Below are 230,686 nucleotides of genomic sequence, written 5' to 3'. Positions count from 1 at the left end.
TCGCTCGCCTCGAGGAGCTTCTGGCGATCCGGCGTCATCAGGGTCATGGCGGCCGAGATCAGGTAGGACAGCGTGCCCGGTTCGTCCGGCAGGCCGCCGATGTGCAGGCCCGGCTGGCTGATCTCGGTGATGGCGGCCGCGTAGCGACGAAAGCGCTGGACCGCCACGGTCGCAGTACCGAGCGGGTCGTCGCCGGGCTCCTCGGTCAGCCATTCGACGTCGGCGATCAGGTAGTCGCCGCCGCTGTCGAGCTCGGCGACCTTGAAGCGGCGATTGCCGGTCAGCGTGACCTCGACCGGGCCGTCGTCGCCTGCCTCCAGGGTGATCTCGGAGATCGTCGCCGCGCAGCCGGTGCCGTAGAGGGAGCGGAACACCCGGTCACCGAGTTCATACCCGTCACGGACCGCGACCGCGCCGCAGACCAGCTCGCCGCCGTTCTCGACCAGGTCCCTGATCACCGACCGGCCCTGAACGTCGGTCACGGGGACGGGGAGCACCAGCCCGGGGAAGATCACCGTGTCCACGGTGAGGAGAGGCAGGCGGGAGTCCATGCGGTCGAGCGTAGTGCCAACGACCCCCAGCACCGCCCCAGGCCGCGGATCCGGGCCACCGCCCCGCCGTACGCCGGGGCCGGTCCGCGCAGCAGACGGCGCGCGGGGGAGCCGGAGGGCGCCCACTAGACTGAGCACCATGATTCGCCGCGTCGACCTGCGGGGCCGAGTGGCGGCCGGAGAGGTGCTCGACCTGCAAGCCCTCCAAGCCCTCGTCCCCCGAGCCGTGTTCGACGTCGAGAAGGCTCTCGACGTCGTCCGACCGATCTGCCTGGACGTCCGTCATCGGGGTCTCGAGGCGATCAGGGAGTACGGCGAGCAGTTCGACCATGTCCGGGTGGATGACCTGAGGGTCCCCGCCGAGGCGCTCAAGACCGCCCTCGAGCAGCTCGACCCCGAGGTGCGCAGTGCCTTCGAGGAGTCGATCCGCCGGGTTCGTGAGGTCAGCGAGGACGAGCGCGGCGCCGACGTCGTCTCCCAACCCGCTCCGGGTGGCCGGGTCACACAGCGGCTGGTCCCGGTGCAGCGCGTCGGGTTGTACGTGCCGGGTGGGCGGGCTCCGCTCGCGTCCAGCGTGGTGATGAACGTCGTACCGGCACAGGTGGCTGGTGTCCCGTCGCTGGCGGTCGCGTCGCCTCCGCAGCGACCGGGGCGGTGGGGTGGGGAAGGAAGTGAGCCGGCGTTCGGCGGGTTGCCGCACCCGACGGTGCTGGCGGTCTGCGCGATGCTCGGGATCGAAGAGGTGTACGCGATGGGCGGCGCTCAGGCGATCGCCGGGTTCGCGTACGGGTTCGAGGGCTGCCGCAAGGTCAACCTGATCACCGGTCCGGGCAACATCTACGTGGTCGCGGCCAAACGCCTGCTCAAGGGCGAGGTCGGCATCGACTCCGAGGCCGGCCCGACCGAGATCGCAGTACTGGCGGACGACACGGCCGACGCCGTGCACGTGGCGGCCGATCTGATCAGCCAGGCCGAGCACGACCCGATGGCCGCCAGCGTCCTGGTGACTCCGAGCGAGACCCTGGCCCAGTCGGTGGAGAAGGAACTGGCGCTGCAGGTCGCGCAGACGAAGCACCGCGAGCGGGTCGAGGAAGCACTCGGCGGCCAGCAGTCGGCCGTAGTACTGGTCGATGATCTGGACCAAGGCACCGCCGTGGTGGATGCGTATGCGGCCGAGCACCTGGAGATCCAGACGGCCGATGCCGAGGAGCGGGCCGGGCTGATCAACAACGCCGGCGCGATCTTCGTCGGCGGCTGGTCCCCGGTGTCGCTGGGCGACTACTGCGCAGGGTCGAACCACGTCCTCCCCACGGCCGGTTGCGCGTGCCACTCGTCCGGTCTTTCGGTGCGGAGCTTCCTCAAGGCCGTGCACGTCGTCAACTACTCCCGCGAAGCCCTGCAGGACGTCGCCGGGCATGTGGTCGCGCTCGCGAACGCCGAGGACCTGCCCGCGCACGGCGCTGCGGTCTCGGTCCGATTCCCCGAGGCCGCAAAGGACGAAGGCTGATGGGCCGCTTCGACGGGCTGCCGATCCGCGAGGAGCTGAAGAGCTTCGAACCGTACGGCGCGCCGCAGCTCGACGTCCCCGTGCTGCTCAACGTCAACGAGAACCCGTATCCGCCGAGCGAGGAGACCGTCTCGGACATCGCGGCCTCGGTGACCCAGGCCGCGCGCGGGCTGAACCGCTACCCGGACAGGGAATTCCTCGACCTCCGAGCCGACCTCGCCGCGTATCTCGGCCGCGAGTCGGGTGCTCGGCTGACGGCCGAGCAGGTGTGGGCGGCGAACGGCTCCAACGAGGTGATGCTGCACCTGCTGCAGGCCTTCGGGGGACCAGGCCGTACTGCGCTGTCGTTCGCGCCGACGTATTCCATGTATCCGGAGTACGCGCGCGACACGAACACAGGCTGGGTGGTCGGGCGTCGCTCCGAGGACTTCACCCTCGACCAGAGCAAGGCGCTGGCCGCGATCTCCCGGCACCGGCCGTCCGTAGTACTGCTCGCGTCTCCCAACAACCCGACCGGTACTGCGCTGCCGATCGAACTGGTCGAGGCGGTTGCCGCCCGGACCGCGGCGATCGGGTCGGTGCTGGTGGTGGACGAGGCGTACGCCGAATTCCGCCGCGCAGGAACGCCGAGTGCCGTGACCCTGCTGCCGTCGTACAACAATCTGGCAGTCGCACGGACGATGTCGAAGGCGTTCGCGCTGGCCGGCGGGCGCGTCGGTTATCTTGCCGCGAGCAAGCAGTTGGTGGACGCGCTGCGGATCGTGCGGTTGCCGTACCACTTGTCGGCCGTGACGCAGGCCGTCGCCCGGGCGGCGCTGCGGCACAGCGACGAGTTGCTGGGCCGGGTCGAGCAGTTGCGGCTGGAGCGCGACGAGACCGTCGACTGGCTGCGGGCACAGGGTCTGCGCGCAGTCGACTCCGACGCGAACTTCGTCCTGTTCGGCACCTTCGCGGACCGGCACGCGGTCTGGCAGTCGCTGCTGGACGACGGTGTGCTGATCCGCGAGACCGGGCCGGACGGCTGGCTGCGGGTATCGATCGGCACCAGCGCCGAGATGGCCGCTTTCCGTGCTTCGCTGGAGAAGGTCCTCAAGACAGACATCGGAAGGCAATCATGAGTGAGCGAAGCGAGCTCAGCAGACAACACCGTGCAGCTTGTGCCTCAGGTGCGCCCGGAGCGAAGCGAGGACGCGCATGAGCAGGAGTGCCCGGATCGATCGGGAGACGAGCGAATCGAAGGTTCTCGTCGAGCTGGATCTCGACGGCAGCGGTCGGGCCGACATCTCCACCGGCGTCGGCTTCTACGACCACATGCTGAACGCGCTGGCCAAGCACGCGCTGCTCGACCTGCACGTGAACACGGTCGGCGATCTGGAGATCGACGCGCACCACACGGTCGAGGACACCGCGATCGGCCTCGGCCAGGCGCTCCGCGAGGCACTGGGCGACAAGCGCGGCATCAGGCGCTTCGGTGACGCGACCGTGCCGCTGGACGAGGCGCTCGTGCACTGCACCGTCGACCTCTCCGGCCGCCCGTACTGCGTGCACACGGGCGAGCCCGACGGTCAGGTCTACGCGATCATCGGCGGCGACTACGCCGGATCCCTCACCCAGCACGTGTTCGAGACGCTGGCGTTCAATGCGGCGATCTGCATCCACATCCGGGTGCTCTCGGGTCGCGACCCGCACCACATCGTGGAGGCGCAGTTCAAGGCGTTCGCGCGGGCCTTGCGGGCCGCGGCCGAGCTGGATCCTCGGCAGCCGGGGATCCCGTCGACCAAGGGCGCTCTGTGACCAAGAAGGTCGTCCTGCTCGACTACGGATCCGGCAACATCCGCTCCGGTGAGCGCGCGCTGCAGCGAGTCGGCGCCGACGTCACCGTCACGGCGGACTTCGACGAGGCGCTGAATTCCGACGGGCTGCTGGTTCCCGGCGTCGGCGCGTTCGAGGCCTGTATGACGGGACTGCGCGGCGTGCGCGGCGACGTACTGGTGGATCGGCGGCTCGCGGCCGGCCGGCCGGTGCTCGGGATCTGTGTGGGCATGCAGATCCTGTTCGCCCGGGGGATCGAGCACGGTGTCGAGACCGAGGGCTGCGAGCAGTGGCCAGGTGTCGTCGAGCGGCTCCAGCCGCAGCAGGGCGAGCCGGTCCCGCACATGGGCTGGAACACGGTCGACGTCTCGTCCGGGAGCACGCTCTTCGACGGGATCGAGAAGGAACGGTTCTACTTCGTCCACTCCTACGGCGTGCGCGAGTGGGAGCTCACCGGCACACGCGAGTCGGTGACCCCGGCGGTGACCCCGGCGGTGACCTGGTCGACCTACGGCGGCGACCGATTCGTGGCAGCGGTCGAGAACGGCCCGTTAGCTGCGACCCAGTTCCACCCCGAGAAGTCCGGCGACGCAGGCGCCGAACTCCTGGCCAACTGGGTCCGCTCATTGTGAGTTTCTGACACTCGTTCTCTTGCTGTTGGGCGGTTGTTTACCGTACGTTCACTGGCGACCACTGCTTGTGCAGACAAGGAGACCGCCCGTGTCCGTCGAACCGCAGTCGAATCCCCTGTCCAGGCGTCAGTTCGTCGCCCGCGCGGCCGCCGCAGGTGTTGCCGTGACTGTGGCCGGATCGGTGGAGGCGTTGTTCGCCTCCCAGCCCGCGCTGGGTACGTCCGGCCCGAAGGTCGGCTACGGCCCGCTGATCCCGGACCCGAACGGCATGCTCGATCTGCCGCACGGGTTCAGCTACAAGATCCTGTCCCGCGAGGGGACCGACCGGCTCGACGGCGGCAAGGTGCCGAGCCGGTTCGACGGGATGGGCACGTTCGCCGACCGCAACGGCGGCAGCCGCCTGGTCCGCAACCACGAATGCAGCCCGACCGCGGCGATCCCGGTCAAGGCGCCCGCCAACCGGACCTACGACCCGGCGGCCGCGGGCGGTACCAGCACCATCGTGGTGGACCAGCACAACAACCTCACCGGCGAATACATCAGCATCGGCGGGACGGCGATCAACTGCTCGGGCGGTCCCTCGCCGTGGCGCACCTGGCTCACCTGCGAGGAGACCGAGCTCAAGGCCGGCCAGAGCGGCTACACCAAGGACCACGGCTTCATCTTCGAGGTCGACCCGTACGACGACCGGCGCAATGTGGATCCGACGCCGCTGAAGGCGATGGGCCGGTTCCAGCACGAGGCGGTCGCGATCGACCCGCACACCGGCATCGTCTACGAGACCGAGGACGCGTTCGTCGCGCCGCTGGGAAGCTTCTACCGGTTCCTGCCGAACCGCCCTCGGGGTGGCTGGGGGAGTCTGCGCGCCGGCGGCGAACTGCAGGCGATCCGAGTGCCCGGCCTGCCCGACCTGTCCGTGGTCCAAGAGGCCGGTGCGACCTTCGGCGGTGTCGAGTGGGTGAAGGTGCCGGACCCCCTGGCCATCACCGAGTCGGTCCGCGCGCAGGATTACGCCAAGCAGATCACCGGCGGCTACAAGATCGAGGGCGCCTGGTGGGGTCCCAGCGACCGCTGCGTGTACTTCGTCTCGTCGTTCGCGCGGACCGAGCTCGGCCCGGCCCAGGACCACGACGGCCAGGTCTGGAAGTACGACCCGCGCCGCAAGACCTTGCGGCTCGAGGTGATCTTCACCAGGCCTGCGCCCGGGTCGGACAACCCGGAGTACGACGCCCCCGACAACATCACCATGTCGCCGTACGGGGGCCTGATGATGTGCGAGGACGGCCTCGGCGACCAGCACATGCTCGGCACCACCGAGGACGGCCAGGTCTTCAAGTTCGCCAAGAACCGGGTCAACAACGGCACGCCGGACAAGCCCGAGTACGGCGAGTTGGCCGGCGTCGGCTTCTCCGCGGACGGCCGGACGATGTTCTTCAACATCTACAGCCCAGGCATCACCTTCGCGGTCAGCGGCCCGTGGCGCCGCCGCCGCTGAGCTGTCGATGAGCCGTCACTAGGCCGTCCTTGGGCCTGTCACTGGACCGTCGTCGGACCGGGCCGGGTGGACTCCCCTCGTGGACCACCCGGCCCGGCGCCTGAGTGGGCGGCTGGCCGCGCCCCTATTGGGCGACCTTGAAGAGCTCGTTGAGCTGTCCGTTCAGCTTCGTCAGCGACGTCGTCGGCGAACTGCCGATGTAGACGGCGTCCATCCGGGGAGCCATCAGGGCCGCGATGTCGGCGGCGTTCGTCGTCACCGGGAAGAGGAACGTCGTCTTCTGCTCGACCTGCTGGGTGAACGGCGTGACGTCGAGCTTGCGCTCGTTCTTGTTGTAGGCGATCGCGAGGTCGGTGCCAGCCGGCCGTGCCGGGAAGACCACCCCGGACTGGCCGATGATGTTCTGGCACTCCGCACCGGACAGGTACTTCACCCATTTCGCCGCGCTCTCGGGCTGCTTCGACAAGGTCGTGACCGAGTCGGCCAGGCCGTTGAACATCGAGGCCCGCTTGCCGGTAGGACCGATCGGGGTGGGCGCGATCCCGATGTCGAGCTTCTTGCCGCCGGCATCGGTCAGCTTGCTGAAGGTGGAGATCATCCACGAGCCGCTGAGGCCCATCGCCGCGGTCCCGGACTGGATCTGCTTGTCCGTGCCGATCGCGTTCGCGCCGCCGATCTCCTCGTAGCTGGGCATGTAGCCCTTCTGCACAAGGCCGAAGTACCAGCTCAGGGTGTCCTGCAGTTCCGGCCGGTCGAGGTTGAACCGGGTGCCCCAGGGGTTCTTGTCGGTGGCCTGCCAGCCCGCACTGCCGGTGAACGCCGACCACTGCGTCTGGCCCCAGCCGCCGCCGCCCGAGCCCTCGGAGGCGAGCCCGTGCGTCTTGACGTTCTTCTTGTCGAAGCCGGGCTCATCGCCATGAACACCTTTGGCGTCGATGGTCAGATGCGCGACGAGCTTCTCGAACGTCCCGCCGTCCTGGGGGTTCCAGTTGAGGTTCTGCAGCTGGGCGGGATCCACGCCGGCCTTCTTCAGGGCCGCGCCGTCGTAGAAGATGGCGATCGTGTCCCAGTCCTTCGGGGCGCCGTACCGCTTGCCGTCCTGGCCCTTCCACAGTTGCGCCAGACCCTGCTGGTAGTCACCGTCCTTGATGTCGCTGGTCGGGCCGAGGTCGTCGAGCGGACGGAGCACCTTGAGGTCGACGTACTGGGCGAACTTGGCCAGGTGGTCGGTGAAGACGTCCGGCGCGGTGTCGGCGATGAAGCCCGCGGTGAGCTTGGACCAGTAGGCGTCCCAGCCGTACTGCGAGATGTGGATCCGCAGGCCGGGATTGGCCTTCTCGAAGGCGTCGGCGCACTTCTGGTAGCCCGGCTGCTGCGCCGAGTCCCACAGCCAGTACTCGATGGTGCCATTGGCGCTGCCGCCGCCGGCACCACCACAGGCGGTCAACGCGCTCACAGTGAGCAGGGCGACCGCGGCGGTGCGGATCCGTTGCCGGAAGGTGGTCATGATGGGCCTCCTCACTTGATCCCGCTGAAACCGATGGAGTTGACGATGCGCTTGGCGAAGAGCATGAACAGCAGCAGCATCGGCAGCGCGGCGACGAGCGTGGCCGCCATCAGACCGGACCAGTCGGGGCCGGTCTGCGGGGTCTGCGACTTGAACACCCCGAGTGCGACGGTGAGGACGCGCGACTTGTCGGTGTAGCTCACCATCAGCGCCCAGAAGTACTCGTTCCAGGCGGCGATGTAGGTGAGGATCGCCAGGGTCGTGATCGGGGCCACCGACATCGGCAGGATGAGCCGGAAGAACACCCTGACCTTGGAGGCGCCGTCCATCAGTGCGGCCTCCTCGACCTCGCGGGAGATGCCGAGGAAGAACTGCCGCAGGAAGAACACCGCGAACGGGGTCATGAACATGGTCGGCAGCGCGATCCCGAGCAGGGTGTCCACCAGGCCGAGTTGCTTGATCAGCACGAAGTTCGGCAGCAGCGTGAAGATCGCGGGGATCATCAGGCCGGCCAGGAAGAAGGCGAAGACCCGCTCGCGGTGCTTCCACTGCAGCCGGGCGAACGCGTAGGCGGCCATGGCCGAGAAGAACACCTGGCCGGCGGTGATCAGCGTGGCGACGACGACGGAGTTGAACAGGTAACGCCAGAAGTTGATCGCCTGCCCGGCGCCGCCGGCGTCGATCGCCTCCTGCCCGGTCTGCAGGCCGAAGACCCGCTCGAAGCCGCCCCACGAGGTCTGCACCGGGAGCAGGCTTTTCGACCCCGCGTACAGGGCGTTGTTACTGGACAGCGCGGTGCGCAACATCCAGTAGAACGGGAACAGGCTGACGAGGATCACCAGGATCATGAAGGTCCAGGCCAGGACGCGGCCGAAGTTCAGTTGGTGTGGCTCGGTGGGAGTGGAATCGCGCCGTACGGCGACGGGAGCGGCGGTCGCGACCGTCGGAGTGGTGTCGGTGGTCATGGTGTCCCTCCTCAGGCCAGGTCGGAGGTCTCGGCCCGGGTGAGCCGGTACTGGATGAAGGTGACGATCACCAGGACGGCGAGCAGAGCGACCGACATGGCCGACGCGTAGCCGAACTGGAAGCGCCCGAACGCGACGTCGTAGATGTAGAACTGCAGCACCCGCGAGGAGTCGACCGGCCCGCCCTTGGTCGCGATGGCCACCGTGTCGAAGACCTGGAACGAGCCGACCACGGTGATGATCAGGACCAGCGACAGGATCGGGCGCAGCAGCGGGACCGTGATGCTGCGGAACATGCGCACCTCGCTCGCGCCGTCGATCCGGCCCGCCTCGTAGACGCTCTCGGGGATCGTCTGCAGGCCGGCGAAGATCAGCAGTGCGGTGTAGCCCACGTGCCGCCAGACGTTGATGAAGGCGATCGTCGGGATGACCCAGGCGTCCGACGACAGGAACGGGATCCGGTCGATGCCGACGGCGGCCAGGATCGTGTTGCCGATGCCCAACTGGTAGTCGAGGATCCAGAGGAAGACCATGGCGGCCACCACGTTCGAGACCAGGAACGGGGTGAGGACGATGCCGCGCAACCAGGTCCGCTGGGTCAGCCGCTGCATCATCACCGCGATGACCAGGGCCAGGACGGTCTGGAACCCGATGTTCAGCACCACGTAGTAGAGCGTCACCTTCAGCGCGTTCCAGAACACCGGGTCGTTGACCATCCGGATGTAGTTGTCCAGGCCGTTGAACTCCGGCGGAGTCAGCAGGTTGAACTTGGTGAAGCTGAGGTAGATCCCGCGCAGGGTCGGCCAGACCATGAAGACTCCGAAGCCGATCAGGGCGGGGAGGATGAACAGCAGCGCCAGGCGCGTGTCGTCGCGCGGACCCTTGCGCGCGGGACCGGCTTTCACCGGTCCGATCGAGGTCGTGGTGGCCATCGTCTCTCCCTCCCGGCGTGGTGATCGCACGGGTTGCTCGGAAGCCGGGTATTTGCAGTCAGATTGAAAATAATCCAAGCTGAAGAGTGTGACAAGGGTCACTTTGTAAACTGGACGGATGGTCATGGGTGACACGTCTGAGCGGTCGGCGATCCAGCGGGGACTGACCTCGGCGGAGCTCGCTGTGACCCGCCAGCTGCTGATCCACGGGCCGGCGACCCGGGGTGATCTGGGGGATCGGCTGCACGTGTCCTACGCGTCGATGTCCCGGCTGGCCCGGGCCCTCATCGGCGGTGGTATCGCGTCCGAGGACCTCGAGTCGGGCGCCGCGATCGGCCGGCCGCGGCAGATCCTGGCCGCGGTGCCCAGCGCCCGCCACGTCGTCGGCGTCAAGCTCACCTCGGACACCGCGTACGGCGTCGTCTGCAACATGTTCGGCGACGTCAAGGCGACCACCAGGGCGGCGTTGCCTCAGGCCCGCGAAGACGGCCTGGTGCCGGTCGCGCCCACGGTGAAGGTCATCATGCAGGTGGCCAACCGGCTAGCCCGGAAGGTGCCCAGCCTGGACGGAATCGGCGTGGCCGTCGGAGGCGTCGTGGCGGAGCGATCGATCGTTCGGGAGGGGACGTTCCTCGGTTGGCGTGACGTCGACCTGGCCGGCCCGTTGCGGGATCGGACCGATCTCCCGGTCATCGTCACCAACGACGTCACAGCCCTGGCCCGCGAGCAACTGTGGTTCGGCGCCGGCCGCACCCATGCGACCTTCGGCGTCATGACCGTCGGCGCGGGTCTCGGCGTGGGGGTCGTCCGGGAGGGGATCGTGGTCGAGCAACTCATCGACAACGGTCACCTGCTGGCCCACTCGCCGATCGACAGCAGCGGGCCCAAGTGCGGCCTCGGCCACAGCGGGTGCGCGGCGGCCTACCTCAACCGGGAGGACATCGAACGCCACGCCTCGGCGGCCGCCGGAAGTCCCGTCACCTTCGACGACCTCGTCCGGGCCGGCGCCTTCGGCGACAAGGAGGCCGCCCGCTGGCTGGACGACGCCGCCCGGGCGCTCGGACAGGTCGTCGCCTCGTTCGCCGGCGCCCTCCAGACGACCTGCATCGTGTTGGCCGGCGAGGATGTGGACGTCTTCACCGAGTCGGAGTCTCTGCACGAGGTGATCGCGGATCGCCTTCGGCCGGGTCCGCTGGAGACGCAGCGGTGCACGCTCGACCTCATCACCACGCCCCTGACCTTCGCCGACTGGGCCCGCGGCGCCGCCGTCGCGGGCATCCAGAACGTCCTCGGCGCCTGAACGGACAACCGCCGGCAGGATCGACCGCGCGGCGGAACTGGACCAGCCAGCAGTCAGGCGCTGCCGGGGAAGGCCGTGGGCGTGCCGCCCCAGCCGAGCTGGGCCTGGGCGGTGGCGATCAGCGCCTGGACAGCGAAGGTGCGGACCTTGTCCTGCTCGGCCGACTCCACCAGGTCCCCGTAGACCGCGGCCAGCCGGCGCTCGATCAACAAGATCAGCGCACTGGCCGTCGCGGTGTTCGTCACCGCCTGCGGAAGGTCGTACGCCGGTTCGGCCGCCACCGGGGTCTCGCCTGCGTCGACGAGGAGATCGGCGAGCTGGTCCCGCCGTTTGCGGTGCTGCTCATAGGCGGTGGTCGCCGCCCTGAACTGGGCGCCGCTGAGTTTGCCGCCGGCCACACCCACGCCGTACAGCGCGGCGTGTTCGCCGGCGATCGCCGCCTGGAGGGCATCCTTCTCGGTCACCGGGCGGCCCGCTTCTTGGTCAGGGAGGCCGCGAGCTGGCTCTCGGCGGCAGCCACCATCGCGAGCAGCCGGGCGGGCTCACCCGAGACCTTCCCAGCGGCGGTGGCGTGGGCTACGGACAGCTGCTGCTCGCGGCCGGCGAGATCGGCCAGCGCGGCGGCGGCGGTCTTGGGCAGGGGTGGAAGCTTGCCCGGCTGGGGCGGCTCGGATCCGCCGAGTTCCTTGAGCTTGGTGACGTGGGTCGCGTGGAAGCTCACGCCATTGGCGAGCTGCGGGCGGAGCGCCGGGAACGCCTGGCCGACAGCGCTGTAGCGAAGGGCCAGCTGCTCGACCTGGGTGGCCGCTGTCGTCAGAGCCGCGACCACCGCCGGGTCGCTGCTCGGCGGGGGCTGGGAGCCGCCACCCGGGCCCTCGGTGGCCCCCGGCGTACCGGACCGGTCGGGTTCGTCCTGGCAGCCGGTCGCCAGGATCGGAACGGCCGCGGCGCCGGCGGCGAGGGCAGCAGTCCTCAGGGCGGTTCGGCGCGACAGGCGGCGCGGAGGGTTCGGCACGGCCGAAACCCTATCCCGGCGCGGGCGCGTGACAGGATCCTCCCGCGGGCCGGATATGGTGGGCTACTGCCCTCGGTCGGATTGCCGGGTGGCTGCAACGGGTGCACAACTGGAGAGAGAGGCAGGTCTACCTGTGAGCCGAAGGACTGACCACACGGACCCCGAGAGCCTCGAAAACTTCCTGCGGCCGATCGTCGAGCAGTTCGGCTGCGACCTGGAGGCCGCGGACGTCTCGCCGGCCGGCAAGCGGCGGCTGCTGCGCGTGCTGGTGGACCGCGACGGCGGCTTCAGCCTGGATGACGTCGCCGAGGTGACCCGGGCGATTTCCAAGGCCCTGGACGCGGACGACGTGATGGGCGACGGCGCCTACACGCTGGAGGTCTCCAGCCCGGGCGTGGACCGCCCGTTGACCCTGCCGCGGCACTGGCGCCGCAACGTGACCCGGCTGGTCGAGGTCACGCTGGCGGCCGGTGGCAAGGTGACGGGCCGGATCAAGGTCGCCTCGGACGAGGCTGTCGAGCTGGACGTCAAGGGCAGGCCTCGCACGATCGCGTACGCCGACGTGGTGAAGGCCAAGATCCAGATCGAGTTCAACCGGGCTGCCGGCAACGACGAACCTGCCGCTGACGGCACGGTGGAGGAGAACTGAGATGGACATCGACATGGCCGTCCTGCGGTCCCTGGAACGCGAGAAGGACATCGCCTTCGAGGTGGTGGTGGAGGCGATCGAGCAGGCCCTGCTGGTCGCCTACCACCGTACCGAGGGAGCGCAACAGCACGCCCGCGCCGAGCTGGACCGCAAGAGCGGGCACGTGACCGTGTTCGCCCGCGAGCTCAACGAGGACGGCACGCTGGCCCGCGAGTACGACGACACGCCGGCCGACTTCGGCCGGATCGCGGCCACCACGGCCAAGCAGGTCATCCTGCAGCGGCTGCGCGACGCCGAGGACGAGGTGCGGTACGGCGAGTTCTCCGGCAAGGAGGGCGACATCGTCTCCGGCGTCGTCCAGCAGGGTCGCGACCCGCGCTCGGTGATGGTCGACCTCGGCAAGATCGAGGCGGTGCTGCCGGCCCCGGAGCAGGTGCCGGGGGAGAAGTACGAGCACGGTTCGCGCCTGCGGGTCTACGTGGTCGGCGTACGGAAGGGCTTCAAGGGCCCGCAGATCACCGTGTCCCGGACCCACCCGAACCTGGTGAAGAAGCTGTTCGCGCTCGAAGTACCGGAGATCGCCGACGGCACGGTGGAGATCACCGCGATCGCCCGCGAGGCCGGGCACCGGACCAAGATCGCGGTCCGGACCCTGAACCCGTCCGTGAACGGCAAGGGCGCCTGTATCGGCCCGATGGGCCAGCGCGTGCGCAACATCATGCACGAGCTGCACGGCGAGAAGATCGACATCATCGACCACAGCGACGACCCGGCCACCTTCGTCGGGAATGCGCTGTCGCCCGCACAGGTTTCCTCGGTAGAGGTCGTCGACGCTGCGGCACGCGCCGCGCGGGTCGTCGTCCCCGACTATCAGCTGTCGCTGGCGATCGGCAAGGAAGGGCAGAATGCCCGCCTGGCCGCACGGCTGACAGGCTGGCGGATCGACATCCGGCCGGATACGGATGTGACTCGTGGGGACGAGAAGGTAGACTGATCTCTCGGTCGGTCGACTGAGTCGTCACCACACCCTGAGGATCACGTGACAGTGACTGCAGACGCGCGCCCTGGGCTGAGTAATTCTCACCGGGCAAGGGAGCGCACCTGTATCGGGTGTCGGAAGCGGGACAGTCCGTCCGACCTGCTGCGGATGACGGTTTCCGGAGGACTTGTCCTCCCGGATCCCGATCATCGGGCACCCGGCCGCGGGGCGCATCTGCACCCGGTGACCGAGTGTCTCGACCTCGCCGAGCGACGTAAGGCGTTTCCGCGGGCCTTCAAGGTCCCGGGCCCGCTTGACGTCTCACCCGTGCGGGAGCACGTTGAGCAGCAGGAGTACAGCACCACAAGTGCGGCCGCCCGGCCGCCCGCAGCGGTCTAGACGGACCGTCGCGACGACATGAAGGCGGGTCATCGACTCATGACCACTCGATGAGTGTCGAACGATGAGTGCAATGCGATGAGCATGTACGTCAACTAACGGTCCGCGCCCAAGGCTCGGACCAGAGGGAGAGTAGTGGCAAAGGTCCGGGTCTACGAGCTCGCGAAAGAGCTTGGAGTTACCAGCAAGGTCGTTCTGACCAGGCTGAACGACATGGGAGAGTTCGTCCGATCGGCGTCCTCGACGATCGAGGCACCCGTCGTCCGACGGTTGGCGGAAGAGTTCGAGAAGAACCCGCCGAAGAAGCGCGCGGCCAAGAAGGCCGCCGCAAGTACATCGACTGCGCCGCAGGCGACCGCACCGGTCACTCCTGCGCAACAGACCGCAGAGAAGGCGCCCGCGGCTACGCCGGTAGCCCAGGCTCCCGCGGTCGAGGCCGAGCGCACGGCGCCGGCCGTGGAGTCGGTACCGAGTCCGGTCGCGGCTGAGCCCACGGTGACCGAGAAGGCCGCTCCGGCCGTCTCGGCCCCGGCTGCCTCGACCACGGCACCGTCCCCGGCTCGTCCGGGTCCGCGTCCCGGCCCCAAGCCGGGTCCGCGCCCCGAGGCCACCCCTGCTCCGGCAGAGGCTCCGGCCAAGGTGGAGCAGCCCGCGTTCGAGGCTCCCGCGGCCAAGGCCGCCGAGGCTCCGCCTGCGCCGGCTCCGGCCGCTCAGACCCCGGCAGCACCGCGTCCCGCGGCAGAGGCTCCGGCCCGGCCGGCGCCGCGCCCCGGCGTACCGGGCAATGCCCCGCGTCCGGGTGCCGCACCCCGTCCGGGTGCACCTCGCCCGGGTGGTGCGCCGCGTCCGGGTGGTCCCGGTGGGGACCGCTCCGGTGGTGGCCGTCCGGGTGCACCGCGTCCGGGCAACAACCCCTTCAGCTCGACCCAGGGCATGCAGCGCGGTGGCGCGCGTCCGGGTCCGGGTGGCGCTCCGGCGGCTCCGGCCCCGGGTGGCAGTGGCAGCCCGGCCGGGATGCCGCCGCGTCCGCCGCAGGCTCGTAGCGGCGGTTCCGACCGGCCACGTCCGGCCGGTGGCGTGCCGGGCGCGCCGCGTCCGAACCCGGCGATGATGCCGAAGTCCTCGGCCGGGACCTTCACCGGTCGTCCGTCCGGTCCGGGCGGTGGCGGTGGCGGTGGCGCCGGTGGTGGCGGCCGTGGTCGTCCCGGCGGCGGTCCGAGCGGTCCTGGTGCGGGTGCGCGCCCTGGCGGTGCCGGTGGCGGGGGCGGCTTCCGTCCCGGTGGCGGCGGCGGCCCGAGCGGTCCTCCCGGCGGTGGCGGTGGCGGTCGTCCGGGTCCGGGCAACCGGGGCCGTGGCGGAACGCAGGGTGCCTTCGGGCGTCCGGGCGGTCCGGCCCGTCGTGGTCGCAAGTCCAAGCGCGCCAAGCGCCAGGAATTCGACAACATGCAGGCTCCGGCCGTCGGCGGCGTGCGCGTCAAGCACGGTGACGGCGAGGTCGTGAAGCTGGCCCGTGGCGCCTCGCTGACGGACTTCGCCGAGAAGGTCGGCGTCGACCCGGCATCGCTCGTGCAGGTGCTGTTCCACCTGGGCGAGATGGTGACCGCGACCCAGTCGGTCAACGAGGAGACCCTGCAACTGCTGGGCACCGAGCTGGACTACGACGTCCAGGTCGTCTCCCCGGAGGACGAGGACCGCGAGCTGCTCGAGTCGTTCGACATCGACTTCGGGTCGGACGAGGGCGGCGAGGGCGACCTGGCCTCCAGGCCGCCGGTGGTGACCGTGATGGGTCACGTCGACCACGGTAAGACGAAGCTGCTGGACGCGATCCGGCACGCGAACGTCGTGGCCGGCGAGGCCGGTGGCATCACCCAGCACATCGGTGCGTACCAGGTGACCACCGAGGTGGACGGCAACGAGCGCGCCATCACCTTCGTCGACACCCCCGGTCACGAGGCGTTCACCGCCATGCGTGCCCGTGGTGCGCAGGCCACCGACATCGTCATCCTGGTGGTCGCGGCCGACGACGGCGTGATGCCGCAGACGATCGAGGCACTGAACCACGCCCGGGCGGCGAACGTCCCGATCGTGGTCGCGGTGAACAAGATCGACGTGCCGAGCGCGGACCCGACCAAGGTGCGCGGTCAGCTGACCGAGTACGGCCTGGTGCCCGAGGAGTACGGCGGCGACACGATGTTCGTGGACGTCTCCGCGAAGTCCAGGATCAACATCGAGGGGCTGCTCGAGAGCGTCGTCCTGACCGCGGACGCGGCGCTGGATCTGCGGGCCAACCCGGAGATGCCCGCGCAGGGTCTCGCGATCGAGGCGCACCTGGACAAGGGCCGCGGTCCGGTCGCGACCGTGCTGGTTCAGCGCGGCACGCTCCGGGTCGGCGACTCGATGGTGGCGGGTCCGGCGTACGGCCGGGTCCGGGCCATGCTCGACGAGCACGGCAACAACGTCGAGGAGGCCCTGCCGTCGCGGCCGGTGCTGGTGCTCGGTCTGACCGCCGTGCCTGGTGCGGGCGACAAGTTCCTCGTGGTCGACGACGACCGGATGGCCCGGCAGATCGCTGAGAAGCGGGAAGCCCGGGCTCGTGCGGCGGCCAACGCCAAGCGGCGCGCCCGTCGTACCCTCGAGGACTTCATGGCCAGCATGGAGAAGGGGCAGAGCCAGGAACTGCTGCTCATCCTCAAGGGCGATGGCTCCGGTTCGGTCGAGGCGCTGGAAGACGCGCTGGTCCGGATCGAGGTCAGCGACGAGGTCAGCCTGCGGGTGATCGACCGCGGTGTCGGTGCGATCAACGAGAACGACGTCAACCTGGCCATCGCGTCGGATGCCGTCATCATCGGCTTCAACGTGCGGCCGGCGGGCAAGGCCGGTGACCTGGCCGAGCGCGAGGGCGTGGATGTCCGGTACTACTCGGTCATCTACTCGGCGATCGACGACATCGAGGCGGCCCTGAAGGGCATGCTCAAGCCGGTCTACGAAGAGGCCACGCTGGGGCAGGCGGAGATCCGCGAGATCTTCCGCTCGTCGAAGGTCGGCAACATCGCCGGTTGCTGGGTGACCACCGGTGTCATCCGCCGCAACGCCAAGGTCCGGTTGATCCGCGACGGTTCGGTGGTGCTCGACAACGCCGAGCTCTCGTCGCTCAAGCGGTTCAAGGACGACGCGTCCGAGGTCCGCGAAGGCTTCGAGTGCGGTCTGACCGTCCAGGGCTACAACGACATCAAGATCGGCGATGTCGTCGAGGCGTTCGAGCTGCGCGAGAAGCCCCGCAGCTGATAGCAGTCCTGTGCCGAGTAACGTCCGGAGTGGCGGTGCGAACCGTCGCTCCGGACGTTGTTCATGTCTGAACGAGGGAGTGAGCCCTGATGGGTGAAGCAAGGGCGAAGCAGCTGGCCGACCGGATCCAGGTACTCGTCGCGGAGCTGCTCGAGCGCCGCGTGAAGGACCCCCGGCTGGGCTTCGTCACCGTGACGGACGCCCGGCTGACGGGCGACCTGCGCGAGGCGAGCGTCTTCTACACCGTGTACGGCGGCGAGCAGGAGCGGGCGTCCACCGCCGCGGCCCTGGAGTCGGCCCGCGGCTTGATCCGCAGCGAGGTCGGCAAGGCCCTCGGGCTGCGGCATACTCCGAGCCTGGCGTTCTTCCTGGACGCGATCCCGGAGACCGCCGGCCAGATCGAGGAACTGCTGGAGAAGGCACGGCAGGCCGACGCCGAGGTGGCCAAGTCGGCCGCGGGCGCCAAGCCGGCCGGCGACGCCGACCCGTACAAGCGCCGCGAGGACGATGACTCCGACGACGAGTGACCCCGCGACAGCAGTAGCCGACGGCATCGTCGTCGTCGACAAACCGGCGGGGCTGACCTCGCACACGGTGGTGGCCAGGATCCGCAAGCTGGCCGGCACCCGCAAGGTCGGCCACGCCGGCACGCTGGACCCGATGGCCACCGGCGTCCTGGTGGTCGGCCTGAACCGCGCCACCAGGCTGCTCGGCCATCTCCAGTTGGCCGACAAGTCGTACGACGCGACGATCCTGCTCGGCGCCACGTCCAGCACGGACGACGCCGAGGGTGAGATCACCGCCGTCGCGTCCGCCCAGGACCTGGCAGGTATCACTGTCGAGGCGATCGAGTCGGCGATCGCCGGATTCCGCGGCGAGATCTCGCAGGTCCCGTCGAAGGTGTCCGCGATCAAGGTCGACGGGCGCCGGGCGTACGAGCGCGTGCGGGCCGGCGAAGAGGTCGCCCTGAAGGCCCGCAGCGTCACAGTCAGCCGGTACGACGTGGTCGACGTGCGGACGGGTCCCGCCGGTCTCGAGGTCGACATCTCCGTCGACTGCTCGAGTGGCACCTATATCCGTGCGTTGGCCCGGGATCTCGGGGTCGAGCTCGGCGTGGGGGGCCACCTCACCATGCTCCGGCGTACCCGCGTAGGCGCCTTCGGTATCGCGTCGGCCCACACGTTGGAAGAGCTGGCCGAGTCCTTCGACTGGCTCCCGATCGCCGAGGTAGCCGCGGACACGTTCCCCCGCTACGACGCCGATGACGAACAAGCCGCCGCAATCCGCACCGGCCGCCCCCTCTCCGGCCTCAAACTCCCGGCCGGCCAGACCGCCATGTTCGACCCCACTGGCACCTTCCTCGCCCTCTACGAACCTCACGGCCCAGTAGCCAAACCCACCGCCGTCTTCGTCAGCTGACAGCCTGTACGGCGATGCGCCCCAACGCGGCTCCGTGGGTTCCCCACGGTGGAGCAGGGGGAGCCCGCCCCTCACCGGGGTAACCCTCTGCTGCTGCCCGGTGGAGGGGGCTGATCTCAACCGGTCGGGGCAGGCCCGGGCGGTGGTTGGCGTACCGACGGACAGGACGTGGTCGTCGGATCGGGGCGCCAAGCCGGTGGGTCAGGCGGGACGCCGGACCCGGTCGGCGACTACGTCCTGTCGGTCGGTACACCCGAACCCCGGACCGGCGGCCGGACCGTGACCCTGTGCATGGCTCAGCCAAATCTCGCCCCGGGAAACTGGGCCGTGCACCAGATCGCCGGTTTCCACCCGCGGTCACGCCGACGTGTCGGCCCGCCACGATGCGTTTGGGCGACCGCCCGGGCGGTGTCTGACGCGAAGGCAGTTGTGGCCGTGCGTCCGATGTGCATGTCGGGCTCGGGGAACTGGCTCGCATTGCCGAGTTCGACGGAAGAGCGGCGAACCTAGGGTGGCTGGGCGGGTCGACGGGGGCGAGGCGTGAGGCTGCTGTTTCGGAGGGCGGGGATTGAGGGGCGCAAGTAATCTAGGGGCGTGCGTTCTCGGCCTACTTTGAGCTGGACTCCGGGTCCTGAGGTGGTGGCGCTTGCCCCGGCCACGAAGGACGTCTCGGGGGTCGCCGAGGTGGTCGGGCGGGGTGGGGTCGTGGTGCTCAGTGGGGCTGGGATCTCCACGGAGTCGGGGATTCCGGACTATCGAGGGGCTTCGGGGAGTCTGCGGACGCATCCGCCGATGACGTACGGCGATTTCGTCGGGAGCGAGGCGGGTCGGCAGCGGTACTGGGCGCGGAGTCACCTCGGCTGGCGCACGATCGCGCGGGCGGCTCCGAACGACGGGCACCGGGCGGTTGCGGCGTTGCAGGCCAGGGGATTCCTCGACGGGGTCATCACCCAGAACGTCGACGGGCTCCATCAGGCAGCGGGTGCCCGCGACGTGATCGAGCTGCACGGCAACCTCGACCGGTGATCTGCCTGGAGTGCCTGGGGACCAGCCCGCGCGAGGAACTGGATCGCCGGCTGCGTGAGGCGAACCCGGTGTTCGAGGGCAAGGCGACGAGGATCAACCCGGACGGCGACGTCGAACTGCCCGACGAGGTGGTCACCGACTTCCGGCTGGTCCCCTGCACGGGCTGCGAATCGTCACTGCTGAAACCGGACGTGGTCTTCTTCGGCGAGAACGTCCCGAAGACCCGGGTGGAACGCTGCTACCGCCTGATCGATGAGGCCCGCGCGGTGCTCGTGCTCGGTTCCTCCCTGACGGTGATGTCGGGGTTCCGCTTCGTCCGGTATGCCGCGAAGGCAGGCAAGCAGGTGCTGATCGTCAACCAGGGCGTGACCCGCGGAGACACGTACGCCTCCCACCGCGTGAACCTTCCCCTCGGCCAGGCGCTGACCGACCTCGTCGCCCGGCTCAACTGATCACCCGCGCGAAGATCAGGCCGGAAAAGTCGCCGGGCCGGGACCACGCGTGAGGTGGTTCCGGCCCGGCGTCCGCCGTACGGATTGGAAAGGGTCAGCGTTGCGCGCTGGTCCGTAGGCGGTCCAGGGCGGCCTTGTAGGCCGGGTCGGACTGCAGCTTGGCAGCCTGCTGGCTGAGCTCACGAGCCCGCTGGGCCCATCGAGCTTGTTCTGCCGGCGTCACGGTCTCCTTGGCGCCGGCCAGCTTCTTGTACGTCAGTGATGCCACACCTGCCTGACCTTCGAAGCGCGGGTGGTAGTTCAGGGCGCGGAGCAGGTTGATGTCCTTGCCCTGGATCCACGCCTGCCCTTCCGGTGCGCACGCGTCATGGCCGGTCGACGGCCCGAAGGTGTCCACGTACGTCGCTCCGCCGGCCGCCGCCGCGTTCTCGACCGCCTGGTTGAGCTTCTGCTCGATCGAGTACAGGTAGGCGTAGTCGCCGTCCGAGAACGGCAGGATGTCCGGGCAGGTGCCCTTCTCCGGCGCGATCTTCGGGTAGCCGACCAGCACGATCGTTGCCTTGGGCGACTTCACCTTGATGCCTTTGACCACATCGGCGACCCGCGTCCCGGTCTTCTCGATCGCGGCGCTCAGGGTGTCCACCCCGTCGACCGTGAAGTGCTTCTTGCACGGCGAGCCGACCGGATCGGCGGCGCGCAGGCCGGGGCAGGTGCCGGTGATGTCGCCGAAGACGCCGAAGTCGTTGCCGCCTATCCCGACCGTGACCAGGTCCGTGTCCGGCGTCAGCGCGTTGAACTGTGGGGGGAAGGTGCCGAGCGGGGTGGTCTGCGGCTTCGTCATGTTGGTCGTGTCCGCGCCACCACAACTCGCATCGGTGAACGAGGTGATCTTGAGCAGCGCCGCGAGCAGCTTGGGATAGTTGCTGACCGACCGCAGGCAGCCGAGGGACAGCAGCTCGGGCAACGGCACCAGCGGTGCCGACGTGTAGGAGTCGCCCAGGGCGACGTACTTCTTGTACGCCGGGGCCGGCGCGAAGGTGGAAGCCGTCGGTGCGAGGGCGTGCGGAGTGGCCGGGGCGTCGGCGAAGGCGGTGCTCGTGACGGATGAAGCGCCGAGGGTTGCCACCGCGGTGCAGGTGGCGACGAGGCGGTGAATCTTCACGGAACCTCCGAGGGTGCGACAGATGCCGCGAACACACTAAGTTGAGTGACGCCGCGATTACAAGGGGTGATCATGGACCTGGTGCAACCTGGCGACAAGTGGCATGGAATCCTTGCTCCTATGCGTGTCTGGCACGGTTTGGACGAGGTGGACTCCGGCTTCGGCCCCTCGGTCGTCACCATCGGCAACTTCGACGGCGTCCACCGCGGTCACCAGGAGGTGCTGGCTCACGCCCGAGCCCGGGCTGCCGAGCTGGGCGGCCTGCCGGTGGTGGCGATGACGTTCGACCCGCACCCGATGGCCGTACTGCGGCCGGGCCACGCGCCGGCGATGATCAGCGAGCCCGGCCGGCGGGCGGAACTCCTCGGCGCGGCCGGCGCGGACGCCGTGCTGATCCTGCCCTTCGACAAGGAGACGGCCGCCTGGTCGCCGCAGGAGTTCATCGACCGAGTGCTGGTCGGGACCCTGCACGCCAAGGCGGTCGTGGTGGGGGAGAACTTCCGCTTCGGCCACAAGGCCGCCGGTCACGTCGACACCTTGGTCGAGGCAGGTGCCGCGGCCGGGTTCGAGGTGGAAGGCCTGACGCTGGCGGGGGACACCCAGCCCTGGTCCTCGACGTACATCCGACAGCTGATCGCGGAGGGCGATGTCGAGGGCGCCGCGGCGGCACTCGGACGGCCGTTACAGGTCACCGGGACCGTCATCGAAGGCGACAAGCGCGGCCGTGAGCTTGGTTACCCGACCGCCAACATCCCTGCTGAGGCAGGCGCGGCGGTCCCGCTGGACGGGGTTTACGCCGGTTGGCTGACCGTGCTCGAACCCGCACCCGGCGCCCCGCAGTACGGCGAGCCGTTGCCGGCGGCGATCAGCGTGGGCAGCAACCCCACCTTCGACGGGGTGGACCGCCGGGTCGAGTCCTACGTGCTGGATCGCGACGATCTCGAGCTGTACGGCGCGAAGATCTCGGTGGACTTCGTCGCGCGGTTGCGCGGCAGTCAGATCCGCTTCGACACCATCGACGACCTGCTGGTCCAGATGAAGGCCGATGTCGACGGTGCACGCCGGCTTCTGACCGGGGATTCACTCGCCGACTCGTGACTTGGTGACCCGCTGACCCGGCGACCCGGCAGGGGGCACCGAATTAGGGCGCGCCGTCCACGGACTGATACTCTGGGCGCTGCCGTCTGAACGGCCGCGGATCGAGAGTGCCCGGGTGACCCAAGCCCCGGTGCGCCGCGCAACGGAAATCGAGAGGATCGCACGTGTCGTCAGCCAATCCTGAGGCGAAGAAGAAGATCATCGGCGAGTACGCCCTGACCGAGGGCGACACCGGTTCTCCCGAGGTCCAGGTCGCGCTCCTCACGCACCGCATCGCGGACCTGACCGAGCACCTGAAGGAGCACAAGCACGACCACCACAGCCGTCGTGGCCTGCTCCTGCTGGTCGGCCAGCGCCGTCGGCTGCTGAACTACCTGGCGAAGAAGGACATCAACCGCTACCGGTCCCTGATCGAGCGGCTCGGCCTTCGCCGATGACGTCGTGAGGAGCGGCCCCCGAGTCCGGGTGGCCGCTCCTCGCTCATGTGGGCAACCACGCATCCACGCCCCCGGTGTGGGAACAACTGAATACAGAAGCAACACGACAAACGAGACGACGCGTACGTGTGCCGGGACGACGACCGGTCCTCGGTAGTGGCCTTCGGGAGTTCAGCTCTGACGAACCCCCGCGGGCCTCGATCGAAGACCGGCACCCCGGAGCTCGCGCCTCGCAGTCGTCTCATCGCGAGAGAGGGGTATCCCGTGTCGGGAGCCACCAGTACGCCCATGGAGGGCGCAGAATTCGCTGAAGCCGTCATCGACAACGGCAGCTTCGGCACCCGCACCATCCGCTTCGAGACGGGCCGGCTGGCCCAGCAGGCCGCCGGTTCCGCCGCCGCCTACCTCGACGGCGACACGATGGTGCTGTCGGCCACCACGGCCAGCAAGAAGCCCAAGGACCAGTTCGACTTCTTCCCGTTGACGGTGGACGTCGAGGAGCGGATGTACGCCGCCGGTCGCATCCCGGGCTCGTTCTTCCGCCGGGAGGGTCGTCCTTCCGAGGAGGCCATCCTGACCTGCCGGCTGATCGACCGCCCGCTGCGGCCGTCGTTCGTGTCCGGCCTGCGCAACGAGATCCAGGTCGTCATCACGGTCCTGGCGCTCAACCCGGACAAGCTCTACGACGTGCTGGCGATCAACGCCGCGTCGATGTCCACCCAGATCGCCGGGCTGCCGTTCTCCGGCCCGATCGGCGCTGTCCGCGTCGGCCTGATCGACAAGCAGTGGGTGGCCTTCCCGACCCACAGCGAGCTCGAGGACGCCGTCTTCGACATGGTCGTCGCCGGTCGCGTCACCGACACCGGTGAGGTCGCGATCATGATGGTCGAGGCCGAGTCCACCCCGGGCACCTTCGACGCCGTTGCCGCCGGCAAGCAGGCGCCGACCGAGGAGATCGTGGCCGAGGGCCTGGAGGCCGCCAAGGGCTTCATCAAGACCCTGGTCGACGCACAGTCCGAGCTGGCGGCCAAGGCCTCCAAGCCGACCGGTGAGTTCCCCGTCTTCCCGGACTACCAGGACGACGCCTTCGCCGCTGTCGAGGCTGCTGCCGCCGAGGAGCTGTCCCAGGCGCTCACCATCGCGGGCAAGCACGACCGCGAAGAGGCCACCGACGCCGTCAAGGCTGCCGTCATCGACAAGCTGGCCGCCAACTTCGAGGGTCGCGAGAAGGAGCTGTCCGCAGCCTTCCGCTCGCTCACCAAGAAGCTGGTCCGCAAGCGCGTGCTGACCGACAAGGTCCGCATCGATGGTCGTGGCCTCGCCGACATCCGCCCGCTCAAGGCGCAGGTGAAGGTGCTGCCGCGGGTGCACGGTTCGGCGCTGTTCGAACGCGGCGAGACCCAGATCCTGGGTGTCACCACGCTGAACATGCTCCGGATGGAGCAGCAGTTGGACACGCTGTCGCCGGAGACCCGCAAGCGCTACATGCACAACTACAACTTCCCGCCCTACTCGACCGGTGAGACCGGCCGAGTGGGTTCGCCGAAGCGCCGCGAGATCGGTCACGGCGCGCTGGCCGAGCGGGCCCTGGTGCCGGTGCTGCCGTCGCGCGAGGACTTCCCCTACGCGCTGCGTCAGGTGTCCGAGGCCCTCGGGTCGAACGGCTCCACCTCGATGGGTTCGGTCTGCGCCTCGACGCTGTCGCTACTGTCGGCCGGTGTGCCGCTGAAGGCGCCGGTGGCGGGTATCGCGATGGGCCTCATCTCGGGTGAGATCGACGGCAAGACCGAGTACGTCGCGCTGACCGACATCCTGGGCGCGGAGGACGCGTTCGGCGACATGGACTTCAAGGTCGCCGGCACGAAGGACTTCGTCACCGCCCTGCAGTTGGACACCAAGCTGGACGGCATCCCGGCGAGCGTGCTCGCCGGCGCGCTGACCCAGGCCAAGGACGCCCGGCTCACGATCCTGGACGTGATGGCCAAGGCCATCGACGCGCCGGGTGAGATGAGCGAGTTCGCCCCGCGGGTGATCTCGGTCAAGGTCCCGGTGGACAAGATCGGCGAGGTCATCGGCCCCAAGGGCAAGATGATCAACCAGATCACCGACGAGACCGGCGCCGACATCTCCATCGAGGACGACGGCACGGTGTACATCGGTGCGACGGACGGCCCTTCGGCCGACGCGGCGCGCGCGATGATCAACGCGATCGCCAACCCGACCATGCCGGAGAAGGGCGAGCGCTACCTGGGCACGGTCGTGAAGACGACCAACTTCGGTGCGTTCATCTCGCTGCTCCCGGGCAAGGACGGTCTGCTGCACATCTCGAAGCTGCGCGGCCTGGCCGGCGGCAAGCGGGTGGAGGCCGTCGAGGACATCCTGTCCGTCGGCCAGAAGCTCCAGGTCGAGATCGCCGAGATCGACGACCGCGGCAAGCTGTCGCTGATCCCCGTCCTGGAGGGCGAAGAATCAGCCGCTGCGAAGGCCGACGACAAGTCTGACGCAGAGGTCGCTCCCGCCGAGTGACACGTGCGATCACCAGCACGCTGCTGAGCCCGGAGGGTGGCGGTCCCGTCAAACGGACCGTGCTGCCCTCCGGGCTCCGCGTGCTTTCCCAGTCCGTGCCGGGCTTCCGCTCGGTCACCTTCGGCGTCTGGGTCGGCGTCGGCTCCCGCGACGAACCGACCCAGCTGGCCGGCGCCACGCACTTCCTCGAGCACCTGCTCTTCAAGGGCACCGAGCGCCGCGACGCGATGGAGATCTCCGCCTCGCTGGACGCGGTCGGCGGCGAGATGAACGCGTTCACCGGCAAGGAGTACACCTGCTACTACGCCCGGGTGCTCGACTCCGACCTGCCGCTCGCCGTCGACGTCATCTGCGACATGATCACCTCCGCCACGCTCACGCCCGAGGACGTGGAGAGCGAGCGGGACGTGATCGACGAAGAGATCGCGATGCACGCCGACGAGACGTCGGACCACATCCACGACCTCTTCGCCGAACAGCTCTGGGGCTCGTCGCCACTCGGCCGGTCCATCACCGGTACGCCGGAGTCGGTGGCCGCGCTGTCCCCGCGCAAGGTGGCCGGGTGGTACCGCCGCCGCTACCTGCCCCAGAACATCGTCGTCTCGGTCGCGGGCAACGTGGAGCACACCGACGTCGTGAAGCTCGTCCGCAAGGCCTTCGAGCGGCACTGGGTCACCGGTGAGGCCGAACCGGCTCCGGTACGACGAGGCTCGGCTCGCCGCGTCCCGACGTACGGGGGAGTGCGGGTCCATCACCGCGACGTCGAGCAGGCGCATCTCGTCCTCGGGTTGCCGGGGCTGGTGCGCAACGACGAGCGGCGGTTCGTCGCCGGGGTGCTGCACGGCATCGTCGGTGGCGGGATGTCGTCGCGGTTGTTCCAGGAGGTCCGGGAGAAGCGCGGGCTCGCCTATTCGGTGTTCACCTTCGGCTCGGCGTACGCGGACGCCGGCATGGTCGGGGTCTACGCGGGCTGCCTGCCGAAGAAGGCGCCGGAGGTGCTGGACGTGGTCCGCGCCGAGCTGGCCACGATCGCCAAGGGCAACATCACCGCGGACGAGCTGCTCCGGGGCAAGGGCCAGATGCGCGGATCGGTCGTGATGGGCCTGGAGGACACCGGCGCCAAGATGACCCGGATCGCCAAGGCGGAGCTCGTCTACGGCGAGCTTCCGACCGTCGACGAGATCCTCCGCCGCATCGACGCGGTCACCTTGGACGACGTCTGCCAACTCGCCGCGGACCTCTACGCGGGCACCCCGGCCCTGACCGTGATGGGCCCCTTCGACGAATCCACCACAGCTTTCACGCTGTAGGCCACTGCCGGACCGCCGGCACTCACCAACCACTCCGTCCCGTCGTCGGCCACGCTCAACAGCGGCCGGTGGCGGTTCGGAAACCGACGTTGGTGAGTGCCGGCGGTCCATGTTCCGGCCTGCTCGATTGTGCTCGTGGCATTTTTCGGCAAATGTGCAGGACATCTGATGACTTTGGGCGGATCGAGCATTATCGTGGCCGAGGCGTGCAGTGCGGGCCCAGGGTGCTCTGACGTCTCGTCAAGATCACGCGTTTGTTACTTGCGTCTAATTTGCGCCTGACAACGTTGACATGCGCAGTTATGACCAGCCAACATGGCGGCTAATCCGCCTATCGGCCCTCCCGCCGAGGAAGTTGGTTCGACCGTGCGACGTCTGACTGGTGTTCTGGGGGTGACGCTCGGCCTCGCGCTGGTGCTCAGCTCCTGCGGTGACGGCAAGAGCAGTAGTAGTGGTGGGGCCGGTGGCGCCAAGAGCGAGATCATCGCGATCGCGGCCGACCCGCTGGAGTACATCAACCCGCTGAACGAGAACGGCAGCCCCGGCATCCAGGTGGCGCAGGCGATGTTCGCCCCGCTGGTCACCACCGACCCGAACACCGGCAAGACCGTCAACGTGATGGCCGAATCGGTCACGCCGGACAAGACCAGCCAGACCTGGACGATCAAGCTGAAGTCCGGCAACGCCTTCCAGAACGGTCAGCCGCTGACCGCGAAGGACTACGTCGACAGCTGGAACATGACCGCCCAGGGCTCGAACGCGTGGAAGAACAACGGCTTCTTCTCCAAGGTCGAGGGCTACGACGCGATGAACCCGCCGACCCCGGACGGCGCCACCCCGAAGCCGACCTCGGTCAAGACGCTGACCGGGCTGAAGCTGATCGACGACCTGACCTTCTCGGTCAAGCTGAAGGTGCCCTTCTCGCAGTTCGGCCTGACCCTGCAGTACCTGGGTCTGGCGCCGCTGCCCGAAGAGGTCCGGAAGAACCCCGATGCCTACAAGCGCAAGCCGATCGGCAACGGCGCGTTCAAGCTGGACGGCACCTGGAACCCCGGTGACGACATCAAGCTGGTCAAGTGGGACGGCTACAAGGGCCCGAACGCCCCCGAGGCCGACGCCGTCACCTACCGGTTCATCCCGAACGCCGACACGGCCTACAACGAGTTCCTGGCCGGGACCGTGGACTTCGTCGACGTGCCGCCCACCAAGGTGAAGACCTTCAAGACCGACGCGCCGGACGGCTGGGTGACCAGTGAGAGCTCCGGCGCGAACTACCTGACGCTGCCGGCCTGGGACCAGCGCTACAAGAACCCGAAGCTGCGGCACGCGTTCTCGCTGGCGATCGACCGGAAGGCGTTCGCGGACCTGGTCGGCCTGGCCACGCCCGCCAGCGGCCTGGTCGGTCCGGACATGAACGGCTACCGCGCGGACGCCTGCAAGTACTGCGACTTCGACGTCGCCAAGGCCAAGCAGCTCCTGCAGGAGGCCGGCGGGTTCTCCGGGACGGTGTTCATCAACTACAACACCAGTTCGGCGACCGGCCAGATCTTCGCCGAGGCCATCGGCAACATGCTCCGGCAGAACCTCGGCCTCCAGGTGAAGTACGCGGGCAAGCAGGCGTCGGAGATCACCACCCTCGCCGACACCCGCAAGCTCGACGGCCTGCGGTTCAGCGGCTGGGGTCACGACTACCCGTCGATCGAGGACTACCTGACCCCGATGTTCAAGTCCAACGGTGACGCGAACTTCTCCGGCTACAGCAACCCCGAGCTGGACAAGGTGCTGGCCCAGGGCGACGCCGAACCGGACCCGGAGAAGGCGATCAAGGTGTATCAGCAGGCAGAGGACATCGCGCTCGAGGACATGCCGCTGATCCCGCTGTACGCCAAGCAGAACGCCTACCTGCACTCGGCGAAGATCTCGCCGCGGGTCTCCAAGTACACCGGCGTCCAGGCTCTGTACTCCACGTTCAAGTGACTCGTTTCGTCCTGCGCCGCATCCTTGCGGCAGTGCCGATCGGCCTGATCGTCACGCTGGGGGTCTTCGCGCTCGTGTTCGCGATGCCCGGAGACCCCCTGCGGGAACTGGCCGGTGACAAGCCCATCCCCGCCGCGGTGCTGGCGGCCAAGCGCGCCCAGTTCCACCTCGACCAGCCGTTCATCGTGCAGTACCTGCTGTCGATGAAGGACATCCTGACCGGCCACTTCGGTACGACGTTCGCCGGCGCGGACATCGCCGCCCAGCTGAGGTTGCGGATCCCCGTGACGCTGAAGCTGACGTTGCTCGCGAACGCGTTCCAGTGGACGCTCGGGCTGTTCTTCGGCATCTACGCCGGCTTCAAGCGCAACGGCCTGGTCGACCGTTCGTTGCTGCTGGCAACGTTGGTGCTGCTGGCGGTGCCCGGGCTGGTGGCGTACTTCGCCGCGCAGTACCTGTTCGGCGTCGAGCTGAAGTGGTTCCCGGTGTCGGGTGTGCTCGAGGGGTTCCCTCGGTCCTACCTGCTGCCGGCACTGGTGATCGGGCTGCTCGGGTTCGCCGGGCTGGCCCGGCTGATGCGGACGTCGATCGTGGACACGGTGAACGCCGACTTCGTGAAGACCGCCCGGGCCAAGGGGCTCGGCGAGCAGCGGGTGCTCTGGGGGCACATCCTGCCGAACGCGTTGCTGCCGATCGTCACCTTCATCGGGATCGACCTGGCCGGCATGTTCGGTGGCGCGATCATCACCGAATCCATCTTCAATCTGCCGGGTCTCGGCCAGTTCATGTTCCAGGCGATCAAGCTGAAGGAGGGTGGTGTCGTGGTGTTGTTGTCGACCCTGGCGTTCGTCTCCTTCATCGTGATCAACCTGCTGGTGGACGTCCTGTACGGCGTACTGGATCCGCGGGTGCGCAATGTCTGAGATCCAGGCGGTCGTCGGCGCCGAGGCGCAGGAGCTCGGCGATGGCCGGACCCTGTCCAACAAGGAGCTGCTGCGGGCGTTGTTGCGCAAGCCGCAGTTCGTCGCGTGTTCGTTGCTGCTGCTCGTGTTCTTCACCATGGCGGCGGCGCCGAAGTTGTTCACCTCGGCGGATCCGCGCTTCTGCGAGCTGGCCAAGAGCCGGCAGGGACGTGGTCCCGGACACCTGTTCGGGTACGACATCCAGGGCTGCGACTACTTCGCGAACGTGATCTACGGTGCTCGGCCGTCGGTACTGGTGAGCATCGTCGCCAGCTTCGGCGTCTTCGTGCTGGCCGGGTCGCTCGGTCTGTTGGCGGGCTATTTCCCCGGCTTCGTCGACGCGCTGATCTCCCGCACCGCGGACGTGCTGTTCGCAGTACCGGGCATCGTGATGCTGATCGTGATCCTCAACTCGGTGCCGAACCGCAGCATCTGGGTGATCGTCGGCGTCATCCTGCTGATCGGCTGGCCGGGCGGGATGCGGCTGATGCGTTCGACCGTGTTCTCCGTCCGCAACCGGGAGTACGTGCTGGCGGCGAGGTCGATCGGCGTGCCGCCGCTGCGGATCCTGCGCAAACACGTGTTCCCCAACGCGATGGCGCCGCTGCTGGCGATGACCACCCTCGGCATCGGCGGCATGGTCGGCCTCGAAGCGGCGCTGACCTTCCTCGGCGTCGGGCTGCAGCCGCCGTCGATCTCCTGGGGTTCGCAGTTCGGCGTGGCGGCCTCGTACCGCGACACCCCGCACCTGTTCATCTGGCCGGCGCTGTTCATCTCGACGATGACGATCTCCTTCATGATCATCGGCGACTCGATCCGCGACGCTCTCGACCCCAAGTTGCTGAGATGACTGACAACACAGCTGAAGTCCTGCTGAAGGTGGACAACCTCAGCGTCGAGTTCGAGACCCCGCAGGGGCCGGTCCGGGCCGTCGACGGCGTGTCCTGGCAGGTCCGGGCCGGCGAGACCCTGGCGATCCTGGGGGAGTCCGGCTCCGGCAAGAGCGTCTCGACCCAGGCGTTGACCGGGATCCTCGAGATGCCGCCGGGCCGGATCGTGTCCGGCACCGCGGAGTACCGCGGTCAGGACCTGATCGAGATGTCGGTCAAGGAGCGGCGGAAGATCGTGGGGGACCGGATCACCATGGTCTTCCAGGATTCGCTGTCCGCGCTGAACCCGGTCCAGTCCGTCGGCCGGCAGATCGCGGAGTGTTATCGCGTCCACCGCGGCATGTCGAAGGGCGATGCGATGAAGCGGGCCGCGGAGATGCTCGACCAGGTGCGGATCCCGGCCGCCTCGAAGCGGGTGAACGACTATCCGCACGAGTTCTCCGGCGGGATGCGGCAGCGGGTGATGCTGGCGATGGCGCTGGCCCTCGACCCCGACGTACTGATCGCCGACGAGCCGACGACCGCGCTCGACGTGACCGTGCAGGCGCAGATCCTGGAGCTGATCGAGGACCTGCAGGCTGAGCGGGACATGGGCGTCGTGCTGATCACCCACGACCTCGGTGTGGTGGCGGACGTGGCCGACAACGTGGTCGTCATGTACGCCGGGCACGTGGTCGAGCGTGCGGCCACGGCGCAGGCGCTGGAGAATCCCGTTCATCCTTATACGGAAGGGCTGCTCGGCTCGATGCCGTCGGCTGACCTGAAGGGCCAGGAGTTGCCGACGATCCCCGGTACGCCGCCGTCGCTGCGGGCGATCCCGTCGGGATGCGCGTTCCGGGCCCGCTGTCCTTATGCCATCGAGCAGTGTGCCGCGGAGGTGCCGCCCCTGCTGACGGTCGCACCCGGACGGGACGCGGCCTGCATCCGGCGTACCACGATCTCCGCGAAGGAGGCGGTCTGATGTCCGAAGAGTTGCTGGTGGCAACGAACCTGGTGAAGCACTACGACATCAGCCCGGCCTTCTCGTTCGGCTCGAAGGTGCTGGTCCGCGCGGTGGACGGCGTCGACCTGGTCCTGCACAAGGGCGAGTCGCTCGGCATCGTCGGCGAGTCCGGCTGCGGCAAGTCCACCCTCGTCCGGCTGCTCGCCGCCCTGGAGAAGCCGACTTCTGGAGAGCTCCGGTACGGCGGGGTCGACGTGAGCAAGTTGAAGGCCAAGGACCTGCGCAGGTGGCGCCGCAATGTGCAGGTCGTTTTCCAGGACCCGTACTCCAGCCTGAACCCGCGCATGCGCGTCGGCGAGATCATTGCCGAGCCGCTGGACGTCCACCCCGACGTGTCGCGCGGTGTCGACATCCGGTCCCGGGTCCGCGAACTGCTGGAACTGGTCGGGCTCCGCCCCGAGGACGAGACGAAGTTCCCGCACCAGTTCTCGGGCGGTCAGCGGCAGCGCATCGGCATCGCCCGGGCGATCGCGCTGAACCCGGACGTCCTGCTGTGCGACGAGCCGGTATCGGCGCTCGACCTCTCGGTCCAGGCGCAGGTGGTGAACCTGCTGATGCGGCTGCAGCGCGAGCTCGGCCTGAGCATCATCTTCGTCGCCCACGACCTGTCGGTGGTTCGGCACGTGTCGGACCGGGTCGCCGTGATGTACCTGGGCCGCGTTGCGGAGCTGGGCGGCCACCACCAGGTCTACGACGTTCCTGCTCATCCATACACGCAGGCGTTGCTCTCCGCCGAGCCGGGGCTGGCCCGCCAAGGCCGCAAGCGGATCGTGCTCGCCGGCGACCCGCCCTCGCCGGTGATGCCGCCCTCAGGTTGCAGGTTCCACACCCGCTGCCTTCGCGCCGAGGCCTGCTGCTCCACCGACATCCCCGAGCTCCGGGTGATTCCCTCCGGGCAACAGGTCTCCTGCCACTTCGCCGAAGACGCCCAGGCGTCGTACGAAACGTCCGTGGCAAGCTGACCGCGTGCACCTCGAGCCCCGCCCGCCCGACGCTCCCGACCTCGCCCTACTGCTCGACCTGGCGCTGAAGGAACTCATCGACCGCTACCCCGACAGCCCATCCACCCACTACCTGGACCCGGCCACCGAGTTCCTGTCGGCCGTGGACACGGCCGATGCCGCCCCCGACCTGATTGGCTGCATCGGCCTGATGCCGGTGGTCGACGGTGTCGGCGAGATCAAGCGCATGTTCGTCCGTGCCGAGCACCGCGGCCGGGGCATCGCCCGCCTCCTCGTCCCCGCGCTGGAGTCCCTGGCCGGCGGGCGCGGCGCGACCTCCCTCCGCCTGGCCACCGGCCGCCGCCAACCCGAGGCGGTCGCGCTCTACGAGTCACTGGGCTATCGGCGGACGCCGGCGTACGGCAAGTACGTCCACGACCCGCTCGCCCTTTGCTACGCCAAACTTCTTCGATGAACGAGCCGATCCACCAGGCTGCGGTCGGTGTGCGCATCACGGATTTCGAGGATCGCTTCCTCCTGGTCTCGAACCCGTACCGCGACGCGCTCCGGCCGTCACCGAGGGGTTGCCCACTGACCTTGTGGGTTGCCCCCCGAGAATTTGATGGGGCAACCCCCCGTCTCAGTGGGTAACCTTCCAACCCGCAAGGGCTCCGGGCAACCAGCCGCAGGTGGAAAACCCGGCGGCCACCCTGGCGGGTCCTTCGACCGCTCGCGCCCTCAAAAACCAGCCAGCCGGCGAGAAACCTGCCAGCCGACCTGGGGCAACCGGTGTCGGGCTGTCCCGCTGCCGGGTTGCTCGCCGGATAGCGGCTTGCAAGGCGCCAGCCGGCGAGAAACCTGCCAGCCGGCCCGCGCCGACCCCCGCCGCCCCGCGCCGAACCCCGCCGGCCCGCGCCGAGCCGCGCCGCCGCGCGCCGAACCCCGCCGGCCCGCGCCGAGCTGGTCGGTGCGAGCGGATCCACAGGCACGGCGTACCGGCGTGGGGGCGAGGGGTGGGGAGTGAGATCCTTGGGCGGGAGTCGGTCGGATCAGGAAGGGTGCGGATGATCAGGGTTGCGGTGCTGGGGGCCAAGGGGAAGATGGGGTCCCAGACGTGCCAGGCGGTTGAAGGCGCGGAGGACCTCGAGCTGGTCGCGGCGCTTGACCAGGGGGATGAGCTGGAGGAGTTGACCACGGCCGAGGCTCAGGTGGTGGTGGACTTCACCCGGCCCGAGGTCGTGATGGACAACCTGAAGTGGTGCATCGAGCATGGGATCCACGCGGTTGTCGGGACCACCGGGTTCGACGAGGAGCGCCTCGCCACACTCCGGACCCAGCTGGAGTCCAGCCCGCGCACCGGCGTACTGATCGCGGCCAACTTCTCCATCGGCGCGGTGCTGATGATGCAATTCGCCGCTAAGGCTGCCAAGTACTACGAGTCCGTCGAGATCATCGAGTTGCACCACCCGGACAAGGTCGACGCACCCTCCGGTACTGCGCGACGTACCGCCGAGCTGATCGCCGCGGCCAGGCGCGAGGCGAAGTCCGGCCCGATCCCGGACGCGACGACCACGGCGCTGGAAGGCGCGCGAGGTGCCGACGTGGAGGGGATCCGCGTGCACGGGATCCGCCTGCGAGGCCTGGTCGCGCACCAGGAGGTCCTGTTCGGCGACACCGGCGAGACCCTCACGATCCGGCACGACTCGATGCACCGGGAGTCGTTCATGGGTGGCGTCCTGCTCGGTATCCGGAGGATCGTCGACACCCCTGGCCTCACCGTCGGCCTCGAGAACTTCCTGGACCTGGACTGACGGTATGACCGCAAAACGCGCGGCGATCGTGATCGCGGTCGTGTTCATCGCGTACGCCGTGCTGCTCGGCTGGCGGGGAATCCTCCTGATCGGTACGGGCGATCCGGTCGCCGTCGTGCTCGGCGTCGCGGTGCTGGTGATCCCGGTGCTGGGCGCTTGTCTGGTCTGGCGGGAGTTCCGGTTCGGCCACCGGACGGAGGCGCTCGCCCGGGAACTCGAGGAAGCCGGTGGGTTGCCGGTCGACGATCTGCCCAGGCGGCCGTCCGGGCGGATCGACCGGGGTGCCGCTGACGCCGCGTTCACGAAGTACAAGGAAGAAGCCGAGGCGGCGCCGGACGACTGGAAGGTGTGGTTCCGCCTCTCCACGGCGTACGACGCGGCCGGCGATCGCAAGCGCGCCCGCTCCTCGATGCGCACCGCCATCGCCCACCACGACCACCCCTAGACCGGGGCTCCGGCCCAGCCCCCGGGCCGGGGCGACCGCCGGAATCGGCCGGAGACGCGGGCTGCCCGGCCGGGAGTTTGCTGTGAGTTGACTGGGAACGGTCCACTACGCCTGACAATGAGGTCACGAACGGGATATCTTCAGAGGGAGCGCGGTGACCGCCGTGCTCGGGGTCGGAGACTGGGTGGGCCGTCCTTTGCCATCAGACGGGTCTCGCCGTGGCTCGGACGACGCTCGGGGGACAGGCTTCGGTGACCTGCTCCGGCGGCACCGGCGTGATGCCGGATTGTCCCAGGAGAAGCTGGCCGAACTGGCCGGTCTCAGTGTCGATGCGATCGCGGCGTTGGAGCGGGGTCGTCGTCGCGCGCCCAGACCGCACACGCTGCGGTTGCTCGCAGACGCGCTCCGGCTCGGCGCGCCCGATCGCGCCCAGCTGACCGCAGCCGCCCACCGCGAGGGGGACACGACCCGCTCGCCGCTGCGAGCCCCACCTGCCGCCGCGAACGAACTGGTGGGCCGGGCCGTCGAGCTGGCTGAAGCCGGTCGGCTGGTCGGCGAGAGAGCCACTCGGTTGTTGACGTTGAGCGGCCCGGGCGGTGTCGGCAAGACGCAGCTCGCTCTGGCGATCGCCAGCGCGGTGGCGCACAAGTTCGCCGATGGCGCGTGCTGGGTGCCGCTCGCTCCGGTATCCGATTCAGGCGCGGTTGCTCCTGCTATCGCGGCTGCGATCGGTTTGCATCCGCTCGACGGGGCGCGGGTGGTCGAGGAGATCGCCGAGCAGATCGGCAAGCGGAGTCTCCTGGTGGTGCTCGACAACTGCGAGCACGTGGTCGTGGATGCCGCGCGCATCACCGCCGAACTCCTGGAGAGCTGCCCCAACCTCTCCGTGCTCGGTTCCAGCCGTGAGCTGATGAGGGTGCCCGGCGAGAGCGTGTACGTCGTACCGCCGCTGTCCGTGCCCCAGACTGACGAGCAGCTCGACAAGTCGCCCGCGGTGCGGTTGTTCGTCGATCGAGCGACCGCGCGGGGTCACGAGCCGTCCGATCAGATCGAGCAGGTCGCGCGTGTGGTCCGCCGGCTGGAGGGGATGCCGCTCGCGATCGAGCTCGCCGCGGCCCGCACGAATGTGCTCACGGTCGAGGAGCTCGCGGTCGAGCTGGAGTCGTCGTTCGCCATTCTCGGCGGCGGCACCAGTACCGCGACCCCGCGCCAGCAGTCCCTGTATGGCGCGATCGAGTGGAGCCACGAGCTGCTGACCCCGGCCGAGCGCGAGTTGTTCGCGTTGATGTCGGTGTTCGTCGGCGGCTGGACCCTCAACGCCGCTGCCGCGGTTCTGTCCGGCCAGATGACACCGGGACCTCTCGAGAGAGCCCGCGCGCTCGACCTGACCAGCCGGCTGATCGACAAGTCCCTGATCCGGGTCAGCCGGGATCGCGGCATCGCGCGGTACGACATGCTGGCGGTGATCCGCGAGTTCGCCGCTGACCAGCTGACGGCCGTAGGTCGCGACGAAGACGCAGCAAGGAATCACGCGCATTTCTACATCGCGCTGGCCGAGGAAGCCGAGTCTCACCTGCGGGGCTCGAGCCAGGGTGACTGGCTGGACCGGCTCGACGGCGAACTGGACAACCTCCGCGCTGCGATGTCCTGGGCGTTGCGAACGCGGGCGGTGACCGAGGCGGTCAGGCTCGCTGGCGGTCTGTGGTTGTTCTGCTACTTGCGTGGGCACTACGCCGAGGGCGGCGACTGGCTCGAACGGGCGACTGCGCTGGACGTCCAGAGCGACGCGAACCTGGCGCCGTACCTCGCAAAAGCCTGCCTCGGGGCAGGCATGCTCGCCTTCCTGCAATGCGAGTACGACGTGGCGACCACCCGGCTGCAGTCCGCGCTCGCGCAGTACGAGGAGCTCGACGACACGGCCGGGATGGCGCTCGTCATGCAGCGGCTGGGCGGGGTGGCGCGGGAACGCGGCGACTACCTGACCGCGGAGAACCTGCACTGTCAGAGCTTTGACCTGTTCGAGAGCCTCGGGGATCGGTCGGGCATGGCCTGGGCGCACAACCACCTCGGGTTCGTCGCGTGGTTGCGCGGCGATCTGGAGATCGGGGAGCGACGGTGCCGCAAGGCGCGGGACAGCTTCCGCGGGCTGGGCGATGGCGAAGGCCTGGCCTGGTCGTTGATCAGCCTCGGCACGATCGCGCAGTACAGCGGTGAGCTGACCGAGGCCGAGGACCTGCTGCAGGAGAGTCTCGCGCTGTCGCAGCGGCTCGGGTACCGGGAGGGCGTCGCCTGGTCGCTCAACCAGCTGGGCATCGTCGAGCGGCGCCGCGGCTTCACCGAACGGGCGGTCCACCTGCTCGACGAGAGCCTGGCCGAGCATCGTGACCTCGGCGATCGATGGCGCTCGGCGAGCGTGCTCGAGGAGCTTGCGACCGTCGCGCAGCAGCGGAACCGCACGGAGTATGCGGCCTTCCTGCTGGGCGCGGCCGACGGGATACGCGAGGTGATCGGCGCGCCGGTTCCCGACGTCGAGAAACCTGACCAGCAGGGCACCAGGCGGGCGGTCGAGCAGGCCCTGGACCGGCACGCCTTCCGAGCCGCCTGGTCCGCGGGCCGCACCGCCCCGCTGGCGGCCGTCGCCGACGGCTACCCCGGCCCCTCCGTGCGCCCTGATCGTTCCAGGCGCCTGGAGCGCTGACCTTCCGAGGCTGACCACGTTCCGTCGGCGGCTGAGCCGACTGCGTCCCATCACTGGCTGGCTGGGCCGGCCGACACTACCGACAGAGAGTTGCGCGTCCCCCGATCACCAGGTCGGGGGGACGCACATCGTCCCCGGGCCAAGAAAAGCCTCGCGAGGTACCACGACCTGGGGGATCGAAGGTACCCCGCGAGGGATCTACGGCCGGGATCGGTTGGAGCAGGCCGCTACGGGCCCGGCCGGCTGTGTCCCTGTCTGACCCCCCAGGCAGTCCCCCCACCTCACAGCCGGCCGAAGCCTCGTCGGCGATGTTCCCCTCGCGTCGAGCCCTCCCAGTCGACGTCCGGTTCTCCCGCGCTGCCTCAAGATTGGCGTGGTCACGCTCTGTGGCACAGGGACGGAACCCTGACATCCCCCTGACAACTTGCTCCTGACAACGAACGCCTCGTCACGATCTGGCCGATCGTGACGAGGCGTTTTCGCTGCGTGCCGGAATTCCCGCCGAAATAGGGCTTGGTTCACGATCAAAAGTCCGATTTCGGGGGAATGCCCACGTCAGGAGTGCAGATATCCGGAGACCGCTTTGGTGAATCCCTCGATCTTTGCCAGTGGCGCGCCCTCGGCGTACTGGCCGGGTTGCGGAGCCGTCGGTGCGGGAATGCCTTCACCCTTGCAACTGGTGTCCTTGTCCGGAGCCTTGCCGGTGGTCAGGAAGGTGTTGACGATCTTGTCGGCGCACTTGTTCACGCCGCCATAGATGCCGTGGTCACCTTCTCCCGTGATCGTCACCAGCCGCGACCCGGCGTACCGGCTGTGGGCGGAACTGGCCAGCGAGAAGTTGGTTGCCGGGTCGTGCACGGACTGCACCATCAACGTGGTCGGCAAGCCCTTGCCGGTCGGCACCGGCATGCTCAGTTGCGGGCGATCCCAGTAGAAGCAGGGGTTTTCGTTCATGCCCCACCCGAGCAACGGGTACTTCGGTCCGAGCCGCGCCGACAACACGTCGCCGTACTCGCGCCCCTGCGGCCACTCGGTGTCGTTGCAGGTGACCGCGGTGAAGGTCGCGTTCTCCGCGTCGTCGGCGAACGGCCGGCCGGCAGCCCGGCCGAACGGCGTGATGCCGACCGTACGCCGGGTCGCGCGCTGGACGAGTTCCTGCTGACGGGCCAGCGGGAGTGCGTCCACCTTGTGCTGGGCCGCCCTGGCTCCGCCTTTGCTCTGCGCGTCGGAAAGTTCACGCAGAAACGCGAGGTCGGTCGCCAGGGATGGGAAATCCATTTTTGTATACATATCCCCGGTGACGATGTTGTCCAGGGTGTTCTGGTCGTAGCTGATTTTCACCGAGCCGTCCAGGAACTCCTCGACCGCCGGCTGCTTCTTCAGTGCTGCCCGAAGGCGTTCGTAGGTCCGGATCACCAGCCGGGGCGAATTGCCCAGTTTCAGTTGCGCATCGTAGTTGGCGGCCCAGGGCGCGAAGTCCTCACGGAACCGGCGCTCGAACCCCTGCGGCTGTGCGATGAACGTGTCGAGCCAGGGCCTGGTGAAGTCGGTGTTGGAGTCGAGCACGAAGCGGCCGACATGCTGGCCGAAGTAGGTCTGGTAGTACGCGCCGAGCCAGGTGCCGCCCGAATACCCGACGTAGTCGATCTTGTCGTAGCCGAGCAACTGACGGATCAGGTCCATGTCCTGCACGGTCTGCGCGGTGTTCACGTAGGGCAGCAACTCGCGGGACTGGCGTTCGCAGTACGGGACGGTGAGGCGGGAGGCCTCGGCGATGAGGTCGAGGTTCCACGGGTCGCGGTCGCGCGCGTCCATCGTGTAGCCGGGGGCGCCTTCGCAGGTGACGTTGGTGCTGTCGCCGGTACCGCGCGGGTCGAACCCGACGGCGAGGTGGTCCTTGGCGAGTTCCTTCTGGCTGGCCAGGTACGGCGCCATCCCGAGCCCGGCGCCACCCGGTCCGCCCGGGTTGCCGAACACGACCCTGCTCGGCTTGCCCTTCACCGGCGCCACCTTGCTCACCGCGATCTGGATGTCCTCCCCGAGCGCTTGCTTCGACCAGTCGCGCGGGACGGTGATCTTGGTGCAGAAGGTCCGCAGTTCCTTGTCGCCGCACTGTTTCCAGACGGGTCTTTGATCCAGATATTGCTTGGTGACGCGGTTCGGCCCGGCCTGGACGGCGGTCGGCTGCAGCGACGCCGTCGCACTGGAACCGGGAACCACGAGAAGGGCGGTGGCGGATATACCGAGGCCGACGGCCAGGGTACGGAACTTCATACATCCTCCAACGGATGGCCAAGCGTGTTCGGACCGTCGCAATCTGTCATGTCAACCTGCACCGGTCGAGCACCACCCCCGGCCCGTCGCCGGATGGTTCGGCTGCTATAGGGATCGCCGGTCAGCCGGCGCAGAGCTGGGGGAGCACGGGTCCAGGACCCCACCGCGGAGCGCGTCGAACTGGTCGACGAGCGCTGACTCACCCCTGCCCAACGGGTCTCGCCTCGCCGTAGTGAGCCGCGGGTCGAGGCGAGGCCGCGAGGCCCCGTCGGTGTGGTCGAATTGCCCTTCGGGGACTTCGACGGGTGGAGAGGAGGCGCTGTGGATGTCTTACCCGGGTGACCAGCAGTCGTACGGACCAGGAACGCAGGGTGGGGGCCACCCGCCGCAGCAGGGATACCCGCAGTCGGGGTATCCGGGGCAGGGCCAGAGCGGTTACCCGGATCAGGCGCAAGGCGGCTACCCGCAGCAGGTATCCCCAGCAGGACGCCCCGCAGTACGGGAATGCGCAGCACGACGCCCCGCAGTACGGGGGTCCCCAGTACGATGCCCCGCAGTACGGGGGTCTGCAGCAGGGTCCGCAGTACGGGGGGCCGCCGCGGAAGAGCAAGGGGTGGATCATCATCCTCGCGCTGGTCGTGTTGCTTGTCGTGGTGGTGCTGGCGATCTTCGCGGTGCTCAGCCGGGGCGGGGTTATCCAGGGTGGTCCGTTCGCCAAGGGTGTGCCGTCGGTCCCGCCGCCTTCCGAGCTCCCGGCGACCGCGGGCGGGCTGTATCGCCTCGACGACAAGGAGCCGGCCACCTTCAGGGCCGCCGGCGCGAAGTACGACTGGACTGTCGCCAAGTACTACGCCACCAAGCCGCAGAACCAGGTGGACGGCAAGACCCCCGTGTACATCGTGACCGTCTATGGCCCGCTCGGAGACGCGAAGGATGCCCTTGCCACCCGCAACAATGTCACCCCGGTCGGCTCGGGCCTGTGCGCAGACGGCAGCCCCAGCGTCGGGATCCGCGTCTGCGCCGTCCAGCGCGGCAGTGTCGTCGCCACGGTCACCGAGAACATCAAACCCACCGGCCGCACGGCCTCCGACGACGAACTGATCGCCTATGCGGCCGCCCTCGCCAACGCCCTTTCCTGATGCTCCGACAGGCACCGCCTGGGGGGCCCGCGAGCAGCGATGGGATTTTTGTCGGAGGGCGGTCATAGGGTCGGCTCATCGACCATCCGGGTGAGGTGAGTTCAGTGTCGAACTGTGGGGAGCTGCTGATCGGGCAGCTGGAGTTCTACTGGGATTTCCATCTGCGCCCGCGATTGGAGGGGCTGACCGACGAGGAGTACTACTGGGCCCCGGCCGAGCCGAGCTGGAGCGTGTATCCCGATGAGAACGGGACGGTGATCGTCGACCAGGAGTGGCCCGAGCCGTCCCCGCCGCCGATCACCACGATCGGGTGGCGGCTGGTGCACATCGGCGTTGGTTGCTTCGCCACCCGCGCCAGCACGTTCTTCGGCGACGGCAGCGTGCCGGCCGACGCCGACATGTTCGACCCGCGGCACGTCCCTTCCGATCTTCCCGGTACTGCGGACGCCGGGCTCGCGTTTCTCGACCATTGGTACGGGCGCTGGCATGACAGCATCACCGGGCTGGACGACGCCGAGCTGTCGAAACCGCTCGGGCCGAAGGGCAACCAGTTCGCCGAGGACTCGATGCTCGGGCTGATCACGCACCTCAACCGCGAGGTGATGCACCACGGCGCGGAGATCTGTCTGCTCCGTGATCTCTACAGGGCAGGGGTAGCGAAATGAGCGGTGCCTTCGATCTCCACGTGGTCTTCGACTGCGCCGATCCCGACCGGGTCTCACGGTTCTGGATGGAGGCACTCGGTGGATACGACTTTCCCTTCGGACTGCCCGAGGGGTTCAGCAGCTGGGACGAGTGGGCCGACGCCAACGGCATCCCGGAGGACCAGCGCAACGTAGGAAGGACCCTGGTCGACAAGGAGCGCAGCCGCCCCGACATCTTCTTCCTCCAGGTCCCCGAGGCGAAGGCCGGCAAGAACCGTCTCCACCTGGACATCAAGGTCGCGCCCGGCCTCGACGGAGCAGACCGCCGTACGAGGATCGAAGCAGAAGCAGACCGTCTGAAAGCGCTGGGCGCGACGATCCACACCGTCATGGACTCACCCGACGGCTTCCACCTCATCCTCCAAGACCCCGAAGGCAACGAATTCTGCCTCGCCTGATGCTCGAGGAAAGACCATGAGCGACCTGCCTGGACTGTGGGAGTGTCCTCTGTGTCGGCGGACGTTTGCCAACCGGAACCAGTCGCATACGTGCCGGCCCTTGGGGGAGCTGGACGCGCACTTCCGGGGCAAGGATGAGGTAGTGCGGGAGATCTTCGATCGGATCGTCGAAGTCGTGCGGTCACTAGGGCCGGTGGAGGTGCTTGCCGAGAAGACGCGGATCGCGCTGCACACGCGGATGAGCTTCGCCGCCTTCATGCCGCGGGTCCACTGGCTCGACGGACATGTCGTCCTGGCGGAGCGGCTGGACAGCGAGCGGTTCACCAAGATCGAGGTCTATTCGCCCCGCAACGTGCTGCACGCATTCCGCCTCCGCGATCCTGCTGAGGTCGATGCGGAGGTGATCGACTGGTTCACCCGCGCCTATGCAGTCGGCCGCCAGCAACACTTGCGGTGAACCGGGCCAATGGCCAGCTCCCTAGTGGCCGCCCGCACCTGAGGACCCCCCAGCGAGGCCAGAAGCGCGTCCACCTCCGCGCTGGCAACCGCGGCCGCGGCGAGCTGCCACCGCTGGCTTGAGGTTGTCCGAACGCGGGATCGAGTTCCGAGATCTAAGGAGCCTTGCTCGGACCGCCAGCACTCACCTTTGGCGGTGCCGCCGACTGTTGATGATCGGATGCGGGAACGTTGCACCAGTTGGAGGCAACTTCAGGCTCAGCAGTTGGTGGGTTACCCCCTGAAATTGCGGGTTGCCCCCTCGAAATCACGGGGTGCAACCCGCAAGGTGAGTGGACAACCCCTGGTTTGACGGCAGGCGAAGAGATCGGCGGGGCGGTGGAAGGGCGCGGTCGCCGGGCTGGAGTCGGGCGGACTGGAGTCGGGCCGGGGTGGAGTCGGGCCGGGGTGGGGGTAGCGCTGAGGGTCTGCTGGGCGGGGCGGTGGAGGGCTGTTGGGTGGGGGTGGGGTCGGTGGGGGTCAGTCGGTGGGGGTGGGGTCGGTGTGGAGGCGGATTTGTTTGACTCGGACTGTGCCGTCGCCGTAGAGGTCCAGTTCGCGATGGGCGCCGTCGGGGGCCCAGCCGGAGTCGGTGTAGAAAGTGCGGAGGACGTCGTCGGTCGAGTTGACCCAGACGGTGACCCGGGTGAAGCCGTCGGCGCGGATCGTGTCGACGACTGCGTTGAGAAGCCGCGAGCCGTGGCCCGCGCGGGTGGCCTCGGGGTCGACGGCGAGTTCGGCGACCAGGGCGTCGTGGCGCGGATCTGAGTCCGGGTCGTCCGAGGCCGTGATTGCGGCGAAGCCGACCAAGGTACGACCTGCCAGCGCGACCATCACGCGATTGCGGGCCTCGCCGGGCGACAGGAGGGCGGCGCGCCACTGGGCGGCGAACTGGGCCGGGTTGAGATCGGCGAGTACGTCGGGCGGCAGCAGCCCGTCGTACGAGCGACGCCAGGCGGCGACCTGGATCTCGCCGATCGCGTCCGCCTCGGCCGGGAGGGCCAGCCGGACGCTCGACTCGGCGATCGGGTCCTCGGAGGCGCCCATCGCGGACAGGCTGGTCGGTTCCGGTACGCCGAAGTCGTCGCTGCTCATGCTGTCCATCCTTTCAAAGACCACCCCGAGCCCAAGCAGCGGGGAAACGCCCACGCAGCGGGGAAGGCCCGGGCAGCAAATGACCATCGGCAGGACACCCTTCGGGAAGGTGCCCTGCCGATGGCGTTCGGTCGCTCGGGAGTAAGCGGTGAGTTAGGCGAATCCGACCTGCTTGCGTCCGAAGGGGAGCGGGGCCTGCCCCGCAGTTCTTCGGACGCAGCGAGATGACGCAGCGAGATGGCGCAGGGAGATGGCGCGGGGAGATAGGGCGGCGGGGGTCAGTAGGTGAGGCGGCGGAGAAGGGTCTCGGCCGGGCCGCGGTACGCGTGCTTCTTCATCTGGTAGGCGCCGATCACCGAGATCGTCCAGACGGCGACGGCCACCCCGGCGGCGGTGAAGGCGGTGTTGCCGAGCCTGTCACCTAGGTTCAGCGTGAACGGAGCCAGCAGCACCATCCAAGAGACCGACTGGAACAGGTAGCCCGTCATCGACCGCTGGCCGAGTGCCGAGATCGCGGTGAGCGGAAGACCCAGCTGGTCCGGCCGGCGCTCGGCGGTCAGCTTGCCGACCAGCAGGGCGAACAGTGCGATGTATCCCGGCCCACCGAACTGACCGCTGATGTTGTGCAGGAAGTTCACCGCGTCCAAAGCGGCCGAGTCGACGTGCAGCCAACCGGCAGCGATCAGAGCCTGCGGCAGACCGCCCAGCACGGTGATGCCCATGCAGACCACGGCAACTCGGGTCAGCAGCGTGCGGTTTTCCCGTGGGTTCTCCAGCAGTTGCCTGCGGGCCGCCCAGATGCCGAGCCAGACGATGACGCTGACGCCCAGCACGGTCGCAGTGTGCAGCGGGTACTCGTGCAGCCGCTCGACCAGGCTTGCCCCATAGCTGCCGGCAGCCAGCGAAGGGTTCGGGCTGTTGGTCATCACGTGCGCCGGACCCGAGCTGTTCACGATGGCGAGAACCGCGAGGCCTGCGGCGACCACCACGTAGACGACCTGCGCTCCCCAGATCCAGAGGATGATCTTGTGGAACCGGTCGCCCCGGTTCAGCAGTAGCAGCGTGCAGATGATCCCGACGATGCCGTAGGCGCCCAGGAAGTCACCGAAGTACAAGAGAGCCGCGTGGGCCAGGCCGAAGGCGACCAGCCAGGCGTTCCGCTTCAACAGAATGGACCGTACGCCGCCGGCCGTGGTGCCGGAGTTGCGTTGGCGCCGGGCCAGCTGCACCAGGCCGTAGCCGAACATCACCGCGAAGACCGGATAGGCCCGGGCATCCACCAGGGTGATCTTGAGGAAGTTGAGGATCCGCTCGAGACCGTGCGGGCTGCCGTTCAGGCCGGGCTGGCCGGCGAAGGCGAAGTTGGCGCTGTTGGCCAGACCGATCAGCAGTAGCATGCCGCCGCGGATCAGGTCGGGTGCCAGGGCGCGCTCCGCGCCCGTGACCGGGCCGCGGTGATCGGCTGGCTGCGAAGTCGCTAGATGTGTCAAGGGGGTTCATCCCTTTCGGAAACTGTGTTGGGGTTGAGCTGTTGACACGATCCTCCCGGCCGCGGCAGCGCGGTCCCAGCGGCCTGAACCCACTCCTGAGGTGGTGCTACCACCCCTGTACTCCGGCGCTACCGCGGCCGCGGCGCCGCTGCTGTGTCCGACTTTGTGACACTTTCTGTTGATCCGGCAGGAAAGTGTCACACCTGGGCTATGCTGGCGCCCATGGACAGCTTCCAGGCGACGATCGACGCCGACGGCCGGATCGAGCCGCGCGACGCGATGCCCGAGGGGTACCGCAAGACCCTGATCCGGCAGATCGCGCAGCACGCGCACTCCGAGATCATCGGCATGCAGCCCGAGGGCAACTGGATCAGTCGCGCGCCGTCGCTGCGCCGGAAGGCGATCCTGATGGCCAAGGTCCAGGACGAGGCCGGCCACGGTCTCTATCTGTACGCCGCGGCCGAGACGCTCGGGGTGGATCGCGCCGACCTGCTGGACCTGTTGCACAGCGGTAAGCAGAAGTACTCGAGCATCTTCAACTACCCGACGCTGACGTGGGCCGATATCGGCGCGATCGGCTGGCTCGTCGACGGTGCCGCGATCGTCAACCAGGTGCCGCTGTGCCGGTGCTCCTACGGTCCGTATGCGCGGGCGATGGTCCGGGTCTGCAAGGAGGAGTCGTTCCACCAGCGCCAGGGCTTCGAGATCCTGCACACCCTGTGCAACGGCACGCAAGCGCAGAAGGCGATGGCCCAGGACGCCCTGAACCGCTGGTGGTGGCCGAGCCTGATGATGTTCGGTCCGCCCGACGCGAACTCGACGCACTCGGAGCAGTCGATGGCGTGGGGGATCAAGCGGCACAGCAACGATGAGCTCCGCCAGCGGTTCGTGGACATGACCGTGCCCCAGGCCGACGTCCTGGGGATCAAGGTCCCCGACGAAGGCCTGCGGTACGACGACGAGGCCGGGCACTACGTGTTCACCGACCCCGACTTCACCGAGCTCTACGAAGTTGTCAAGGGCAACGGACCGTGCAACGAGCAGCGGCTCGCGCAGCGGGTGAAGGCGCACGAGGACGGCGCCTGGGTTCGCGAGGCGGCTGCCGCCTACGCGGACAAGCAGATCCTCAAGAAGGAGAGCGCAGCATGATCGAGCCGCTGTGGGAGGTCTTCATCCGGTCCCGCCGTGGGCTGTCGCACGTGCACGTCGGCAGTCTGCATGCGCCAGACGCGACGATGGCGCTGCGCAATGCCCGTGATGTCTACACCCGCCGCCAGGAGGGCGTGTCGATCTGGGTCGTGCCGGCCGCCGACATCACCGCCTCCAGCCCGGACGAGAAGGACGAGTTCTTCGACCCGGCCGGCGACAAGGTCTACCGGCACCCGACCTTCTACCAGGTCCCGGAAGGCGTCGACCACCTGTGAACGACCTCTTCACCTACACGCTCCGTCTCGGTGACGACGCGCTGATCGCGGCGCAGCGCACGGCTGAGTGGATCGCGGCCGCGCCGCAACTCGAGGAAGACGTTGCCCTGGGCAACATCGGGCTCGACCAGCTGGGCCAGGCCCGCACCCTGCTCCAGTACGCCGGACAGCTCGAGGGCGCGGGTCGTTCCGAGGACGACCTGGCGTACTTCCGCGACGAGCGCGACTTCCTCAACCTCCAGCTCTGCGAGCTCCCGAGCGGCGACTTCGCCCACACCATCGCCAGGCTCCTGTACTTCGCGACCTACCAGCACCTCCTCTACGAAGAACTGCGCGGGTCTGCCGACGAGACCCTCGCGGGCGTGGCCGGCAAGGCCGTGAAGGAGGTCGCGTACCACGTCGACCACGCGACCCAGTGGGTGTTGCGCCTGGGTGACGGCACCGAAGTGAGCCACCTGCGCATGCAGGCGGGCCTCGACGCGATGTGGCCCTACACCGCGGAGATGTTCGCCTCGGACGAGCTCGTACGACGCCTGCCGGTCGCTGTGGATCCCTCGAAGTTGCAGGACGAGTGGAGCCGACGGGTCACCGAGGTGATCGACGAGTCCACCTGCACCCGGCCGACCTCGTCGTACCAGCATTCAGGTGGTCGCGAAGGCCGGCACACAGAGCACCTCGGCTACCTCCTCGCGGAACTGCAGCACGTGGCCCGCTCACATCCGGGGGCATCGTGGTGACGGGCGGACGCGCTGCGTCCGAAGAAGCCGGGGTCCTGCCCCACGGTGATTCGGACGCAAGGATCTGGGCGGCTGTGGGGGAGGTGGCGGATCCGGAGGTGCCGGTGCTGACGATCGCGGATCTCGGCGTACTGCGGGGCGTGCGGCGTGAGGGCGACGAGGTGGTCGTGACGATCACCCCGACGTACTCCGGGTGCCCCGCGATGGACGTGATCCGGCACGAGGTCGAGCTGACTCTGCAGGCGCTGCAGGTCGACGGGCGCGTCGAGACGGTGTTGTCGCCCGCCTGGACCACCGACTGGATGAGCGAAGAGGGCAAGGCGAAGCTGACCGAATACGGGATCGCGCCGCCGACGGGGCAGCGCGCCGTCGGTGGGCCGATCTCGCTGAGCCTGACGATCCGCTGCCCGTTGTGCGGCTCCCCGGACACGACCGAGCTGAGCCGCTTCGGGTCCACGTCCTGCAAGTCGCTCTGGCGGTGCAACTCCTGCCGGGAGCCTTTCGACCACTTCAAGGCGATTTGATGACGACGACGATGAGTAGAAGGCGGGCGACCTTCCACCCGCTGACGGTCAAGGCGATCGACGCGATCACCGAGGACTCGGTGGCGATCACCTTCGACGTACCGGAGGAGCTCGCGGCGGAGTATGAGTTCGCCGCGGGACAACACCTGACCGTACGGCGGGCCGGCGACGAGGTCCGCCGGAGCTACTCGATCTGCTCGCCGGCGGGATCCGGCGTACTGCGCATCGCCGTGAAGCGGATCCCCGGTGGCGAGTTCTCGTCGTACGCGGCGAGCGGTCTGAAGATCGGCGACACCATCGACGTGATGACGCCGCTCGGCCGGTTCGGCACCCCGCTCGACCCGGCCAACGCCAAGCACTACGCGTTCGTCGCGGCGGGCAGTGGCATCACCCCGGTGCTGTCCTTGGTCGCGACCAGCCTGGCGGTCGAGCCGAACAGTCGCGTCACCTTGCTCTACGGCAACCGTACGGTCGGCTCGGTGATGTTCGCCGACGAGCTCGCCGACCTGAAGGACGTGTACGCCGAACGCCTGCACCTGGTGCACGTGTTGTCCCGCGAGTCGACCGAGGTCGAACTGTTCAGCGGGCGGATCGACGGGGATCGCCTGCGCCGGATGATCGACACGATCCTGCCGGTCAAGACCGTCGACGAGTGGTTTCTCTGTGGGCCCTATGCGATGGTCGTCGGCGCGCAGGAGGTTCTGCTGGACGAGGGCGTGCCGCGGGAGTCGGTGCATGCCGAGTTGTTCCACGTCGGTGACGAGGCGCCAGTCGCCCGCGTCGAGGAGACCGCGATCGACGAGGACGCCGCCGAGGTGACGGTGATCCTGGACGGACGCCGGTCGACGTTCCCGCTGGGCGAGCACGCGAAGGCGGTGCTCGACGCGACCCTCGCAGTACGGACCGATGCGCCTTTCGCCTGCAAGGGCGGCGTGTGCGGGACCTGCCGGGCCAAGGTGGTCGAGGGATCCGTCCGGATGGACACGAACTGGGCGCTCGAGCCCGACGAGATCCGCGCCGGCTACGTCCTCACCTGCCAGTCGCACCCGACCAGCGAAAAGGTCACCCTCGACTTCGACGCCTAGCCCCACCCGACTCCCACGTCGCTTCCCCACCCGACTCCCACGTCGCTTCCGCACCCGACCTCCCACGTCGCTTCCCCACGCAGCCCCCGGAGCTCGGCCCGTGGGCTGCCGCGCCCTGAGGGTTACCTCCTGAGCTTGTGGGTTGCCCGCCGATATTCTCGGGTGGCAACCCACAAGCTCAGGGGACAACCCCTCCCGTTCCCAGGCCTGGTACCAGTGCGGCCGCCGCCGATGTGGGGATCCCCGCGACCTGGTCGGCCGTCCACCCCGAGCGCCTCCCGGAAAGTGTCCGCGGCCGCTGAAATACTCGGCCGCTCAGGAGCGAGGGGGTGGGGCTGCGGTGATGGGGCGTTCGCATGCGCTGTCGGGCTGGTGTGCGGGGCTGGCGATGGCGCCGTTGGTGGGACTGACCTCAGTGGCGCAGGTGGTTCCGTTCGCCGCGGCGACCGCGGGCTATGCGTTGCTGCCGGACCTCGACCACCCGGGCGCCAGCGCGTCCAGGGTGCTCGGTCCGATCACCGGGATCGTCTCGGGTGCCGTCCGCGCGTTCTCCGGCCTCTTGTATTCGGTCACCAAGGGCCCGCGTGACGAGGACAGCACTGGACGGCATCGCCATGCGAGTCACACGCTCGCAGCCGCACTTCTGCTGGGATTCCTGACGTCGCGCCTCGGAGCGGCCGGTGGCTGGCGCGCGGTGTTGGGCGTCGCGCTGTTCGGTCTGATCCTTGCCGCCCACGTCCTCGGCGACTGGGTGCTGGCCGTGGTGGTCGGCGCCGGCGCTTGGTCGATAGCGGGCACCTGGTTACCTGGCACCACAGCGGTCGAGGTGTTGCGGGGCGGACTCGACGAGATCGGCAGTTGGATCGGTGCGGCCGTTGCCCTCGGCATGTTCGTGCACTGCCTCGGCGACAGCCTGACCCGATCCGGCTGTCCTTGGCTCTGGCCGCTGCCGATCCGCGGCGAGACCTGGTTCGAGATCCGGCTCCCACGGGCCTTCCGGTTCCGGACCGGTGGGTGGGTCGAGCGCCTGATCATCGCCCCGCTGCTGCTCACGGGCGGCGTGCTCCTGCTCCCCGGCGCACTGCCAGTACTGCAGGACTTCTTCCCCGCGATCCTGTCCACCACCTCGGTCTGGGTCGCGGGCAGCCAGAGATAGAACCGGTCGGCATGACCTCAGCAGGCAGCCGCAGTAGGTAGGTCAGCGGAAAGTGACGGTCAGATCGCGGAGAGTATTGCCGAGAATTTTTCCCGACTTTTTTGTTCAAAGCTGTAACGCCTGCGGGGGGCGGCCCGATAGGACGAGTGAGCCTGATGGCTGCCCGGACCCCCGAGCGGACAGCCATCAGGCCTACTCATTTCCCGGCGGCTCCGGAGCGGTAATCTGAGCCCCATGTCCTCAGCAGCAAACTCCGCGTCACAGGCCCTGCCTTTCGGCCGGCTCACGACGGCGATGATCACCCCGTTCCGGCCCGATGGCTCGCTCGATCTCGATGCTGCTCAGAAGGTGGCGACCCACTTGGTCGACCACGGGAACGATGCCCTCGTCATCAACGGGACCACCGGCGAGGCGCCGACCACCACGGATGACGAGAAGGTCGCGCTGATCCGCGCCACCCTGGCGGCGGTCGGGGACCGCGCGAAGGTGGTCACGGGGGTCGGCTCGAACAACACCGCTCACAGCGTGGAGTGTGCCAAGGCCGCGGAAGCCGCCGGAGCGCACGGCCTGCTGGTCGTCACGCCGTACTACAACAAGCCCCCGCAAGAGGGCATCAAGGCGCACTTCACCGCTGTCGCGGACGCCACCGGCCTGCCCGTGATGGCCTACGACATTCCCGGTCGCACCGGTGTACCGATCAAGACGGAGACGCTGCTCGCGCTCGCCGAGCACCCGCGGATCGTCGCGGTCAAGGACGCCAAGGGCGACATCGCCGGCACCACCAAGGTGCTGGCCAACTCCGACCTGTACTACTACTGCGGCGCCGACGAGCTCAACCTGGCCTGGCTGGCCATCGGCGCGGTCGGCATCGCCAGCGTCGTCGGCCATGTCGCGAGCGAGCAGTACCGCGAGTTGATCGACGCGGTGGTTCGCGGCGACCTCGCCACAGCACAGGAGATCGATCGCCGGCTGGTGCCCGCCGTCGAGGCGATCATGACGAGGACCCAGGGCGCCATCATGGTGAAGGCCGCGCTGAAGTTGGCCGGCGTCATCGAGCACGCGACTCTCAGGTCGCCGCTGGTTGAGGCGACCGCCGAGCAGGTGGACTGGCTCACCACCGACCTCAAGACGGCAGGACTGATTGCATGAGCCACCCCCACCCGGATCTGAATCTTCCCGGCCCGCTCGCGCCCGGCGCGCTGCGGGTCATCCCGCTCGGCGGCCTCGGTGAGGTCGGCCGGAACATGACGGTCTTCGAGTACGACGACAAGCTGCTCATCGTCGACTGCGGCGTGCTCTTCCCGGACGAGAACCAACCCGGTGTCGACCTGATCCTCCCGGACTTCCAGCCCATCCGGGAGCGTTTGGACGACATCGTGGCGGTGGTCCTGACGCACGGCCACGAGGACCACATCGGCGGCCTGCCTTATCTGCTGCGCGAGCGCGGCGACATCCCGGTGATCGGTTCGCAGCTCACGCTCGCGCTGCTCGAGGGCAAGTTGAAGGAGCATCGCCACCGCAACGTGCCGCAGCAGACCGTGGTCGAGGGTGAGACCGTTCGACTCGGCCCGTTCGAGTGCGAGTTCGTCGCCGTGAACCACTCGATCCCGGACGCGCTGGCGGTCGCGATCCGCACGCCGGCCGGCCTGGTGCTGCACACCGGCGACTTCAAGATGGACCAGTTGCCGCTGGACAACCGGATCACCGACCTGCGCTCCTTCGCCCGGCTCGGTGAGGAGGGGGTCGACCTGTTCATGGTCGACTCCACCAACTCGGAGGTGCCCGGGTTCACCACACACGAGCGCGATATCGCGCCGGTGCTGGACCGGGTGTTCACCAACGCCAAGGAGCAGCGCATCATCGTCGCCTGCTTCGCCTCGCACGTGCACCGCGTGCAGCAGGTGATGGACGCCGCCGTGAAGCACCGCCGCAAGGTCGCCTACGTCGGGCGCTCGATGGTGCGCAACATGGGCGTGGCCCGGGACCTGGGATTCCTCAACGTTCCCGGCGACACCTTGATCGACATGCGCGAGCTGGACAACTACCCGCCCGAGCAGGTCGTGCTCGTCTCCACCGGGTCCCAGGGCGAGCCGATGTCGGCGCTGTCGAGGATCGCGGCGAACGACCACCACGTAGTACAGATCCAGCCGGGCGACACCGTAGTACTGGCCTCCTCGCTGATCCCGGGCAACGAGAACTCGGTGTTCCGGGTGATCAACGGACTGACCCGGCACGGCGCGAACGTGATCCACAAGGGCAACGCGCTGGTGCACGTGTCCGGTCACGCGTCGGCGGGTGAACTGCTCTACTGCTACAACCTCGTCAAGCCGCGCAACGTGATGCCCGTGCACGGCGAGATCCGGCACCTGCACGCGAACGCCGAACTCGCCCGGCAGACCGGCGTACCGGCCCAGAACGTCGTCGTGGTCGAGGATGGGGTGGTGGTCGACCTGATCGACCAGAAGGCCGTCGTCGCGGGCAAGGTCGAGTGCGGCTACGTGTTCGTGGACGGCTCGACGGTCGGAGACATCACCGAGACCTCGCTGAAGGACCGCAGGATTCTCGGCGACGAGGGTTTCATCTCGGTGATCGCCGTGATGGACTCTGTCACCGGCAAACTGACGGCAGGTCCGGAGATCCAGGCTCGCGGGTTCGCCGAGGACGACACAGTCTTCGATACCTTGAAGCCGAAGATCGAGGCGGAGATCGAGAAGGCGATCGGGAGCGGGGTGGACGACATGTACCAGTTGCAGCAGGTCATCCGCCGCGTGGTCGGCAAGTGGGTCAGCGATACCCACCGGCGCCGACCGATGATCATCCCTGTCGTCGTCGAGAGTTAGCCCAGCAAGCTGACACAAAGACAGAGAGGCGGGCCCGCGGTGAGCATCACAGGTCTGAACGGCACGGGGCAACGCCGGCCCACCATGAAGGAGGTCGCGGCCCGGGCGGGTGTGGCGCTGAAGACCGTCTCCCGGGTGGTCAACGAGGAGCCGAACGTCAGTCCGGAGCTGACCGCCAAGGTGCAGGCCGCGATCAAGGACCTGAACTACACGCCGAACGAGAGCGCCCGGATGCTTCGGCGCGGCAAGACCGGCACGATCGCCGTGGTGATCCGCGACATCGGCGACCCGTTCTTCGCCTCGCTCGGGCGGGCGGTCGAGTTGTGGGCCCGCTCGAGCGGCTCGGTCGTGATGATCGGCCTGACCGACGAGGATCCCGAGCGCGAGCGGGACGTCTGCCTGGAGTTCGTCGCCCGGCGCCCGGACGCGTTGATCATGGCGCCGATCGGGGAGACCCAGGAGTATCTGGCTCCGCACGTCGACGCGGGCATGGCCGTCGTGACGATCGACCGGCCGGCGCACGGGATCGAGGCCGACGCCGTGCTGGCCGACAACGCCGGCGGGATCGACCAGGCGATCGACCACCTGGTTCGCCAGGGGCATCGCCGGATCGCCTATCTCGGTGACGACGAGCGCATCTTCACGGCCCGGGAGCGCGTCGTCGCCTACCGGGCCGCGATGGCCCGGCACCGGATCGACGTCGACGAGGACCTGGTCCATCTGTCCGAGCCGACCACCGAGGGGATCGGGATCACCCTGTCCGCAGTACTGGACCGGCCGGAGGCCGCGACCGCGATCCTCTCGGCGAACAACATGACGACGGCCGAAGTACTGCGGGGAATGGCGGGCCGGCGGGATCGTGTCGCGCTGGTGTCGTTCGACGACCTGGCGCTGGGTGATCTGCTCAGCCCGGGGCTGACCGCGGTGGCACAGTCCGCCGACGTGATGGCGCGTACTGCGATCCAGCTCATGACCGAGCGTCTTCCCGAGCCGCACCGGCCGGGCCGAACCGTGCGAGTGCCGGTCAAACTGACGATTCGTGGCTCTGGGGAGATCCCGCCGCGGAGCTGACGGTCTGCGCAGGCTCGCCGAAGCGGGCCAGAGCCAGCGCGGCGGCAATCGCGAGCGCAAAGCCGGCTACCGCCACCGGGGTGAAACCCGGCCTGGGCCGATCACCCAGCGCGAGGATGCCGACCAGCGCGGGGAACACGGTCTCGCCGATGACCAGCATGGCCGTGGCCGTCGTGACACTGCCTCGCTGCAGCGCCGAGGCAAGGAACAGCATCGCCATCGCCCCGCCGACCACCCCGGTGTAGGTGGCCGGCTCGGTGAGCAGGTCGACCGGCGCCAGACTGGGGATGATCCGGCCTGAGATCGCGACCACGCCGAAACTCAGTCCGGCGATCAGCCCCAGCAAGGGCGCGCGGAGTCTGCGGGGAGCCAGCCCCGCGGACATCCCGGCCACGCCGAGCAGCACCACGGCACCGACCAGCCCGAGCCGGAGTCCCGCGCTCACCGGCGCCGTGCCCTCGGCGCGTGCGGACAGACCGAGCAGACCGAGGCCGATGCACACGCCAGCCACTGCGGCCCACTCACGCCTGCCTAGTTGAACACCGGTGAAGCGCGCGGCGACTGCGGTCACGGCCAGGCTGGCGGCGAGCGCCGCCTGAACTACGAACAGCGGCAGGACGCGCAGGGCGGCCAGCTGGGCGGCGAATCCGAGCAGGTCGAGTGCGATTCCCAGCAGGAACCGCCACTGCCCAAGCACGCGGATGAGCAGTCGTGCGTCGACTGCGCCGTCGCCACCCTTGGTCGCCTTGGCGGCGATGGACTGCATGACGGACGCCACGCCATACGCGCAGGCGGCGGCCAGCGCGCAGACCAATCCCCACCACATGAGCCCCACTCTAAGCTGGCAGGCCAGCCATGGCCGCGGCCCTTCCATTGCTGAGAAAAGTGTGACCCAGGCCACTGAGTTATCGCTTGGTGGCTCTCCCGGCCGGAAGTACGGTAACCGAAACCTCACGCTGGGACAGCGACGTCCTCTAGTGAGCCACTTCTCCAACTCATGACACCGACCGCCCGGTCACCACAGTGTTCAGGAGGAGAATGCTTCGTGGCACACCCTTCCGATCAGGGAAAACGAAATCCCCGGCGCGGCCCGGGTCGATCCCGCACGGTGCAGTGGGTCTGCGACCTGCTCCGCACCGAGTTGCTCAGCGGCGACTGGGCGGAGGAACCGCTGCCCGGTGAGGACGCCCTGATCCGCAAGTACGGCGTCAGCCGCGGCATCATCCGCGACGTGCTCGCGATCCTGGCCGAGCAGGGCATGGTCGAGCGGGTCCGGGGGGCCGGCACGTTCGCGCTGGCGCCGAGCGCGCTCCAGCACGAGATCGAGGTGTCCCGCGACCTCGCCCAGGAGATCAACACCAACGGCACCCGGGTGGCGATCCGGACCACCTACGCCGCGCTGCATCCGGCGCCGTCGTTCATCGCCGAGCGGCTGGAGCTCCCGACCGGCGCGGAGGTGGTGATCCTCGAATCGGTCACCTCGCTGGACGGCTTCCCGCTCAGCATCCGCTCTGCCTTCATGCCGTCCGACCCGTTCGCGGGACTCCTGGACCGTCCGGCGTCGACGCTGAACCGGTCGCCGTACGAGTTGATCGCGGACGTCATGTGCGAGCCGGTCGGGGACACCGAGCTGCAGATCGGCTGCTCCGGCGCGGATCCGATCAGCGCCGGGTTCCTGCAGGTGGACGTCGGGTTCGCGTTGCTCGACTCGAGCCGGGTGATCCGTGCGATGGACGGTCGCGCCTTGGAGTACAGCGTGTCGCACGCCCGCTCCGACCGGATCGTCTACGCGACGGTGATGCGGTCCTTCGGCAAGACCGGCGAACCCCCGCCGCGGCGGCTCCGGACCGCGCCGCCGCCGGTAGAGGGCGACGGCTCGGCCCAGGCCTGTTAAACCCGCGTCTCGCCGACGACGAGCATGCCGACGCCGACGGTGAGGTATAGGGCCACACACAGCCCGAGCGCAGCGGCCGTGCCGGCGAGGGTGATCACCGCGCCGGCACCGACCATGCAGGCCGAGGATCCCAGGTCCCTGGCGATCCTGGTGGCAGAAAGCCCCACCTCAGTCGTGCCCGCCAGGTCGACCAGCAACGCGGGCAGTACTCCGAACATGCATCCGCCTGCCACGCCCAGCGGTACCGCGGCCGCGAACAGCACCGGCACCGACGTGCTGGTCATCGCGGCGAACACCACCCCGACGCCCAGCACCCCGACCGCGGCTCCGAGCATGATGCCGAAGCGGCGGCCGCGCAGATCGGAACGCGCGCCGAGAACCGCCGTCGTCACCACTTCGATCAGGTACATCGAGGTGAGGAACACACCCAGCCGGACACCGTCGAGGTTGAGTACGTCGGCGGCCACCAACGGCACCACGGTCAGGCCGATCGCGCTCCGCAGACCCTGGCCGGCTGAGCCCATCCACAACCCGAGCACTGCTCGTGGCCGGCCCATGCCCGGCAGACTCGGCAGGCTCCACCGCGGGACGACCACCGCAGGCACGCTCGGCAGGGTAAGCCGGGCGTACACCGCACAGCCAACGGCGAGCAATCCGCAGACAGCGAAGGCGAGCCGGAGTCCGGAGGTGCCGACCCCGATCCCGCTCACAGCGCCTCCCGACAACGGGCCGACCGCCGACCCCAATGTCATCGCGGCCTGGAAGCGACCCATCGCCTTGCCGACCCGGCCGTTGCCGGCCAGCCGGACGGCGAGCTGAGGTGCGGCCGCGGCGTACAGGGCAAGACCGATGCCCTGCACCAACCGGGACCCTGCCATCACCGCGAAGGTCGGTGCCACCGCCGAGCCGACCGAGCCCAACGCCCACAGCAGCATGCCGTTGACGATGGCCCGGCGCGGCTCGAGGTATGGCAGCAACCGGGTACCGAGCACATCGAGCACCAGCACCACGGCAGGCAGCGAGGCGACCGATACCCCGGCGGCGAAGGCACCGGCGCCGAGCTTCATCGCCAGCACCGCGGTCAGGGGCGCGGTCAGTGCGAGGGTCAGCCCGGAGCCGATCGCCAGCGCGTAGAAGTGCCGCTGGATCCGGTGCGTCGGGGACGGTAACCCGGCCGTCCCCGACGCAGTCTTCTCAGACCCCGACCGCTGCACGGTCGGCGGTCGAGGGCTCGGCCAGATGCCAAGCAGTCACCTGCTGGTAGGCGTCACCGGCTCGCAGCACGGTCTCCTCGTCGAAGGGCCGGCCCATCAACTGCAGGCCGAGCGGCAGTTGGGCCGCACCGAATCCCATCGGGATCGACAGGGCCGGGTTGCCGACCGCGTTCCAGTACGACGTGTGCATCGCCCGGAACCTCTCCATCCCGGCATCCGCGAGACCGTCGATGGCGAAGGCCGCGACACTCGCGGTCGGCGTCACCACCAGGTCGACCGTCTCGAACAAAGCAGCCACCTCACGCTGTCCGACCCGACGTACGCGCTGGGCCTGGACGTAGTCGGCACCCGAGTACGCCGGGGCCGCCCCGATGCCCTGCCGAGTCGCGGCGAAGTAGTCCGACCACCGGCTCTGCAGATCCGGCGCGTGGTACGCGAACGCCTCACTACGAGAGGTGATGCCGGTGGCAGCCGTCAGCTCGCGGTAGTACGGCAGCTTCACCGATACCACGGTCGCACCGCGCTCGGCCAGTACGGCGAGCGCGGCGTCGAGCAGTTCACCCAGCATCGGGTCCTGGTCGGCACGGCGGTGCTCGGCCAGCGGATCGACACCGATCCGCAAGCCGGTCAGGTCACCCGTCAGCGCAGCCTCGTAGTCCGGCACCGGCTCGTTCACCGCGCACGGGTCGCTCGCGTCGTACCCGGCGAGCACGCTGAGCATGATCGCGCAGTCCCGGGCGGACCGGGCCATCGGACCGATGTTGTCGAGGCTGTAGCCCAGCGGCACACAACCCGACTTCGGCACCCGGCCGAAGGTGGCCTTGATCCCGGAGATGCCACAGAACGCCGCCGGGCCGCGGATGCTGCCGCCGGTGTCTGTGCCCAGGCCGCCGAGGAACGCTCCGGCAGCCACGCCGTTGCCGGTGCCCGAACTGGAGCCACCGGTCCAGTGGTCGGGGTTCCAGGGGTTGCGCGGGATCGGGAACGGCTTGGACGGGTCAGGCAGTCCGGTGGCGAACTCCATCGTGGTGGTCTTGCCCGTGATGACACCACCAGCGGTCCGCAGCCGGCTGACCACCGGAGCGTCCTGCTGGTCGCCCCAGGTCGGGTCGTGCACCAGGCTCTGTGCCGTGGTCGGTCCTTCGACCGTCGTGATGATGTCCTTGATGCCCAGCGGGATGCCGAGCAGGGGACCCGCCTCGTTGCCGGCGGCATAGATCTCGTCCGCCGCGGCAGCCGCGGCCTTGGCCGGCTCGTCGAACCGGGCCAGGTAGATGCCGAGTTGCTCGTCGTGCTGGTCGGCTACCGCGATCGCCTCGTCCAGCAGTTCGGTCGCGGTCACCTCGCCGGCCTTGAGTGCGGCGAGGGCGGCGGAGATCGTCCGGGCCGTCATGGGCGGGCAGAGAAGATCAGGGCCGGCTCTTCGTAGCGGGCGGCGGTGACGGAGGCGACCAGGGCGGAGTTCTCCCTGGCGATCGAGTAGGCCGTTGCCATCTGCCCCAGATCTGACTCGATCGGTTCGACGCCGGCCATCGCCAGGACCATGGCGAGCTGTTCGGATTCGTTGCTCATCGTGAGTTCTTCCTTCGTTCGTGGCTCAGGCGGCCAGGAGGGCTTCGACCGGCGGGATGGCCAGGTGCCAGTCGCTGATCCGCTGCAGGGCGTCCGCGACCTTGAGCACGGTGGCCTCCGCGAACGGCTTGCCGACGATCTGCATCGACAAGGGCAACCCGCTGGTGGAGAAACCGACCGGGACGGCCACGGCCGGCAGGCCGGTCAGGTTCCAGTGGCCGGTGTAGCTGACGACGGACAGCCGCTTGCTCGGCGACAACTCGGCGGCCCGCTCTGCCGGCACCGCCGCGGTCGGGGTGATGATCACGTCGTGGCTCTCGAACAGCTTGGCCACCTCACGCGAGAACTGCCGGCGGAACCGCTCCGCCTGGGCCACATCGCCCGCGGTGTAGAAGGCGCCGCGGGCCAGCGTCGGCCGGGTGTGGACGCCGTAGTCGGACCAGCGGTTCACCAGGTTGTTGCGGTGGTACGCGTAGGCCTCGGCGACCAGGATGATGTGGTTCGCGTCCTTCGCCTCGGCCGCATAGGCGAGTTCCACCTCGGTGGACACCGCGCCCTGGCCGACCAGCTGCTTCACCGCCGCGATCACTGCATCGTGCATCTGCGGGTCGAGCTGCTCGTGGTCGAAGAAGTACGGCATCGGCAGCGCGATCCGCAGGCCGTCGACCGAACCGTCCAGCAGTTCCGTGTACGCCGGTACCGGTTGCTGGGCAGCGTTCGGATCGGACGGGTCATAACCCGCCATCACCTCGAGCAGCGCGGCGCAGTCCCAAGCACTGCGGGCCATCGGGCCGATGCTGTCCAGGCTGAAGCCGAGTGGGACGACGCCACTCTTCGGCACGCGGCCGAACGTGACCTTCAGGCCGGTGTGCCCGTTCACCGCGGCAGGGCTCCGGACGGAGCCGCCGGTGTCGGTGCCCAGCCCACCAAGTGCCAGGCCTGCGGACACAGCGATTCCGGTGCCGGAGCTGGACCCGGCCGGGGTGTGCTCGACGTTCCAGGGGTTGTGCGGGACCGGGAATCCCTTGGTCGCGTCAGGCAGGCCGATCGCGAACTCGCTCGTGGTCGACTTGCCGACGAACACCGCGCCCGCGTCCCGCAGCCGTGCGACGACGGGGGCGTCGGTCCCCGCACCCCAGCCGGGAGCGAGCACCCGGCTGTTCGCCGTGGTGGCCGCGCCCTTCATGGCGATGATGTCCTTGATGGCCAACGGAATGCCCTGCAGCGGTCCGCGGTCGTCGCCCGCCGCCAGCGCCGCGTCAGCTGCGCCGGCCTGCTCGAGAGCGGCCTCCGAGGTGATGTCGACGTAGGCGCCGAGGGCCGGGTTGAGCGCGACAGCGCGGTCCAGGATCTGCTGGGTCAGGGCGGTGGAGGTGAGGGTGCCGTCGCGCAGGGCGGCAGCTGCGTCCTTGATGGTGCTGACTGTCATCAGGCGTCCTTTCCAGCCGGTGCGGCAGCCGCACCGGGGTAGAAGTCCAGCGGGTCGAATCTGATCGCCGGCTCGTCGGGATCGAGTTCGGGCAGGTAGAGGGCATCCGCCGCCTGCCGGATCAGCGGGTAGTCCTTGACGAACGTGGCGTACTCCTGCTCGGAGACGGTGAGCTGTGCGGCGCTGAGAATCGCGGTCACGATCGCGCCGGAGTCTGGGGTGGACAACTGATCCTCCTGGGGGGTGGGGAGACGGGGGTCAGGCCGGCACGGCCTGTACGTCGGCGCCGGCGGCGGCGTCGGAGTACAGGTGGCAGGCGACGGAACGGTCCGCGCTGAGCTGGACCGGGGCAGGGGCGACTTGGGAGCAGATGTCCATCGCGAACGGGCAGCGGGTGCGGAACCGGCAGCCGCTCGGGGGATCGATCGGGCTCGGGATCTCGGTGTCCTTGGCGTCGGCGCTATCGACAGGTTCGTCGCGGGTGCTGTCCGCCGGGTTCAGCGTCGGCACCGAGGACAACAGCAGTTGGGTGTAGGGGTGCTTCGGGTTGTCGTAGAGCTCCTTCGCGCTGCCGCGCTCCACCACCTGGCCGAGGTACATCACCGCGACGTCGTCGCTGATGTAGCGCACCACGTTGAGGTCGTGGCTGATGAACACGTACGTCAGCCCGTACTCCTCCTGCAGATCGGTGAGCAGGTTCAGCACCTGGGCCTGGATCGACTTGTCCAGCGCCGAGACGGCCTCGTCGAGCACCACCAGCTTCGGTTGCAGCGCCAACGCCCGGGCGATGTTCACTCGTTGCCGTTGGCCACCACTGAGCTGGTGCGGATAGTGCGACGCGTACGCCGCCGGCAGGCCCACGTCGCGCATCACCTTGGCCACTCGTTCGTCGATGGCTGCCTTGGACTCGCCCTGCACCTGCAGCGGGAAGCCGATGGACTCGCTGATCGTGGCCCGCGGGTTGAGCGCGGACGACGGGTCCTGGAAGACCATCTGCATCTGCTTGAGCTCCGCCGGCGAGCGACGGCGATGCGTGAGCACCTGCTTGCCGTCGAAGATCATCTGGCCGTCGTCGGTCAGGTGCAGCCCGACGATCACCCGGGCCAGCGTCGACTTGCCGCAGCCCGACTCCCCGACGATGCCCAGCGTGGTGCCCTGCCGGACGCTGAGCGAGACGCTCTCGACCGCGGACAGCCTGGCCCGGCGGCCGCCGGACCGGACGTGGAACTGCTTCGAAACGCCGAGGAGCTCCAGCAACTCCTTGCCGGTGCCTGTGTCTGCCGTGTCCGTTTCCATGGTTCGCTGCCTTCCTGGCGGTGGTGACAGGGCGGGATTCAAAGGGCGGGATTCACAGCCGGCTGTCCATGGCTTCCCGCAACGCGTCGCTGGCCAGGTTGAAGGCCACCGAGGTGAGGAAGATGAAGAAGCCGGGCACGATCGCGACCAGCGGCGCGACGCTGACCATGCCGCGCAGGCTGTTGAGCATGTAGCCCCACTCGGGCGCCGGCGGGGCGGAGCCGAGACCGAGGAAGCTCAGGCTGGCGGCGATGATCATCGCCACGCCGACCAGGCCGGAGGCGTAGACGATCACGTCGTTCAGCACGTTCGGCAGCACCTGCGTGCGCGCCACTCGCAGCCCGCTCGCACCGCTCAGCCGGGCCGCCTCGACGAACTCCTGTACTACGACCCGCCGCGTCGCCGACTCCGCCACCCGCGCCACCGGCGGGATGAACACGATCGTCACCGCGATGATGGTGTTCGTCAGGCCCGGGCCGAGAGACGCGCCGACGGCGATGGCCAGCAGGATCGCGGGGAACGCGTACAGCATGTCCATCGTCCGCATCAGGACCGTGCCGACGACGCCCCGCAGGATGCCGGAGGTGACCCCGATGGCGGTGCCGATCAAGGCCGCGCCGAGGGTCGGTACGAATCCGGCCAGCAGCGACAGGCGGCCGCCGTACAGGACTCGCGCGAGCATGTCGCGGCCTTGTTCGTCGGTGCCCAGCAGGTGACCGGGGGTGCCGAGGTTGTGGAGGCGCTCGGTCGGTTTGCCGAGCAGGGGATCGGCGCTCGTCAGCAGCGGCGCGAAGACTGCGCCGAGCACGAGGAGCAGCACGATCACCGCAGCGATCACGCCGACACGGTTCTCCAGGAACCGGCGCAGGGTCGCGGACCAGAAGGACCTGGCCCGCTGACTGGTCCGCGCGGCGTTCCACTCGTCGCGGCGGCGGTCCGCCTCCGCCCGGTCGTCAGCCGTCGTCCCCGAGCCGAAGTTCTTGTCCAGCAGGGTGGGAACCGCGCTCTCGCTCATGCCACCGCTCCTCTCACCCGCGGGTCGATCCAGGCCTGCAGCAGGTCGACGACCAGGTTCACCAGCACGAAGGTGACGGCGATGACCAAGGTCGCGCCCTGCACGACCAGCAGGTCCCGGGCCGAGATCGCGGTGAAGACCAACAGCCCCATGCCGGGCCAGCGGAAGATCGTCTCGACCAGCACCGAGCCACCGAGCAGCGCGCCGATCTGTACGCCGGACGTGGTCAGCACCGGCGAGATCGCGTTGCGCAGGATGTGTCTGCGCACCTCGAACTCGCTCAATCCCTTGGCCCGCAGGGTTTCCACGAAGTCCGAGCCGGCCACGTCGACGATGCTGGCCCGGGTCACCCGGGCTGTGATCGCCATCGTGATCAGCGACCCGGACAACACCGGCAACACCAGACTTCGGATCGCCGTCCACAGACCCTGGTCCAGGGTCGCCCCACCGGAGGGAAGGATCCGGAGCCCGCCGGCGAAGACCGCCAGCAGGATGATCGCCAGGAAGAACGACGGGATGCTCAGGCCCGACAGGCTCAGCACCGCCGTGATCCGGTCGATGAAGCTGCCCCGGCGGGTGCCGGCCACATAGCCGAGCCAGAGGCCGATGCTGATGCCGAAGACGGCTGACACGATCGCGAGCACCGCGGTGTTGCTCCAGGCCTGGATCAGCAGATCCGAGACGTCGCGGCGACGCTGGGCGGAGTAGCCCAGATTTCCTTGCATCGCATCGCCGAGCCAATGCAGGTAGCGCAACGGCAGCGGGTCGTTCAGGCCGAGCTCGTCGCGGATGGCCTGACGTTCCGCGGCCGACATGTCGTCGCTGACCAGTCCGGCCTCGGCCGAGCCGGGCAGCACATTCATCAGCAGGAAGACGATGACAGAGACTCCGAACAGGATCGGGACGGCCATCCCGATCCGAAGTATCGCGACACGCAGCATGGGTCAGTCCTTCCCGACGGTGATCTGTGTGAAGTCCACCCACCACGACTGCGGCTGGACGTAGCCGTGCACGTTCGGGCTGAGCACCCGCAGATTGAGGTCGTGCATCCAGAACAGGAAGTAGGCGTTCCGCAGCGCCACGTCCATCATCTGCTGGAGGTACTTGTACTGCGACGCGACGTCGGCCTGCTGGCTGGCTGCCGTCAAGGCCGCGTCGATCTTCGGATCGCACAGGCCTGCCGCGTTCTTCAGCCCACCTGGCCGGTTGCAGAAGTAGCTGGTGCTGAAACCGGTCGGCATCATCCCGGACGCCGGCGACGCCCAGAGGATGTCGATGTTGCTCCACTGCTTGGCCTGCAGGCCGTCGAGCCCGATCGAGATGATCGTGTTCCACTCCATCGGCTTCAGCAAGGTGGTGACGCCGATCGCCGCGAAGTCCGCCTGCAACTTCTGCATCATCGTGTCCGGGTACATGTTCCCCGAGCCGCCCGTGGGGTAGGCCATCGTGAGCGTCAGCTCGCCGGGTTTGTAGCCGGCTTGGGCGAGCAGCTTCTTCGCCTTCTCGACGTCGTAGCTGTAGCCCGGCGTGTTCTTCGTGTACGACGGGTTGCCGTCGTACACGTACTCCGTAGCGGGATAGCCGACGTTGTTCAGCAGCGCCGAGGTGCCTTCCCGGTCCAGCGCGTAGTTGAGCGCCTGCCGCAGGGCCAGGTTGTCCTTGAAGGGCGCCCGGAACAGGTTGAACCGCGGCATGATCCCGTGCGGGTACTTGCCCAGCTCGATCTGGTAGCCCTCCTTCTTGAGCTGCTGGACCGAGTCGGGTGATGGCACCTCCGCCCAGTCGACCTCACCGGACTGCAGCATCGAGAGCCGCGACGCGGGCTCGGGCTGGGGGTAGAGCACGATCCGGCCGAGCTTGACCGGGACCCGCCAGTAGTTGTCGTTGCGGGTGAGCACCATCTCCTGGCCGTCGACGTACTTCGTCATCCGGAAGGGGCCGGTGCCGGTGGCGTGCTTGTTGTAGTTGGCGTTGCCGTAGGTCTTCACGGCCGTCGGGCTGGGGTAGAGGATGCCGGCCAGGTCCCACAGCAGCCAGGCATACGGCTTCGTGGTCTTGATCTCGACCGTGCGGTCGTCGACCTTGCGCCAGGACTTGAAGTACCGAAATGTGGCGGCGGCGCTCGCCGCGGACTTCGCGTCGTAGTACTGGAAGGTCTTGGTGCGGAGCCGGTCGTACTGGAAGATCACCGCGTCCGCGTTGAAGGTGGTGCCGTCGTGGAAGGTGACGCCCTGGCGCAGCTTGAAGGTCCAGGTGGTCAGGTCCTTCGACGTCGTCCAGGACTCGGCCAGGGCCGGTTGCGGGGTCGGCAGCGTGCTGGACTGGTTGAGATTCAACCGGGTCAGGCCGTCGTAGATGTTGTTGCCGACGAACCGATAGCCCTCGTAGCCCTCGTTCGGCGGGGTGGACGGGAAGGGGATGTTGCCTGCGGACATGGCGATCCGCAGTTCGCCCCCTGACGGCGGCGGACCGCTCGCCTTCGATGATGCGCAACCGGCGAGCACCACCAGCAGCAGGGCCAGCGCCACGTAGAGGGCGGGGGGATGGGACGGGCGGGTCCGCATGTCAGGACGCCAGTCGGCTCTCACCGGGGACCAGCAGGCAGCTGCTCCAATGGTCGTCTTCCACCTGGTGCGCGGTCGGCCGGCTCTCCCAGCAGGCCCCGACGGCGTACCCGCAGCGCGGCGCGAAGGAGCATCCGGGCGGAAGCTGGTCGAGGCTGGGCGGCGCACCCTGGATCGCGTTCGGGCGGCGGTCCTGCCCGGCGCGGACGTTGGCCTCGATCAGCCCTTCGGTGTAAGGGTGTGAAGGCGCCGTCAGCACCTGCATGGCCGAGCCGTGCTCGACGAAGCGGCCGGCGTACATCACCGCGACCTCGTCGGCCAGCTCCGCCGCGACGCCCAGGTCGTGGGTGACGATGACCAGACCCATGTCGATCTCGCGCTGGATCTGGCGGAACAGCCGCATCATCCGGGCCTGCACGGTGACGTCGAGAGCGGTCGTCGGCTCGTCGGCGAGCAGCACCGTCGGCCGGCCGGCGATCGCCATCGCGATCACGACTCGTTGCCTCATGCCACCACTCAGCTCGGAGGGGTAGGCCTTCAGCCGGGCCGCCGCGGACGGGATCTGGACCAGTTCGAGCAACTCGAGCGCGCGCCGCCGGGCCTGGGACCGGTCGAGTCCCTCGTGGTGCTTGCGGATCGCCTCGACCAGCTGCTTCTCGATCGTGTAGACCGGGTCCAGTGCGGTCAGCGGGTCCTGGAACACCATCGAGACGTCGCTGCCGCGGGCCTTGCGGCGGTCCCGCGGCGACATCGTCTGCAGGTCCCGGCCACCGACCGAGATCTCGCCGGTGATCAGGGTGCTCGGCGGGTTGATCCCGATGATGGAGCGCAGCATCGCGCTCTTGCCGCTGCCGGACTCACCGATCACCGCGAGCACTCCGCCGCGAGGCACCGTGAAGGAGGTGCCGTCGACGGCCCGGACGTTGCCGCGCCGGCCCCGGAACTCGGTGACCAGGTCCCGCACCCGCAGGGCCGGTTCGGCCGCCGCGGAATCGGGTTCGGATGTTTTGTCCACCACTCGTACCTGCGTCGTCATCGACATCGTCGTGTTTTCCTTTCGGTTGCGGCCTGCGGGGGATTTTCCGACCGCGCCGGCAAATCCGTTCCGGCGAATTCACGGAGAAAGGGAAACAGGGCCAGAACCCCTGTCTCGTAAGGCGTTTCTCAAGCAAAAATATGTCTCGGATGTTTCACGGGTCGACTACTTCGGTGTCTCGCTGGTAAACAATCGGGCCGATCCTGGCAGGAGAATTACGAGTCGGTTTGGAAGGCTGCGGTATTACCGCTGCCGGCACCGGTGGGAGGACGGCCTTCACGGGCTCGGTCCGGCGCCGGACCAGCACCAGGACGACTGCGCCGACGGCGGCGGCCACCAGGCCCAGCGCCCCGGCAGCTGCGATCGCCCGCATCGGCCCGAAGTGTTCGGACAACAGCCCGAGCAACGGTGCTCCGAGCGCACCACCACCGAGGAAGAACGTCAGGTAGACGGCCATCACGCGACCGCGGATCTCCGGCTCGGCGGTCAGCTGAACCGAGGTGTTCGCCAGCACCGCGAACGTCATGAACATCCCGCCGCACAGCACCAGGGCGGCACCGAAACCGACCAGCACGGGCATCACCGAGGCAATCAGCAGGCTCACGCCGAGCGCTGCCGCGGCGCCGAGCACCCAGCGATGCCGCGGCATCCCGCTGGTCGATGCCGCCAGCAACGCGCCGGTGAGTCCACCGATGGCCAGACAGGAGGTGACCAAGCCGAACCCCAGTGCACCGACTCCGAAGATCTTGGTCGCAGCGAGCGGCAGTACGACCTGCAGGCTGTTCGCCCCAGCGATCCCGATCACGCCGGCCAGCACGATCAGCGTCGCCAGCGTGGGATCTCCGGCTACCTGCCGCAGCCCCGCGACGAGTTGTCCGCGGCCTGCCGCTGAGCGAGGTGCGGGGTTCAGCTTGGACCGGTCGAGTCGCAGCAGCGCGAGCAGGATGCCGACCGAGCTGGCCGCGTGCAGGAAGAAGATCAGCGGGGTTCCGGCGAGACCGATCAGCAGGCCCGCCAGCGCCGGACCGACCAGGCGGGCGACGTTGAAGGAGGCCGAGTTGAGACCGATCGCGTTCACCACCTGATCGGGTCCGACCAGTTCCGACACCACGGACTGCCGGGCCGGGTTGTCGAAGGCGTTGACCACTCCCATCGCCCCGGCCAGCACCCAGACCTGCACCAGGGTGAGGATTCCGAGCCCGTCCAGGATGCCCATGGCGACGCTGCCCAACCCCACTAGTGCCTGGGTCACGACCAGCAGCCGGACTTTGTCCACCCGGTCGACCAGGACGCCCGTGCCCAGTCCGAGCAGCACGGACGGGAAGAACTGGAGGAAGGTCGCGAGGCCGAGGGCCAGGCCGTCGCCGTGACTCAGCACGACGACGGCCCACGCCTGGGCGGTGCGTTGCATCCAGACCCCGGTGTTGCTGACCGTCCCGCCCCAGAAGAAGAGCCGGTAGTTCGGCACCTGGAGCGAGCGGAACATGGCCAATCGCGTCATGCCGCTCCGGGGGCATCGACGGCCAGCCACTCGTCGAACGGGACGGCGTCGGTGAACGCCTGGGCGGCCCGCAGCAGCAGCGCGTCGTCGAACATCCGGCCGACGAGCTGGATGCTGACCGGCAGGCCGTCGCGCTTCTCACAGGGCACCGACAGCGCCGGGTGCCCGGTGAAGTTGAACGGCCTGGTGTTCAGCACCGCGCTCTGCGAGATCGGGCTCTGCAGGGCGAAGTCGAGGGCGGTCGACGGGTCGGAGACCGGCTCGAACTTGGGCGCCTGCGTGACCGTGGTCGGCATGATGAGCACGTCCACCTCGGCCAGCGCCTTGTCGTACGCCGCGATGTAGCCGGGCCGGACGTTCTGTGCCTTCGCGTACAGGCGACCCGCCCAGTACTTGCGGCTGAACTCGCCGGCCATCAGGCTGAGCAGGGCCCGCGGGTCGAGCAGGTCCTGGTTGTGCTGCCAGGCCCGGGTGATCGCGGCGATGGTGTCCTCGGGGTAGAAGGTCCGGGCGAAGGCGCCGTAGAACCCCGAGCCCCGGACTGCCAGGGTTGCCTCGGCCGACAATGCCATCTGGGCGCCGCCGATGGTGAGGTGCTCCGGCACCGAGACCTCGGTGATCACGGCGCCGAGCTTGTCGAACACCTCGATGGCCTGCTGGACGGAGTCGGCGACCGCCTCGGTGGCGCCGAGGAAGCCCTCGCGGAGTACGCCGATCCGCAACCCCTCGATGCCGGCGGACAGCCCGCTGGTGGCGTCGTACCGGTCGGGGACCTCGCGGGTCTGCCTCGGGTCGAGTCCGTCGTAGCCGGCGACGGCCTCGAGCGCGAGGGCCGCGTCGCGGACCGACATCGTCATCGGGCCCGTGTAGTCGATGCTCTGGTCGGATCCGAAGCCGATGCCGAAGTGCGAGATCAGGCCGAAGGTCGGCTTGTGTCCGACGGTGCCCGACCAGGAAGCGGGGATCCGGATGGACCCGCCCTGGTCACCGCCGAAGGAGATGTCGACCTGGCGGTCCACCAACGCCGCCGCGGAACCGGACGAGGAACCGCCGGTGAGGTAGTCGGGGTTGTGCGGGTTCGCCGGCCGGCCGTAGTCGCCCACGCCACCGCCGAAGCCGAACCCGCCGGCCAGGCCGTTCATCACGTTCTTGCCGGTGACGGTGGCGCCGGCCTCCAGCGACCGCTGGACGACGGTCGCGTCGAAGTCCGGGACGTGGCCCTCCAACGCATAGGCGCCGAAGCTCATCGGCATCCCGGCTACGGCGGTGTGGTCCTTGAAGCTGACCGTGCGGCCGGTAAGGAGGCCGGAGCCGCTACCCTCGATGTTGCACTTCCAGGTCCACGCGTTGTGCGGGTCCTCGTCCGGGCCCGGGCGGTGACCCGGCTCGCGGGCACCGGCGAAGCGCGGCGGCTGCGCTTCGACGCTGCGGGCTTGGACGAACTCGTCGAACTCGGCCAGCATCCTGGCCAGGTGGAGGCGGTAGACCGCCGCCTCATCGGTGCTGAGCCCGACGCCCAGGCGTTCGGCGGCGGTTTGGATGTCGGACAGATCGGGAACTCGGTGCACGGTAGTCCTCCTCGATCGCGGTTGGATCGAAGGTCTCCCGCACCCGTTACGCGTCTCGCGCAGTCACGTTCGTACCGTGTTAAGCGGCTTCGGCGAACGCCGAACCCCCAGCTGACGTGGGCAAACGTCGAATCCTGGAGCCGGCAACGCGACTTCTCCGCGAGGTCTGCGCCGAACCGGCCGGTGATTTGTCAGGTAGTTCGCCCGCAAGTCACCTGGCCGTCATCCTCGAGGTTCAGGTTCGGTCCCATGAACTTGAGCCGCCGCCAGCTCCTCCAAGCCACCGCCGCGACCGGTGCCGCCATCGCCGTTCCCGCCCTCCCGGCAGTCGCCTCCGTACGCCGGGACCGCCCGGCGCTCACGTCGGGCATCGCCAGTGGTGACGTCACCTCGAACTCCGCCGTCGTGTGGTCCCGCACCGATCGTCCCGGCCGGCTCGTCGTCGACCTGACCAGCCACGGGCGGTTCGACCGCGCGATCCGGCTGCGTGGTCCGGTCACCTCGGCCGATGACGACTTCACCGCCCAGTTACCGCTCCGCGGACTCCGCCCGGGCCAGCGCTACGACTACCGGATCGGTTTCGAGGACTCGTCCGGCCGCGTCGGCGAGACAGCCGACGGATCCTTCAGTACTCCGGGCCGCAACCGCCCGCTCAGCTTCGTCTTCACCGGTGACACGGCCGGCCAGGGCTACGGCATCAACCCGGACATCGGCGGCATGATCGCGTACAAGGCGATGCACCAGACCCGGCCCGATTTCTTCCTGCACTCCGGCGACAACATCTACGCCGACGGCCCGATTCAGGCCGAGGTGAAGATCGCGGACGGCACCGTCTGGAAGAACGTCGTCACCGAGGAGGTGTCGAAGGTCGCCGAGACCCTGGCCGAGTACCGCGGCCGGTACAAGTACAACCTGCTCGACTCCAACGTCCGGGACCTCTACGCGGACGTGCCGATCATCAGCCAGTGGGACGACCACGAGACGCTGAACAACTGGTACCCCGGCGAGATCCTGACCGACGACCGGTACACGGAGAAGCGGGTGAACGTGCTCGCCTCCCGCGCCCGCAAGGCCTTCCTCGAGTACCTGCCGATGGTCCACACCCAGGGCCGGGACCGGATCTACCGCAAGGTCAGCTACCGCCCGATGCTCGACGTTTTCTGCCTGGACATGCGGACGTACCGCGGCGCGAATCCGGCGCCGGGCGTCGCCGGTCCGGTCGCGATGCTCGGCGCCGAGCAGGCCGCCTGGCTCGTCCGGGAGGTCGCTGCATCGAAGGCGACCTGGAAGGTGATCGCCAGCGACATGCCGCTCGGCGTACTGGTTCCGGACGGCACCGAGATCGAGGCGGTCGCCAACGGCCTGGCGGGCGCTCCCGGTGGCCGTGAGCACGAGATCGCCTGGGTGCTGAGCCAGTTCAAGCGACGCAGGGTTCGCAACACGGTCTGGCTGACCGCGGACGTGCACTACTGCGCGGCACACCACTACGACCCGTCCCGCGCGGCCTTCACCGACTTCGACCCGTTCTGGGAGATCGTCGCAGGTCCGATCAACGCCGGCACGTTCGGTCCGAACAGCCTCGACCCGACCTTCGGCCCGAAGGTGGAGTTCGTGAAGGCGGCGGACTTCCCGAACCAGCCGCCGAGCGGTGGCAACCAGTTCTTCGGGCACGTCGGGATCGACCCGCACAGCGAGGTGTTCACCGCGTCGCTGCGCGACCTCCACGGCAAGGTGCTGTGGCGCCAGGACCTGCACCCGGCGGGGAGGTAGTGATGCGTTGCTAGGTTGGCTGGCATGACCGCCGACTATCCCGAGAGCCGTCGCGACGAGAGTGTCGTCGAGACCCTGCACGGCCACCAGATCGCTGACCCGTACCGCTGGTTGGAGGACGCCGACTCAGCCGAGACCCGGGACTGGGTCCAGCGCCAGAACGCGGCCACCGAGGCCGAACTGTCGAGCTACCCCGAGCGTGCGTGGTTCCAGGAGACGATGACCGCGATCCTGGCGCGCCCGAGGGCCGGCGTACCGGTGCAGGAGGCCGGCTGGTTCTTCGTCGGCCGCAACGACGGCACCCAGGCGCAGGACGTCGTGTCTGTCGCGGACTCGCTGCAGGCGCTGCTCGAAGGCGGCCGCGTGCTCATCGACCCGAACACCCTGTCCGAGGACGGCACGGACTCCCTCGGCAGCTACACCGTCAGCCCGGACGGCCGCTACGTCGCGTACGGCGTCAACGAGAGCGGCAGCGACTGGATCACCTTCCGGCTGCTGGAGGTCGCAACCGGCGCCGAGGTCGACGACGTGGTCACCCAGGCCAAGTTCAGCGAAGCCACCTGGCTGCCGGACTCGTCGGCGTACCTGTATCTGCACTACCCGGCCGGCGGGCGCAGCGAGGGCACCGAGACGAAGGCGCTGCGCGGTGGACAGCTGAAGCTGCACAAGGTCGGGACGCCGCAGGCTCAGGACGAGCTCATCCTGAGCTTCCCGGACAACGACCGGATCTTCATCGGGCCGGAGGTGTCCGACGACGACCGCTACCTGGTCATCACCATCAGCGAGGGCACCGATCCCCACACCCGGCTGTGGGTCTACCCGATCGCCGAGGACGGCCGGACGCTCGGTGAGCCGATCAAGGTGATCGACGAGTTCGAGGCGGAGACGGCCTTCATCCGGATGTCCGGCGATCGCCTCGTCCTGAGCACCGACCTGGACGCACCTCGCGGCCGGGTGGTCACCTCCGACCTGGACGGCAATTTCACAGACCTGATCCCTGAAGGCCAAGGCACCCTGCAAGCCGTCCGCGGTACCTCGACCGGACTCGCCGTACTCAGTCTGATCGACGCGCAACCGGTGCTCTCACTGCACGACCTCCACGGTGGCAACGCCCGGATCGTGCCGATCCCCGGCGGCGGCGTGGTCGGGCTCAACGCGAGCACGAAGCACGACGAGGTCTTCGTCGGCCTGTCCTCGACGACCGACCCGACAGCCTCGTACGTCGTCTCCGCCGCGTCCGGGGAGTCTCACGCGCTGCCTGAGCTGGTTCCCGCCGGAGCGGGCTTCAGCTCGCCGGAGATCACGGTGACCCGACGGGTCGAGCCGGGCCGGGAGGTGCCGTATTTCCTGATCAGCCGGGCGGACCTCGACTTCAGCCAGCCGCGGCCGACCTTGATGTGGGGGTACGGCGGCTTCCGGATCCCGGTGCTGACAGACTATCGGCCTGGCTGGCCCGCGTGGCTCGCGGCCGGAGGCGTGCTGGTGATCACCAATCTGCGTGGCGGCGGCGAGTACGGCAGTTCCTGGCACGACGAAGGCCGGCTCGCCAACAAGCAGAACGTGTTCGACGACTTCATCGCGGTGGGGGAGCACCTGCAGAAGACCAAGGTGACTACGCCGCAGCAGTTGGCGATCCATGGGCGCAGCAACGGCGGTCTGCTCGTCGGCGCGGTGATGACGCAACGGCCCGACCTCTTCGCGGTCGCACTGCCCGGGGTCGGTGTGATGGACATGCTGCGCTTCCCGCTCTTCACGGTGGGTGCCGCCTGGGGCTCGGACTACGGGCTGCCCGACGACCCGGCGCAGTTCGAGGATCTGCTCGCCTACTCCCCACTGCACAACCTGCGCGAAGGCACGCAGTACCCGGCGACTCTGGTCGTCACCGGCGACCACGACGATCGCGTGGTGCCGCTGCACAGCCACAAGTTCATGGCGACCCTGCAGCACGCACAAGCAGGGGATGGTCCGGTGCTGACCCGGATCGAGGTCAACACTGGTCACGGCTTCGGTAAGCCCGCGGCCATGGTCGCCTCGGAATGGGCCGACCTGCTGGCGTTCGCCGCCCACCACACAGGCCTGCAGCCGGAGAGCTGACACTCGTCCAGTGCCGGGCCCGGCCGAGCGGTGGCTGGGCCCGGAGAGTGCGGGAGGTTCACCAGATGCGGGGAGCCTCGAGGTCGCGCGGGTCGTTGGTGGGTTGGCAGCCGTGGGTGGACTCTTCGTAGGTTGAGGTCAGGCCGACCGTGGCGAGGGTGCGGATCGCGTTGACCAGGCGATCTACGTGCTCACGGGTAGTACCGAGGCCGAGGCTGGCGCGGACTGCTGTGGCGTGTTCGGCGGAGTCCGCGAGCAGGTGACCGACCAGCGGGTGCGCGCAGAACTTGCCGTCGCGAACACCGATGCCGTACTCGGCGGAGAGGGCCGCGGACACGACGGTCGAGTTCAAGCCGTCGACCGTGAAGCAGACCGTGCCGACTCGGTCCGCCTCCTCACCGAAGATCGAGTACGTCGCGACGCCCGGGACCTGCGCCAAGCCGGTGCGGAGCCGGGCTAGCAGGCTGCGCTCGTGCTGCTCGATCGCTTCACGGTGCTTGGTGATCGCTGCGCAGGCCGCGGCCAGCGCGATCGCACCAATGACGTTAGGGGAGCCGCCTTCGTGCCGGGCCGGTCCCTGGTTCCACACTGTGCCCTCGGCGGAGACAGTCTCGGTCGCGCCTCCGCCGTACAGGTACGGGTCGGCAGTATTCAGCCAGTCAGCGCGGCCGATCAGTGCGCCGGTGCCGTAGGGCGCGTAGAGCTTGTGGCCCGACAGCGCGACCCAGTCGACCTCCAGTTCGGCGATGTCGACGAGACGATGCGGTGCAAGCTGCGCGGCATCGAGACAGACACGGGCCGCGTGGGCCTTGGCGACCGCAGCGATCTCGGCGATCGGGAAGATCTCGCCGGTGACGTTGGACGCGCCCGTCACGACGACCAGCCGCGGTCCCTCGGGCGCAGTACGCAGTGCGTCGGCCACTGCGGTGACAGCTTGAGTCGCCGAACTGGGCGCAGCCAGGCGGATGGTGCGCTCGGCCGGCCAGGGGAGGAGCGCGGCGTGGTGCTCGGACTCGAACACGATGACCGTCGCATCGGCCGGTACTGCGCGGGCCAGCAGGTTCAGGGCGTCGGTGGTCTGCCGGGTGAAGATCACCTGGTCGTCCGCACGGGCACCGACGAAGGCGTGCACCTCGGCGCGAGCCCGCTCGTACCACTGGGTGGTGATCCGCGAGGCGTAGCCGTTGCCGCGATGCACCGACGCGTACGACGGAAGTGCTGCCTCGACTGCGGCTCGTACCGACTCCAGACAGGGCGCGCTGGCCCCGTGATCGAAGTTGGCGTAGTCCGTCACCCGGCCGTCGGCCAGCGGCACCAGCAGTTCGGCGCCCACGGTGGCGGGGAGGTTGCCGGTGCCGCGCCGCGCGATCGTGGGTCGCGCGACGGTGCTGTGGCTGGGCTCGAGGATGGACAGGATCGACATGGTTCTGCTCCCGGATGGTCCGCACTTGCCGATCGGGGTGTTCCGAACGGCCGGGTCCTCACCCGGGGCACCCCACCGCGGAGGAGGGTTGCCGGCCAGCTAGCCGGGGCTTGTCGCTGACACTCATGACCTGCTGACGACGGTAGCCAACGCGCGGGTCGATGCGCCAGCAGCTATCTCGCTTCGTGAGATTCACGGACGCATCGTGAGATGACCATTCCAGCGGCCGGGTGGATGATGACGGCATGATCGGACGACTTCATCATGTGGCGATCGACTGTCCGGACCCGGCGGCGCTGGCGCGGTTCTACTCAGAGCTCACCGGCCTGGCGATCACGTACGAGAGCGAGGACTGGGTGGTGATCGCCGAGAACGACAAGAGCTCCGGCGTGGCCTTCCAGCTTGCTCCGGACCATCAGCGACCGCAGTGGCCCGATCCGGCCCGGCCGCAGCAGTTCCACTTCGACGTGATGGTCGACGACGTGGGAGAGGCCGAACCGCAGGTGGTGGCGCTCGGCGCGCGGAAGTTGTCGGATCACGTCTTCGAGGATCCCGCCGGTCACCCGTTCTGTCTCATCACGAGACCTGGGTGGGCCGCACCGATCAACTCCGCCTGATCAGTCGGTTCGCCTTGTCGCCCGGCTCGGAATCTCGCCGCCGAGCAGCGGGCCGATCGACTCTGTGGTCACCAGCCGTTGCGTTGGGGCCGGGCCGGTGGAGCCGCGGATGACCAGGCGCGTCTCGAGCTGGACCACCGGCGCGGGATCCGCGTCGTCGGCGTCGAGTTGCGCCAGCAGGATGTCGACCGCGACCGCGCCCGCCTCGGCGCCTGGCACGTGGATCGAGGTCAGCGTCGGGTAGGCGACGTCGGACATCGGGCTGTCGTCGATGCCGATCACGCTGATGTCCCGGCCCACTTGCAGCCGGTGCTCGGCCAGCCTCGCCATCAGGCCGAGCGCGATCTGATCGTCGTACGCGATCACGGCAGTCGCTCCGCTGGCCTGGACGAGGTCGGCGGCGTGCACGCCGGCCTGGACCTGCGGCTCGAAGGGGCCGAGCTCGATCAGCTCGACGCTGTACTTGGCGCACGCCTCCTTCAGCGCCGCACGCCGACGGTCGTTGGACCACGAGCGGCGAGGTCCGTTGAGGTAACAGATGCGACGATGACCGAGGGCGACGAGGTGCTGGACCGCCTGGGTGATGCCGTCGGAGTTGTCGATGATGATGCTCGGAGCGCCCTCGACCTGCCGGTTGACGAAAACCACCGGCGCCAGCTGGACGAACTCGGCGAGCCTGTCCTCGGGCGTTCGCGGCGAGACCATGATCAGGCCGTCCACCTGCTTGCTCAGGACCCGGGCCCGCTCCAACTCGTCCGCGGCGTGCTCGTCAGTGTCGGCCAGCAGCACCGCCGTGTCCTTGCGGCCGGCGCGTGCCTGCACCGCCTTGATGATCGGCGGGAAGAACGGGTTCGCGATGTCGGGCACGATCAGACCGATGACGCCGGTGCGACCCACCGCGAGGGCCCGCGCGATCGGGTTCGTCATGTAACCCATCTCGCGGGCGACCCGCTGGATCCGCTCCCGGGTCTGCGGATTCACCTTGTCCGGATCGGACAACGCGCGCGACACCGTCGACAACGAGGTCTCGCAGGCCTTCGCGATGTCAGCAAGAGTGACCCTCACTGTTCCCCCTCCAGCCAGCGCCGAGCGACAGCGCAAACCCTAGCGCAAGCGCTTGCCGCACCCGGCCGCGAACGAGCGCCTCGCCCGTCCGCGGCCGCCGTCATCCGTCCTCGCATTCCGAGTGGTCCTGCCTACGACTCGAGCTCGAGACGCGCCGACGACTCGGCGTCGAGGAACAGCCGGACATGCGGCGTCGTCTGCAGGATCGAGGCCGGGCAGTCCGGGGTGACCGGCCCGGTCAGTGCTCGCTCGACCGCTGCGGCCTTGCGTGCGTCGGGCGTGTTGACGATCACGGTCCGGGGCTTCAGCAGCGCATGCACGGTCAAGGAGAGTGCCCGCTCGGGCGTTTCCTCCAGCGAGGGGAAGTGGCCTTCGCCGACCTGCTGCTTGCGAGCCACCTCGTCGAGCATGACCAGGTGGATGAGCTCCCGCGTCTCGAAGTCGGCCGGCGGGTCGTTGAAGGCGAGGTGCCCGTTCTCGCCGATCCCCATCACGCAGATCGCGGGATCAAGGGTGCGCAGCAGTTCGCCGTAGCGCTCGAGTTCCTCCTCCACCGGCTCGTGGTCCCCGCGGACGCCGTGGAAGGCCTTCAGTCGCACGAACGAGTCAACGTTGTCCCGCATCCAGCGGCGGAAGCTGGCGGGGTGGTTCTCGTCCATCCCGAGGTACTCGTCCATGTGCAGCACGGTCAGCCGGGACCAGTCGATGTCGTCGCGTTCCCGCGCGGCCTTGATGAAGCCCAGCTGTGAGTTCCCGGTCGCCAGGATGACGGCGATCTCCTCGTGCTCCTCGAGCTCCGCGCGGACCGCCGAGGCGAAATATTCGGCGGCTGCCGCTGCGAGTTCGTCGGACGAGTCCGCGACGGACACGCTCAGCTCCCCGTACCGGAGTTGCTTCACCGTGATGGTTCCTTTCCCGAAAATGCGTTGATGTGATGCCAGTGGCCCGCGAGAGCCACGGCCTTGAGAGTGAGGTCTTCGGTGAACAGCGCCAGGTCCGCGTGGTAGCCGGCCGCGATCCTGCCGATGTGATCCAGGCCGGCCGCTCTGGCCGGAACGGCCGAGGCCATGGCGACCGCTTCGGCCAGCCCGATCCCCATCGCCTGCATCGCGATGCGGATCATGTCCGGGAGCAGAGTCGTGCTGCCCCCGAACGACGCTCGGTCCAGGGTCATGCCGACGCCGTCCTGCACGACGTACTCGCGACGGCCCATCCGGTAGCGCTCGCCGTCCGGCAGGCCGGCCCCCGGGGTCGAGTCCGACACCAGACACAGCCGTCCTGCTAGGCAGCGGTGCGCCAACCGGAGCAGCGTCGGCGGCAAGTGCTTGCCGTCGGCAATGACCTCGACGGTCAGCTCGTCCGATGCCAGGGTCGCCTCCAGCAGGCCGGGCTGACGCCAGGGCCCGACGCGCACCGTGGTCGACTGGCCGCTGAAGACATGGATCACGTGCCGGAGGCCGGCCTGCCGGCAGGCAAGCAGGTCTTCTTCGCGTGCGGCGCTGTGCCCAGCCGCGGGCACGATGTCGGCATCGACGAGCCTGCGCGTCAAGGCGACCGCCCCGGGCAACTCGGGCGCGTAGCTCATCATGCGAATTCCTGACGAGTGCTCGAGCAACCGATCGATGGAGCCGTCGTCCGGTGTTCTCAGCTGGTCCGGGTCCTGAGCGCCACACTGCGCCTGGGCGAAGTACGGGCCCTCGAGGTGTGCGCCCGGAACGCGCGGCAGGCCACGCTCGCCCTGGACCGAGGCGATGGCGAGCAGAGCCTGTTCGAGGTCCTCCAGTGGCGCGGTCGCAAGCGTCGGCAACACGGTGGTGACACCCGCGTCGAGCAGCGTCGACAGTGCGGCCCAAGTCGCCGTCTCGGTGCCCTCGTTGAAGCTGTGGCCGCCGGCGCCGTGGGTGTGGAGGTCAACCAGCCCCGGGGTGAGGATGCCGTCGCCGAGGTCCCGGACCGCAACCCCCTCGGGTACCAGGGAGGCGGGGATGACCGCCTCGATCCGACCGTCGCGGACGAGTACGGCGTGGTCCTCGAGGACAGCCTTCTCCAGGACCACTCGCGGCCCCACCAAGGCTTCAGTGGGCATCGACGACGACCTTCGTCCGTGCCGGCGGAGCGTTGAACCATTCCACCCCGGCGAAGTGCCGGAACATGCCGAAGCCGTTGTCGCGGCACCGCTCGTCCCAGACCAGGTCCAGCTCGGTGTACGACGTCGCGCCGTGACCCGGGGGAGCGAGGTCGGGACGAGAGAGGAAATCGCTGCGCGGCCACAAGGCGCGGTTCCGGAAGCACACGCCCCTCAGCAGGTTCTCCTCGAACCAGGTCCGCTGCGACGGCATCGTCAGCCGGTCCTCGATGCCAGGGCCCGCCACCACGTGATGCCGTACCTCCGTGCCCAGCTCGCGGATCGTGTCGAGATCAGCGGGGCCGTCGGGGGTGATGACGACGGCGTCGAAGGTGGGGTCGAGCATCACCCAACGACCCAGCGGCTCGCTCCAGACCTCGGTGACGAAGTGGCCGTCGAACCCGTTGACCGATCCGGTGAGAGCCGCGCAGCGGGCCGGGATCCCGAGTGCCTGGCATGCCGCTGTCAGCACCAGTGCGTAGTGCACGCACATCACCACGGGCAGGTGGCCGGCGTGTCCCTGCTCCCGAGCGCCCCACGACAGGATCGTCGGCGGATCCCAGGGCGTGTACTGCGTTGCTTCGCCGGTGTTGCGATACCGCCAGGACCGGCACACCCAGGTGCTCAACGCGCGCGCCGTCGTCAAGGGGTCATTCGAGGTCAAGGCTTCGGCGGGCAGTTGGTCGAGGAAGTCCTGCACCATGGGATGCTGACGGTCCTCCCAGACGTGAACAGGTGGCTGCGGGTCCGCAGCGGTTTCGACCCGCGCCCGGACCAGATACCGGCCGGGTGCCAGGTGGAGGTGGCCGAGGCGGTCGGCAGACCACGTGTTGCCGCCGTCGATGGACAACTCGTCGCCGCCGCCCGTCGTGTAATCCACTCCGAGGCTCCACGCGTCCATCGCGTTGCCCGACGAGGAGAGCGTCACCGAGGAGGTGGGCGCTCCGGCTCCGGCTCCGCGAGGCAGCGTCAACTGGCGCCAGGTCAGGACGGGATCGCCGGACGCGGGGATCGCGCCCACCGGCGTACCGTCGATCCGTACTTCGAGCGGCGGACCGTCGGCGCGGTGCGAGCGCGCCAGCACGTAGAGGCTTGATTCCTCCGCGCCGATCGCGAGCTCGGTGCGCGCGTGCCGCCGACCGTTCACCTCCTCACCGAGGGACGCCACGATCCGGCCTGTCTCGTTGGTCACCAGGTCACTCATTTGCCGGCTCCTAGGGTGAGGCCCGCCATGATGCGGTTCGACAAGGCCACGAAGACGATGAAGGACGGGACGACGATGATCATCACCGCGGCGAACATGGCGGCCCAGTTGCTGTTGTATTGCATGGTCTGACGCAGCCCCATCAGGCCGACCGGGAGCGTCTTGTTCGAATCCGAGCTCAGCAGCAGCTGGGCGAGCAGGAACTCTTGCCAGATCATCACGAAGTTGAAGATCCCGGCCGTGAAGAGACCCGGCGTCGCGATCGGCATCATGATCCGCCAGAAGATGCCGAACTCGGAGCAGCCGTCCACCGCGCCGGCCTCCTCCAGCTCCGAGGGAAGTGAGCGGAAGAAGCCCGTCAGCAAGATGATCGTGAACGGGATCGAGACCCCGACGTAGGTCAGCGTCAGGCCCGCGCGGGTGTCGATCAGCCCGATCTGCACGAGCAGGACGTACAAGGGCACGAGGATCAGCTGGAACGGCAGCCCCATGCCCGCGATGAAGTAGTAGTTGATCAGAGTGCTGCCGCGGAAGGGGATCCGGGACAGTACATAGGCCGCGGGCGCTGAGATCACCACCGTGATCAGGTCCGCCCCGACGGTGATCAGGATGCTGTTGACGAAGTAGATCCCCATGTGGGCCGTGCTCCAGGCCGCACTGTAGTTCTGCTTCGCGGCGCTGACCGGATCCGCGGGAATCGCCCACGGCGACCCGAAGATCTCGATGTTGCTCTTGAGTGATCCGCTGAACAGCCACAGCAGGATGAAGATCGTGACCGCCGCCCAGCCGAGCAGCACGGCGTAGTAGGGCAGGTTGCCGATCAGCTGGCGCGGCGCGAACCGTCGGGCCCTCAGTTGCTGGGCACGGTCCATCGCCGGCGTGACGAGTTGTGTCGCTGTATCCATGTCAGTACTCGATCCGTTCCCGACGAGTGATGAGCCGCAGCACTGCCACGCCGAGGACGACGCAGAACAGGAGCACGACGCCGATCGCGGTTGCATAGCCCAGCTCGAAGACCGGTGTATACGCGCCCACGGCCCGCTCCCAGACGAAGATGGTCATGGTGAAGCCCGACCGGGGTGGTGAGGGAAAGGTGGTCGCCACGATGAGGTCGAAGATCTTCATCGCGGAGATCAGCCAAAGCACCATCGCGACCACCAGGACGTCCCAGGTCATCGGGAGGGTGACGAGCCAGAACGTCCGCCATTCCGAGGCGCCGTCCATCCGGGCCGCCTCGAAGTAACTCTTCGGGATCTTGTCGATGCCGGCCATCAGGATGACCAGGTAGAACCCCATGTAGGTCCAGATCACCGCGATCGTCAGGGACGGGATGATGAGCTTCGGTCCCAGCCAGGTCTGGTCGAACGACTCCAGCCCGACCGCGTTCAGGAGGGCGCTGAGCGGACCCCAGGACCGGTTGTAGACGAACTGCCAGATCATCCCGACACCGACGCCGGGCAACACGATCGGGAAGAACATCAACGCCCGGAAGAACTTCTTGCCGCGGATCTCCCGTTGCAGGATCGCCGAGAAGAAGAAGGCGAGGCCGAAGATCCCGACACCCCCGCCGATGGCGATCACGGCGGTGTTGCGCAGCGAGACCCAGAAGGTCGGGTCCGACAGCAGGTGCTGGTAGTTCCCGAACCCGATGTAGGTCATCTTGGTCGTGAAGCCGTTCCACTGGAACAGGCTCACCCGGATGGCGTCGAACGCCGGGTACACGAAGATCAGTGTGTAGACCGCCAGCGCCGGCAGCAGAAACGGCACCACGACATGGCTACGTCCTGTACGTCTCACAATCGTCTCCACAGTGGGGGAGTGGTCCGGGCCGGCTCGACCGGCCCGGGCTGCTCCTCGGTCAGCGAGTGGCCGGTGGGGTGTTGGACGACCAGAACTTCGCCGTGCCGTCGGACAGGCAGCTGATGAAGTCCGACGGGTTGGACTGCATCAGGAAGAAGCGGTCGTCGCAGCGGTTGAAGACCTCGGTCATGTACTTCGGCACCTCGTCGTTGAGACCGCCGCGTTGGCCCATCACCTTGTACTTGCTCAACACCTCGGCCTGAGCGACATGCGTGGCCGGGGTCGGTGCGTCCTTCAAGGCGGTGGGGAAGCCGTTCTTCGCCATCTCGCCGCCGGCGCCGTTCGGCGACGACATGTACTTCAGCCACTTGACGGCCGCGTCCGGGTGCTTCGAGTTCTTCAGCACCGAGTAGACGTTGGCCCAGTACTCGACCAGGTCATTGCCTTTGCCGCCGGCAACGTTCGGGAAGGCGAACATGTCCATCTTGAAGTCCTTCGGGGCCTGAGCCTCGACCTCCTTCGGCAACCAGGCGCCCATCAGCATCATGCCGGTCTTGCTGTTCACCCACTGCGCCTGCGCGGCCGGGTAGACCGAACCTTCGAAGCCCTTCTGGAAGTAGCCGGCGTCCTGCAGGTCGCGCACCATCTGGGCCGCTTGAAGGAAGACGGGCTGCTTCCACAGCGCACCGGTCTTGTCGTACGCCGCCTTCTTGAACGCGTCCAGGCCGGCCAACCGGATCGCCAGGTAGCTGAACCACCAGTTGTTGTAGAAGTCGAGGCTGCCGTCGGCGCCGAGGGGTGACACTCCCGGGTTCTTCGCCTTCAGCGTCTGCAGGAGCTGGGTGAACTGGTCCCAGGTCATACCGGTGACCGGTGCTTTCAGCCCCGCGTCGGACAGGAGCTTCGTGTTGTACCAGATCCCCGAGACATAGACGTCGCGCGGGATTTCGTAGACGCCGTCCTTCTCGGCGAAGGCCTGCACCGAGCCGGGGGTGAACTGGTCGAGCCACTTGCCCGAGGTCGCGCCGTACGCGGGCTGCTGGAGGTAGGTGTCCAGTTTCAGCGCCTGGTTCGTCAGCACCACGGCGCTTCGGACACGGTCGTTCGAGTGGTCGACGATGTCGACCTGCTGGCCGGCGTTCAGCGCGCCCTGCAGCTTGGTCAGGACATCCCGGCCGGCCCAGTTGATCTCGACCGTGATGTCCGGGTTCTCCTTCATGAACCGGTCCGTGGCTGCCTGCATCAACTGCTGGAGCGGCTCGCCGGTGCTGAACATGCTCCAGTAGACGATCTTGGTCTTGCCACCGGAGTCCCCACCGGAACCGCCCGCCGCCACCGGCCCCGAACAGGCCGCGGCGCCGAGGGCGAGGGTGAGAGCTGCAACGATCGCAGTTGCACGCTTGCGAATTCTCATGTCTTTCCTCGATCTCGTTGTCCCGCCTCACGGAACGAGCCGGCACGGGCAGGCGGGGGACCACCCACAGGCTCTGATTGGTGCTCTGGTCGGTGCTGGACGAGCAGTCGGGCGTTGCCGCCCAGGACGGCAAGCTCGGCTTCCGGTGGGAGCCGCAGGTCGCGGATCTTGCGGAGCTGGAAGGCTTGCCAGTGCGGGTCGCCGAACCCGGCGTCGGACCCGAAGAGCAGCCGGCTGGCGCCGGCCTGGTCCACCATCCGTCGCAAACCCGACGGCGGCATGCCGGACGGGCTGACCCAGAGGTTGTCCACCCGCTGCAACGCCGCCAGGGCCTCGACCCACAGGTCGTGCAGGCCACCGTGCCCGAGGATCACCGGAACGCCCGGATGGCGCTCGGCGAAGGCGGCGACCTGCAACGGTGACGAGTTCGGCGGTGTGCCGTCGTGGAACACCACCGGTATCCCCAGCGCCTCGAGCGCGGTGCCGAGGTCGTCCATGCGCGGGTCGAGCGGGGAGAAACCCTGCAGCCAGGGATGCAGCTTCAGCCCTCGCGCTCCACCCTCCTCGACGGCGCGGTGCAGTTCGTCGACGGCGCCGGGGAGGTGAGGGAAGACGGTGCAGAACGGAACGAGCCGGTCAGGCGCTGCCGCACAGAACTCCCGGACCACGTCGTTGTGGCGGGGGTCGGGATCACTGAGTCCCGCGGTCGTGAACACCCAGGCCACGTCGATCCCGTGCGCGTCGCACAATGCCAGGAACCCGTCGGGGCCTTGTCCCAGGCCGGCCGGGAAGAAGGAGTCCGGCGGGAGGTGGGTGTGTGTGTCGACGATCATGACCCGGCCACCTCGACGCCGCCTTGAGCTCCGACCCGGGTTCCGAAGAGGCGGCGAGCCGTTCCGCCCATCACGGCGGCCGCGGCCGGAGCCGCCAGCTCGGCCGCGCGATGGTTGGCCAGTTCGAGCCCGAGGTCGCTCAACGGCGCATCGGAGCCGAACATCACCCGGTCCGCCCCGTACGCCTCGACGAGCTGGGTGAGGCGCGCGGGCAGGCTCCACGAGGTCTCGACGACGAGATTGGGCGCCATCGTTGCGGCCACCTGGGCGTCCGCCTTGAGGTCGGTGCTTCCCGCGTGGCCCATCACGAAGGTCACCTCGGGGAACGTGCGGGCGAGCTCGACGAGTTGCAACGGTTGCGCGTACGGCGGCGTGCCGGTGTGCACGTAGACCGGGACACCAAGGGTCTGGCAGGTGGCGATCAGGGGGTGAACCATCGGGTGGCACAGCACGAAGCCCTGGAGGGCGGGATGCAGCTTCAGACCGACGGCGCCGTTCCCGACCGCCCGAACCAGCTCGGCGACCGCCCGGTCGCCAAACCACGGGTTGACTGTTGCCATCGGCCACAGCCGTGCCGGGTGCGCGGCTGCCGCGGCGAGGACCGCGTCGTTGCCGGCCCGGTTGTCCACGGCGATCTCGCGGTCGGTGGGAATCAGCACCGTGCCGGCGACCCCGTGCTCGTCCATGTCGGACAGGAGGTGGCCGAGGTCGTCGTCCATGTCGACGCCGCGACCGAGGTGCCTGTGCCCGTCGATGATCTCGGTCATCAGGCCTCACTCCTCAGCTCGAACCGTCAGTCGATGCAACGGATTGCAAGATACTACAAGCGCTTGCAGTCGCCTGAGAAGACGTTGCGAAGAGAAAATCTCCTCGTAATCTGAGCCCCGCTGGGGATCGGCACCGCTGTTGCGGGCGTGTTTCGTGAAAAGGGACAGCAAGCGCTTGCAGTCAACCTTGGCGTAACTTGGGGCCGCCCCTGAGAGCCCCGGGCGGAGTACGTCGTCGTCCAGGGGAGAGGATGCTCCGATGACGTGGACAGCGCCTGAGGTGGAAAGGCCCGAGGGGTCGTTGGTGGCACCTGAGCCGGAGTTGCTCGCCGGTTATCTGGACTTCTACCGAACGACCCTGCTGCACAAGTGCGCGGGGCTCACCGCGGAGCAGTTGGCCGAACGGGCCACGCCGCCGTCGAACCTGTCGCTGCTCGGGTTGATCCGGCATCTCACGAAGGTCGAGCGGATCTGGTTCCGGATCCACTTCGCCGGCGGCGACAAGGCCGAGCCGGTCTTCGCTCCGGAACTGGGCAAGGACGCGGACTTCGAACTGATCGATCCCGCCCGCGCGCGCTCGGAGTACGAGGGTCTGATCGCCGAGTGGGCACTGTCGGACAAGGCCGCCGAGGGGCGGTCGCTCGATGAGCAGTTCACCTTCAGCGGCGAGGTCTCCTCACTGCGGATGATCTACCTCCACCTGATCGGCGAATACGCGCGCCACTGCGGGCACGCAGACCTCCTCCGCGAACAGATCGACGGCGTCACCGGCGCCTGATCTCCAGCGACCTCGTGACGCTTCAGTCTGCGGCGGCGCCCTTCCCCCTGGGCCGCCCGGCCGCCGTCCTGCCGCTGCTGCGAGCGCCCTGGTGGCGTCCGCGCTGGTAGCCGGGGCGCTCTCACCGGATCTGCTGTGACACTACGGATGGGGCGGCGTAATCGGCGTGTGACAGGTGTGACTCGAGTGGTAGTCGGGGTAGCCTGCTAGCTATGGCGACCCGCACGTCTTCCCCGGCGCGGGCGCGGAAGTCGGCGGCCAGCAGCCCGAGTACCGGGCGGTCGGCAGCTGGTGGACGCTCCCGTCCATCCGGCGCCCAGAAGCGTGGGCAGAGCGCGAAGCGCAGTGGCTCCACCGCTGCGCGGACAACCGCGCCCAAATCCACCGGCGCGGGTCCGTTCGCGGCCGCCATGCTGGCGCTGGGTCGAGGCTTCATCAAGTGCTGGATCGGCATCGCTCACCTGCTCGGCAGCATCGTCCGCGGCGTCGGTCACGGCGCTCGCGAGCTGGACCCGGCCCATCGCCGCGACGGCGCCGGCCTCACCCTGATCGGCCTGGCCGTGGTGGTCGCCGCCTCGATCTGGTGGGACCTGCCGGGCGCGGTCGGCAAGGGCGTCCGCACTGTCGTCAGCGGCAGTGTCGGCATGCTCGGCTGGGCCGTCCCGCTGATGCTCCTGTTCATCGCCCTCCGCACCCTGCGCCACCCGGACCGTAATGGCCCCGCCGGCCGCCAGGTGATCGGATGGACCTCTCTGTCCCTCGGCGTGCTCGGCCTGGTGCACATCGCGAACGGCATCCCGCGCCCGGGCGACCCGGCCACTGGCAGGCTGCAGGACGCCGGTGGCGCGATCGGGTACGTCGTCTCCTCACTGCTGTCGGACCTGCTCACCCAGTACGTCGCTTCGCCCCTGCTGGTGCTGCTCGCGATCTTCGGTGCGCTGGTGGTCACCGGCACCCCGATCTACGCGATCCCACTGCGCGTGCGGGCCGCGTTCGACGTACTGCTCGGTCGTACTGAGCTGCCGGCCGACGCGCCGTCCGTGGCTGCTCAGGCTGACGACACTGTCCGGCTGACCCGCAAGGAGCGCCGGGCAAAGGGGGCTCCGGACGAAGACGGCGAGCCCACGGTCAAGCCGTACGACTCGCCCGTGCTCGAGGGGCGTGAGATCTCCAAGCGCGGCCGCAAGAAGCCGGCTCCGGTGGACGAGGACGCCTACGACGCAGATGGCGAAGGCGGTAGCGCTGGTGCCGATGCCTCGGGGCCTGCCTACGGTGCGGTCGCAGCTGCCATGAAGCCGCAGCCGGAGTCGGCCCCCGAACCGCCGCCGCACACGCCGCTGCCGCAGCGTGTGGAGCAGCTCAGCCTGTCCGGCGACATCACCTACACGCTGCCCGACGGCCAGGTGCTCAAGCCGGGCTCGGTGCACAAGGCCCGGACGAAGGCCTCCGACGCCGTGGTGGACCGCCTGACCGAGGTGTTCGACCAGTTCGGCATCGACGCGCAGGTGACCGGCTACACGCGAGGCCCGACAGTCACGCGGTACGAGGTGGAGCTCGGCTCCGCGGTGAAGGTCGAGAAGGTCACCGCGTTGAGCAAGAACATCGCCTACGCCGTGGCGAGCGCCGACGTACGGATCCTGTCGCCGATCCCCGGCAAGTCCGCGATCGGTATCGAGATCCCGAACACCGACAAGGAGATCGTCAGCCTCGGCGACGTCATCCGGTCCGCCACGGCGCGCAACGACCACCACCCGATGGTGGCGGGGCTCGGCAAGGACGTCGAGGGCGGCTTCGTGGTGGCGAACATGGCCAAGATGCCGCACCTCCTGGTCGCGGGTGCGACAGGTTCGGGTAAGTCCTCCTTCGTCAACTCGCTGATCACCTCGATCCTGATGCGGGCGACGCCCGACGAGGTGCGGATGGTGCTGGTCGACCCCAAGCGGGTCGAGCTGAACAACTACGAGGGCATCCCGCACCTGATCACGCCGATCATCACGAACGCCAAGAAGGCGGCCGAGGCGCTGCAGTGGGTCGTCCGCGAGATGGACATGCGATACGACGACCTGGCGGCCTTCGGGTTCCGGCACGTCGACGACTTCAACAAGGCGGTCCGTGGCGGCAAGATCAAGCCGCCGCCCGGCAGCGAGCGGGTGCTCACGCCGTACCCGTACCTGCTCGTGATCGTCGACGAGCTGGCCGACCTGATGATGGTCGCCCCGCGCGATGTGGAGGACTCGATCGTCCGCATCACCCAGCTGGCCCGGGCCGCCGGTATCCACCTGGTGCTGGCCACCCAGCGGCCTTCGGTCGATGTGGTGACCGGTCTGATCAAGGCGAACGTGCCTTCACGGCTGGCCTTCGCCACCTCGTCGCTTGCCGACAGCCGGGTCATCCTGGACCAGCCGGGCGCGGAGAAGCTGGTCGGTCAGGGCGACGGGCTGTTCCTGCCGATGGGCGCGAGCAAGCCGATGCGTATCCAAGGCGCCTGGGTCACCGAGAACGAGATCCGTGCAGTGGTCGAGCACTGCAAGCAGCAGTTGCCACCGACGTACCGCGAGGACGTCACGGCGGTGGCTGGCCCGAGCAAGGATCTGGACGACGAGATCGGCGACGACCTCGACCTGGTCGTGCAGGCCGCCGAGCTGATCGTGTCCACCCAGTTCGGCTCGACGTCGATGCTGCAACGCAAGCTCCGGGTCGGCTTCGCCAAGGCGGGCCGGCTGATGGACATCCTGGAGAGCCGGGGCGTGGTCGGGCCGAGCGAAGGATCCAAGGCCCGCGACGTACTGGTGAAACCGGACGATCTAGAGGACTTCGTCGCCACCCTGCGAGGAGACTGACCCGTGACCGCCCACACCGCGATGCCCCAGTCCGCGCAACCTGCTGTGGATTCGGACGCCGTGACCCAGGAGTTCACCATCCGTGCCTCGCAACGAGTGCACGGTGGCCTGGCGATCGGAGCCCTGCTGGTCGCCATCGGCTTCGCCGCCTCCGCTTCGACCAGTCCCGCCGGTGTACTGCGCTGGCTCGCGGCCGCCGGTTTCGCCGTACTCGCCGTGATCTGCGCCCGCGCGCTGACGGTCGGGGACATGCTGGTCGCCGACCAGGTCGGGATCAGGCTGCGGATCCGCGACGAGTGGATCGGCACCCGCTGGGAGGACATCGAGGAGGTGACCGTACTGCGGCGCCGGCATCCGCTCGACGACGGCCGGATCGCGGTACACCAGCTGGATCCCGGACCGGTGCTCGGATCGATGTCGCAGGCAACTCGCAAGCTGACCGATGCGAATCGGCGACTGACGGGGACCTCGCTCGCTGTACCGTTCGGATTGACGGCTCGGCCGTCGAACGGGGAAGTAGTACAGGCGCTGCACATGTTGGCGGACGCCAGGTGTCCGGTCAGGGAACAACTCTGACCTTCGCGTGACCCCGTCGGATCAAGGCCGTTGACTGTGATGTCAGCGGATCTGGGCAAGTGGTGGACGGTGGAGAGGCGGTGGGGACGTGAGCATCGGCAGCGAGCTCACGGCGGCCCGCGAACGGGCCGACATGACGATCGACCAGCTGAGCGCTGCGACCAGGATCAGATCCGGCCTGCTGCTCGCCATAGAAGCCGACGACTTCACCCGCTGCGGCGGCAATTTCTATGCCCGGGGCCACATCCGCGCGATCGCCCGGGTGGTCAAGGCCGATCCAGCTCCTTTGCTCGCGAAGTACGACGAGACCCATGCGGCGGCGGAGCCCGACCGCAGCCGGCGGGAGGAGCGCGCGGACGCCAAGGGCCCGACCCTGCACCCGGCCCGCCCGCGCTGGGCGGTCGTCGTCGGCGCGATCCTGGTGGGGCTGATGGGCTGGGGGATGGTCCGGCTGTTCACCCTGCCGAGCGATGTCGAGGCGAACGCATCCCGCTCGACCCCGACCATCGCCGTGACCACCCCGACAGCCAAGCCCACGGTCGCGAAGCCGGTGAAGACGGCCGCGACTCCGAAGGCGCCGGTTCCGCACAAGATCAAGCTGACCCTGACCGCCAGCCGGGACGGCTCGTACGTCACCCTCCGGAACTTCCACGGTCTCAAGCTCTTCCAGGGCCTCGTGGGTCCAGGCTCCACGCAGACCGTCGTCTACCCCGGCACTGTCCGGGTCACGTTGGCGGTCCCAGGCAACATCGCCGTCTCCGTCGACGGCAAACGCGTGAACCCCAAAGCCAAGCGCTTCCTGGTCACCCCCACCGGCGCAATCCAAAAGACCAACTGACCCAGCCGCACGCTCGCCATGGTCGCGGTGGGGGGACGGGGTGCAGGGGTAAGGGGGTGCAGGTCGATCCGGAAGCCGGGCTGGAATCTGGGGATCTCCGGTGGTTGATTTCGAACCGCTCGGTCCAGCAGTCATACTCGGAGCGATGACTACGACTCCCACGACCGTCGCCCTGGTCACGCTGGGCTGTGCCCGCAACGACGTCGACTCCGAGGAACTGGCCGGGCGGCTCGAGGCGGGCGGCTTCCGGCTCGTCGACGACGCCGCCGAGGCGGACACCGTGGTGGTGAACACCTGCGGTTTCGTCGAGGCCGCGAAGAAGGACTCGGTCGACACCCTGCTTGCCGCATCCGACTACAAGGAATCCGGCCGGACCCAGGCAGTGGTGGCCGTCGGGTGCCTGGCCGAACGGTACGGCGAGCAGCTCGCCGAGGCCCTGCCCGAGACCGACGCGGTGCTGAGCTTCGACGACTACGCGGACATCTCCGAGCGTCTTCGCTCGATCCTGTCCGGCACCAAACATCAGTCGCATGTCCCGCGCGACCGCCGCAAGCTCCTCCCACTCGCCCCCGCCGATCGCGCCGATGCCACCGGCGTCGCGCTCCCCGGTCACGGCGACGCTCCGCAGCCGCTGAAGCCCGAAGGTCTCGGCTCCAAGGACCTCAACGGCCAGGGCACGACGAACGGCGAGCTCAAGGGCCGGACGGTCAAGGCGTCGGACCGCGAGTTGACCATCGACGCGCCGGACCTGACGGCCGCGCCGGCCAGTGGTCCTCGCATCGTGCGCCGCCGCCTCGACGGGGGACCGATGGCCCCGCTGAAGCTGGCCTCCGGCTGCGACCGTCGTTGCGCGTTCTGCGCGATTCCCGCCTTCCGCGGCGCGTTCGTCTCGCGTCGCCCCACCGAGGTGCTCGGCGAGGCCCACTGGCTGGCCGAGAACGGTGTCCGCGAGGTGTTCCTGGTCTCCGAGAACTCGACGTCGTACGGCAAGGACCTGGGCGATCTCCGGCTCCTGGAGACCCTGGTCGAGGAGATCGCCGCGGTCCCGGGGCTGACCCGCGTGCGCGTGTCGTACTTGCAGCCGGCCGAGATGCGTCCGACCCTGATCACCGCGATGGCCTCGACCCCGGGCGTCGCCCCGTACTTCGACCTCTCCTTCCAGCACGCGTCGGGACCGTTGCTGCGGCGGATGCGCCGGTTCGGTGACGCGGAACGGTTCCTCGACCTGATCGAGCAGGTCCGTGCGCAGGCCCCGACCGCGGGGATCCGGAGCAACGTGATCGTCGGCTTCCCGGGCGAGACCGAGGAGGACGTGGACATTCTCTGCGATTTCCTTTCCCGCGCAGGGCTGGACGCGATCGGGGTGTTCGGTTACTCGGACGAGGACGGCACCGAGGCCGAGACCTACGACGGCAAGCTGGACGAGGACACCATCGCCGCCCGGCTGGACCGGGTCACCCGCCTCGCCGAGGACCTGACCTCAGCCCGGGCCGAGGCACGGATCGGTGAAAAGGTCGAGATCCTGGTCGAGTCCGTCGAGGGCGACACCGCCGAAGGTCGGGCCGCCCACCAGGGCCCGGAGGTCGACGGCTCCACCACGCTGACGAACCTTCCGGACGGTCTGGCCGTTGGCGACCTGGTCGTTGCCGAGGTGGTTGGCAGCGACGGAGTCGACCTGATCGCCGAGTTCGCCGCGCAGGTGGCCACCCGAGAAGGCGTCCCGGCAGCTAACCTGACCGCGTGACCATCCCGCCGACGAACCCGTCGCCGCGCGCGGCGACCGGTCCGCTGAGTGCGCCCAGCGCTTGGAATGTGGCCAACGCGCTGACCGTACTGCGGCTCGTGCTGGTTCCGTTGTTCGTCTGGCTGCTATTCCGCGACGGCGGGGCCGGTGACAGCAATCGACTGCTCGCCACCGCCGCCTTCGTGGTCGCCATCGTCACCGACCGCTTCGACGGTGACATCGCCCGCCGGTGGAACCTGGTCACCAACTTCGGCAAGATCGCAGACCCGATCGCGGACAAGGCACTCACCGGTGCCGCGTTCATCGGGCTCTCGATTCTGGGCGACCTGCCGTGGTGGGTCACGATCGTGGTGATGGTCCGCGAATGGGGGGTGACAGCGCTCCGGTTCTGGGTGATCCGGCACGGTGTGATGCCGGCCAGCCGCGGCGGCAAGGTGAAAACCGTCCTTCAGGCGATCGCATTGGGCCTCTACCTGCTTCCCTGGCATTCGGTGGCTGTCGTGCACTGGACTGCCGTCGCCTTCATGGGCGCCGCAGTGATCGTGACGATCGTCACGGGCATCGACTACGTGGGCCGCGCCGTCCGCCTCCGCGCCGCAGCCAAGCGCCCCCTTCCCTGACAGCTGACCTCCCCGGCAGGGTGATGACCTCATGACCGATGACTTCACAGCCGCTGACTTCGACGGCGGCGCGTCCATGGCGGCGGAACTGCTCGAGTCGTCGGACCAACTGCAGGCTGCGTTGCACAAGGTGATCGAGCTGGTCCAGGCGCAGGGCGCGACCCTTGCCACAGCCGAGTCGCTAACGGGTGGAATGGTCGGGTCGACCCTGACGGACGTGCCCGGCGTGTCGGCGATCTACCGCGGGGGCGTCATCGTCTACGCCACCGATCTCAAGGCCACCCTCGCTGGGGTCCCGGTGGATCTCCTCGCCGACGTCGGCCCGGTGCACCCTGACACAGCAGCAGCCCTCGCCGCCGGGGTTCGGGAGCGCCTCGGGGCCACCTACGGCCTGGCGACCACCGGAGTCGCGGGACCGGATCCACAGGACGGGATCGCGGCGGGCACTGTCTATGTCGCAGCCGCCGGCCCCACCACGGTGAGGGTCCGCAAAGTCTCACTGGACGGGGACCGCGAGGCAGTCCGGCGCGGCAGCGTCCAGGCGGTGCTGGAGCTTGCCGCCGAACTGGTGGTGGAAGAACCCGGCGCGCCGCGGCGTTGATACCACCATGGGAGCAGGTAGGGCAGACTGGCACGGCGCACCGAAGCTGGACATTGCGAGGAGTAGTGACCCAGCAACGGGTACCGTTGGTCCTCACGGTCGAGCTACGGTGCGAGTAGATTCGGTCCGACAGGCGGAAGGGAGAAACCTCATGGTGCTGGTTCGTGGCCTGCTGGGCGACGTCCTGCGGCGCAAACGACTGCGCCAGGGGCGCACTCTGCGCGAGGTGTCCGCCGATGCCCGGGTCAGCCTGGGCTACCTGTCCGAGGTCGAGCGCGGTCAGAAGGAAGCTTCGAGCGAGCTGCTCGCGGCCATCTGCACGGCCCTGGATGTCCCTCTGTCGACGATCTTCGCCGAAGTGAGCGAAGACCTGGCCCGCGAGGAAGCCCTCGTGCTGGCCCATCCCACCATCGAGCCCGCGGTCGTGGCCTCCGCCGCCTGATCCGCCGCCGCCACAGCCGGACGATCTCGGCCGGGCGCATGCCTGGGTGTCGTTGTGGCTACTCACCGTCTCCCTCGCCCTCTACGCTGCTGTCCCAGCGTCTCCGCTAACAGCGGAACCTGACTCGGCCACACGACCTGCAGCGCGGCAACGGGTGGTTCGCCGGGCTGCCGAAGCATGCTGTTCGCCGCGTAGAGGTGGGTCGACGAGTCGGGGAAGCGGAGCAATTGAGCCTTCTCCGGTCCTGCATAGAACTCGCTGAGGTCATCTCCCTCGTCGAAGCGCCTGCCCCCGAGGACGGCGCGGGCGAGCGGCTCGAGCGTCTTGTAGGTGCCATCCTGCGGGCAGTTGAAGATGATGAATTCTGGATGGCCGCGCAGGCTGAGCCCGAGGGTGTACCCGAAGGGCGGGTTGCGCCGGTCCTCGCCGAGCACATATTGCACCGTCCACCCATGAAGCTGGATGTTGCCGGCAATCCGCATCGCATATTCGTCGTCCGTCATCCCGCCGCAGATGTCGCACATGGTCTCTCCTCTCTCGCATCGAACAGGTGTTCGATATCGGAGAAGGTATCTGCGTCGCCGCCGACCAAGACGGTTGTCCACAGGCGAATCCGAGATCAGGGATCGCGGGTCAGGACTCGGGCTGACACGTCGGGCACCAGTAGCTGACGCGGTCGCGCGGTGGTTCGCCGATCGGGGCGGTGAGGATCGTGGTGCCACAACGACGGCACGGTTTGCCGGGGCGCTCGAACACCCAGGTCCGCTGCCCAGGGCGGTCCACCCCCGTGGTCACCTGCGCGGCATGCGGGAGGTTGGCCTTCAGCATGCGGCGGCTGAGGTCCACCGCCGCGCCGAGGTCGACCGACGACACCGGCCGCCACGGATGCAGACCGAGCAGGAAACAGACCTCCGTGCGGTAGAGATTCCCGATCCCGGCCAAGTTGCGCTGGTCCAGCAATGCCTCGCTGATCGTTCGTGAGGGCTGCGCAGCGAGGTTCGCAAGTGCCACGGGCCGATCGAAGTCGGCAGAGAGCAGATCCGGCCCGAGATGCCCGACCACGGTCTCCTCGGCATCAGTGGCCACCAGTTCGAGCACCGGCAACCGATACCCTACGGCGGTCCAGGCGGCGGTCTCCAGCACCACTCGCACCTGGTGATCCGGCCCGCCCTTCCACCGCTCGCCTGGCCGGTACAGATGCCAGCTGCCCTCCATCCGCAAGTGGCTGTGAATCGTCACTCCGCCGGACAGCCGCATCATCAGGTGCTTGCCGCGCGCAACGACCTCCACCATCGTCTGGCCGCCGAGGTCGGTCGTGGCCAGTGAGGGCACACGGAAGTCGGTGCGCGCCAGTTCCTGACCGTGCAGAGCCTGGTCGAGTCGTTTGCAGGCGCGCCAGACGGTATCTCCCTCAGGCACGGCTCACGCCCGAAGCCGCAGGCCTCGCGGCGTCGCGTGGAAGCCTGCCTTGGCCAGCGCATCACCGAACGCCGTGTGTCGAACCTGTTCGCCGTCGGCGGTCTCGACGCTGAGCTTGCCCAGGTGCCCGTCCCTGATCGCGAGCGCAAGTGCATCCACCGCCGGCTGCAGCAGGTCGGGATCCTCGGTGAAGCTCAGCACGGTCCGCCCACCCCGCTCGACGTACACGATCAGTTGCCCGTCCACGAGCATCACCAACGCCCCGGCCTTCCGCCCGGGGCGGTGCCCATCGCGCTCGGGCCACGGCAAGGCTGCCCCATACGGATTCGCCGGATCAGACGCAGCCAGTACTACGGCCCGCGCCGCAGGCTCCTCCTTCGAGCGACTGGGCGAACCGCTGGTCGGCAACTCGGCCATTGCTCGCAGGCGATCCACGGCCCCCGGCAGCGCGAACTGCGCAGCTCCCAGTCCGGCCACGAAGTAGCCGCGGCGGCAGCGACCTGATTCCTCGAAGGCGCTCAACACCTTGTAGACCGCGGCGAAACCACCCGGCGTGCGCTCGGTGATCACCGAGCCCCGGGTGACGACGCCGTACCGATCGAGCAGCGTCTCCGCCGCGGCATGTGCGCGACGAGTCGCGTCGGGATTGCGCTCCGGCAGCAGGGACCACCGGCCGCCCGCTGTCGGGGGACCACTTCGCGACGGCATAGCGGGTCGGCCGGGCCTGATCGAACGACCTGGCCGCGCGCGGGGCGTCGTACGGCGCGTTCGATGGCTGCCGCGGCCGCCGCCGACCAGGGCGCGGACCGGCGCAAGTGTGTCGTTGGTGAGGTGACCGGCCCAGACGAGATCCCACAGCACCCCGACCAGCGTCTCGTCGTCGACCACACCACCGGCTGCACCGACGGCATCGCTCAGCTGGCGGAAGAAGAACGCCCCGCCGCCGGAGAGCGCGTCGATCACGGCCTGGTGGGTCTCGCCGACTTCGAAGGAAGGATCCGGATCGGGCAGCGTCAGGTCGCAGTTGTCCGCGAGGTGTAACGACACCCAGCCATCGGTGCCCGGCAACGAACCGGAGCCGGCCCAAACGATTTCGCCAGTGGCGGTCAACTCATCCAGCATGGACGGCTGGTACCCGGGCACGCGCGACGGCAGCACGATGGACTCCAGCGCGGACGCAGGAACCGCGCAACCTGCCAGCTGCTCGACGGCGCCGAGGAGCACGTCGTACCCGCGTCCGCGGCTGCTCGTGATGCCTTGCCAGGCAGGCAGGAATCGGGCCAGCGCGGCAGGATCGACCGGCTCGACTTCCTTGCGGAGCGCGGCGAGCGAGCGACGTCGAAGCAGGCGGAGGACCTCGCTGTCGCACCATTCCATCGCGATGCCGCCAGGCAGGAACTCGCCCTCGACCACTCGGCCGGACGCCGCCAGCCGGCGCAGCGTATCCGTCACGACAGCTACGCCGATCCCGAGATGGGTGGCGAGATCGACAGCACGGAAGGGCCCGTGCGTGCGGGCATACCGCGAGACCAGATCGCCGAGTGGATCGGCGACCGGCTCCGCATGCGCCTCCGCCACTCCAGGAGGCAGCGGTACGCCGAGGGCGTCACGCAACCGTGCGACATCCTCGACAACGGCCCAGCGGTGCTCGCCGGCGATGCGCACCCGGACCACTCGCCGGGCGGCGGCGAGCTCAGTCAGCCAGGTCTCTGCATCGGCTCCTTCGACACAGCGCTGCGCTGCTTCGGCGACGGACAGCGGCCCGACCAGGCGCAGGACATCGAACAAACCTTCCGCGTCCCGGGCCCGACGGTCCTCGGCCAGCCGCTGCAACTCGGCCTCGGTCCGCAGGACGACCTCGGCGTCCAGCAGCTCCCGGAGCTCGGTCCGGCCCAGCAACTCCGCCAGCAGCCCCTGATCCAGGGAGAGTGCCGCGGCGCGCTTCTCTGCAAGCGGGCTGTCGCCCTCGTACATGAACGCGCCCACATACCCGAACAGCAACGACTTCGCGAAGGGCGAGGCCTCAGGTGTCTCCACCTCCACCACGGAGATCCGGCGTTCGCTGATGCCAGTCAGCAGGTCCTTCAGCGCGGTCAGGTCGTAGACGTCCTGGAGCACTTCGCGCAGGGTCTCCAGCACGATCGGGAACGAGCCGTACTTGCTGGCGACGCTCAGCAGCTGAGCCGAGCGTTGACGTTGCTGCCACAGCGGGGATCGCCTGCCTGGGTTTCGTCGGGGGAGCAGCAGCGCCCGCGCCGCACACTCGCGGAACCGTGCGGCGAAGAGGGCAGACCCGCCGACCTCAGCAGTGACCAGGTCCTCGATCTCCGCCGGGTCGAACAACACCAGCTCAGCGCCGGGCGGTGCCTCGTCTGTCTCCGGCAGCCGCAGCACGATGCCGTCGTCGCCGGAGACCGACTGCGCATCCATTCCGTACCGCTCGCGCAGTCGCGCCGCGATCGCCAGCGCCCACGGCCCGTGCACCTGGCCGCCGTACGGCGAGTGGATGCAGACACGCCAGTCGCCCAGCTCGTCGCGGAATCGCTCGACCACCACGGTGATGTCGTCAGGCACGCGGCTCGTCGCTTCGCGTTGCTCGGCGAGATAGGCGACCAGGTTGTTGGCCGCATATTCGTCCAGGCCCGCGTCCTTGGCTCGCTTGACTGCCTTCGCGGCAGGCAGCGCCGCCATCGTCCGGACGAAGGCGCCCGTGGCCGCCCCCAGCTCGGCGGGCCGCCCGACAGCGTCGCCCTTCCAGAAGGGGAGCCGCCCAGGCTGACCAGGCGCGGGGGAGACGAGCACGCGGTCGTGGGTGATGTCCTCGATCCGCCAACTGGAGGCGCCGAGTGTGAACACGTCGCCGACCCGCGACTCGTAGACCATCTCCTCGTCGAGCTCGCCGACCCGGTGGTTCGTCGATTCGCCGACCAGGAAGACGCCGAACAGCCCGCGGTCCGGAATCGTGCCGCCGCTCGTCACAGCCAGCCGTTGCGCCCCGGGCCGGCCGGAGATCTCGCCACTGACGCGGTCGAACACGATTCGCGGGCGGAGCTCGGCGAACTCGTCGGAGGGATAACGCCCGGACAGCATGTCGAGCACCCCGTCGAAAGCCGAACGGGGCAACGTGGCGAAGGGGGCACAGCGTCGTACGAGGGCATAGAGCTCGTCGACGTCGATGGTGTCGAGCGCAACGATCGAGACGATCTGCTGGGCCAGCACATCGAGCGGGTTCGCAGGGATGTGCAGGCTCTCGATCAGGCCGTCGCGCATCCGCTGGACGACAACAGCGGTGTCGACCAGGTCACCGCGGAACTTCGGGAAGAGCACGCCGCGGGAGGTCGCCCCGACTTGGTGCCCTGCTCGGCCGACCCGCTGCAGCCCGCTCGCCACCGACGGCGGCGCCTCGACCTGGATGACCAGATCGACCGCACCCATGTCGATACCGAGCTCCAGGCTGCTGGTCGCGACGACACAGGGCAGCCTGCCGGACTTCAGATCGGCCTCGATCAGCGCGCGTTGCTCTTTGCTGACCGAACCGTGGTGCGCCCGGGCGATCAGCGGCGGCGCGGCCAGAGACGCACCTGACTGAGCCATCAGCTGGGCAGGCGAACCTACCTCAGCCAGCTCCAGGTCGGCCCGCTCGGCGGCGATCTCGTTCAGTCTCGCGGTCAGTCGTTCGGCGAGGCGGCGTGAGTTCGAGAACACGATCGTGGACCGATGCGACGAGATCAGGTCGAAGACGTGCTCCTCGACATGCGGCCAGATGGAGGCGTGCCGTGGTGGCCCTGCCGCGGAGCCAGACGTCTCGATCTCGGTGTTGGCCAGCTCGGCCATGTCCTCGACCGGCACGACGACGCTCAGGTCCCACTGCTTGGTGAACTTCGGCTGGACCACGCTGACGGGGCGCTCGCCGCCGAGGAACCGTGCGACCTCTTCCACCGGCCGGACCGTTGCGGAAAGGCCGATTCGCTGAGCGGGCGTGGGCAGCAGGGCGTCCAGCCGCTCCAGCGTCAGGGCGAGGTGCGCGCCACGCTTGGTGCCGGCGACCGCGTGCACCTCGTCGACGATCACCGTCTCCACGCCGCGAAGCGACTCGCGGCCCTGCGAGGTGAGCAGCAGGAAGAGGGACTCGGGCGTCGTGATCAGTACGTCGGACGGCTTGGTCGCGAACCGCCTTCGTTCATTGGCCGGGGTGTCTCCGGAGCGCACCGCGACCTCGACGTCGACCGGTGCCTCGCCGAGGCGTCGCGCGGTCTCGCGGATGCCGATCAGGGGCGCCCGCAGGTTTCGCTCGACGTCTACTGCGAGCGCCTTCAGCGGTGAGACATAGAGCACTCGGCAGCGCAGCTTCGGGTCGGCCGGCGGAGGGGTGGTGGCCAGCCGGTCCAGGGCCCACAGGAAGGCCGCCAGCGTCTTGCCTGAGCCGGTCGGCGCCACGACCAGCGCGTCCCGGCCCGCAGTGATGGCGTCCCACGCCTCGAGCTGGGCCGGGGTGGCCGCTTCGAAGACGTCGCCGAACCACGCCCGGGTCGCGGGCGAGAAGCGGCTGAACGCGGTAGATCTTTGCACGCCCCCCATAGTGCCTGGCCCCTCCGACAGTTTTCGTCCGCTGCCACCCGAGGGTGCATCGTCCGCGCTTTCTGGAATGATCGGCGGCATGAAGAACCGCGTGCGGATGGCGCTCGTCGTGATGGCCTGCTTGGTCGGTCTGACCGGCTGCGTCAAGCTCGATGCCGACCTCAAGGTGAACCCGGACCAGACCGTGTCCGGCACCCTGCAGATCGGTGTCGACAAGCAGCTGGTCGAGTCCAGCGGTCAGTCCCTCGACGCGGTCCGTGCCCAGGTCGAGAAGGGGATCAAGCAGACCACCACCGCCGGGGTCACCTGTAAGGCTTACGACGACGACAAGTACATCGGGTCCAACTGCCAGTTCGACAAAGTGCCGTTCAGCAAGATGAGCACCTCCACCGAGGACGGGGTCGGCTTCCGCAAGGAAGGCAACAAGTTCTACGTCTCGGTGAAGGGGATGGACCTCGGCCAGACGCCCGCCGGTGCGCAGCCGGTGATCAACTTCAAGATCACGATGCCGGGCAAGATCCTCGAGCACGACCCGGGCGCCAAGGTCAGCGGCCGCACCGCGACGTACGACAGCCTGGACAAGCTCGGCAATGTCTCGCTGACGTCAGAAGCGAGTAGTGGATTCCCGCTGTGGGCGGTCATCCTCATCATCGTGCTGGTGCTCCTTGCTGCCGCGGCCGTGCTTTTCTTCGTACTTCGGGGTCGCAGGACCGCCGCGCAACAGCAGTACCCCGGGCCCTACGGTCAATACCCGGGCCAGCCCGGCCAGTGGGCACCCCAGTACGGCGGGCAGCCAGGCCCCGCTGGTCCGTATGGTCAGCCGAGCGGTCCGTACGGGCAACCAGGCCAAGGTGGTCCGCAGTACGGACAGGCAGGCCAGGGTGGTCCGCAGTACGGGCAGCGGCCCGGCCCGTACGGGCAGTCGGGACCGCAGGGCCAGCCGCCGCAGTACCCGGGTCAGCCTGGCTCAGGGCAGTACCCAGGCCAGCCGCACCCGCAGCAACCGGGCCGGTGGGGGCCGCCGCAGGGCGCAGCCCAGGGTCCTCCGCCCCAACAAGGACCGGGCCGTTGGGGTCAGCCGGGTCCGCAGACCCAGCCTCCAGCGCCGGGTCCGCAGGGCCAGCCGCCACAGCAGAGTTGGCAAGGTGCGCAGCCTCCGCAGCAAGGTCACCCGCCGCAGCAAGGCGTGCCTCCAAACCAGGGTCGTCCGCAGCACGGCCAGCCCCCGCAGCACGGCCAGCCGCCGCAGCAGGCGCAGCCCTCGCAGTACGGCGGTCCCCGGCAAGAGGGTCCGCCGCAGGAGCAGCCGCCGCACGAGGGCGGTCAGCAGGACGGCTCGAGCCGACCGGACGACGACGATGGGCAGGCATGAGACTGACGGAATTCTGGGAGCGGATGGATCGCCATCTCGGTCCCGCCTACTCACGCACCTGGGCGGAGACCCAGGCGTTGAGTGAACTCGGTGGCCGCACGGTCGCCGAAGCTCTGGCGCAGGGCGAGCACGCCAAGACCGTCTGGCGTGCCGTCTGGGCCCACCTCCAACTCCCCGCCAGCGAGCGCTGAGGGGGCGGCTGTCAACTGCCGGCGAGTGAGTGCTCGGGCTCTGGTTCGGGCAGTTCCTCGGTCGGTTCGGGATCGCGCTTCTGGGCGAGCTTGCTCGGCCACCACAGGTGCCGTCCGACGTCGAGGTTGAGCGCGGTGACCAGCACGGACCGGACGACGATGGTGTCGAGCAGCACGCCGAGCGCCACGGCGATCCCGATCTCGGCGAAGGCGACGATGGGCATCGTCGCGAGGACCGCGAAGGTCCCCGCGAGCACCAGCCCGGCGGAGGTGATCACCCCGCCGGTCGCGGCGACACCGATCAGCGCCCCCCGCCTGGTCCCGTGGACCTTCGCCTCCTCGTGAACCCTTGTCATCAGGAAGATGTTGTAGTCGATGCCAAGGGCAACCAGGAACACGAACACGAACAGGGGCAGCGACGGATCCGCGCCGTCGAACCCGAGCACGTGGTGGAACAACAGGGCGCTGATGCCGAGCGCGGCACCGAACGAGAGTACGACCGTTGCCACCAGCAACACCGGGGCCACGATCGCGCGGAGCAACAGGGCCAGGATGAGCAGCACAACAGCCAGCACGACCGGGATGATCACCTTGTTGTCGTGGTCCGACGCGCGCTGGGTGTCGAGCAGGATCGCCGCGCCACCGCCTGCGCGCGCAGCTGCGCCCGGGACGGCGTGCACGGCGGCTCGTACGCGATCCACGGTGTCCTTGGCCGCCTGCGTGTCCACCGCCTCCGTCATGGTGCCTTCGAGATAGGCCCGGCCGCCTGCTGTTCTCGGCTCGGCGACTGACGCGATACCGGGCGTCGACGACAGCGCAGTACGGACTGCTGCTGCCTGGTCGGCGTTGCTGACCACGACCAGGGGGTTGCCTGCGCCGGCTGGGAAGTGTGCGGCCACGGTCTTCTCGCCGACCACCGAGTCCGGGGTCCCGGTGAAGGACTCCTCGTTGGTCAGTCCGTTCGCGTCGAGCGTCAGCATGCCGAGTGCCGCCGCGCCCAGTAGAACGCTGGTAGTCACCCAGGTGAGCCGCGGGCGTACTGCGATCCGACGGCCGATCCGTCCCCACATGCTGTTCTCGGTGTGGTCGTCCGAGCCGTACGTCGGCCGCAACGGCCAGAACACCCAGCGGCCGCACACCACGAGCAGCGCAGGTAGCAGCGTGAGCATTGCCAGCAGTGCGACCACAATGCCGACCGCGGCCACAGGCCCAAGACCACGCGTGGAATTCATCGAGGCCAGCAGCAGACAGAGCATCCCCGCCACGACGGTCGAGCCGGAAGCGAAGATAGCCGGGCCTGACCTGTGCAGAGCGAACGCCATCGCCTCGTGTCGATCCTTGTGGCGGCGGAGCTCTTCTCGATAGCGGGCAACCAGCAACAGGGCATAGTCCGTCCCCGCGCCGAAGACGAGCACTGTGAGAATCCCGGCGCTCTGGGCGTTCACAGTGAGGTCTGCTTTTGTCGCCAGCAGATAGATGACGGCCTGTGCCGCGAACAGAGCAGTACCTGCCGACACAAGCGGCAGCAGCCAGAGCACAGGGCTGCGGTAGGTGAGCAGCAGGATCACGATCACTACCGCCGCCGCCGAGTAGAGCAGCTTGCCGTCGATACCGGCAAAGGCCTCCTGGGAGTCGGCAGCGAACCCGCCCGGACCGGTGAGATGGAACGACAGCCCATCAGGTCGCTCGGCAGCAACCCGCCGGATCTCGTCTGCGCGCGCGCCGATCGTCTCCCAGCCGCCCGCGCCGGCGTTGATCGGTACGAGTACCTGCAGCGCCTTGCCGTCCTTGGACGCGACCGGTCCGATCACGTCCCGGTCAACGTCCTGCAAGTTCCCGTACGCCGTGACGTGGCGCGCGACGGCCTGCTGATCCGCCGGGGTGACCCCGTCAGGTCGTTCGTACACCAGTACGGCCGGGATCTCGTCCGGCGAGGAGAACTGGGCAGTCGCCTTGAGTACCTCGGTGGACTCGGCGTTTCCCGGCAACCACGACACAGCGTCGTTCTGCTGGGCACCGGTCAGCTTGCTCGCCGGACTGACGCACACGCCGACCGCGACGATCCACAGCGCCAGCACGATCCACTTCGACACCTTGCCGCACGGCAACGCCGCGAGCCGCCCCACTCCGCCCATCTGGAACCACGCCCCCTCGGGGAGCCGCCCCGCCCGTCGTACGTCGGGTCATTCGGCAGCACGCCCTCCGTCCAGCGTGGTGGGTGCATCTGGGTGCGTCAACGAGCCCTGAGTAGTACTCCGGTCACGGTTCGCAGCGGTGCCTCAGACCGCCCACCCGGTCCGTCCCGCCCATTCCTCGGCGGGCAGGTAGATCAGGTCGCAGACAGGGTCCTTCAGATCCGCGTAGTCGTTGACAGTGTCGAACTTCAGCGCCGCTGCCCGGCGCTTGAACTCCCCGTACGCCGCGGCGGTGTCGGGGTGGGCTCGTAGATAATCGCGGAACAGCAGGGCGTACCGCTGGTTGGCGCGGCCGTCCACCCGGAGGTGCAGGTTCACCCGGCGCCGGTACATGGGCTCCACCACCAGTCGCTTGACCCACTGGATCTCGTCCGTCGGCAGGCCCGGCACCGGGTGGTCGCGACGCGCCGGCCTGATCTCCCAGTCGGCGGTAGTCAGGCGCTCCACCGCGTCATCCAGCTCGGGCTCGGTGGCGACCGTCGCCTGGATGTCCAGGATGTCCTTCGCCGCCAGGCCCGGTACGGAGGTCGAGCCGATGTGGTCCACCCGCAAGGCGGTGTCGCCGAGAATCCTGCGGATGACTTCCGCGGTCTTCTCGAACTGGGCTCCCCAGGTGTCGTCCGGCCGAACGATCGCGATGGCGTTCATGAGACTGATCATCCCAGCGCCCGGCATTCACTCAACAGGGTTCACGGTCGTACGCCGATGGTGCTGCTCGCGTCAGGTCAGACTGGTTCTCGGCAGGCAGGTCCAGGGTGGTTGTCGGGGCAACTTCGGCGTGTCAGTTGTGATTCGAACACGTGTTCGGGCTACTTTGTGTCGTACAAGTTCGTCGGATCGGCCGAAGTTGTCCACAAATTCAGCGCGGCACCGAAAACTGTCCGACGTAACCCATACCGTCTCTGGCGACAAAGAATTCCTTCCGGGCAGCTGGGACAGCGGCCCCGATTACTAGATGGGTTAGGTGGCAGTCACATGGCTGGTGCAGCGGCGAGTGCGGAGCGCAAGGCTGGGGATCGCGAGAAGGCCCTGGCCACCGCGCTGACGCAGATCGAGCGTCAGTGTGGCAAGGGCTCGGTGATGCGGCTGGGCGAGCAGGGTCGCGCCCCGATCGAGGTCATTCCGACCGGATCGATCGCGCTGGACATCGCGCTCGGCATCGGTGGTCTGCCACGCGGCCGGGTGGTGGAGATCTACGGCCCGGAATCGTCGGGTAAGACGACGGTCGCGCTGCACGCCGTCGCCAACGCGCAACGCGCCGGCGGGATCGCGGCGTTCATCGACGCGGAGCACGCGCTCGACCCCGACTACGCGCAGAAGCTCGGCGTCGACACCGACGCCCTGCTGGTCTCGCAGCCGGACTCCGGTGAGCAGGCGCTGGAGATCGCCGACATGCTGATCCGCTCCGGCGCGATCGACATCGTCGTGATCGACTCGGTGGCCGCGCTGGTGCCGCGGGCCGAGATCGAGGGCGAGATGGGCGACAGCCACGTCGGTCTGCAGGCGCGGTTGATGAGCCAGGCGCTGCGCAAGATGACCGGTGCGGTCAGCGGGACCAACACCACCGCGATCTTCATCAACCAGCTGCGCGAGAAGATCGGCGTCATGTTCGGCTCCCCGGAGACGACGACCGGTGGTAAGGCGCTGAAGTTCTACGCCTCCGTCCGGTTGGACGTGCGCCGGATCGAGTCGCTCAAGGACGGCACCGACTTCGTCGGCAACCGGACCCGGGTCAAGGTCGTGAAGAACAAGGTCGCCCCGCCGTTCAAGCAGGCCGAGTTCGACATCATCTACGGCCAGGGCATCAGCCGCGAGGGCAGCCTGCTGGACCTCGGTGTGGAGCAGGGCTTCGTCCGCAAGGCCGGCGCCTGGTTCACCTACGAGAGCGACCAGCTCGGCCAGGGCCGGGAGAACGCGCGGAACTTCCTGCGCGACAACCCCGATCTGGCCAACGAGCTGGAGAAGAAGATCAAGGAGAAGATGGGCATCGGGGCGACGGTGGACAAGCCGGCCGAGACTCCGGCCGAGGTCGATGTCGACTTCTGAGAGCACCCGTCCGGGCCCGCGCCGGCGTCGCCGGTTCGGGTCCGGACAGCCACCCACCCCAGCCGATCCGGCGCTCGACCAGCCGTCTGATCCCGAGTCGGTCGCCCGGACCATCCTGCTGGACAAGTTGGCCGGTCAGCCGCGAACCAGGGCCGAGCTCGCTGATCTACTGGCCGAGCGGGAGATTCCGGACGAGGTCGCGGCCGCGCTCCTGGATCGCTTCACCGAGGTCGGGTTGATCGACGACGCGGCGTTCGCCACTGCTTGGGTGGAGTCGCGTCATCGCGGCCGAGGGCTGAGCAAGCGCGCACTCGCGCAGGAGCTTCGGCGCAAAGGCGTGGACGATGAGCTCGCCCGCGACGCGCTCGACGAGCTCGACCCTGATCAGGAGGAGGCCACTGCCCGTGCCCTGGTCCGGAAGAAGCTCCCGTCGATGCGTTCGCTCGAGCGGCAGGTCGCGATGCGCCGCCTGCTCGGCATGCTCGCGCGAAAGGGCTACCCGGGCGGCCTGGCCATGACAGTCGTCAAGCAGGAGCTGGCGGCCACCGACGAGGAGCTCCCCCTCCTCAACGACTCAGGCCTCGAAGCAGACTAGCCCCGCGCACCGCCCCGTCGCGTGAACGGTGGGTGGAGCGGGTCGGAGTGGCGACTGACTCGCGAACGGGGTAACGGCGGGGCGCGAGTCGTGGGTTCGGACACCAAATGGGGATCTCGGCCATGAAATACCTTGGCCGAGAGCCCCACTTGGTGTCCGAGGTCCCCAGATCTGCTCGGCCAACCCCGCCCCGCCCAGCTGTACTCGGCCTCCCGATCTGGTCGGCCAGCCCCGCCCCGCCCAGCTGTCTCGGCCTCCCGATCTGGTCGGCCAACCCCGGCCCCGCCCAGCTGTCTCGGCCTCCCGATCTGGTCAGCCAACCCCGCCCCGCCCAGCTGTCTCGGCCTCCCGATCTGGTCGGCCTGCGCCCAGCTGTCTCGATCTGCTCGGCCAACCGCGCCCAGCTGTGCTCGGCCTCCCGATCTTTGTCGGCGCCCCCGCCAGCCTGCCCGTCGGCCACCAGAGCTGGCCGATCCGCGCATCCAGCCCGGGCAAGACCGCAGGATGTCTCTCACCGATAGCGGGTTTTTCGACCGATACCGCCACTATTTGCCGCTATTGGCCGGATAACCCGGTAGCCGCCCCACCGCCCGAGCTGGCCCTGCCCATTTGGTGTCGGCCGCACCCTCGGTCGGTTGGGAGCAGGGTGTGCTGGGTGGGTGGCTGCGGGAGTTGGGTGGGCTTACGAGGTGTATCGGCGGGGGTGTGACCGGCGAGGGACGTTGACGGGTGGGGGCGGACGGTGTCTGATCCGGAGTACGGGCTGGTGTTTGTGACTGGTCCGTAGGCTGGGATTTTCGTCCGAATCCGCCCCTGACACCTCTCGGAGGGTGCACATGAACGATTTCCAGGAACAGGCGAAGAACTGGCTCCGGAACGTCGTCAAGCAAAACCCGGACAAGATCAAGGCGGGTGTGGACAAGGCCGGCGACCTGATCGACAAGCAGACCGGCGGCAAGTACGCCGACAAGGTCGATGCCGTTCAGGAGAAGGTCGGCGGCTACGTCGATTCCCAGGCCTCCGACGCGCCCGCTGCCCCCGGATCCTCCGAAGCCACCGAAACCTCTGAGACTCCCGACTCAGCACCAGGCGAAGCCTCCACTCAGGCCCAGCCCGCCAATTCGGGCACGGACAGGGCGGAAACCGCCGAGCCGACCAGCAGCGAGTCAACGGCAAGCGAGTCAACGGCGAGCGAGTCGACCAGCAGCGAGCCGACGGCCAGCGAGCCGACGGCCGGCGAGTCAACGGCCAGCCAGTCGACGGCAAGCGACGCGACCGGCAGCGAGTCGACGCGCAGCGATGCGACAGGCACCGAGACTGCGGACCAGGCCGAGGCGACCGGTCCTGACGACGGCGCACCGGACGCGGCGAGCCAGTCGGAGGAGCCCGAGGCGGAATCCAGCGCCGATGAAGGCGCAGTTGTCGGTGGGGAGGTGCCGGATGTTGCAGAGCAGCCCAGTAGTTCGGCCGGCTCTGGGACTGAGGGAGCCCAGACCGGCGGTACTGCCACCGGTACGTCTGACGGTGGTCTGCCCGGGCCGCGGAGCGCAGAGTGAACGGCCGCTGACGGTTCGGAGCCTATGGGTGGCGATACCGTGACGCGGTGCGTGAGTGTCCGTCTTGACCGTGTGGATAGCCGCGCCTAGCCTCGGGATCAGTAAGGGATCACTCCACCTGACGGTGGCGGATATAGCACCGGCGGCTGGTTGATCACCGGCTGGCAGGCCGGGAACGATGACGCGAGACCAACGCTCGACAGAGCTGAGAGACGGACGACTGCGACCCCGGATCGCCGTCGGATAGGACGGAACCGCCGCGGCGGACAGGCCCAGCCACTGGGCGGTCAGCCGGAAGGAACCGTCGTAGCGGAAGGAAACCCGGCGCAGCGCAGGGTCCGTCGAACGGACGGAACCTGTGGCGAGCGACGGACCAGCGCCGCTGAGCCGGCCGTCGCGTTTCGCCGTACCCGTCTCGCCGACCGCGGAGTGGTGCATCCCTTCGTCGCAGCCAAAGTCACGCCCCGCGGGCGCTGACTCGAAGAGGGGAGATGCCGATGTCACTCGCGGCCATGCCGGCAGCGGTATCAGTCGGACTCGTCCTGATCGGGCTGCTGATCACGGCTCTCCTCGCCTGGATCGGCTTCACGCTCTCCCGCCGCAAGGATGCCGACGCTTCGGCGGCGGTCACCGCGGCGGAGGCGAACGCGAAGCTCGAAGCCGCCACCATCACCGCGGGCGCCAAGTCGGCCGCCGAACTCGTCCGTCGCCAGGCCGAAGAAGAAGCCGCCGTACTGCGGGTCCGGGCTGAGGCAGCCGAGCAGCGTTCCGAGGAGATCCGCCGTGCGGCGGAGGATCGCGCCTCGGAGTTGCGGCGTGAGGCCGAGCAGCGCGCCGCCGAGGTACGCCGGGAGGCTGAGTCCGAGGCCCAGTCGATCCGGGACGATCTGCGGGAGCAGCGTCTCGAGATGGAGCGGCGCGAACACCGGCTCACCGAGCGGGAGGAACGTCTCGACGAGCAGCATCGCGGGATCGAGGAGCGGCAGACCGGGCTGACCGCGCAACTGGCTGAGCTGGATCGTCGCCGGGCCGAGATCCGCGATCTGGAGGACGAGCGACGCCGGATCCTCGAGAGTGTCGCGAACCTCACGACCGAGCAGGCGAAGGCCGAGCTCGTCGCCGCGATCGAGGCGGAGGCGAAGCGGCACGCGCATACGATTGTCCGCGACATCGAGCGGCAGGCCGTCGACGAGGGGGAGACGAAGGCCCGCAAGATCATCACCGGGGCAGTTCAGCGGTTGGCTTCCGAGCAGACCAGCGAGTCCGTCGTCTCGGTGGTGCACCTGCCCAGCGATGACATGAAGGGCCGCATCATCGGCCGAGAAGGTCGCAATATCCGCTCGTTCGAGCAGACCACTGGCGTCAATCTGATCATCGACGACACGCCTGAGGCCGTGCTGTTGTCCTGCTTCGATCCGGTACGCCGGGAAACCGCGCGGCTGACGCTGGACTCCCTGGTTCTCGACGGGCGGATCCATCCGAGCCGGATCGAGGAGATCTACGAGCGCAGCAAGAGCGAGGTCGCCGAGTTGTGCGAGCGCGCGGCCGAGGACGCGATGGCGGAGGTCGGGATCACGGAGCTCCACCCCGAGCTGATCCGGACCATGGGCCTGCTGCGCTACCGGACGTCGTACGGGCAGAACGTTCTGAAGCATCTGGTGGAGTCGGCGCACCTCGCCGGGATGATGGCGGCCGAGCTGGGGCTGGATGTCAAGCGCTGCAAGCGCGGCGCGTTCCTGCACGACATCGGCAAGGCGCTGACACACGAGTCCGAGGGCAGCCACGCGATCGTCGGGGCGGAGCTGGCTCGGAAGTACGGCGAGGACGACGACGTCGTGCACTGCATCGAGGCGCACCACAACGAGGTCGAGGTGCGTACGGTCGAGGCGGTTCTGACCCAGGCGGCCGACGCGGTGAGCGGTGGTCGCCCGGGTGCCCGGCGCGAGTCGCTCGAGGCCTACGTGCAACGACTCGAACGGCTCGAGGAGATCGCGATGCACCACGACGGTGTGGAGAAGGTCTTCGCGATGCAGGCCGGACGTGAGATCCGGGTGATGGTGCTACCGGACGCCGTCGACGACATCGCCGCCCAGGTGATGGCGCGCGACATCGCCAAGCAGGTCGAGGAAGAGCTCACCTACCCCGGCCAGATCCGCGTCACCGTGGTCCGCGAGTCCCGCGCCACCGAAGTCGCCAAGTAGAACCCGAAGTCGCGAAGGACAACCCGCAGCGCTGAGGACAACCCGCAGCGCCAAGGAGAACCCGCAGCGCCAAGGACAACCCGCAGCGCCGAAGGACAACCCGCAGCGCCGAAGGACAACACGCAGCGCCAAGGAGAGACAGCCCCGCGGTCCTTCAGTTGCGGAGTCTCAGACCGGGTCCGCGTACTTCGAGCGCCACTCGGGTGGGTCGAAGGGGGAGCCGTAGATCCGGGTCTCCTGGGCGATCCGGCCGTCGCGGAACTCCACGATGTTCGCCACGTGGTACACGTCGCCGCCGTAGTCCGAGCGGCCGAGCACCACGAAGTGATCGCCGGCGCCGACGATGCGCTGGATCTCGATCGATGGTGGAGCCGGATATTCCTGCTGCATCGCCCGCATGGTGTCCCGCCCGGTGATCCGCTCGCCGGACTGCGGCATGTTTAGCGTGTAGTCCTCGGTACGCAGCTCGTGTTCGGCTTCGGCCGACAACGCCAGCTGCCCGTCCATCGGCCAGAGCCGCTCCAGCAACTCCCGGTTGTGATCGCCCATCCCTGCCACCCCTCCCACGTCCAGCTATGCCTCAGTCTGCGCCGGAAATCTTCAGCCAGACTTAAAGCGCTCGGCTACGGTCGGACGATGCTCGACATCCGACCCGCCGATCAGCACGATCTAGCTCGACTGATCGCAGCCGCACCCTCACCGGCGGCGCGCGAACACCACCGGCAGCGCTGGGCCCGGCAGGCGCGTGGCGAAGCGTTGTACCTGCTCGCCCATCGCGATGGCGAGATCGTCGGACACACGATGCTGCTTCGGGAGTCGAAGTACGCAGCCGTCCGCGCCGTGCACAACGCTGCCGAGATCAACGCCCTGCACGCCTACGAGCAAGGCCGTGGAACTGGTACTGCGATGATTGCCGCCGCCGAGTCCCTTGCCGCAGGCTGGGCGCGGACTGTCATAGGTCTGGCCGTCGAGCCGGTCAACACAGGAGCCCGTCGCCTCTACGAACGCCTCGGCTACCAGCAGTGGGACGGCGATCAGGTGATCGACGAATGGACCGAGGAAGATGCCGACGGCCACGTGATCGTCACCCACCGAGACCCGTGCGTGTACCTCGTCAAGCCCCTCTGACCGTGCTGACCCACGCTCAACGGCAATTCCGCGGCCTGTTCGCGGACGGCGAGGCGCTCCTCGATCGGGACGCCGTCGGCGATGTCTCGGCTCACCAAGGCTGTGTCAAGAGACCGGGTTTCAGTGGTACTTGGTGGTCTGGTCATCGACCGGGGTGACGTCGATCTGCTCGTCGATCGCGTACTTGTGAGGTGTCGTGTCGTACTGCTCCTCCACGGTGGGTTTGATCATCGTGATCTCTTCCACGTCCCGTTCGCTCGCTATCCGGTAGGACAACCACAGGCCGGCGGCTCCACCGAGCATGATGATGATGCCGACGACGGTGAGGTTCACCTGGCTGGACGTTGCGCGGATGGCGAAGGCGATGATCGCGCCTGCGGCGATGACGAGGATGCCAACGTTGATTCTCAAGCCTGCTCCTTCCGGGTGGCAGCAGTCGTGCACTGCTGATGGTCCGGGCCGCGGGCGGACGTCGTAACGCTCTGTACTGTCGCCTTTACTGACAGTACCCCAGCTCGCTGATTACCATGCACCAGCCGACGTCACGGTCAGTGGTGGAGCGCGACCCGGCCAGATCGGGAGTCCGGTCCGGGTGGTTCCACTGGGTCGATCCCCACCTTGCCACAGCAAGCCTGTACGTCGGCGAGCAGGACAGCGTGGCCGAGCGGTGGCTCGGTCAGCACAACGAGGTCAACAGGGGTCAGCGGAAGGCGGCCTGGCCGGTGAGTGCCTGGCCGATGACCAGTTGGTGCACCTCGGAGGTTCCTTCGTAGGTCAACACCGACTCGAGGTTGTTCGCATGCCGCATCACCGGGTACTCACCGCTGATCCCGTTCGCGGCGAGGATCGTGCGGCACTCGCGGGCGATCGCGATCGCCTCGCGGACGTTGTTGAGCTTGCCAACACTGACCTGTTCGGGTCGGAGTGAGCCCTTCTCCTTGAGGCGACCCAGGTGCACCGCGAGCAGGATGCCCTTGTTCAGCTCGACGGCCATGTCGGCGAACTTCGCCTGCGTCAACTGGTAGGCCGACAACGGCTTGTCGAACACCTGCCGCTCGGCCGCATAGTCCAGAGCCGTCTCCAGGCAGTCGCGAGCCGCGCCCATCGCACCGAAGATGATCCCGAAGCGCGCCTCGTTCAGGCACCCCAACGGCCCGGACAGACCACGAGCCTCCGGCAACATCGCATTAACCGGCAGTCGTACGTCGTCCAGGATCAGCTCCGACGTCACGGACGCGCGCAGCGACATCTTCCGGGTGATCTCCGGCGCGGAGAACCCCGAGGTGTCGGTCGGTACGACGAATCCGCGGACGCCGTCATCCGTCCGGGCCCAGACGATGGCGACATCCGCGACCGAGCCGTTGGTGATCCACATCTTGGAGCCGTTCAGCACCCAGTCGTCACCATCGCGCCGGGCGTTCGTCCGCATGCCACCGGGGTTCGACCCGAAGTCCGGCTCGGTCAGCCCGAAGCACCCGATCGCTTCACCCGCGGCCATCCGTGGGAGCCACTCGTTCTTCTGCTCCTCGCTGCCGTACTTCCAGATCGCATACATCGCGAGCGACCCCTGCACACTGACGAGTGAGCGCATGCCCGAGTCAGCGGCCTCGATCTCCAGACAGGCCAGGCCATACGCGACCGGCCCGAGCCCGCCGCATCCGTAGCCGGTCAGATGCATGCCCAGCAGCCCGAGCGCGCCGAGTTCCTTGGCCAGATCGCGCGCGGGGATGCTCGCGGACTCGAACCACTCGGGCAGCTGCGGGCGCAGCCGCTCGTCCGCGAACCGGCGGGTGGTCGCCCTGATGGCGATCTCCTCTTCGGTGAGCAGCGAGTCGACATCGACGAGATCCAGCGAAACGGTCATGGCGCCACGCTAGCGGCAACCGGGCCGCCTGGAACTGAGGTGAACCACACACCACCTCACTTGCGGTACCAGGGCCACCACCAGTGACGTTTGCGCGGATGGCGGACCACGATGGAGCCATGTCTGGCCTGGCCGGTGACCCGCAGCCGGACGCCACCTGCTCTCGGCGTACCGGCTTTGTTCGACGCTGTGCCGTGGATCATGTCGACCTCGTCGATGTTGATGCTCCAGCCCTCCGGCACGATCATCACCACCGAGCTGTGCTTGGCATTGGCGTCCACGTGGATCTCCGGCCACCGCACCACCGCGTCGGTGAAGTCCAACCTCACCGACGAGTGCTCCGCCACCGCGATCACCCGTTCCGGCACCTGCCACGGCCCTTCACGCTTCTGCGAGCTGTGCTTCGCGCGGATGGTCAGCTCGGCAGCGGTGGCGCCGTGTGCGACAGGCACCAGATCGGCGGTCGCGGTGCGCAGCTCCAGCTGGGTCTTGGCGGAGTAGATCTGGGTCAGCCGTTCGTCCAGCTCCTCGAAATCGAGCCGCCCGTCGCTGTGCGCTTCCTGGACCAGTGAGGCAGCTCGTTCGCGGTCGTTGTCAGAGGCCCGATGCCCGGGCGGCGGCTGCTCCAGACTCATTGCCCAAAGGTAGCGCCGGGACAGGGTCCAGCTGTACGGCGAATCGCCCTGCGCGGGTCCTACCTGGGACAATGGCGGGCGTGAATCCGCGTAGCGTCGTCATCCTCGGCTCGACCGGCTCCATCGGGACGCAGGCCCTGGAGCTGATCGGGCGGAATCGCGACCGGTTCCACGTGCTGGCGATCTCGGCCGGCGGCGACAACGTCGGACTGCTCGCCCAGCAGGCACTCGAGTTCGAGGTCGAGGTGGTCGCCGTCTCGAAGGCGACGGTCGCGCAGGATCTGCAGCTCGCCTTCTACGCCGAGGCGCAGCGCCGGGACTACGCCCAGGGTGAGTTCCGGATCCCCAAGATCGTCACCGGCCCGGACTCGTCCAGCGAGCTCGCGGCGCTGGCGTGTGACGTCGTTCTCAACGGCATCACCGGATCCGTCGGGCTGAAGCCGACGCTGGCCGCGCTCGATGCCGGCAACACCCTGGCACTGGCGAACAAGGAGTCTCTGGTCATCGGCGGTCCGCTGGTCACCAGGAGGGTCAAGCCAGGACAGATAGTGCCGGTCGACTCCGAGCACAGCGCGATCGCTCAGTGCCTGCGGGGCGGTACCCCCGACGAGGTCAGGAAGCTGCTGCTGACCGCCAGTGGCGGTCCCTTCCTGGGTCGGCCCCGCGCGGAGCTCGCCGACGTCACCGTCGAACAGGCTCTGGCGCACCCGAACTTCGCGATGGGCCCGGTCGTCACGATCAATTCGGCGACGCTGGTGAACAAGGGGCTCGAGTTGATCGAGGCGCACCTGCTGTTCGGCATCCCGATGGAGCGCGTGGACGTCGTCGTGCACCCTCAGCAGGCGGTTCACTCGATGGTGGAGTTCTACGACGGGTCGACCCTCGCGCAGGTCTCGCCGCCGACGATGACGCTACCGATCGCGCTCGGGCTGGGCTGGCCCGACCGGATACCGGACGCGTCGCCGCCGTGGGACTGGGCGAAAGCCAGCCAGTGGGAGTTCCTGCCGCTCGACGACGAGGCATTCCCCGCTGTGCAGCTGGCCCGGCAGGCCGGCACCAGCGGCGGAACCGCACCGGCCGTCTTCAACGCGGCGAACGAGGTCTGCGTCCAGGCGTTCCGGGACGGGCGGCTGCCGTTCCTGGGAATCGTCGACACCGTGGCCCGGGTCGTGACCGAACACGACGTACCCTCGTACGAGGAACTGTCCATCGACGACGTACTCGCCGCGGACGCCTGGGCCAGGACCCGGGCCCGCGAACTGACCGGCGTACAGGAGACCACACAGGCATGAGCGCACTCCTCACTTTTCTCGGCGTGGTGCTGTTCGTCGTCGGCATCCTCGTCTCGGTGGCGCTGCATGAGATGGGCCATATGCTGCCGGCCAAGGCGTTCGGCATGAAGGTGACCCAGTTCTTCGTCGGCTTCGGCCGGACGGTGTGGTCCACCAAGCGCGGCGAGACCGAGTACGGCTTCAAGCTCATTCCGGCCGGCGGCTTCGTCCGCATCATCGGGATGATGCCGCCGAGTAAGAACAGTCAGGACCCGGCCGGCCCATTACGGGTAAGGAAGGCGAACACCGGTCCGATCCAGTCGATGGTCGAGAATGCCCGCACCGCGGAGTACGAGACGATCTCACCCGAGGACGAGGGCCGGCTCTTCTACCAGAAGGTGTGGTGGAAGAAGCTGATCGTGATGGCGTCGGGCCCGCTGGTGAACGTGCTGATCGCGTTCGTGCTGTTCGGCGGCCTGTTCATGCTGTACGGCGCCAACGTCGCGCAGACCACCGTCGCCACGGTCTCGGAGTGCGTGATCCCCGCCTCGCAGGCGTCGGCGAGTCGTACCTGCCAGCCGGGCGACAAGGAGTCGCCTGCCAAGCAGGCGGGTTTCCAGGTGGGCGACAAGATCCTGTCCTTCAACGGCACCACAATCAACAGTTGGGATGACCTCACCCCGCTGATCCGGGCGAACACCGACAAGCCGGCCGTGATCGTTGTCGAGCGCAACGGCCAGTCGATCGACCTGCACACCAACACCATCGTGAACCAGGTGGTCGCCCAGGCCGGCTCCGACAAGCTCGTCTCGGTCGGCTTCCTCGGTGTCTCGCCGCAGCAGAAGGTGGAGCGGCAGAACTTCGGCTTCGTGGTCGACAAGATGGGCGAGCTGAGCGTCGCGACTGTGAAGGCGATCGGCAACTTCCCGTCGAAGCTGGTCGGGGTGGCCCAGTCGATCGTCGGCGGCCAGCGGGCCGCGGACAGCCCGATGAGCGTCGTCGGTGCCAGCCGGGTGGCCGGCGAGGTCGCCTCGAACAACCAGTTGACAGGCGGCGAACGGATCGCCTTCCTGGTCTCGCTGCTCGCCTCCCTGAACCTCTTCCTGGCGCTGTTCAACTTCATCCCGCTGCTGCCACTGGACGGCGGGCACATGATCGGCGCCATCTGGGAAGGCATCCGGCGCGGCTTCGCGAAGCTCTTCGGCCGGCCCGACCCGGGCTACGTGGACGTGGCCAAGTTGCTGCCGATCGCCTATGTGGCGGCCAGCTTCATCGTGGTGATGGGCGTGCTGCTCGTCATCGCCGACATCGTGAACCCGATCAAGCTCTTCAACGGCTGACTCTCCAACGGTTAAAGGACAAATGAGCATCTCCCTGGGCATGCCCGCGCTGCCTCCGCCGACCCTCGCCCCGCGCCGCAAGACCCGCCAGATCAAGGTGGGCAAGGTGCTGGTCGGCGGTGACGCGCCGGTGTCGGTGCAGTCGATGACCACGACGCTGACCTCGGACGTGAACACCACGCTCCAGCAGATCGCGGAACTCACCGCGGCCGGCTGCGACATCGTCCGGGTGGCCTGCCCGTCGCAGGACGACGCCGACGCGCTGCCCGAGATCGCCAAGCACTCCCAGATCCCGGTGATCGCCGACATCCACTTCCAGCCGAAGTACGTGTTCGCCGCGATCGAGGCCGGCTGCGCCGCAGTACGGGTGAACCCTGGCAACATCCGCAAGTTCGACGACCAGGTGAAGGAGATCGCGGCCGCCGCGAAGGACCACGGGACGTCGATCCGGATCGGGGTCAACGCCGGTTCGCTCGACCCGCGCCTGCTGCAGAAGTACGGCAAGGCCACCCCGGAGGCGCTGGTCGAGTCGGCCGTCTGGGAGGCGTCGCTGTTCGAGGAGCACGACTTCCACGACTTCAAGATCTCCGTCAAGCACAACGACCCGGTCGTGATGGTCAAGGCGTACGAGTTGCTCTCCGAGCGGGGCGACTGGCCGCTGCACCTCGGCGTGACGGAGGCAGGCCCGGCCTTCCAGGGCACGATCAAGTCCTCCGTCGCGTTCGGGGCGCTGCTGTCGAAGGGCATCGGCGACACCATTCGCGTCTCGCTGTCCGCGCCGCCGGTCGAGGAGGTCAAAGTCGGCCTGCAGATCCTGCAGTCGCTGAACCTGCGCGAGCGCAAGCTCGAGATCGTCTCCTGCCCGTCGTGCGGTCGCGCCCAGGTGGACGTCTACACCCTGGCGGAGCAGGTCACCGCGGGTCTGGAGGGCATGGAGGTCCCGCTGCGCGTCGCCGTGATGGGCTGCGTCGTCAATGGCCCGGGCGAGGCCCGCGAGGCCGACCTCGGTGTTGCCTCGGGCAATGGCAAGGGTCAGATCTTCGTCAAGGGCGAGGTCATCAAGACCGTTCCGGAGTCCCAGATCGTCGAGACCCTGATCGAAGAGGCGATGCGCATCGCCGAGGAGATGGGCGAGCCCGTAGAAGGCGGCGAACCCACCGTAACCGTCGGCTGAAGCTGGAGCTTCTCCGAGCACGCAGACTGCGCATGTCCTCCGCGCGGAGCTGTACGGCGCCGCACGTGAAGCTGCCATGGCCTTCCTTTGATGCTTGATCGCGTCGGAGTCTGGTGTTCAGTGGAGCGCAAATTTTGGTGCTGAGTTCAGCCAGTAATTGGTCTACTCTGCGACGCATGACGCGCATCTCAGTCGACGTGAACGATGAGTGGCTTGATGCTGCCCGATTGGAGCTCGGCACCGATACCAAGGTTGCGACGATCAATGCAGCCTTGCGCGAGTTCGCCCTACGACGGCGGGGTAAGGAGATCGCCAAGATCTTCGCCAGCGCTCCGATGGACTTCTCCGGCGCAGCTGAAGCGTGGGGCTACGGCGGCGGGCGGGACCTTGAGGGCTTGGCCGAACGTGCCCGAGAGAACCGGAGCGCATGATCGCGGGGGCGATCTATCTCGCCGATACTTCGGTCTTCGTGCACCAGGGGCGTTCGCCGATGGTCCAGCGGAGGTTCGAATCGTTGCTGTCCGAGGGCCGGCTTGCGGCCTGTCAGATGACGGCACTCGAGTATCTGAACAACGCGCCAGATCCCCGCTGGTACGAGACGCTTTGGGCCGCGCTGCACGGGCAACGGTGGATGGATGTGACCACAGAGGCGATGAATCGAGCCATGGAGATTCACCGCGAGCTGGCAGTGACGAGTCAGCACCGCAGGTTCCGTCGACCTGACCTCATCCACGCCGCCACCGCCGAACTGAACGGCGCCACCGTTCTGCACTACGACGAGGACTACGAGCGGATCGCGAAGATCACCGGACAGCCGATCGAGTCGGTTGCTCCGACGGGTTCGCTCTGACGGCTCGGATGATGACCCGATAGCGTTCGCAGGGTGACGGAGTACTTGGTGGTCAGCGCGACGCGGGGTGAGGCGAGGTATGTGCCGGCGGGGGTGCCTGTGGTCGTGACGGGGATCGGGAAGACGGCGGCTGCGGTGGCGACGGCCGAGGCGTTGGCCGGGCGGGACACCAAGGATCTAGTGGTTCTGAACGTCGGGACCACCGGTGCGTTGCGGGACGGGTTGTCCGGGCTGTATCTGCCGAGTGAAGTGGTCAACCACGACATCAATGCCGACGCCGTCCGGGCGATCGGGCTTGACCCGCAGGAGTCACTGAAGGTCGAGGACGGCGACGGCACCGTGCTGGCCTCGGGCGATGTGTTCGTCACCGATCCGTTGGTGCGCGCCCGGCTCGCGGAACGCGCTCACCTCGTCGACATGGAGGCGTACGGCGTGGTTTACGCCTGCCAGCGATACGGCGTACGGGTTCGGCTGGTCAAGCATGTGTCCGACTCGGCTGACGAGGCGGCGATGGACTGGCCGGCTTTGGTCGACGCCAGCGCCAAGGTCCTAGGGGAGTGGGTCCGGGCGCAGATCGCCTAGCAGCGACAGCCCCTGCGTCTCGCGCACGACGTCTTGCGTCCGAATAACTGAAGGGCAGGCCCCACGGCCTTTCGGACGCAAGGGCTCAGCGATTGCGGGTGGTGAAGCGGGTGGCGGAGGCTTGTTTCTGAGCTTCCCGGCGGGCGGCGGTGAGAAGGGCGTCACCGAGGATGGTGCCGATCACGGCTCGCTCGGTCAGGGTGTCGCGGTCATCGGTCCGCCCCAGCCAGTTCACCTCGAGGGTCGCCAACTGCCGGGCGGCCGCACGGTAGGCCTCGAGCATGTCGAGCAGATCAGGGTGACCCAGTTCGTCAGCGACGGCGAGGACCTGCTCGACGGAGGTCTTCGAGACGGCTCGTTGGGCCTCGCCGAGGGTGCTGTGGACCGTGCGTTCCGGGTCGTCGACCGCCGCGATGACTTCCTTCGCCGCTGCCACCGGGAGTCCACCGAGTCCGAGCAGCGCCCGGAGCAGGCGGATGCGGTGCAGGTGTGACTCGTCGTACGAGACCTGGTTGTAGCCTGCCCGATCGCCACCGCGCAGCAATCCCTCGCGGACGTAGTACTTGATCGTCGCGGCGGAGACGCCGGACCGTTCCGCCAGTTCGTTGATCCGCACTGGCATCCCTTCTGCTCTTGATCGATAGTAACACTATCGATTAGCCTTCCGGGATGACATCCATCGGTGGGGTTGTTCGGGCAGATGCTCTGGTGATCGCCGCGGTGACGGCACTGCTGTTGGTCGTCGGTGACCACCCGGTCGAATTCGTGGTCGCCGACATCCTGGTGGTCGCGCTGCTGGTGGCAGCCGCGCTGCTGCCGGCCGGCCGCGGTGCGGTGATGGCGCTGGCGATCGCTTTCGGCGTGGGGCTGGGCGTGTTCACCGTCGCGTTCGCCGCGTCCGTGGACGATGGTGCGGTCAGTTGGCCGTTGCTGAGCGCCGTGCTCGGCTGTCTGGTGGGGATCGCCCTGGCCCTCAAGGTCGGAATTGCGCCCAGGTCCTAAGCCCAGGTCTTAAGCCCAGGTTCCAGCTCAGGTTGCGAGGAGCATGCCGACTATTCTGGCTTGACCTTGACCCCAGGGGCAGGGTTTAGCGTCGGACACGAGGAGGCGGGATGCACATCAGCGACCTGGCGGCCGAGGCCGGCGTGACGGTCAAGGCGGTGCGGTACTACGAGTCGCAGGGTCTGCTGAAGCCAGGCAGACAGGCGAACGGGTACCGCATCTACAGCACCGAGGACGTCGTCGTGGTCCGCGAGGTGAAGGCGTTGCTGTCACTCGGGCTGACCGCGGAGCAGACGTATCCGTTCATCGAGTGCCTGCGCGCCGGCAACGACCGGGCGGACGTCTGCCCGGCCTCGCTGACGGCGTACCGGGCCCGGATCGCCGAGGTGGACCGGCGGATCGCCGAACTGACCGATCTGCGGGCCCGGCTGACCAACCTCCTGACCGATGCCGAGAGCTGGAGGACACGAACACGATGAGCGATCTACAGGTAGTCGACGAGGCGAGCTTCGACGAGGTGGTGCTGGGCGCGGACAAGCCGGTGCTGGTGGACTTCTGGGCGCAGTGGTGCCCGCCGTGCCACCAGATCGTCCCGGTGCTCGCCCAGATCGCCGAGGAGCGGAGGGATCAGCTCACCGTGGTGAAGCTGAACTCGGACGAGAATCCGTCGATCTCGTCCAGGTACCGCGTGATGGCGCTTCCCACACTGATGTTGTTCCACCGCGGCGAGCTGATCTGGTCCGTGGTCGGCGCCCGCCCGAAGGCGAAGCTCCTCAAGGAACTGGACGACGCGCTACTCGCCGCCGTCTGACGGCCGCTCGATGCAGCGCTGCGGGAACCGCCACAAGGTAGGCAGCTACCGCAGCCGTCACTTCGACGCCCAAGCATCCGCATAAGTGGCGGGACGTCCCTGCGGTTCTTCGGATGCGAGCGGAGCGACCTAGTGCGCTGAGGTGAACTTGTAGAGCTCGACCAGGATGTTGTGCGGGCCGGCGACGTAGGCCGAGAGGGTTCCCCAGTCGGTGTCGGTCGGCTCGAGGACGATGTTGCCGCCCCGGCTGCGGATCTCCTCGATGTCGGCGCGGACGTCGTCGCTGCTGAACTGCAGCAGCGTCCCGCCGTGCGGAGTGACCTCGTCGATCATGCTGCCGCGGTGCAGCGCGATCGTGATCGCGCCGGCCTTGACCTCTGCGTAGCCCTGCGATGCGTCGCCGGAGACTTCAAGGCCGAGTACGCCGGAGAAGAAGTCGGCCAGCTCCTGGTTCTTCTCGGTCGTGTCCGAGAGCAGGCAGAGGTGGTCGAAGCGCAGGTTCATGGCGGTAGCTCCTTTGACTCATAGCTATCTAGGATGCTAGCAATATAGCCATGACCGAGCAGGCTGCCAAGAAGGCGCAGTTCAACGTCTATCTGCCACCCGACCTGATCCGCCGGGTGAAGCACAAGGCGATCGACGAGGGGACAAGCCTGTCGACTCTGGTCGAGCAGGCCCTGACGAAGTACCTGGACGAGCATGGGGAGGCACGAGGATGAACGAGGTCGTTATCCGTCCGCTGCGGTTCACCGCCGACGTACCGGCGATGCGCGCGTTCCTGGAGACGCTGGGGCTGCGATCCCGGATCGAGTCCGAGCGCGGCGGCTGGGTCGACATGGTCGCGGGCCGCGGGATGGTCGCGCTGCACGACTCGGCGACCAGTTCGACCGGTGGCAGGTCCGGTGAGACGCGGTTGGCCTTCGAGGCCGATGACGTCGACGAACTGAAGGAGCGCTTCGAGGCAGCGGGGTACGAGGGCGCTACGGTCTTCGACGAGGCCTTCGGGCGCGTGTTCTCCGTGGTGGGGCCGGAGAACACGGTGATCTGGGTCGACGAACGCAGCAAGGATCTTTACGGCTACAAGTTGCACGACGCGCAGCCGGATCCGCGGTGGGAGGTGACACCGCGGCTCAGCGTCGGCGATCAGGCTGCCTGGCTGCAGGTCTTGGTACTGCTTGGCGGCGACAACGCGGATCTCGTGCGCTTCGGACCACCCGCTGCCGAGCTCGAAGTACGGCTGGAGTTCGGTACTACGGAGGCGATGGCTGAGGTGGCTCAGCGGCTCACGGCTGCCGGCTATCAACCCGAGCAGGTGGACGCCGGCCTGACCATCATCGATCCGGACGGGCAGACCGTTCGTGTGCATGGTGAGTCTTGACCGCGGTTGCCGCCCGGCCGTGATCGCCCTGCTGGCGTGGAGTTCGGCGTACGTGCTGGTGATCGTCATCTCGATCTCGTACCGCCAGCAGGTGGCGTCGGAGTAACTGCTCGGCCGGGAATTGCGGCCGCGCACGACCCGTTGCGGGCCTGAAGCGCCGCAATCCGCTAGGTTCTGCCCGTGGGCGTACGGGTTCTGGGTCCTCGCGACCTTTCAGCGGCTAGGGCCGTCATCGCCCGCGACCCGGTCATCAACGTCTTCGTCGACAGTCTGGTGCAGGCTTCCGGGCTCGATCCGCGCCGCGGTGCTGAGGTCTGGGGCTACGTCGAGAAGGGCGAACTGGAGGCCCTCTGCCACGCAGGCGGCAACATGGTCCCCGTCGGTGCGGACGAGGCCGCGCTGCGGGCCTTCGCGGCGTACGCGTTGCGGCGCGGGCGGAACTGCTTCCAGATCCTCGGTCCCGCCCGGGCCGTCGACCTGCTCTGGACCGCCCTCGAACCGCACTGGGGGCCGGCGCGTGAAGTCCGCGCCGAGCAACCGTTCATGGTGATCGACGGGCCGCCGGCGATCGCGCCGGATCCGCTGGTTCGCCCGGTGGAGCCCGTCGAGCTGTCCATCCTCTATCCGGCCTGCGTGGCGATGTACACCGAAGAGGTCGGGGTGCCGCCGCAGACCGGGCCGGACGGGACGTTCTACCGCTCACGGGTGGCCGAGCTGATCAGAGCCAACCGGGCGTTCGCGCGGATCGAGGACGGCAAGGTCGTCTTCAAGGCCGAGATCGGGTCGGTCGGGACGGGCGTCTGCCAGATCCAGGGGGTCTGGGTCGACCCGTCGCGGCGCGGTGAAGGCCTCGCGGCGCCCGGTATGGCGGCCGTGGTGGAGTTGGCCCGGCAGATCACGCCGGTGGTGACTCTGTACGTGAATGCCTTCAACACGCCGGCCCGGGCGGCGTACGAGCGGGTCGGGTTCCGCACGATCGAGACCTTCGCGACGATCCTGTTCTGAGGTTGAGCGCTCACTGTGATCGCCCGGTGACCGTTGGTGAGGTTTGCTGAGGCAGCGCCGCCCCGCCCAGCGGAAGGAACCTCATGCGAAGACTTGTCATGTCATTGGCCGGCCTCACCGCGGTCGCGATTGCCGTCGCCGGATTCGCCCCCGGCAGCTCGGCGTCTCCGGCTCCAGCTGTCGAACCGGCGTACTACACGATGAAGCTGCCGGCTGGTGTCACCGTCGCGGACCTGGTGCGCGACGGGTACGACATCACTCACGGGCACGGCTCACGCCCGACCGTGGTGGCAACCCCGGCAGAAGTCGACAAGCTTCGCGCCCGGGGCGTACTGCTCGGCAAGAGTGGCAACGTCTACCAACCCGTCGCACGCGCCGCCGACCCGGCCGGTACGACGTTCTACGGCGGTTACCACACGGTGATCGGCCACGAGCAGCACAATTCCGCGGTGGCAGCCGCACACCCTGATCTCGTGAAGCTGTACGACATCGGTGATTCGTGGAGGAAGACCAACGGTCAGGGTGGTCACGACATCCAGGCGCTGTGCATCACCAAACTCACCACCGGCGACTGCGCGTTGAACAGCACGGGAAAGAAGCCGAAGTTCGTCCTGCACACGCAGATCCACGCGCGGGAGCTTTCCACCGGGGAGCTCGCGTACCGATGGATCGACCTGCTGGTCTCGTCGTACGGGACGGATCCTGAGATCACGTCGCTCGTCGACACCCGCGAGCTCTGGGTGATCCCGATGGCGAACCCGGACGGGGTGGACGTGGTCGCCGGTAAGCCCTCGCGGCCGGTGATGCAGCGCAAGAACGTCGACAGCAGCGCGGGTGGCTGCCCGGCGACGGACGCCGGCGTGGACCTGAACAGAAACTCGAGCTTCCAGTGGGATGTGAAGGAGGGACAGCCCTGCGACGAGACCTATCCGGGGTCGAAGGCGGTCTCGGAACCGGAGACGGTGGCGATCCAGGGGCTGCTCGACAAGATCTTCCGAGACACGAAGGGAGCCGTCGACCAGCCTGCCGCGGCCGATACGACGGGCGTCTTCCTGAGCCTGCACAGCTTCGGCAACGACATCCTCGCGCCGTACGGCTACACGAACACGGATGCGCCGGACAAGGTGGCATTGGTTGCCCTTGGCAAGAAGATGGGCGCGCTCAACGGTTATCCGGTGTCGACCGGTGACGGAGGAGTCGGGTACTTCGCGCCCGGTGCAACCGACGACTGGCTCTACGGCACGCGCGGCGTTCCGTCGTTCACGTTCGAGGTCGGACCGGACTCGGGCACTTGCGGCGGGTTCTTCCCTGCCTATTCGTGCATGGACTCGATCTTCTGGCCGAAAAACAAGGCTGCCTTCTTGTACGCCGCCAAGGCGGCGGCTGCTCCGTACCGGACCCTTCCGTGATACTCGCCGGTAACCAGACCCGCTAGAGTCCCACCCCATGAGCAGACGGAGTAGGAGCACGACCGGTCTGGCGGTGTTGTTCGGGGTCACGGGTGTCCTGCACTTCGTGAAGCCCGAGCCGTTCGAGCGGATCGTGCCGCGGCAGTTGCCGAAGAAGAAGGCACTCGTCTACGTCTCCGGTGTCGCCGAGCTCGCCTGCGCCGCGGGGCTGCTCCACCCGCGGACGAGGCGAGCGGCCGGTGTGCTGAGCGCGGGGCTGCTCGCGGCGGTCTTCCCGGCGAACGTGCAGATGGCGGTGGACCTGCAGCGCAGGGGGTCTGCGCCGGCGAAGGTGATCGGGTTTGCCCGGCTGCCGTTGCAGATCCCGCTCATCCGCGCCGCGCTGAAGGCATCCCGCGAGGCCGGCTGACCCGTAGTACAGGGGTGGTCCCGGCCTGATGGCGGGGGAGGGGTGGGCGGCCTGGCCGTCGGGGCCTGTGGAAATGTGGTGAGAGCACTGTCCGAGGGCGGATATCCTCTTTGTCGTCAACTGTTGTTCCTCACCTGTCCTGCTGGGAGATTGTCGTGATTCTGCGCATGTCGTCGCTGTTCCTTCGCACCCTTCGCGAGGACCCGGCGGACGCGGAGGTCCCGAGCCACCGGCTGCTCGTCCGGGCCGGGTACATCCGCAGGACCGCGCCCGGCATCTACACCTGGCTCCCGCTGGGGCTGAAGGTGCTGCGCAACGTGGAGAACATCGTTCGCGAGGAGATGGACGCGATCGGCGCGCAGGAGCTGGTCTTCCCCGCGCTGCTGCCGCGCGAGCCCTACGAGGCGACCGGCCGCTGGACGGAGTACGGGCCGAACCTGTTCCGGTTGAAGGACCGCAAGGGTGCCGACATGCTGCTCGGCCCGACGCATGAGGAGATGTTCACCCTCGTCGTGAAGGACCTGTACTCGTCGTACAAGGATCTGCCGCTGTCGATCTACCAGATCCAGAACAAGTACCGCGACGAGGCGCGGCCGCGGGCCGGGGTACTGCGCGGGCGCGAGTTCGTGATGAAGGACTCCTACTCCTTCGACGTGGACTCCGACGGCCTGCAGGCGTCGTACGACCTGCACCGGCAGGCGTACATCAAGATCTTCGACCGGCTCGGGTTCGACTATGTGATCGTGAAGGCGATGTCGGGCGCGATGGGCGGCTCGGCGTCGGAGGAGTTCCTCGCGATCGCTGACAACGGCGAGGACACTTTCGTCCGCTCGCCGGGCGGCTACGCCGCGAACGTCGAGGCCGTGGTGGTTCCCCAGGCTGCGCCGGTGGACGCGTCGAACGTGCCCGCCGCCGAGGTGGTGGACACGCCGGACACGCCGACCATCGAGACGCTGGTTGACGCGCTGAATGCCAAGCACACCCGGACCGACGGTCGCGAGTGGACCGCGGCGGACACGCTGAAGAACGTGCTCGTCATGCTGGTCCACCCCGACGGCACCCGCGAGCCGCTGGCGATCGGCGTGCCCGGCGATCGCGCGATCGACGAGAAGCGGCTCGGCGCCCAGGTCGAACCGGCCGAGGTGGTCGCCTTCGAGGAGGCCGACTTCGCGAAGCACCCGACGCTGGCCAAGGGCTACATCGGTCCGGGCGTGCTCGGATCCGAGAACACCTCCGGCATCCGGTATCTGCTCGACCCCCGCATCGCCGAGGGCTCGGCCTGGGTGACCGGCGCGGACAAGGCCGGCTTCCACGTGATCAACCTGGTCCACGGCCGCGACTTCACCGCCGACGGCACGATCCAGGCCGCCGAGGTGCGCGATGGTGACGAGGCGCCGGATGGTTCCGGTCCGCTCGAGTCCGCCCGCGGTATCGAGATGGGGCACATCTTCCAGCTGGGCAAGAAGTACGCCGAAGCCCTGGACCTGAAGGTGCTGGACCAGAACGGCAAGCTGGTCACCGTCACGATGGGCTCGTACGGCGTGGGCGTGACCCGTGCGGTCGCCGCCATCGCCGAAGGCAACCACGACGAGCTCGGCCTGATCTGGCCCCGCGAGATCTCCCCGGCCGACGTCCACCTGGTTGCCACCGGCAAGGATTCTGCCCCGTTCGAGGCCGCCGCCAAGATCGCGGCCGAACTGGAGTCCCGCGGCCTGAGCGTGCTCTACGACGACCGCGAGAAGGTGACCGCCGGCGTGAAGTTCAAGGATGCCGAACTCCTCGGCGTCCCCACCATCGCCGTAGTGGGCAAGGGCCTCGCCGACGGCGTCATCGAGGTCAAGGACCGCCGCACCAACACCCGCACCGACGTCCCCCTCACCGAGGTCGTCGACCACCTGGTCTCAGTCGTCCGCGGCTAATCCGTCCTGCTGTGGTGCAGGCCTCACCTCCTGCACCACCGGGCGGAGATCTGCGGCATCGGCGGGCTGTGGTCTCGCCGAGTCGTGGATCCGTGCCGCCGGCAACCGATTTCCTGCGACGCCGGTCCACGACTGAGTAACCACTCGCCCGCCCAGTGGGGTCCCACGCAGCCGCGGTCACGCCGGGCGGACGAGTTGCTTTGCTGGGCGGTGGGGTCGGCCGGCGGGTTCTTCGGCCGCTGGCGGCCGAGCAAGGGGTATCGGTCGAAAAGGCCGGCACCCGTGGCCAGTCCACGTCGTGTCGGCCGGGTTCCGGCTGTGCCGGCTGGGCTGATGTTGGTGGTGGGCCGGATCTCGGGGCTGGTGGAGCCGGTTCGCGGGAGGGCCGGCCAGATCTGGGGACCTCGGACACCTCGTGGGGACCTGGGTCAGGGTATTTCGTGTCCGAGGTCCCGACGTGCTGTCCGGACCCCCGACACGTGTACCGGATCCGGGCGAGCTAGATAGTCCCCCGGGCCTGGCGGCTGCTGATCAATCGCGTTGGCAGCCGGAGGAGGTCTGTCTAGGGTCTGTTGGCATGGTGGATTACGACGAGCGGCTGCATCGGGTGTACGCCGAGGGACGGCGGCTGACGGCTGAGGGTCTGGGCGAGTGGATGGAGGAGTTCGCAAGCCATGCACCAGCGGATCGGCCGCTCGCGGTGCTGGACCTGGGGTGTGGGATCGGGCGGTTCACCCCGGCGCTCGCCGACACCTTCGGCGGGCCTGTCTACGGAGTCGAACCCTCCGCGCGGATGCGGGAGATCGCGACCGTCTCGGCGGCGCACCCGGACGTGACCTACCTCGAAGGGTCAGGTGAGGCGATTCCACTACCGGACGAGTCGTGCGACCTGGCCCTGCTGTTCCTGTCGTTCCACCACTTCGTCGATCGACTGCAGGCGTTCCGCGAGCTCAGGCGGGTGCTGCGGCCTGGTGGTGTGGCGCTGCTCCGGACGCAGTTCCGCGACTTCATGCCGGATCTCTGGTGGTACCGGTACTTCCCGTCCGCACGCCGGGTCGACGCTGAGATGTATCTACCGCTCGGGCAGGTCCGCACGCTGGCGCAGCAGGCCGGGCTCGTTGCCGAGCCGGAGCCGGTCTGGGCGGACGTGACAGAGCCGCGCACACTACGAGCGACATACGAGCGGCTGAAACTCCGGGCTATCTCGACCTTCGAGCATCTCCCGGAGGAGGAGGTCGACGCCGGCTTCGCCCAGTTCGAGCAGGACGCCGCGGCTGATCCCGAGCGAGTGGTTCCGGCGTTCCCGGCGGGCCTGCTGATTCTGCGTCGCCGTTAGGACCAGACCACGTTGACCGCCGAGGGTTTGCGGAAGACCAGGCCGCGGGGCGGGGGAGAGTCGGCGGTCAGGCGGAGGTCGGGCAGTTGTAGCAGCGCGGTGAGAGCGGTGAGGGCCTCGAGGCGGGCGAGGTGCATGCCGAGGCAGATGTGGGGACCGCTCGCGAAGGCCAGGTGGCGCCGGGCGTTCGCGCGCCGTACGTGGTAGCGGTCGGGGTCGGGGAAGACCGCCGGGTCGCGGCCCGCGCCGGCCAGGGACACGGTGACCAGGTCGCCCTCGCGGATCTCGGCACCGCCAAGCGAAACGTCGCGGGTGGCGTAGCGATCGACGACCGCGGCGGCTGGTTCGAGGCGCAGCGACTCCTCGAGGGCGTTCGGCAGCAACGACGGGTCGGCGAGGACGAGGTCGAGCTCCGAACGGTTGGTGAGCAGGTGCCAGAGGGCGTTGGTGATCATGCCCTCGGTGGTCTCGATGCCGCCGAACATCAGTACTGCGGCGTTGGCGACGACCTCATCCGTACCGAGCCCCGCGTGGGCCTCGGCGATCAGGGAGTCGGTGCCATCGATGCCTCCGGCAACATGTTCGTGCAACCGGGAGAACGCCTCTGCTCCCGAGGCGGTGACAGGACGGCCCGCGGAGACCCCGGTCACGGAGTCGGAGATCGCCTCGTACCACTTCAGCACGGTCGCGGCCGAGGTCGGCGGCAACCCGAGCGAGTACGCGACGACGGCAACCGAGAGCGGCCCGGCGACGGCACGCCGTAGGTCCGCGGCGCCACCTGACAGCGCAGAGACCAGCCGCCGGGTCTCCTCCTCGACGAACCCGGTGAATCGCGAACGAGTCTGCGCCAGGCCGAAGGGCTGCTCGAACGGCTCGCGGTGTGCGGCGTGGGCGGAGTGGTCCAGCGAGAGCATGGACGGCCCGACCACCTGGGCGGTGGAGAACCGGGGATCGTCGACGGTGAAGCTCTCCGGATCGCGCATCACCTGCATCGCCAGCTCGCGGCTGCTGACCACCCATCCACCCAGTGCCTCGACCCAGCCGACAGGACGGATCCGCGCCAGAACCGGATGGGGATCGGTGGTCAACTCGTCGACGGTGGTCATCGCCCAAAGCCTAGAGCGGGGCGTTGGGGGGTTGAAGACCAGTGCGCCCGGTGGTATTGCTGCGACAGATCCGTTGCCAACGACTCAGCGGGTGACTGGGTTACGGATCTCGCACTGTGGGCATCTAGGGTGTGGGCCATGTCTGAGAACCTGGTGCTGCTTCCTGCCGTGGATGTGGCGGATGGGCAGGCCGTCCGGCTGGTGCAGGGTGAGGCCGGCAGTGAGACCTCGTACGGCGACCCGCTGGCCGCCGCGATGGCCTGGCAGCAGGCCGGCGCGGACTGGATCCACCTCGTCGACCTCGATGCCGCCTTCGGGCGCGGCAGCAACCGCGAACTGCTCGCCGAGGTGACTGGCAAGCTCGACGTCCAGGTCGAGCTGTCCGGCGGCATCCGCGACGACGACTCGCTCGAGGCGGCGCTGGCGACGGGTGCGCGCAGGGTCAACATCGGCACCGCGGCGCTCGAGAACCCCCAGTGGTGCGATCGGATCGTGCAGCAGTACGGCGACCGGGTCGCGATCGGCCTCGACGTGCGCGGCCGCACCCTCGCGGCGCGGGGCTGGACCAAGGAAGGCGGCGACCTCTACGAGGTGCTCGAGCGGCTCGAACGGGCCGGCTGCGAGCGGTACGTCGTCACCGACGTGACCAAGGACGGCATGCTCCAGGGGCCCAACCTGGACCTGTACCGCGACTTGTGCGCGCGCACTGACAAGCCGATCATCGCCTCGGGTGGTGTCTCCAGCCTGGACGACCTGCGTGCCCTCAGCACCCTGGTCGACGAGGGCGTCGAAGGCGTCATCGTCGGCAAGGCCCTGTACGCCGGGGCGTTCACCCTGACCGAGGCGCTCGAACTCACCCGTGGAGGCGACAAGTGAGTCTTGCCGACAAGCTGGCAGGCAAGAAGGTCCTCGTCACCGGCGTCACCGGCTTCGTCGGTGAGGCTCTGCTGCACCGGATCATCGGCGAACTGCCCGACACCACGGTGGTCGCGATCATCCGCCCGAAGGGTTCGCTGACCGGCACCGCGCGGATGGCGCAGTTGCTGAACAAGGACATCTTCAACCCGTTCCACGGCGAGGGCACCCCCTACGCCGACGCGGAGGCGCTGGGCGCCGCGCGGGTCGAGGTCGTCGAGGGCGACCTGTCCGCCGTGCCGGAACTGCCGAAGGATCTCGACCTCGTCGTGCACTGCGCCGGTGACGTCAGCTTCGACCCGCCGATCCACGAAGCGTTCACGACCAACGTGCTCGGCACCAAGAGCCTGCTCGAGCGGATCGACGAAAGCCGCGCGGGGACCGAACGCCGGATCCACTACGTCCACATCTCCACCGCCTACACCGCGGGCAGGCGCCGCGGCGCGATCCCCGAGGCCCCGGTCGAGCACACCGTCGACTGGCGCGCCGAGGCCGAGGCCGGGATGGCGATGAAGGCGCGGGTGGAGGAAGCCTCCCGCAGTTCGGCGATGCTGGTGAAGTTCCGCAAGCAGGCTGAGAAGTTGCACCGCCGGGCCGGTCACCTGACCGCGGCGGCCGACACCGAGCGCCGGCGTACCGAGTGGGTCGCGAAGAAGCTGGTCGAGACGGGCACCGAGCGGGCCCGCAGCCTCGGCTGGACCGACTGCTACACCTTCACCAAGGCGCTCGGCGAGCGGGTGGTCGAGGAGTTCGCGGCCAAACTGCCGACCTCGATCGTGCGCCCGGCGATCATCGAGTCCGCGCTGCAGAGCCCGAACGCCGGCTGGATCGAAGGCTTCAAGATGGCCGAGCCGCTGATCCTGGCCTACGGCCGTGGTGAGCTGCCGGAGTTCCCCGCCAGCCCCGACTCGGTGGTCGAGATCGTACCGGTCGACCACGTCGTCGGCGCGATCTGCGCGGTGATGGCGACCGAGCCCGAGCTGTCGAAGCCGGAGTACTACCACGTCAGTTCCGGCGCGCGGAATCCGCTCACCTTCGAGCAGTTGTACGCCGGTGTGCGCGCGTACTTCTCCAAGCACCCCTTCGACCTGGGCGAGCGGGGTGCCGTCCGGCTGCCGCAGTGGAAGTTCCCCGGCGGGGACACCGTGGAGAGCCTGCTCCGGCACGGCGAACGCGCCCACAAGATCGCCGACACGATCATCACGCACGTCCCGCGCAGCGAGCGCACCCGGAGATACGCTCGCGAACTCGACGTGCAGAAGCGCCGGCTGGACTTCCTCCGCCGCTACATGGACCTGTACGCCGAATACGCGCAGGCCGAGCTCCAGTTCATCGACGACAACGTGCTCGCACTGCACAACGCACTCGAGGGTGACGACCGGGAGAAGTTCTGGTGTGACACCGCGATCGTGGACTGGCAGTACTACCTGCAGGAAGTGCACTGCCCGAGCGTGACGGACTCGCTGCGCCGGCTGGACGTCGTGCGGAAGAAGCGGAACAAGGCGCTGGCCGAGTCGGCGGGCACCTTGAGGAAATTGGACGAGCCTGCCACCGCAGGCGCTGACGCCGAGATCATCGCCGCGTTCGACATGGACGGCACGCTGCTGTCGTCGAACGTGATCGAGACCTACCTGTGGATGCGGCTGCCGGAGCTCGACAGTCACCAGCGGGTCGGCGAGATCGGCGCGATGCTGCGCAAGCTGCCGAAGCTGATCGCGGCAGAGCGAAAGGACCGCGGCACCTTCCTGCGCACGATCTACCGCCGCTACGAGGGCGCTGATCTCGAAGAGCTGAACCGGATCGTCGACGAGGTGCTCGCCGAGCACGTGCTGGAACGCCTCAGCGGCGCTGCCGTGCGGCGGATCCGCGAGCACAAGGCGGCCGGGCATCGCACGATCCTGATCACCGGCGCCGTCCGGCCGCTGACCAGGCCGCTGGAGCCCTTGTTCGACGAGATCGTGGCCGCCGAGCTCGCGGTCGACGATCGCGGTCGCTGCACCGGCTTCCTCACCGGACCACCGCTGGTCGGCGAGTCCCGGGCCGCCTGGATCAAGCACCGCGCCCGCGGTACGTCGATCGATTTGTCCAGGTCATACGCCTACGCAGACAGCCACTCGGACCTCCCGATGCTGACGACCGTCGGCAACCCCGTCGCCGTCTCACCGGACGTGTCGCTGTTCCGGGCCGCCCGGGCCGCGCGCTGGCAGATCGTCGACTGGAAGACCCCGTCCACCTCATCGCGTCTGGAGATCCCCGGGGTGAACGCCCGATGATGCTCGCGCTCGAGATGTACCGCTCGCCGGCCAAGTACCTGGCGGCGAAGGCGGTCGGCGGCCGGATCCCCGGCATCCTGACCGGTCCGGCGGCGCCGCTGCGACTCGTCACCATCAACGAGCCGAAGGCCGACAAGGACGGCTGGGCGCGGATCCGCCCGATCCTGTCCGGCATCTGCGGCTCCGACCTCGGCATGGTCACCGGCCACACGAAGCTGTACTTCTCCGCGATGGTGTCGATGCCGTTCGTGCCGGGTCACGAGATCGTCGGTGAACTGCTCGACGACTGCGAGGACCTGCCGAAGGGCAGCCGCGTGGTGATGGACTCGGTCCTCACCTGCGCGGCCCGTGGTGTCGAGCCCTGCCACGGGTGCGCGTCCGGGAACACCAACCGCTGCGACCGGGTCACCGTCGGCCACGTGGCGCCAGGCCTGCAGACCGGCTTCTGCCAGGACACCGGTGGCGGCTGGGGGAACGTGATGGTCGCGCACCGCAGCCAGCTGTACGCAGTACCGGATGGGCTTTCTGATGAGCGGGCTGTGCTGACCGAGCCGCTCGCGTGCGCGGTTCACACGGCTCTCCGGGCAAAGGTCGAGCCCGGTCAGTCGGTGTTGGTCAGTGGCGCGGGAGCGGTCGGCTTGTTCGCCACGCTCGCCTTGCGCGAGTTGACCCAGGCCGGCCGGATCACCGTGGTCGCGAAGCACGCCAAACAGCGCGAACTCGCGCGGGCCTTCGGTGCGAGCGATGTGGTCGCTCCCGACGAGGTCTTCCGCGGCGTACGCCGGGCCACCGGGGCGTTCCGCCTGAAACCGCAGCTCGGCCGCGAGTTCCTGCTCGGTGGCGTCGACGTCGCGGTGGACGCGGTCGGCAGCAAGGACTCGATCGACACCGTACTGCGGGTCACGAAGGCCGGTGGTCGCGTCGTGCTGTCGGGTATGCCGTCCACGGGTGCCGACTTGTCGCCGGTGTGGTTCCGTGAACTGGAGCTGACCGGCACGTACGCGTCCTCGCGGGAGGAGCCGAACGATCGGCCGGCCTTCGAGACCGCGCTGGAGATGGCCGCGAAGGCCCCGCTGGACGGGATCGTCGGGGCGCGCTACCCGCTCTACCGGTGGCGTGAGGCGCTTGACCACGCTCAGTCCGCCGGCCGCCTGGGGACCGTCAAGGTCGCCTTCGATGTGAGGGCTTCCTGATGACGGGGCCATGGCGCAAGCAACAGCACGTACGACGAGAGAGGTTCTGACATGTCTCGGCCAGGGTTTGTGCTTGAGGTGGACGACCGGACGCCGCCGCTGCTCGTACACAACGGTGAGGGATTCCTGCTGGAGCGTTTCCCGCTCGGCACCCGGGTGATCTACCCGCCGGAGGCGCTGCCGGCGGTGCGCGATGTGGAGGAGGCGATCCAGAACGCGTTGCTGAACCCGCTCGAGTCCGAGCCGCTGCCCGAGTTGCTGTACGCCGGGATGAGGCTGACCATCGCGTTCGACGACATCTCCATCCCGTTGCCGCCGATGAAGAAGCCGGACATCCGCCAGCGCATCATCGAGGCCGTCCTGACGATGGCAGCGGACGCGGGTGTCGACGACGTCGAGCTGATCTCCGCGAACGCGCTGCACCGCCGGCTCACCCCGAACGAGCTGCGCGACATCGTCGGCGAGCGGGTGTTCCGGTCGTTCTACCCCGACGGCAAGCTCTACAACTTCGACGCCGAGGACCGCGACAACCTGACCCACCTGGGCCAGACCCGGCACGGCGAGGATGTCGAGATCTCCAAGCGGGCGGCCGAGTCCGACCTGCTGGTCTACGTGAATGTGAACCTGGTGGCGATGGACGGCGGTCACAAGTCGACGTCGATCGGGCTGGCGTCGTACAAGTCGCTGAAGCACCACCACAACAGCCACACGATGATCCACTCGCGGTCCTTCATGGACCACAAGGCCTCGAAGATGCACGAGTCGGCGTGGCGGATGGGCGAGGTGCTGACCGAGCACGTCAAGGTCTTCCAGATCGAGACGTCGCTGAACAACGACATCTTCGGCGGCCCGCTGGAGTTCCTGCAGAAGCGCGAGTGGGAGTGGTCGATCAAGGACCAGGCCTCGATGCTCGCGACCAAGCGGGGTCTCGACCTGGCCCCGGCGAAGGTGCGGCACAAGATCTTCACCGACGTCCGCTCGAACTACGGGCTGACCGGGATCAACGCCGGCAAGATCGAGCCGGTGCACGACAAGACGCTGGAGAACGTGCACCGCCAGCACCTGGTCGAAGTACAGGGTCAGTCCGACGTCGCGATCATGGGCGTGCCGTTCGTCGGCCCCTACAACGTGAACTCGGTGATGAATCCGATCCTGGCCGCGTGCATGGGCCTGGGCTACTACTTCAACTCCTACCGGGGCAACCCCGTGGTCCGCAAGGACGGCGCGGTGATCCTCTACCACCCGGTGGACTACGAGTTCAGCCAGTTGCACCACCCGTCGTACGTGGACTTCTTCGAGGAGGTGCTGTCGGAGTCGACCGACCCGGCCACCATCGAGGCGAAGTTCGAGAAGCAGTACGCCGAGGACCCGTGGTACATCCACCTGTACCGGACCTCGAACGCGTACCACGGCGTGCACCCGTTCTACATGTGGTACTGGATCAGCCACGCGCTGGACCACTGCGGCGACATCGTCTGGGTCGGCGCGAACCGCAAGACGGTCGAGCGGATGGGCTTCCGGTCCGCCTCGACCCTGCAGGACGCGCTGGAGATGGTGAGCCACTCGGTCGGCCGCTCGCCGTCGATCACCTACCTGCACAACCCGCCGCACCTGCTCGCGGACGTGCGCTGATGGGCACCAACCTGGTGAAGTTCAGCCGCGACACAGCACGCGACGTGAAGGTGGTAGCGCGCGGCTGGCGCTGGGGTCGCCGTCCGCAGGTGCCGCGCTCGGCCGAGCCGTACGTGATCCCCAAGGAGTCCTCGGTCTTCCCGACCAAGTGGGCCCGTACGCCGGCCGCGATCGCCGTGCGGGAGGTGCTGCAGAAGGGCGCCCTCAACTCCGTACTGCGCTTCGAGGTGAACCCGCAGGTCAGCGGGCTCGACTCGCTCGGCAAGGTGCACGGCCCGGCGCTGATCGTGGCCAACCACTCGTCCCACCTGGACACGCCGCTCGTGCTCTGCACCCTGCCCGACGCGATGCGCCGCAAGACCGCGGTGGCTGCCGCCGCCGACTACTTCTTCGACACCTGGTGGCGCGCGACGGCCTCGGCGCTCGTGTTCAACACGTTCCCGATCGAGCGTCGGGGCGGCAAGCTCAGTGCCACCCCGGGCGATCTGCTCGGCGACGGCTGGAACGTGGTCGTTTTCCCGGAGGGCACCCGCTCGCCCGACGGCTGGATGGAGCGGTTCCGGATGGGGGCGGCCTACCTCGCCGTGGAGCACGGCGTACCGGTCATCCCGGTCGGCATCAAGGGGTCGTTCGCCGCGATGCCGCGCGGTCGGGGTTGGCCCGTGCCGGGCCGCCCGACGGTCGCCGTACGGTACGGCGACCCGCTGTACCCGGCCGAGGGGGAGAGCGCACGCGACTTCGCGCCCCGCATCTCGGCCGCCGTCTCGGCGCTGCTCGACGAGGAGTCGACCACCTGGTGGGAGGCCCGCCGCCGGGTCGCCGCCGGCACCTCGCCGTCCCAGTCCGGCCCCGACGCCGCCCGCTGGCGCCGCGTCTGGGAATCCACCGCCCCCGTCCAACCAGCCGGAGGAAAACGCCGCGCCTGGAAGTGACCGACCCGGTCCTCCGGCCGCCGCTCGCCGCGCGGCCCGAGGATTCGCCCCTGCGCCTGGCGTCTTCCCACCCTCGGCGGGCTGCTCCGCTGAGGGGTTACCCATTGAGGTTGTGGGTTGCCACCCCGGAATTTCAGGCGGTAACCCGCAATATCGGTGGGTAACCCCCCGGCGGTTTGCTTGAAGCTCCGCGGGACGCCGCGGCCTCCCCGGCGGTTTGCTTGTAGCTCCGCGGGGACGCCGCGGGCGTCGGCGGCGCTGCTCGCCGGGCGCGTGGTGCGGGCGTTGCCCTGATCGTGTGAACTGGCTCGGTACCCTTTCCGGGTGAGCCTTGCCGTGCGAGTGATCCCCTGCCTGGACGTCGATGCGGGCCGGGTGGTGAAGGGCGTCAACTTCGTCGACCTGCGCGACGCCGGCGACCCGGTCGAGATGGCCAAGCTGTACGACGCCGAGGGGGCCGACGAGCTGACCTTCCTCGATATCACCGCGTCCTCGGGATCCCGCGAGACGACGTACGAGGTGGTCGGGCGGACGGCCGAGCAGGTGTTCATCCCGCTCACGGTCGGTGGTGGCGTGCGGGAAGCGGCGGACGTGGACCGGCTGCTGCGGGCCGGGGCGGACAAGGTCGGCATCAACACCGGCGCGATCGCGCGGCCCGCGGTGATCGAGGAGATCGCCCACCGGTTCGGCAACCAGGTGCTCGTGCTGTCCCTCGATGTACGCCGGGCCGCGGACCAGCCGAGCGGGTTCGAGGTGACCACGCACGGCGGTCGCCGTTCCGCCGGCCTGGACGCGATCGAGTGGGCCCGCCGTGGCGCCGAGCTCGGGGCGGGGGAGATCCTGCTGAACTCGATGGATGCCGACGGCACCAAACAGGGTTTCGACCTGGACTTGATCCGCGCGGTCCGTGCTGTGGTCGACGTACCGCTGATCGCCAGCGGGGGAGCGGGCCTGCCCGAGCACTTCCCGCCCGCGGTCGAGGCGGGCGCGGACGCGGTACTGGCCGCGAGCGTGTTCCACTTCGGCGATCTGCGGATAGCGGACGTGAAGAAGGCGCTGCGCGACGCCGGCGTAGTGGTCCGGTGAGCGACATGGTGGTCCACCACCCGGACCAGGCCGACCTGCTCGCGGACGTCGAGCAGGAACTCTCCGTCCTGTTCCGCCGCGCCCGGTCAGCCTCGATGCTGCTGGCGCGCCGAGTGCACCCGGAGATGGACGCGGCCGGCTACGCCCTGATCTCCCAGGTCGAAGTCGGTACTGCGGGCGGTGGCGCGGGCGTTCGCGCGTCCGACGTTGCGCAGGCCCTCGGCCTGGACAAGTCGACGGTCTCCCGCGGCCTGGCCCAGCTGGAGAACCTCGGCCTGATCGAGCGCGTAGGCGACCCCGACGACGGCCGAGCGCGCCTCCTCCGCCTGACCGCCACCGGCTCCGCCCGGTTCGACGCCATGCGAGCCCAACGCCAGACCGAGTTCCGCGCGATCCTCGCCCGCTGGGACACCACCGACCTCAACGACCTGGCGCGGCTGCTGACCCGCCTCAACACCGACCTCAGCTGGGGAGACCCCGCAGCCCCCCGCTGACCAGGCCCACGCCCCTCCTCCGTCGAGACTCCCCAGGGACCGTTTTCCTCCTCCGTCGAGATTCGCCAGGGCCTACGCCCCTCCTCCGTCGAGATTCGCAGGGCCCACGCCCCTCCTCCGTCGAGACTCCCAGGACCCGTGTTCCTCTGTCGGATTCCCCGGGTCGGAGATCCTTCGTCGAGGATCCCGCGGGATCGGAATCCCCCGTCGCGCTGGCCTTAGGCTGACGGGGACACCCAACTGGGGCTCGGCCGTCGCCGCCGGGCTCGCTCGGGGGTGGGCCGATAGCCGGTTCTTTGACCACTATCGTGCCTGCAAGGCGGCAGCGGCCGGATTAGCCGCCACCGGGCACCGGGAAAGCGGCTCCAGGAGCGAATCTGGATCCCTGTGCCGGGCAACGGCCCCAGGTCCACCACTTCGCCGCCGCCCGCGAGCGAGTCGTGGATCCCCGTGCAGGGCAACGGGTCCAGGTCCACCTCGCCGCCACCCGCGAGCGGTTGCCGCAGGAGTGATTCCACGACTCGGTGAGCAATGAAGCGAGGCTCGGCGACCCCTGCGGCGGGCGTAATCGGACGCGGTGTTCGCTCTGAGTAGGCAAGGGTGCTGCTGACGTGCAGATGGTTGCAGAAACCAACTAATTATCATATAGTTGGGTAATGCAACTAGCCCATCAAACCTCTGTCCCGGGGGTGGAACGGGATACGCCGGCCCAGGAAGTGCTCGACGGGGTCAGTTCGCTGATCCGGGCCGTGCGTTGTATCGAGCACAAGCACCTCTGGCCCGACGCCGGTTTGCGGCGCGCGGATGCCAGTGTCCTCAAGGTGCTGGCCAGGGACGGTGAGCAACGCAGCGGGGAGATCGCTGCCAAGCTCACGGTCGACGCGTCCGTGGTGAGCCGTCAGCTGAGTGCGCTGGAAGGCGACGGCCTGGTGAGCCGTCGGCCCGATCCGGCGGACGCGAGGGTCTCGCTGGTCGCGCTGAGCGCGGTCGGCCGGGCCCGGCTGGAGGCGCTCTACTCCAACTACACCCGACAACTCCGCGCCGCCCTTGCGGACTGGAACGACGACGACATGACTGCCGCCGCCGAAGCATTGCACCGGGTAGCCGGCGCGATGACCCAGGCCGCCGAATCCGGTCGGCGCACCAACAACTCGACTGGAGACTGATGACTGTCACCGAGAACCGGCTACAGGCGCCCGCTGCGCCGGCGCTCACCCACCGCGAGATCCTCGAGATCCTGATCGGACTGCTCGCCGCGTTGTTCACGGCGATGCTCAGCTCGACCATCGTCAGCAACGCGCTGCCGACGATCATCGCCGATCTGGAGGGCTCCCAGACGCAGTACACCTGGGTGCTCACCGGGAGCCTGTTGGCGACCACGGTGTCGACCCCGATCTGGGGCAAGCTGTCCGACCTGATGAACAAGAAGCTGCTGGTGCAGCTCGCGATCATCCTGTTCGTGATCGGCTCCGCCCTGGCCGGTATGGCCCACAATGTCCCGTTCCTGATCGGCGCCCGTGTCCTGCAGGGTCTCGCGATGGGTGGCCTGATGGCGCTGGCCCAGGCGATCATCGGCGCGGCGATCCCGCCCCGTGACCGCGGCCGGTACTCCGGCTACATGGGTGCTGTGATGGCGGTAGCCACCGTCAGTGGTCCGTTGATCGGCGGTGTCATCGTCGACACCTCCTGGCTCGGCTGGCGTTGGTGTTTCTATGTCTGTGTTCCGCTGGCGATGATCAGCCTGGTGATGCTGCAGAAGTACCTGCACCTTCCCTTCACCAAGCGTCAGGTGAAGATGGACTACCTCGGCGCGATCCTGATCAGCGCGGCTGCCAGCCTGCCGCTCATCTGGGTCACCTTCGCCGGGCAGAACTTCGCCTGGGTCTCCTGGCAGTCGGCGTTGTTCGTCGGCGGCACGCTGCTCCTGGGCATCCTCGCCGTCGTGGTGGAGACCCGCGCCGCGGAACCGCTGGTCCCGCTGAAGGTCGTCAAGGAGCGGACCACCGCGCTGGCGATCGTGGCCAGCCTGGCCGTGGGTGTCGCCATGTTCGGCAGTGCGCTGTTCCTGGGGCAGTACTTCCAGATCGCCCGCGGTTACAGCCCGACCGAGGCCGGCCTGCTGACCATCCCGATGATGCTCGGCTCGTTCCTGGGGTCGGTCGGTGCCGGGCAGCTGATCAGCCGGTTCGGCAAGTGGAAGCGGTACATCGTCGCCGGCGGCATCCTGCTGGTGATCGGCCTGGTTGTCCTCGGCACGATCGACCACACCACGCCGTACTGGTACGTCGGGCTCGGCATGCTGGCGATGGGCCTCGGCATGGGCATGATGATGCAGAACCTGGTCCTGGCCGTGCAGAACACCGTCGACGTCAGCCAGATCGGTGCTTCCAGCGCGTCGGTCGCGTTCTTCCGCAGCCTGGGTGGTGCTGTCGGCGTATCGGTCCTCGGCGCGATTCTGGCGACGAGGGTCAAGGACCTGCTGATCCAGGGCCTGCTCGCCGGGCCGGGTGGAGCCGCAGCCGTGCGCAAACTGCAGGAAGGCGGAACCGGCAGCACCAGCCTGCTGGACGTCAACCACCTGCCACCCCAACTCGCCGAACTGGTGCGTCAGTCGTACGGCGACGCGACCGGGCGGATCTTCCTGATCGCCGCGGCCTGCGGTCTGGTCAGCCTGATCGCGGTGCTCTTCATCAAGGAGGTCCCGCTCCGCCGCACGGTGGCCAAGCTGGACGTCGAAGAGTTGGTCGGCGACTAACACCCGACAAAGCGCAGGGCGGTGTTCCCCCACGGGGAGCACCGCCCTGCGCAGTGTCAGGTCGCCTGGTCGGCCAGCTCCAGCGCAGGTGGTTCAAGGCCGGCCAGGTCCTGCGTGTGGATGATGGGGGAGCGGAGCAGCCACAGGACGGCGAAGATCCCGCCGGTCGCTGAGATCAGCAGAGTCTCGCGGACACCGAGCCAGGTCCCCAGCAAACCGCCGACGACCGCGCCGAGCGGGCGGATCCCGTAGTTGATGCTGCTGAACGCACCCGCCACGCGGCTCCTCATGTGGTCGTGCATGACCGCCGCCTGCAAGGAGTTCAGCGGAATGTCGAAGCACATCACCGCGAACGCCCCGACGAACTCCGCAGCCGCGAGAGCGGTCGCACGGGCCCAGACCGGCCCGGACGCGAACGCCGCGATCGCGATCGACGCCGGGAACACGATCGCCCCTAGCGCGATCAGTCGCCCGGCCCCGAGCAACCGGGTCAGCGGCGTCGCTGCGAGCGCTCCCAGCAGACCACCCGACGCGCCGATGCCGAACGCCAGACCTATCGTCCCGGCGGACAGCTCCAGATTCCGGCTTGCGAAGAGCACCAGCAAGGCGAGCCCGATCAGGTTGAAGAAGTTGACCGTCGTCGCGCAGCCCAAGCTTCCCCGCAGATACGGATGCTTCAGCAGATACCGCATCCCCTCCCGTGCGCGGCGCAACAGCGGCTCGTCGGTGGGCGCGGCCTCACCCGGCGGAGTCTTCAGGCGGCTCACCTGGACAGCGGAGAACACGAACGACAACGCATCGACCAGTACCGCGACAGGTGCCGTCAGCCATTGCACCAGCACGCCTCCGACCGCGGGACCGCCCATGAAGGAAATCGACCTGGTCGCCGAGAGCTTGCTGTTCGCCTCCAGGAGATGATCCCGGGACACCAGCCGGACGAAGAACGAGGCATAAGCCGTGTTGAAGACGACATGGGCAGTACCCGCCAGGATCGCGATCGCGTACAGCTGCCCCAAGGTCAGCACGTCCAGCCAGTACGCTGCCGGCAGCGTCAGCAGCACGATCGTGCGGAACAAGTCGGCCGCGATCATCAGAGGACGCTTGTCCCGGCGTTGATCCACCCAGGTGCCGATGATCAGCGACGCCAGGTTCGGCAGCCACACCGCGGCGGTGAGGAAGCCGACCTGACTCGGCGAGGCGTCCAGCAGGGTGACGGCGATCAACGGCAGGGCCAGCTCGCTGATCCGGTCGCCGAACTCCGACACGCCCTGAGCCGACCAGAACGTCCGGAACCGACGATCACGCCACAAGCTGTTGGCAGGGACGGCTCTCATACCTTCAGTCCTCACTCGGCCGGGCGGATCAGGTGGTTGCTTCGGGCAATGACATGCGGATCATCCGGATCGGGTGCGCGCCGGGCGGCGCACCTTCCTCGCCCCGCTGCACGTACGGCGCGAGCAGATCCTGTACTGCGTTCTCCAGTGCCTCGGCCTCTTCCGGCGTGATCCTCACCAGCGTGTTCGACGAGCCGGCAGTGCGACTCCACTCCGGCTCGAGGTCGGGTTCGACGTCGACCAGCCACTGCTGCGCCGTCTCCAGCGCCTGGCTCATCAGCTCGGCGCGCAACAGCCGCCCCGCCTCGGCGCCTTCGGGGGTGGCAGGCATCTCGAACCGGAACCCGCGCGCCACCGCCCGCCACCAGCGTTGCCGCTTGTCGGAACCGCCGTCCGGGGCAGGCCCGTCACTGACCAGACCGAACGACGCGAGGTGCCGCAGATGCCAGCTCGTCACGGACGGTGAGGCGCCGACGTGTTCCGACAACTGGGTCGCCGTTGCGGGCCCGTTCTTCTGCAGATAGCTGAGCGCCGCCAGCCGGACCGGGTGCGCCAGTGCGCGCATCGCCTGCGGGTCGGTGATCTCGAAATCGCCGTACGGATTTCTGAGAGACATGTTTCGAGAGTACTCTCTCAGATCGTCGATGACCACTAGTCGTAAGCATGGGCGTACTAAATAAGCTCTATTCAGCTTGATTCGGTGAGATATGGTTAACCCATGCTTACCAATGAGGAAGCCGCGCGGAAGATCCTGACCGGCACCGGCCTGTTCTCGTCCAGAGTCCGGGCCGAGCGCGCCGGGGCGATCAGCCCCGGTCAGACCGGCGTCCTCAGGCAGCTCGCCAAAGCCGGCCCGCTCACGCCCGGGGCCCTCGCGGACCGGCTCAACTCGCAACCCCAGTCGCTCTCGAGGACGTTCGCCGCGCTGGAGGAGCAGGGCTGGATCCGCCGTCGCCCCGATCCGGACGACGGTCGTCAGTCGCTGCTGGAGATCACCCCGGCCGGCTCCGAAGTACTGGCGGCTGAGATGCGGCCGCGCGAGGTCTGGCTGGCCGACGCCCTCAAGCACTTGACCGATGCGGAGCGCGACTTCCTCGTCGTCGCGGCCGGGCTGCTCGAACGACTCTCGGAGGAGGCCCGATGACGGCAACGCTCAGCACGGAGGTCACCACCGACAAAACCCCGGTACGCCGGGTCGCGAGGTTGTTCCGCCCTTACCGCTGGTCCATCGCGGTCCTGATACTCGTCTCGGTGGCGCAAGGTGTCGCGGGGATCGCCTCGCCCTTCCTGGTCCGCGACGTCGTGGACAAGGGATTCCCCGAGCGCAACGCGTCGCTCGTGATCCTGCTCTCCGGCGGCATGATCGCCGCCGCCGCGATCGCCGCGGTCCTGGGGGTCTACTCGACGCGGCTGTCCAACGTGATCGGCCAGGGGATCATGCACGACCTGCGCGTCGGGGTCTACGACCACCTGCAGCGGATGTCGCTCGGCTTCTTCACCCGGACCCGGGCCGGCGAGCTCCAGTCCCGGATCGCGAACGACATCGGCGGTGTCGACAACGTCGTGACCGACACGGCCAGCTCGGTGGTGCAGAACGGTATCGCCGCGCTGACCGTCGGAGTCGCCGCGCTCGTGATGAACTGGAAACTCGCGGCGATCTGCCTGGTCGTAGTACCGGTGTTCCTGGCCTTCTCGTTCCGGCTGGGTCGACAGCAGCGCCAGATCGCCCGCGGCCGGCAGAAGCAGCTGGCCGGAATCACCGCCCTGGTTGAGGAATCCCTGTCCGTAGCGGGCGTTCTGCTGGCGAAGACCCTCGGCCGCCAGCGGGAACTGTCCGATCGGTTCGCCAGCGAGTCGCGCGCGCTGTCACAGACGGAGCTGAACGCGGCGATGAGCGGGAAGTGGGTCAACTCGAGCCGCCGGGCTAGCCTCACCATGATCCCGGCGATCGTGTATCTGGTCTCGGGCCTGACGATGGCGAAGGGCTCGACGGCCTTCTCGATCGGCACGGTCGTCGCGTTCACCACGATGCTGAACCGGCTGGTCGCACCCGCTACCGCCCTCCAGGGCATCGGCGCGGCCGCGTCCACCTCGATGGCCCTGTTCGGCCGGATCTTCGACGTACTAGATCTGCCCGTGGACATCCAGGAGCGTCCGGGTGCTCGCAGCCTGCCGCGGCCGCGCGGCGAAGTACGGGTGTCCGATGCATCTTTCCAGTACAGCGATGACGCCGCGTGGACGTTGGCCGACATCGACTTCGTCGTACCACCTGGTACTACGACGGCGCTCGTGGGTGAGACGGGTTCGGGCAAGACGACGCTGGCGTATCTCGTCGCCAGGCTCTACGACCCGCAGCTCGGCACGGTGGCGATCGACGGGGTGGATCTGCGCGACCTCAAGCTCTCCGCGATCTCCGACGCAGTCGGCCTGGTATCGCAGGAGACCTACCTGTTCCACGAGTCGGTCCGGGAGAACCTGCGCTTCGCGGCTCCGGGTGCCTCCGATGCCGACGTGATCGCGGCCGCCCGCGCGGCCCGGATCCACGACCTGATCGCCAGCCTGCCCGAGGGGTACGACACCGTCGTCGGCGCCCGCGGATACCGGTTCTCCGGGGGCGAACGGCAGCGGCTCGCGATCGCCCGGATGCTGCTGCGGAATCCACCGATCCTGATCCTCGACGAGGCGACCAGCGCGCTCGACAACGAGACCGAGAGAGCCGTCCAGGCCGCGATCGACGAGCTGGCCCGCAACCGCACCACCATCGCGATCGCGCACCGGTTGTCGACCGTGCGCAACGCCGACCAGATCCTCGTACTGGACCGCGGCCGCATCGTCGAACGCGGCACGCACGACGAGCTGGTCTCCCGCGACGGCCGCTACGCCCAACTGCACGGCACACTCACCTGAATCCAAAGGCCTTCGCCGCTCGCCGTGGTGGCAGTTGTCCACTCGGTAGGCCGTGTATCAGCCGCAGCTAGACGGGCACCACGAGTCGCCAGATGTCGCTGACTGCGACGGGCCGCATCCCGACCGCCAGATACACGCCGACCGCGGGGGTCGGGTTCGAGGTGTCGACATGCGGGATGGTTCCACTGCGGCCGGCGGCGGCGTCGAGGGCGAACGCGTCCCGCAGCAGGAACTTGGCCAATCCACGCCCGCGTGTTTCCGGCAGAACGCCGAGGCGCCCGATGTACCCGCGGTTGTCGTCGCGGAAGTTGTCGTCGCACTCCCGGACGGCGACCGCCCGACCGTCGAGCTCCAGCACGGTCAACTGGGACCAGTCGAAGGTGGACCGGCTCTCCCGCGACAGCACCCAGTCGTCGTACGGGCGGGGGACCGAGGCCGGTTGGTCGCCACGGTCATCCCGCGCTCTTCGGCCAAAGCCGGCTTGACGTGATCCTCCGAGAGCATGCCCAGGCTGATCGTGACTTCATCGGCGCCACTCCGCCGCGCCTGCTCGGTCGCCTGCTGGATGCCCCGCTCGATCGCCCGGTCCAGCAGCCAGCCGGCGACCGCCGCGTCGGCGCTCGTGACCTCGATGTTGGCCCTCGCCGTGGTTGCACGCACAGCGGTCGCGCTGCCGACGACGGCGTCGCCGTGGAAGACCAGCCAAGTGTCGCTGGCGAGCTCGAGCGCCGGATCGCGCAGGTAGTTGGCAACACCCTCGGGGCTGTACTTGGAGAACCCGATCAGCGCCGAGCAGTAGGCCCCGAGGTGAGCGTTGATCACCGCGACATCGCTCAGCCTCATCGGTCGCACGGTCAACCCGGAGGGGAGGGCGGTGGTCGGTAGCGTCATTGGGCCGTGGTCAGTCGCAGTCTGCCGATGTACCCGCGGTTCTCGACCGCGGCGCGGTTGCGGGCGGCGAGCAGCGCGAAGATCGCCTCCGCGTCAGCCGCCTCGGGCGGTCGGGTGGTGAGGCCCTCGGGCAGTGCGGCGGTCATGCACACATCGTGGAGAACGACCGCCGCACTGTCTAACGCATTAGCAGGCCTTCACCCATTCACTCTCGGAGCAGGGACCGGTCGCCTGGGCGCTTCGGGCGGTGTCCGGAGCGATCGCGGCGACCGGGGCCTGGTCGGTCCAGGAGGCGAGCGTGATGCCCACCGCGTCCTCGATCGAGCGCGGGCTGACCAGGTAGTTGTTGCTGATCATCGAGAACGCCAACTTCCGGCCGTCCTTGGTCGACACGTAGCCGGACAGCGCGGTGACACCAGTCAGCGAACCGGTCTTGCCGTGCAGGTTGTTCGCCGCCGGGCTGTTCGGCATCCGGCTCCGCAAGGTGCCGCCGACGAAGCGGTCGGGGTTGCCGGCGATCGGCAGCGCGTCGTACCACTGCTGGAACCAAGGCTCCTTGCGCGCCGCGATCAAAATGTCGGTGACGCTCTGGGCGGTCACGTTCACCTTGCGGGAGAGGCCGGAACCATCGGACAGCCGGATCGTGGCCGTGTTCACGCCGACGCTCTTCGCGTAGTCCGTGACGACCTTGAGTCCGGCGGACCAGCTGCCGTTGGCGGCCGCGACCGCGCCCATCGTCTTGACCAGGGTCTCGGCGTGCATGTTGTTCGACAGCTTCAGGAACGGGTTCATCAGCTCGCCGACCGTCATCGACTCGTCCCGTGCGAGCATCCGGGCCGTGCTGGGGGTCGCCGACGTGCGGATGCGCCCGTCGACGCGGACGCCCTGCGCGTTCAGCGCCCGCCGGAACACGTCCGCGGCGTAGGTTGTGGGCTCCCAGACGGTGACCCATTCCTGTCCGGCCGTGGTGTCGTCGGCAGGGACCGAGCCCGTGACCCGGACGATATTGGTGCCGTGATCCCGCTCGATGCTCAGCGTGTTGGCCGAGCCGGCCGGGCCCGTCGTCGCGGTGTTCACCAGTTTGATCACGTCGTTGGCCGGAACCAGACTGAGCTTCACCGGCGAGCCGGCCGCGGCACCGGGCAGGCTTTCGACAATTGCCGTGCCCGAGTCGTAGTCGGTGTTGGGGGCGAGGGTGAGCGCGGAGATCTGGGCTGAGTAGTAGAACGGCTCGTCGTCCCAGGACCAGGTGTCGCCGAGGCGGACATGGTCGAAGTACGTGTCGTCCGCGACCAGGTCGCCGTCGATCCGCTTGATGCCGGACTGCGCGATCTTCTTGGCCAGCCAGACGTAGTCGGACTCGAGCGAGGTCGGGTCGCCGTATCCCTTCAGGTAGAGGTCGCCGCGCAGCTTGTCGCCGCGAACCGGTGCGGTCGCCAGTACGTCGGTGTGGAACCGGAAGCCGGATCCGAGGGTGTGCATCGCGGCGGTCGAGGTGAACAACTTGGTGTTCGACGCCGGCAACAACCGGGTCGTGCCGTTGCGGTCGTACAACGTCTCACCGGTGGTCGCATCCCGCACCACCAACCCGACCTGCGAACCCTGGTACCGCGAATCGTTGAGCAGCGTGTCCAGGCGCTGCTGCAACGGCGTCGCTTGCACTGCCGCAGGCGCTCCGACGGACTGAGTCACCAGTCCGGCCGTCGCGGCCAGCGCGGCGGCGACGGCGATCACCCCACGGGGTGACACTCTCGGTAAGTATTTCACGAGAACTCCTAGACCTCGGGCGGAAATCAACTACCGGGAGTCTCTACCCCGTGCCGCCGCTGGTCCAGCAGTCAGCAAGATTCGAACGGGGGGCGGACCGCCAACACTCACCAGACCCTGTTCAGGGCCCGCGGCTGAGCGGGGTCGGTGAAGGATGCGGGAGGTTGGTGAGTGTCGGCGGTCCGGGTTGTCGCAGGCCTCGCGCTCCAGGTGTTCCTGCATGGCTGGATGAACGGCTCGCGGCACCTGTACGTCGCCGACGTCGGCTGGGCGAACGACTACCCGGTGGTCCGGGGCAGCCGGGTCCGGACCGAGGCGGAGCGCGGCATGCTGAACAACTGCCGGGTCCGCACTGGAGCCGCCGGCGCCTCCCAGGGGGCGGTGGCTGCCTACATCGACTTCCCGGATTCCTGGGTCCAGAACAGCGTCTATGCCCCGGTCGCCGGCAGCTACACCCTGTACGTCGGCTACGCGAACGGCACGAGCACCACCGGCACCCACGGCGTGGTTGTCAATGGCAACAACCAGGGGGTGGTCAGCTACCCGTTGACCGGCTGGGACAACTGGCGCGAGGCGTCCACCTCGATCACCCTGGCCGCGGGCTGGAACACGGTCCGCCTGACCAAGGGTGACTCGTACACGGAGGTGGATTACCTCGAGTCGCAGTGACCACCGGCTCCAGGTGTGGCGCAGTACGGGCGTTCTGGGCCGGGGCTCGTAGGCTCGGTCCAGGACAACGTACAAACGGGGAGCCTGAAGCAGCAGATGGCAAAACCACCAGAACAGGTTTCCGGCGGCCGCCCGCGGCGCCGGTCCCCGAGCTGGCTCGACCTGCGCCGGACCACCAGAGGCCTGCAGGCGATGTTCTACGGCGGGCTGGCCTCGCTGATCTCGCTGGCGATCACCTTCTGGACGCTGCCGCAGATCAGCAGCGACGGGCGGATGCCGATCCTCCGCCTGGTGGTCATCCTGGCCGCGATCGGACTGGTGGTGCGCTGGATCCTGGCCGGGATCGCGATCCTGATCGGCTCGGTCGGGGTGCTGGTCGGCGGCCTCCTGTCGCAGTTCGGGGTGGTCTACCTCGGCGTCACGCTGGATCCCGGCGTCACCCTGCACGGCGGCCCTGAGGCGTTGCTGCTGGTGTCGATCGTGATGTCCTCGGTCAGCGCCCTGGTCGGCTGGCTCGCGTACGCCGGCAGCGACGACGCCTACATGTCAGAGGTGATGCGCGGCGTTCGGCGGAGCGCCCGCCGGGCCCAGGCGGCACCGAAGACAGGCCTGCTGATCGTCCAGCTCGACGGCCTTTCGGCACCGCTGCTGAACTGGATGGTGCTGGCGGGCAATCTGCCCAATCTGGGCGGCTGGATCCGCGATGGCAGCCACTCGATGGTCGAGTGGTACACCGGCGTACCGGCGACCACGCCGGCCAGCCAGGCGGGCATCCTGCACGGCGGTTCCGGTCAGATCCCGGCCTTCCGGTGGTACGAGAAGGAGAGCGGTCGGGTGATGGTGACGAACCGCGCCCGGGACGCCGCCGAGATCGAGGCCCGGATGTCGACCGGCCGCGGCCTGCTTGCCGACGGCGGGGCCAGCATCAGCAACAACTGGTCCGGGGACGCGCCCGTGTCGCTGCTCGTGTTCAGCAGTGCCGCGCTCCCGACCGGCCGGAGCCGCGGCTACGTCCGCTTCTTCACCAGTCCCCAGGGTGCCGCCCGGGGGTTGGTGCTGTGTGTCGCGGAGATGATCAAGGAACTCCACCAGGCGCGCCGGCAGCGCCGGCGGAACCTGATCCCGCGGGTCAAGCGCGGCGGTTCGTACATCTTCCTGCGGGCGATCTCGAACGTGCTGCTGCGCGACCTGAACGTCTCCCTCATCACCGAGCAGCTGGTCAAGGGGACGCCGGTGATCTACACCGACTTCGTCGACTACGACGAGGTGGCGCACCACGCCGGCCCGACCCGGCCGGAGTCCCTGCAGACGCTCGAGGGGCTCGACCGGGTGCTCGGGGCGCTGAAGCGGATCATCGACACGCTGCCGCACTCGTACGAGATCGTCGTGCTGTCGGACCACGGGCAGAGCCAGGGGGCGACCTTTCTGCAGCGCTACGGCCGGACCCTGACCGAGGTGGTGAACGACCTGGTCGACACCACCAAGGCGGCCGTGGCGGCCACCGGCAAGTCGGAGGGTTGGGGACCGGTCAACGCGTTCCTGACCGAGCTCAGCGTGCGCCGGACTGTGGCGGGCACCGTGACCCGGAAGGCACTGCACGGGAAGGCAGCCCACGGCGAGGTCGAGCTTGGCCCGAAGGACTGCGAACCGCCGGTCGCCGCCGACGAGCAGATGGTGGTCACGGCCTCCGGCAACCTCGCGCTGCTTTACCTCGCGACCACCCCCGGGCGAGTGCCACTGGAGGAGATCGAGCTGCTGCATCCGCGGTTGATCCCCGGCCTGGCGACGCATCCGGGCGTCGGGTTCGTGGTCGTCGACTCGCTGGCCGAGGGCCCGGTGGCGATCGGCCGGGCCGGCGTCCACGTGCTCCGCTCAGGACGGGTGGAAGGCATCGACCCGCTCACGGCGTACGGCGAGTTGGCGGCGGCGGCCCTGCTGCGGCAGGCCGAGATGCCGCACAACGGCGACATCGTGGTGGTCAGCAGGTTGGACGACTACACCCACGAGGTGGCGGCCTTCGAGGAGTTGGTCGGGTGTCACGGTGGCATCGGCGGCTGGCAGACCGATGCCGTGCTGGTGCACCCACGCCGCTGGGTGGTGGACGAGCCCCCCGTAGGCTCCGACGCGGTGCACGCCCTCCTCGTCAGCTGGCTCGAAACCCTCGGCCAACGCAACGACGAACCCGCTGCATCCGAAAGTCTGGCGGAACGTGTCGCCACTTCTTCGGACGCGAACGTGGAGGCCTGAGAGTGCGGATCACCTGGTGGGGACACAGCACCACCACCATCGAGGAGAACGGGACCCGGCTCCTGACCGATCCCGTGCTGACCTCGCGGATCGCGCATCTGAGGCGTCGGCGGGGGCCGGCACCGTTGCCGGCGGCCGCCGACTGTGACGCGGTACTGATCTCCCACATGCATGCGGACCACCTGCATCTCAGCTCGCTTCCGCTGGTCGCGCCGGACGCCGCGCTGGTCGTACCGCGGGGGACCGCGCGGCTGATCAAACAGGACAGCGGAGCGGAGATGGCGGACCGGTGCATCGAAGTTGCCCCCGGCAACCAGGTGCGGATCGGCGGGCTCGACATCACCGCGATCACGGCCGCGCACGACGGTCGTCGGCTGCCCTGGTCGTCGCACCAAGGACCCGCGCTCGGGTACCGCATCGAGGGTTCGCCCAGCGTATGGTTCGCGGGCGACACCGACCTGTACGACGGGCTCGCGGCCGAAGCTGGTCCGGTGGATCTGGCGCTGGTACCGGTGGGCGGCTGGGGTCCCACCCTCGGCGAGGGTCATCTGGATCCCGTGCGCGCGGCCGAGGCGGTCCGCCGCGTCGGGGCGCGTATCGCAGTACCGGTGCATTTCGGTACGTTCTGGCCGATCGCTTGTGACTGGCTGAAGCCCGAGTTGTTCCTGCCGCCGGGGGACAGGTTCAGGGCGGCGATGCATGAGGTGGATGCTGCGGTGAAGGTCGAATTGCTGGAGCCGGGGGGGTCGACTGAGGTGGTTCATCGATGACGGCTGGGTCCGACTTCGACTTCTGGTATCTCTGCGTGCTCGCCGGGGCCGTTCTGCTGGGTGCGGTGTTGCCGGTGCTCCCGACGGGCGCGGCCGTGTCCGCCGGCGCCGTGCTGGCCTCCCACAGCAACCCCATCGGGCTGGTCGGCGTACTGATCGCGGGCGCGGGCGGTGCGTACCTCGGCGACCTGATCGTGTACGCCGGGTGCCGGTTCGGGGGAGAACGCCTGGCCAAGCGGATCGGGTGGCTGCGCGACAACGCCTCGCTGGACGCGCTCCGGGTGCGGCTGGCCGAGCACGAGGTCACCGTGCTGCTGACGTCGAGGTTGATCCCGGGTGGGCGGGTGCCGGTGTTGCTCGCCGCCGGGCTGGCGGGGTATCCATGGCAGCGGTTCGCCGTGGTGGACCTGACCGCTTCGTCGCTGTGGGCAGCGGTCTACATGGCGATCGGGCTGCTCGGCTACGTGTTGTTCGACAAGCCATGGCAGGGGGTCGTCGCCGCGATCGTGCTCGTGCTGCTGGTCACGGTGATCAGCAGCCTTGTGCAACGCGCGCGGAGGAAGGCTGCTGCCGCGCAGGCCGCTGGTGCTGAGGAACTGGGTGCCGAGGAACCTGCCTCCGGCGCGGAGGCTGCTTCAGACGCCGAATGAGGTGGTGCGGAGAGCCTCGATCGTCTCCGGGTCGCCTTCGAGTTCGACCTGGGCGACCGCCTGACGACCGAAGCAGAAGAGCATGAGTTCGGCTGGTTCACCCGTCAGGGTGACCGAGCCGCTGTCCGTCGGCTTCTTCGCGACGGATTCCGTGCCGTCGGGGAGCCGTAGTACGAGGCCGCTCGGGGCCTTGCGGGTCATGCCCTTCGCCGAGAGCCGGATCTGCTTCCACAGGCCCTGCTGCTGTTCGGCGGGCAGGTCGCGCGGCTGGAAGTCGGGGACAGCGCGGCGGACGTCCTCGTGGTGGACGAAGTACTCGGCGGTGTTGAACTGGGCGCCGAGGCCGGGGAACGAGTAGATCGAGAAGGTCGGCGGGCCGTTCCGCACCTTGTCCACGATCTCTGTGAAGGTGTGGTTGGCCTTCGCCCGGGCCATTCGCCGCTCGGTGGTGTCCGACAACGCCGGGATCATGATCCCCGGGCCTGCGAGCGGATCGTTCTCGCGCACGTACAGGTGGACCGCCAGATCGTGCGTCGTCCAACCCTCACACAAGGTGGGCTGATCCGGTCCCACAGCGTCGAAGAGATCACACAAAGCGAGTCGTTCTACCTTGCTGTAGTCGGTCACAACTCGATCGTAGTTGTCGGCGCCCAATGGCAGAATGTCATTCGTTGTCAGTCACGTGGCTGGCTACGCCCCTGACAGTGTCGTCTTAAGGATGGTCGCGTGCCGGTGCCCAAGGTCCCCAGCAAAGGGAGTGTGACCCGGCGCGGGTTCGCAGTCCTGCGCGTCGCCATCTCCGAAGAGCCGTGGGTCTTCGCGTTCTCGGTGCTCGCGAGCGCCCTGTACGGCGCGATGACCGTGGCCGACGGGTGGGCGCTCGGCTGGGCCACGGATCACGTGATTCGCCCGGCCCTCGAGCGCGGCGACACGACCTTCGGGGCCGTGGCGTCCCTGATCTCGTTGTTCCTCGGCATCGCCGTGCTGCGGGCGATCGGTGTGGTCGGCCGGCGGGTCGGAGCCGGCGTCATGCAGTTCCGCCTGCAGGCGACGTACCGGCAGCGTGTCACCCGGCAGTACCTGAAGCTGCCGCTCGAGTGGCACCACCGGCACCCGACCGGTCAACTGCTGTCCAACGCGAACGCGGACGTCGAGTCGACCTGGTACCCGATCGCCCCGCTGCCGATGGCCGTCGGCGTGATCGCGATGCTCGCCTTCGCCACCGCGGCCATGTTCGCGGCCGACCCGTGGCTCGCGCTGGTCGGCTGCCTGGTCTTCCCGCTGGTCTTCGTCGCGAACGTGATCTTCCAGCGGACGCTGCAACCACTCGCCACCCGCGCCCAGGAGTTGCGCGCGGACGTCTCCGAGGTCGCGCACGAATCGTTCGACGGCGCCCTGGTGGTGAAGACGCTGGGCCGCGAGGCCGCGGAGACCGAGCGCTTCAAGCAGCCCACCTTCGCGCTGCAGGACGCGAACATCGCGGTCAACCGGGCTCGCGGCGCGTTCGACCCGGTGATCGAGGGCCTGCCGCGGATCGGCGTACTGGCTGTTCTGCTCGTCGGGGTCGGCCGGGTCCGATCGGGCGCGGCCGATGCCGGTGACGTGGTCCAGGTCGCGTTCCTGTTCACGCTGATCGGCTTCCCGATCCGGGCGCTCGGTTGGGTGCTCGGTGAGCTCCCGCGCTCCGTCGTCGGCTGGGACCGCGTGCAGCGGGTGCTCACCGCCGAGGGCGGGATGGACTACGGCTCCGAGCGGCTGACCTCGTCCGGCGCCGCCCGGCTCGAGGTGGCGGACGTCCGCTTCGGGTATCTGCCCGATCGAGACGTTCTCGCCGGCGTGGACTTCACTGTGGAGCCCGGCCGCACAGTGGCGGTGGTCGGCCCGACAGGTGCGGGCAAGTCGACGATGACCACCCTGCTGACCCGGCTGGTGGATCCCGAGGAGGGATCGGTCAAGGTCGACGGGCTGGACCTGCGGACGCTCGCCCGCGACGAGTTGGCCGGTTCGGTGGCGCTGGTCGCGCAGACCGCCTTCCTCTTCGACGACACCATCCGGGGCAACATCACCCTCGGCGGCGCCTACAGCGACGAGGACGTGTGGGACTCGCTTCGCATCGCGCAGGGCGACGGATTCGTGAGGTCCCTGCCGAACGGCCTGGACACGAAGGTCGGCGAACGCGGTACGACGTTGTCCGGCGGGCAGCGGCAGCGGATCGCGCTCGCCCGGGCCCTGGTACGGCGTCCCCGGCTGCTGATCCTGGACGACGCCACGAGCGCGGTGGATCCGCAGGTCGAAGCGCGGATCCTGGCCGGGCTGCGTTCCGCCGTACAGGGTGCTGGGGCGGATACGACCGTGCTGGTGATCGCGTACCGCAAGGCGACGATCTCGCTTGCTGACGAGGTGTTGTTCCTCGACGAGGGCCGGATCGCGGACCACGGGTCCCACCTCGAGCTGCAGGAACGGTCGGCGGCCTACCGGGAGCTGGTCGACGCCTACGAGAAGGATGCCGCGCGGCGTGAGGAAGAGGCGGCGCTGGAAGCAGAAGTCGCCGGCGAGCTGGACGAGTTCGACACCGAAGGAGCGTCCGCGTGAGCGCCGCAGAGGCCACCAGGCTCGACCACGGCGACCAGGCGGGCGGGCTGGAGACGCTCCGCCAGGGCGTCCGGGTCTCACCCGAGCTCGCGCGCGGCTGGTGGATCACCGGGTTGCTCGCGCTGACGATGACAGCCGGGCGGATCGTCGTACCGATCGCTGTCCAGCAGACGATCGACAAGGGGCTGTCGGGGCCGGGTGGTCCGGACATGTCGTTCGTGGCGTGGATGGCAGCGGCGTGTGCGGTGGGTGTGCTCGTCACCGGGGTCGCGTCGTACTTCACCACCGTGCGGCTCGCGACGAACTCCGAGCGCGGCCTGGCGACGATGCGGATCAAGGCATTCCGGCACGTGCACGACCTGCCGGTGCTGACCCAGAGCACGGAGCGCCGTGGCGCCCTCGTCAGCCGGGTGACGTCGGACGTCGACACGGTCTCGCAGTTCCTGCAGTTCGGCGGGTTCATCTTCCTGGTAAGCATCGGGCAGATGGTCCTCGCGACCGTGGTGATGTTCTTCTACTCGTGGCAGCTCGCGCTGGTGGTGCTGGTCTGCTTCCTGCCGTTGTTCGCCAGCCTGCGGTACCTGCAGGGCAAGATGTCGGCGGCGTACGGCGTGGTGCGCGCGAAGGTCGGCGAGATGCTGTCCGCGATCGCCGAGCCGGTGGTCGGTGCCCAGGTGGTTCGGGCTTACGCGATCGAGAAGCGGACGCAGGAGCGGATCGACGCATCGATCGAGGACTACCGGCGGACCGCGACGCGGGCTCAGGCGATCACCGGTATCACCTTCTCGATCGGCGGTCTGGCCGCCGGTCTCGCGAACGCCGGCGTCCTGACCGCGGGCGTGCTGCTCGGCATAGACGGGAATGCGACGCTGGGCGAGATCCTCGCGTTCATGTTCCTGGTCGCGCTGTTCTCCGACCCCGTCCAGATCGCGACGCAGGTGCTGACCGACGCGCAGAGTGCCTTCGCCGGCTGGCGTCGTGTGCTCGGCGTGATCGCGACCCCGGCCGACGTGGTCGACCCCGGACCTGACGGCGTGACCCAGGCCCGCGGCCCGGTGACGGTGGAGTTCGCCGACGTGAATTTCGCCTACCCCGAGGGCGAGCTCGTACTGCGGGACGTCGACGCGCGGCTGGAACCCCACCGCCGGGTCGCGGTAGTCGGCGAGACGGGCTCGGGGAAGACCACCTTCGCCAAGTTGCTGACCCGGCTGATGGACCCGACCTCGGGTGCCGTGCTGCTCGACGGCGTGGACGCGCGGGAGATCTCCTTCAGCTCGTTGCGGGAGCGGGTCGTGATGGTGCCGCAGGACGGGTACCTCTTCGATTCCTCGCTCGCGGAGAACGTCCGCTTCGGCCGCCCGGACGTGACCGATGGTCAGTTGCTCGACGCCTTCGAATCGCTGGGGCTGACCGACTGGCTGGAGTCAATGCCGGACGGGCTCGATTCGCCCGTCGGCCAGCGCGGTGAGTCGCTGTCTGCCGGTGAACGTCAGCTGGTCGCGCTCGTTCGCGCGAACATCGCCGATCCCGACCTGCTCGTGCTCGACGAGGCGACCTCGGCGGTCGACCCAGGCACCGAGGTGCGGGTCAACGCGGCCCTCGAGCGACTGATGACCGGGCGCAGCTCCGTGACGATCGCTCACCGACTGTCGACCGCGGAAGCCGCCGACGAGGTGCTGGTCTTCGACGACGGCCGCATCGTCGAGCGAGGTCCGCATGCCGAACTGGTCGCCGCGGGCGGCGTCTACACCCGCCTTCACGCCAGCTGGATCGCCCAGCGCTCAGAACTCTGAGCACTGGTCCCGAGCGAGCGCCCCGAAACGTGCCCCGAGATGTGCCCCGAAACGTGCCCCGAAACGTGCACAGAAGCACCCACCGACGGCCTCGACCGGTGGGTGCTTCTGGGTGAACTGCGGGTCGGAAAGGGGCTGCCAAGGCCAACCCGCAGCCCGGCTCAGCAGGCCGGTGAGGCGGCCTGCGGGGTTCAGCGGGCCGCGTCTCGGCCCGCGGCCGGATCAGTGCGCCGGGGTGCTGCCGTTCTCGCGGCCAGCGCCCGGCTGCGGTACCAGCAGGAACTCCACGCCGCCCTTGTCGTCGACAGCGGCGTCGAGGATCTTGTCGTCCAGGGCGGCCGCGGCATTGGGCTCGAGGAACACGCGTGCGCCGCTCTCCTCGACCACCTGGTCGCCCTGCAGCGGCGACTCCGTCGTCGTCACGGCCAGTGACGGGTCCGCCGGGTTGTCCTGCGAGATCCGGACACCGGCACCCTCTGGTGCTCCGTCGACGCCCGTGATGCTCTTGATCACCAAAGTGGCGTTCTCAGTCAGGGTAAGCACAACTTCTCCTCGCATCGATTTGCGGTGAGCGCCTCCCGTGCCCCATCCCTCGATCCACAAACATCCCCGTCCGGAACCCGCCCACCCCCGCCGCCGAGGCTGCCGCAGAGGCGCCAGGGTGGCGGAGTGGGGGTCGCCTGGTGGGTTCTTCGGCGGCTGGCGGCCTGCAAGGCGCTAGCGGGCGAAGAGGCCGTTACCGGCGGTCGAACCCCCGCGGTGGCCGCCGCACCCGGACCAACCCCGTACCCGGACCAACCCCCGTACCCGGACCAACCCCCGTACCCGGACCAACCCCCGTACCCGGACCAACCCCGTACCCGGACCAACCCCGTACCCGGACCAACCCCGTACCCGGACCAACCCCGTACCCGGACCAACCCCGTACCCGGACCAACCCCGTACCCGGACCAACCCCCGCGCTCATCCGCCACACCGCTCGTGAGCCAGTCCCGATCTGTGCGCGGAGTCGCCGGGTTCGGCCAGTCGAAAGTGGGGTGCGGGATGTCGGTGGGGTGGTGTGTGATCGGGGTATGACGATTTGGTTGGGGACGCCGGGGGTCGAGGGGTTGGCAAGCGTGGCCGAGAAATTGGGGGAGTGGCAGAGCGATGGGGGGCCGGTGCAGCTGCATCCGGGGGATCTCGGGTGGTTCCATCGCTTCGGGGCCGAGCACACCGCGAACTCGGTGCGGCTCTGGGAGCGCGATGGTCAGACGCTCGCGATCGGTCTCCTCGACGAGCCCGACATGCTGCGCCTCGCGCTCGCGCCGACCGCCTTCGAAGACGAGGAACTCGCTCAGCAACTGGTCGCGGATGTCGCGCCTGAGCGCGGCGTACTGATCGAAGGGACCGTGTACCTCGAAGCTCCGACGGGGGCGCGGATCCACGATCTGCTGTTCAAGGAGGGGTGGGACCTCGACCAGCCGTGGACACCGCTGCAGCGGGACCTCGCCGACCCGGTGGAAGATCCCGGCCTGCGGGTCGACGTGATCGGGCCGGACGACGCGCCGGTCCGGACCGCGGTCCAGCGCGCCTCGTTCGACGGGTCCACCTTCACGGATGAGCGGTGGCACGCGATGGCCGCCGGCGCGCCGTACGGCAGCGCCCGATGCCTGGTCGGGAGGGACGGCCGGGGCGAGGCGGTCGCCGCGGTCACGGTGTGGTCCGCCGGGCCGGGGAAGCCGGGGTTGCTCGAGCCGATGGGCGTGCACCGCGACTTCCGCGGCAACGGCTACGGGCAGGCGATCACGCTCGCCGCGGCCGCCGCGCTGCGCGACGACCTCGGCGCATCGAGCGCGACCGTGAGCACCCCGAGCTTCAACGTCGGCGCGATCGCCACCTACCGCGCGGCCGGCTTCGAGGCGCTTCCGGAGACCCGGGACCAGATCCGCAGGGCCTAGCGCCGACCCGACCAGCCGGCGCCGCAGCCCGGGCAGGCTGCGGAGTTCAGGCAGCCACCTCGTCCGCGGCCCGTAGTACGCGAAGGATGTTGCCGCCGGCAAGCTTCGCGAGGTCCTCGTCGCTCCAGTCGCGGTCGGCCAGGGCGCGGAAGAGCGCCGGGTACGACGCGACGTCCGGCAGCCCGACCGGGAACTCCGGACAGCCGTCGTAGTCGCCGCCCAGCCCGATGTGGTCCACCCCGGCCACCTCGCGGACGTGCTCCACGTGCGCCACGACGTCCTCGAGAGTCACCTGCGGCTTCGGCACGTCGTATGCCTCCTTCAACTTCTTCTGGTCCGCCGGCTTCAGCGGGTCGAGGTCGAACTGGGTCGCGGCCTCACGAGCCCCGGCCACCCAGTCGACAAACGCCTGCGAGACGAAGTACGGCACGAACGTCACCATGCAGACGCCGTCGTTGCCGGTCAGAGTCGTCAGTACGTCGTCCGGCACGTTGCGCGGCACGTCGCAGACCGCGCGGGCGGACGAGTGGCTGAAGATCACCGGCGCGCTGGTGACCCGGAGGGCGTCGCGCATCGTGTCGGCCGAGACGTGCGAGAGGTCGACGAGCATGCCGATCCGGTTCATCTCCCGAACCACGTCCTCGCCGAACTCGTTCAACCCGCCGAGCACCGGCTCGTCCGTGGCGGAGTCGGCCCACGGGACGTTGTGGTTGTGCGTCAGCGTCATGTAGCGAACACCCAGCGACCGCATCACCCGGAGCACCGCGAGCGAACTGTCGATCGAGTGGCCGCCCTCCATGCCCATCAGCGAGCCGATCCTGCGCTCCTTGAACGCCTGCTCGACCTCGTCCGCGGTGTCGGTGAGCGCGAGGGAGTCCGGGAACCGGGCGACGAACTTCTGCACGAAGTCGATCTGCTCGAGGGTGCGCCGGACCGCGTCCGCGTCCTCCGGGACCCACAGTGACCAGAACTGGGCGGCGACCTGGCCGAGCCGCAGCCGGGGGAGATCGGTGTTCAGCTTCGGCACCGAGACGCTCAGGTCGTACGCGTCCAGGTCGTATCCGGCGAGCTCGTAGAAGGCGATCGGTAGGTCGTTGTGGCCGTCGATCAGCGGATTGTCCTGCAACAGGCCCTGCACCCGGGCAACACTCGTCGTCATGGCGTCATCCTGTCAGGGCCGCGCCCGGCCCCGCGACCCGTGGAGCGTCCCACCCGGACCCCGCGTGGTCGGAGCAGGGTCGGCGATCGGGGACAATGGGTCGGTGAGCATCGAGGATCTGACCTTCGACGCGGCCGGACTGATCCCCGCCGTGGTGCAGCAGTACGACACTCGCGAGGTTCTGATGGTCGGCTGGATGAACGCCGAGGCAGTACGCCGTACTGCCGCGACCGGCCGGAGCACCTTCTGGTCGCGCAGCCGCCAGGACTACTGGGTCAAGGGCGAGACCAGCGGCAACCGGCAGTTCGTCAAGCAGATCCTCGTCGACTGCGACGCCGACACCCTCTTGGTCCTGGTCGACCAGGAAGGCCGGGCCTGCCACACCGGCACCCGCAGCTGCTTCGAGCACGGCGAGATCGAGGTCACCGCATGAGCTCCGGCGGCACCCCGAACCTGGAGACCTTCCGCGAGTACGCGAAGGACCGTCGCGTCATCCCGGTGACCCGCCGCCTGCTGGCCGACGCGGAGACCCCGATCGGCGTCTACGGCAAGCTCGCCGCCGAACGCGAAGGCACCTTCCTGCTCGAGTCCGCCGAGAACGGTGGCGTCTGGTCCCGCTACTCCTTCATCGGGGTGCGTTCGGCCGCGACCCTGACCGAGCGGAACGGCGAGGCGGTCTGGAGCGGCAACCCGCCGGTCGGCCTGCCACAGACGGGTGACCCGCTGCAGGCGCTCCGCGAGACGCTGGAGATCCTGCACACGCCCCGGCTGCCCGATCTGCCGCCGCTGACCGGTGGCATGGTCGGCTTCCTCGGGTACGACGCGGTCCGCCGGCTGGAGAAGTTGCCGGATACAACGATCGACGATCTCGGCCTGCCCGAGCTGACCTTCCTGTTCGCCACCGATCTTGCCGCGCTGGACCACGAGACGGGCGAGATCTGGCTGATCGCGAACGCGGTCAACTGGGACGACTCGGACGAGCGGGTCGACGAGTCGTACGCCGATGCCGTTCGACGCCTCGACGCGATGGAGCAGGACCTGGCCCGGCCGACCCCCTCGTACGTCGTACAGGCGGATCGTCAGGCGAAGCCGGATCCGCACCGGCAGCGGTCCAGCGCGGAGTACATGGAGGCTGTCGAGCACGCCAAGGAGGAGATCCGCGCGGGCGAGGCGTTTCAGATCGTCGTGTCCCAGCGGTTCGAGTTGCAGACCACGGCAAGCGCGCTCGACATCTACCGCGTGCTTCGCAGGTCCAACCCCAGCCCGTACATGTACCTCGTGCGGCTGGACGGGTTCGACATCGTCGGGTCCAGCCCCGAGGCGCTGGTGAAGGTCACCGACAACAAGGTGATCCTGCACCCGATCGCCGGCACCCGCCCGCGCGGTGCGACGCCGGAGGAGGACCACGCGCTGGAGCAGGAGCTCAGGGCCGACGCCAAGGAGCGGGCCGAGCACCTGATGCTGGTGGACCTGGGCCGCAACGACGTGGGCCGGGTCTGTGCGCCTGGCACCGTCGAGGTGATCGACTTCATGGACGTGCGGCGCTACAGCCATGTGATGCACCTGGAATCGACTGTCACGGGCCGCCTGGCCGCGGGCAAGACCGCCTTCGACGCGCTCACCGCGGCGTTCCCGGCCGGGACGTTGTCGGGGGCCCCCAAACCGCGGGCGATGGAGATCATCGACAAACTCGAGGTGACCCGGCGCGGCGTCTACGGCGGGGTGGTCGGCTACCTCGATTTCGCCGGTGACGCCGACACGGCGATCGCCATCCGTACCGCGGTCCTCCGCGGCACGACCGCTTACATCCAGGCCGGTGCGGGCATCGTGGCGGATTCGGACCCGGCCTCCGAAGACGCGGAATGCCGCACCAAGGCAGCCGCCGTACTGAACGCCGTCGCCGTCGCGGGCACGTTCTCCGAGATCTGATGCGCCCGCAAAGACTGGTGGACATCCTGGCCTTGGTGGCGCTGGTCCTGCTCGGATTGTCGGGCTACCTGACCTGGTCCATCGCCGACCCGGGCAGCGGCCGCCCGGTGGTGAACTTCAACGGGTACGCCGTGTCCCGCGCGCCCGTGACGCTGGCGCTGGCCGCGGTGGTGGCCGTGGTCGTCACCAAGCTCGCCGGTACCGCGCTGCGCCGTGTGCTGGCCGGTCTGCTCGTCTTCATGGGTGCTGCTGCCATCGGAGTCGCGCTGCAGATCCGACCGGACGCGAACGAGCTGAGCAGGCTCCGTCCGGAGCTCAGTCAGGCGGTCACGGACCGGGTGGTGCTGAGCACCGGACCCGCTCCCTGGCTCGCCCTGGCCGGCGGAGTCGCGCTCCTCGCGGCAGGGGTGATCGCGGTTCTCACAGCGCACAACTGGCGGCGCCCCACGGTGCGTTACGAGCGTGATCCGGCCGCCACACCAGCCGATCAATGGAAGGCGATCGATGCGGGCGAGGACCCGACGATCTGAGCTCGGCGGGCTACCGCCACAATAGGACAGGACGACGACGAGGAGTGGCGCCAACGATGGACAATACGACCGCAGACCAAACGGCGACGTACGAGAGCGAAGAGGCCCACGCGGGTGGCCTGCACGGCAGTACTCCGGCGGCCTGGACCGCTGTGGCCATCGTGCTGGTCGCCTTCACGGTCGGCGCCATCGCGATGGTCATGGGCCCGAACTGGCTGCTGTTCTGGATCTCGGTCGGGATCGCCGTCGCCGGCGGCCTGGTCGGCAAGGTGATGCAGCTGCTCGGCTTCGGTGCACGGTCCAGCGACCACCACTGACGGACGGACCACAACATGACTGTGCTTGACGACATCCTCGCCGGGGTTCGGGAGGACCTCGCGGAGCGCCAGGCGCGGGTGAGCCTGGACGATCTGAAGCTGGAGGCGCAGCGCAAGCCCGACGCCAAGGACCCGATGCCGGTGTTCCGTGGCGACGGGATCGCGATCATCGCCGAGGTGAAGCGGTCGAGCCCGTCCAAGGGCGCCCTGGCCGACATCGACGACCCGGCCGCACTCGCCTCGGAGTACGAACTGGGCGGCGCGGCGGCGATCAGCGTGCTGACCGAGCAGCGGCGGTTCGGCGGCAGCCTGGAGGACCTGCGCGCGGTGCGCGGACGGGTCGACGTACCGGTGCTGCGCAAGGACTTCATCATCTCCTCGTACCAGCTCTGGGAGGCCCGCGCGGCCGGTGCCGACCTGGTCCTGCTGATGGTGGCGGCGCTCGAGCAGGAGGCTCTGGTCTCGCTGATCGAGCGGGCTCACTCGATCGGACTGTGCCCGCTGGTGGAGGTGCATGACGAGGAGGAGACCCGGCGTGCGGTGGACGCCGGCGCCCAGCTGATCGGCGTGAACAACCGCGATCTGAAGACGCTCGAGGTCGACCGGAACACCTTCGCCCGGGTCGCGCCGGTGATCCCGACCAACCTGGTCCGGGTGGCGGAGTCGGGCGTCCGGGGCCCGCATGATGTAATCGAGTTCGCGCGCGCCGGGGCCGATGTCGTCCTCGTCGGTGAAACCCTGGTGACCGGCCGCGATCCTCGCGCCTCGGTCGCCGACCTCGTCGCTGCGGGATCGCACCCCGCCATCCAGCAGCGTCACTGAGACGTGCGGACCCCTCGCTCGGCGGGGGCTGTCCGGCAGACGTGAAGAAACCCTTGCCCGCGCAGGGGTTCGGAAGGCTGAGACGATGACCGCTGTGCTGCCCGATCAACTCGGGCACTTCGGCCGCTTCGGCGGCAGGTTCATGCCGGAGGCGCTGATCGCGCCGCTCGACGAGCTCACCAAGGCGTGGCAGGAGGCGATGGCCGACAAGGCCTTCACCGAAGAGTTCGAGCGGATGCTGCGCGAGTACGCCGGCACCCCGAGCCTGCTCTACGACGCGACCCGGCTGTCGGACCTCGCCGGTGCGCGGATCCTGCTCAAGCGAGAAGACCTGAACCACACCGGCGCGCACAAGATCCGCAACGTGCTCGGTCAGGCGTTGCTGACCAAGCGGATGGGCAAGAGCCGCGTGATCGCCGAGACCGGCGCCGGCCAGCACGGCGTCGCCACCGCGACCGCCTGCGCCTACCTGGATCTCGACTGCGTCGTCTACATGGGCGAGGTCGACACCGAGCGGCAGGCCCTGAACGTGGCCCGGATGAAGCTGCTCGGCGCCGAGGTGATCCCGGTCAAGACCGGCAGCCGCACGCTGAAGGACGCGATCAACGAGGCCCTGCGCGACTGGGTCGCCAGCGTCGACGACACCCACTACCTGCTCGGTACGGCGGCCGGCGGCCACCCGTTCCCCGCGATGGTGCGCGACTTCGTCCGCGGCATCGGTGACGAGGCACGCGCGCAATCGCTGGAGTTGTTGGGCCGGCTGCCGGATGCGGCAGTCGCCTGTGTCGGTGGCGGTTCCAACGCGATCGGCCTGTTCGCGGCGTTCGTGCCCGACACCGGCGTGAAGCTGTACGGGATCGAGGCTGGCGGCGACGGCTACGAGACCGGCCGGCATGCCGCCACGATCACCGCGGGCCAGATCGGCGTACTGCACGGTGCCCGGTCGTACCTGTTGCAGGACGACGACGGGCAGACGATCGAGTCGCACTCGATCTCGGCCGGCCTGGACTACCCGGGCGTCGGCCCGGAGCACGCCTGGCTCGCGGAGACCGGCAGGGCGACGTACCGGCCCGTCACCGACGCGGCGGCGATGGAATCGTTCCGGTTGCTGGCCCGCACCGAGGGCATCATCCCGGCGATCGAGTCGGCGCACGCGGTGGCCGGCGCGCTGGAGATCGCGAAGGAACTGGGGCCCGAGGCGATCATTTTGGTGAACCTGTCCGGCCGCGGTGACAAGGACATGGACACGGCCGGCGAGTGGTTCGGCCTGATCGATGCGGAAGGCAACAAAGCATGAGCGACCTGGTTGCCTTGGGCAAGGCGGGGACCGCGATCCGGGCGGCGAACGACGCCGGCCGGGCCGCGCTGGTGGGCTACCTGCCGGCCGGCTACCCGACCATCGAGGGCGGCGTCGACGCGATCAAGGCGCTGGTCGACGGCGGTGCGGACGTGGTCGAGATCGGCCTGCCGTACAGCGATCCCGTGATGGACGGCGTGACGATCCAGCGGGCGGCCGAGATCGCGCTCTCCGGCGGTCTCCGCACCAGGGACGTCCTCAGCACCGTCGAGAAGCTCGCCTCGTACTCCGAGGTCCCGGTGCTGGTGATGACGTACTGGAACCCGGTCGAGCGGTACGGCGTGGACCGGTTCGCGGTCGATCTCGCGGCCGCCGGGGGAGCAGGGCTGATCACCCCCGACCTGATCCCCGAGGAAGCCGCCGAGTGGACCGCCGCCGCGGACAAGCACGAACTGGACAAGGTGTTCCTGGTCTCGCCGTCGTCCACGGACGAACGGATCGCGCTCACCACCGCGAACTGCCGGGGATTCGTCTACGCGACCGCGGTGATGGGTGTCACCGGTGCCCGCGAGCAGCCGTCGGATCTGGCCGGACCGCTGGTGGCGCGGACGAAGGCAGCCACCGAGCTTCCCGTCGGGGTCGGCCTCGGCGTGTCCAACGCGGACCAGGCGGCGGGCGTCGCGGCGTACGCGGATGCGGTGATCGTGGGCTCGGCGTTCGTGAAGGTGCTCGCGGCGGGTGGCGCCAACGGCGTACGGGAGCTCACGGAGAGTCTTGCCGAAGGCGTCCGGCGGGAACCCCGCCCGACCCCTGCTCGTTAGTAGCACCGTGAGTCGAACCAGGAACGCGGCCTTTTTCCTCGCCGCGGTGGCTCTGCTTGCCCTCGTGGGCTGCAGTGGCGGTCAGAAACAAACGGCGGACAACCCGGGCGGTGCGATCATCCGCACCCCGGCCGGCGACCCCAACGGGTTGCGGGGGGCGACGCTGGACCGGCCGTACTCACTGCCCGCGGCGACGCTGACCGATACGTCGGGCAACCAGTTCAACCTGGTCACGTCGACGAAGAAGCCGGTCACGCTGGTCTTCTTCGGTTACACGAACTGCCCCGATGTGTGTCCGACCGTGATGGCCGACGTGGCGTCCGCGCTGACCAAGCTCGACGAGTCGGTGCGCAGCCAGGTGCAGCTGCTGTTCATCACCACCGACCCGGCTCGTGACACCGGGCCGGTGATCCGTAAGTATCTGGACCGTTTCGACCCCTCGTTCGTCGGGCTGACCGGGTCGCTGGCGTCGATCAAGGACATCGCCAAGGCGGTCGGCGTTCCGGTGGAAGGCATGAAGAAGCTGCCGTCCGGTGGCTATGAGGTCGGCCACGGCGCTCAGGTGCTCGGGTTCGGCGCGAACGACAAGGCCACCGTGCTGTGGTTGTCCAACGCGGCCATCGGCGACCTGGCGCACGACTTCGGCAAGCTCGTGGAGGAGAACCAGTGAAGACTCAGCCGTGGTTTCCCTGGGTGTCGCTGGTCGCCCGGCTGGTTCTCGGTGGCGTGATGCTGGTGGCCGGCGCGATCAAGGTCACCGACCCGGTCTCCGCGACGCAGGCAGTCCGCGCCTACGAGCTGTTGCCGTCGGCGCTCGACGGCCCGGTGGGGCTGATCCTGCCGTTCCTGGAGATCGCAATCGGATTGCTGTTGATCGTCGGTTTCGGTGTCCGGCCGGCCGCGCTCGCGGCAGGTGTTTTCATGGTGGTGTTCATCGCCGCGGTGTCCTCCGCCTGGGCTCGTGGTCTGGCGATCGACTGCGGCTGCTTCGGCGGCGGCGGCCAGGTCGCCCCCGGCCAGACGAAGTATCTGCAGGAGATCCTGCGGGACGTCGGTCTGCTGGTACTCGCGGGCTGGCTGTGGTTCAAGCCAAACAGCAAGTTCGCGCTTGAATCGGATCCGTATGTGTCGACAGGAGTAACAACGCCGTGAGCAAGACCAAAGCACCACCGAACCCGCTGCTGGCCACGCGCAGGCGGATCTCGCCCGGCATCGTCGTGGTGGTCGTGCTGGTGCTCGCCATCGTCGCGGCCGTCGGGGTCGACTACTACCGCAAGCACTCCGCGGTCAGCGTCACCTCCAGCGGTAAGCCCGAGCCGGCCGTGATCACCGGTCCGGGCACGACCGGCAAGGGCGTCACCGTCGGCAAGGCAGGCGCCAAGTCGAACATCGACCTCTACCTGGACTTCCGCTGCCCGCACTGCGCGGAATTCGAGAGCGCGACCGGCTCGACCCTGGACCAGCTGGTCGAGAACGGCACGACCACGATCACCTACTGGCCGCTCGCGTTCGTCAGCCCGCAGGACTCACCTCGGCTGGCCAACGCATTCGCCGCGTCCGCCGCGAACGGCAAGGGGCTGAGCTATGTCGACGCGATCTACGGTGACTTCTCCAAGGCTTGGACGACGGATCAGCTGATCTCGCTCGGCAAGCAGCTCGGCGTCGACGACGCGAAGTACGAGGCGGCGGTGAATGGCAACAGCTACGCCGGCTGGCTCGACTCGATCGCGCAGGCCGCCAACGATCGCAAGGTGGAGGGCACTCCGACCGTTTTCGTGAACGGCAAGATGCTGACCGCTGAACAGCTGACCCCCGCGGGCATCAAGGCGGCCGTGGGCTGACTCGTCGAGTCCCTCTCGTGACCGTGCTTCGGTGGTCGCGGGAGGGACGGTCGAGTACCGTTCGTGCTTGCCATGTCTAGTCACCTCCTCGCCGTGGTCGTGCCGGCGTTCATCCCCAGTCCCAGCCAAGGCGTCTGGCACCTCGGACCGCTGCCGCTTCGGGCCTACGCCATCTGCATCCTGGCCGGCATCTTCGCCGGCTACTGGCTCGGCCGGAAACGCTGGGTCGCCCGCGGCGGCTCGCCCGAGATCCTCGCCGACGTCATCATGTGGGCGGTGCCGTTCGGCCTGGTCGGCGCCCGGATCTACCACGTCATCACCGACAGCGAGCTGTACTTCGGTCCGGGCAAGCACCCGATCGACGCGCTGAAGATCTGGCACGGCGGGCTGGGCATCTGGGGGGCGGTCGCGTTCGGCGCGCTCGGCGCCTGGATCGCCTGCCGCCGGCACAAGGTCCCGTTCCTGGCCGTCGCGGACGCGATGGCGCCGGGGATCGCACTCGCCCAGGTGATCGGCCGGTTCGGCAACTACTTCAACCAGGAACTGTTCGGCAAACCCACCACGCTCCCGTGGGGCCTGGAGATCGACCTTGCGCACCGGCCGGAGGGCTACACCCAGTTCGCGACCTTCCACCCGACGTTCCTCTACGAAGCGATCTGGAACCTCGGTGTGATCGCCCTGGTCATCCTTGCTGATCGCCGCTTCAAGCTCGGCCACGGCCGCGCGTTCGCCCTGTACGTCGCCGGCTACACCGCCGGCCGCGCGTGGATCGAGAACCTGCGCATCGACACGGTCAACCATTTCCTCGGTCTCCGGTTGAACGTGTGGACTGCGCTGATCCTGTTCGTCGCCTCGGTCGTGTACCTGGTGCTGAGTGCCCGCCTCAAGCCCGGCCAGGAAGACATCTCCACCCCGTCCACCACCTCCGACGAGCCGTCGGACGGCGCGGATGCCGAGAAGGAGACGCCGACTGACGAGCCCTCTGCCGATTCCGTCGAGCAGGACTCGGCCGCTGATCTCAGCAAGAAGAGCGTCGCGGCTCCGGTGACCGAATCCGACCAGCCGTCTGACCCTGTGGAGGACCCGAAGGTCGAGGCAAAGGTCGGCGCCTCGCCGGGCCCGAAGTCCACAGCATCAGAGGCATCCGCAGCATCGGAAGCATCCGCTGCACCGGAGGCAGTGGCGGCTGCCTCGGAGCCAGGTGCCTCCGCGCCAGGGTCCGAGGACACCACTCCTGCAGCGTCCGTCGATCAGGCGAAGACCGACTCCTCACCCACGGACGGAACTCGTGACTGACAGCAGCAGTTCCCCGGCTGAAGGCGAAGAAACCACCTCGCCTTCCACCTCCGGCGTGCCGCCTGTCCCGGCGTCCGACGTACCGGCTGACCGGGTGGCAGGGGTTTCGGCTGACTTGCCGGGGGTGCCGGTAGTGCCTGCGGAAGGCGTGGCGGGTCGAGTTTCGGCAGAGCATTCGGGGGATCACACTCATCGGGATGTGACCGGTGGGTGGTTGCGGCCGGCGGTGTTCGGGGCGATGGACGGGCTGGTCTCGAACTTTGCCTTGATCGCGGGGATGGACGGTGGGACGCAGTCCGGTTCGCGGTTCATCGTGCTGGCGGGACTGGCCGGGCTGGCGGCCGGCGCTTTCTCGATGGCGGCGGGGGAGTACACCTCGGTCGCGTCACAGCGGGAGCTTGCCCACGCCGAGATCGAGGTCGAACGTCGCGAGATCCAGCTGCACCCCGGCGCCGAGGAGAGCGAACTCGCCGCGACCTACCGCGCCAAGGGTCTCGACCCGGACCTCGCGAGCAAGGTCGCCGAGCAGTTCCACGCGGACCCCGACCAGGCCCTCGAGGAACACGTCCGCGAGGAACTCGGCGTGGACCCCAACGACCTCCCGTCGCCGCTCCTGGCCGCCGCCTCGTCGTTCATCTGCTTCGCAGTCGGCGCGTTCGTCCCCGTCCTGCCCTACCTCCTCGGCGCCGGCAGCGTGATTCCTGCCCTGATCATGTCGCTCACCGCCCTCTTCATCTGCGGTGCCGTCGTCAGCCGCGTGACCACCCGCTCCTGGTGGTACTCCGGCCTGCGCCAACTCATCCTCGGCGCCGCCGCCGCGGGCCTCACCTACGCCGTCGGCGCCTTGGTGGGCCCAGGCATCGGCTGACCCCATGCTGACCACGCGCCGGGCGCAGTAGCGGGTTTCTTGGCCGATACCGCCAAAAGAAGGCGCTATTCGGCGAAAGACCCGCCATCCGAGGCGGCCTCGATGACCACATCGTCTCGGCGTACCCACAGATTCCGTACTGCGTGCCGCCAAGCCGGGCCCAACCGATCGACCCGGTCGAGCGCAACCCACCCTCCGCGGCCCGCAACGGTCTCCAGACGGTCGCGCAGGACTTGACGCGCACCCAGGGAGGCTCGGCCACATGAGCGCGCGCAAACCGCCCCAGCGCCCGCGCCAAGCCTGCCGGATCCGTCGGAGTCGCCGGGACCTGAGCCATCCAGATGGCGTTCCGAGTCGGCGTGGTGCCTCGGATCCGCGACCCCTGGCAGGAGCCGTTTGACCACCCAGCCGTCCGGTGTCAGCCAGACGCCGCCGTTGGATTGCCCGGTGCCTGCTGTGAGGGGCTTCCAGCCTGGCTGCATGGTCTCCACGGATAGCACAGACCTCGCTGGGAAGGTGCTGAAATTCACCTGGCATGGGTGGTGGGCGGAAGGGCTTGCTGGGACTATGGGTAGTGGAACAGTGAGCGCTTGCTTACAACGCGTCACTGTTGATTCTGAAAGGCGTTGTGACGGTGGAATGGCAGTCCACCAGTGGGGCGCCATGAGGTAGTCTCGGGACTCCCGGCTTGGGCCAATGTTGTCCCGCGGCCAGTTGTTGACCGTAGGACGACGGGAGCCCCTGAATGTATGGTCGCGCCCCCCTCTCAAACCAGCAGAGGCCGAGCGAGGGTCTGTACGACGGACGCCACGAGCATGACGCATGTGGTGTCGCCTTCGTCGCAACCCTGACCGGTGAACCGAGCCACGACATCGTGGCCAAGGCCTTGACCGCCCTGCGCAACCTCGAGCACCGCGGTGCCTCCGGCGCCGAACCCGATTCCGGCGATGGCGCCGGCATCCTGTTGCAGGTCCCCGACGCGTACTACCGCAAGGTGTGCGACTTCGAGTTACCCGTGCAGCGCAACTACGCGACCGGTATCGCCTTCCTCCCGCAGGAGGCGGATGACGCCGCCAAGGCTGTCGCCCGGATCGAGGAGCTCGCCGCCGAGGAGAACCTGACCGTCCTCGGCTGGCGCGACGTGCCGACGGACCCTGAGCTGCTGGGCTCGACCGCCCGCTCGGTGATGCCGGTGTTCCGCCAGCTGTTCGTCACGGCGACGGCCGGCCGGGTGCTCGGCCTCGCGCTGGAGCGGATGGCGTTCCGGCTGCGCAAGCGTGCCGAGCGGGAGACCGCGACGTACTTCCCGTCGTTGTCGGGCCGGACCATCATCTACAAGGGGATGCTGACCACCGACCAGCTGGACAAGTTCTTCCCCGAGCTGACCGACCCCGACCTCGCCTCGGCGATCGGCGTCGTGCACTCGCGGTTCTCCACCAACACCTTCCCGTCCTGGCCGCTGGCCCACCCGTACCGGTACATCGCCCACAACGGCGAGATCAACACCGTGCAGGGCAACCGGAACTGGATGCGGGCCCGCGAGGCGCTGCTGTCGAGCGACCTGATCCCCGGCGACCTGGAGCAACTGTTCCCGATCTGTACGCCGGAAGCGTCGGACTCGGCCTGGTTCGACGAGGTGCTGGAGCTCCTGCACCTGGGTGGTCGTTCGCTGCCGCACGCGATGCTGATGATGATCCCGGAGGCCTGGGAGAACGCCACGACGATGGACCCGAAGCGGCGCGCGTTCTACGAGTTCCACTCGACCCTGATGGAGCCGTGGGACGGACCCGCGTCGGTGGTCTTCAGCGACGGCACCAAGGTCGGCGCGGTGCTGGACCGCAACGGCTTGCGCCCGTCGAGGTACTGGGTCACCGAGGACGGACTCGTAGTACTGGCCTCCGAGGCCGGCGTGCTCGACCTCGACCCGGCCACCGTCACCCAGAAAGGCCGACTCGAGCCCGGCAAGATCTTCCTGGTCGACGTCGAGGCCCACCGGATCATCACCGACGACGAGGTGAAGTCGGCGCTGGCCAACGAACACCCGTACGACGAGTGGCTGCACGCGGGCCTGATCCGTTTCGAGAACCTGCAGGAGCGCGAGCACGTCGTTCACAGCCACGCCTCGGTGACCCGTCGCCAGCAGGTGTTCGGCTACACCGAGGAGGAGTTGCGCGTGCTCCTCACCCCGATGGCCAAGACCGGCGCGGAGCCGATCGGGTCGATGGGGACGGACACGCCGATCGCGGTGCTGAGCGATCGTCCCCGGCTGCTGTTCGACTACTTCGCCCAGCTGTTCGCGCAGGTGACCAACCCGCCGCTGGACGCGATCCGCGAGGAGCTCGTCACCTCGCTGTCGTCGTCGCTGGGGCCGGAGGGGAACCTGCTCAACCCCAGCCCGGCGTCCTGTCGTCAGGTGGTGCTGCCGTTCCCGGTGATCACCAACGACGAGCTGGCCAAGCTGCGGCACATCAACCTGGACGGCGACCTGCCGGGCCTCGCGACGACAGTGCTCCGGGGCGTCTACGCGGTCGAGGGCGGCGGGGCGTCGCTGAAGGCCCGGCTCGAGGAGATCTGCGCCGAGGCCGACGCGGCGATCGCGGACGGCGCCCGGATCCTGGTGCTGTCGGACCGGCACTCGAACGCCGAGAACGCGCCGATCCCGTCGCTGCTGTTGACCGCCGCGGTTCATCACCACCTGGTGAGGGAGAAGACCCGCACCCAGGTCGGCCTGGTCGTCGAGGCCGGTGACGTCCGAGAGGTCCACCACGTCGCGCTGCTGATGGGCTACGGCGCCGCCGCGGTGAACCCGTACCTGGCGCTGGAGTCCGTCGAGGACCTCTGCCGCCAGGGCACCTACCTGCCCGGGATCGAGCCGGAGCAGGCGGTCCGCAACCTGGTGAAGTCGCTGGGCAAGGGCGTGCTCAAGGTGATGTCGAAGATGGGCGTCTCCACCGTCGCGTCGTACACGGGTGCGCAGATCTTCGAGGCCAACGGCCTGTCGCCGGAGCTGGTCGACCTGTACTTCACCGGTACGTCGTCCAAGCTCGGCGGTGTCGGGCTGGACGTCATCGCCGAGGAGGTCCACCGCCGGCACCTGCGGGCGTACCCGGCTGACGGCATCCTCGCCGCGCACCGCAAGCTGGAGATCGGCGGCGAGTACCAGTGGCGTCGTGAGGGCGAGCCGCATCTGTTCGACCCCGAGACGGTGTTCCGGCTGCAGCACTCCACCCGCACCGGGCGCTACGACATCTTCAAGCAGTACACGGCTCGCGTGGACGAGCAGTCCGAGCGGCTGATGACGTTGCGCGGGTTGTTCGGGTTCAAGTCGGACCGTGGACCGATCAGCGTGGACGAGGTCGAGCCGGTCTCGGCGATCGTGCGCAGGTTCTCAACCGGCGCGATGAGCTACGGCTCGATCAGCGCCGAGGCCCACACCACGTTGGCGATCGCGATGAACCGGCTCGGCGGCAAGTCGAACACCGGCGAGGGCGGCGAGGACTCCGACCGGCTGAACGACCCGGCCAGGCGTAGCTCGATCAAGCAGGTCGCGTCCGGGCGCTTCGGCGTCACCGCGGAGTACCTGACCAACTCCGACGACATCCAGATCAAGATGGCGCAGGGAGCCAAGCCGGGCGAGGGCGGTCAACTGCCCGGGCAGAAGGTCTACCCGTGGGTGGCGAAGACGCGGCACTCGACGCCCGGCGTCGGCCTGATCTCGCCGCCGCCGCACCACGACATCTACTCGATCGAGGATCTGGCCCAGCTGATCCACGACCTGAAGAACGCGAACCCGTCCGCCCGGATCCACGTGAAGCTGGTTTCCGAGGTCGGCGTCGGCACCATTGCCGCCGGCGTCAGTAAGGCACACGCGGACGTAGTACTGATCTCTGGTCATGACGGTGGAACCGGTGCGGCTCCGCTGACCTCCCTGAAGCACGCGGGTGGTCCGTGGGAGCTCGGGCTGGCCGAGACGCAGCAGACCCTGCTGCTGAACGGCCTGCGCGACCGGATCGTCGTGCAGACGGACGGCCAGCTCAAGACCGGGCGGGACGTGGTGATCGCGGCCCTCCTCGGCGCCGAGGAGTACGGCTTCGCCACTGCACCGCTGGTCGTTTCCGGCTGCATCATGATGCGCGTCTGCCACCTGGACACCTGCCCGGTCGGCGTCGCGACCCAGAACCCGGTACTGCGTGAGCGGTTCGCCGGGAAGCCCGAGTTCGTGGTGAACTTCTTCGAGTTCATCGCCGAAGAGGTGCGGGAATACCTCGCCTCGCTCGGCTTCCGGTCGCTCGACGAGGCGATCGGTCACGCCGAGGTGCTCGACATCCAGCGCGCGGTCGACCACTGGAAGGCGGACGGGCTCGACCTGTCGCCGATCCTGCACGTGCCCTCGCTGCCGGAAGGTGCTTCGCTGCACCAGACCGTGCTGCAGGACCACGGCCTCGACAAGGCGCTCGACAACGAGTTGATCCGGATCTGTCGGCCTGCGCTCGAGTCAGGTGAACCTGTCCGCGCGCAACTGTCGATCCGCAACGTCAACCGGACCGTCGGCACCATGCTCGGCCACGAGATCACCAAGAGATACAAGGCCGCCGGGCTGCCGGACGGCACGATCGACCTGACCTTCACCGGGTCGGCCGGCAACTCGTTCGCCGCCTTCGTGCCCAGCGGCGTGACGCTGCGCCTCGAGGGTGACGCCAACGACTACGTCGGCAAGGGCCTGTCCGGTGGTCGCGTGGTGATCCGGCCGGACCGGCACGCGCGGTTCGACGCCGCCGACCAGATCATCGCCGGCAACGTCATCGCCTACGGCGCGACGTCCGGTGAGCTGTTCATCAATGGTGGCGTGGGGCAACGCTTCTGCGTGCGCAACTCCGGCGCCACCGCCGTGGTCGAGTCGGTCGGCGACCACGCCTGCGAGTACATGACGGGTGGTCGCGTCGTGGTGATCGGCGCGGTCGGCCGTAACTTCGCAGCGGGCATGTCGGGCGGCGTGGCCCACGTGCTCGACCTGGATCCCGCGTTGGTGAACCCGGAGCTGGTCGACCTGCTCCCGCTCACCGACGAGGAGTCCGACCTGTTGTACGACCTGGTCCGCAGGCACCACGAGGAGACCGGTTCGGAGCGGGCGGCGAAGCTGCTCGGCGACTGGTCGGCGGCAGGTCCCCGGTTCACAACGGTGATGCCCCGCGACTACGCCCGGGTGCTCGCAGCCAAGGCGGCTGCCGAGCGGGACGGGCTGGACGAGGACGCCACCACGCGAGCGATGATGGAGGCCATCTGATGGCTGACCCGAAGGGATTCCTGACCACCCCGCGCGAGGTCGCGGAACGCCGCCCGGTGGCGGAGCGCGTGCAGGACTGGAAAGAGGTCTACCCCGGTGGGGCCGGTAGGTCGCTGCTGCCGATCATCACCAAGCAGGCCGGCCGGTGCATGGACTGCGGTATCCCGTTCTGCCACTCGGGCTGCCCGCTGGGCAACCTGATCCCGGAATGGAACGACCTGGTCTGGCGCGACGACTGGTCCGGCGCGATCGAGCGGCTGCACGCGACGAACAACTTCCCGGAGTTCACCGGGCGGCTCTGCCCGGCGCCGTGTGAACCGGCCTGCGTGCTGGGGATCAACCAGGAACCGGTCACGATCAAGAACGTCGAGGTCGCGATCATCGACAAGGCGTGGGACTCCGGCGACGTCCGGCCCCAGCCGCCGGAATGGCTGACCGGCAGGACGATCGCGGTCGTCGGCTCCGGCCCTGCCGGTCTCGCCGTCGCGCAGCAGCTGACCCGGGCAGGTCACACGGTCGCCGTCTACGAACGGGCGGACGCCCCCGGCGGTCTGCTCCGCTACGGCATCCCCGAGTTCAAGATGGAGAAGCTGCAGGTCGAGCGGCGGATCCAGCAGATGAAGGAGGAGGGCACCGTCTTCCGTTCCGGCGTCAACGTCGGCGTGGACGTCACCGGCACCCAGCTGAAGCAGCGGTACGACGCTGTCGTCATCGCCACAGGTGCTACTGCGGCCCGGGACCTGCCGGTGCCTGGACGCGAGTTCGGCGGTATCCACCAAGCGATGGAGTACCTGCCGCAGGCGAACCGGGTCGCACTCGGTGAGACGGTGGAGAACCAGATCGTTGCTACTGGCAAAGATGTGGTGATCATCGGTGGCGGTGACACCGGTGCGGACTGCTTGGGCACGGCTCACCGGCAGCGCGCTCGCAGTGTGACGCAGTTGGAGATCATGCCGAGACCTTCGGACGAGCGGCCGAGCGGACATCCCTGGCCGACCTACCCGATGATCTACCGGGTCGCCTCGGCGCACGAGGAGGGCGGCGAGCGGGTCTACGCCGTCTCGACGAACAACTTCACCGCCGATACCGACGGCAATGTTGCTGGCCTGAACCTGGTCGAGGTGGAGCTGGTCGACGGCCGCTTCACCCCCGTCGAGGGCTCCGAGCGGACCATTCCGGCTCAGCTGGTGCTGCTGGCGATGGGCTTCCTCGGTCCCGAGCGCGAGGGTTTCCTCGAGCAGTTGGGTGTCGAACTGGACGAACGCGGCAACGTGAAGCGGGACAAGTCCTACCAGACGTCGGTTCCCGGCGTCTTCGCCTGCGGCGACGCCGGCCGGGGCCAGTCGCTGATCGTCTGGGCGATCGCCGAAGGCCGCTCCTGCGCCGCCGGCGTCGACACCCACCTCACCGGCTCCTCCACCCTGCCCACGCCCATCCCGCCCACGGCCCGCCCGCTGGTCGTCTAGCCCGGCTGCTCTCGTTGTTCTTCTCACCCAGGAAACCAAGGGCCGGCGGGACACTAGTTGCCCACAGCCCACAACTGTGGGTGAGAAGAACGAACGGACGCTACGGTCAGCCGGGCAACCCCGCTCCGGTAGGAGCGGGGTTGTCCGGAGTACGAAGAGCCGCCACGGAACGAGATGCGACGGTTTGCTCAGCGCAATAGGTTGGTGGGTGTGTCCGGACCATTGCTGACCAGGTCCCGGCTCCGCAGAGCGGTGCCGTGGGCTTTACTGGTTCTGCTCTGGTTCGCCGTCTCCGCCGCCGTCGGTGTGCTCGGTTTCGCGAACGACTCGGAGCGGGTCACGATCGGCGCGCACGCCGCGCAGGTCTCGCCCACGTTCGACGGTCACGCCACGCTCGACCTCGGCGCCGTCCTGCCGCGACTACGGATCAAGAGCAGTTCCCCGGCGAATCTCGGCGTCAACATCGATGTCCAGGAGACCGACGCCAGCAACCTCACCGACCTGCTCAACCGCGACGCCCTGATCGCCAGCCAGCCGGACGGTGAGGTCGCCCGGATCAGCCAGGTCATCCGCGAGATGGCCGTCGACAATGCCGTCGCCGGAGCCGGATCGGGTCTGCTCGTGGCCGTCGTCGTCGCCACCGTCTGGGCGATGCTCGGCCCGCGCCGTCGCCGTGAACTGTTCGTCCTGCTGCACAGTTCGGAGCGCCGCGTGCAGCACCGAGCGGTCGTAGTACTGGTCGCGATGCTGATCACCATCGCCTCGATCTTCGGCCCCGGGCAGATGCGCACCCCCGAGATCCAGCCGACCGGGTGGCGCCCGCTCGCCGAGTTGCTGCCCGAGCTCTCCTTCGACGAACGACTCAAGGGCGTCGAGGTCGCGTCCGGCTTCTCCACCACCGGCGGTGTCGGCATCATCCGTACTGCGGTGCAGACCTACGAGCGGTCGACCGAGTTCTACGGCCAACTGAAGGATCGGGTCCAACTGGTCGGCGGGCGGATCCACCAGGCGGCTGAGGGGGAGACCGTCGCGCTGCTGGTGTCCGACCGGCACGACAACATCGGGATGGACCCGTTCGCGGCCGAGGTCGGCAGGATCGCCGGAGCCAAGGTGCTGATCGATGCAGGTGACGACTCCTCCTCGGGCCAGGCCTGGGAGGTGTTCAGCATCAACTCCCTGGCGCAGCACTTCAAAAACTTCAAGGTGGTCTCGGTCGCGGGCAACCACGACGCCGGCGGCTTCATCGAAGAGGCCATGCGCAAGAACAAGTTCACCGTGCTGGACAGCAAGCCGGTCGAGGTGGACGGGATCCGCTTCCTGGGTGACAGCGATCCGACCAAGACCGGCCTGGGCAGCGCGGACGCCCCGGGGGACGAGACGACCACGCAGCAGTCCGCGCGGCTGGCGGAGATCGCCTGCTCGCAACCGGCGAAGGAGCCGATCTCCACGTTCGTAGTCCATGACCCGGCGTCCTTCCAGGACACGGCGACTCGGGGCTGCGCCGATCTGTTGCTGTCGGGGCATCTGCATCGCCAGGTCGGCCCGGAGACGAAGATCCTCGAGGGCCGGGCCGTGACCACCTTCACCAACTCGACCACCGGGGGAGCGGCGTACGCGTTCGCCCTCGGCTATACGTTGCGCCGTCCGGGCGAGGTCACGCTGATCACCTACGTGCAAGGCAAACCGGTCGGCCTGCAGACCGTGACGGTCGAGCTGACCGGCCAGATCACCGTCGGCACGTACCGCCCGATCCCAGGCTGACATCGTCTGTTGACCGCTCGGAAACGGGGGCGGACCAGCGGGCGAGTGGTCTTGTAGGGGTAGTGTTTTGTGACGTGCGTCGCGCAAAGATCGTTTGTACGCTCGGCCCGGCTACGGCCGCCCCCGAGCGTGTCCTGGAACTCGTCCAAGCAGGCATGGACGTCGCTCGGCTCAATCTGAGCCACGGCGCCCACGCCGAGCATGAGCGCATCTATCAGCGGATCCGCACTGCAGCGGCCGAGACCGGCAAGAACGTCGGCATCATGGTTGACCTGCAGGGCCCGAAGATCCGGCTGGCGGAGTTCGCCGAGGGGAAGGTCACCCTGACCTACGGCGAGCGCTTCACCATCACCACCCGGGAGGTTCCGGGTGACGCCACCATCTGCGGTACGACCTACGACGGCCTGCCGGGTGACGTCAAACCGGGTGATCAGCTGCTCATCGACGACGGCCGGATCGCCCTCGTCGCCGAGGAGGTGACGCAGACCGACGTGATCTGCCGCGTCGTCGTCGGCGGGCCGGTGTCCAACCACAAGGGCATCAACCTGCCCGGTGTCGCGGTAAGCGTGCCGGCGATGTCGGAGAAGGATGTGGAGGACCTGCGCTGGGCCCTGCACCTGCCGGCCGACATGATCGCGCTGTCCTTCGTGCGGGATGGCTCCGACATCCAGTTGGTGCACAAGATCATGGACGAGGAAGGTCACCGGGTACCGGTGATCGCCAAGATCGAGAAGCCGCAGGCGGTCGCCAACCTGGACGAGATCATCGAGGCCTTCGACGGCTTCATGGTCGCCCGCGGCGACCTCGGCGTGGAACTCCCGCTGGAGGAGGTCCCGCTGGTGCAGAAGCTGATCATCGACCAGGCCCGCCTGAACGCGAAGCCGGTGATCGTCGCGACCCAGATGCTGGAGTCGATGATCTCCGCACCGCGGCCGACGCGCGCGGAGGCGTCCGACGTCGCGAACGCGGTACTCGACGGCGCCGACGCGGTGATGCTGTCCGGAGAGACCAGCGTCGGCCGGTTCCCGATCGAGACCGTGAAGACGATGGCGCGGATCGTCGCGTCGACCGAGGAGCACGGCCTCGGCCGGGTCGCGGAGATCGAGTGGGAGCCGCGCACCAAGGGCGGCGTGATCGCGAAGGCCGCGGCCGATGTCGCCGAGCGGATGGAGGCGAAGTACCTGATCGCCTTCACCCAGAGCGGCGACACCGCCCTCCGGCTGGCCCGCTACCGCACCGAGATCCCGGTGCTCGCCTTCACCCCGGTCCCGTCGGTCAGCGCCTGGCTCAGCGTGGTGTGGGGCATCGAGACCCACATCGTCCCGACCGTCCAGCACACCGACGACATGGTCCGCCAGGTCGACCAGCGCCTGCTGGAACTCGGCAAGCTCGACAAGGGCGACCTGGTCGTCATCGTCGCCGGCAGCCCGCCCAGCATCCCCGGCTCCACCAACGCCCTCCGAGTCCACCGTATGGGGGACGCCATCTCGGGCGTAGCGCCTGCCTACCGCACCTGAGCCCCGCGTCTCCTGGTCCCGCCACCTCCCAGGTGGCGGGACCAACTCGCTGCCCTAGAAGGTGCGCGAAAGGGTGCGTAGGCCAGCCGCCCATTCGAACAGCCCGGGCAAGCGGTCGGGTCGAACTCAGGGCGCGCGGCTGCGCCGGCAACGGACCGTCGCGTGTACCGACCGACAGGTAGATGTCGGGACGGGGCGCTGCCCAGCCACGCGCGGAGCCTACGACGTACCGGCGGAACCGCACTACGTCCTGTTCTTCCGTACAGAGGCCCGCCCAACCGCGCCCACGAGTTGGTCTTTACCCGCGTGGATGGACCGTGGATAAGTTTGGGAAAGGGGGCGCGCCCGCGACGCGGCGGTTCCTCGTGGCGAGCCAGGTGAATCTGGCGCCACCGCGGTTCGGTTGGTCCACCGGAGTTGTACGAAAGCCCACAACTGTGAGCAGCATCTGGGGCCAGAGCAGCCCAGCCTGAATTCGAACGATCTGTGCCCTGGGTGGGATTCGAACCCACACTGTACGCAGTTTGAGTGCGCCCTCTCTGCCGTTGGAGTACCAGGGCTTTGCGCCCAAGATCCTAGCCCATCAGAGGGGCGGATACGTGACAGGGGCACGCTGTTCGCTCGAACGATCTCGCCTTGCGGTGATTGCATCCGGCACTGGATATCTTCTTATTTTCTTGGCCTCCTGGCAAATCGATATCGCTGCGCCACGCCTCCGGAATTGTCGGCGGCCGCAGCCATGATCAGATTCCGCTCGCAAGAAGCGGTCGACTCGGACCTTCGGCTGTCGGACGAGGGCGTCAGTGACCGCGTGAACGCCGAGATCCATGGTGTGGCGATCAAGACCATCCGTCGATGGCGACGGGTGTACCAACGTGAGGGGCGCCAGCGCCGGCTCGGCTTCCAGGGCACACCTTGCCCCCGGTGTGACGGCGCCGACCTTGACGAGGCAGCGTACGCATTACTGCTGGGCTGGTACCTCGGCGATGGCCACATCGTCGCGGCAAGGCGTGGCGTCTACACGTTGCAGATCGCGAACGATCAGAAGTATCCCCAGCTGAACCAAGAGATCGCCGCGACGATCAGACTGGTCAAGCAGACGGCGAGCCCTTGCCTGCGAGGCGGCTCCACAGCTATCAGGATCGAAGCGCGGTGGAAGCACTGGCCGTGCCTGTTCCCGCAGCACGGGCCTGGGCGCAAGCACCTGCGGAAGATCGAGTTGGCCGAGTGGCAGCAGGCGATAGTTGCCAAATACCCCGATCAGTTGCTGCGCGGCCTCTTCCACTCAGACGGGTCCCGGTTCGTCAACTGGGCCAGCAAGCCGACCGCGGACGGCGGCACCAAGCGGTACTACTACGTTCGCTACATGTTCTCCAACGAGTCGGAGGACATTCGCAACATTCTCACGGACACCCTGGACTTGTTGGGCATTCCATGGCGAAAGCCGCGTCGGAACGTCGTGGCCGTCAGTCGGAAGGAGGGGGTGGCGGCGTTGGACGGGTTCGTGGGGCCGAAGGCATGAGGGGGTCGATAGGGTGTGGGGTGTGACTGCTAAGCGTGTGGTGATCGCTGAGGACGAGGCGCTGATCCGGATGGATCTGGCCGAGATGCTGGCCGAGGAGGGGTACGACGTCGTCGGGCAGGCCGGTGATGGCGAGGAGGCTATCCGGCTGGCGACCGAGCATCGGCCGGATCTGGTGATCCTGGACGTGAAGATGCCCAAGCTGGACGGGCTCAGCGCGGCCGAGAAGATCGCCGGCGACCGGATCGCCCCGGTGCTGATGCTGACGGCGTTCTCGCAGCGCGAACTGGTGGAGCGCGCTCGCGACGCAGGCGCCATGGCCTACCTGGTGAAACCGTTCTCCAAGGCGGATCTGCTGCCTGCGATCGAGATCGCGAGTTCCCGGTACGTCGAGCTCGCCGAGTTGGAGCGTGAGGTCGCCGACCTCGCGGACCGGCTGGAGACCCGCAAGCTGGTGGATCGGGCGAAGAGCGTGCTGCAGACGAAGTTCGGGCTGTCCGAGCCGGATTCCTTCCGGTGGATCCAGAAGACAGCGATGGACAAGCGGGTGTCGATGCGTCAAGTCGCCGAACTGGTGGTGACGGAGAGCGGCGACTAGTCGCAATCTCCTTGTGCTATAGGCGATCGGTTGGTGGCACACGGTGATGTAAGGGCTCAAGGCATCAATTGACAATTGCCGGTCGAGTGTTGACCGAACATCTTCGCCTTGCTGCAATAACGAAGCCGTAACGCGGCGGCCAGATCTGTCGACACATAGGCAGGCGGACTGTAGACCTGTCACCACTCCGGGCCGGGGGGTGATCACTCCTGTATGGCCCACATCCGGTAGCCCGGACCACGGGTATGGAAGGGAAGGCGCAAGTTGAGGCCGAAGATCGCACGCTTCGGCGGCGTAGTTGCCGCGGGACTGGCAGTAACTCTGACTCTGGCCGGCTGTGCAGGCTCGAGCAATGACAACAGCAGCGGCGGCGGTGACGTCACCGAGATCAAGGTCGGCTTCATGGGGGACCTGACCGGCGAGAACTCCGCGATCGTGATTCCGCCTCGCGACGGGGCGAAGATGGCGATCAAGGAGTACAACGACAAGAACCCCAAGGTGAAGATCACCTTGGTGGAGTACGACAGCCAGGGGAAGCCGGACCAGGCGACGCCGTTGGTCCAGAAGGCGATCAGCTCCGACAAGATCTCCGCACTGATCGGCCCGGCCTTCTCCGGTGAGTCGAAGGCCGTCGGGGCGATCCTGGAGCAGGGCAAGATCCCGAGCGTTTCGCCGTCGGCCACCAACCCCGGTCTGGCGAAGAACGGCTGGACCTACTGGCACCGCGTGGTCGCGAACGACGACGACCAGGGTCCGGGTGTCGCGGGCTTCCTGGTCAAGGCGAAGAGCCCGAAGAAGGCCTTCGTGCTGAGCGACGACCAGGAGTACAGCGTCGGTCTGGCTGACGCCTTCGAGAAGGAGTTCAAGGCCAAGGGCGTCACCGTCCAGCGGGACAAGTTCTCCAAGGACGCCTCGGACTACTCGTCGACGGTTTCCAAGGTGAAGGCAGCGAACCCGGACGTGATCGCCTTCGGCGGTTACTACGCCCAGGGCGGCCGGTTGCTGAAGCAGCTCCGTGACGGCGGTGTCACCGCGACCTTCGCCACCGGCGATGGCTCGCTGGACGCTCAGCTGGTCTCGGGTGCGGGCGCCAAGGCGGCTGAGGGTGCGGTCATCGGGTGCCCCTGCAAGATTCCGTTCGGTGCGGCCGAGGGTCCGCTGAAGACCTTCAAGGACAACTTCAAGGCCGCGACCGGCAACGAGCCGGCGATCTACGCGACCGAGGGGTATGACGCCGCCACCGCCATCATCAAGGCGGTCGAGGCGGGCAACACCACCGGCGAGAAGATCAACGAGTTCCTGAAGACGGTGAGCTTCGAAGGCATCTCCAAGCCGATCAAGTTCAAGGCGAACGGCGAGCCGGAGTCGAACGAGATCTTCGTGTACGAGGTCAAGAGCGGCGCCATCGCGCTCCTCGGCAGCGCGGCAGAGGCGAAGCTCAGCTAAGTCTCGGACGGCAGGCAACACGAGGATGCCCGCGGAGCGGGAGCACATGTCGAGAATGTGTGCTCCCGCTCCCACCACGACAGCGGCCGACAGCCGCTCCGCCCGTAAGGCTCAACATGCTTCATGACTTCATCCAGCAGATCGGTCCCAGCACGGTAGGCGGGCTGGCGGTCGGCGCGATCTACGCACTCGTTGCCCTCGGCTACACGATGGTCTACGGCGTACTGCGGCTGATCAACTTCGCCCACTCCGAGATCTTCATGATCGGGACCTTCGCCTCGTTGCTGGTCTTCACCACCCTCGGCATCTCCGGTCCGCTCACCGGGATCGCGCTGGTCGGGTTGCTGGTGTTGACCATGCTGGTGGCGATGGCAGCGTCAGGCGGCGCCGCGATCGTGCTCGAACGGGTGGCCTACCGGCCGTTGCGGAAGAAGGGTGCCTCGCGATTGGCGGCGCTCATCTCCGCGATCGGCGCGTCCCTGTTCCTGCAGGAGATCTTCGCGTTGTGGGTGATCCCGAAGGTCTTCCACAAGCCCGGCCGCAACCAGACCTCCGTACCGCGGATCGTCGATCGCGAAACGGTGTTCACCATCGGCAACGCGACCGTCCGCACGGACCACCTGATCATCATCATCGCCGCGGTCATCATGATGGTCGGGCTGGACCAGCTCGTCCGCCGGACCCGTATCGGGCGCGGTATCCGCGCCACCGCCCAGGACCCGGAGGCGGCCGTGCTGATGGGTGTCAACATCGACACCATCGTCCGGGTGACCTTCGTCCTCGGTGGCGCGATGGCCGGCGTGGCCGGAGTGCTGTACGCGATGGAGTTCGAGAACATCCAGTACAACGTCGGCTTCATCCTCGGGATCAAGGCGTTCACCGCAGCCGTCCTCGGCGGCATCGGAAACCTCCGCGGCGCTCTGCTGGGTGGGATCATTCTCGGCCTGATCGAGAACTGGGGCGCGATCTTCCTGGGCTCGCAGTGGAAGGACGTCATCGCATTCGTCATGCTGGTGCTGATCCTGATGTTCCGGCCGACCGGAATCCTCGGCGAATCGCTTCAGCGGGCACGGGCGTGAGGGGCATCTGATGACTGAGAACCGAAACCCGCTCGTTGCGATCCGACACCAGGCCGGAAGTCTGGCCGACAGCCTGCGGCACCGCTGGGACAACGCCAAGGTGTGGCAGCGCTACCTGACCTACATCGCGCTCGTGGTCTTCGCCCTGATCCTGCCGGCACCCTGGATCGGATCGTTCATGTCGCCGGACAGCGACTGGACCACGATCCTGATTCACCCGATCGGCACCTACATGTTGCTGGCGATCGGCCTGAACGTCGTCGTCGGCCAGGCCGGCCTGCTGGACCTGGGGTATGTGGCCTTCTTCGCGATCGGCGGCTACTCGCTGGCGTACTTCGGTACGCAGTACGGGTGGGACTTCTGGGCGACGCTGGTGATGGGCACCATCATCACCGGAGCCGCGGGGGTCATCCTCGGAGCGCCCACCCTGAGGCTGCGCGGCGACTACCTCGCCATCGTCACGCTGGGATTCGGCGAGATCGTCCGGATCACGGCCAACAACACCGACGCGATCGGTGGCGCCCGCGGGATCACCAACATCCCGCACCCGCCGCCGCTGTTCGGGATGGAGTTCGCGCTCGACCCGGCGCCGTACTACTACCTGATCCTCGTGGTCATCATCGCTGTGATCGTGTTCGCCAAGCGGCTCGAGAAGAGCCGCGTGGGCCGCGCCTGGGCAGCGATCCGCGAGGACGAGGACGCAGCCGAGCTGATGGGGGTCCCGACCTTCAAGTTCAAGCTGCTCGCGTTCGCGATCGGCGCGATGATCGGTGGCCTGGCCGGCACCGTGTGGGCCGGCAAGGTGATCTTCATCGAGCCGAACAACTTCCCGTTCATCCTGTCCGCGACGATCCTGAGTGCGGTCGTTCTGGGCGGCGCGGGCAACATCCCCGGCGTCATGCTCGGCGCGTTCCTGATCGCCTGGATCCCCGAGCGGCTGAGGTTCCTGGCCGACTACCGGATCCTGATCTTCGGGGCGGTCCTGGTGATCATGATGGCGTACCGGCCGGAGGGCATCCTGCCGTCCACCCGTCGGCGGGCCGAGCTCGCCGAGGGAACCGGCGGCATGGGCACGATGGGTGCCGAGGTGGCCGCACCGACGGCCGACCCGGAGGTGGCCAAGTGACGAATCCGACCGAGACGACGGCGGCCGCGGCGGCCGCGGGCACCCCGCTGGCCGAACCGCTGCTGGAGATCGACAACGTCACGATGCAGTTCGGTGGTGTGGTCGCGCTCAAGGAGGCCGCGATCACCGTGAACACCGGCGAGATCTTCGCGCTGATCGGCCCGAACGGCGCCGGGAAGACGACCGTGTTCAACGTCGTCACCGGCGTTTACCGGCCGACCTCGGGGCAGGTGCGCTTCGCCGGGCGCCGGATCGACGGCATGAAGCGGTTCCAGGTGACCAAGGGCGGCGTCGCCCGGACGTTCCAGAACATCCGCTTGTTCCACAACATGTCGGCGCTGGAGAACGTGATGGTCGGCGCCGACGCCCATCACCGGACCGGCGCCGTCGGGGCGGTCCTCAACCTCCCATGGCATCGGCGCGAGGAGCGCGGCGGCCGTGAGTTGGCCAGGGAACTGCTCGACTTCGTGGGCATCGGCAGACGCTCCAGCGACACTGCCAAGAACCTGCCGTACGGCGATCAGCGACGGCTCGAGATCGCCCGAGCACTGGCCACGGATCCGAAGATCCTGCTGCTCGACGAGCCCGCCGCGGGTATGAACCCCGCCGAGAAGGAGTCCTTGCAGGATCTGATCCGCAAGATCAGGGACAGCGGGCGGACCGTGCTGCTGATCGAGCACGACATGGGACTGGTCATGCACATCAGCGACCGCGTCGCAGTACTGGACTTCGGTCAGTTGATCGCCGAGGGAACGCCGGCTGTGGTGCAACGCAATCCTGCCGTGATCGAGGCTTACCTGGGGGCGTCCGATGCTTCTTGAGATCGAGGACATTCACGTCCACTACGGAAAGATCGGGGCGCTGAAGGGCGTCTCGATCCAGGTCGACGAGGGTGAGATCGTCACCCTCATCGGTGCCAACGGCGCAGGCAAGACCACGACCCTCAAGACCATCTCTGGCCTCCGCCCGTTGACCAGCGGGCGGATCACCTTCGAAGGCCAGGACATCTCGAAGGTGGCGGGTCACGTCCGGGTCCGGCGCGGGATCGGCCAGTCACCGGAGGGTCGGGGCATCTTCCCGGGGATGACCGTGCAGGAGAACCTGTTCATGGGGTCCTATGCCCGCAAGGACAGCCCGGCCAAAGAACTCGCGGAGGTCTACGAGCTGTTCCCGCGGCTGTCGGAACGCAAGGACCAGGTCGGCGGCACGATGTCCGGCGGCGAGCAGCAGATGCTCGCCATCGGACGGGCGCTGATGACCAAGCCGAAGGTGCTGCTGCTGGACGAGCCCTCGATGGGCCTGGCGCCGCTGCTCGTGGCGCAGATCTTCTCGATCATCAAGGAGATCAACGACCGGGGGACGACGGTTCTGCTGGTCGAGCAGAACGCCCGCCAGGCGCTTCAGGTCGCCCACCGCGCGTACGTGCTGGAAACCGGCCAGGTAGTGAAGAGTGCACCGGCGCACGAACTGCTGGACGATCCGTCCGTGCGCGCCGCGTATCTGGGTGGCGATCTGGGGATCGACACCGCCTGATCGCCTACGCCGCCGGCATCCGGATCAGGTCAACGGGATCCGGGTGCCGGTGGCGTCTTTCATGTCGGTGAGGGTCGGCCCGCCGAAGCCCATCAGCGCGACCACCTTCGCGCCCTTCGGCGCGTCGTAGTACAGGTCGAACTCCAGCCGGACCGCCGCGCCGAGATTGAACTCGGCGGGCTGCCGTTTGATCAGCATCGCCTGGTCGTCGGGCTTGAGCTGCGTCCCGTCCGACAGCACCAGGAGTTGGCGCTTGGGGTTGAACAGCACGCTGCTCCGGCCTTTGTTCGTGACGACCAGGCGGACGCTGATGAACTGGCCCTTCGCCGCGAACTCGGCATGGCTGCCGATGATCATGTCCATGCCCGTGGTCAGCCCGATCGGGATGAAAGTCGTGTCGCCGTCGGACACCGCGTGACCGCTCAGCGCGATTTCGTCCGGTCGCACCGGACGAGGCTCGAGCTGGTACGTCGGGCTCGGCGTCGGCGCGCTCTCCGGTTGCTTCGAGTCGCACCCCGCGGTGATCGTGACAGCCAACGCCACCAGGGCGAGCACACCGCGGCGGGAGGTCATGAGGGTGATTCTGTCGCAGCGGGGGTCAACCCGTCAGCGCCTGATCACGACCAGGAGTTGCACCAGCAGCGGAGCGACGATCAGGGCGGGCAGAAGGTCGGCCACGGCGATCTGCTTGAGCTTCAGGAGCCGGAGGGCAACGCCGATCAGCATCACTCCGCCAGTGGCACCCAGGGCCGTGACATGTGCCTCAGGCAACACATCGCCGAGGACGGCGCCCACCGCCGTCATCAGTCCCTGAACGACCAGCACCACGACGGCCGAGGCGGCGACACCCCAGCCCAGTGAAGCGGCGAAGGCGATCGAGGCGAAGCCGTCGAGCACCGACTTGAGGAAGAGCTGGTCGGCGCCCCGGCCGAGGCCGTCGGACAGCGAGCCCAAGAAGGTGAGCGGCCCGACGCAGAAGACCATCGAGGCCGTGACGAACCCTTCGACGAAGGTGCTCTCGCCGTCGCCGCGGCTGAACCGGTGCTGCATCCAGGCGCCGAGTCCCTCCAGCCGCTGCTCGATCCTTAGCAGCGAGCCGGTGATCCCACCGATCAGCATCGCGCCGAGCACGATCAGGACCGGCGCGCTGTCGCCGACCGCAGTACTGAGGGCGGCGTTGCCCACGGTCAGTGCCGAGGTGATCGCGATCAGCAGCGTGACCAGGCCGAGTGCGTCGGTGACCAGGTCGCGGGTGCGGTGGCTCAGCCGATGGCCGACGAGAACGCCCAGAACGGATCCGATGAGCACTGTCGCGACGTTCACGACAGTGCCGATTCCGATGAACAAGCGTGCTCTCCGATCGCCGGCTGTGACCGCCGGTGTGGTGTCCGTGCAGTCGGCGAGTCACGGCTTTGCAAGTGACCGCCGAAGCCCTACTGTTGCGCGGGGATGAGCGTATCCGCCCGTCCTGTTCACCTCGGGGGTGGACCAGACCAGGAGGTCGACGTGGCACCACTCATCGAGGTGCGCGACGCTCGTCCCGACGACGCGGACATCTTGGTGACGCTCTGGCGTGACATGGCCGTCGGCACGGGGCACCAGGCCCGCTTGCTGGCCGCACCGACCGCGGACGCAGCCCGGACCGCCATCGCGAAGCACGAGAACAATCCGTTCGACCGGATGATCGTCGGCGAGATCGACGGGCAGCTGGGCGGGATGGCCTACCTACGGCAGGCCCCGATCAGCCCGCTGCATGACGAGGTCACCGTGACGGTGGAGTATCTGCACGTCAGCGACGACGCCCGCCGGCACGGCCTGGGCAAGGCGCTGATCGCCGAGGCCGCGGCCTGGGCTGAGCACCAGAACTGCCCGCACCTGGCGGTGGTCGCGCCCGCGGTCGCCCGTGAAGCGAACAGGTTCCTTGCCCGCTTGGGGTTGGGGCAGGCCGGCGTACTGCGGTTCGCGAGCACCCACACCGTACGGCGCAGGCTCGCGGCTGAACATGCGCCGAACCTGCTGGCCCTGCTTTCGTCGAGGCGTTCGGTGATCGCCCGCCGGGCTCAGCTGACCCGCTCGCCGTTGACCGACGAAGCGGCGCACAGCGCTCCCGAGATCACGCTCCCGGCGGCGCCTGGATCAGCTGGCACGTGAGCCGGGCGGTGCAGACCCGCTTGCCGCGGTCGTCGCTGATGACCACCTCGTACGACGTGGTCGTGCGGCCGAGGTAGATCGGGGTCGCGACGCCGGTGACGACGCCTTCGCGAACGGCCCGGTGGTGGGTGGCGTTGATGTCGACGCCGACCGCGACCTTTCCGTAGGCGGCGGCGTGCATCGCCGAGCCGACGGAGCCGAGGGTCTCGGCCAGCACGCAGGAAGCGCCGCCGTGCAACAGGCCGTACGGCTGGACGTTGCCCTTCACCGGCATGGTGGCGACGACCCGCTCCGGCGATGCCTCGGTGATGACGATGCCCATCAGTTCGATCAGGGTGCCCTCGGTCGACAACGCCGAGGGCAGCTCGGCGGCGCCTTTCTCGTCACTCACAGGGGTCTCCTCCGGGTCGCACGATGTGTCGATCCGCAGACTACGTCAGCCGTCGCGAGTGCGTGCGAGAACTGTCGGCGGGAACCACTAGAGTCGGTATGTGGCTCCAGAAACCGACTCTTCGACGATGACCAAGGACCCGGGCGCGGCGACCGGCGATGCCGGCGGCCGGCCGCGGATCCTGCTGCTGGACGGGCACTCGCTGGCCTACCGGGCCTTCTACGCGCTGCCGGTGGAGAACTTCTCCACCACCACGGGGCAGCACACCAACGCGGTGTACGGCTTCACCTCGATGCTGATCAACATGCTCCGCGACGAGCAGCCGACCCACATCTGCGTGGCGTTCGACGTGTCCCGCAAGACCTTCCGCAGCGAGCAGTACGCGGAGTACAAGGCAGGCAGGTCCAAGTCGCCGGACGAGTTCAAGGGTCAGGTCTCGCTGGTGAAGGAGGTGCTGGAGGCGCTCCGGATCCCGACCACCGAGATCGACGGCTGGGAGGCGGACGACATCCTCGCCACGCTCGCCACCCAGGCCGCCGACCAGGGCTTCGAGGTGCTGATCAGCAGCGGTGACCGGGATGCGTTCCAGTTGGTGAGCGAGAACGTCACCGTGCTGTACCCGAAGCGCGGTGTGTCCGAGATCGCCCGGATGGATCCGGCCGCGGTCGAGGAGAAGTACGGCGTGACGCCGCGGCTCTATCCCGACCTGGCCGCACTGGTGGGGGAGCAGAGCGACAACCTGCCCGGCGTGCCCGGGGTGGGTCCGAAGACGGCGGCGAAGTGGCTGAACCAGTTCGGCTCGCTGAACGACCTGGTCGATCGGGTCAACGAGATCAAGGGCAAGGCCGGTGACTCGCTGCGCGAGCACCTCGCCGACGTGATCCGGAACCGCCAGATCAACGAACTGGTCCGCGACCTGACCCTGGACGTCTCGGTGGACGACCTGGTCCGGCAGCCGTGGGACCGGGACAAGGTGCACACGCTGTTCGACGGCCTCGAGTTCCGCGTACTGCGGGAGCGGCTGGTGGCCGAGCACGAGCAGGTGGACGACACCGTCGACCAGGGGTTCGAGCTGCAGGGTGTCCAGCTGAAGCCGGGCGAGGTGGCGGCCTGGATCAAGGAGAACGTCAGCTCCGGCGAGCGCGTAGGCGTTGCTGTGCAGGGTAGTTGGGGTCGCGGCACGGGCGAGATCACCGGCCTGGCGCTGGCGAACACCTCCGGCGCCGCGGGCTGGTTCGACCCGACCACGCTGACCGATGATGACGACGCCGCCTGGCAGGCGTGGCTCGCGGATCCCAAGCAGCCGAAGGCCTTGCACGACGCGAAGGGCCCGCTGCTGGGCTTCCTCGAACGAGGCTGGACCTTGGCCGGGCTCACCTCGGACACGCAGCTGAGCGCGTACCTGGTCCGCCCGGACCAGCGGTCGTACGACCTGGCCGACCTGACCGTGCGCTACCTGCGCCGCGAGCTCCGCAACGAGGAGGCCGACAACGGTCAGCTCAGCTTCGACGACATCGAGGGCGGACCGGCTGCGGACGCGACGATGCTGCGCGCCCGCGCGATCGCCGACCTGGCAGACACCCTGGACGCCGAGCTGGAGAAACAAGCCGGTACTGCGCTGCTGGCCGACGTCGAGCTCCCGCTGATCGACGTGATCGCCGGCACGGAGCGGGACGGGATCGCCGTCGACCGGGAATACCTGGAGCGACTCGAGGAACGCTTCGCGACCGGAGTCCGCGACGCCGCGGCCTCGGCGTACGAGGTGATCGGCAAGGAGATCAACCTCGGCTCGCCGAAGCAGCTGCAGGTGGTGCTGTTCGACGAGCTGCAGATGCCGAAGACCAAGCGCACCAAGACCGGGTACACCACGGACGCGGACTCGCTGCAGGCGCTGTTCGAGAAGACCGAGCACCCGTTCCTGGCGTACTTGCTGGCGCATCGGGACGCCACCCGGCTGCGACAGACCGTCGAGGGCCTCCTGAAGACGATCAGCCCGAAGGACGCGCGGATCCACACCACCTTCAACCAGACGATCGCGGCGACCGGCCGGCTCAGCTCGACCGACCCGAACCTGCAGAACATCCCGATCCGGACCGAGGAAGGCCGCCGGATCCGCGAGGCGTTCGTGGTCGGTGAGGGCTTCGAGGCGCTGATGTCGGCCGACTACAGCCAGATCGAGATGCGGATCATGGCGCACGTGTCCGAGGATGAGGGCCTGATCTCGGCGTTCAACTCGGGCATGGACTTCCACTCGGTGACGGCCGCACGGGTCTTCTCGGTGGAGCCGTCCGAGGTGACGCAGGAGATGCGCGCCAAGATCAAGGCGATGAACTACGGCCTGGCCTACGGCCTGTCGGCGTACGGGTTGAGCCAGCAGCTGAAGATCGGCGTCGACGAGGCGAAGGGCTTGATGGACGAGTACTTCGAGCGCTTCGGCGGGGTCCGCGACTACCTGCGTAGCATCGTGATCGAGGCTGGCAAGAGCGGTTACACCGAGACCATCCTCGGCCGCCGACGCTACCTGCCCGACCTGACCAGCGACAATCGGCAGCGCCGCGAGATGGCGGAGCGGATGGCGTTGAACGCGCCGATCCAGGGCTCGGCCGCGGACGTCATCAAGCTGGCGATGCTGAAGGTGGACGCGTCGCTGCGCGAGCAGAAGCTGAAGTCCCGGATGCTCCTGCAGGTACACGACGAACTGGTCTTCGAGGTAGCCCCCGGCGAACGCGAGGTCCTCGAGGAACTCGTCCGCCGCGACATGGGTAGCGCCGTCGAGATGGCCGTCCCCCTGGACGTCTCAGTTGGAGTAGGCCGCACCTGGCACGAAGCCGCCCACTAACCCCGCGTCCGAGCGCCGGTCACCCCAGCGGGCGGCCGGCGTACAGGGATAGGCCGCCGGCGCCATCGCCTCGATGCTGACGAGCCGATCGATCCCGGCCTCGACACCGGTCTCCTCCCGGATCTCGCGCAGGATGCCGAGTGCCGGGTCCTCGCGCAGCTCGAGGATGAACTTCGGGGTTGCCATCCGCAGACCCTAGCCGGGACCGCGGTCAGGCGTTGTCGGCCGCCTGGCGGTGCAACCCGGAGGCGAGTGCGGCCGACAGTGCCAGGGCGCAGGTGCTGGTCATCGCGGCGAGCACCTTGACGCCGGTCATGCCGGTGGCGATGTTCGTGCCCAGGATGATCAGGGCGGCCACAGCCAGGCCGATCAGCCCGACCCAGATCAGCAGCGCGGCACGCTTCTCCTGCTGCGCGATCGCGGCGTACACGACCAGCTGGAGTACGGCGTACGAGGAACCGGCGAGGGCGAAGAGCCACGCGATCGGGCCGAGCGCGGCGTACTTGGCGGCGCCGCCGACGACGGCTACAACGACGTCCGGCAGGATCAACGCCCCGAGCACGCAGCACACGCCGAGCGCGGCGACTGCCTGGATCGCCCGGCGGAGGCGCAAGGTGTCACCCGGCGTACTCGCCAGCGAGGGGAACACGATCACGATCACGAACTGCGGCAGGAACAGGCAGGCCTTCGCCACGATCACGCCGGCCGCGTAGTACCCGCTGCTCTTCTCGTCCAGCAGGCCGCGGGCGAGCAGTACATCCGCGTTGGCGATCACGAAGAACGCGAGCAGCGTGTGCGTCCCGTGGATGGTCTCGCGGAGAACCTCCTTCACCTGCTCCGGCGTCCCGCCCGTCGAGCCGCGCAGCAGGAACCCACCGAGCAGAGCCGGTACTGCGGCGCCGAGAGCGATGCCGACCATGGCCGAGGTCAGGCTCGGGTGAATTAGCAGCGCTCCGCCGCCGAAGACGAGTCGGCCGACGCCGGTGGAGGTGTAGACCGCGGCCAGTTCGGTCCAGTTCTTACCACCTTGCAGCACGCCGAGCTGGGACCCCATCAGGGTCAGGCAACCGAGCGTCGGCGCGAGCAGCAGGGCAGCGACAACAGAGTCGATGTGTAGCAGGAACACGAACAACGGCGTGAGCAGCAGAGACAGCGCTGTCAGCCCTAATGCGGCCCGGCGGCCCGCCTTGAGCATTGCGTCGGCCAGTGCGGCCTCGCCGGATCCGGTGTGGGTAGCGATCCGCCGAGCGCCCGAAGCCTGCAGCCCGAGGGAGGCCACGTTGCCGATCAACAGCAGGCCGAGCAGGGCAGTGACAGCCCCGAACTGCTCGGGGATCAGCCGGTGCACCGCAACCAGCGTGAAGCCGTAGGCGGCGACGTTCATGATGCCCATACCCACCGCCACCACGGTGGCGCTGCGCAGGAACGTCTGCTGTGGGGGCGCGGCAGCGGAGGGCTGCTGCTCGGGCGTCGTGTCTGAGGTCATCCGGCTTCTGTTCTACTGGCGGGCTTACTCAACCCGATCGCGGTCAGTTGCCCTGCGGCTGTCATGCCGCCTTCACGCTACGGCGTGACGCGTCCAGTGTCATAACCGACTGGCCAAGATCACGACTGGGTGCGTCGCGTTGCCGAGGTCTTGCGCGGCCGGGTTACTGCCTGGTAGGAACACGCATCAGTCGTACTGGACAGTCGTTCAGCTACGTGAATCTCGGATGACCGGATGGGGTCCCCGGAGTCCGATAGCAAGGGGTGGAGGACTCAATGCAACGCAGTACCTTGCTCGGCGGGGCGCTGCTGGCGGTGGTCGCGGGTCTGCTGTGCCTGATCGGGGAATCCCTCGGTCTGCGCACGGAGCACGTGGCGCTTGTCGGCGGCGCTCTGGGGGGAGTGGCCGGGCTTGTTCAGGACCGTACTCCGGGCTGGCGGGCGATCGGGTTCGCGGCCGGACTCGCGGTGGCCTGGATCGGATTCGCGATCCGGGCGCTTTACCTGCCCGACTCGACGCCGGGCCGGGCGGTGGCCGCGGTCGTGGTGGTCATCGTCTGCGTGGCCATCACCGCCGCGGCCGGTAGCCGGATCCCGCTATGGTCGCTGCTTCTGGGCGCGGCAGCGATGGTCGCCGTGTACGAGGAGAACTACACCGCGGACAGCCCGGCGTTCCTTTCGGAGTCACCGACGGCCGCGACCGCAGTACTGCTGGCTGCCGCGATCGGCTTCCTGGCCACCTCGTGGCAGACGCCACAGCAAACGGCCGCGAAGCATTCCAGTGCGGCACCGGAAGACCAGCCTGTCGAGGAAATCCCTGTTACTGAAGGAGATCGCGCGTGACCGCCGCTCGGATCACCCGTGGGCTGGCGATCACAGTTGCCATCCCGACGGCCCTCTTCCTGACCAGCTCGACCGCCCTGGCGGCGTCGGCGGGCGCGACGGCCGACCCGGTCGGCGTCACCAATACTGAAACGGTGCAGGCCCAGCTCGACCCGAGTGGCAAGGTCCGAGGCGCCCGCGTCTACGAGCAGCTCTCGTTCACCGGCAAGGGCCGGGCGAAGGTGGCCAACCCGGTCTCGACCGACGGACTGCGCAACCTCGACGGCTTCGGTGGGTTGTCGGTGAAGAACGGCTCGATGAACGTCGATCTGGCGGTCGACGGCGAGGAGCGGTTGCGGACCGTCAGCGACTTCGACAAGTCCAAGCTGCCGATCAAGGTCGCCGTGACCTACACGCTCAACGGCAAGAAGCTGCGCAAGCCCTCGGATGCGGTCGGCAAGAGCGGTCGGCTGGCGGCGCAGTACGTGGTCGAGAACACCTCCGCGAAGCCGCGCACGATCACCGTCACCGACGGCTATGGCAAGAAGGTCTCCGAGGAGACTGACGTCGTCATCCCGATGGTCGGTCAACTGGCCACCGTGCTGCCCCCGGGCTTCGCCGACGTCTCGTCGAACGAGGCGAACAAGGCGGGCGACGGCAAGGGCGGAACCAAGCTCAGCTTCACCGTGACCCTGTTCCCACCGGTCGGTGCGGCCAGTGCGGAGTTCGGCTGGTCGGCTGACGTCAAGGACGCGGTCATTCCCGAGGCGGAGTTGACGGCCTTGCCAGTGAGCCCGCTGGATAGCCCGACGTTCAAGACCGCCGTTGACGGTTATGACAGCGGGGCGCAGAAGGGCACCGATCTGGTCGAGGGTGGCACTGCTCTCGACGCGAACCTGATCAAGCTGCGAGACGGCGCGGAGAAACTACTCAGCGGACTGCTGCAGCTGAACGAGGGCGCGAAGACGCTGAACGCCGGCCTCGCCGACCAGGCCGCTCCTGGCGCGGACAAGCTCTCGACGGGCGCCAAGGAACTCCGCAACGGCCTCGGTGAGTTGGACCGTGGCGCCGGCCTGCTCCGGGAGAAGACGGGCGAGGCGGCGAAGGGTGCCGACAAGCTCGACAAGGGCGCGGGCGAACTTCAGAAGGGGACCAAGAGCCTCGACGCGGGCGCGGATCAGCTGAAGAGCGGCACCGGCAAGCTCGCGGACGGTCTGGGTCAGGCCACCAAGAAGGCACCCGCGCTGGTGGACGGACTGAACCAGGTCAGCGGCGGGCTCAAGGGCGTCGAGGACGGCCTCGTGCAGATGTACGGCGGGGTCGGCGGCCTTCCTGCGAAGGCAAAGCCACTGCACGCAGGCGTGAAGCAACTTCGGGACGGCATCGGCTCGGTGTCGGACGGGGACACCCTGCTGGGCGGGCTGGAAACCCTCAAGAAGCAACTGGCCGCGGCCGGCCCGGGGATCGACAAGATGCGTGGCGGCGTGCACTGCGCCAGCGATGCGCTCAACGCGGTCAGCAACGGTAAACCGGTCGGTACCTACGACGCCGCGTGCTACGGCGCTGCGGCTGCCGCGTTGAACGGACCGGCCGGCGCTCTGAACACCGGTCCCGAGTCGAACCCAGTCAAGAAGCTGATTCTGGACTCCCTCCTGGCGCAGCTCGGCAGTATCAGCGATCCGGCACCAGACCTGGACAAAGCACTGCCGGATGATGCCAAGTTGCAGGCCGCGCTCGCTTATCTGAAGGGCCGGCTGACCGAGCGAGCCGTTCCTGGCATCGGCAAGCTGCAATGCGGCCTCGACAACCGGGTCGTCGGATGTCCCTCGTCGGCGGCCGGCCTGGTCCAGGGTCTCGGACTGGTCGACGCCGGTGTCGGAGCGTTGGTGTCGGGCGTCGTCGCCAGCGTTCAAGGTGGCATCGGCGATTCGAACGACGCACCGGCCAACAAGACACTCCGCGGCGGGATCAATGGTCTGCAGAGTGGCGTCGGACAGATCCAAGCCGGAGGGAAGACTCTGCTCGCCGGGCTGAACGAACTCTCCGGCGGTGCCACTCAACTCGACGCCGGGGCCGGCGCGCTCGCTGCCGGGACGCAGCGGCTGAAGGCGGGAACTGGTGTCCTTGTCAACGGCACCTCACAGCTCGACAACGGTCTTTTCTTGCTCGCAGATGGAACCGGGCAGCTCGCTGATGGTGTCGGCAAGGCATCAACGGGATCGCAGCAGTTGGCAACCGGTTCCAGCGATCTGGCGACGGGCATCGGTGGCGCGGCAGAGGGTTCGAAGAAACTGTCGGACGGTCTGCAGACAGCGGCCGACGGCGCGCCGGCGCTTCCACAGGGCGTCAACCGGCTCTCGACGGAGGGCGCCAAGGTGCTGACCGCGAGCGGCGCGGAGACCGCCCTGGACTTCGGCCGGCGTACCGCGGTTCTGACTGCGTCCGCTGATCGGGCGAAGACCGAGGGCATGCCGGTCGGCGCGCCGGAGGGGGCGACCGCCACCTCGGCGTACTCCCTGAAACTCGCCGGTGCGTCCGGCGAGGGTGGCCGGAGTTGGGTGAGGCTGCTCGCGGCCGTCGGCGTGTGCGTGCTGGCGGTCGGCGGGGTCGGGCTGATCCGGCGGCGATTCGCTGCCTGAGATTCGATCAGGGTCGGTGGGCTGACCAGATCGCGGTGCCGGGAACGAGCCGCCCGCGATCTGGTCCCCAGCCGCCCCAGACCTGGTCGTGCCCGGCCGGCCATTCCGGCTCGAGCAGATTATCGATGACGAAACCGGCGCCGGTGAGGGCACGGATCCAGTCGCCGATCGTGCGGTGGTGTTCGGCGTAGACCGGGGTGCCATCGGCATCCACTTCCACGTACGGCGTGCGGTCGAAGTACGACTGGGTGATCCGCAGGCCTTCCGGCGTCGGGTCGTCCGGCATGCTCCAGCGAATGGGATGCGTCACCGAGAAGACCAGCAGACCGCCGGGCTTCAGCACCCTCGCGATCTCGGTCAGTGCGGCTTCGGCATCAGCCACGAACGGCAACGCCCCGAACGCCGAGCAGACGCTGTCGAAACTGCCCGTTCTGAAGGGGATCCGTAGCGCATCGGCGGCAACAGTCCGTACTGCGGTGCCGGTGCGGCGGTCCAGGGTCCGCCCGACCCGGAGTTGCTCGACCGAGATGTCGAAGGCATAGACATCGGCGGCCTGCGTGACGAGCCAGCGTGAACACTGCGCGGCGCCGGCCCCGACCTCGAGGATGCGACGACCTTTGACCGGACCGAGGAGCTGGGCTTGCTCCTCGTCGACCCCCTCCGGACACCAGATGAAACGGTCGTCGCCGAGGAACTCACCGTGCTCGGCCAGATAGTCGTCCGCGGCGCTGTCCCAATAGGTCCGGCTGGCCTGCGATGTCTCTGCCTCGGTCAGCTCCACCCGCTGCGGCACCACCGTCTCGTGCTCCACGCGAATCACCTTAGTGCCCGGCGCGGGTGGCGAGTGCCTCGCTCATCGCGGTGAACCGGGGCTTGATCTCGTCGCGCAGCCAGCTTTCGGTGGGGTGCGGGAGGATGCGGGCATGGACGACTTCGAGGCCATCGCCGCGAGTGCGGTTCCGCTGACGGGCGGCTACGGCGGCGAGACGTATGCCGTGAGCGCCGCCGGCGAGGATGCGGTGCTCCGGTTGTACGTGCGGCACCCAGCAAGGGCGGCGGTGGATGTGTCGCTGATGCGGCTCGTGCGCGGGTTGCTGCCGGTGCCGCGAGTGCTGGACGCGATGCCCGAGGTCTCGGACCAGGGGCCGCCGTACGTCCTGACCGAGCGGCTGCCCGGGGTGAATCTGGAGAAGTACCTCGAATCGGCGGGTGACGATGAGCGCCGGAAGGTCGGGGAGCAGCTCGGAGACCTGCTCGTGCGGCTGAGCGGGATGCCGTTCCTCGACTTCGGGGAATTCCGCGGCCGTGAGTTGACGATCGAGCCGTTCGACGCAGGCGGCTTGACCCAGTGGTTCAACAAGTACGTCGAGGACCTCGGCCTCACCCGCGATCAGGCCGACAGTATGGAAGGCGTGCTGGACCGGGCCGAGGATCTGGCTGCCACCGGGGTCGACCGCGCGTGCCTGGTGCACAGCGACTTCAACCCGAAGAACCTGCTGGTGGATCCGGGATCCGCCGAGCTCACCGGGCTGATCGACTGGGAGTTCGCGCACGCGGGATCGCCGTACACCGACCTCGGGAACCTGCTCCGCTTCTGCCAGGACCCGGTGCTGGGCGCAGCGGTGCTGGGCGTAGTACGGGAGAAAAGTCCGGACCTGGGGGACCGGCTGGTCGAGCGTGGGCGGGCGGCCGATCTGTGGGCGCTGATCGACCTCGCGTCGCGGTCGGCGTCGAACCCGGTCGCGGCCGCGGCGCACACCCTGATCACCCGGATCGCCGACACCGGTGACCTGGCCGGCGGCCGGATCGACCCGGACGGTTTACATTGAGTCCAGTGCGACGTCGGGTGACCTCGGCGGGCGGCCGGTAGCTACCGGGTGCCCCGGGTTGCCGTGCCCGAGTCAATACCAGTATTCTGTGAGATGCGCTATGGGCCCGCGCGACCTCGGACGGAGCAGGCTCGTGCTCGCAGCAGTCGGTGGTGACTCTGTCCTGTTCAGGCAATCCAGCGGTTGGGTGCGATCCAACGGTCCTTGCGCACTCGTACGACACCATCAGCCCACGGAGCAACCCACCACATGACGGCCAGCATCGAGGCACCTCTCGACCCCGCAGTACGCACCACCCCGCAGGTAGCGGTCAATGACATCGGGTCGGAGGAAGACTTCCTCGCGGCGATCGATCTGACCATCAAGTACTTCAACGACGGAGACATCGTCGAGGGCACCATCGTCAAGGTCGACCGGGACGAGGTCCTCCTCGACATCGGTTACAAGACCGAAGGCGTCATCCCCTCGCGCGAGCTGTCGATCAAGCACGACGTCGACCCGAACGAGGTCGTCAAGGTCGGTGATCACGTCGAGGCCCTGGTTCTCCAGAAGGAGGACAAGGAAGGCCGTCTGATCCTGTCCAAGAAGCGCGCTCAGTACGAGAAGGCGTGGGGCACGATCGAGAAGATCAAGGAAGAGGACGGCGTCGTCACCGGCACCGTCATCGAGGTCGTCAAGGGTGGACTCATCCTGGACATCGGCCTGCGCGGCTTCCTGCCGGCCTCCCTCGTCGAGATGCGTCGGGTCCGCGACCTCCAGCCGTACGTCGGCCAGGAGATCGAGGCCAAGATCATCGAGCTCGACAAGAACCGCAACAACGTGGTCCTGTCGCGCCGTGCGTGGCTGGAGCAGACGCAGTCCGAGGTGCGGATGAACTTCCTCACCCAGCTGCAGAAGGGCCAGATCCGCAAGGGTGTCGTCTCCTCGATCGTCAACTTCGGTGCGTTCGTGGACCTCGGCGGCGTCGACGGTCTGGTGCACGTCTCGGAGCTGTCCTGGAAGCACATCGACCACCCGACCGAGGTCGTCGAGGTCGGCCAGGAGGTCACCGTCGAGGTGCTGGACGTCGACATGGACCGCGAGCGCGTCTCGCTGTCGCTGAAGGCGACCCAGGAAGACCCGTGGCAGCAGTTCGCCCGGACCCACCAGATGGGCCAGATCGTGCCCGGCAAGGTCACCAAGCTGGTTCCGTTCGGTGCGTTCGTCCGCGTCGAGGAGGGCATCGAGGGTCTGGTGCACATCTCCGAGCTGGCCGAGCGTCACGTCGAGATCCCCGAGCAGGTCGTCCAGGTCAACGACGACGTGATGGTGAAGATCATCGACATCGACCTCGAGCGTCGCCGGATCTCGCTGTCGCTGAAGCAGGCCAACGAGGGTGTCGACCCGGTCTCCGACGACTTCGACCCCACGCTGTACGGCATGGCGGCGACGTACGACGAGCAGGGCAACTACGTCTACCCGGACGGCTTCGACCCGGAGACGGGCGAGTGGCTCGAGGGCTTCGACAAGCAGCGTGAGGAGTGGGAGCGGCAGTACGCCGAGGCCCACACGCGCTGGGAGGCCCACAAGAAGCAGATCGAGGACGCCAAGTCCGCTGATGTCGAGGCGGGCGAGGCATCGACCTACTCCTCCGCGGCAGCTCCGAAGGACGACGCACCCGTCGAGGGCGCGCTCGCTTCCGACGAGGCACTCCAGGCTCTCCGCGAGAAGCTGACCGGCCAGGGCTGATCCACCCGCAGTACCCGAGACCCCCGCACCCCCGTACTGGGTGCGGGGGTCTCGCTCGTTTCTGATGAGGGCCGAACCGCGGGGTGAGGCGATCGGAGCGGAGCGTAGTACTGGATAAGGTGCTGGGGTGTTGAGAGTCGGGTTGACCGGGGGTATCGGGGCGGGGAAGAGCGCGGTGTCGTCGCGGCTGGCTGCGCGGGGCGCCGTGGTGATCGACTCTGACCTGCTGGCGCGGGAAGTTGTTGCGCGGGGCACCGAAGGATTGGCCGAGGTGGTCGACGAGTTCGGGGAGGTACTGACGCCGAACGGGGAGCTGGATCGGCCGGCCGTCGGGCGGATCGTGTTCAACGACGAAGGCGCCCGGCGGAAGCTGGAGGCGATCATTCATCCGCGGGTCCGAGGCCGGGCGGCGGAGATCGAGGCGGCCGCGCCGGATGATGCGGTGGTCGTGCACGACATTCCTCTGCTGGTCGAGACGGGGCAGGCCGACAAGTTCGACGTGGTCCTCGTGGTCGACGTACCGCAGGAGTTGCAGGTCGAGCGGTTGACCGGCGCGCGCGGGATGACTGACGAGGAAGCGAAAGCGCGGATCGCCAGCCAGGCAACGCGGGAGGACCGGCTTGCCGCGGCCGACATCGTGGTGGACAACTCGGGGAGCCTCGAGCAGCTGGACCGGCGGGTCGACGAGGTCTGGGAAGAGCTCTCGCAACAGGCAGGACACGGTCCGGCCACGGTCTGAACAGAGCACGGTCCGGACACGAAAGCGTGACCCTTGCGCGGGAAATGATGAATCCGGGTCGACCTGTACGAGAATCTCTGCGGGTTCGTCCGGCCTGACGCCGCGGCGCCCTGACCAGCCCCTCGACGCGCGCTCGCGTCGGTCCGCAAGTCAATGTTGGGAGGATGGCGTGGACTGTCCGCGCTGTAGCTCTGACGTTCCCGAGGTCTCGCATTTCTGCCATCACTGCGGCAACGACATGCAGTCTCAGGACGCCGGGCGGAAGAAGGCGTACGCCGCGAGACCGGACGAACCGGTCGCGTCGTTCAAGCTGGTTTCCACGATCATGCCGCAAGGTGCCGGCCGGCAGCCGTACACGTACAAGGTCGCGCTGGGGATCGCCCTGCTGCTGACCGTCGTGACGGCCGCGGTGGGTGCCCTGCCGGTCGCGATCATGGTGGCCGCCTTCGCCATCCCGATCGTCTACATCCTCTACTTGTACGACGTGAACCTGTGGGAGGACGAGCCGATCCCGGTCGTCGCCGCGGCGTTCGTGCTGACCGGCGTACTGGCCGCGGTGTTCACCTGGAGCTGGTCGGACAAGCTCGGCCTGTCGACGGACACGATCGGCTCGAACGACGCCGGTCCGGCCGGCCGCGACCTGCTCATCCTGATCTTGCTGGTGCCGGTCGTGTCGGAGTTGATCCGGCAGCTCGGCCCGATCTACCTCGCTTCGCGGCCGCGGTACGACGACCTGATGGACGGGTTCACTTTCGGCGTCGTGGCCGGTGTCGGCTACGCGTGCTTCGAGACGCTCGTGCTGCACTGGGGTTGGATCAGCGGTGGCTTCGCCGGACCGGGCAGCAGCGCAGGCACGTGGATCTCGGTCGTGCTCCTGCAGGGCTTCGTGAAGCCGCTGATCTACGGCTCGGCCACGGGTTTGGCGGTCGCGGAGTTCTCCGGTCTCGGTGAGAAGTACGACGGCTTCACCCCGCGCTGGGTGGCCGGTCTGGCTCAGGCGATCCTGGTGAACGCGCTGTTCCAGGGCGGCGTCTACCTGCTCGGCTTCGTCGGCGGACACGGCTCGACCGTGGGCGCGATCCTCGGCGTGGTCTGGGGCCTGGTGCTCCTGGGCGCGCTGATCATCCTGGTCCGCACCGTGCTGCACAAGGGCCTGCTGGAGGCCGCACTGGAATCGGCCGCCCGCGGTGGTTCGAGCCACGCCTCGGGTGAACTGGCGTTCTGCTCGCGCTGCGAGATGCCCCTGCTGCCCAACTCGGACTTCTGCTCCGCCTGTGGCAACTCGGTCCGTTCCGTGCCCAAATCCGAGCGCGGAGTTGCTCTGCGGGGGAGTGCGCCGGGCTACGAAGGATCCACTGGGGAGACGCAGGCATGAGCAACCAGCAACCGCCGTACGGCTCCGGCCAGCCGGGCCAGCCGCCACAGCCTCCGTACGGCGGGCAGCCCGGCTATGGCCAGCCGCAGCAGCCGCCGCCGGGCTACGGTCAACCGCCCTACCAGGGGCAGCCGCCCCAGCAGCCGCCGTACCAGGGCCAGCCACAGCAACCGCCGTACCAGCAGGGCCAGCCGCCGCAGTACCCCGGCCAGCAGCAGTACCCGGGGCAGCAGCAGTACCCGGGGCAGCAGCAGTACCCGGGGCAGCAGCAGTACCCGGGGCAGCCTGGCTACCCGCCACAGCAGGGCTACCCCGGCGGTCCGCAGCAGTACCCAGGCCAGCCGCAGTGGGGGCCGGGCCAGCAGTACGGCGGTGGCAGCCGTGGCAAGGGCGGCAACAAGATCCTCTTCCTCGCTGGAGGTGGTATCGCGATCGTTGCGATCCTCGGCGTCGTGCTGGCGCTCGTGTTCGGCGGGAGTGCCGACAGCAAGGTCCAGCCGGACCCGAAGCCGACGAATCAGCCGACAGGCCAGCCGGTGAACGTGGACGAGGGCATCGAGGTCGCCGAGGGGGTCTACGTCAAGCCGCAGATCGGCTACATCCGCAAGAGCATCTCGGGCTACAAGGGCGTCTACCTGCTGAAGCAGAGCGAGGCCTACTTCATGGTCAACGCCTTCAAGGCCAACCCGGACGAGACGACCGCGACGGTACTGCCGCAACTGATGGACGCCGAGAAGAAGGGCGTCACGTCCAGCACCTTCAAGGCGAACGCCGCGAAGGAGACCAGGCCCGGGCCGGACGACAAGACGAACGTCAAGGTCATCACCACGCAGAGCTACGAAGCGATGTCGAGCAGCCAGAACGGCAGCATCCCAGTGATCGGGTTCGTCGGCATCATCGAGCGCGATGATGGCGTGATGACGATCGTCAAGGTCTACGGCCGCAAGGACAAGAAGGACAGCATCGCCAAGGACTCCACGGCGATGCTGCAGTCGGTGATCAAGAGCCAGTGAACGGAAAGGGCTCCAAAGACCCCGACAACCCCTGGCTCCGCCGGCCGGACACAGCCGGCGCCCCAGACGCGGGCCCAGCCGGTACGCCGGGCACGGGTGCGGCTGCTTCCACGGGCGCGGCCGAGGGATCACCCGCAGGCGGGGCGCCGGGTCCGGGATCACCGGTGGTCGGCGGTACCGGCGTACAGGGCGGGCCGGGTGCTTCGGCGGCGGGTGTGCAGGCGGGGCCGGCGTCGCTACAGCCGCCTGTGCGGGGCACGAAGAAGCGGCCGAAGGTGCCTGGGTTGCTGGTCCCGATCGGCGCGGGGATGGGTGTCGTCGCCCTGGTCGCGGTGGCGCTGACGCTGTTGACTCGCGGAGACGGTTCGGCGGGTCCCACGACGAGCCCGTCGATCACCGACATCACGCCACCCATCACCGCAACCACCCCGTCCGTCACGGGGACTCCGCCGATCACCCCGACCACACCTCCCGTCACCGGGACCACGCCGCCGATCACCGGGTCGACGCCCAATCCGACGTACAGGCCGCCGGCGGACGCCATCCCGGTTGCGTTCGGGGTTTCCGTGGTGCCGGTCGCGGGCTGGACCCTGCTGGTGCGGGAGACCGAGGGCAAGCAACTGGTCAACTACGCGCCGAACTCGGAACCTCGCGCCTTCTTCTGGGTCCGGCAGAAGCTGAACGTCAGCGCCAAGAACTACCTGCTGGGCATCGTCGAGGGCGAGACCGCCAACGAGGTCGCCCAGCTCGGCAGCACCCGGAACCTGCCGTGCCCGCGCGACGTCCTGGAGGAGTGCGTCGCGATCACCTATACCTCCACCTCGAAGGGCGTGCAGGTCCAGGGCTTCGTGGAGGCGTACCGCCGCAAGGACGGCGTGACCACCGCGCTGGATTTCCGCACCCGCGCCGACTTCGCGTTGACCGCCCTGGCCGATTCCAACCTGATGAGGAAGTCGGTCATCGACAGCCTCTGACCGCCCCCGTGCCGCAGACACAGCCCGATCAGACACGCGAGAGACCAGATGAGCCCGTACTCCGGACCCTCCCACGGCGGCCGCAGGTGAACCGCCCGCAGAATCCGAACCGTTCCCAGTGGATCGTGATGGCAGGCGCGGCCCTGGCCGTAGTACTGATCGCGGCCGGGGTGATCGTCATCGTCACCGGCGGCGACAAGAAGGACCCTGTCAACCCTCCGGTCGCCGGTCAGAGTCGCACGCCGGCGCCGGTCGGTACCCGCTCCACCCCGGCGCCGCCGCCGACCGCGCCGGTGACCGTCAAGGGCCCGGACGACAAGGGCGTGGAAATCGGCGGCGGGGTCTGGTTCACCCCGGCGAAGGGCTGGGTCAAGGACCCCCAGACTCCTTCCGGACGAAACTACGTGCTGCCCGATCCGGCCCGACCGGGCGCGATCGACGGCTGGTTCTGGATCCGGCAGACGAAGGAACTGGGGGCGAAGGCGTTCGCGGAGCACGTGGCGGACGTCGAGTCGAACAACCTGCAGCATGTGGTGATCAGGAACGGCAGCTATCGAGCGTGCGCGAACAAGGCGTTGAAGCTCTGCTACGCGATGAACTACTCCGCCGTGGTGCCGATCAAGGGCCAGAAACCGGTCGTCTTCTCCGGGTTCATCCAGGCCTTCGAGGACCGCGACGGCCAGACCACGACGACCGATGCGGCCCTGCAGACCGAGGTCTGGGCCAAGCACAAGCAGGAGATCCTGGACATGAACGGAAGCCTGGTCCGCAGCTTCTGAGCCGGACCGCCTCCCCGCTGCCCCGAGCCTGCCGATCCGAGCGGCGAAGGCGGTGTGACGGGGTCGGGAGGCCGGATCTTCGAAACTGTCGGCGGCGGCCCGTACGGTGGAGGGCATGAGACAGGTCACCGATCTCCAGCGTATGGTCGCGCCCCTCAAGGTCGTGTCCGACTTCGACCCGGCGGGCGACCAGCCGGCCGCGATTGCCGAGCTCGAGCGCCGGATCAACTCCGGCGAGCAGGACGTGGTGCTGCTGGGTGCCACCGGTACCGGTAAGACCGCGACGATGGCGTGGCTGGCCGAGAAGATCCAGCGGCCGATGTTGATCCTGCAGCCGAACAAGACGCTCGCCGCCCAGTTCGCGACCGAGCTGCGCCACTTCTTCCCGGAGAACGCGGTCGAGTACTTCGTCTCCTACTACGACTACTACCAGCCCGAGGCCTATGTCCCGCAGACGGACACCTATATCGAGAAGGACTCCTCGATCAACGAGGAGGTCGAGCGGCTCCGGCACTCGGCGACCTGGTCCCTGCTGACCCGGCGCGACGTGGTCGTGGTGGCGACCGTCTCCTGCATCTACGGCCTCGGTTCTGCCGACGAGTACCTGAACCGGATGATCCACGTGAAGGTCGGCGACGAGATGGATCGCGACGGCCTGCTCCGCAAGCTGGTCGGCGTGCAGTACGCACGGAACGACCTCGCCGGCACCCGCGGCACCTTCCGGGTCCGGGGCGACACGCTCGAGGTGTTCCCGGTCTACCAGGAGCTGGCCGTCCGGGTGGAGTTCTTCGGCGACGAGATCGAGCGGGTGATGACGCTGCACCCGCTGACCGGTGAGGTGCTGAGCGAGGAGAACGAGCTCTACATCGGCGCAGCGACGCACTACGTGACCGCGCCCGAGAAGATGGAGCGAGCGATCACCAGCATCGAGGCTGAGCTGGCCGAGCGGCTGGCTGAGCTCGAGCGTGGCGGTCAGCTGCTGGAGGCACAGCGACTGCGGATGCGCACCACCTACGACATCGAGATGATGCGCCAGATCGGCACCTGTTCCGGCATCGAGAACTACTCCCGCCACACCGACGGACGAGAAGCCGGTACTGCGCCGCACTGCCTGCTGGACTACTTCCCGGAGGACTTCCTGCTGGTCATCGACGAGTCGCACGTCACCGTGCCGCAGATCGGTGGTATGTACGAGGGCGACATGTCCCGCAAGCGCACGTTGGTCGAGCACGGGTTCCGGCTGCCGTCGGCGATGGACAACCGGCCACTGCGCTGGGAGGAGTTCCTCGAGCGGATCGGTCAGACGGTCTACCTGTCGGCGACCCCGGGCCAGTACGAGCAGGACAAGTCGGACGGGTTCGTCGAGCAGATCATCCGGCCGACCGGCCTCATCGACCCCGAGGTGATCGTCAAGCCGACCAAGGGCCAGATCGACGACCTGATCCACGAGATCCGGCTCCGGGTCGAGAAGAACGAGCGGGTCCTGGTCACCACGCTGACCAAGAAGATGTCCGAGGACCTGACCGACTACCTGCTGGAGATGGGCATCCGGACCAGGTATCTGCACAGCGAGGTGGACACTCTCCGCCGGGTCGAGCTGCTGCGCGAGCTGAGGATGGGCGAGTTCGACGTCCTGGTCGGCATCAACCTGCTCCGCGAGGGTCTGGACCTGCCGGAGGTGTCGCTGGTCGCGATCCTCGACGCCGACAAGGAAGGCTTCCTGCGCTCCGGACGTTCGCTGATCCAGACCATCGGCCGTGCCGCTCGAAACGTCTCGGGTGCCGTGTTCATGTATGCGGACAAGATCACCCCGTCGATGGAGATGGCGATCGACGAGACCAACCGGCGGCGCGAGAAGCAGGTCGCCTACAACACCGAGCACGGGATCGACCCGCAGCCGCTGCGCAAGAAGATCGCCGACATCACCGACATGCTCGCCCGCGAGGACGCGGACACCGCCGAGCTGCTCGGCAGCGGCCGCAGCCAGAGTCGCGGCAAGGCCCCGGTGCCTGGCGGCGGTAAGGGCAAAGCGGGGGAGAAGGCGAAGGAACTGGCCGGCGGGCTCCCGTCGTCAGACCTGGCCGACCTGATCCAGCAACTCACCGATCAGATGCACAACGCCGCCGCGGAGCTCCAGTTCGAGGTCGCCGCCCGCTACCGCGACGAGATCTCCGAACTCAAGAAGGAACTCCGCCAAATGGTGAACGCCGGCGCCAAGTAGGCCGCCGACCTGGCCGGCAGGCAGTAGGGGAGGGGACGGATGCTGGATCACGTGGCGCTGCAGTGTGATGACCTGGGTGTGAGCAGGCGGTTCTACGAGCGCTTGCTTGCGCCGCTGGGGATCACCGTGGCGATGGAGTTCGAGGGCGTTCTCGGGCTGGCCGGGCCGGACGGGTTCCCGCGGTTCTGGCTCGGGCGGACGCAGGGCGGGGTGCAACGAGAGGTGCACGTCGCCTTCGCCGCAGTGGATCGTGCTGCGGTCGACCAGATCTTCGCGACAGCCCGGGAGATGGGTGCCGAGGTCCTGCACGAGCCGCGGGAGTGGCCGGAGTACCACCCGGGCTACTACGGCGTGTTCGTCCGCGACCCAGACGGAAACAACGTCGAGGCCGTGACGCATCAGTAGCCCGCGCGGCCGACCCGGGTCGTGGAAGTGGAGGAGAGCGAATGAGGCTGACCGGGGCCGAGCTGTTGGAGCACTGCTTGGCCAAGCCTGGAGCGTGGAAAGACGAGCCGTGGGACGGGGACGTGGTCGCGAAGGTCGGCGACAAGATCTTCGCGTTCCTCGGTGGTGGCGACTCGGTCGGGATCAAGTGCGGCAACAACCGGGAGGAGGCCGACGAACTGGTCGACACCTACCCCGAGGACGTGGCGAAGATGGCCTACATCGGCCGCTCGGGGTGGAATTCGGTGAACCTCGGTGGTGCCGTACCCGATGACGAGATCCTCGAGCTCGTGGACACGTCGTACCAGACGATCGTGGCGAAACTGCCGAAATCCAGGCGCCCGCCGAGCGCGAGCTGACTACCGAAGCACACTATTCCCGTCGCGTGAAGTGATGATCCCGACAGTCGGGACACGTGTCCCGGATTTGGATACTCGGGGGAGCAGCGGCGACAATGGGTGCGTTGAAGGGGAGTATTCCTTCGCGGCGGCATCGTCATCACGGTCAAGAGGCTCGCCTCTGCGCCCGGTGCCGCCGGCCAGGCTCGGCTGACAGAGCCCAGGCGGAAGAGACCTTCGGAGTCCGATTTTCGTCTGAGCTCCGGAGGTTTCTGTGCACGTTGCTGATTACGTTTGGTTCATCACCGTCGGGGCACTGCTCGCGCTGCTGGCTTTCGACGTCTTCATCATCGGCCGCCGACCGCATGAGCCAACCACTCGCGAGTCCGCCACCGCGATCGCGTTCTACGTCGGCCTGGCTATCGTCTTCGGCCTCGGCGTGTGGGCCTTCTCCGGTGGTCAGTACGCAGGTGAGTTCTTCGCCGGCTGGCTCACGGAGTACAGCCTCAGCGTCGACAACCTGTTCATCTTCCTCATCATCATGGCCAGGTTCCAGGTGCCGAGGAAATACCAGCAGACGGCCCTGCTGGTCGGCATCATCCTCGCGCTGTTCTTCCGCGGCATCTTCATCGCCGTCGGCGCGGCCGCGATCAACCAGTTCTCCTGGATCTTCTACCTGTTCGGCGCATTCCTGGTCTACACCGCGGTCCACCTGGCCAGCCAGGGTGAGAACGACGACGAGGACTACAAGGAGAATGCGGTCATCCGGTTCGCCCGCAAGCGGCTGAACGCGACCGACGAGTACAACGGCGTCAAGCTGACCGTGGTGAAGAGCGGCAAGCGGTTCGTCACCCCGATGGCGATCGTGATCGTTGCGCTGGGCACCACCGACCTGCTGTTCGCGCTCGACTCGATCCCGGCGATCTACGGCCTCACCCAGGAGCCGTTCCTGGTCTTCACCGCCAACGTGTTCGCCCTGATGGGTCTTCGCCAGCTGTACTTCCTGCTCGGCGATCTGCTCCGCCGCTTGGTCTACCTGTCGATGGGGCTGTCGGTCGTGCTCGCGTTCATCGGCATCAAGCTGATCCTGCACGCGATGCACGAGAACGAGCTCCCGTTCATCAACGGCGGCGAGCACATCAGCTGGGCCCCGGAGATCCCGATCTGGGTCTCGCTCGGCGTCATCATCGTCACCCTCGGCGTGACCACCATCCTGAGCCTCCGCCATTCCCGCACCACCCCGACCGAGCCGGCCCCCGAGGGCCAGCTCAGCTCCGCTGACTCCAGCGCGGAGGAATCCACCACCACTTCTCAAGACGGTGCGGAACAGGACGGTGCAGAACAGGACGGTGCGGTGGAGGCCGAGACCTCGCGGTCCGTGGCAGCGCAAGCCGGCGGCGGCGAGCTCGACGAGGCCACCCGCGCCGAGATCGAAGGCATCCACGAGCCTGAGCAGACCGACTCCAAGCAGTCCTGAGGCTTGACCCGCGCCCGGCTCTTCCCCAAGGGCCGGGCGCGGGCGTAGCAGTGGGGCCCCCCGGGGGTTCGCTGACGCCCATTTCGACCGATAGCGGCTTTATTTGGCATCAGCGGTCGAAGAACCCGCCAGCCGAGCCGCCGGCAGAGCCGCCGCGGGAAGACCTGTTCAGAGGCGGCCGGCGGCGACCAGGGTTTCGCGGCGTTCGGGAAGAAGGGGCTCGTTCTCCAGGCGTTTGCCGGTTTCGGAGGCGTGCAGCATTCCTTGGGCGGAGACGAAGCCGACGTGGTGGATCTGCTTCCCGGGGCGTCCGAAGAAGTACACGTCGCCCGGCCGTGCCTCCTCCAGCGGGATCGACTCCAGCACGTCCGCCTGGTCGTGCGCGTCCCGCGGGATCCGCTGCCCGAGCACCCGGCTCACCGCGTGCACCAGCCCCGAGCAGTCCAGCCCGTACGTCGAAGTGCCGCCCCAGAGGTACTCGAGTCCCAGGAACAGCGACCCCAGCCGGATCCGATCCTCGGCAACCGCTGGTGACTCCACCCCCCGCAGCGCAGAGTCCGCGATCCACGCCAGCTCGTCATCCGGCAGTGCCACCCGGGTGAACCCGTCGGCGTGCTCCACCGACGCCAACACAGTCGCGAACGACAACTCCATCAGCGGCCCCGAACCGGGCTCGGCCATCAGTTCAGCCACCGGCACGGTCACGGCCACCGGCGCGGCCGCACTCCCAGGCAGTTCGCCCAGGTGGCTCGACGGCACCCAGCCCGGATAGCCGAGGTCGTCGTTGGAGGACGGCTGCCACGGCGCGAGGATCTCGGACCAGCCGTCTCGTTCGGAGCGGACCAGCACGGGCTCCCCGTACAGCAACTGGGTCAGGGTCCGGCCGTGCAGGCCGAGGCGGGTCTCGGTGTCCATGGACTTGGCCCAGGCGGCGACGTCGGGGGCGGCGGCGATCGCGGGTGCGTCGATGTCACGCGGTGCGTCGGGCGAGGTCCAGACGGTGCTGACCGGGACTTTGGCAGCAGCTAGCTTCATGCGGCCAAGCCTGTCACGCCCAGTCCAGGGGACGTCGGCAGGTGGATCAGCGAGCCTTCGTAGCGAATACCACCGGCCACCGGCGACTCCTTCAACCACCAGGCCGCGTCCAGGTCGTTCACCGCGGTCGTCGGGTACGCCGCCACCAGCGCCGCGGCTGCCCCGACGCCGACGTGGCTCTCCATCATCGAGCCGACGATCGAGCCGAGTCCGTGCTCGCGGGCGAGTTCCAGCAGCGTCCGGGCCGGCCCGAGTCCGCCGCACTTCGCGAGTTTGACGTTCACCAGATCAGCCGCGCCGTGCCGGATCACCGCCACCAGGTCGCGGACGCCGTACACGGACTCGTCGGCGAGGATCGGCGTGCTGACGCGGTCGCTGATCCAGGCCATGGCTTCGAGGTCGGGGGCCGGCACGGGTTGTTCGACCAGTTCGATGTCGCAGCCGGCGTCTTCCATCGCGCGGATCGCGGTGACGGCGTCGCGCCGGTTCCAGCCCTGGTTCGCGTCGAGGCGCAGCCGGGGATCGGGGCCGATGGCTTCGCGGATCCGGCGGACCCGCTCGAAGTCGGCGGCCGCGTCGCCGGTGCCGACCTTGACCTTCAGTACGTCGAAGCCGTCGGCGATCCGGTCCGCCCCCGCAGCCGCCAGCGACTCAGGATCACCGGCGGACAACGTCACGTCAGTCCGCACACTCACGACGGTCGAACCCAGGAAACCGTGCAGCGGCAAACCCACGCGACGAGCAGCGAGATCGTGCAACGCCACGTCGACCGCGGCCTTGGCGCCGAAGTTGGCCTGGGCCGCGCCTTGAACCCGGCGGAGCGCCTCGGTCAGGTCGTCCGGGCCCAACCCGTTCAAAGCGGTCGCAATCGGACCTTCGACACAGGCCTGCGCGCCGGCCAGCGATTCGCCGGTCACCTTCCAGACCTGCGGCGCCTCGCCCCAACCAGTGAGCGAGTCATCGCTGATCGACACCAGCAGCGATTCCGCGTGCGTGGCGGTCCGGAGCGCGGTGACGAACGGAGTGTGCAGCGGCGCCGACACCAGGTGGGTCGTGATCTTCATCGGATCGCCTCCAGGTTGTGCCGGTGTTCCCACGCCTGCGCCGCGACGGAACCGATCAGCTTCTGCGCCTCCGCATCGGGCAGGTCGGACGTCGTGTACACCGTCAGCACGAACGCCTCCGCGTCCGCCGGCCGGACGATCCCGCCGTCATGCCGGATCCGCGTGTCCCACCCGTTCTTGTGTTCGACCCGCGTCCCCGCCGGCACCCCGGCCGGGATCTCGCCGTTCCACGTGTTGGCTGCGAGCAGCTCGCGAAGATAGTCGCCTGAGGCCCCTTTGTCATTGCCTACCGCAACCAGTACGGCGGCCAGATCCGCCGGGCTCAGCTCGTTACTGATCCCGGCGGCCTGAGCGGCCGTGTCATCGATGCCCCGACGGATCGCGCTCAAGCCAGACCCGTATTCCGTCAGTACCGCGTTCGCCGCGTCCACCCCGACGAGTTCCAGCACCAGATCGGTCGCCAGGTTGCTGGAGACCGTGATCATCTCGGTGGCGAGCCAGCCGAGCGGCACCTGCTCGCCCATCCTCGTCCAGGTCGCCGGGGCCTCGTCCTCGGCCGGATTCACGCCGAACCGCCCACCCGCGGCGGAGGCGAAGTCGTTGTGCACGGTCACCGGCTGGTCCAGCGCGAGCTTACCCGACTCGACCTGGCGCATCATCGCCATCGCGACCGGCAGCTTCATCGTGCTCGCGGAGTAGTGCGTCCGATCCGCGTCGTGACGGAACACCGGCAACCCGTCGAGCCGCCCTAGCCAGACACCGAACTCGCCGCGCCCCGCGACCCCTGCGAGCAGGTCAGCAATTCCCATGACGGTCACCTTTCCACACTCCGCCCAGCGCCTGACTTGGCGGGCCTGGCAGACTTCCCGGAGTGTCCAGAGCTCTGGGTCTTCTGCTCGGTTTCGCCGCCGACCGAGTCCTCGGGGACCCGAGGCGGTTCCACCCGGTCGCCGGGTTCGGCCAGCTCGCCGCTCGCGCCGAGACCCGCCTGTACGACGACACGCGTGCGGCCGGTACGGCGTACGCGGTGCTGCTGATCGGCTCGACGGCAGCGGCCGGGGTGGTTGCCGAGAGGCTCACGCGGGACAGACCGATCGCGAGGACCCTGGTGACGGCGGTTGCCACCTGGGCCGTGCTCGGTGGACGGAGCCTGGAGCGCGAAGCCGAGGTGATGGCCGGATTCCTGGAGGAAAAGGACATCGCCGGCGCCCGCGCGCGGCTCGGACATCTGTGCAGCCGCGACGCGACCGACCTGGACGTCGACGAACTCGCCCGGGCCACGGTGGAGTCGGTGGCGGAGAACACCTCGGACGCGACCGTGGCCCCACTGTTCTGGGGTGGCGTCTTGGGGATCCCCGGGCTGATCGGTTACCGCGCGGCGAACACCCTGGACGCCATGGTCGGCTATCGCTCGGACCGGTACCGCAACTTCGGTTGGGCTCCGGCTCGCTTCGACGACCTGGCCAACCTGGTTCCGGCCCGACTTTGCGCACTGCTGACGGGATTCGCCTCGGGCCGACCGGGGGAGACGTGGCGGATCTGGCGCCGCGACGCCCCGAAGCACCCGAGCCCGAACGCGGGTCCGGTCGAAGCGGCCTTCGCCGGGGCGCTCGACCTGCGGCTGGGCGGGACGAACACCTACGGCGACGAGGTGGAGGACCGCGGCACACTCGGCGATGGAATCCCCCCGGCCGTCGCGGACATCCGGCGTACGGCTGCTCTTGCCCGGCGCGTCTCCTACGCCGCCGCCGCGACCGCCGCAATCCTGGCGCTGCGTCCGAAAACCCGTGGGGCGGGCCCCTCGCTCCTTCGGACGCAAGGGATTGCGACCGCCGCAATCCTGGCGCTGCGTCCGAAAACCCGTGGGGCGGGCCCCCGGCTCCTTCGGACGCAAGGGATCGGACGAGGGACCCGAACGGAGAGCCGATGCATCTGAGCCAGCGGCCGCGGCGGATCGCGTTGATCCGGCACGGGGAGTCCGAGGCGAACCTGGACAAGTCGATCTTCGAGCGCGTCCCCGACCACGCGATCCCGCTCACCGAGCACGGTCGCGAACAGGCGGCCAAGTCGGGGCGGCTGCTGCGCGAACTGTTCCAGGACGAACCCGTCCGGGTCTACGTCTCGCCGTACAAGCGGGCTCTGCAGACGCTCGACGCGCTCGGCCTCGACGACCTGATCGGCCTGGCCCGGGAGGAGCCGCGACTGCGCGAGCAGGACTGGGCCAACTACCAGGACACCGCCGACATCGAGGAGCAGGAAGCGTTGCGGGACTCGTACGGCCACTTCTTCTACCGGTTCAAAGACGGCGAGTCAGGCGCGGACGTGTACGACCGGGTGTCGAGCTTCCTGGAGACGATGCACCGCGATTTTGAGACGCCCGATTCGCCGCGCAATGTGCTGCTAGTTTCACACGGGCTGACGATGCGGCTGTTCTGCATGCGCTGGTTCCACTGGTCGGTGAAGTTCTTCGAGACCCTGCGCAACCCGGACAACGCGGAGACGCGCGTGCTGCTGCGGCAGCCGGATTTCCGGTACAAGCTGGATCGGCCGTTCGAGCGATGGACGACCGAGTACGAACCGACGGAACGGGAGCGATCGGCATGGTTGTAGAGCAGACCCGAGACGCTGCGCTGGAGCTGTTGGCGAGCCTCTCGCCTGAGCAGCGAGCCAAGATCAGCGCGCCCTTCGACACCCCGGACCACAAGGACTGGACCTATCTGCCCGGGGACCGGCCGGGGCTGCCGCTGGCCGAGCTTTCGGCGGAGCAGGAACGGAGCGCACTGCGCCTGCTCGAGCTTTCCTACAGCGAGCGTGGGCTGGCCGACACCCGCGGGGTGATGGCGGCCGAGATCATCCTTCGCGAGCTCGACGATCCGATGTCAGTGGCGGAAACCGGGGGATGGGCGGGCAGCACCGTCGGAGAGCGGTACTTCCTGCGGGTGCTTGGCGACCCGGCCGGCTCAGAGCCGTGGGCGTGGCGGCTCAACGGTCACCACCTCGCCCTGCATGTGACGCTCGTCGACGGCGCGATCGGCTTCACCCCACAGTTCTTCGGCTCCAACCCCGCCATGGTCCTCGCCGGACCGCACGCCGGCCGACGGTTCCTGACCGCCGAGCAGGATCTGGGGTTCGACCTGCTCAACGCGCTGAAGTCGGACCAGCGCGCAGTCGCCGTCGTGTCGGGCGAGGCTCCGCACGACATCCTCACCCGGCACGACCCGATCGCGGATCCCGGCGTCCTGCACCGGGGACTCCCGTACGGCGACATGGACGCGCAGCAGCGGCAACTTTTCAGCCTGTTGATCGGCCAGTACGTCGGGCGCGCGGCCGGGCCGATCGGTCTACAGACCTGGCAGGACATCACTGAGCACGGTATCGAGCGACTCACCTTCGCCTGGGCAGGCGCCACCGAACCAGGCGAGGGGCACTACTACTCGATCGCCGGGCCTACTTTCCTGGCGGAGTACGACAACACCCAGGACGACGCGAACCACATCCACTCCGTCTGGCGGGACCTCCGCAACGACTGGGGGCAGGACCTCCTGGCGGCCCACTACGCGATGGGCCGCCACTAGTCAGTGGCGCGGCTGGAACTCGTGGCCGATCGTCAAAGGCGTGGGGTCCGCTAGAGTCGCCGTGTTAGCGACGGTGTGAGCAGGAACCCGGTGAGAGTCCGGGGCGGTCCCGCCACTGTGACCACGTTCGTGTGGGAGTCAGGAACTGCTGCCGTCGTACCTGCCACCTGGGGCGTGGACACCCCGAGGAAGGACCGGCCGCGCGTGCCCGCGAACCTGTTGCTGCTCTCCACCGCCGATACCGATCTGCTGGCCGCGTCGCAGGCGGCTGTCGGTTGGAAGGTCGCCAACCCGGCCCGCGTCGACCTCCAGGATGTCGCCTCGCTGCTTGACGGCGTCGAGGTCGTGGTGGTCCGCCTGCTGGGCGGTCGCCGCGCCTGGGAGGAGGGCCTCGACGCCGTCATCTCCGCGGGCATCCCCACGGTCGTGCTCTCCGGGGAGGCCGCCCCCGACGCCGAGCTGATGTCCCTGTCGACCGTGCCCGCCGGTGCCGTGACCGAGGCCCTGGCCTACCTGCGCGAAGGCGGCTCCGAGAACCTGGCGAACCTCTCCGGCTTCCTCCGGGACACGCTGCTGCTCACCGGTGACGAGTTCGACCCGCCACGCGCGCTCCCGACGTACGGAGTGCGCGCGGGGCGGACGGCCGTCGAGGACAGCCGGCCGGTGGTCGGCATCGTGTACTACCGGGCACACGAGATCTCCGGCAACACCGCCTTCGTCGACACACTGGCCGATGCCGTCGAGACCGCCGGCGCCCAGGCCTTGCCCGTGTACTGCGGGACGTTGCGCGGGCTGGATCCGTCGAGCGCCGACAACGCCGGGTTGTTCGAACTGCTGCGCAAGTGCGACGTGCTCGTCACGACGCTGCTGGCCGCGGGCGGGACGGTTGCGGCGGACGCCAGCGCGGGTGGTGACGACTCCTGGGACGCCGGCGCACTCGCCTCGCTCGACATCCCGCTGATCCAGGGCCTGGCGCTGACGTCGACCCGCGAGCAGTGGCTCGAGAGCGACGCCGCGATCAGCCCGCTGGACGCCGCCACACAGGTCGCGATCCCGGAGTTCGACGGGCGGCTGATCACGATCCCGTTCTCGTTCAAGGCGTACGACGCCGAGGGGATCGCCAGCTACGCGCCGGATCCGGACAGGTGCGCCCGGCTCGCCGGAATCGCGGTGGCGCAGGCACGGTTGCGGCACGTCCCTGCAGCCGAGAAGAAGCTTGCGCTCGTGCTGTCGTCGTACCCGACCAAGCACGCGCGGATCGGCAACGCGGTGGGGCTGGACACGCCCGCATCCGCGGTGGTGCTGCTCGGGAAGCTCGAGGAAGCCGGCTACGACCTGGGCGGCCTCGATCTGTCAGAACTGCAGGGCGCCGAAGGAGCCGATGGGCTGATCCACCGGCTGATCGCGGCCGGTGGGCATGACGTGGACTGGTTGACCGACGAGCAGTTGGCGAACGCCGTCGCGAAGATCCCGCTGTCCGTCTACGCGAAGTGGTTCGGCCGCGTGCCGGAATCGTTGCAGCAGGCAATGACCTCGGCGTGGGGTGAGGCGCCGGGGTCGCTGTATGTGGACACCTCCGGGCCTGAGCCGGCGATCGCGCTGGCCGCATTGCGGTTCGGGAACGTAGTACTGATGATCCAGCCGCCTCGCGGTTTCGGCGAGAACCCGGTGGCGATCTACCACGACCCGGACATGGCGCCGTCGCACCACTACCTCGCGGCGTACCGGTGGCTGGAGGCTCCCACGTCCGAAGGTGGTTTCGGGGCGCACGCGGTGGTGCACCTCGGCAAGCACGGGACGCTGGAGTGGCTGCCGGGCAAGGGCATCGGGATGTCGGCGGACTGCGCTCCGGACGCGGTGCTGGGGAATCTGCCGCTGGTGTACCCGTTCATCGTGAACGATCCCGGTGAGGGTACGCAGGCGAAGCGGCGGGGGCACGCGGTGATCGTGGATCACCTGGTGCCGCCGATGGCACGGGCCGAGACCTATGGCGACATGGCGAAGCTCGAGTACCTGCTGGACGAGTACGCGACGGTGTCTGCGCTGGATCCGGACAAGGTGCCGACCCTGCGGGCGCAGATCTGGACGCTGATCCAGGCTGCGCAACTGCACCACGACCTGCACACGTCGTCGAGGCCCGAGGATGACGAGTTCGACGAGTTCGTGCTGCACCTCGACGGCTATCTGTGCGAGATCAAGGACGTACAGATCCGCGACGGGCTGCACATCCTCGGCGGTGGTCCGGCCGGGGAGGCGAGGGTCAACCTCGTGCTCGCCGTCCTGCGCGCTCAGCAGATGTGGGGTGGCAGGTCCGGCGCCGTGCCGGGGCTCCGCGCCGCGTTGGGCCAGACCTTCGGCGTCGACGAGGCCGCGATGCTCGCCGATCCTGGCAAGGTCGTCCCGGAGCTGACCGCGCTGGCTGAGCTGGCCGACCTCCCTGTCGTGAGCGGAGCGGACGGCGTGGACCTGCTGGAGGCGGTCGCCCGCAAGCTCGTCGTCGGCATGGAGACCCTCAGCTGGGACGCGACCAAGGTGCCGGTTGTCGTCGACGAGGTGCTCGGTCGTGCATCAGCCGGGGTGGAGGCGTCGCTGAGCTTCGCCGCGACCGAGGTCGTGCCGCGGCTGGCCCGGACCGGCGACGAACTGACGAACGTACTGCGCGCGCTGGACGGCCGGTTCGTCGAGGCCGGGCCCTCGGGCTCGCCCACGCGTGGGCTGGTGAACGTGCTGCCGACCGGCCGCAACTTCTACGCGGTCGATCCGAAGGCGATCCCGAGCCGCAACGCGTGGGACGTCGGCGTGGCGCTGGCCGATTCGCTGCTGGCTCGGCATCAGGCGGAGACGGGGGAGTGGCCCCGGTCCGTCGGTCTCACCATCTGGGGGACGTCGGCGATGCGCACGCAGGGCGATGACCTGGCCGAGGTGCTCTGGCTGCTCGGCTGCCGTCCGGTCTGGGACGAGGCCTCGCGCCGCGTCACCGGCTTCGAGGTCGTCCCGATCGCCGAGCTCGGCCGGCCGCGGGTGGATGTGACCATTCGTATCTCCGGGTTCTTCCGGGACGCCTTCCCGCACGTGGTCTCCCTGCTGGACGAGGCCGTCCGTACGGTGGCCGCACTGGACGAGGACGCCGCTGACAACCACCTCCGGGCCCACGTCCTGGCGGATGTTGCGGAAGGCAACGACCTGCGGTCGTCGACGGCCCGCGTCTTCGGCTCCAAACCCGGCTCGTACGGCGCCGGTCTGCTGCCACTGGTGGATGCGCGGAACTGGCGGACCGATGCCGAACTGGCCGAGGTGTACGCCGTCTGGGGCGGTTACGCGTACGGCAAGGACCTCGACGGCGCCGAGGCCCGGCCCTCGATGGAACGGGCCTACGCCCGGATCCAGGTGGCGGCGAAGAACGCGGATACGCGCGAGCACGACATCATGGACTCCGACGACTACTTCCAGTACCACGGCGGCATGGTGGCGATGGTCCGGCACCTGACCGGGGCGAACCCGAAGGCCTACATCGGCGACTCGGCCGTCCCGGCGCAGGTGAAGACCCGGACGCTGGAGGAGGAGACCAAGCGCGTCTTCCGGGCCCGGGTGGTGAACCCCCGCTGGATGGCGGCGATGCAGCGGCACGGCTACAAGGGCGCGTTCGAGATGGCCGCGACGGTCGACTACCTGTTCGGGTACGACGCCACAGCGGGCGTGGTGGACGATTGGATGTACGAGACGCTGACGACGGAGTACGTGGCCAACCCCGAGCTGGCGGAGTTCTTCCGCAAGTCCAACCCCTGGGCGCGGCACGGGATCGCCGAGCGGCTGCTGGAGGCTGCGCAGCGCGGGCTCTGGGCAGCGCCGACCCCGGAAGCGCTCGAAACCCTGCGTAATGCCGTGCTGGAGACCGAGGGCGAAATCGAGGATCGCGACTGACGGAAATCCGGTCGCGACCACGGCTTTTTGAAGGATTCGTGCGGACAATGGCCGCCGGTGTGGTGAAGTAGATCACTTCACAGAACAGAAACACTTCCGTAGTGCGGAGAAAACATCCGATGACATTAATCGGATTCACCACTACGTGAGGAATTCAGATGTCACAGAAAGACATGGGTCGGCGCGGATTCATCGTCGGTGCCGCCGGCGCCGTCGGTGCATTCAGCGTCGTCGCCGCGCCGGGAGGTGCCGCCTTCGCCCAGGAGTCCGCCACTCCAGCGACCGGTCTGTCCGCGCTCCAGCCGCGCAAAGGCGACTTCGAGTTGATGGAGGCGACAGTCGCCGACATCCACGACGCCTATCGCCGCGGCCGCCTGACCTGCCGGCAGCTGGTGCAGCAGTACCTCGACCGGATCGCGGCCTACGACAAGCAGGGGCCGGCGCTGAAGGCGATCATCACGATCAACCCGCATGCGCTCGAGCTCGCCGACGAACTGGATCGCAAGTACCGGAAGGCCGGCCTGACCGGTCCGCTGCACGGCATCCCGGTCATCCTGAAGGACAACTACGACACCTTCGACCTGCCGACCACCGGTGGCAACACCGCGATGCGGACGTCGGTGCCGCCGAACGACGCGTACACGGTCGACAAGATGCGCAAGGCCGGCGCCATCATCCTCGCCAAGGCCAACCTGCAGGAGTTCGCGCGGGGCGGCAACTCGCTCAGCTCACTGGGCGGTCAGGTCCTCAACCCGTACGACCTCGGTCGCACGCCGGGTGGATCCAGCGGTGGGACCGGCGCCGCCATCGCGTCGAACTTCGCTGTGCTTGGCACGGGCAGCGACACCGGCCAGTCCGTCCGCTCCCCGGCTTCGGCCTGCAGTCTGGTCGGCGTGCGTCCCACCCGGGGCCTGGTCAGCCGTAACGGCGTGATCCCGAACAGCATCACCCAGGACGAGCTCGGACCGATCACCCGAACAGTGGAGGATGCGGCCCGGTTGCTCGACGTGATGGCGGGCTTCGACCCGGCGGACCCCGTCACGGGATACGGCGTCGGCCGCGCTCCCCACAGCTACACCGACGGGCTGCGCCGCGACGCGCTCCGTGGCGCACGCATCGGCGTGATGACCAACCTGTTCGGCACCGAGGCGCGCCACCAGGAGGTCAACCGCGTGATGGACGCGGTCAGCGCCAAGATGCACTCGCAGGGGGCGACCATCATCCGCTTCAACCTGCCGGCGTACGACTCCCTGCAGCCCGTCGTGGTCACCTCGACGTGGGAGGCGCACACGGCCATGGACGCGTACTTCGCGTCGCTCGGGCCGGACGCCCCGGTGCATACCTTCGACCAGTTGGTCGCCTCGAAGACGGCGACGCCCGAGGCGCAAGCCGCGATCGAGGCCGAACTGGCCATCGTGGACGGCCTCAAGAACCCGGTGTACGAGGACCACTATGTCAACCGCGAGAAGCTCCGGCTCGCGGTGTCGGCGAAGATGGCCGAGCTCGACCTCGACGCGATCCTCTACCCGCTGCAGAAGGTGCTCGTCGCCCCGGTCGGCGTACCGCAGCCGGAGCGCAACGGCACTCTGTCCAACAGCACCGGTTTCCCGGCCGTCTGCTTCCCCGGCGGATACTCGACCCCCACCGCCCAGGCTCCGCTGGGCGTCCCGGTCGGCGCCGAACTGCTCGGTCGTGAGTTCAGCGAGCCGCGCCTGCTCGCTCTCGCGTATGCCTTCGAGCAGGCCACGAACACCCGCAAGCCGCCCCGCAGTACGCCGGCATTGTCGCGTTGATCCATGCCGCCCTCCACTGCAAATTAATTGCATTCCTGGTAATGCAACTAATTTGCAGTGGACGGGCAACTGCTACCCGCAAACAACCATCAGGAGGAATCGGTGCCGATAAGTAGCGACGAAGCCACTGCGATCGCCGAGGGGATCGGTCGTGCCCGTGGCCTGCGCCCGGGCCAGCTCCCCGACGGAGCCCAGTTCGCCGAAGGACTGAACGGGATGGAGGAGTGCGCGGGGTTCATCGACCAGGTCGGGCAGCCGAACGCGCCGTTCCCGCTGACCAAGTACGTTCCGCTCCCCGTCGTGGAGTCCGCCGGAGGTGGCCACCATGGCTGACGGGATCAGCCGGGCCAGATTCCTGATCGGGGCTGTCGGCGCCGGGGTGGCTGCCGCGGCTCCGGCAACCACAGCGATGGCGGCGACGCCGTCGGCTCCGCGCACGCAGTCTGCGGACGGTCCGCTCTACGACCTCGAGATCAGCGAGGCAGCTGACCTGATCCGGCGGAAGAAGATCACCGCCGTGCAGCTCGCGGAGGCGGTGCTCTCGCGCGCTGCCCAGGTGGAGGACCGCGTGATCGCCTACGCCCTCGCCTACTCCTCCGATGACGTGCTCGCCCAGGCACGGGCGGCCGACAAGCTGGTGCGGCGGGGAGGCTACCTCGGGCCGCTCCACGGCATCCCGATCGGGCTCAAGGACATCATCTTCACCAAGGGCATCCTGACCGAGGCGAACTCGAAGTTCTACCGCGGCTTCCGTCCGGAGTTCGACGCGACGTGCGTCGCCCGGCTGAAGGCAGCGGGTGCGGTCATCGTCGGCAAGACGCAAACGGTCGAGCTCGCCTCCGGTGACCCCGCCCCCACCAACAACCCGTGGGATCTCGCCCGCACACCCGGTGGCTCGAGCTCCGGCTCGGGTGCCGGCACGGCCGCGGGAGAGTTCCTGGCGGGCATCGGTTCGGACACCCGCGGCTCTGTCCGCATCCCGTCCGCCTACTGCGGGATCACGGGTTACCGCACAACGTACGGCGTGGTCAGCAAGCACGGCGTCTTCCCGCTTAGCTACACCATCGACTCCGTCGGGCCACTGGCGCGGTCGGCGCTCGACGCCGCGCTGCTGGTCGACGTGATGGCCGGCCAGGATCCGGCCGATCCCACCACCCGGCCGGTCCAGCGGTACTCGCTCGCGGACGCGTTGACCCGCGATCGTGGACGACGTCCGTTGCAGGGGATCCGCGTGGGCGTGCCGGCAGCGGGCGACTACTTCCGCGGCGTGCCCAGTGACGACCAGTTGGCGGCCTTCGATGAAGCGGTCAAGGTGATCGCGTCGCTCGGCGCGACCGTCGTCCAGGTCACCACCAACACCTTGCCGAAGCCGTTCACGACCCTCAACTCGATGAGCACCCCCATCGTCAACGCCGAGGTTGGCGCCTTCCAGTACCAGAACTGGAAGGCGCGCGCTGAGGACTTCACGCTGCCGTACCGCCGGCAGGTCAACACCGGCAACCTGTTGCCGGCGAATGCCTACGTGGACGCCCAGCGTGCGCGGGCGCTGTGGATGCAGGGGTTCCTGGCGATGTTCGACGACGTCGACGTCTTCATCCACCCCGGGGACGACATCGCCACGCTGAAGCCGCCCGCGACGGACCCGGCCCGGCCGCGTCGGTCGTCCGGCAACAAGTTCAGCGCGTGGAGCCTGACCGGCTCGCCTTCGATCTCGGTGCCGACCGGGCTGTCCGGCGCCGAACGGATGCCGCTGTTCATGCTGGTCAACGCCGCGCCGGGCGACGACGAACTGGCGCTGCGGGTGGCGCACGCGTTCCAGGGGGGGACCACTCACCACAAGCTGCGCCCGCCGCTCTGATCGGCGTTGTGATTGGGTAGAGGCATGGCTTCCGAGCAGCTCAGAGTCCTGATCACCAACGACGACGGCTATCAGGCTCGGGGAATCCGGGCGCTGGCGACTGCTATCGCCGGGAGGGGCCACGACGTTCAGGTCGTGGCCCCGCTCGACGATCAGAGCGGCGTCGGCACTGCTCGCGCCGGGTGGGTGGACCGGCCGATCGCGACCCGCTCCGAAGACGCGAACGGGATCACCTACATCGGCATCGGCGGCACCCCGGCTCTCGCCGTCACGCTGGCCCGGCTGGGCGCCTTCGGGAAGCCGCCGGATCTGGTCGTTTCGGGCATCAACCACGGCTACAACTTCGGCGTGATCCTGCACTCCGGCACGGTCGGGGCCGCGCTGACCGCGGCGACCCAGGGGCTGTCGGGTCTCGCGGTGAGCATCGGCGCCGAAGACCCGCAGTACCTGGAAAGCGCGGCTGAGGTCGGCGCCGAGCTGCTCGGCTGGCTCAGCGAGGAGCCGGCCGGCACGGTCCTCAACGTCAACGTTCCCGACCGGCCGCTGAGCGAGCTGCGCGGCGTACGAAGCGCCCGGTTGGCTCCCTACAACCCCAACCGCCTCGTCGCCGGCCTAGCCCCGACGGGCGAGCCGATGGTCGCCCTCCGCACCCCCGACCCGGCCGAGGACCTCGACACCGACGAGTCCCTGCTGGCGGCCGGCCACATCACCGTCACCCCGATCGTCGGCATCCAGGAAGTCCCCGACGACGCCGCCGCGCAGTACCTGGTCAGGTGGTGGGCTGGCGCCAAGAGGTGAACCAGCCCTCCGGGTGGACGTGGTCGTGACCACCTGACCCAGTCAGGAGACGGCGTCGGCGAGTGGGTGTGCCATGATCGGCGGGACGGTAGTGGAGGAACACCGGTGACGGCCTGGAAAGGCCGGAGTCCGGGGCGGTCCCGCCACTGTGACCGGGGTATCCCGGAAGCCAGGACATCTGCTGCCGTCCGCCAGGAAGCGCTCTCTGCGTTTCCGGCGTGCCAGGTGCCGAGGCGGGCGTGGACACCCGCAGGACGAAGGGAATCGCCGCCGATGCGGTCTGCTCTTGCCAACGGGTTTCCGTTCACCGCTGTCGTGGGAATGGAAGACCTCCAGCTCGCCCTCCTGCTGGCCGCGGTGTCGCCGGCGATCGGCGGGGTCCTGATCCGCGGCGAGAAGGGCACGGCCAAGTCGACCGCGGTCCGCGCGCTGACCGAGATCCTGCCGCCGGTCGAGGTGGTCGACGGCTGCCGCTTCTCCTGCGACCCGGCTGCCCCCGACCCCAATTGCCCCGACAGCCCGCACACGAGTGCCGGGATCGCCCGGCCGGCGCGGCTGGTGGAGTTGCCGGTGGGAGCGACCGAGGATCGCGTGCTCGGGTCGTTGCACCTGGAGCGAGCGCTCTCCGAGGGCGTCACCGTGTACGAGCCGGGCTTGCTGGCGGCCGCGCATCGCGGACTCCTGTACGTCGACGAGGTCAACCTGCTGCACGACCACCTGGTCGACGTACTGCTGGACGCGGCAGCGATGGGTCGGGCGACCGTCGAACGGGACGGAGTCTCCATCACCCACCCGGCGAGGTTCGTGCTCGTGGGCACGATGAACCCCGAAGAGGGCGAGCTCCGGCCGCAACTGCTCGACCGGTTCGGCCTGACAGTGGACGTGACCGCGAGCCGCGATCCCGCCGTACGGGTCGAGGTGATGCGTGCGCGGCTGGCCTACGAGGCGGACCCGATCGCGTTCATCGGCCGCTACGAGAGTGCTCAGCGTGAATTGGCCGAGCGGATCGTCAAGGCACAGAGCCTGTTGCCGGACGTGATCCTCACCGACGCCGCGCTTCGGCAGATCGCCGAGATCTGCGCGGCCTTCGACGTGGACGGCATGCGCGCAGACCTGGTCACCGCCCGTACTGCGGTCGCCCACGCGGCCTGGTCGGGTCGGACCGTCGTCGAGGTCGATGACGTACGGGCTGCTGCCAAGCTGGCTCTCCCGCATCGCAAGCGCCGCAATCCCTTCGACGCACCGGGCCTGGACGACGAACAACTCGAGCAGGCCATCAACGACAGCACGCCGCCCGAACCGGATCCTGACGACGGTCCCGACGATCCGGACGGCGGAGGTCCTGGCGGCGGCTCGACCGATCCGGGATCCGAGGGCGATCCCGCCGATCCCGATGGCGGCGGAGAAACGAGCGAGAACGCAGGGAGCGCTCTCTCCGGTGCTGCGCCCAGCGGTCAGGTGGCTGGTAGCTCCGAGCCCTACAAGGCGCGGCTGCTGAGCGTTCAGGCAGCGGGCACCGGTGTTGCCGGGCGCCGGTCGAGAGCGCTCACCGAGGTCGGCCGGGTGGTCGGCGACCGCGCCCGAGTCGGCCGTGAGTCGGGCAAGCCGCACCTCCTCGCGACGATCCGTTCGGCCGCGCCACACCAGCACGCCCGCGGCAGGTCTGGTCCCGGGCTGGCCGTCCGTGCGACCGATGTACGCCTGGCGGTGCGCGAAGGGCGCGAGGGCAACCTGGTGCTCTTCTGCGTCGACGCCTCCGGCTCGATGGGCACGAAGAAGCGGATGGGTGAGGTGAAGACCGCGATCGTCTCGCTGCTCCTGGATGCCTACCAGCGCCGCGACACCGTCGGCCTGGTCACCTTCGCCGGTTCGGCCGCGACCGTCGCGCTCCCTCCGACCGGCAGCGTCGAGACCGCCGTACGCCGGCTGGAATCCCTGCCGACAGGTGGTCGGACGCCGCTGGCCGAGGGACTCCTCCAGGCCGCGGAGGTGCTCCGGATCGCCGCGATCCGAGATCCTCGACGGCGCCCGCTGCTGGTGCTGGTGACAGATGGCCGCGCCACGCACGGAGAGAGCGCTTTCTCCCGCGCTCGACAGGCCGCCGACTGGCTCGCACGGCAGGGGATCGCGTCGGTCGTCGTGGACTGCGAGCCGCGTCGTGGGGTTCGGCTCGGGCTCGCCGCTGAGCTGGCCGGCGACCTCGGTGCGGAGTACCTGGACCTCGGAGAAGTCGCCGCCGGCAACTTGGTGCGCGCCGTCACGGATCGGAGGGCCGCCTGATGCCGCAGGGACAGCCCAGCGTCGTACCGAAGGACGGGCTGACCACCCGGCAGCGCCGGAACCGGCCGCTGCTGATGGTGCACACCGGTGAGATGAAGGGGAAGTCGACCGCGGCGTTCGGAATGGCGCTGCGCGGCTGGAACCAGGGCTGGAACATCGGCGTCTTCCAGTTCGTCAAGAGCGCGAAATGGAAAGTGGGCGAGGAGAGCGCGTTCAAGGCGCTCGGACAGTTGCATGAGGCAACCGGTCAGGGTGGACCGGTCGAGTGGCACAAGATGGGCGAGGGCTGGAGCTGGTCGCGCAAGGCCGGCTCCGAGGAGGACCATGCGGCCGACGCGCTCGAGGGCTGGCGAGAGATCCAGCGCCGGATCGCCTCCGAGGCGCACGATCTCTATGTCCTGGACGAGTTCACCTACCCGATGAAGTGGGGCTGGGTCGACGTCGACGAGGTGGTCGAGACGCTGACGAAGCGGCCGGGCCATCAGTACGTGGTGATCACGGGTCGTAACGCCGACCAGCGCCTGCTCGACGCCGCCGACCTGGTCACCGAGATGACGAAGGTCAAACACCCGATGGACGCCGGTCAGAAGGGCCAGAAGGGCATCGAGTGGTGAGCCGGATCAGCGCGGTCCGCGTGGGGGGAGGGGCCTGGTGGTGATTCCTCGGGTCGTGGTGGCGGCGCCGGCGTCGGGGGCCGGCAAGACGACCGTGGCCGTTGGACTGATGGCGGCGTTGCGGAAGGCCGGGCACCGGGTGGCCGGGTTCAAGGTCGGGCCCGACTACATCGACCCCGGTTTCCACGCGCTGGCGACCGGACGGCCCGGGCGGAACCTCGACCCGATGCTGTCCGGCGAGGAGCGCGTCGCGCCACTCTTCGCGCATGGTGCCGCTGGTGCGGACCTCGCCGTCATCGAGGGCGTGATGGGCCTGTACGACGGCGCACTCGGTACTGAGGGTTATTCGTCCACCGCCCACGTCTCGAAGTTGCTCCAGGCACCTGTCGTGCTGGTCGTCGACGCGTCGGCAGCAGGTCGCAGCGTTGGTGCCGTCGTGAGCGGATTCGTCTCCTTCGACACCAGCGTCCGGATCGTCGGGGTGATCCTGAACAAGGTCGGTTCCGACCGCCACGAGGCCGAGGTCCGGGCCGGCGTGGCTCCGACCGGCGTACCCGTCCTCGGCGTGCTCCGGCGCGACACCCGCCTGACCGTGCCGAGCCGCCACCTCGGCCTGATCCCGGCGGACGAACAACGCGAGCAGGCCGAGAGCGCGGTCGAGGCCGCTGCCGAACTGGTCCGCCAGGGCGTCGATCTCGAGGCCTTCGTCGCTGCCGCCCAGGCCGCACCTCCGCTGGAGGTCGAAGCCTGGAATCCCGCCGCCGAGGTGACCCCCGCGGAGGCGGGCCGCCCCGTGATCGCGATGGCCGGCGGACCGGTGTTCTCGTTCCGCTACACCGAGACGGCCGAGCTCCTGACCGCCGCGGGTGCCGACGTGGTCACCTTCGACCCGCTCCACGAATCATTGCCTGAGGCAACTTCCGCGTTGTACCTCGGCGGTGGGTTTCCCGAGCTACACGCCGAGGCCTTGTCGGACAACGACGAACTCCGCACCCAGGTGGCCGCCGAGATCGCTGCCGGACTGCCTGTCATCGCGGAGTGCGCCGGCCTGCTCTACCTCTGCCGGGAGCTCGACGGCCACCAGCTGACCGGCGTTCTGCCCGCGACGGCGCAGATGACGAGTCGCCTGACCCTCGGCTACCGCACCGCCGTCGCAGCAACCACCACCGCGTTCTTCGACGAGGGCCGCCGGGTCCGCGGGCACGAGTTCCACCGCACTGCCGTGGAGTTCGACGAGGACGTCACCGCCGCGTGGTATCTCCCGGGCGGCCAACAGGAAGGAATCGGCCGCACCCAGATCCACGCGTCGTACCTCCACCTGCATTGGACGGCAACACCGGACGTCCCGGCGCGGTTGGTTGCTGCTGCGCGAGTCCACGCGGGGCTGGAGAAATGACCCTCGTCGTGGGGATCGGCCTGCGCTCCGGTACGTCGTACAGGGAGCTCCGGGACCTGGTGGACGCCGCAGTGAGCGGGCTGGAGTCGAGGGACGTCGGCTACGTAGTCACTGTCGATGGCAAGGAGACCGAGCCGGGTCTGCAGCGGCTGGTGGCGTCACTGGGAGCTGAACTGTTCGCCGCAAGCTTGCCGGAGCTGTCGCGACAACCAGTGCCAAGCCCTAGCGACCGCGTCGAGCACCTAGCCGGTACCGCGAGTGTCGCCGAGGCGGCGGTGATCCTCAGCGGCGCAGAGCTCGTAGTACCGAAGCAACGGTCTGCACGAGCCACAGTTGCGGTGGGGAGACTGCCACAGGAAGATGTCGGCGAAGCGGCGGGGGAGCGCGCTGGGCAGGTGCCGAAGTCGACGTTCGGCCAAGCGATCGCAGCTCCGGGGTATGTGTTGCGGGATCGCGACACCGTGCACCGGGTGCTTGCCGAGCGGCGAGACGTGCGGCGGGGATTTCTCGACCGGCCGATCGCGGACGACCTGTTGACCAGAGTGCTGGAGTCGGCGCACCGGGCGCCGAGTGTCGGACTGAGCCAGCCCTGGGACTTCGTCCTGGTGAGCGACCTCGCGACCCGTCGGAAGGTGCACGATCTCGCGACAGCCCAGCGGGATGCGTTCGCGGCGTCGCTGCCGGCGGATCGGCGGGCCGCGTTCGACGGGCTCAAGATCGAGGCGATCCTGGACACGCCGCTGAACATCGCCGTGACGTGCGATCCCGGCCGCGGCGGGCGGCATGTGCTCGGACGGCACGCGGATCCCCGAACCACCTGGTTCTCGGCGGCGATCGCGATCCAGAACTTGTGGCTGGCAGCCCGGGCCGAGGGGCTCGGTGTCGGTTGGGTGTCCTTCTTCGAACCGGGCGAGGTTGCGGCGGTGCTCGATCTGCCGGCGCACGTCGAACTCGTGGGATATCTCTGCGTCGGCCATGTGGAGGAGTTCGCGGCCGCCCCTGAACTGGTGAGAAGCGGCTGGGCCGCTCGGAGACCGCTCTCTTGGGCGGTCCATCAGGAAGCGTGGGGCCGGCGCGGGCTGCCTGGGGAACCGCTCTCTCCGGTGATCGTCGATGATGCCGCGGCGGCCGAGGGCGTAGTACGAGCAGCCGGGACGCAGGTTGTGCGGCTGGTGGTGGTTGATGCCGTGGATACCCAGCAGTTGCGGCCGGCGGACGCGCTCGTAGTACAGGTGGGTGGTGAGAGACCGAAGGCCGACTTCGGGGTCTTGTGGCGTCCCGCGCGAGCCATGGACGAGGCGGTGGAGCTCGGCGTGGAAGTGGCGCGGGATCTTGCCTTGCAGGGAGCCGGGGAGATTCTCCTCGAACTGGCTTCGGGCTCTAAGACCGCCGAAGGGCTGGCGCGGGGGGTCCGGCTGGGCGGAATCGCTTGTGGAATGGCAATCAAACAGGCGGATGAGCCGGGAGAGGTGCGAGACTCCTCCGCATGACGGTCCCACCCCAAGGTCCAGCGCTCATGTACGTGCCTGCTTTCTCGATGAAGCAGCGAATCACGATGATGGCGAACAAGTACGAGATCATCGGCACCAACCCGGACGGCACGGACGGCCCGTTGCTGGCGTTCGCCCAACAGAAGCGGATGGCCTTCAAGGAAGAGGTCACCTTCTACTCCGACGACACCAAGTCGCAGCCGGTGTTCTCGTTCAAGGCGCGCAAGCGGATCGACCTGGGCTCCGGGTACGACGTGTTCGACGCGAATCAGCAGCCGATCGGCTGGTTCAAGAAGGAGTTCGGCAAGAGCCTGCTGCGGTCCAGCTGGCAGCTGTCGTCTGCCGGGCTCGAGTCGGACGGCACCGAACGCAATCCCACCATCGCGATCGTCCGGCGGGTCTGGGACTTCATTCCGGTCGTCGGCGAGATCCCGTTGCCGTTCATCTTCCATTTCGACTTCACCGACCGCGCGACCGGGCAGCCTGTGTTGTCGGTGGAGCGGAAGATGTCCGTGCGTGACCGTTACCGGGTCAGCGTGCCGGATCCCCGCCTCGACTTCCGCGTAGCCGCGGCGATGACGGTGGCCCTGGATGCCCTGCAGAGCCGTTGAGTCGCTGAGTTTCCGCTGAGTTTGCGCTGATTCGGGGGACGTCCGCGGTACCGCCTGAGGCGCGGTACCGCGGACGTCGTACTGCCGGGCTCACTCTTTTGGGTGAATCAACCCTGAGCCACTTGGTTCGCGGTGGTGGCGGTGCGAGTCTTGTACGCATGGGTGCAACGCAGCGCGGTCGACGGTGGTTGGTTCCGGTCACGGCAGTCGCGGTGGTGGCGGGGGTGGCAGCCCTCGGGCCGGTGGTCGCGGACGCGTCTCCCAACCTGCCCACCATCACGGCCCAGGATCTGCTGGCCAAGGTGCAGACGGCGAAGGTCGACGGCCTCTCCGGCACGGTGACCTCTTCCCTCGACCTCGGTCTGCCCGCGATCCCCGGCCTGGTCGGCGGCGAGAACAGCAGCCAGTTCACCGACCTGCTGAGCGGTCAGCACACGGCGCGCGTCGCCTTCGCAGGTCCGGACAAGGCCCGGGTCTCCGTGCTGGACAACATGGCCGAGCGGGTGCTGACCACGGACGGCAAGACCGCCTGGATCTACGACTCGTCCAAGCGTGAGGCCACCAAGGTCGCCGTTCCCGCGCACACGGCCAAGCCGGAAGCGGTGCCGGAAGTCGGGCCCCAGAACAAGACGTACGACCCGCAGGCGACCGCCAAGCAGTTCCTCGCCGCGATCGACCCGTCCACCACGGTCGAGGTGACCGGCACCGAGTCGGTCGCCGGCCGCGATGCGTACAAGCTGCGCCTGACCCCGAAGACGGACAAGACCACTGTGGGCTCGGTCACGCTGGCGGTCGACTCGAAGAACTGGGTGCCGCTGCAGGTCACCGTGATGCCGCGGACCGGCAACAACCCGGCGGTCCAGGTGGGCTTCTCGTCGGTGTCGTTCAACGTTCCTTCGGCGAACACGTTCGCCTTCACACCGCCCTCGGGTGTCAAGGTCACCGAGCAGAAGGTGCCCGCGTCCACCGAGCCCAAGGCGCTCCCGAAGAAGCCGGACGCCACCAAGCCCAACGCCGGCAAGCCGTCCGCTGACAAGCCGACAGTGGTGGGCACGGGCTGGGAGAGCGTGGCCGTCATCCGCGGCGGCAAGGCGAACCTCCCTTCGGGTAACGGAGCACTGGACCAGTTGCTGGCAAAGGCTCCCACCGTCTCGGGTAGCTGGGGGTCGGGCAAGATCCTGACCACCAGGATGGTCAGCGCGCTGATCGCGGACGACGGACGGGTGTTCGTCGGTCTGGTCTCGCCGGACACGCTGCAGGCCGCCGCCGCGAAGGCACCACGCTGACGCCACGGAGCCGGGGACGGGGATCGGTGACGACGCTATGACCGAGGCGCCGCCGGTGGTGACTCGTGGGCTGACGAAGCGGTTCCGCAGTGGTCAGGTGGCCGTGGATGCGGTCGACCTGGAGGTTCCGGCCGGCAGCATCTTCGGCTTCCTCGGCCCGAACGGGTCGGGCAAGACCACCACGATCCGGATGCTGCTCGGCCTGATCGCGCCCACTTCGGGCTCGGTCGAGCTGCTCGGCCGGCCGATGCCGAAGGCCCAACTCGCCGTCCTGCCCCGGGTCGGCGCGCTGGTCGAGGGACCGGCGTTCTACCCGTTCTGGACCGGCGAGGCCAACCTGCTGCGCTTCGATGCGGCCGACCGGACCGCCGATCCACGCACCCGGAAGGCCAGGGCAGGCGAGGCTCTCGAACGCGTCGGCCTGTCCAATGCATCCGGCAAGAAGGTCCGGAACTACTCGCTGGGCATGAAGCAGCGGCTCGGGATCGCGGTCGCCCTGATGCAACAGCGCGACCTCCTCGTGCTCGACGAGCCGACCAACGGCCTGGACCCGCAAGGTACCCGCGAGGTGCGGTTGCTGATCCGGGAGCTGGCCAACGACGGCACCACCATCTTCACCTCCACCCATCTCCTGGCCGAGGTGGAACAGCTCTGCACCCACGCAGCCGTGATGAGCCGTGGTCGCCTGGTGCGGCAATCCACCATGGCTGAGCTGCGCTCCGAGCTCCGGCCACGGCTGGTCGTCCGTACGCCGGACCTCCAGCTGGCGGAGCAGACCCTCACCAGTCTGGGCGTCACGGATGTCAAGGTGACCGAGGAGATCGTCGACGGCGATCCGGGAGAGCTGCCGATCGACAAGCTCGCGGCCGCCCTGGTCGCGGCAGACGTGCGGATCCACGGGTTCGGCCTGGAGCGGCCGAGCCTGGAGGACGCTTTCGTCGCGTTGACGGGGGAGGGCTTCGATGTCGCTGAGTAGCGCCGCTGGTGAGACAGTCGAGCGGATCGAGGTCGGTCGGCCGAGTGCTGGGCGGCACACGGTC

General features: G+C 68.4%; 206 protein-coding genes, 2 tRNA genes, 3 pseudogenes and 3 riboswitches (2 of these 214 running past the window's edge). Of the genes and pseudogenes, 147 read left to right on the top strand and 64 right to left on the bottom strand.

All coding sequences use genetic code 11. The annotated features are described in order from the left end of the window. On the bottom strand, positions 1-551 hold the 5' portion of the coding sequence (locus ABD210_RS26095) for an LON peptidase substrate-binding domain-containing protein (protein WP_344114744.1). It extends 118 nt beyond the left edge of the window; the window shows 551 of its 669 coding nt (coding positions 1-551); its start codon is at positions 549-551; its stop codon lies beyond the left edge, outside the window. 139 nt (positions 552-690) lie between these two features. Between ABD210_RS26095 and hisD the strand changes: the two genes are divergently transcribed. The 5 genes from hisD (at position 691) to ABD210_RS26070 (ending at position 5,997) form a co-directional block, all read left to right on the top strand. Beyond that, positions 691-2,058, top strand: coding sequence for a histidinol dehydrogenase (gene hisD, locus ABD210_RS26090; protein ID WP_344114743.1), 1,368 nt, complete (start codon positions 691-693; stop codon positions 2,056-2,058). Continuing rightward, the gene (locus ABD210_RS26085; RefSeq protein ID WP_344114742.1) at positions 2,058-3,176 is read left to right on the top strand and encodes a histidinol-phosphate transaminase; all 1,119 of its coding nucleotides are present in this window, start codon (positions 2,058-2,060) and stop codon (positions 3,174-3,176) included. Before hisD ends, ABD210_RS26085 begins: the two co-directional genes overlap by 1 nt. A 76-nt stretch (positions 3,177-3,252) precedes the next feature. After that, a complete protein-coding gene (gene hisB / locus ABD210_RS26080; protein WP_344114741.1) occupies positions 3,253-3,852 on the top strand; it encodes an imidazoleglycerol-phosphate dehydratase HisB in 600 nt (199 codons plus the stop codon). Continuing rightward, positions 3,849-4,502: an imidazole glycerol phosphate synthase subunit HisH gene (hisH, locus tag ABD210_RS26075; RefSeq protein ID WP_344114740.1), complete on the top strand. Its 654-nt coding sequence runs from the start codon at positions 3,849-3,851 to the stop codon at positions 4,500-4,502. Before hisB ends, hisH begins: the two co-directional genes overlap by 4 nt. An 88-nt stretch (positions 4,503-4,590) precedes the next feature. Then, on the top strand, positions 4,591-5,997 hold the full coding sequence (locus tag ABD210_RS26070; protein ID WP_344114739.1) for an alkaline phosphatase PhoX: 1,407 nt from the start codon (positions 4,591-4,593) through the stop codon (positions 5,995-5,997). Between the two features lie 124 nt (positions 5,998-6,121). Here the strand turns inward: ABD210_RS26070 and ABD210_RS26065 are convergent, their stop codons facing one another. From ABD210_RS26065 to ABD210_RS26055, 3 genes are read right to left on the bottom strand one after another with little or no spacing between them, the layout of a single operon-like run. Continuing rightward, complete coding sequence (locus ABD210_RS26065; RefSeq protein ID WP_344114738.1) at positions 6,122-7,504, bottom strand: ABC transporter substrate-binding protein; 1,383 nt, start codon at positions 7,502-7,504, stop codon at positions 6,122-6,124. Positions 7,505-7,515: 11 nt separating this feature from the next. Further along, on the bottom strand, positions 7,516-8,469 hold the full coding sequence (locus tag ABD210_RS26060; protein WP_344114737.1) for a carbohydrate ABC transporter permease: 954 nt from the start codon (positions 8,467-8,469) through the stop codon (positions 7,516-7,518). A gap of 11 nt (positions 8,470-8,480) precedes the next feature. Beyond that, entirely contained in the window at positions 8,481-9,401 is a 921-nt protein-coding gene (locus tag ABD210_RS26055; protein ID WP_344114736.1) for a carbohydrate ABC transporter permease, read from the bottom strand. 124 nt (positions 9,402-9,525) lie between these two features. On the opposite strand from ABD210_RS26055, the gene ABD210_RS26050 reads away from it, so the two are divergent. After that, a complete protein-coding gene (locus ABD210_RS26050) occupies positions 9,526-10,701 on the top strand; it encodes an ROK family transcriptional regulator (protein WP_344114735.1) in 1,176 nt (391 codons plus the stop codon). Between the two features lie 53 nt (positions 10,702-10,754). Here ABD210_RS26050 and ABD210_RS26045 read toward each other — a convergent pair whose 3' ends face one another. Together ABD210_RS26045 and ABD210_RS26040 are read right to left on the bottom strand one after the other, a co-directional pair. Next, positions 10,755-11,165, bottom strand: coding sequence for a ferritin-like domain-containing protein (locus tag ABD210_RS26045; protein WP_344114734.1), 411 nt, complete (start codon positions 11,163-11,165; stop codon positions 10,755-10,757). Then, a complete protein-coding gene (locus tag ABD210_RS26040; protein WP_344114733.1) occupies positions 11,162-11,716 on the bottom strand; it encodes a cell division protein FtsK in 555 nt (184 codons plus the stop codon). The genes ABD210_RS26045 and ABD210_RS26040 overlap by 4 nt, the downstream gene beginning before the upstream one ends. A gap of 133 nt (positions 11,717-11,849) precedes the next feature. Here ABD210_RS26040 and rimP point away from each other — a divergent pair, with 133 nt between their 5' ends. The 7 genes and pseudogenes from rimP (at position 11,850) to ABD210_RS32545 (ending at position 19,925) form a co-directional block, all read left to right on the top strand. Next, a complete protein-coding gene (gene rimP / locus ABD210_RS26035; RefSeq protein ID WP_344114732.1) occupies positions 11,850-12,365 on the top strand; it encodes a ribosome maturation factor RimP in 516 nt (171 codons plus the stop codon). A gap of 1 nt (position 12,366) precedes the next feature. Next, positions 12,367-13,359: a transcription termination factor NusA gene (nusA, locus tag ABD210_RS26030; protein ID WP_344114731.1), complete on the top strand. Its 993-nt coding sequence runs from the start codon at positions 12,367-12,369 to the stop codon at positions 13,357-13,359. A gap of 45 nt (positions 13,360-13,404) precedes the next feature. Further along, a complete protein-coding gene (locus ABD210_RS26025; RefSeq protein WP_344114730.1) occupies positions 13,405-13,743 on the top strand; it encodes a YlxR family protein in 339 nt (112 codons plus the stop codon). Positions 13,744-13,878: 135 nt separating this feature from the next. Continuing rightward, positions 13,879-17,028, top strand: a complete 3,150-nt coding sequence (gene infB / locus ABD210_RS26020) for a translation initiation factor IF-2 (RefSeq protein WP_344114729.1) — start codon at positions 13,879-13,881, stop codon at positions 17,026-17,028. Positions 17,029-17,117: 89 nt separating this feature from the next. Beyond that, entirely contained in the window at positions 17,118-17,555 is a 438-nt protein-coding gene (gene rbfA / locus ABD210_RS26015; protein ID WP_344114728.1) for a 30S ribosome-binding factor RbfA, read from the top strand. Next, positions 17,536-18,447, top strand: coding sequence for a tRNA pseudouridine(55) synthase TruB (gene truB / locus ABD210_RS26010; protein ID WP_344114727.1), 912 nt, complete (start codon positions 17,536-17,538; stop codon positions 18,445-18,447). The genes rbfA and truB overlap by 20 nt, the downstream gene beginning before the upstream one ends. 594 nt (positions 18,448-19,041) lie before the next feature. Continuing rightward, positions 19,042-19,925 (top strand): annotated as a pseudogene (locus tag ABD210_RS32545) (NAD-dependent protein deacetylase). 94 nt (positions 19,926-20,019) lie between these two features. Here the strand turns inward: ABD210_RS32545 and ABD210_RS25995 are convergent. Then, entirely contained in the window at positions 20,020-21,087 is a 1,068-nt protein-coding gene (locus ABD210_RS25995) for an SGNH/GDSL hydrolase family protein (RefSeq protein WP_344114724.1), read from the bottom strand. Positions 21,088-21,207: 120 nt separating this feature from the next. Between ABD210_RS25995 and ABD210_RS25990 the strand changes: the two genes are divergently transcribed. From ABD210_RS25990 to ABD210_RS25930, 13 genes are all read left to right on the top strand, one after another. Further along, positions 21,208-22,185 (top strand): bifunctional riboflavin kinase/FAD synthetase, encoded by a 978-nt coding sequence (locus ABD210_RS25990; protein WP_344115107.1) that lies wholly within the window; start codon positions 21,208-21,210, stop codon positions 22,183-22,185. 164 nt (positions 22,186-22,349) lie between these two features. Next, positions 22,350-22,622, top strand: coding sequence for a 30S ribosomal protein S15 (rpsO, locus tag ABD210_RS25985; protein WP_012920573.1), 273 nt, complete (start codon positions 22,350-22,352; stop codon positions 22,620-22,622). Between the two features lie 288 nt (positions 22,623-22,910). Beyond that, positions 22,911-25,148 carry a polyribonucleotide nucleotidyltransferase gene (locus ABD210_RS25980; RefSeq protein WP_344114723.1) on the top strand — a complete coding sequence of 746 codons (2,238 nt, stop codon included), beginning with the start codon at positions 22,911-22,913 and terminating at the stop codon, positions 25,146-25,148. Next, positions 25,145-26,458, top strand: a complete 1,314-nt coding sequence (locus ABD210_RS25975) for a M16 family metallopeptidase (protein ID WP_344114722.1) — start codon at positions 25,145-25,147, stop codon at positions 26,456-26,458. Before ABD210_RS25980 ends, ABD210_RS25975 begins: the two co-directional genes overlap by 4 nt. Before the next feature lie 366 nt (positions 26,459-26,824). After that, complete coding sequence (locus tag ABD210_RS25970; RefSeq protein ID WP_344114721.1) at positions 26,825-28,435, top strand: peptide ABC transporter substrate-binding protein; 1,611 nt, start codon at positions 26,825-26,827, stop codon at positions 28,433-28,435. Continuing rightward, the gene (locus tag ABD210_RS25965) at positions 28,432-29,358 is read left to right on the top strand and encodes an ABC transporter permease (RefSeq protein WP_344114720.1); all 927 of its coding nucleotides are present in this window, start codon (positions 28,432-28,434) and stop codon (positions 29,356-29,358) included. Before ABD210_RS25970 ends, ABD210_RS25965 begins: the two co-directional genes overlap by 4 nt. Then, a complete protein-coding gene (locus tag ABD210_RS25960; protein WP_344114719.1) occupies positions 29,351-30,247 on the top strand; it encodes an ABC transporter permease in 897 nt (298 codons plus the stop codon). The genes ABD210_RS25965 and ABD210_RS25960 overlap by 8 nt, the downstream gene beginning before the upstream one ends. After that, positions 30,244-31,248, top strand: a complete 1,005-nt coding sequence (locus ABD210_RS25955) for an ABC transporter ATP-binding protein (protein WP_344114718.1) — start codon at positions 30,244-30,246, stop codon at positions 31,246-31,248. Before ABD210_RS25960 ends, ABD210_RS25955 begins: the two co-directional genes overlap by 4 nt. Continuing rightward, the gene (locus ABD210_RS25950; protein WP_344114717.1) at positions 31,248-32,252 is read left to right on the top strand and encodes an ABC transporter ATP-binding protein; all 1,005 of its coding nucleotides are present in this window, start codon (positions 31,248-31,250) and stop codon (positions 32,250-32,252) included. The genes ABD210_RS25955 and ABD210_RS25950 overlap by 1 nt, the downstream gene beginning before the upstream one ends. A 4-nt stretch (positions 32,253-32,256) precedes the next feature. Further along, complete coding sequence (locus ABD210_RS25945) at positions 32,257-32,706, top strand: GNAT family N-acetyltransferase (protein ID WP_344114716.1); 450 nt, start codon at positions 32,257-32,259, stop codon at positions 32,704-32,706. Between the two features lie 589 nt (positions 32,707-33,295). After that, positions 33,296-34,042: a 4-hydroxy-tetrahydrodipicolinate reductase gene (dapB, locus tag ABD210_RS25940; RefSeq protein WP_344114715.1), complete on the top strand. Its 747-nt coding sequence runs from the start codon at positions 33,296-33,298 to the stop codon at positions 34,040-34,042. A 4-nt stretch (positions 34,043-34,046) separates the two neighbouring features. After that, positions 34,047-34,487 carry a hypothetical protein gene (locus tag ABD210_RS25935; RefSeq protein WP_344114714.1) on the top strand — a complete coding sequence of 147 codons (441 nt, stop codon included), beginning with the start codon at positions 34,047-34,049 and terminating at the stop codon, positions 34,485-34,487. Between the two features lie 154 nt (positions 34,488-34,641). Further along, on the top strand, positions 34,642-37,185 hold the full coding sequence (locus ABD210_RS25930; protein WP_344114713.1) for an ATP-binding protein: 2,544 nt from the start codon (positions 34,642-34,644) through the stop codon (positions 37,183-37,185). Positions 37,186-37,740: 555 nt separating this feature from the next. Here ABD210_RS25930 and ABD210_RS25925 read toward each other — a convergent pair. Then, positions 37,741-39,459 carry an alpha/beta hydrolase gene (locus tag ABD210_RS25925; RefSeq protein ID WP_344114712.1) on the bottom strand — a complete coding sequence of 573 codons (1,719 nt, stop codon included), beginning with the start codon at positions 39,457-39,459 and terminating at the stop codon, positions 37,741-37,743. Between the two features lie 338 nt (positions 39,460-39,797). Between ABD210_RS25925 and ABD210_RS25920 the strand changes: the two genes are divergently transcribed. From ABD210_RS25920 to ABD210_RS25905, 4 genes are all read left to right on the top strand, one after another. Next, on the top strand, positions 39,798-40,598 hold the full coding sequence (locus tag ABD210_RS25920; protein WP_344114711.1) for a hypothetical protein: 801 nt from the start codon (positions 39,798-39,800) through the stop codon (positions 40,596-40,598). A 104-nt stretch (positions 40,599-40,702) separates the two neighbouring features. Then, positions 40,703-41,263 (top strand): DinB family protein, encoded by a 561-nt coding sequence (locus ABD210_RS25915; protein WP_344114710.1) that lies wholly within the window; start codon positions 40,703-40,705, stop codon positions 41,261-41,263. Continuing rightward, the gene (locus ABD210_RS25910; RefSeq protein ID WP_344114709.1) at positions 41,260-41,700 is read left to right on the top strand and encodes a VOC family protein; all 441 of its coding nucleotides are present in this window, start codon (positions 41,260-41,262) and stop codon (positions 41,698-41,700) included. The genes ABD210_RS25915 and ABD210_RS25910 overlap by 4 nt, the downstream gene beginning before the upstream one ends. Before the next feature lie 16 nt (positions 41,701-41,716). Beyond that, a complete protein-coding gene (locus ABD210_RS25905; RefSeq protein ID WP_344114708.1) occupies positions 41,717-42,157 on the top strand; it encodes a DUF5655 domain-containing protein in 441 nt (146 codons plus the stop codon). Between the two features lie 518 nt (positions 42,158-42,675). On the opposite strand, the gene ABD210_RS25900 is transcribed toward ABD210_RS25905, so the two are convergent. Then, complete coding sequence (locus tag ABD210_RS25900; protein WP_344114707.1) at positions 42,676-43,290, bottom strand: GNAT family N-acetyltransferase; 615 nt, start codon at positions 43,288-43,290, stop codon at positions 42,676-42,678. A gap of 278 nt (positions 43,291-43,568) precedes the next feature. Next, positions 43,569-44,780: a DUF418 domain-containing protein gene (locus ABD210_RS25895; RefSeq protein WP_344114706.1), complete on the bottom strand. Its 1,212-nt coding sequence runs from the start codon at positions 44,778-44,780 to the stop codon at positions 43,569-43,571. Between the two features lie 222 nt (positions 44,781-45,002). On the opposite strand from ABD210_RS25895, the gene paaA reads away from it, so the two are divergent. From paaA to ABD210_RS25850, 9 genes are all read left to right on the top strand, one after another. Further along, on the top strand, positions 45,003-45,929 hold the full coding sequence (gene paaA / locus ABD210_RS25890) for a 1,2-phenylacetyl-CoA epoxidase subunit PaaA (RefSeq protein WP_344114705.1): 927 nt from the start codon (positions 45,003-45,005) through the stop codon (positions 45,927-45,929). Next, positions 45,926-46,204 carry a 1,2-phenylacetyl-CoA epoxidase subunit PaaB gene (gene paaB / locus ABD210_RS25885; protein ID WP_344114704.1) on the top strand — a complete coding sequence of 93 codons (279 nt, stop codon included), beginning with the start codon at positions 45,926-45,928 and terminating at the stop codon, positions 46,202-46,204. The genes paaA and paaB overlap by 4 nt, the downstream gene beginning before the upstream one ends. Continuing rightward, positions 46,201-46,941 (top strand): 1,2-phenylacetyl-CoA epoxidase subunit PaaC, encoded by a 741-nt coding sequence (gene paaC, locus ABD210_RS25880; RefSeq protein WP_344114703.1) that lies wholly within the window; start codon positions 46,201-46,203, stop codon positions 46,939-46,941. Before paaB ends, paaC begins: the two co-directional genes overlap by 4 nt. Continuing rightward, complete coding sequence (gene paaD / locus ABD210_RS25875; protein WP_425552737.1) at positions 46,935-47,465, top strand: 1,2-phenylacetyl-CoA epoxidase subunit PaaD; 531 nt, start codon at positions 46,935-46,937, stop codon at positions 47,463-47,465. The genes paaC and paaD overlap by 7 nt, the downstream gene beginning before the upstream one ends. 11 nt (positions 47,466-47,476) lie before the next feature. Then, complete coding sequence (gene paaE / locus ABD210_RS25870) at positions 47,477-48,550, top strand: 1,2-phenylacetyl-CoA epoxidase subunit PaaE (protein ID WP_344114702.1); 1,074 nt, start codon at positions 47,477-47,479, stop codon at positions 48,548-48,550. A 343-nt stretch (positions 48,551-48,893) separates the two neighbouring features. Beyond that, the gene (locus ABD210_RS25865) at positions 48,894-49,706 is read left to right on the top strand and encodes a metal-dependent hydrolase (protein ID WP_344114701.1); all 813 of its coding nucleotides are present in this window, start codon (positions 48,894-48,896) and stop codon (positions 49,704-49,706) included. Between the two features lie 234 nt (positions 49,707-49,940). Next, positions 49,941-50,855 (top strand): 4-hydroxy-tetrahydrodipicolinate synthase, encoded by a 915-nt coding sequence (dapA, locus tag ABD210_RS25860; protein ID WP_344114700.1) that lies wholly within the window; start codon positions 49,941-49,943, stop codon positions 50,853-50,855. Then, entirely contained in the window at positions 50,852-52,546 is a 1,695-nt protein-coding gene (locus tag ABD210_RS25855) for a ribonuclease J (protein ID WP_344114699.1), read from the top strand. The genes dapA and ABD210_RS25855 overlap by 4 nt, the downstream gene beginning before the upstream one ends. Positions 52,547-52,585: 39 nt before the next feature. Continuing rightward, complete coding sequence (locus ABD210_RS25850) at positions 52,586-53,617, top strand: LacI family DNA-binding transcriptional regulator (RefSeq protein ID WP_344114698.1); 1,032 nt, start codon at positions 52,586-52,588, stop codon at positions 53,615-53,617. Here ABD210_RS25850 and ABD210_RS25845 read toward each other — a convergent pair. Then, on the bottom strand, positions 53,571-54,443 hold the full coding sequence (locus tag ABD210_RS25845; RefSeq protein WP_344114697.1) for a DMT family protein: 873 nt from the start codon (positions 54,441-54,443) through the stop codon (positions 53,571-53,573). The genes ABD210_RS25850 and ABD210_RS25845 overlap by 47 nt on opposite strands. Positions 54,444-54,662: 219 nt before the next feature. Here ABD210_RS25845 and ABD210_RS25840 point away from each other — a divergent pair, with 219 nt between their 5' ends. Next, on the top strand, positions 54,663-55,511 hold the full coding sequence (locus tag ABD210_RS25840) for a GntR family transcriptional regulator (RefSeq protein WP_344114696.1): 849 nt from the start codon (positions 54,663-54,665) through the stop codon (positions 55,509-55,511). Here ABD210_RS25840 and ABD210_RS25835 read toward each other — a convergent pair. From ABD210_RS25835 to ABD210_RS25780, 12 genes are all read right to left on the bottom strand, one after another. Beyond that, complete coding sequence (locus ABD210_RS25835) at positions 55,508-56,725, bottom strand: MFS transporter (protein WP_344114695.1); 1,218 nt, start codon at positions 56,723-56,725, stop codon at positions 55,508-55,510. The two genes, ABD210_RS25840 and ABD210_RS25835, sit on opposite strands and share 4 nt — an antisense overlap. Beyond that, entirely contained in the window at positions 56,706-58,118 is a 1,413-nt protein-coding gene (locus ABD210_RS25830) for an amidase (RefSeq protein ID WP_344114694.1), read from the bottom strand. Before ABD210_RS25830 ends, ABD210_RS25835 begins: the two co-directional genes overlap by 20 nt. Then, positions 58,115-58,297 (bottom strand): hypothetical protein, encoded by a 183-nt coding sequence (locus ABD210_RS25825; RefSeq protein WP_344114693.1) that lies wholly within the window; start codon positions 58,295-58,297, stop codon positions 58,115-58,117. The genes ABD210_RS25830 and ABD210_RS25825 overlap by 4 nt, the downstream gene beginning before the upstream one ends. 25 nt (positions 58,298-58,322) lie before the next feature. Further along, complete coding sequence (locus ABD210_RS25820) at positions 58,323-59,726, bottom strand: amidase (RefSeq protein ID WP_344114692.1); 1,404 nt, start codon at positions 59,724-59,726, stop codon at positions 58,323-58,325. After that, on the bottom strand, positions 59,726-59,953 hold the full coding sequence (locus tag ABD210_RS25815; RefSeq protein ID WP_344114691.1) for a hypothetical protein: 228 nt from the start codon (positions 59,951-59,953) through the stop codon (positions 59,726-59,728). Before ABD210_RS25815 ends, ABD210_RS25820 begins: the two co-directional genes overlap by 1 nt. A 31-nt stretch (positions 59,954-59,984) precedes the next feature. Then, the gene (locus ABD210_RS25810; RefSeq protein WP_344114690.1) at positions 59,985-61,022 is read right to left on the bottom strand and encodes an ABC transporter ATP-binding protein; all 1,038 of its coding nucleotides are present in this window, start codon (positions 61,020-61,022) and stop codon (positions 59,985-59,987) included. Positions 61,023-61,074: 52 nt separating this feature from the next. Next, the gene (locus tag ABD210_RS25805) at positions 61,075-62,037 is read right to left on the bottom strand and encodes an ABC transporter permease (RefSeq protein WP_344114689.1); all 963 of its coding nucleotides are present in this window, start codon (positions 62,035-62,037) and stop codon (positions 61,075-61,077) included. Continuing rightward, positions 62,034-62,978 (bottom strand): ABC transporter permease, encoded by a 945-nt coding sequence (locus tag ABD210_RS25800; RefSeq protein ID WP_344114688.1) that lies wholly within the window; start codon positions 62,976-62,978, stop codon positions 62,034-62,036. The genes ABD210_RS25805 and ABD210_RS25800 overlap by 4 nt, the downstream gene beginning before the upstream one ends. Before the next feature lie 3 nt (positions 62,979-62,981). Then, entirely contained in the window at positions 62,982-64,601 is a 1,620-nt protein-coding gene (locus tag ABD210_RS25795; protein WP_344114687.1) for an ABC transporter substrate-binding protein, read from the bottom strand. A gap of 1 nt (position 64,602) precedes the next feature. After that, the gene (locus ABD210_RS25790; RefSeq protein WP_344114686.1) at positions 64,603-65,643 is read right to left on the bottom strand and encodes an ABC transporter ATP-binding protein; all 1,041 of its coding nucleotides are present in this window, start codon (positions 65,641-65,643) and stop codon (positions 64,603-64,605) included. 148 nt (positions 65,644-65,791) lie between these two features. Beyond that, positions 65,792-67,138 (bottom strand): MFS transporter, encoded by a 1,347-nt coding sequence (locus ABD210_RS25785; protein ID WP_344114685.1) that lies wholly within the window; start codon positions 67,136-67,138, stop codon positions 65,792-65,794. Continuing rightward, complete coding sequence (locus ABD210_RS25780; RefSeq protein WP_344114684.1) at positions 67,135-68,706, bottom strand: amidase family protein; 1,572 nt, start codon at positions 68,704-68,706, stop codon at positions 67,135-67,137. The genes ABD210_RS25785 and ABD210_RS25780 overlap by 4 nt, the downstream gene beginning before the upstream one ends. 249 nt (positions 68,707-68,955) lie before the next feature. On the opposite strand from ABD210_RS25780, the gene ABD210_RS25775 reads away from it, so the two are divergent. Both ABD210_RS25775 and ABD210_RS25770 read left to right on the top strand, forming a co-directional pair. Then, the gene (locus ABD210_RS25775) at positions 68,956-70,476 is read left to right on the top strand and encodes an alkaline phosphatase D family protein (protein ID WP_344114683.1); all 1,521 of its coding nucleotides are present in this window, start codon (positions 68,956-68,958) and stop codon (positions 70,474-70,476) included. 24 nt (positions 70,477-70,500) lie between these two features. After that, on the top strand, positions 70,501-72,570 hold the full coding sequence (locus ABD210_RS25770) for a prolyl oligopeptidase family serine peptidase (RefSeq protein ID WP_344114682.1): 2,070 nt from the start codon (positions 70,501-70,503) through the stop codon (positions 72,568-72,570). A 58-nt stretch (positions 72,571-72,628) separates the two neighbouring features. Here ABD210_RS25770 and ABD210_RS25765 read toward each other — a convergent pair whose 3' ends face one another. Next, a complete protein-coding gene (locus tag ABD210_RS25765) occupies positions 72,629-73,993 on the bottom strand; it encodes an aminotransferase class V-fold PLP-dependent enzyme (protein ID WP_344114681.1) in 1,365 nt (454 codons plus the stop codon). Positions 73,994-74,009: 16 nt separating this feature from the next. Then, positions 74,010-74,124: riboswitch (SAM riboswitch) on the bottom strand. A 114-nt stretch (positions 74,125-74,238) separates the two neighbouring features. Here ABD210_RS25765 and ABD210_RS25760 point away from each other — a divergent pair. Next, positions 74,239-74,610, top strand: a complete 372-nt coding sequence (locus ABD210_RS25760) for a VOC family protein (protein WP_344114680.1) — start codon at positions 74,239-74,241, stop codon at positions 74,608-74,610. On the opposite strand, the gene ABD210_RS25755 is transcribed toward ABD210_RS25760, so the two are convergent. The 9 genes from ABD210_RS25755 to ABD210_RS25715 all read right to left on the bottom strand — a co-directional run bounded on the left by ABD210_RS25755 (position 74,611) and on the right by ABD210_RS25715 (position 83,818). Beyond that, positions 74,611-75,675, bottom strand: coding sequence for a LacI family DNA-binding transcriptional regulator (locus tag ABD210_RS25755; RefSeq protein WP_344114679.1), 1,065 nt, complete (start codon positions 75,673-75,675; stop codon positions 74,611-74,613). 131 nt (positions 75,676-75,806) lie between these two features. After that, positions 75,807-76,574 carry a 6-phosphogluconolactonase gene (locus ABD210_RS25750; protein WP_344114678.1) on the bottom strand — a complete coding sequence of 256 codons (768 nt, stop codon included), beginning with the start codon at positions 76,572-76,574 and terminating at the stop codon, positions 75,807-75,809. Then, positions 76,571-77,761: an N-acetylglucosamine-6-phosphate deacetylase gene (locus ABD210_RS25745; RefSeq protein ID WP_344114677.1), complete on the bottom strand. Its 1,191-nt coding sequence runs from the start codon at positions 77,759-77,761 to the stop codon at positions 76,571-76,573. Before ABD210_RS25745 ends, ABD210_RS25750 begins: the two co-directional genes overlap by 4 nt. Continuing rightward, positions 77,751-79,004 carry a transglutaminase-like domain-containing protein gene (locus tag ABD210_RS25740; RefSeq protein WP_344114676.1) on the bottom strand — a complete coding sequence of 418 codons (1,254 nt, stop codon included), beginning with the start codon at positions 79,002-79,004 and terminating at the stop codon, positions 77,751-77,753. The genes ABD210_RS25745 and ABD210_RS25740 overlap by 11 nt, the downstream gene beginning before the upstream one ends. Next, positions 79,001-79,909 (bottom strand): carbohydrate ABC transporter permease, encoded by a 909-nt coding sequence (locus ABD210_RS25735; protein WP_344114675.1) that lies wholly within the window; start codon positions 79,907-79,909, stop codon positions 79,001-79,003. Before ABD210_RS25735 ends, ABD210_RS25740 begins: the two co-directional genes overlap by 4 nt. Before the next feature lies 1 nt (position 79,910). Next, positions 79,911-80,801: a carbohydrate ABC transporter permease gene (locus ABD210_RS25730; RefSeq protein ID WP_344114674.1), complete on the bottom strand. Its 891-nt coding sequence runs from the start codon at positions 80,799-80,801 to the stop codon at positions 79,911-79,913. A gap of 61 nt (positions 80,802-80,862) precedes the next feature. Then, entirely contained in the window at positions 80,863-82,218 is a 1,356-nt protein-coding gene (locus ABD210_RS25725) for an ABC transporter substrate-binding protein (protein ID WP_344114673.1), read from the bottom strand. Next, positions 82,215-83,051, bottom strand: coding sequence for an amidohydrolase family protein (locus ABD210_RS25720; protein ID WP_344114672.1), 837 nt, complete (start codon positions 83,049-83,051; stop codon positions 82,215-82,217). Before ABD210_RS25720 ends, ABD210_RS25725 begins: the two co-directional genes overlap by 4 nt. Beyond that, a complete protein-coding gene (locus ABD210_RS25715) occupies positions 83,048-83,818 on the bottom strand; it encodes an amidohydrolase family protein (protein ID WP_344114671.1) in 771 nt (256 codons plus the stop codon). Before ABD210_RS25715 ends, ABD210_RS25720 begins: the two co-directional genes overlap by 4 nt. Positions 83,819-84,077: 259 nt before the next feature. On the opposite strand from ABD210_RS25715, the gene ABD210_RS25710 reads away from it, so the two are divergent. From ABD210_RS25710 to ABD210_RS25675, 8 genes are all read left to right on the top strand, one after another. Continuing rightward, on the top strand, positions 84,078-84,596 hold the full coding sequence (locus tag ABD210_RS25710; RefSeq protein ID WP_344114670.1) for a DinB family protein: 519 nt from the start codon (positions 84,078-84,080) through the stop codon (positions 84,594-84,596). A gap of 410 nt (positions 84,597-85,006) precedes the next feature. Further along, complete coding sequence (locus ABD210_RS25705; protein WP_425552744.1) at positions 85,007-87,436, top strand: FtsK/SpoIIIE family DNA translocase; 2,430 nt, start codon at positions 85,007-85,009, stop codon at positions 87,434-87,436. Between the two features lie 3 nt (positions 87,437-87,439). After that, positions 87,440-88,012 carry a hypothetical protein gene (locus tag ABD210_RS25700; RefSeq protein WP_344114668.1) on the top strand — a complete coding sequence of 191 codons (573 nt, stop codon included), beginning with the start codon at positions 87,440-87,442 and terminating at the stop codon, positions 88,010-88,012. Between the two features lie 88 nt (positions 88,013-88,100). Next, positions 88,101-88,850: a helix-turn-helix domain-containing protein gene (locus tag ABD210_RS25695; RefSeq protein WP_344114667.1), complete on the top strand. Its 750-nt coding sequence runs from the start codon at positions 88,101-88,103 to the stop codon at positions 88,848-88,850. Between the two features lie 145 nt (positions 88,851-88,995). Then, a complete protein-coding gene (gene rimO / locus ABD210_RS25690; RefSeq protein ID WP_344114666.1) occupies positions 88,996-90,594 on the top strand; it encodes a 30S ribosomal protein S12 methylthiotransferase RimO in 1,599 nt (532 codons plus the stop codon). Continuing rightward, positions 90,591-91,214: a CDP-diacylglycerol--glycerol-3-phosphate 3-phosphatidyltransferase gene (pgsA, locus tag ABD210_RS25685; protein WP_344114665.1), complete on the top strand. Its 624-nt coding sequence runs from the start codon at positions 90,591-90,593 to the stop codon at positions 91,212-91,214. The genes rimO and pgsA overlap by 4 nt, the downstream gene beginning before the upstream one ends. Positions 91,215-91,245: 31 nt before the next feature. Next, positions 91,246-91,815 carry a CinA family protein gene (locus ABD210_RS25680; protein ID WP_344114664.1) on the top strand — a complete coding sequence of 190 codons (570 nt, stop codon included), beginning with the start codon at positions 91,246-91,248 and terminating at the stop codon, positions 91,813-91,815. Positions 91,816-91,966: 151 nt separating this feature from the next. After that, positions 91,967-92,257: a helix-turn-helix domain-containing protein gene (locus ABD210_RS25675; RefSeq protein ID WP_344114663.1), complete on the top strand. Its 291-nt coding sequence runs from the start codon at positions 91,967-91,969 to the stop codon at positions 92,255-92,257. A gap of 62 nt (positions 92,258-92,319) precedes the next feature. Here the strand turns inward: ABD210_RS25675 and ABD210_RS25670 are convergent, their stop codons facing one another. The 3 genes from ABD210_RS25670 to ABD210_RS25660 form a co-directional block, all read right to left on the bottom strand. Continuing rightward, the gene (locus tag ABD210_RS25670; protein WP_344114662.1) at positions 92,320-92,781 is read right to left on the bottom strand and encodes a DUF4262 domain-containing protein; all 462 of its coding nucleotides are present in this window, start codon (positions 92,779-92,781) and stop codon (positions 92,320-92,322) included. Positions 92,782-92,890: 109 nt separating this feature from the next. Beyond that, on the bottom strand, positions 92,891-93,676 hold the full coding sequence (locus ABD210_RS25665; RefSeq protein ID WP_344114661.1) for an Fpg/Nei family DNA glycosylase: 786 nt from the start codon (positions 93,674-93,676) through the stop codon (positions 92,891-92,893). Positions 93,677-93,679: 3 nt separating this feature from the next. After that, a complete protein-coding gene (locus ABD210_RS25660) occupies positions 93,680-98,254 on the bottom strand; it encodes an ATP-dependent helicase (protein WP_344114660.1) in 4,575 nt (1,524 codons plus the stop codon). A 79-nt stretch (positions 98,255-98,333) separates the two neighbouring features. On the opposite strand from ABD210_RS25660, the gene ABD210_RS25655 reads away from it, so the two are divergent. Continuing rightward, a complete protein-coding gene (locus ABD210_RS25655; RefSeq protein ID WP_344114659.1) occupies positions 98,334-99,626 on the top strand; it encodes an LppM family (lipo)protein in 1,293 nt (430 codons plus the stop codon). Then, positions 99,623-99,817: a DUF3046 domain-containing protein gene (locus ABD210_RS25650; protein WP_344114658.1), complete on the top strand. Its 195-nt coding sequence runs from the start codon at positions 99,623-99,625 to the stop codon at positions 99,815-99,817. Before ABD210_RS25655 ends, ABD210_RS25650 begins: the two co-directional genes overlap by 4 nt. A gap of 11 nt (positions 99,818-99,828) precedes the next feature. On the opposite strand, the gene ABD210_RS25645 is transcribed toward ABD210_RS25650, so the two are convergent. Then, positions 99,829-101,952, bottom strand: a complete 2,124-nt coding sequence (locus tag ABD210_RS25645; RefSeq protein WP_344114657.1) for an MMPL family transporter — start codon at positions 101,950-101,952, stop codon at positions 99,829-99,831. A gap of 144 nt (positions 101,953-102,096) precedes the next feature. After that, a complete protein-coding gene (locus tag ABD210_RS25640) occupies positions 102,097-102,660 on the bottom strand; it encodes a GrpB family protein (RefSeq protein WP_344114656.1) in 564 nt (187 codons plus the stop codon). Between the two features lie 327 nt (positions 102,661-102,987). Between ABD210_RS25640 and recA the strand changes: the two genes are divergently transcribed. The 4 genes from recA (at position 102,988) to rny (ending at position 108,410) form a co-directional block, all read left to right on the top strand. After that, on the top strand, positions 102,988-104,058 hold the full coding sequence (gene recA, locus ABD210_RS25635) for a recombinase RecA (RefSeq protein ID WP_344114655.1): 1,071 nt from the start codon (positions 102,988-102,990) through the stop codon (positions 104,056-104,058). Next, positions 104,045-104,653 carry a regulatory protein RecX gene (locus ABD210_RS25630; RefSeq protein WP_344114654.1) on the top strand — a complete coding sequence of 203 codons (609 nt, stop codon included), beginning with the start codon at positions 104,045-104,047 and terminating at the stop codon, positions 104,651-104,653. Before recA ends, ABD210_RS25630 begins: the two co-directional genes overlap by 14 nt. Positions 104,654-105,489: 836 nt before the next feature. Further along, the gene (locus ABD210_RS25625) at positions 105,490-106,209 is read left to right on the top strand and encodes an Rv0909 family putative TA system antitoxin (protein ID WP_344114653.1); all 720 of its coding nucleotides are present in this window, start codon (positions 105,490-105,492) and stop codon (positions 106,207-106,209) included. Positions 106,210-106,706: 497 nt separating this feature from the next. Then, positions 106,707-108,410, top strand: a complete 1,704-nt coding sequence (rny, locus tag ABD210_RS25620) for a ribonuclease Y (protein ID WP_344114652.1) — start codon at positions 106,707-106,709, stop codon at positions 108,408-108,410. A gap of 168 nt (positions 108,411-108,578) precedes the next feature. On the opposite strand, the gene ABD210_RS25615 is transcribed toward rny, so the two are convergent. Beyond that, on the bottom strand, positions 108,579-108,959 hold the full coding sequence (locus ABD210_RS25615) for a nuclear transport factor 2 family protein (RefSeq protein WP_344114651.1): 381 nt from the start codon (positions 108,957-108,959) through the stop codon (positions 108,579-108,581). An 87-nt stretch (positions 108,960-109,046) separates the two neighbouring features. Here ABD210_RS25615 and ABD210_RS25610 point away from each other — a divergent pair, with 87 nt between their 5' ends. Continuing rightward, a complete protein-coding gene (locus ABD210_RS25610) occupies positions 109,047-109,538 on the top strand; it encodes a GNAT family N-acetyltransferase (protein ID WP_344114650.1) in 492 nt (163 codons plus the stop codon). A gap of 120 nt (positions 109,539-109,658) precedes the next feature. Here ABD210_RS25610 and ABD210_RS25605 read toward each other — a convergent pair whose 3' ends face one another. The 3 genes from ABD210_RS25605 to ABD210_RS25595 all read right to left on the bottom strand — a co-directional run bounded on the left by ABD210_RS25605 (position 109,659) and on the right by ABD210_RS25595 (position 112,037). Further along, positions 109,659-109,949, bottom strand: coding sequence for a hypothetical protein (locus ABD210_RS25605; RefSeq protein WP_344114649.1), 291 nt, complete (start codon positions 109,947-109,949; stop codon positions 109,659-109,661). A 289-nt stretch (positions 109,950-110,238) separates the two neighbouring features. Further along, complete coding sequence (locus tag ABD210_RS25600) at positions 110,239-111,402, bottom strand: acyl-CoA dehydrogenase family protein (protein WP_344114648.1); 1,164 nt, start codon at positions 111,400-111,402, stop codon at positions 110,239-110,241. Between the two features lie 56 nt (positions 111,403-111,458). After that, entirely contained in the window at positions 111,459-112,037 is a 579-nt protein-coding gene (locus ABD210_RS25595) for a DUF1707 SHOCT-like domain-containing protein (protein WP_344114647.1), read from the bottom strand. An 80-nt stretch (positions 112,038-112,117) separates the two neighbouring features. Between ABD210_RS25595 and dxr the strand changes: the two genes are divergently transcribed. The 6 genes from dxr (at position 112,118) to ABD210_RS25565 (ending at position 117,254) form a co-directional block, all read left to right on the top strand. Next, positions 112,118-113,329 carry a 1-deoxy-D-xylulose-5-phosphate reductoisomerase gene (dxr, locus tag ABD210_RS25590; RefSeq protein WP_425552735.1) on the top strand — a complete coding sequence of 404 codons (1,212 nt, stop codon included), beginning with the start codon at positions 112,118-112,120 and terminating at the stop codon, positions 113,327-113,329. Next, positions 113,326-114,648 (top strand): M50 family metallopeptidase, encoded by a 1,323-nt coding sequence (locus ABD210_RS25585; RefSeq protein WP_344114645.1) that lies wholly within the window; start codon positions 113,326-113,328, stop codon positions 114,646-114,648. The genes dxr and ABD210_RS25585 overlap by 4 nt, the downstream gene beginning before the upstream one ends. A gap of 22 nt (positions 114,649-114,670) precedes the next feature. Continuing rightward, positions 114,671-115,822: a flavodoxin-dependent (E)-4-hydroxy-3-methylbut-2-enyl-diphosphate synthase gene (gene ispG / locus ABD210_RS25580; protein ID WP_344114644.1), complete on the top strand. Its 1,152-nt coding sequence runs from the start codon at positions 114,671-114,673 to the stop codon at positions 115,820-115,822. A gap of 176 nt (positions 115,823-115,998) precedes the next feature. Next, positions 115,999-116,253 (top strand): type II toxin-antitoxin system VapB family antitoxin, encoded by a 255-nt coding sequence (locus ABD210_RS25575; protein ID WP_344114643.1) that lies wholly within the window; start codon positions 115,999-116,001, stop codon positions 116,251-116,253. Then, the gene (locus ABD210_RS25570; protein WP_344114642.1) at positions 116,250-116,672 is read left to right on the top strand and encodes a PIN domain nuclease; all 423 of its coding nucleotides are present in this window, start codon (positions 116,250-116,252) and stop codon (positions 116,670-116,672) included. Before ABD210_RS25575 ends, ABD210_RS25570 begins: the two co-directional genes overlap by 4 nt. Before the next feature lie 33 nt (positions 116,673-116,705). Beyond that, positions 116,706-117,254 carry a nucleosidase gene (locus tag ABD210_RS25565; RefSeq protein ID WP_344114641.1) on the top strand — a complete coding sequence of 183 codons (549 nt, stop codon included), beginning with the start codon at positions 116,706-116,708 and terminating at the stop codon, positions 117,252-117,254. 85 nt (positions 117,255-117,339) lie between these two features. Here ABD210_RS25565 and ABD210_RS25560 read toward each other — a convergent pair whose 3' ends face one another. Next, positions 117,340-117,876, bottom strand: coding sequence for a MerR family transcriptional regulator (locus tag ABD210_RS25560; RefSeq protein ID WP_344114640.1), 537 nt, complete (start codon positions 117,874-117,876; stop codon positions 117,340-117,342). Between the two features lie 47 nt (positions 117,877-117,923). On the opposite strand from ABD210_RS25560, the gene ABD210_RS25555 reads away from it, so the two are divergent. From ABD210_RS25555 to trxA, 3 genes are all read left to right on the top strand, one after another. Continuing rightward, positions 117,924-118,256 carry a hypothetical protein gene (locus ABD210_RS25555; protein WP_344114639.1) on the top strand — a complete coding sequence of 111 codons (333 nt, stop codon included), beginning with the start codon at positions 117,924-117,926 and terminating at the stop codon, positions 118,254-118,256. Positions 118,257-118,366: 110 nt separating this feature from the next. Then, the gene (locus ABD210_RS25550) at positions 118,367-118,735 is read left to right on the top strand and encodes a MerR family transcriptional regulator (protein WP_344114638.1); all 369 of its coding nucleotides are present in this window, start codon (positions 118,367-118,369) and stop codon (positions 118,733-118,735) included. Further along, positions 118,732-119,067, top strand: a complete 336-nt coding sequence (gene trxA / locus ABD210_RS25545) for a thioredoxin (RefSeq protein ID WP_344114637.1) — start codon at positions 118,732-118,734, stop codon at positions 119,065-119,067. Before ABD210_RS25550 ends, trxA begins: the two co-directional genes overlap by 4 nt. Positions 119,068-119,196: 129 nt before the next feature. Here trxA and ABD210_RS25540 read toward each other — a convergent pair whose 3' ends face one another. Beyond that, entirely contained in the window at positions 119,197-119,571 is a 375-nt protein-coding gene (locus ABD210_RS25540; RefSeq protein ID WP_344114636.1) for a VOC family protein, read from the bottom strand. A gap of 50 nt (positions 119,572-119,621) precedes the next feature. On the opposite strand from ABD210_RS25540, the gene ABD210_RS25535 reads away from it, so the two are divergent. The 7 genes from ABD210_RS25535 to ABD210_RS25505 all read left to right on the top strand — a co-directional run bounded on the left by ABD210_RS25535 (position 119,622) and on the right by ABD210_RS25505 (position 126,523). Further along, the gene (locus ABD210_RS25535) at positions 119,622-119,786 is read left to right on the top strand and encodes a ribbon-helix-helix domain-containing protein (RefSeq protein ID WP_344114635.1); all 165 of its coding nucleotides are present in this window, start codon (positions 119,622-119,624) and stop codon (positions 119,784-119,786) included. Further along, complete coding sequence (locus ABD210_RS25530; protein ID WP_344114634.1) at positions 119,783-120,445, top strand: VOC family protein; 663 nt, start codon at positions 119,783-119,785, stop codon at positions 120,443-120,445. The genes ABD210_RS25535 and ABD210_RS25530 overlap by 4 nt, the downstream gene beginning before the upstream one ends. Before the next feature lie 180 nt (positions 120,446-120,625). Continuing rightward, positions 120,626-121,450, top strand: coding sequence for a GNAT family N-acetyltransferase (locus tag ABD210_RS25525; protein WP_344114633.1), 825 nt, complete (start codon positions 120,626-120,628; stop codon positions 121,448-121,450). An 83-nt stretch (positions 121,451-121,533) separates the two neighbouring features. Next, a complete protein-coding gene (locus ABD210_RS25520; RefSeq protein ID WP_344114632.1) occupies positions 121,534-122,859 on the top strand; it encodes a M14 family zinc carboxypeptidase in 1,326 nt (441 codons plus the stop codon). Between the two features lie 37 nt (positions 122,860-122,896). Further along, complete coding sequence (locus ABD210_RS25515) at positions 122,897-123,268, top strand: DoxX family protein (RefSeq protein ID WP_344114631.1); 372 nt, start codon at positions 122,897-122,899, stop codon at positions 123,266-123,268. A 155-nt stretch (positions 123,269-123,423) separates the two neighbouring features. Continuing rightward, positions 123,424-125,187: a proline--tRNA ligase gene (locus ABD210_RS25510; RefSeq protein WP_344114630.1), complete on the top strand. Its 1,764-nt coding sequence runs from the start codon at positions 123,424-123,426 to the stop codon at positions 125,185-125,187. Positions 125,188-125,764: 577 nt separating this feature from the next. Then, positions 125,765-126,523: a class I SAM-dependent methyltransferase gene (locus tag ABD210_RS25505; RefSeq protein ID WP_344114629.1), complete on the top strand. Its 759-nt coding sequence runs from the start codon at positions 125,765-125,767 to the stop codon at positions 126,521-126,523. Here ABD210_RS25505 and ABD210_RS25500 read toward each other — a convergent pair. Further along, positions 126,520-127,629: a cytochrome P450 gene (locus ABD210_RS25500; protein ID WP_344114628.1), complete on the bottom strand. Its 1,110-nt coding sequence runs from the start codon at positions 127,627-127,629 to the stop codon at positions 126,520-126,522. The two genes, ABD210_RS25505 and ABD210_RS25500, sit on opposite strands and share 4 nt — an antisense overlap. A 138-nt stretch (positions 127,630-127,767) precedes the next feature. On the opposite strand from ABD210_RS25500, the gene priA reads away from it, so the two are divergent. From priA to ABD210_RS25455, 10 genes and pseudogenes are all read left to right on the top strand, one after another. Next, a complete protein-coding gene (gene priA / locus ABD210_RS25495; protein ID WP_344114627.1) occupies positions 127,768-128,505 on the top strand; it encodes a bifunctional 1-(5-phosphoribosyl)-5-((5-phosphoribosylamino)methylideneamino)imidazole-4-carboxamide isomerase/phosphoribosylanthranilate isomerase PriA in 738 nt (245 codons plus the stop codon). Further along, positions 128,502-130,817 (top strand): HAD-IB family hydrolase, encoded by a 2,316-nt coding sequence (locus tag ABD210_RS25490; RefSeq protein WP_344114626.1) that lies wholly within the window; start codon positions 128,502-128,504, stop codon positions 130,815-130,817. Before priA ends, ABD210_RS25490 begins: the two co-directional genes overlap by 4 nt. Then, on the top strand, positions 130,814-132,010 hold the full coding sequence (locus tag ABD210_RS25485) for a zinc-dependent alcohol dehydrogenase (RefSeq protein ID WP_344114625.1): 1,197 nt from the start codon (positions 130,814-130,816) through the stop codon (positions 132,008-132,010). The genes ABD210_RS25490 and ABD210_RS25485 overlap by 4 nt, the downstream gene beginning before the upstream one ends. A gap of 51 nt (positions 132,011-132,061) precedes the next feature. Next, positions 132,062-133,642: an NPN-dependent hydroxyacid isomerase, LarAH14/15/16 family gene (gene larAH / locus ABD210_RS25480; protein WP_344114624.1), complete on the top strand. Its 1,581-nt coding sequence runs from the start codon at positions 132,062-132,064 to the stop codon at positions 133,640-133,642. Beyond that, complete coding sequence (locus ABD210_RS25475) at positions 133,642-134,574, top strand: lysophospholipid acyltransferase family protein (protein WP_344114623.1); 933 nt, start codon at positions 133,642-133,644, stop codon at positions 134,572-134,574. The genes larAH and ABD210_RS25475 overlap by 1 nt, the downstream gene beginning before the upstream one ends. A gap of 324 nt (positions 134,575-134,898) precedes the next feature. Then, complete coding sequence (hisF, locus tag ABD210_RS25470; protein WP_344114622.1) at positions 134,899-135,660, top strand: imidazole glycerol phosphate synthase subunit HisF; 762 nt, start codon at positions 134,899-134,901, stop codon at positions 135,658-135,660. A 5-nt stretch (positions 135,661-135,665) separates the two neighbouring features. Beyond that, the gene (locus tag ABD210_RS25465; RefSeq protein ID WP_344115105.1) at positions 135,666-136,154 is read left to right on the top strand and encodes a MarR family winged helix-turn-helix transcriptional regulator; all 489 of its coding nucleotides are present in this window, start codon (positions 135,666-135,668) and stop codon (positions 136,152-136,154) included. Between the two features lie 656 nt (positions 136,155-136,810). Then, a pseudogene (locus ABD210_RS32540) lies at positions 136,811-137,086 on the top strand (ArsR family transcriptional regulator); the annotation flags it as partial. Then, positions 137,045-137,131, top strand: a tRNA-Thr gene (locus ABD210_RS25460). The pseudogene ABD210_RS32540 and the gene ABD210_RS25460, both read left to right, overlap by 42 nt. Before the next feature lie 188 nt (positions 137,132-137,319). Further along, positions 137,320-138,909, top strand: a complete 1,590-nt coding sequence (locus tag ABD210_RS25455) for an MFS transporter (protein WP_344114621.1) — start codon at positions 137,320-137,322, stop codon at positions 138,907-138,909. Between the two features lie 56 nt (positions 138,910-138,965). On the opposite strand, the gene ABD210_RS25450 is transcribed toward ABD210_RS25455, so the two are convergent. Both ABD210_RS25450 and ABD210_RS25445 read right to left on the bottom strand, forming a co-directional pair. After that, the gene (locus tag ABD210_RS25450; RefSeq protein WP_344114620.1) at positions 138,966-140,243 is read right to left on the bottom strand and encodes an MFS transporter; all 1,278 of its coding nucleotides are present in this window, start codon (positions 140,241-140,243) and stop codon (positions 138,966-138,968) included. A gap of 28 nt (positions 140,244-140,271) precedes the next feature. Next, positions 140,272-140,859 carry an ArsR family transcriptional regulator gene (locus ABD210_RS25445; protein ID WP_344114619.1) on the bottom strand — a complete coding sequence of 196 codons (588 nt, stop codon included), beginning with the start codon at positions 140,857-140,859 and terminating at the stop codon, positions 140,272-140,274. A 102-nt stretch (positions 140,860-140,961) separates the two neighbouring features. Between ABD210_RS25445 and ABD210_RS25440 the strand changes: the two genes are divergently transcribed. Together ABD210_RS25440 and ABD210_RS25435 are read left to right on the top strand one after the other, a co-directional pair. Further along, positions 140,962-141,387, top strand: coding sequence for a MarR family winged helix-turn-helix transcriptional regulator (locus tag ABD210_RS25440; protein WP_344114618.1), 426 nt, complete (start codon positions 140,962-140,964; stop codon positions 141,385-141,387). Beyond that, positions 141,384-143,150, top strand: a complete 1,767-nt coding sequence (locus ABD210_RS25435; protein ID WP_344114617.1) for an ABC transporter ATP-binding protein — start codon at positions 141,384-141,386, stop codon at positions 143,148-143,150. Before ABD210_RS25440 ends, ABD210_RS25435 begins: the two co-directional genes overlap by 4 nt. 67 nt (positions 143,151-143,217) lie before the next feature. On the opposite strand, the gene ABD210_RS25430 is transcribed toward ABD210_RS25435, so the two are convergent. The 4 genes from ABD210_RS25430 to dacB are packed head-to-tail and all read right to left on the bottom strand — an operon-like array spanning position 143,218 to position 145,790. After that, the gene (locus ABD210_RS25430; RefSeq protein WP_344115103.1) at positions 143,218-143,508 is read right to left on the bottom strand and encodes a GNAT family N-acetyltransferase; all 291 of its coding nucleotides are present in this window, start codon (positions 143,506-143,508) and stop codon (positions 143,218-143,220) included. A 2-nt stretch (positions 143,509-143,510) separates the two neighbouring features. Next, on the bottom strand, positions 143,511-143,993 hold the full coding sequence (locus ABD210_RS25425) for a hypothetical protein (RefSeq protein WP_344114616.1): 483 nt from the start codon (positions 143,991-143,993) through the stop codon (positions 143,511-143,513). A gap of 44 nt (positions 143,994-144,037) precedes the next feature. Continuing rightward, complete coding sequence (locus ABD210_RS25420; protein ID WP_344114615.1) at positions 144,038-144,187, bottom strand: hypothetical protein; 150 nt, start codon at positions 144,185-144,187, stop codon at positions 144,038-144,040. A 40-nt stretch (positions 144,188-144,227) separates the two neighbouring features. Further along, complete coding sequence (dacB, locus tag ABD210_RS25415; protein WP_344114614.1) at positions 144,228-145,790, bottom strand: D-alanyl-D-alanine carboxypeptidase/D-alanyl-D-alanine endopeptidase; 1,563 nt, start codon at positions 145,788-145,790, stop codon at positions 144,228-144,230. A gap of 189 nt (positions 145,791-145,979) precedes the next feature. Between dacB and ABD210_RS25410 the strand changes: the two genes are divergently transcribed. The 4 genes from ABD210_RS25410 (at position 145,980) to ABD210_RS25395 (ending at position 150,144) form a co-directional block, all read left to right on the top strand. Continuing rightward, the gene (locus ABD210_RS25410; RefSeq protein ID WP_344114613.1) at positions 145,980-146,477 is read left to right on the top strand and encodes a CBM35 domain-containing protein; all 498 of its coding nucleotides are present in this window, start codon (positions 145,980-145,982) and stop codon (positions 146,475-146,477) included. A gap of 96 nt (positions 146,478-146,573) precedes the next feature. After that, a complete protein-coding gene (locus ABD210_RS25405) occupies positions 146,574-148,724 on the top strand; it encodes an alkaline phosphatase family protein (RefSeq protein WP_344114612.1) in 2,151 nt (716 codons plus the stop codon). Positions 148,725-148,726: 2 nt separating this feature from the next. Next, positions 148,727-149,494: an MBL fold metallo-hydrolase gene (locus tag ABD210_RS25400; protein WP_344114611.1), complete on the top strand. Its 768-nt coding sequence runs from the start codon at positions 148,727-148,729 to the stop codon at positions 149,492-149,494. Further along, on the top strand, positions 149,491-150,144 hold the full coding sequence (locus tag ABD210_RS25395; RefSeq protein ID WP_344114610.1) for a DedA family protein: 654 nt from the start codon (positions 149,491-149,493) through the stop codon (positions 150,142-150,144). Before ABD210_RS25400 ends, ABD210_RS25395 begins: the two co-directional genes overlap by 4 nt. Here ABD210_RS25395 and ABD210_RS25390 read toward each other — a convergent pair. Continuing rightward, a complete protein-coding gene (locus tag ABD210_RS25390) occupies positions 150,130-150,771 on the bottom strand; it encodes a TIGR03085 family metal-binding protein (RefSeq protein WP_344114609.1) in 642 nt (213 codons plus the stop codon). The genes ABD210_RS25395 and ABD210_RS25390 overlap by 15 nt on opposite strands. 99 nt (positions 150,772-150,870) lie before the next feature. On the opposite strand from ABD210_RS25390, the gene ABD210_RS25385 reads away from it, so the two are divergent. Both ABD210_RS25385 and ABD210_RS25380 read left to right on the top strand, forming a co-directional pair. Then, positions 150,871-152,736 (top strand): ABC transporter ATP-binding protein, encoded by a 1,866-nt coding sequence (locus ABD210_RS25385; RefSeq protein WP_344114608.1) that lies wholly within the window; start codon positions 150,871-150,873, stop codon positions 152,734-152,736. Further along, a complete protein-coding gene (locus ABD210_RS25380; protein WP_344114607.1) occupies positions 152,733-154,529 on the top strand; it encodes an ABC transporter ATP-binding protein in 1,797 nt (598 codons plus the stop codon). The genes ABD210_RS25385 and ABD210_RS25380 overlap by 4 nt, the downstream gene beginning before the upstream one ends. A 222-nt stretch (positions 154,530-154,751) precedes the next feature. Here ABD210_RS25380 and ABD210_RS25375 read toward each other — a convergent pair whose 3' ends face one another. Continuing rightward, the gene (locus ABD210_RS25375) at positions 154,752-155,072 is read right to left on the bottom strand and encodes a Fe-S cluster assembly protein HesB (protein WP_344114606.1); all 321 of its coding nucleotides are present in this window, start codon (positions 155,070-155,072) and stop codon (positions 154,752-154,754) included. A 530-nt stretch (positions 155,073-155,602) separates the two neighbouring features. On the opposite strand from ABD210_RS25375, the gene ABD210_RS25370 reads away from it, so the two are divergent. Continuing rightward, a complete protein-coding gene (locus tag ABD210_RS25370) occupies positions 155,603-156,469 on the top strand; it encodes a GNAT family N-acetyltransferase (RefSeq protein WP_344114605.1) in 867 nt (288 codons plus the stop codon). Between the two features lie 46 nt (positions 156,470-156,515). On the opposite strand, the gene ABD210_RS25365 is transcribed toward ABD210_RS25370, so the two are convergent. Next, positions 156,516-157,628, bottom strand: a complete 1,113-nt coding sequence (locus tag ABD210_RS25365) for a dipeptidase (RefSeq protein WP_344114604.1) — start codon at positions 157,626-157,628, stop codon at positions 156,516-156,518. Between the two features lie 103 nt (positions 157,629-157,731). Here ABD210_RS25365 and hisI point away from each other — a divergent pair, with 103 nt between their 5' ends. The 16 genes from hisI (at position 157,732) to pyk (ending at position 177,377) form a co-directional block, all read left to right on the top strand. Further along, the gene (gene hisI, locus ABD210_RS25360) at positions 157,732-158,061 is read left to right on the top strand and encodes a phosphoribosyl-AMP cyclohydrolase (protein ID WP_344114603.1); all 330 of its coding nucleotides are present in this window, start codon (positions 157,732-157,734) and stop codon (positions 158,059-158,061) included. Beyond that, the gene (locus ABD210_RS25355) at positions 158,058-159,557 is read left to right on the top strand and encodes an anthranilate synthase component I (RefSeq protein ID WP_344114602.1); all 1,500 of its coding nucleotides are present in this window, start codon (positions 158,058-158,060) and stop codon (positions 159,555-159,557) included. The genes hisI and ABD210_RS25355 overlap by 4 nt, the downstream gene beginning before the upstream one ends. Next, entirely contained in the window at positions 159,557-160,087 is a 531-nt protein-coding gene (locus ABD210_RS25350; RefSeq protein WP_344114601.1) for a Trp biosynthesis-associated membrane protein, read from the top strand. The genes ABD210_RS25355 and ABD210_RS25350 overlap by 1 nt, the downstream gene beginning before the upstream one ends. A 56-nt stretch (positions 160,088-160,143) precedes the next feature. Next, positions 160,144-160,404, top strand: a complete 261-nt coding sequence (locus ABD210_RS25345) for an HGxxPAAW family protein (protein ID WP_344114600.1) — start codon at positions 160,144-160,146, stop codon at positions 160,402-160,404. A gap of 15 nt (positions 160,405-160,419) precedes the next feature. Then, positions 160,420-161,226, top strand: a complete 807-nt coding sequence (trpC, locus tag ABD210_RS25340) for an indole-3-glycerol phosphate synthase TrpC (RefSeq protein ID WP_344114599.1) — start codon at positions 160,420-160,422, stop codon at positions 161,224-161,226. 85 nt (positions 161,227-161,311) lie between these two features. Beyond that, entirely contained in the window at positions 161,312-162,523 is a 1,212-nt protein-coding gene (trpB, locus tag ABD210_RS25335) for a tryptophan synthase subunit beta (RefSeq protein WP_344114598.1), read from the top strand. Further along, positions 162,520-163,344, top strand: coding sequence for a tryptophan synthase subunit alpha (trpA, locus tag ABD210_RS25330; RefSeq protein ID WP_344114597.1), 825 nt, complete (start codon positions 162,520-162,522; stop codon positions 163,342-163,344). The genes trpB and trpA overlap by 4 nt, the downstream gene beginning before the upstream one ends. A 7-nt stretch (positions 163,345-163,351) precedes the next feature. Further along, positions 163,352-164,014 (top strand): SCO family protein, encoded by a 663-nt coding sequence (locus ABD210_RS25325; protein ID WP_344114596.1) that lies wholly within the window; start codon positions 163,352-163,354, stop codon positions 164,012-164,014. Beyond that, positions 164,011-164,496: a MauE/DoxX family redox-associated membrane protein gene (locus tag ABD210_RS25320; protein ID WP_344114595.1), complete on the top strand. Its 486-nt coding sequence runs from the start codon at positions 164,011-164,013 to the stop codon at positions 164,494-164,496. The genes ABD210_RS25325 and ABD210_RS25320 overlap by 4 nt, the downstream gene beginning before the upstream one ends. Continuing rightward, a complete protein-coding gene (locus tag ABD210_RS25315) occupies positions 164,493-165,185 on the top strand; it encodes a DsbA family protein (RefSeq protein ID WP_344114594.1) in 693 nt (230 codons plus the stop codon). Before ABD210_RS25320 ends, ABD210_RS25315 begins: the two co-directional genes overlap by 4 nt. 72 nt (positions 165,186-165,257) lie before the next feature. Then, positions 165,258-166,481, top strand: coding sequence for a prolipoprotein diacylglyceryl transferase (lgt, locus tag ABD210_RS25310; RefSeq protein ID WP_344114593.1), 1,224 nt, complete (start codon positions 165,258-165,260; stop codon positions 166,479-166,481). 199 nt (positions 166,482-166,680) lie between these two features. Beyond that, entirely contained in the window at positions 166,681-167,349 is a 669-nt protein-coding gene (locus tag ABD210_RS25305) for a VIT1/CCC1 transporter family protein (RefSeq protein WP_344114592.1), read from the top strand. Positions 167,350-168,094: 745 nt separating this feature from the next. Next, the gene (gene gltB, locus ABD210_RS25300) at positions 168,095-172,633 is read left to right on the top strand and encodes a glutamate synthase large subunit (protein WP_344114591.1); all 4,539 of its coding nucleotides are present in this window, start codon (positions 168,095-168,097) and stop codon (positions 172,631-172,633) included. Further along, positions 172,633-174,099 (top strand): glutamate synthase subunit beta, encoded by a 1,467-nt coding sequence (locus ABD210_RS25295; RefSeq protein ID WP_344114590.1) that lies wholly within the window; start codon positions 172,633-172,635, stop codon positions 174,097-174,099. The genes gltB and ABD210_RS25295 overlap by 1 nt, the downstream gene beginning before the upstream one ends. A gap of 210 nt (positions 174,100-174,309) precedes the next feature. Continuing rightward, positions 174,310-175,860 (top strand): metallophosphoesterase family protein, encoded by a 1,551-nt coding sequence (locus tag ABD210_RS25290; RefSeq protein WP_344114589.1) that lies wholly within the window; start codon positions 174,310-174,312, stop codon positions 175,858-175,860. A gap of 74 nt (positions 175,861-175,934) precedes the next feature. Continuing rightward, positions 175,935-177,377: a pyruvate kinase gene (gene pyk, locus ABD210_RS25285; RefSeq protein WP_344114588.1), complete on the top strand. Its 1,443-nt coding sequence runs from the start codon at positions 175,935-175,937 to the stop codon at positions 177,375-177,377. Positions 177,378-177,864: 487 nt separating this feature from the next. On the opposite strand, the gene ABD210_RS25280 is transcribed toward pyk, so the two are convergent. Further along, positions 177,865-177,937 (bottom strand) — tRNA-Leu (locus tag ABD210_RS25280). 179 nt (positions 177,938-178,116) lie between these two features. Between ABD210_RS25280 and ABD210_RS25275 the strand changes: the two genes are divergently transcribed. The 7 genes from ABD210_RS25275 (at position 178,117) to ABD210_RS25245 (ending at position 184,681) form a co-directional block, all read left to right on the top strand. Further along, a complete protein-coding gene (locus ABD210_RS25275; RefSeq protein ID WP_344114587.1) occupies positions 178,117-178,899 on the top strand; it encodes a transcriptional regulator in 783 nt (260 codons plus the stop codon). A gap of 13 nt (positions 178,900-178,912) precedes the next feature. Beyond that, positions 178,913-179,497: an ANTAR domain-containing response regulator gene (locus ABD210_RS25270; protein ID WP_425552733.1), complete on the top strand. Its 585-nt coding sequence runs from the start codon at positions 178,913-178,915 to the stop codon at positions 179,495-179,497. A 264-nt stretch (positions 179,498-179,761) separates the two neighbouring features. Then, on the top strand, positions 179,762-180,943 hold the full coding sequence (locus tag ABD210_RS25265) for a branched-chain amino acid ABC transporter substrate-binding protein (RefSeq protein WP_344114585.1): 1,182 nt from the start codon (positions 179,762-179,764) through the stop codon (positions 180,941-180,943). A 116-nt stretch (positions 180,944-181,059) separates the two neighbouring features. Further along, positions 181,060-182,022 (top strand): branched-chain amino acid ABC transporter permease, encoded by a 963-nt coding sequence (locus tag ABD210_RS25260; RefSeq protein ID WP_344114584.1) that lies wholly within the window; start codon positions 181,060-181,062, stop codon positions 182,020-182,022. 10 nt (positions 182,023-182,032) lie between these two features. Beyond that, entirely contained in the window at positions 182,033-183,148 is a 1,116-nt protein-coding gene (locus tag ABD210_RS25255; protein WP_344114583.1) for a branched-chain amino acid ABC transporter permease, read from the top strand. Next, the gene (locus tag ABD210_RS25250) at positions 183,145-183,969 is read left to right on the top strand and encodes an ABC transporter ATP-binding protein (RefSeq protein ID WP_344114582.1); all 825 of its coding nucleotides are present in this window, start codon (positions 183,145-183,147) and stop codon (positions 183,967-183,969) included. Before ABD210_RS25255 ends, ABD210_RS25250 begins: the two co-directional genes overlap by 4 nt. After that, positions 183,959-184,681: an ABC transporter ATP-binding protein gene (locus ABD210_RS25245; protein ID WP_344114581.1), complete on the top strand. Its 723-nt coding sequence runs from the start codon at positions 183,959-183,961 to the stop codon at positions 184,679-184,681. The genes ABD210_RS25250 and ABD210_RS25245 overlap by 11 nt, the downstream gene beginning before the upstream one ends. Before the next feature lie 24 nt (positions 184,682-184,705). Here ABD210_RS25245 and ABD210_RS25240 read toward each other — a convergent pair whose 3' ends face one another. Further along, positions 184,706-185,254, bottom strand: coding sequence for a DUF4352 domain-containing protein (locus ABD210_RS25240; protein WP_344114580.1), 549 nt, complete (start codon positions 185,252-185,254; stop codon positions 184,706-184,708). A gap of 33 nt (positions 185,255-185,287) precedes the next feature. Then, complete coding sequence (locus ABD210_RS25235) at positions 185,288-186,028, bottom strand: DUF554 domain-containing protein (protein ID WP_344114579.1); 741 nt, start codon at positions 186,026-186,028, stop codon at positions 185,288-185,290. 159 nt (positions 186,029-186,187) lie between these two features. Between ABD210_RS25235 and ABD210_RS25230 the strand changes: the two genes are divergently transcribed. Further along, on the top strand, positions 186,188-186,832 hold the full coding sequence (locus tag ABD210_RS25230; protein ID WP_344114578.1) for a GNAT family N-acetyltransferase: 645 nt from the start codon (positions 186,188-186,190) through the stop codon (positions 186,830-186,832). On the opposite strand, the gene ABD210_RS25225 is transcribed toward ABD210_RS25230, so the two are convergent. After that, positions 186,795-187,223 carry a hotdog fold thioesterase gene (locus ABD210_RS25225; protein WP_344114577.1) on the bottom strand — a complete coding sequence of 143 codons (429 nt, stop codon included), beginning with the start codon at positions 187,221-187,223 and terminating at the stop codon, positions 186,795-186,797. The two genes, ABD210_RS25230 and ABD210_RS25225, sit on opposite strands and share 38 nt — an antisense overlap. A gap of 127 nt (positions 187,224-187,350) precedes the next feature. Here ABD210_RS25225 and polA point away from each other — a divergent pair, with 127 nt between their 5' ends. Continuing rightward, the gene (polA, locus tag ABD210_RS25220; RefSeq protein WP_344114576.1) at positions 187,351-190,062 is read left to right on the top strand and encodes a DNA polymerase I; all 2,712 of its coding nucleotides are present in this window, start codon (positions 187,351-187,353) and stop codon (positions 190,060-190,062) included. Here the strand turns inward: polA and ABD210_RS25215 are convergent. Together ABD210_RS25215 and ABD210_RS25210 are read right to left on the bottom strand one after the other, a co-directional pair. Continuing rightward, positions 190,021-190,248: an NUDIX hydrolase gene (locus tag ABD210_RS25215; protein ID WP_344114575.1), complete on the bottom strand. Its 228-nt coding sequence runs from the start codon at positions 190,246-190,248 to the stop codon at positions 190,021-190,023. The two genes, polA and ABD210_RS25215, sit on opposite strands and share 42 nt — an antisense overlap. Before the next feature lie 25 nt (positions 190,249-190,273). After that, positions 190,274-191,548 (bottom strand): MATE family efflux transporter, encoded by a 1,275-nt coding sequence (locus ABD210_RS25210; RefSeq protein WP_344114574.1) that lies wholly within the window; start codon positions 191,546-191,548, stop codon positions 190,274-190,276. 275 nt (positions 191,549-191,823) lie between these two features. Here ABD210_RS25210 and ABD210_RS25205 point away from each other — a divergent pair, with 275 nt between their 5' ends. Continuing rightward, positions 191,824-192,390, top strand: a complete 567-nt coding sequence (locus tag ABD210_RS25205) for a hypothetical protein (RefSeq protein ID WP_344114573.1) — start codon at positions 191,824-191,826, stop codon at positions 192,388-192,390. Next, positions 192,387-195,008, top strand: coding sequence for a hypothetical protein (locus tag ABD210_RS25200; protein ID WP_344114572.1), 2,622 nt, complete (start codon positions 192,387-192,389; stop codon positions 195,006-195,008). The genes ABD210_RS25205 and ABD210_RS25200 overlap by 4 nt, the downstream gene beginning before the upstream one ends. Before the next feature lie 7 nt (positions 195,009-195,015). Here the strand turns inward: ABD210_RS25200 and ABD210_RS25195 are convergent, their stop codons facing one another. Continuing rightward, positions 195,016-195,819 carry a class I SAM-dependent methyltransferase gene (locus ABD210_RS25195; protein ID WP_344114571.1) on the bottom strand — a complete coding sequence of 268 codons (804 nt, stop codon included), beginning with the start codon at positions 195,817-195,819 and terminating at the stop codon, positions 195,016-195,018. A gap of 112 nt (positions 195,820-195,931) precedes the next feature. On the opposite strand from ABD210_RS25195, the gene ABD210_RS25190 reads away from it, so the two are divergent. The 11 genes and pseudogenes from ABD210_RS25190 to ABD210_RS25140 form a co-directional block, all read left to right on the top strand. After that, the gene (locus ABD210_RS25190) at positions 195,932-196,837 is read left to right on the top strand and encodes a phosphotransferase family protein (RefSeq protein WP_344114570.1); all 906 of its coding nucleotides are present in this window, start codon (positions 195,932-195,934) and stop codon (positions 196,835-196,837) included. A gap of 249 nt (positions 196,838-197,086) precedes the next feature. Next, positions 197,087-198,565, top strand: a complete 1,479-nt coding sequence (gene rpsA, locus ABD210_RS25185) for a 30S ribosomal protein S1 (protein WP_344114569.1) — start codon at positions 197,087-197,089, stop codon at positions 198,563-198,565. 127 nt (positions 198,566-198,692) lie between these two features. Then, entirely contained in the window at positions 198,693-199,304 is a 612-nt protein-coding gene (gene coaE, locus ABD210_RS25180; protein WP_344114568.1) for a dephospho-CoA kinase, read from the top strand. 238 nt (positions 199,305-199,542) lie between these two features. Then, a complete protein-coding gene (locus tag ABD210_RS25175; RefSeq protein ID WP_344114567.1) occupies positions 199,543-200,679 on the top strand; it encodes a PrsW family glutamic-type intramembrane protease in 1,137 nt (378 codons plus the stop codon). After that, entirely contained in the window at positions 200,676-201,692 is a 1,017-nt protein-coding gene (locus tag ABD210_RS25170) for a hypothetical protein (RefSeq protein ID WP_344114566.1), read from the top strand. Before ABD210_RS25175 ends, ABD210_RS25170 begins: the two co-directional genes overlap by 4 nt. Continuing rightward, entirely contained in the window at positions 201,689-202,666 is a 978-nt protein-coding gene (locus ABD210_RS25165; RefSeq protein ID WP_344114565.1) for a hypothetical protein, read from the top strand. The genes ABD210_RS25170 and ABD210_RS25165 overlap by 4 nt, the downstream gene beginning before the upstream one ends. Before the next feature lie 86 nt (positions 202,667-202,752). Continuing rightward, positions 202,753-203,445 (top strand): hypothetical protein, encoded by a 693-nt coding sequence (locus ABD210_RS25160; RefSeq protein WP_344114564.1) that lies wholly within the window; start codon positions 202,753-202,755, stop codon positions 203,443-203,445. 115 nt (positions 203,446-203,560) lie between these two features. Then, complete coding sequence (gene uvrB / locus ABD210_RS25155) at positions 203,561-205,666, top strand: excinuclease ABC subunit UvrB (protein ID WP_344114563.1); 2,106 nt, start codon at positions 203,561-203,563, stop codon at positions 205,664-205,666. Positions 205,667-205,705: 39 nt separating this feature from the next. After that, entirely contained in the window at positions 205,706-206,071 is a 366-nt protein-coding gene (locus tag ABD210_RS25150; RefSeq protein WP_344114562.1) for a VOC family protein, read from the top strand. Between the two features lie 41 nt (positions 206,072-206,112). Continuing rightward, positions 206,113-206,469 carry an MmcQ/YjbR family DNA-binding protein gene (locus ABD210_RS25145; RefSeq protein ID WP_344114561.1) on the top strand — a complete coding sequence of 119 codons (357 nt, stop codon included), beginning with the start codon at positions 206,113-206,115 and terminating at the stop codon, positions 206,467-206,469. Between the two features lie 253 nt (positions 206,470-206,722). Further along, a pseudogene (locus ABD210_RS25140) lies at positions 206,723-207,682 on the top strand (TerC family protein); the annotation flags it as partial. Positions 207,683-208,093: 411 nt separating this feature from the next. On the opposite strand, the gene ABD210_RS25135 reads toward ABD210_RS25140, so the two are convergent. Genes ABD210_RS25135 through ABD210_RS25125 form a run of 3 tightly spaced genes read right to left on the bottom strand, consistent with a single transcriptional unit; the run spans position 208,094 to position 210,833 of the window. Then, positions 208,094-208,960 (bottom strand): C40 family peptidase, encoded by an 867-nt coding sequence (locus tag ABD210_RS25135; protein WP_344114559.1) that lies wholly within the window; start codon positions 208,958-208,960, stop codon positions 208,094-208,096. Further along, positions 208,957-210,024, bottom strand: coding sequence for a mandelate racemase/muconate lactonizing enzyme family protein (locus ABD210_RS25130; RefSeq protein WP_344114558.1), 1,068 nt, complete (start codon positions 210,022-210,024; stop codon positions 208,957-208,959). The genes ABD210_RS25135 and ABD210_RS25130 overlap by 4 nt, the downstream gene beginning before the upstream one ends. Continuing rightward, positions 210,021-210,833: a serine hydrolase gene (locus ABD210_RS25125; protein WP_344114557.1), complete on the bottom strand. Its 813-nt coding sequence runs from the start codon at positions 210,831-210,833 to the stop codon at positions 210,021-210,023. The genes ABD210_RS25130 and ABD210_RS25125 overlap by 4 nt, the downstream gene beginning before the upstream one ends. Before the next feature lie 62 nt (positions 210,834-210,895). Here ABD210_RS25125 and ABD210_RS25120 point away from each other — a divergent pair, with 62 nt between their 5' ends. From ABD210_RS25120 to ABD210_RS25045, 16 genes are all read left to right on the top strand, one after another. Further along, the gene (locus ABD210_RS25120) at positions 210,896-211,960 is read left to right on the top strand and encodes a cobalamin biosynthesis protein (protein ID WP_344114556.1); all 1,065 of its coding nucleotides are present in this window, start codon (positions 210,896-210,898) and stop codon (positions 211,958-211,960) included. After that, complete coding sequence (locus ABD210_RS25115) at positions 211,951-212,634, top strand: histidine phosphatase family protein (RefSeq protein WP_344114555.1); 684 nt, start codon at positions 211,951-211,953, stop codon at positions 212,632-212,634. The genes ABD210_RS25120 and ABD210_RS25115 overlap by 10 nt, the downstream gene beginning before the upstream one ends. After that, complete coding sequence (locus tag ABD210_RS25110) at positions 212,625-213,599, top strand: DUF3500 domain-containing protein (protein ID WP_344114554.1); 975 nt, start codon at positions 212,625-212,627, stop codon at positions 213,597-213,599. Before ABD210_RS25115 ends, ABD210_RS25110 begins: the two co-directional genes overlap by 10 nt. A gap of 36 nt (positions 213,600-213,635) precedes the next feature. Next, a riboswitch (cobalamin riboswitch) is annotated at positions 213,636-213,766 on the top strand. 37 nt (positions 213,767-213,803) lie between these two features. Then, positions 213,804-217,520, top strand: a complete 3,717-nt coding sequence (gene cobN, locus ABD210_RS25105) for a cobaltochelatase subunit CobN (protein WP_344114553.1) — start codon at positions 213,804-213,806, stop codon at positions 217,518-217,520. A gap of 158 nt (positions 217,521-217,678) precedes the next feature. Then, positions 217,679-219,313: an amidase family protein gene (locus ABD210_RS25100; protein WP_344114552.1), complete on the top strand. Its 1,635-nt coding sequence runs from the start codon at positions 217,679-217,681 to the stop codon at positions 219,311-219,313. 102 nt (positions 219,314-219,415) lie between these two features. Continuing rightward, positions 219,416-219,646, top strand: a complete 231-nt coding sequence (locus ABD210_RS25095) for a hypothetical protein (RefSeq protein WP_344114551.1) — start codon at positions 219,416-219,418, stop codon at positions 219,644-219,646. Further along, positions 219,639-221,171: an amidase gene (locus ABD210_RS25090; protein WP_344114550.1), complete on the top strand. Its 1,533-nt coding sequence runs from the start codon at positions 219,639-219,641 to the stop codon at positions 221,169-221,171. Before ABD210_RS25095 ends, ABD210_RS25090 begins: the two co-directional genes overlap by 8 nt. 24 nt (positions 221,172-221,195) lie before the next feature. Further along, positions 221,196-221,969 (top strand): 5'/3'-nucleotidase SurE, encoded by a 774-nt coding sequence (gene surE / locus ABD210_RS25085; protein ID WP_344114549.1) that lies wholly within the window; start codon positions 221,196-221,198, stop codon positions 221,967-221,969. A 72-nt stretch (positions 221,970-222,041) separates the two neighbouring features. Beyond that, a riboswitch (cobalamin riboswitch) is annotated at positions 222,042-222,169 on the top strand. Between the two features lie 73 nt (positions 222,170-222,242). Then, entirely contained in the window at positions 222,243-224,249 is a 2,007-nt protein-coding gene (locus tag ABD210_RS25080; RefSeq protein ID WP_344114548.1) for a putative cobaltochelatase, read from the top strand. Then, entirely contained in the window at positions 224,249-224,863 is a 615-nt protein-coding gene (gene cobO, locus ABD210_RS25075; RefSeq protein ID WP_344114547.1) for a cob(I)yrinic acid a,c-diamide adenosyltransferase, read from the top strand. The genes ABD210_RS25080 and cobO overlap by 1 nt, the downstream gene beginning before the upstream one ends. Positions 224,864-224,900: 37 nt before the next feature. Further along, a complete protein-coding gene (locus ABD210_RS25070) occupies positions 224,901-226,259 on the top strand; it encodes a cobyrinic acid a,c-diamide synthase CobB (protein ID WP_344114546.1) in 1,359 nt (452 codons plus the stop codon). Continuing rightward, positions 226,256-227,749: a 5,6-dimethylbenzimidazole synthase gene (gene bluB, locus ABD210_RS25065; RefSeq protein ID WP_344114545.1), complete on the top strand. Its 1,494-nt coding sequence runs from the start codon at positions 226,256-226,258 to the stop codon at positions 227,747-227,749. The genes ABD210_RS25070 and bluB overlap by 4 nt, the downstream gene beginning before the upstream one ends. Next, positions 227,746-228,360: an LURP-one-related family protein gene (locus ABD210_RS25060; protein WP_344114544.1), complete on the top strand. Its 615-nt coding sequence runs from the start codon at positions 227,746-227,748 to the stop codon at positions 228,358-228,360. The genes bluB and ABD210_RS25060 overlap by 4 nt, the downstream gene beginning before the upstream one ends. Positions 228,361-228,518: 158 nt before the next feature. Further along, entirely contained in the window at positions 228,519-229,646 is a 1,128-nt protein-coding gene (locus tag ABD210_RS25055; RefSeq protein WP_344114543.1) for a hypothetical protein, read from the top strand. Between the two features lie 37 nt (positions 229,647-229,683). Then, positions 229,684-230,622: an ABC transporter ATP-binding protein gene (locus ABD210_RS25050; RefSeq protein ID WP_344114542.1), complete on the top strand. Its 939-nt coding sequence runs from the start codon at positions 229,684-229,686 to the stop codon at positions 230,620-230,622. Further along, positions 230,609-230,686, top strand: the start of a protein-coding gene (locus tag ABD210_RS25045; protein ID WP_344114541.1) for an ABC transporter permease. 798 nt of this gene lie beyond the right edge of the window; 78 of the gene's 876 nt are visible here — the first part of the coding sequence; its start codon is at positions 230,609-230,611; its stop codon lies off the right edge, out of view. The genes ABD210_RS25050 and ABD210_RS25045 overlap by 14 nt, the downstream gene beginning before the upstream one ends.

Origin of the sequence: Kribbella alba (assembly GCF_039529635.1) — a bacterium.
GTDB lineage: Bacteria > Actinomycetota > Actinomycetes > Propionibacteriales > Kribbellaceae > Kribbella > Kribbella alba.
This window is presented reverse-complemented; position numbering and strand designations above follow the sequence as displayed.

Bases quoted from the DNA above. Each gene is read 5' to 3' on its own strand.
- hisD (WP_344114743.1), top strand. From the start codon at position 691: ATGATTCGCCGCGTCGACCTGCGGGGCCGAGTGGCGGCCGGAGAGGTG.
- ABD210_RS26085 (WP_344114742.1), top strand. From the start codon at position 2,058: ATGGGCCGCTTCGACGGGCTGCCGATCCGCGAGGAGCTGAAGAGCTTC.
- hisB (WP_344114741.1), top strand. From the start codon at position 3,253: ATGAGCAGGAGTGCCCGGATCGATCGGGAGACGAGCGAATCGAAGGTT.
- ABD210_RS26065 (WP_344114738.1), bottom strand. From the start codon at position 7,504: ATGACCACCTTCCGGCAACGGATCCGCACCGCCGCGGTCGCCCTGCTC.
- ABD210_RS26060 (WP_344114737.1), bottom strand. From the start codon at position 8,469: ATGACCACCGACACCACTCCGACGGTCGCGACCGCCGCTCCCGTCGCC.
- ABD210_RS26055 (WP_344114736.1), bottom strand. From the start codon at position 9,401: ATGGCCACCACGACCTCGATCGGACCGGTGAAAGCCGGTCCCGCGCGC.
- ABD210_RS26050 (WP_344114735.1), top strand. From the start codon at position 9,526: ATGGGTGACACGTCTGAGCGGTCGGCGATCCAGCGGGGACTGACCTCG.
- nusA (WP_344114731.1), top strand. From the start codon at position 12,367: ATGGACATCGACATGGCCGTCCTGCGGTCCCTGGAACGCGAGAAGGAC.
- rbfA (WP_344114728.1), top strand. From the start codon at position 17,118: ATGGGTGAAGCAAGGGCGAAGCAGCTGGCCGACCGGATCCAGGTACTC.
- truB (WP_344114727.1), top strand. From the start codon at position 17,536: ATGACTCCGACGACGAGTGACCCCGCGACAGCAGTAGCCGACGGCATC.
- ABD210_RS25990 (WP_344115107.1), top strand. From the start codon at position 21,208: ATGCGTGTCTGGCACGGTTTGGACGAGGTGGACTCCGGCTTCGGCCCC.
- ABD210_RS25980 (WP_344114723.1), top strand. From the start codon at position 22,911: ATGGAGGGCGCAGAATTCGCTGAAGCCGTCATCGACAACGGCAGCTTC.
- ABD210_RS25960 (WP_344114719.1), top strand. From the start codon at position 29,351: ATGTCTGAGATCCAGGCGGTCGTCGGCGCCGAGGCGCAGGAGCTCGGC.
- ABD210_RS25955 (WP_344114718.1), top strand. From the start codon at position 30,244: ATGACTGACAACACAGCTGAAGTCCTGCTGAAGGTGGACAACCTCAGC.
- ABD210_RS25950 (WP_344114717.1), top strand. From the start codon at position 31,248: ATGTCCGAAGAGTTGCTGGTGGCAACGAACCTGGTGAAGCACTACGAC.
- dapB (WP_344114715.1), top strand. From the start codon at position 33,296: ATGATCAGGGTTGCGGTGCTGGGGGCCAAGGGGAAGATGGGGTCCCAG.
- ABD210_RS25935 (WP_344114714.1), top strand. From the start codon at position 34,047: ATGACCGCAAAACGCGCGGCGATCGTGATCGCGGTCGTGTTCATCGCG.
- ABD210_RS25925 (WP_344114712.1), bottom strand. From the start codon at position 39,459: ATGAAGTTCCGTACCCTGGCCGTCGGCCTCGGTATATCCGCCACCGCC.
- ABD210_RS25910 (WP_344114709.1), top strand. From the start codon at position 41,260: ATGAGCGGTGCCTTCGATCTCCACGTGGTCTTCGACTGCGCCGATCCC.
- ABD210_RS25905 (WP_344114708.1), top strand. From the start codon at position 41,717: ATGAGCGACCTGCCTGGACTGTGGGAGTGTCCTCTGTGTCGGCGGACG.
- ABD210_RS25900 (WP_344114707.1), bottom strand. From the start codon at position 43,290: ATGAGCAGCGACGACTTCGGCGTACCGGAACCGACCAGCCTGTCCGCG.
- paaA (WP_344114705.1), top strand. From the start codon at position 45,003: ATGGACAGCTTCCAGGCGACGATCGACGCCGACGGCCGGATCGAGCCG.
- paaB (WP_344114704.1), top strand. From the start codon at position 45,926: ATGATCGAGCCGCTGTGGGAGGTCTTCATCCGGTCCCGCCGTGGGCTG.
- paaE (WP_344114702.1), top strand. From the start codon at position 47,477: ATGAGTAGAAGGCGGGCGACCTTCCACCCGCTGACGGTCAAGGCGATC.
- ABD210_RS25865 (WP_344114701.1), top strand. From the start codon at position 48,894: ATGGGGCGTTCGCATGCGCTGTCGGGCTGGTGTGCGGGGCTGGCGATG.
- dapA (WP_344114700.1), top strand. From the start codon at position 49,941: ATGTCCTCAGCAGCAAACTCCGCGTCACAGGCCCTGCCTTTCGGCCGG.
- ABD210_RS25855 (WP_344114699.1), top strand. From the start codon at position 50,852: ATGAGCCACCCCCACCCGGATCTGAATCTTCCCGGCCCGCTCGCGCCC.
- ABD210_RS25845 (WP_344114697.1), bottom strand. From the start codon at position 54,443: ATGTGGTGGGGATTGGTCTGCGCGCTGGCCGCCGCCTGCGCGTATGGC.
- ABD210_RS25830 (WP_344114694.1), bottom strand. From the start codon at position 58,118: ATGACGGCCCGGACGATCTCCGCCGCCCTCGCCGCACTCAAGGCCGGC.
- ABD210_RS25825 (WP_344114693.1), bottom strand. From the start codon at position 58,297: ATGAGCAACGAATCCGAACAGCTCGCCATGGTCCTGGCGATGGCCGGC.
- ABD210_RS25820 (WP_344114692.1), bottom strand. From the start codon at position 59,726: ATGACAGTCAGCACCATCAAGGACGCAGCTGCCGCCCTGCGCGACGGC.
- ABD210_RS25810 (WP_344114690.1), bottom strand. From the start codon at position 61,022: ATGGAAACGGACACGGCAGACACAGGCACCGGCAAGGAGTTGCTGGAG.
- ABD210_RS25805 (WP_344114689.1), bottom strand. From the start codon at position 62,037: ATGAGCGAGAGCGCGGTTCCCACCCTGCTGGACAAGAACTTCGGCTCG.
- ABD210_RS25800 (WP_344114688.1), bottom strand. From the start codon at position 62,978: ATGCTGCGTGTCGCGATACTTCGGATCGGGATGGCCGTCCCGATCCTG.
- ABD210_RS25795 (WP_344114687.1), bottom strand. From the start codon at position 64,601: ATGCGGACCCGCCCGTCCCATCCCCCCGCCCTCTACGTGGCGCTGGCC.
- ABD210_RS25790 (WP_344114686.1), bottom strand. From the start codon at position 65,643: ATGTCGATGACGACGCAGGTACGAGTGGTGGACAAAACATCCGAACCC.
- ABD210_RS25785 (WP_344114685.1), bottom strand. From the start codon at position 67,138: ATGACGCGATTGGCCATGTTCCGCTCGCTCCAGGTGCCGAACTACCGG.
- ABD210_RS25775 (WP_344114683.1), top strand. From the start codon at position 68,956: ATGAACTTGAGCCGCCGCCAGCTCCTCCAAGCCACCGCCGCGACCGGT.
- ABD210_RS25770 (WP_344114682.1), top strand. From the start codon at position 70,501: ATGACCGCCGACTATCCCGAGAGCCGTCGCGACGAGAGTGTCGTCGAG.
- ABD210_RS25765 (WP_344114681.1), bottom strand. From the start codon at position 73,993: ATGTCGATCCTGTCCATCCTCGAGCCCAGCCACAGCACCGTCGCGCGA.
- ABD210_RS25760 (WP_344114680.1), top strand. From the start codon at position 74,239: ATGATCGGACGACTTCATCATGTGGCGATCGACTGTCCGGACCCGGCG.
- ABD210_RS25745 (WP_344114677.1), bottom strand. From the start codon at position 77,761: ATGCCCACTGAAGCCTTGGTGGGGCCGCGAGTGGTCCTGGAGAAGGCT.
- ABD210_RS25740 (WP_344114676.1), bottom strand. From the start codon at position 79,004: ATGAGTGACCTGGTGACCAACGAGACAGGCCGGATCGTGGCGTCCCTC.
- ABD210_RS25735 (WP_344114675.1), bottom strand. From the start codon at position 79,909: ATGGATACAGCGACACAACTCGTCACGCCGGCGATGGACCGTGCCCAG.
- ABD210_RS25725 (WP_344114673.1), bottom strand. From the start codon at position 82,218: ATGAGAATTCGCAAGCGTGCAACTGCGATCGTTGCAGCTCTCACCCTC.
- ABD210_RS25720 (WP_344114672.1), bottom strand. From the start codon at position 83,051: ATGATCGTCGACACACACACCCACCTCCCGCCGGACTCCTTCTTCCCG.
- ABD210_RS25715 (WP_344114671.1), bottom strand. From the start codon at position 83,818: ATGACCGAGATCATCGACGGGCACAGGCACCTCGGTCGCGGCGTCGAC.
- ABD210_RS25710 (WP_344114670.1), top strand. From the start codon at position 84,078: ATGACGTGGACAGCGCCTGAGGTGGAAAGGCCCGAGGGGTCGTTGGTG.
- ABD210_RS25705 (WP_425552744.1), top strand. From the start codon at position 85,007: ATGCTGGCGCTGGGTCGAGGCTTCATCAAGTGCTGGATCGGCATCGCT.
- rimO (WP_344114666.1), top strand. From the start codon at position 88,996: ATGACTACGACTCCCACGACCGTCGCCCTGGTCACGCTGGGCTGTGCC.
- ABD210_RS25680 (WP_344114664.1), top strand. From the start codon at position 91,246: ATGACCGATGACTTCACAGCCGCTGACTTCGACGGCGGCGCGTCCATG.
- ABD210_RS25675 (WP_344114663.1), top strand. From the start codon at position 91,967: ATGGTGCTGGTTCGTGGCCTGCTGGGCGACGTCCTGCGGCGCAAACGA.
- ABD210_RS25670 (WP_344114662.1), bottom strand. From the start codon at position 92,781: ATGTGCGACATCTGCGGCGGGATGACGGACGACGAATATGCGATGCGG.
- ABD210_RS25660 (WP_344114660.1), bottom strand. From the start codon at position 98,254: ATGGGGGGCGTGCAAAGATCTACCGCGTTCAGCCGCTTCTCGCCCGCG.
- ABD210_RS25655 (WP_344114659.1), top strand. From the start codon at position 98,334: ATGAAGAACCGCGTGCGGATGGCGCTCGTCGTGATGGCCTGCTTGGTC.
- ABD210_RS25650 (WP_344114658.1), top strand. From the start codon at position 99,623: ATGAGACTGACGGAATTCTGGGAGCGGATGGATCGCCATCTCGGTCCC.
- ABD210_RS25645 (WP_344114657.1), bottom strand. From the start codon at position 101,952: ATGGGCGGAGTGGGGCGGCTCGCGGCGTTGCCGTGCGGCAAGGTGTCG.
- ABD210_RS25640 (WP_344114656.1), bottom strand. From the start codon at position 102,660: ATGAACGCCATCGCGATCGTTCGGCCGGACGACACCTGGGGAGCCCAG.
- recA (WP_344114655.1), top strand. From the start codon at position 102,988: ATGGCTGGTGCAGCGGCGAGTGCGGAGCGCAAGGCTGGGGATCGCGAG.
- ABD210_RS25630 (WP_344114654.1), top strand. From the start codon at position 104,045: ATGTCGACTTCTGAGAGCACCCGTCCGGGCCCGCGCCGGCGTCGCCGG.
- ABD210_RS25625 (WP_344114653.1), top strand. From the start codon at position 105,490: ATGAACGATTTCCAGGAACAGGCGAAGAACTGGCTCCGGAACGTCGTC.
- rny (WP_344114652.1), top strand. From the start codon at position 106,707: ATGTCACTCGCGGCCATGCCGGCAGCGGTATCAGTCGGACTCGTCCTG.
- ABD210_RS25615 (WP_344114651.1), bottom strand. From the start codon at position 108,959: ATGGGCGATCACAACCGGGAGTTGCTGGAGCGGCTCTGGCCGATGGAC.
- ABD210_RS25610 (WP_344114650.1), top strand. From the start codon at position 109,047: ATGCTCGACATCCGACCCGCCGATCAGCACGATCTAGCTCGACTGATC.
- ABD210_RS25600 (WP_344114648.1), bottom strand. From the start codon at position 111,402: ATGACCGTTTCGCTGGATCTCGTCGATGTCGACTCGCTGCTCACCGAA.
- ABD210_RS25595 (WP_344114647.1), bottom strand. From the start codon at position 112,037: ATGAGTCTGGAGCAGCCGCCGCCCGGGCATCGGGCCTCTGACAACGAC.
- ABD210_RS25585 (WP_344114645.1), top strand. From the start codon at position 113,326: ATGAGCGCACTCCTCACTTTTCTCGGCGTGGTGCTGTTCGTCGTCGGC.
- ispG (WP_344114644.1), top strand. From the start codon at position 114,671: ATGAGCATCTCCCTGGGCATGCCCGCGCTGCCTCCGCCGACCCTCGCC.
- ABD210_RS25575 (WP_344114643.1), top strand. From the start codon at position 115,999: ATGACGCGCATCTCAGTCGACGTGAACGATGAGTGGCTTGATGCTGCC.
- ABD210_RS25570 (WP_344114642.1), top strand. From the start codon at position 116,250: ATGATCGCGGGGGCGATCTATCTCGCCGATACTTCGGTCTTCGTGCAC.
- ABD210_RS25560 (WP_344114640.1), bottom strand. From the start codon at position 117,876: ATGCCAGTGCGGATCAACGAACTGGCGGAACGGTCCGGCGTCTCCGCC.
- ABD210_RS25555 (WP_344114639.1), top strand. From the start codon at position 117,924: ATGACATCCATCGGTGGGGTTGTTCGGGCAGATGCTCTGGTGATCGCC.
- ABD210_RS25550 (WP_344114638.1), top strand. From the start codon at position 118,367: ATGCACATCAGCGACCTGGCGGCCGAGGCCGGCGTGACGGTCAAGGCG.
- trxA (WP_344114637.1), top strand. From the start codon at position 118,732: ATGAGCGATCTACAGGTAGTCGACGAGGCGAGCTTCGACGAGGTGGTG.
- ABD210_RS25540 (WP_344114636.1), bottom strand. From the start codon at position 119,571: ATGAACCTGCGCTTCGACCACCTCTGCCTGCTCTCGGACACGACCGAG.
- ABD210_RS25535 (WP_344114635.1), top strand. From the start codon at position 119,622: ATGACCGAGCAGGCTGCCAAGAAGGCGCAGTTCAACGTCTATCTGCCA.
- ABD210_RS25530 (WP_344114634.1), top strand. From the start codon at position 119,783: ATGAACGAGGTCGTTATCCGTCCGCTGCGGTTCACCGCCGACGTACCG.
- ABD210_RS25520 (WP_344114632.1), top strand. From the start codon at position 121,534: ATGCGAAGACTTGTCATGTCATTGGCCGGCCTCACCGCGGTCGCGATT.
- ABD210_RS25515 (WP_344114631.1), top strand. From the start codon at position 122,897: ATGAGCAGACGGAGTAGGAGCACGACCGGTCTGGCGGTGTTGTTCGGG.
- ABD210_RS25505 (WP_344114629.1), top strand. From the start codon at position 125,765: ATGGTGGATTACGACGAGCGGCTGCATCGGGTGTACGCCGAGGGACGG.
- ABD210_RS25500 (WP_344114628.1), bottom strand. From the start codon at position 127,629: ATGACCACCGTCGACGAGTTGACCACCGATCCCCATCCGGTTCTGGCG.
- priA (WP_344114627.1), top strand. From the start codon at position 127,768: ATGTCTGAGAACCTGGTGCTGCTTCCTGCCGTGGATGTGGCGGATGGG.
- ABD210_RS25485 (WP_344114625.1), top strand. From the start codon at position 130,814: ATGATGCTCGCGCTCGAGATGTACCGCTCGCCGGCCAAGTACCTGGCG.
- larAH (WP_344114624.1), top strand. From the start codon at position 132,062: ATGTCTCGGCCAGGGTTTGTGCTTGAGGTGGACGACCGGACGCCGCCG.
- ABD210_RS25475 (WP_344114623.1), top strand. From the start codon at position 133,642: ATGGGCACCAACCTGGTGAAGTTCAGCCGCGACACAGCACGCGACGTG.
- ABD210_RS25465 (WP_344115105.1), top strand. From the start codon at position 135,666: ATGGTGGTCCACCACCCGGACCAGGCCGACCTGCTCGCGGACGTCGAG.
- ABD210_RS25455 (WP_344114621.1), top strand. From the start codon at position 137,320: ATGACTGTCACCGAGAACCGGCTACAGGCGCCCGCTGCGCCGGCGCTC.
- ABD210_RS25450 (WP_344114620.1), bottom strand. From the start codon at position 140,243: ATGAGAGCCGTCCCTGCCAACAGCTTGTGGCGTGATCGTCGGTTCCGG.
- ABD210_RS25445 (WP_344114619.1), bottom strand. From the start codon at position 140,859: ATGTCTCTCAGAAATCCGTACGGCGATTTCGAGATCACCGACCCGCAG.
- ABD210_RS25440 (WP_344114618.1), top strand. From the start codon at position 140,962: ATGCTTACCAATGAGGAAGCCGCGCGGAAGATCCTGACCGGCACCGGC.
- ABD210_RS25435 (WP_344114617.1), top strand. From the start codon at position 141,384: ATGACGGCAACGCTCAGCACGGAGGTCACCACCGACAAAACCCCGGTA.
- ABD210_RS25425 (WP_344114616.1), bottom strand. From the start codon at position 143,993: ATGAGGCTGAGCGATGTCGCGGTGATCAACGCTCACCTCGGGGCCTAC.
- ABD210_RS25420 (WP_344114615.1), bottom strand. From the start codon at position 144,187: ATGACCGCCGCACTGCCCGAGGGCCTCACCACCCGACCGCCCGAGGCG.
- ABD210_RS25405 (WP_344114612.1), top strand. From the start codon at position 146,574: ATGGCAAAACCACCAGAACAGGTTTCCGGCGGCCGCCCGCGGCGCCGG.
- ABD210_RS25395 (WP_344114610.1), top strand. From the start codon at position 149,491: ATGACGGCTGGGTCCGACTTCGACTTCTGGTATCTCTGCGTGCTCGCC.
- ABD210_RS25370 (WP_344114605.1), top strand. From the start codon at position 155,603: ATGACGATTTGGTTGGGGACGCCGGGGGTCGAGGGGTTGGCAAGCGTG.
- ABD210_RS25365 (WP_344114604.1), bottom strand. From the start codon at position 157,628: ATGACGACGAGTGTTGCCCGGGTGCAGGGCCTGTTGCAGGACAATCCG.
- ABD210_RS25355 (WP_344114602.1), top strand. From the start codon at position 158,058: ATGAGCTCCGGCGGCACCCCGAACCTGGAGACCTTCCGCGAGTACGCG.
- ABD210_RS25350 (WP_344114601.1), top strand. From the start codon at position 159,557: ATGCGCCCGCAAAGACTGGTGGACATCCTGGCCTTGGTGGCGCTGGTC.
- ABD210_RS25345 (WP_344114600.1), top strand. From the start codon at position 160,144: ATGGACAATACGACCGCAGACCAAACGGCGACGTACGAGAGCGAAGAG.
- trpC (WP_344114599.1), top strand. From the start codon at position 160,420: ATGACTGTGCTTGACGACATCCTCGCCGGGGTTCGGGAGGACCTCGCG.
- trpB (WP_344114598.1), top strand. From the start codon at position 161,312: ATGACCGCTGTGCTGCCCGATCAACTCGGGCACTTCGGCCGCTTCGGC.
- trpA (WP_344114597.1), top strand. From the start codon at position 162,520: ATGAGCGACCTGGTTGCCTTGGGCAAGGCGGGGACCGCGATCCGGGCG.
- lgt (WP_344114593.1), top strand. From the start codon at position 165,258: ATGTCTAGTCACCTCCTCGCCGTGGTCGTGCCGGCGTTCATCCCCAGT.
- gltB (WP_344114591.1), top strand. From the start codon at position 168,095: ATGTATGGTCGCGCCCCCCTCTCAAACCAGCAGAGGCCGAGCGAGGGT.
- ABD210_RS25295 (WP_344114590.1), top strand. From the start codon at position 172,633: ATGGCTGACCCGAAGGGATTCCTGACCACCCCGCGCGAGGTCGCGGAA.
- ABD210_RS25275 (WP_344114587.1), top strand. From the start codon at position 178,117: ATGATCAGATTCCGCTCGCAAGAAGCGGTCGACTCGGACCTTCGGCTG.
- ABD210_RS25260 (WP_344114584.1), top strand. From the start codon at position 181,060: ATGCTTCATGACTTCATCCAGCAGATCGGTCCCAGCACGGTAGGCGGG.
- ABD210_RS25255 (WP_344114583.1), top strand. From the start codon at position 182,033: ATGACTGAGAACCGAAACCCGCTCGTTGCGATCCGACACCAGGCCGGA.
- ABD210_RS25245 (WP_344114581.1), top strand. From the start codon at position 183,959: ATGCTTCTTGAGATCGAGGACATTCACGTCCACTACGGAAAGATCGGG.
- ABD210_RS25240 (WP_344114580.1), bottom strand. From the start codon at position 185,254: ATGACCTCCCGCCGCGGTGTGCTCGCCCTGGTGGCGTTGGCTGTCACG.
- polA (WP_344114576.1), top strand. From the start codon at position 187,351: ATGACCAAGGACCCGGGCGCGGCGACCGGCGATGCCGGCGGCCGGCCG.
- ABD210_RS25215 (WP_344114575.1), bottom strand. From the start codon at position 190,248: ATGGCAACCCCGAAGTTCATCCTCGAGCTGCGCGAGGACCCGGCACTC.
- ABD210_RS25210 (WP_344114574.1), bottom strand. From the start codon at position 191,548: ATGACCTCAGACACGACGCCCGAGCAGCAGCCCTCCGCTGCCGCGCCC.
- ABD210_RS25205 (WP_344114573.1), top strand. From the start codon at position 191,824: ATGCAACGCAGTACCTTGCTCGGCGGGGCGCTGCTGGCGGTGGTCGCG.
- ABD210_RS25190 (WP_344114570.1), top strand. From the start codon at position 195,932: ATGGACGACTTCGAGGCCATCGCCGCGAGTGCGGTTCCGCTGACGGGC.
- rpsA (WP_344114569.1), top strand. From the start codon at position 197,087: ATGACGGCCAGCATCGAGGCACCTCTCGACCCCGCAGTACGCACCACC.
- ABD210_RS25175 (WP_344114567.1), top strand. From the start codon at position 199,543: ATGCAGTCTCAGGACGCCGGGCGGAAGAAGGCGTACGCCGCGAGACCG.
- ABD210_RS25170 (WP_344114566.1), top strand. From the start codon at position 200,676: ATGAGCAACCAGCAACCGCCGTACGGCTCCGGCCAGCCGGGCCAGCCG.
- uvrB (WP_344114563.1), top strand. From the start codon at position 203,561: ATGAGACAGGTCACCGATCTCCAGCGTATGGTCGCGCCCCTCAAGGTC.
- ABD210_RS25150 (WP_344114562.1), top strand. From the start codon at position 205,706: ATGCTGGATCACGTGGCGCTGCAGTGTGATGACCTGGGTGTGAGCAGG.
- ABD210_RS25145 (WP_344114561.1), top strand. From the start codon at position 206,113: ATGAGGCTGACCGGGGCCGAGCTGTTGGAGCACTGCTTGGCCAAGCCT.
- ABD210_RS25135 (WP_344114559.1), bottom strand. From the start codon at position 208,960: ATGAAGCTAGCTGCTGCCAAAGTCCCGGTCAGCACCGTCTGGACCTCG.
- ABD210_RS25130 (WP_344114558.1), bottom strand. From the start codon at position 210,024: ATGAAGATCACGACCCACCTGGTGTCGGCGCCGCTGCACACTCCGTTC.
- ABD210_RS25125 (WP_344114557.1), bottom strand. From the start codon at position 210,833: ATGGGAATTGCTGACCTGCTCGCAGGGGTCGCGGGGCGCGGCGAGTTC.
- ABD210_RS25115 (WP_344114555.1), top strand. From the start codon at position 211,951: ATGCATCTGAGCCAGCGGCCGCGGCGGATCGCGTTGATCCGGCACGGG.
- ABD210_RS25110 (WP_344114554.1), top strand. From the start codon at position 212,625: ATGGTTGTAGAGCAGACCCGAGACGCTGCGCTGGAGCTGTTGGCGAGC.
- ABD210_RS25100 (WP_344114552.1), top strand. From the start codon at position 217,679: ATGTCACAGAAAGACATGGGTCGGCGCGGATTCATCGTCGGTGCCGCC.
- ABD210_RS25090 (WP_344114550.1), top strand. From the start codon at position 219,639: ATGGCTGACGGGATCAGCCGGGCCAGATTCCTGATCGGGGCTGTCGGC.
- surE (WP_344114549.1), top strand. From the start codon at position 221,196: ATGGCTTCCGAGCAGCTCAGAGTCCTGATCACCAACGACGACGGCTAT.
- ABD210_RS25080 (WP_344114548.1), top strand. From the start codon at position 222,243: ATGCGGTCTGCTCTTGCCAACGGGTTTCCGTTCACCGCTGTCGTGGGA.
- cobO (WP_344114547.1), top strand. From the start codon at position 224,249: ATGCCGCAGGGACAGCCCAGCGTCGTACCGAAGGACGGGCTGACCACC.
- bluB (WP_344114545.1), top strand. From the start codon at position 226,256: ATGACCCTCGTCGTGGGGATCGGCCTGCGCTCCGGTACGTCGTACAGG.
- ABD210_RS25060 (WP_344114544.1), top strand. From the start codon at position 227,746: ATGACGGTCCCACCCCAAGGTCCAGCGCTCATGTACGTGCCTGCTTTC.
- ABD210_RS25055 (WP_344114543.1), top strand. From the start codon at position 228,519: ATGGGTGCAACGCAGCGCGGTCGACGGTGGTTGGTTCCGGTCACGGCA.
- ABD210_RS25050 (WP_344114542.1), top strand. From the start codon at position 229,684: ATGACCGAGGCGCCGCCGGTGGTGACTCGTGGGCTGACGAAGCGGTTC.